We start from the raw sequence: 224,102 nt of genomic DNA on the forward strand, positions 1-224,102 counted from the left end.
CGCCATATTGCGGGCCGGGCTCGACGGCGCGCTGGCGCCGTTGGTGCTGCTGGTCAGTTCGCCGACCGGCGCGCCGGACAACCTTGCCTATTTCTGGCTGACCGGAGCGCTGTCGTCCTTCCTCGACAATGCGCCGACCTATCTGGTGTTCTTCGAGCTGGCTGGCGGCGATGCGCAGCATCTGATGACCGAGTTCGCCTCGACGCTGGCGGCGATCTCGGCCGGCGCGGTGTTCATGGGCGCCAACACCTATGTCGGCAATGCGCCGAATTTCATGGTCTATGCCATTGCCAGGCATCGCGGCATCAAGATGCCGAGCTTCTTTGGCTATATGGCATGGTCGGGCGCCGTGCTGATCCCGACGTTCCTGCTTGCCGGCTTGCTGTTCTTTGCCTGATCAGCCGACGCCGACATAGCGACGGACCGCCGAGGGATCGGCACGCAATTCCTCGACATCGACCGTCTCGCGGTTGCGGCCGTTTTCGATGAAGCAAACGCGGTCTGCGACCGACAGCACGGCATCGACGCGCTGCTCGACAAGAATTGTCGACACGCCAAGCGCACGCAGCTTCGACACCGTTTCGCGGATCTTGGCGATCATCGACGGCATCAGCCCTTCGGTCGGCTCGTCGAGCAGAAGCACCTGTGGTTCCAGGCACAGGGCGCGGGCCATGGCCAGCATCTGCTGCTCACCGCCGGACAGCGTGCCCGAACGCTGCCTGAGGCGCTGGCGCAACAGTGGGAAGAGATCGAGCACGTTTTCGCGCGTCGCCTTGCCCTTGTTGCGGGCTATCAGGCCGATCTCGATGTTTTCCGCCACCGTCATCTCGGCGAACAGCCGCCGGCCCTGCGGCACGTAGGCGACGCCGGCTTTGGGCACCTCGTGCGCCGGCAAGCCGGTCAATTCCCGGCCTTCGAGCCTGATCGAGCCGGCGGCTGCCGGCACCAGGCCCATGATCGCCTTCAGCGTTGTCGTCTTGCCGGCGCCGTTGCGGCCGAACAGGCAAAGCACCTCGCCCTCGTTCAGAACCAGATCCAGCCCATAGAGCACCTGGACCTCGCCATAGAAGCAATCGAGCCCGGAAACGGTCAGTGCCTTGGACTGGACCTCAGTCATGGGTCGTCCCCAGATAAGCGTCCTGCACCGCGGCATTGGCGCGGATCTGCTCGGGCGTACCTTCGGCCAGAATCCTGCCGGCGTTGAAGACGGTGATGCGGTCGGCGAGTTGCATGACCACCGGCATGTTGTGCTCGATCAAAAGCACGGTGGCGCTATCGGCGATCTCGCGCACCAGCTCGATGAAATTGTCGATCTCGCTGTCGGCCAGCCCTTGCGTCGGTTCGTCGAGGATCAGCAGGCGTGGCTTCAGCGCCAGTCCCATCGCCACTTCCAGCAGGCGCTGGTGACCGTAGGACAATTGCCCGGCCGGCATTTGCGCGCGATCGGCAAGGCCGGTGCGCTCGAGAGCCGCCATGACGCCGGTGTGAACCGCGCCCTTCGAACGGCCATCGGTCAGCGTGCGCTGCACCGGCAGGGCGACATTGTCGTAGGCGCTGAGATTGGCAAAGACGCTGGTGATCTGGAAAGTATAGGCGATGCCAAGGCGAACCCTGGCGTAGGCAGGCAGGCTGGTGATATCGGCGCCGTCAAAGATGATCGTGCCCGACGAGGACTGGATGCGGCCGCTGACCAGGCTGACGAAGGTGGTCTTGCCGGCGCCGTTGGGGCCGATGATGGCGCGAATCTCGCCCGGTATCAGCGCGAAGTCGACGCCGTCGACGGCACGCAAGCCGCCGAAACTGCGCGACAGGCCTTTGGTGGTGAGCAGCGGCATCATGGCAACCACCCGAGCCAGCGCTGGCGGATGCTGCCGAGAACGCCTCTCGGGAAGAACAGCACCAGCAGGATGAGCGCTATGCCGACGATCAGCAGATAGGCCGAGGTGTAGCCGCTGGCGACGTCGATGACATAATACATGAACAGCGTGCCGATCAGCGGACCGAGCGTGGTGGCGGCGCCGCCCAGCAGCACCCAGAGCAGCGGCAGGATGGAATATTGCACCGAAGCGAAGCTCGAGCCGATATAGCCGAACAGCAGCGCATAGGCCGCGCCGGAAGCCGCGCAGATGCTGCCTGAGATGACGACGGCGGCGAGCTTGTTGGAAAATGTATCGTAGCCAAGCATTTTGGTCCGCTCTTCGTTCTCGCGGATGGCGACCAGCACGCGACCGTAGCCGGAGCGGACTATCGCCAGGCTTATGAGCAGCACGATCGAGAAGAGTGCCAGCGCGCTCATATAGCGCACGGTCGGGTTGGTGAGGTCGAGTGACGTGCTGCCCAGGACAAGGACACGCATCGGCTGCGGCACGACCATGCCCTGGTCGCCACCGGTCCAGGCAGCGAAATAGAGGATGACGAGATAGAATACCTGCGCGAACATCATAGTGACGATCATGAAGGCGACGCCGAAGGTGCGCAGCGCCAGCAGCCCGATCACCAGCGCGAGAAGCGCGCCGCAGGCAAGCCCGGCTGCGAAGGCGGCCGGCACGCTCCAGCCGAGATGGATGACGGCAAGGCCGGCGCCATAGAGCCCGGCTGAAAAGAACATGGCATGGCCGAGGCTAAGCAGCCCGACATAGCCGAACAGCAGATTGTAGCCCATGGCGAAGACCGCCAGCACCATGATGCGGGCGAGCAGGCCGTGATGGTATTCCGGCAGGACGAAGCTAAGCCCGAAAAGCAGGGCGATGACGCCGAGGTGCAGCGCATATGGCTTTGCCGGCGAAGCATCCTTCATCGCGATGTCGTCCCGAACAGGCCCTGCGGCCGGAACACCAGCACCATGGCGACGAGCAAGGTGGCGATGATCTTGGCCAGCGTCGGTGAGAAGAACACCGAGATGATGCCGTCGGAAAGGCCGATCAGCACCGCGGCGACGACCGTGCCGCGCAGCGAGCCGAGGCCGCCGATGATGACGACGATGAACGACAGCAACAGCGGGTCCTGCCCCATCAGATAGTGGGCCTGGCTGATCGGCACGATCAGCACCGCGGCGACAGCAGCCAGCATGGCGCCGAGCGCGAAAACACCGGCATAGACTCTGGTCACCGGGATGCCGAAGGCCTGCGCCGTCTCGCTGTCATATTGCGTGGCGCGCATGACGAGGCCGATTTTCGTGCGCGTCAGCACCAGCCAGGTCGCGACCAGCAGCAGCGCCGACGCGGCGATGATCGACAGCTTGTAGCCGGAATAACCGAACCACGGCAGGAGGATGCGGTAGCTGAACGGCGGCTCCACCGGCCGCGCCTCCGGGCCGTAGAAGGTCAGTGCCAGTTGCTGGATGATGTAGAGCATGCCGATGGTGGCGACGATGGTGGCTTCCGGATTGTAGTTGAGCCGGCGCAGCACCAGCCGTTCGGCGAGCAGCGCGATCAGGCCGACGATCAGCGGCGCCAGCACCAGGGCGGCCAGGAAGCCGAGCGCCGGATGGCCGGATATCGCCGTAGAGATCGCCCAGGCAAGCACCGCGCCGAGCATGAAAAACTCGCCATGCGCGACATTGACGACGCGCATGACGCCGAACACCAGCGACAGGCCAAGCGCCGTCAGCGCCAGCACGGCGGAGGTGACGAGGCCTTCGAGGGCGGCGAGGAGCAGGTGGGGTCCGAAGTGCATCGGCTAAGCACCGGCGGATGCGCGAAGCACCCCCCTCTGGCCTGCCCTCTTTGCCAAAACTTGGCATCTCCCCCTCGAGGCGAGAGATTGGCTGTCATCACCGCTTTCGCCAATCGTCGAGGTCGGAAAGCGGCCGCCTTCGCAGGAACTGCCAATCTCCCCCCTTGAGGGGGAGATGTCCGGCAGGACAGAGGGGGGTGGGCCGAAGCGCACTGTGCTTAATGAAACCAAGCTCACAGCGTCTGCGTCGTGTAATCCCCCTCAGGCTCGTAGAGGCCGTCGTCGATCTTGGTCTTGTGGACGACATTCAGCCGGCCGCCTTCGACCTTGGAGATGTACTGGATACCAAAGCACTGGTGGATCTTGCCGTTGAAGGTTTTCGGTCCCTGCGGATGCTCGGGCCCCTCGGCGAACTCGGTCAACGCCTCGGTCGCCTCGACCAGCTTGGCGCGGTCTTCCGGGCCCTTGTAGCCGGCATCCTCCATCGCCTTCTTGACGACGTAGAGCGTTTCCCAGCAGCCGAACATGTGCGCGGCGGTGGAGACGTCCTTGGGATCGCCGACGGCGGCACCATTGTCGTCGATGCCGACGGCGGCGCGGTAGGCCTTCTGTGCAGGGGAATCGTCGGGCTGCGCGTAGCGCGGCGAGCCTTCCCAGAAATGGCTACCGTCGAGGAATTCGAGGCCGGGGCTGTTGATGTCGGTGGCTTCGAGCGAATCGATGAAGCCGAACAATTGCGGCCGATTGGAGCCGTAGAACTCGCCGAGCTCCTTGACGAAGGTGAGCACCGCCGGGCCGACCATGACGTGGTAGATCACCTCGGTCTCCGCGGGGATCTGCGGGAAATATTTGGTGAAGGAGGATTCCGTCGGGGGGATGGCGATCTGCGCAATGACCTCGGCGCCTTGCGCCTTCAGGGCCGGCGGAAGGTAGTCGCGATGGTCGTAGCCGAAGGCGAAATCGGGAAATATCTGCGTCACCTTCTTGCCGGCATTGGCGGCAATCCACGGTGCCATCGACTGGATCTGGCTCTTCACATCGGTGATGCCGGGCTGGAAGACGTAGCGGTTCAATTTGGTCGAGGCGACGTGGTGGCCTTCGCTGACAACGAAATAGGGCATCTTGGCCTCGCCGGCGGCCGGCGCCGAGCCGATGACGACATGCGAAAACAGCGTGCCGTAGACTATATCGGTCTTGTGCTGAGAGGCGAACTTGCCGACGACTTCGGCGCCCCGGCCGGGATCGGTGCCGTCATCCTCGATGATCACGTCGACCGGCCGGCCGTTGATGCCGCCGGCTTCGTTGATCGCCTTGACGGCAGCCGCTGTGGTCTTCTCGTACCAGCGGCCATAGGCGGCGCCGATGCCGGTGCGGTGCGACTGGAAGCCGATCTTGATCGGCGCCGAGCTCTGCGCCTGGCTGTAACGCACGAAACCCGGCGCGACGGCAAGACCGGCGCCGGCGGCAAGGCCCTTCAGCGCCGTGCGGCGGGTGAGAGCGGATCTGGAGAGATCGAAAAACCCATTCTTGTCAGTCACGGCAGTTCCCCTTGTTTTTGAGCTTTGACCAATGGCTGTAGCAGGCAGGCCACTCTTGTTAAGAGGGGCGAAAATTGCATGTGTACAAACTAAATCACCAAAGCTCTGACGTGGCAAGCGAGCTTTCCCCAAGGTTCGATTGACGGGCATCGCACACCTCGTTCATCCGGCGCTCGGCGTCGCAAGCAGCCATAGGCCGAGGACGGTGTAGGCGATCATCAGCACGGTGAGCGGGAACTGGCTGAGCGCGGCGCGAGCCGGAATGGCGTGCAGCCGCCAGGCCAAGCCATGGGCGACAAGCACAGCAAGCATGTGGCCGGCTATGATGACGCCAGCCTGGAGGTTCCACAGCCGCCACGCCGAACCGGCACCGGCGACGACGCCGGCTTCAATTGACATGTCGGCGGTACCGAACAGGTTCCAGCCCAGCGCAAACGGGTCGGAGAGAGCGGCAATCGCATATTGACCGTCGACCAGCAGCGCCGTCAGATAATGCGCGAAGTGGTAGGCGAGCGCGATCGGTACGATCGACCAGACCAAAAGCCCGGCGGCGTGACCGAGCGAATGCTTGCTGTCGGCAAGGTTCTGGCCAAGAAAGACGGCGAGCGCGAACACGGCCGCAAGCACGGCAAAGGTCAGCACAAGGCCGAAGCTGCCGATGCCGATCAAAGCGGTGCGTCCCGGAAATTCCAGCGGATTGATGCCGACCCAGCCTAGCCAGAAGAAGGTTTTCGACAGGCCGTCGAAGGACACCGACGACAGCGCAAGCAGCAGGAAAGCGACGCCGCTGAGCGGTAGCGGCGCGGCGGCGAGCAGCTTGGCGCCCGGCCAGCAGAGTTTTAGCCGGCCGTCTGCACTGCGTTCGACGATGGCGAAGCGCGCCACCATGGAAAAGAACAAGGTCAGGAACTCACCGCGCAGGGTCCAGTCGCGGTAGCCGAAGACCTGCATGGCGGCGAAGCTCAGCAGCCAGTAGAGGCCGGCGGCCCAGGCCAGCCGCGCCGGATCGTCGGGCGCAGGGTCGATCAGCTCGAACCAGGCGAAGGCGAAGAACAGCAGGAAAGCCGGCCAATAGCCGAGCCGTTGGGGGAGCAGATACGGCTGCGTTCTGCCGGACAGGCGCGAGGCGACGCGGCATGGCCCGTACCAGGGGTTGAGCCACGACCAGAGATCGCCGGCGAGCCCCTGCAACAGAGCCAGGCCAACCCAGAGCAGCGTCCATACGGTCAGCGGCAGCGGATTGGAAAGCGGATCGCGGCTGCCGAACAGGCCGGCGGCAATCAGAATTGCAAAGCCGGCAAAGGATACCAGGCTGACGGCAGTCCGCGCGCCGTCGCCGAAGGTAAAAAGCGGCAGGCGTTTGCGCCAGAAGCGGTCGAGGGAGTCCGGCGGCAGTAGCGCCAGGACAAGGAAGCTGGCGGCAACCGCGAGCGCGCCACCGACGACGTAGTAGCCGGTGGGGAGAAGCAGGACGTGGCCGCGGTCGGAGGCGTGGGCGAAGGCGGGCCTGGGCGACAGGAGAGCCAAGGAAATGACACGGCCGGGAAAGGGCCTGATTGCAGAAATGCAGCGCTCTACGGCGCCCCCCTCTGTCCTACCGGACATCTCCCCCTCAAGGGGGGAGATCGGCGATTCCGCCGTTCGCTCTCCTTCTGCAACTTTAGCGATTGGCGAAAGCAGCAATGAGGGCGCAATCTCCCCCCTCGTGGGGGAGATGTCCGGCAGGACAGAGGGGGGCGCGAAGGAACTCATACTACGCAAGAGTTCCCCTACCTCACACCTTCACCAACTGCTCCACGCGGTCCTTCTGGCCGAAGATGCGCAAATAGCGCTCGATCTCTTTCTCGTCGCCTGTCGACTTGGCCGGATTGTCGGAAAGCTTGACCGCCGGCCTGCCGTTGGCTTCGGTGACCTTGCAGACCAGCGAGATGGCGTCTAGCCGGTTGGTCTCGGTCGGCGCGCAGCCCTCGAAATCGTTGGTCAGGTTGGTGCCCCAGCCGAAGGACATGCGCACCTTGCCGCGGAAGTGGCGGTAGGTTTCCTCGATGGTCTCGACCTCCAGCCCATCCGAGAAGATGAGCAGCTTCTGCTTGGGGTCCTTGCCCTTTTCGCGCCACCAGGAAATGATTTTCTCGCCGCCTTCGATCGGCGGCGCGCTGTCGGGGCGGAAGCCGGTCCAGTCGGCGACCCAGTCCGGTGCATCGCGCAGGAACGCCGCGGTGCCGAAGGTGTCCGGCAGTACGATCAGCAGGTTGCCGCCGTAGTAGCGCTGCCAATCCTGCAGCACGTTGTAGGGCGACTGTTTCAATTCCTTTTCCGAATTGGTGAGCGCGGCGAACACCATCGGCAGTTCATGCGCATTGGTGCCGAGCGCCTCGAGATCGTTGTCCATGGCGAGCAGCACGTTGGAGGTGCCAGTGAAGGCCTCGCCGATGCCCTCCTTCAACGCTTCGACGCACCAGCGCTGCCACAGGAAGGAATGACGGCGGCGGGTGCCGAAATCCGAGATGCGGATGCCGGGCAGCGCCTTCAGCCGCTCGGTCTTGGCCCACATCTTGGCCTTGGCGCGGGCATAGAGCACGTCGAGCGCGAACGGCCCGAACGCCCGCATGGCCGCGCGAGATCGAAGTTCATTGATGATTGCCAGCGCCGGGATCTCCCACAGCGTCGTGTACATCCACGGGCCGCTGAAAACGAGTTCGTATTGGCCGTCGCGCTTGGAAAGCTCGTATTCGGGCAGCCGGAAATTTTCCAGCCAGGCGAGGAATTCCGGTTCGAATATCTGCTTGCGGCCATAGAAGGTGTTGCCGCCGAGCCAGATCATCTCTTTCTTAGAGAAGCGCAAGGTGCGGGCATGGTCGAGCTGCTCGCGCAGCTCCGTCTCATCGATCTCCTCGGCAAGGCGGACCGAGGTGGTGCGGTTGATCAGCGAGAAGGTGGCGTCGACCTTGGGATACATGCCCCAGATCATCTGCAGCATCAGAAGCTTGTAGAAATCGGTGTCGAGCAAGCTGCGGACGATCGGGTCGAGCTTCCAGGTGTGATTGTAGACGCGCCGCGCTATATCGGTCTTTGCCATCGCTCAATGCGCCTTCGCTGCTCGCTCTAGCTTTTGTCTAGCGCAATTCCGGACGGAAAACCGCTGCGCACTTTTCCTGGAATTGCTCCAAATGCCTCTTAGCATCGAATTTTTGAACGCGCCTCCCGCTTTGCGGGCTGGCCCGACAAAAAGAAGCCCCTGCGGCAAGCGGCGCCTACGGCAGTTTCGGCCTCAGGATGCGGTCTTGGCGCCGACCACCTTGAGCGCTGGACGCTTGCGGCGAATGCCGATGCGACCTGCCACCGGCGCGTCGGCGCGGCGGTCGGCCTGCTCTTTCTCGGCAAACAGCCAGTCGATGAACAATTGCACGATCGGCGCCGACCGCATCTCGTTGCGGCAGACGACATAGAAATCGTCGACGGCCGGCACGGAAAGACTGAACGGGGCGACAAGCAGGCCCCTGGCGAGCAGTCCGCTTGCCGTCACCGTATCGCCGAGCGCCACGCCATGGCCGTGGACAGCGGCCTCGGTCGCCATGCGCGCGTCGCCAAGATGGTGGCGGCGGCCGCGTTCCAGGTCCAGCGCGTCAGCGGCGGCCAGCCAGGTATGCCATTCGCGGCCGTCGTCGCCATGCAGGAAGACGTGATCGGCGAGGTCGCGGACGGTGCGGATCGGGCGGTTGTTGATCAGCGTCGGGCTGACCACCGGGAACAATTCGAGGCCCGACCATTTGCGCATCCAGCAGTCGGTCCAGCTGCCGTCACCATAGTGTACGCAGACATCGATATGCGGTGCGCGGACGTCCTTGGCATCATTGGATGGGATCAGGGTCAGCCTGATATCCGGATATTGCGAGGTGAAGCTGCCCAGCCGCGGGATCATCCACAGCAACAGTAGCGCCGGCACGCAGGATACAGAGAGAACGCCGGTGCTGGCCGGCCTCGTCATGCGCTGCGTGGCGGCGGCAATGCCGTCGAAGGCGGTCGACACCGCCGGCAGCAACTCGGCGCCGTGCGGCGTCAGCTTCACCCGCTGACCAGCACGCTCGAACAGCTTGACACCCAACGATTGCTCGAGCGCCTTAATCTGATGGCTGATGGCGCCGTGGGTGACGTTGAGCTCAGCCGCCGCCTTGCTCAGCGAGGCGTTGCGCGCCGTCGCCTCGAAGGCGCGCAGCGGGTTGAGCGGTGGCAAACGCTTGGCCATTTGGACCCTAGGCTCTGTGAGATTTTCTCACAGATAACACACTAACAATATCAATTGATTTTTCAATGCAGCTACGGGACACTTTGCCCAGGCATTGCATCAAGACGTGAAATCTGCAGGCAGCCGACGGCTGCGGCTATCGGGGCCGCTGTCCGCGCGCCGCACCAGCCATGGAGGACCGACATGGGTTACGACCGCGGCAAGCTCGAAGCGTTGCGCCGCAAATACGGCGAGAGCCATGGCGGCGAAATGTTCGACCCGAAATTCCAGCGTGTCGCCGACAAGATCTTCTCCAAGACCGGCACGCGACTGGCGCCCTATTCCGGCATCCCGACCTTCCTCGCGGCGCCCTATCGTGAAATCGCCGCCGACAATCCGGATTTCGGCGATCTGCAGGTGGCGATGATCGGTGTGCCGATGGATCTTGGCGTCACCAACCGGCCGGGCGCCCGCTTCGGGCCAAGGGCGCTGCGCGCCATCGAGCGCATCGGCCCCTACAATCATGTGCTGGAATGCGCGCCGACGCATGAGCTGAAGGTCGCCGACATCGGCGACGTGCCGTTCCAGAGCCGCTACCGGCTGGAGACCAGCCATGACGACATCGAACGCCGCACCAACCAGATCGTCGACGCCGGCGTCTTGCCCTTGTCTGTCGGCGGCGACCATTCGATCAGCCACCCGATCCTGAAGGCTGTCGGCAAAAAGGCGCCTGTGGGCATGATCCATATCGACGCCCATTGCGACACCAGCGGCCTGTTCGACATGACCAAGTTCCACCATGGCGGGCCGTTCCGCAACGCGGTGCTGGACGGCGTGCTCGACCCGAGCCGCACCATCCAGATCGGCATTCGCGGCTCGGCCGAATATCTGTGGGAGTTCACCTATGAGTCCGGCATGACCGTGGTGCATGCCGAAGAGGTGACCGGCCTCGGCATCCCCGCCATCATCGAGAAGGCGCGCAGGATAGTCGGCGACGGCCCGACCTATGTCTCCTTCGATATCGACAGCATCGACCCGGCCTTCGCGCCGGGCACCGGCACACCGGAAGTCGGCGGGCTGACGACGCGCGAAGTGCTCGAGCTGCTGCGCGGCCTGAAGGGACTCAACATCGTCGGCGGCGACGTCGTCGAGGTGGCACCGCAGTACGACGCGACCACCAACACGGCGCACGCCGGCGCGCAGGTGCTGTTCGAGATCCTCAGCCTGATGGTCTTCAGCCCGGCAATCACCGGCAAGGCGGGCTGACACGCTCGACCATGATCCCGAAAAGTGGGAACCGGTTTTCGGAGAAGATCATGGTCCACTAGAGAATCCAAAGGCGACCGCCGCGCTGGAGCCGGCGGTTGCACTCAAACAAACAAGCTTCCAGCAGGGGAATGACAATGACACTTCACATGAAGCTCAAATCCTCCATCGCCGCCGTGCTGATGCTCGGCGCGACCGGTCTTGGTTTCACAATCCAGGCCGCCAATGCCGACGCTATCGACGACATCACCAAGGCCGGCGCCATCAATGTCGGCATCTTTTCCGACTTCCCACCCTTCTCCTCGGCCAGCGCCGACATGAGCATCAAGGGCTACGACATCGACGTGGCGCAATCCATCGCCGACCAGCTCAAGGTCAAGCTCAATCTGGTCAGCGTGACCGGCCAGAACCGCATTCCGTACCTGACCGACAAGCGTGTCGACCTGCTGATGAGCGTCGGCTACTCCAAGGAGCGTGAGCAGGTGATCGATTTTGCCGCCGCCTACGCACCCTATTACATCGCCGTCATCGGCCCGGCAGCACTTGCGGTCAAAGGCAAGGAAGACCTCGCCGACAAGTCGATCGCCGTCAATCGCGGCACGCTGGAGGACACGTCGCTGACCGAGGCAGCACCCGCCTCGGCCGACATCCGCCGCTTCGACAACTACAATTCCGTCATCCAGGCCTTCATCTCGGGCCAGACCCAGCTGATGGTGGTCGGCAACGATGTCGGCGCCCAGGTGCTCGCCCGTCAGGAGGCACTGAAGCCGGAGCAGAAATTCCAGCTTCTCACCTCGCCCTCGCATATCGGCCTCAACAAGAAGGAAGACCGCCTCAAGCAAGCGGTCAACGATGCGGTTGCCAAGATGCTGGCCGACGGCAGACTGGACGAAAGCTCGAAGGCCTGGCTGAAGACACCGCTCGATCCCGCCAATCTCAAGGATTGATGGCCGGTGACCTATAGCCTCGACTTCGGCTGGCTTGCCGGGGCGACAGGGGCGATCGCGCGCGGCGCGGCCACGACGATCCTGCTGATCACTGTCACCACGCTGGCGGGAACGTTGCTCAGCATCCTCGGCGCGGCAGGGCGGCGGAACGGTCCGCTGCTGCTCAAGCGGGCGATCGGCGTCTATGTCGAGGTGATCCGCAACACGCCGTTCCTGGTGCAGCTGTTCTTCATCTTCTTCGGGCTGCCCAGCATCGGCGTCAGGCTCGATCCGGTGCTGGCAGCCATGTTGGCGATGACGCTCAACATGGCCGCCTACACGATCGAGATCGTTGGCGCCGGGCTCGACGCGGTGCCGCCCGGGCAGACGGAAGCGGCACTGGCGCTTGGGCTCAGACCGCGCCAGGTCTTCATCAAGATCGTGCTGCCGCAGGCGCTCAAGGTGATCTATCCGGCGCTGACCAGCCAGATCGTCATCATGATGCTGGAATCCGCCGTGGTATCGCAGATCGCGGTGCGCGAGCTGACCTATGAAGCCGACATGCTGCAGGCGCGCACGTTCCGGGCTTTCGAGACCTATTTCGTGGTGACGTTTGTCTATCTCATCCTGTCGATTGGGCTGCGCCGGCTGCTGGTCGGCGGCGGGCGCCGGCTTCTCGGAGCCGGCGTGTCATGATCGAATTCACCTTCTGGGACATTCTGCGCAACCTGCTGCTGGCAGCGCGCTGGACGGTGCTCTTGTCGCTGGCCGCCTTTGTCGGCGGGGCCGTGGTCGGCATGATCGTGCTGTTCTTCCGGATCGCCAAGAATAAATGGGCGCGCCGGTTTGCCTCCGGCTACATCGCGCTTTTCCAGGGCACGCCGCTGCTGATGCAGCTCTTCCTGATGTTCTTCGGCTTGCCGATGCTGGGCCTGCGTATCGAGCCGTGGACCGCGGCGGTGCTTGGCCTGACCTTCTTTGCCAGCGCCTATCTCGCCGAGATCTGGCGCGGCGGCGTCGATGCGCTGCCGCGCGGCCAGTGGGACGCCGGCGCCAGCCTCGGCCTGCACTATCTGCAGGAACTCCGGCTGATCATCTTGCCTCAGGCGTTTTCGATCACCCGCGCACCGACCGTCGGCTTCCTGGTGCAGCTGATCAAGTCGACCGCGCTGACCTCGATCATCGGTTTCGAGGAGCTGGTGAGGACATCCAATGCGATCAACAATGCGACCTTCGAACCATTCAAAGTCTATGGGCTGGTAGCGCTGATCTTCTTCATCATGTGCTTTCCGCTCACGCAATACGCACGTTCGCTTTGAGCGCGGGCGGCGGCCCGCTGAGCGGGCAACCAGCAATTCAACGCCCGAATACCAGCGGCGGCGCGATCCTGTCACGCCGCAGCCAGCGCACCAGCAGGAGTGCCGCAACCACCGCCAGTCCCGACGACAGGCCGATCCAGATGCCGACGCCGTTGAAGCCGAAACGAAAGGCCAGCAGCACGCCGAGCGGCAGCCCGATGCCCCAATAGCCGATCGCGGCATAGATCATCGGCACCTTGGTGTCGTGCAGGCCGCGCAGCATGCCGCTGGCGACCGCCTGCGCACCGTCAAAAACCTGGAACAGCGCGGCAAAGGCGAGGAACGACACGGCAAGCGCCACCACCTCGGCATTAGCCGGATTGCCCAGATCGATGAAGGCGCCGATCAAGAGATGCGGCCACAGGATCATCACTAGCCCCATCAGCGCCATGAAGGAGACACCGACGACATAGGCGGTCCAGCCAGCCCGGCTGACACCTTCCGGATTGCCGGCGCCGTGGGCAAGTCCGACGCGCACCGTCACCGCCTGGTTGAGGCCGAGCGGCACCATGAAGGTGATCGAGGCGATCTGGATGGCGATCGCATGGGCGGCAAGCGAAGCCGCATCGATCAGGCCCATGAGAAAGGCCGCCGCGTTGAAGATCGTCACCTCGAACGCCAGCAGGCCCGCGATCGGCAGACCGAGCCGCAGCAGGCCCTTGAAGCGCGGCCAATCGGCGCGCCAGAAGCGTCCGAACAGACGATAGCGCCGGAATTTCGTCTCAAGCATCACCACCGCCGCCATGCCGGCGAACATCAACGTGCTGGACAGAGTGGTGGCGAGGCCGGAGCCGGCGATGCCCATCGATTGGATGCCGAGATTGCCGAACATGAACAGCCAGTTGAAGAAGGCGTTGCAGGCGACGGCAACGAAGACAATGATCAGCGCCCAGCCCGGCCGCTCCAGCGCCGAAATGAACGAGCGCAGGACGATGTAGCCGAAAAAGGGCAGCACCGCCCATTCGAGCCAGCGCAGATAGATGCCGGCCTGGTGCGCCAGCGCCGGTTCCTGACCCATGGCCAGCAACACGCTCTCGCCGTGCCAGAGAAGGGCCCATATCGGAATGCAAATGAGGATCGCCAGCCACAGACCCTGGCGCACGGTGCGGCGCAGGTCGCGCACCGAGTGCCGGCGACGGCCGAGCTCGGTCGCCATCATCGGCGAGGTCGCCAGCATCAGGCCGAGCCCGAAGATGAGCGGCATGAAGTAGAGGTTGGCACCAAGCGCACCGCTGGCCAGCGTGTCCGGCCCCAGCCGCCCCATCATCATGACGTCGGTAGCGGTCATCGCGGTCTGGCCGAGATTGGTCAGCACCATCGGCCAGGCGAGCGCCAGCATCGCCCTGATTTCCCGACGCCAAAGGTTTTCCGGCGCGCGAGCGTCGGCTTCGATCGCAGACATTCTAGTTTTCCGCCTATCCGATTGCGGCACGTCGGCAAGAGCCGGAAGCCGCGTCTCAGCGCGGAAAATGGCCAAGACCGGCCGGATTCCGCATTACGACGGGTTTGTCTATCAAATGGGCACCGGTGGCAAGAGGCTGACTTGCGGAAGGGTTAAGCCAGTCGGTTCAATGTAGGCTATTGGAGAGGCTATGGAAGCCGCTATGGTCGCGGCAGATCCATTTGAAAGGCAGCCTGATGAGCGCGTTTCCCGAAATCTATCTGGTTCGGCATGGCGAGACGGAATGGAGTGCGTCCGGAAAACATACCGGCCGAACCGACATACCGCTGACGCCGGCCGGCGAGGAAGCCGCAAGGCGGATCGCTGAGCGGCTCAAGGGCCTGTCCTTCTCCGCGGTGTGGTCGAGCCCGTCGCAGCGCGCCTTCAACACCTGTGCGCTGGCCGGCTTCGGCTCGTCAAGCGTGAAGAAGGACGATCTGGCGGAGTGGGATTATGGTGCCTATGAGGGATTGACCACCAAGCAAATCCTCGCCGAGCGCCCCGGCTGGCGTCTCTTTCGCGACGGCTGCCCGAGCGGCGAGTCCGCCACGGATGTCGGCTCGAGGGCGGACCGGATCGTCAGCCAGTTGCGCGAGGTCGGCAGCAATGTCCTGGTCTTCTCAAGCTCGCATTTCCTTAGGGTGCTGGCCGCACGCTGGCTCGGCCTGCCGCCGCAAGCCGGCGCGTTTTTCGTGCTGGATACCGCCAGCATAAGCGTGCTCGGTTATGAGCACGACCTTGACGAGCCGGTCATCGGGCGCTGGAACCAGAGATAGCAACCGATCCCGATTTATCGGATCGCGTCCAGCGCCTGCCTTTGCCTGTGCATTTCGAGAAACACGCGGTAGTCGCGATCGAACCGGCCGGCGGCAGCCGGATTGGGCCCTCGCGTCCTGCCGCCCTGTTGCATGGCGACGCAGGCAGCGTTCAAATCGGGAAAAAGCCTGGCCGCGGTGGCGGCAATCATGCCGGTGCCGAGCAGCACCGCCTCGTCCGCCAGCGGCTCGACCACCGTGCAGCCGGTGGCATCGGCATAGAGCTCCATCAACAGCGGGTTCTTGGTGTGGCCACCGGTGACGTGCAGCGTGTCGATCAGATAGCCGTTCTCGTTCAGCGCTTCCAGCACATGACGGACGCCAAGGGCGATGCTGACGGCGGTGCGCCAGTAGAGCTTGCACAGACTGTCGAAGGAGGCATCCAGCGTCAGCCCGCTGATGACGCCGACGGCATGCGGGTCGGCGAGCGGCGAGCGGTTGCCGTGAAAATCGGGCAGTACGTGCAGCCTTGCGGCGATGTTGTCGCCCTCGGCGGCGCGCAGCTCGGCGACGCGGTGGGCAATCCTGGCATGCATGGCGGCATCCGGCTCGCCGCCGGCGCCATGCCAGCGGATGATGTGGTCGAGCAGCGCGCCGGTGGCCGACTGGCCACCTTCCGACAGCCACAGGCCGGGAAGGCCTGCGCCATAATATGGGCCCCAGACACCGGCGAAAGGCTGCGGATCGGGCGACATCGCCATGACGCAACTCGACGTACCGGCAATCAGGGCCAGATGGCGGCCGATGTTCGTCGCGTCACCGGCGAAACCGCCGAGCACGCCAAGCGCGCCGGCATAGGCATCGATGACGCCGGCGCCGACCCGGCATTTTTCGGTGAGGCCAAGCTCCGTCGCCGCTTGCGCGCCGAGCGGGCCGATATCGGCACCGACCGGGCTTGCCTTTTCCGGCAGGTTGCCGTGCTCAAAGATATCGCCGAGCCCGACTGCTTCGAAGAAGTCGCCCCGCCAGCCGGTTGCTTCATGGGCTAGATAGGTCCATTTGGCGGTTAGCGTGCATTGTGAACGGGAGAGCGAGCCGCTTGCCTTCCAGGTGAGAAAGTCGGTGAGGTCGAATAGATAGCCGGCTTCGTTCCATGTTCCGGGCAGGTTGCGCTTCAGCCACATCAGCTTCGGCGTCTCCATTTCCGGCGACATGACGCCGCCGACATAGTCGAGCACAGCGTGGCCGCTTTCAGTGCATTCGTCGGCCTCGGCAATTGCGCGATGGTCGAGCCAGACAATGGTGTCCCAGCGCCTTTCACCAGTGACGGACACGCTGAGCTGGCCGCCATGCCGGTCTCGCACCACCAGCGAGCAGGTGGCATCAAAGGAGATGCCGACGATATCCTCGGCCCGCACGCCCGCCTTTTCGCGGGCAGCGCGGACGGCCATGCACACCGCCGACCATATATCCTGCGAATCGTGCTCGGCATGGTCGGCCTTCGGCTGTTGCATGGCGATCGGGTGCTCGGCGCGGCCGAGCAAGGCGCCACCGGTGTCGAGAATGCCGGCACGAGCGCTTCCGGTGCCGACATCGACCGCGCAAACGAAACTGTTGGTCAAGGTGTTCTTGCTCTCGCTCCCAGGCCTGCAATCAGATCGGGCAATTGCAGCATGTCAGCGAATATAAAGTCCGGCTCACTCGACGCAAGCCGCGCTTTCAATGCCGGGTTGCCGGTGTGCGAGCCGCCGGTGAAGGCAAGGACGCGCATGCCGGCCGCCCGCGCCGCTTCGATGCCGGCCGGGCTGTCCTCGACGACGAGGCAGTTTCGCGGGGCCGCTCTCATTTTATCTGCTGCATGGAGAAAGAGATCGGGCGCCGGTTTGCCCCGCGCCACCATGGCGGCGCTGAACAAATGCGGCTCCAGCAGCCCAAGCAACCCGGTGACGGCGAGCGCATAGCGGATGCGTTCCAGGGTGCCGGAGGAGGCGACGCAGCACGGTACGCCGAGCCTCGGCAGGACCTGTGCGATACCTGGCATCGGTTTCAGCTCCTCGCGGAATCTGCGCATCAGTTCGGAGCGCATCTCGGTCAGATGCTGGTCGGTGAGATCGAGCCCGAAGTCGCTTGCGAGGATTTCGCGGACGCTCTTCATGCTCTTGCCGAGGAAGTGCTCGTAGGCAATGTCCTCGCTGACGTTGCCGCCGGCAAGCGCGATCATCTCCAGCAATGCCGAGACGGACAGCATCTCACTGTCCACCAGCACGCCGTCACAGTCGAAAATGACCAGTTCAGGCGTCATCGCGCTGGATCGGCTTCAGAGGTCGCCGGCGAGATAGCGCGTCAGTGTCGCGCGCGCGCCGTCCGTCCACAGCAGTCTCAGCGCTTGGCCGAAGGCTTCAGCGAACGGCGGCGAGCGGCCGACATCGCCATAGATGTCCTCCATGGCAAGCCAGGCGGCAGGCATGTCCCTGGCCGCCTTGGCCGTCGCCTGCAACCGGCCCCAGTTCGGGTCGTTGGGCTCGGTGACGGCACCGGAATCCGTCGTGCCGAAGCAGTAGCGACACCAGAGCGCCGATTCCAGCGCAAGGCCGGTGACACTTTTGCCAGCCTTCAGCCGGTCGGCGATGGTCGGGATGATGAATTTCGGCTGGCGGTTGGAGCCGTCGAGGCAAAGCCGGCGTATGGTGTCGCCGATCTTCGGATTGGAGAAGCGGTGCTCGATGAGCTGGTAGTAATCTTCGAGGTCGGTGTCCGGAACCGGCGGCACGGTCGGGATGATTTCGTCATGCTCGAGCTTGTCGAGGAAGCCGCGTACCAGCGGCTCCTGCATCGCCTCATGGACGAAATGGATGTCCATCAGCCCGGCCGGATAGGCGATGGTCGCATGGCCGCCATTGAGGATGCGGATCTTCATCAGCTCATAGGGCGCGACGTCGCTGACGAACTGCACGCCGACCTTTTCCAGCGGCGGGCGGCCGTCGGTGAAACGGTCCTCCAGCACCCATTGCTTGAACGGTTCGCAAAACACCGGCCAATTGTCGTCGAGGCCGAACTCGCTGGAGAGAATGCCGCGCTCGCGGTCGGTGGTGGCCGGCGTGATGCGGTCGACCATGCCATTGGGAAAGGCAACGTTCTCGCTCACCCAGTTTGCCAAACCTTCGTCGATCAGCCGCGCAAGGCCGATGACGCCATCTGAGGTGACGTGGCCGTTATGGGGGATGTTGTCGCAGGACATAATTGTGAAGGGCACGATACCGTCGGCGCGGCGGCGCAGCAGCCCGGCGAGGACGAGGCCGAAGACGGTCTTCGGGGTCGCCCCCGGCTCAGCGTCGGCAACGATGTCGGGATGTGTCGGATTGAAGACGCCGGATGCCGGATCGATGAAATATCCGCCCTCGGTAATGGTCAGGGAGACGATCTTGATCGCCGGATCGGCAAGCCGCTCGACGATTGCGGCCGCATCGCCCGGCACCAGGAAGTCGATCATGACGCCGGTGACGCGCGCGCTCATATGGCCGCTGTCCTGCTCGACCACGGTGGTCAGCCAGTCCTGCTCCTGCAACTTGCCGCGGCCGACCTTCTCGCCCTCGAAGACGCCGGCGCCAACAATGGCCCAGTCGTGGCCGACACCCGAATTGAACAGGTCGTCGAGATAGACGGCCTGGTGCGAGCGATGGAAATTGCCGACGCCGAAATGCACGATGCCGGCCTTGAGCGCGGCGCGATCATATTTCGGGCCGGCGACCTTGGGCGGCAGCTTGGCGAGGATGGAAGAAGAGAGTTTCACGGTCATCTGCTTTTACCCTTTAGCGGGACGGCTCTTCCCCCCGTGGAGGAGACGGGGGGAAGAGCGCCTTCGCCCCCTCAACTCATCCACTGGCCGCCATCGACATTGTAGGTCTGGGCGACGATGTACTCGGCCTCATCGCTGGCCAGGAACACCGCCATGCCGGTGAGGTCTTGCGCCGTGCCCATGCGGCCATAAGGCACGGCTTCGCCGACCAGCCTCTTCTTCTCGCCCCTCGGCCGGTTCTCGAACTTGGCGAACAAGGCATCGACATGGTCCCAATGCTCGCCGTCGACGACACCCGGGGCGATGGCATTGACGTTGATGCGGTGTTTGATCAGGTCGAGCCCTGCCGACTGGGTGAGCGAGATGACCGCCGCCTTGGTGGCGCAGTAGACGGCGACCAGTGCCTCGCCGCGGCGCCCGGCCTGGCTTGCCATGTTGATGATCTTGCCGCCCTTGCCCCGGGCAATCATCGAACGGGCGGCGGCCTGCAACGTAAACAGCGTGCCGGCGACGTTGACCGAAAACAATTTGTCGTAGCTTGTCTTGGTGATCTCGACGATCGGCGCCAGGTCGAACAAAGCAGCGTTGTTGATCAAGATATCCAGGCCGCCGGCCCTGGCTTCGACCGCCTTGACGGCCTCATCGATAGACGCGAGATCGGTGACGTCGAGCTTTACCGCGTAGGCGTTGCGGCCGATTTCCGAAGCCGTCTTCTCGGCGGCTTCGAGATTGATGTCGCCAATCGCGACCGTCGCCCCTTCGCGCATGTAGGCTTCGGCAAACGCCCTGCCGATGCCGCGCGCCGATCCGGTAATCAGCGCCGATTTACCCCGGAGCCTCATTGCAGCATCGCCTTCCCGTCGGCGCCGAAACGATGCAGCTTGGCCTTTTCCGGCGTCAGGTAGATCGTGTCGCCGTGATGGGCGGCCAACTCGCCGTCGGCACGCACCGTCAGCTGCCCGACACCATCCGCCTGGACGTGCAAAAACGTGTCGGAGCCGAGATGCTCGGCAACCCCGACCGTCGCCTTCCAGTCGCCTGACGTCTTCGAAATGTTCATATGCTCCGGGCGGATGCCGACTGTCTTGGCGCCATATTTGGCGGCCGGCGCGCCTTCGATCAGGTTCATCTTCGGCGAACCTATGAAGCCGGCGACGAACAGGTTCTTCGGCGTCTTATAGAGCTCCATCGGCGAGCCGACCTGCTCGATATTGCCGGCATTGAGCACGACGATCTTGTCGGCCATGGTCATCGCCTCGATCTGGTCGTGGGTGACGTAGACCATGGTTGTCTTGAGCTGGTGATGCAGTTCGCTGATCTCCAGCCGCATGGTGCCGCGCAGCGCCGCGTCGAGATTAGACAAAGGCTCGTCGAACAGGAAGGCCGACGGCTGGCGCACGATGGCGCGGCCGATGGCGACGCGCTGCCGCTGGCCGCCGGAGAGCTGGCCGGGGCGGCGGTCGAGGTAGTTGGTGAGGTTCAGGATCCGCGCGGCGTCCTTCACCTTCTTGTCGATGGTCGCCTGGTCCTCGCCCGCCATCTTCAGCGGGAAGGCGATGTTCTTGGCCACCGTCATGTGCGGGTAGAGCGCATAGGACTGGAACACCATAGCCAGCTTGCGCTTGGCCGGCGCCTCGCCGGTGACGTCGCGACCATCGATGATGATGGTGCCGCCGCTGGTATCCTCGAGACCGGCGATCAGACGCAACAGGGTGGATTTGCCGCAGCCCGACGGGCCGACGAAGACGACGAACTCTCCGTCCTCGATGACCAGATCGAGGCCGGCGATGATGGACGTCGCCCCGAAGGATTTGGAGACGTTCTTGAGCGTGATGTTTCCCATGGTTTCCTCCCCCGAAGGGCTATCTTTTCGTTTTGCGTCAGGCGATGCCCGCTACTTTACCGCACCGAATGTCAGGCCCCGGACCAGCTGCTTCTGGCTGAACCAGCCCATGATCAGGATCGGCGCGATCGCCAGCGTCGAGGCGGCCGAAAGCTTGGCCCAGAACAGCCCCTGCGGGCTGGAGAAGGAGCTGATGAAAGCGGTGAGCGGCGCGGCCTCGGTGGTGGTCAGCCGGATCGTCCAGAACGCCTCGTTCCAGGCGAGAATGATGTTGAGCAGCATGGTCGAGGCGATGCCGGGGACCGCCATCGGCGTCAGCACATAGATGATCTCGTTCCAGAGCGATGCGCCGTCCATGCGCGCCGCTTCCAGGATCTCGCCCGGGATCTCGCGAAAATAGGTGTAAAGCATCCAGACCACGATCGGCAGGTTGATCAGCATCAGCATGACCATCAGGCCGATGCGGCTGTCGAGCAGACCGGTATCGCGGAAGATCAGATAGATCGGAAACAGCACGGCGACGGCCGGCATCATCTTGGTGGAAAGCATCCACATCAGGATGTCCTTGGTGCGTTTGCCCGGCGAAAACGCCATCGACCATGCCGCCGGTATGGCGACGAGCAGAGCCAGGATGGTTGAGCCGACCGACAGGAACACCGAGTTCAGGAAGAATTTGAAATAGCCGTTCTGCGCCTGGACCTCGGAATAGCTCTCCGTGGTTCCCGACGGGAACAGGTTGAAGCCCTGGATAGCCTCCTGCTCCGACTTGAACGAGGTGATGATCGTATAGAGGATCGGGAAGAAGATCAGCAGCGCGACGATCCAGGCGGCCGCGGTAGCAATCGTCTTGTGCTGGGTGGTGACTGCACGTGCCATGGTCAGGTCCTCCCTATCGGCGATGTTGGCGGCAGGGTCGACCCCCACTCCGGTTTGCTGCGCAAACCACCTCTCCCCCGATCGACGGGGTAGAGGAAGGGCGCGGCTTCGATGCAGGCCTTTCCTCACTCCCGGGCAGGGGGAGAGGTGTCCCGCGCAGCGGAACGGAGTGGGGGTGGTTCAGCGCACGTGCCATCTTATCCTCCCTTATTTATCCAGGTTCTTGCCGACAGCGCGCATGGCGAAGAAGGCAACGATGTTGGCGAGAATGACGGCAATGATACCGCCGGCGGACGCCTGGCCGATTTTGAACTCCAGCAATGCCTTCTGATAGACGAGGAAGGGCAGGTTGGTGGAGGCGTAACCCGGGCCGCCATTGGTGGTGACGAGGATCTCGGCATAGACCGACAGCAGGAAGATCGTCTGGATCAGGATGACGACGGTTATGGCGCGCGACATATGAGGCAGCGTCAAATAGATGAAGCGGCTGATGAAGCCGGCGCCGTCCATTTCGGCGGCTTCCTTCTGCTCGACGTCGAGCGACTGAAGCGCGGTCAACAGGATCAGCGTAGCAAACGGCAGCCATTGCCAGGCAACGATGATGATGATCGCCAGGAGCGGGTGCTGCCCGAACCAATCGATCGGCTGCCCGCCGAAGAAGCGCGCAATATCGGCGAAAACCCCGTACTGCGGATGCATGATCATGTTCTTCCAGACCAGTGCTGCCACCGGTGGCATGACGAAGAACGGCGAGATGACAAGGATGCGGACGATGCCCTGTCCCCACATCGGCTGATCGAGCAGAAGGGCGAGCAGAATACCGCCGATCACCGTGATCAAAAGCACGCTGACGACGATGGTGAGCGTGTTGAGGATCGACTGCAGGAATGCCGGGTTGGAATAGAACAGCGCGTAGTTCGAAAACCCGACGAAGCCGTCGCGCATCGGATTGAGCGGGTTGTATTGCTGGAAGGAAAACCACAGCGTGAATGCCAGCGGCACAATCATCCAGACCAGCAGCAGCACCACGGATGGCGCCATCATGAAACGGGCAAGCGAACGGGTCTGCTGAGTAGCCATGACGGTCACCCTTCGAGGTCGGCCAAGTTTTTCAGCGGTGTGAAAGCTGGCCGCCCGAACTGGGATTCGGGCGGCCGTTGCCGGTCGCCATTGGCAACCGGCACGGGGAGGAGCTTACTTGATGTAACCGCCCTCGGTCATCGTCGCGGTGGCGGCGTCCTGCGCCTGCTTCAAGGCATCGTCGACGCTCGACTGGCCGGCAAGTGCCGCCGAGAAGAGCTGGCCGACGGTGGTGCCGAGACCCTGGAACTCAGGAATGGCGACGAACTGGACGCCGACATAAGGCACCGGCTTGACGGTCGGGTGCGTCGGATCGGCGGAGTTGATCGAGTCCAGCGTCATCTTGGCGAAAGGTGCTGCCTTCTGGTATTCGGGATTGGCATAGAGCGACGAGCGCGTTCCCGGCGGAACGTTGGCCCAGCCTTCCTTCGAGGCGACGAGCTCGGCATAGTGCTTGCTGGTTGCCCAGGATACGAACTTTTGAGCCGCGTCGGCCTTCTGGGTGCCGGCGGGGATGGCCAGCGACCATGCCCACAGCCAGTTGCCGCGCTTGCCGAGGCCATTGTCCGGCGCCAGCGCATAGCCGACCTTGTCGGCGACGGTGGAGTTCTTCGGGTCGGAAACGAAGGAGGCAGCGACGGTAGCGTCGATCCACATGCCGCATTTGCCCTGCTGGAACAGCGCCAGGTTTTCGTTGAAACCGTTGGACGACGCGCCCTCGGGGCCGTCGGCCTTCATCAGGTCGACATAGAACTGCAGCGTATTCTTCCATTCGGGTTGGTCGAATTGCGGCTTCCAGTTCTCGTCGAACCAGCGCGCGCCGAACGAGTTCGACATAGCGGTCAGGAAGGCCATGTTCTCGCCCCAGCCGGCCTTGCCGCGCAGGCAGACGCCGTTCACGCCGTTGGCGCGGTCGGTCATCTTGTCGGCGGCCTGCTTGATGAAATCCCAGGTCGGTGCATCGGGCATCTTGAGCCCGGCCTTGTCCATCAGGTCCTTGCGGTACATGACGAAGGAGCTTTCGCCGTAGAACGGGGCTGCGTAGAGCTTGCCGTCGACCGACAGGCCGCCGGCTATGGCCGGGATGATGTCCTTGACGTCGTAATCGTCGCCGAGCTTGTCGAGCGGCAAAAGCCAGTTCTGCTTGGCCCAGATCGGCACTTCGTAGGTGCCGATGGTCATCACGTCGTACTGGCCACCCTTGGTGGCGATGTCGGTGGTGACGCGCTCGCGCAGGACGTTTTCCTCGAGCGTGACCCACTGCAGCTGAATGTCGGGATTTTTTGCGGTGAAGTCGTCGGTCAGCTTCTGCATGCGGACCATGTCGCCATTGTTGACCGTGGCGATGGTGATGGATTCGGCATGCGCGGCGAAAGCGAGGGCGCTGGCCGAGAACAGGCCTAGGGTGAACGTGCGAAGTTTCATCAAAATTCCTCCCATAAACCAAGATGAGCATTTGCCTTGGCTGTGAGCAATTACTCACTTGCGATGAATTATGTCAAGACGGATTCGTTGCTGCAGCGCAGCACGCCGGGTCTCGTGCAGCGGCAAGCCTGGGACGTTTGCGGCATGTCTGACGAAGGATTCGGCCGGGCTGATTGGGCCCGGCGCTTTGCTATCGGGCTTGCTGGGATTCAGCCTACTGGCAAGCGATCTCGCTCAGGATCCAATCGCGGAAGGCGCGGATCTTCGGCACGTTGCGTCGTGCCGTCGGATAGACCAGCCAATAGGCGTGGCCGTCGTCTCCGACCAGATCAAAGGGCTGGATCAGGCGGCCGTCGGCAAGTTCGGTCTTGAACAGCGCCTTGGTAACGATCGCCACGCCGTGGCCGGCAATCGCGGCATTGGCCTCGTAGGCCTGCGCGCCCATGCTGGTGCCGGGACGCTTGGCCAGTTCCTCGACCGGCAGGCCGGCGGCGGCAAACCAGTCCCGCCACCAGATGTCACCCGGGTCGAGGATCGGCAGCCGCAGCAGGTCGGCCGGCTCCTTGACGCCGCCGATGCTTGCCGCGAGCTTTGGACTAAGGACCGGCGTGAAATCGGCCCTGAAAAGCATATGGGTCTCGACGCCCGGCCAGTTGCCGCCGCCGGAGCGGATGGCGATGTCGATATCCTCTCTGGCAAAGTCGACAACCCTGTTCGAAGTATCGACGCGCACCGCCAGCGACGGATGCGCGACCTGGAACGAACCGAGATGCTGCGCCAGCCAGTTGGAGGCAAATGTCAGCAGCGTCGAAACGCAAAGCAAGCCGTCGGCGCCGGTGCGCGCGGCGGCATAGGCGCCGCTCAACAGCGCGAACGCCTCGCTGACCGCGGGCGCCAGGCGCTGGCCGGGTTCGGTCAGCACGATCTGTTTTGGCTGGCGCAAGAACAGGGGCGCGCCGATGCGCTCCTCCAGAAGCTTGATCTGATAGCTTGCCGCCGCCTGCGTCATGCCAAGCTCCTGGGCGGCCTTGGTGAACGAGAGATGCCGCGCCACCGCCTCGAACACCCGGATCGCCTGAAGCGGAGGAAGCTGCGAAACCAGCTGTCGTGAATTGAGCTCCGGCATAAGCCCTCCTTATGGGCAGTGATCGACGTTTGATTGGCGGCACCGGCCGGTCCTACCGATATTCCGTATTGAAGATCAATTACGCCTAGAGATAGCGAAGGCTGACGATCATGACCACAATACAGGAAAAGCTGCTTCTTGCTCCAGCCCATGGCTGGTTTTCACGGTTGGCGCGGGGATTGGCAAGGCACGCGGCGCGGAAACGGGCCTATCTCGACGTCCGGGAGCTGCCGCCGCATCTGCAGCGCGACATGGGCTTTCTCGACGGCAACGATCCTTGCGGCCGGCACCAGTAGTGACGCTCGTTTTATCGGGGATCAGATGCGTTTCGATTTCACATGATCGCTTCCGACCGCCAGCGGCTCGGAGATCATGCGCCCGCCAGCAAGGCGGCGGCGGTCCGCTCATCGGTGATGAGGCCGTTGACCAACCGCCGGTTGACGGCGGCGAAGATGCCCGGCAGCTTGCGGTCGCCCATGGCAAGCGCGATCACCAGCGACTTTTCGCGCGACGGCAGCGGCGCCGACGACACCCGATCATTGGTGATGCCCTCGATCATGCGGCCGTCACGATCGAATACCCAGCCGACGATCTCGGCGACGCCGCCGGCCTTCTGCAGCGCCTTTAATTCACCCTCCGAAATGAAGCCGTCCTCGTAAAGCGGCGCCTTCGGGCCGAGATCGCCGATGCCGACAAAGGTGACGTCGGCCTCGGCCGCAAGCGCCAGCGTCGGCTGGATCATCGGCTGGCTGAGCAGCATCTCGCGCTCCTCGGGCGAGGAAGCGATGACCGGCAAAGGCATCGGAAACGAACGCGCCTTGACCCTGTCGGCCATGGTGAAGATGACGTTGTAGAAGGCCGCCGAGCCGTCCGGCGAGATGTTGCCGGTCAGCGACACCACTTTGTGCTGCGGGCATTCCATCGGCGGCAGTTGCTCGATCGCGGCCTTCAGCGTGCGGCCGGTGCCGATCGCCATGACGATCGGCCCCCGCGACCGCAGCCGCCGTTCGATCTCGGCCGCCGCCGCCTCGGCGACGCCGATGACAGTGGAGGAAGAAGAAGGGTCGCTCGGCACCACCTCGACCAGATCAAGCGCAAAGCGCGATTTCAGCCGTGCCGCAAGGTCGAGGCAATTGGCGATCGGATGGTCGACGCGCACCTTGATCAGCCCTTCGGAGACTGCGAGCGACACCAGCCGCTGCGCAGTCTGCCGCGAGATGCCAAGCGTGGCGGCGATCTGGTCCTGGGTGTTGCCTGCGACATAATAGAGCCAGCCGGCACGCGCCGCGTCGTCGAGCCTGTTGCCGCCGCTGTCCTGCCGCGAATTCAAGTTCCTGCCTCCCAACCCCGCCGAGCATAAGAGGCGGAGCGCAGTAGTTTCGCAGGGAATGAACTTGCGCGCAATTGCCTATTGTAAGAGCAATTGCTTAGTGATGAAACTTGGTGTTTGGAGCGAAGTGACAGGTCGACCCAGTCTCGTTGCAACAGCAAGGCTGTCGAGGTCGCACCAATCCCGGTTCTAAAGCGCGTTGCGTTCGATCGGCCTCATGCGACGCGTTTTAGGTTCCTTTTTATGCATGTCGTCATCGCAAAACCGCTGCACACTTTGCGCGACATGCATTAGCGGGGACGCGGCGGTTTATCTCGCGCGCTAAACGCTTTAAGGAATTTTTTGAGAATGGAGCCTTGCATGACGCCGAAAGCGGTTTTCTGGGATATGGACGGCACGCTGGTCGACAGCGAGCCGCTGCACGAGGCGGCGCTGATTGCGGCGCTGCACAGCGTCGGCATCGCGCCGCCGGCCGACCTGCATGAGCGCGTGCTCGGCATCGCCGCATGGCCGGTCTACGAAATGCTGCGCGACGAGTTCGGCCTCGACCTGCCTTTCGACGACTGGATCGTGCGCAAATACGATCACTATCTGCCGATGGCCGAAACGCTGATGCCACGCACCGGCGCGATCGAGATTTTCAATGAGCTGCGCGCGCTTGGCGTGCCGCAAGCGGTGGTGTCCAACTCGGACAGGCTGATCGTCGATGCCAATCTGCGCGCCGTAGGCCTCGTATATCCCGGCATGAAGACGGTCAGCCGCAACGACGTGCGTGAAGGCAAGCCGCATGCCGAACCTTTCCTGCGCGCCGCCTGGTTGGCCGACGTCGATCCCGCCGAGGCCGTGGCGGTCGACGACAGCGTGACCGGCGCCACGGCGGGGCTGGCAGCTGGAATGAAGACGATCTTCTGGCCAGAGGTGCCCATGGAGGGGCCGCCGGGGGCGATTGTCATCAACAGCGCCGGCGAATTGCGAGCCGAACTCGGGCTTTAAGGCAGGCCCGGCGGGACCGCGCTCAACTCCGGTAGGCAGGCTCCTGCTCGTCGAGGATCGCCTTCAGTTCGGAAAGGTGGCGCTCGGCCTGGCCGGGATAGTCTTCCTGTTCCCTTGCCGCTTTCTCCGCGATCTCATCCGACAGTACCCGCAGCGGCCGGCCGGTCCACAGCGCCTTGATATAGGTTTCGGCGGCGCGCTCGAAATAGAACATGCGGTTGAAGGTGTCGGCGACGCTGTCGCCGATGACCAGCACGCCATGGTTGCCCATCACCATCACCTTGACCTTCGGGTCGACAAGAAGCTGGGAGCAGCGCTCGCCCTCTTCCTCGAAGGCCAGCCCGCCATAATGAGCGTCGACAACATGGCGGTTGAAGAAGATCGCCGAGTTCTGGTCGATCGGCGGTAACGTCGAGTCGGCGAGCGAGGCAAGCACGGTAGCGTGGATCGAGTGGACATGCATGACGCAGCGTGCATGACGCACGTTGCGATGGATGGCGCCATGCAGGCCCCACGCCGTTGGATCGGGCGCATTCGGGCCGGCCAGCGTGTCGGGATCATTGGCGTCGATCAGAAGCAGATCGCTCGCCTTGATGCGCGAGAAATGCACCTGGTTGGGGTTCATCAGGAATTGCGAGCCATCGTCGCTGACCGCCAGCGAAAAATGATTGGCCACCGCCTCATGCATGTTAAGCCGCGCCGTCCAGCGGAAGGCGCAAGCCAGATCGACGCGCTCCTCATAGAATGGCAGGTTGGTCAGCACTTCCTTCTGCAGGCGCGTGATGCTCATCGTAACCTCCGTGAAAGAAGCAAGGATGCCGCGCGGCTGGAACACGCGCAACCGGTTTCGTTTGGTGCAGGCGAGCGCCGCTATGCCGCCGTGCTGGTGGCCGCGCCGACCCTCAGCCCGCCATGCTCGACGATGAAATCTATCACCTCCTGAAGGCCCTTGCCGCGCGACAGGTCGGTGAAGCCGAACGGCCGTTTGCCGCGCATGCGGGCAGCGTCGCGTTCCATGATGTCGAGATTGACGTTCACATAGGGCGCAAGGTCGCTCTTGTTGATGACCAGGAAATCGGACCGGGTGATCGCCGGTCCGCCCTTCCTCGGGATTTCCTCGCCCTGACAGACCGAGATGACATAGAGCGTCAGGTCGGCAAGGTCCGGAGAAAACGTGGCAGCGAGGTTGTCGCCGCCCGATTCGATGAAGACGACATCGAGATCCGGGAATTTCTTGGTCATCTCGGCGATCGCTTGCAGATTGATAGAGGCGTCCTCGCGAATGGCGGTGTGCGGGCAGCCGCCGGTCTCGACGCCGATGATGCGATCCTCAGGGAGCGCCTGCAGCCGGGCCAGCATCATGGCGTCTTCCTTGGTGTAGATGTCGTTGGTGACGACGGCGATCGAGAACTCATCACGCAGCGCCTTGCAAAGCTTTTCGGTGAGCGTCGTCTTGCCCGAGCCGACCGGACCGCCAATGCCGACGCGAAGAGGACCGTTGGGTGATATCATGCGGGGAACTCCGTGAGGGCAAGAATGGCAAAGCCAAGCCCGATCAACAGACAGAGCGGCGAATAGTAGCTGACATCAAGCCGCGCGAAAGGCTGTTCGGGCGCCAGCCGGCGCCACCAGGGCGTGAAGCCGGCAATGCCGCGCGCCAGGAAGACCAGCGCGATGAGTAGCGCTGTGGCGGCGAGCCCGGCCTTGGGAAAGGGCGTGGCAAACACGCCTTCGAGCGCCATCGGCCACAGCGTCGCCAGGCCGAGGCAGGCGGCGACGGCGAAGCTGGCGAAGGGCGCCGGCATTTCGTCGACGCCACGGAAGCCGCCCACCGCGCGGGCGCAGGAGGCAGCGTCCCTGCCCGGCCAGATGCCGCCAATGCCCCAATAGACATGCAGTGCTGTGATCAACAGCAGGACGAGCGAGAGGGCGAAAGCGAGGACGATCATGAGCGGAACAGCCGCGAATACTGGGCCTCGTGCTTCATCGCCGTGACGTCGGAGACGAATGCGCAGCCGCCGAGATCGTCAAGCGTCGAGCCGGAAGCGCGAGCGGCAGTTTCCAACGCCAGTGGCTCGAAGCCGGCGAGCAGCGCGGTCGCTCCGGTCTGGCCGATGACGCCAAGCCGGATCGCAGCCTGGACGAGATTGGAGAAGAAGGCCTGCAGAAAGGCCGCCAGGGCGTCCCGCAGCGCAATGCCGTGATCGCCGGCAACGGCGCCGACGGCAACGCAATAGGCACATTCGGCCGGCAGGCGATCCAGCACCTGGCACGGCCAGGCGAAGGCCGCCTTCAGGAAAGCAGCGCCCTGCAGCATGGTCTCGGCATGGCGCTCGCGCGAGCCTGCCAGAGCTTCGGCAAGGGCGACGATTTCATCGAGATCGCCGGTTTCGCGTGCCCTGCGCCAGCTTTCGGCAAACAGCACCGCATCATTCCAGCCCGAACCCATCTCGACCAGCGTTTCCAGCCACGCGGCGAGCTCTTTGCTGTCGGCAACCAGCCCGGCATGCACGGCTTGCTCGAGACCATGGCTGTAGGAAAAGCCGCCGACCGGGAAGGAAGGCGACAGCCACGCCATCAGCCGCAACAAAGCAATATTGGAAGGCTGGGCAACGTTGGAAGGCTGGTCAGTCATGGTCATGGTCATGCGAATGGCTGTGGGAATGCGATTCGCTATGGGTATGGGAATGCGCTTCGGCGTGGCTGTGCGCATGCGCCTCGGCATGAGCGTGGCCGTGGCCGCCATGCCCGGAATAGGCGCCGCGCACCGGCTTGAACGGCTCGGAGACGTCGCTCACCGTGGCGCCCAATCCCTCCAGCATCGCCTTGATGACATGGTCGCGCAGAATGAGGATGCGCCCAGCTTCGATGGCGGCTGCGAGATGGCGGTTGCCGATGTGCCAGGCAAGCTCTGCCAGATGGACAGGGTCGCTGGCCCTGATATCGTAGAGCGGCTCCTCGGCCGCGACGATCTCGATGTGGCGGCCATCCTCCAGCACCAGCCGGTCACCATGGTTCAAGGTCACCGGTTCGGGCAGGTCGACCAGCACCTTGTCGCTACGGGCCGTTTCGATGGCGCGACGGCGCAGATGCCGCTCGTCATGGGCAAGCACCGCCCGGTCGTATGGCGTGGTGGTTCCGGCTTCGCCTGCGGCCAGGACGGCGACGGCGCGCGGGAATTTGGTGAAGTCGGTGCGAATATCGAGCTTCATGTAAGACTGCCTCTCCCAAAAGCCTAGCCTATCGCGTCCGCCGCCCCAATGGCGCTCAGACGATCGTGTCGAAGAGCCGCAGGATGAACGATATCTGATAGACGAGCGCGCCGGCGACAAAGGCGATGTGAAAGCGGCGGTCGCGCAGCAGGATCGCAATGACGCAAAGCGCGACGAAAACCGGTGTGCGGATCAGATATTCGACGCCAAAATGGGCGAAATGCTCCGGCCCTTTCAGCAGCGTATCGATCACGTCGAGCAGATAGGTCGCCGCCAGCAGGCCGAAGAACCAGGCCCGGCGCGAATAAAAGAAATCCTCATAGCTGGTGTAGTCCAGCATCGAATCCGGGAACAGCAGCGCGCAGAGCAGGAACAGCGTGACGGCGTAGAAGATGATGAACAGGTATTTGCCGAAGGTCCAATTCTCGATCTGGAACAGGCCGAACTCCCACCACCAGAAATGCACCAGCATTAAAAGCACCGACGCAACCCAGGCGAGGTGCACGGGATAGAGCCGGTATTGGCCGGGATGCTGGACGATGCGGGCGACCCCCGACAGCAGGCGGGTGACGCCGAGGCCGATCACCATGCCCAAGACGATGCGGATATGCGGGAAAATGTCGTGGGCGTAGGGGAGTTGCGGGTCCATAAGCCTGGCGCGGCATGTTCTACATCGGTCGTTCTAACGCCTATGGTTCAGAACAGGAAGTAGCGTTGCGCCATCGGCAGCACGGTAGCCGGCTCGCAGGTCAGGAGTTCGCCGTCGGCGCGGACCTCATAGGTTTCGGGGTCGACCTCGACATGCGGCGTGGCGTCATTGAGCACCATCGAATGCTTGCCGATGCCGCCGCGGGTGTTTTCGACCGCGACCATCTGCTTGTCGACGCCGAGCCTGCCGCGCAGGCCGGCGTCGAGCGCGGCCTTCGAAACGAAGGTTACCGACGAATTGGTCATCGCCTTGCCGTAGGCCCCGAACATCGGCCGGTAATGCATCGGCTGCGGCGTCGGGATCGAGGCGTTGGGATCGCCCATCGGGGCGGCGGCGATCATGCCGCCGATCAGCACCATGTCCGGCTTGACGCCGAAAAAGGCCGGATTCCACAGCACGAGGTCGGCGCGTTTTCCCACCGCCACCGAGCCGATGTCCTTCGACAGGCCATGCGCGATGGCCGGATTGATGGTGTATTTGGCGATGTAGCGGCGGACGCGGAAATTGTCGTTGTCGCCGGTCTCCTGCGGCAGCGAACCGCGCTGGCGTTTCATCTTGTCGGCGGTCTGCCAGCAGCGGATCGCCACTTCGCCGACACGGCCCATGGCCTGGCTGTCCGACGAGATGATCGAGAAGGCGCCGATGTCGTGCAGAATGTCTTCGGCGGCGATGGTTTCCTTGCGGATGCGGCTTTCGGCAAAGGCGATATCTTCGGGGATCGACGGCGACAGATGGTGACAGACCATCAGCATGTCGAGGTGTTCGGCCAGCGTGTTGATCGTGTAGGGGCGTGTCGGGTTGGTCGAGGACGGAATGACGTTAGGCAGGCCGCAGACCTTGATGATATCAGGCGCGTGGCCGCCGCCGGCGCCTTCGGTGTGGAAGGCATGGATGGTGCGGCCCTTGATTGCCGCGACCGTGTTTTCGACGAAGCCGGACTCGTTCAGCGTGTCGGTGTGGATCATCACCTGCACGTCGTAATCGTCGGCGACCGACAGGCAGCAGTCGATTGCAGCCGGCGTCGTGCCCCAGTCCTCGTGCAGCTTCAGCGAGCAGGCGCCGGCGAGCACCATCTCCTCGAGCGCGGCAGGCAGCGACGCGTTGCCCTTGCCAGACAGGCCGATATTCATCGGGAAGGCATCGAAAGACTGGATCATGCGCGCCAGATGCCACGGCCCAGGCGTGCAGGTGGTGGCCAGCGTGCCGTGCGCCGGGCCGGTGCCGCCGCCGAGCATGGTGGTGATGCCCGACATCAGCGCTTCCTCGATCTGCTGCGGGCAGATGAAATGGATATGCGCGTCGAAGCCGCCGGCGGTCAGGATCTTCCCCTCGCCGGCGATGATCTCGGTGCCGGGACCGATGATGATGGTGACGCCGCCTTGGGTATCCGGATTGCCGGCCTTGCCGATCGCGGCGATACGGCCGTCCCTGAGGCCGATATCTGCCTTGACGATACCGGCGGTGGCATCGACGACCAACGCATTGGTGATGACGGTGTCGACCGCGCCTTGCGCGCGCGACACCTGGCTCTGGCCCATGCCGTCGCGGATGACCTTGCCGCCGCCGAACTTCACCTCCTCGCCGTGAAGAGTGAGATCCCTTTCGACCTCGATGAACAGCTCGGTGTCGGCGAGCCGGACCTTGTCGCCGACGGTCGGGCCGTACATCTGCGCATAGGCGGCGCGGGTGATTTTAGCCATCAGCAATTGCTCCCGAAATACAGCCCGAAAATACCGCTTGTCGAAGCCGGGCCCCACATTGCCGCCATCCTATGGTCACGCAATGACCCGCTGAGCGACACTTTCCGATCCCATTTAGCGTTTGAGGTGGCCGGGCCACCCCAAAACGACCATTTGCCAATCGATGGAAAGGAACATCCATGCGCAAAACGACCCTTCTGGCAGCCGCCGCCACGCTGGTGCTCGCAACCGCCGCCAGCGCCCAGCAACAGCCTGCGCAGCAGCCCAGTCCGGCGCCGGCTGCGCCTGCTCCTGCCGCGCCCGGGGCGCAGCCGCAGGCGCCCACCATCCAGGCGATCAACGTCGTCGATATCAAGGATCTGCCCGCGGACACTCAAGCCAAGGTCAACGAGGTGATCGCCAAGCGCAGCGATGCCGACCTGCAGAAACTGCGCGGCTCGATCGACGCGACACCGCAGGTCAAATCCGCGCTCGAAGCCAAGGGGCTCACCTCGGCGCAGGTGATCGCCGCCAGCATGAGCACCAATGGCGCGCTGACGCTGATCACCAAGAAAGCGAGCTGACGAGACGAGGCGGCGGGCCGGCGCCCGGCCAGCCCGCCGCATCGCAAAGGGAACCTTCACGGGGGACGTTACGTTTCGGTCCTGTCGCCCTGACACGAGCCTCGAAAAGGACCCTGAGAACGAGCGATGGCGATCACCACCTTCTCCGACACCAGATCGCTGCATGGGATTGCCGCGACCGCGTTTCTGGCAGCCAGCATTCCGCACGCCGCGCTGAACGCGCAGAGCCTCGACAGCGCCGAGACCGTCAACCGGATCGTCGGCTCGGAGGTCGGCCAGGAAGAGACTCAGACAAATGCGGAAGCCGGCAAGGTCAGTTCGGCGATCGACCGCACGCGTGAAAACATCGCCGCCGTGCGCAAGACATCCAAGCTCGACAAGGTCGATATCGTGTTTCTTACCGATGCCGCGCGCACCGAAGGCGGCCCGCCGCCGGCGATCGAAAACAAGGTCAGGCAACATCGCGACGACATCGCCGAGCTGCGCAAGGAGATCGAGGCGAACGCATTGCTGTTCAACGCCATCGATTCGCGGCGAGTGCAAACCGAGGACGTTCTGGCGGTGGAATTCGACGATCCGGGAAAGGTCGTCATCTATGCGGCGGCCAAGCCGCCCGGCTGAGCCGAAACTGCTCGACGCCTTCGATCTCACAGCGCGCCCATGATCTTCTGCTGAAATCCGTAGACCTCGCGCTTGCCGCCGAACGGCACCAGGGTAACGTCGCGCTCTTGGCCGGGCTCGAAGCGCATGGCGGTGCCGGCAGCGATGTCGAGGCGCATGCCGCGGGCCTTGTCGCGATCGAATCTCAGTCCCTCATTGGTCTCGAAGAAATGATAATGGCTGCCTACCTGGATCGGCCGGTCGCCGCTGTTGGCTACCTTCAAGGTGACCGTCGCCAGACCCTTGTTCAGTTCGATCTCGCCGCTTGCCGTGATGATTTCGCCGGGGATCATCGCGGCCTCACACGACGCCGAAAGCGAGGCCGGCGCCAATCGCGGCACAAGCGGCGCCAGCGGCGCGGGCAAGCCCGCGGAAGCGCCAGCCGAGGCCGAGACCGGCCGCGATGCCGACGGCGTGGAGCAGTGCCGTGGCAACGGCAAAGCCCGCCATATAGCCGAGTCCGCCGACATTCTCAGGCACCTCGGTGCCATGGGCATAGCCGTGGAACAGCGCGAACAGGCCGATGACGGCGACGCCGGCCGAGACAGGAAGATCGACGGCGAGCGCAACCAGCAGCCCGAGTGCCACGACGGACGCCAGTATCGCCGGCTCGACGAAAGGCATCGGCACATGCAGCATGCCGAGCACGCCGCCGGCCAGCATGACGCTTACCACGGCCAGCGGCCATGCCCAGATCGCTTTGTCGCCCTTGAGCGCGGCCCATAGCCCGACAGCAATCATCGCCGTCATGTGATCGAGGCCGGAGAGCGGGTGGGAGAAGCCGGCGGTGAAGGACGAAACCGTGCCGACGCCGACATGGGCATAGGCTGGCATTGCTGCCGCCAGCAGCAGGACCGCCGACAGCGTTGAGCGTTTCATCGTAGCGGGGATCATCGGCGTACCTTCCATCTTCGAGTAGCTCTCACGCCGCCTTGCGGGCCGGAGCGCAGCCCTCTGCCTTGAGGACGCGCTTGGTGGAGGCCGGATATTTCTTCAGCAGCGCTGCCGGACGGATCGGGCGGGCCGAGCAGTTGCCGCCGCAATTCGGACAGGCGCCGCCGAGCACGTTTTGTGCGCAGTCGGCGCAAAAGGTGCATTCGAAGGTGCAGATCACCGCATCCGTCGCATCGGGCGGCAGATCCTTGTCGCAGCACTCGCAGTTGGGACGCAGCTCAAGCATTTTCCTCTCCTTGGCGGTGTTATCTGATCGGCTCGTGCACGGTCACCAGCTTGGTGCCGTCTGGAAACGTCGCCTCGACCTGCACATCGTGGATCATTTCTGCAATGCCTTCCATCACCTGGGCCCGGGTGACGACATGGGCGCCGGCCTCCATCAGCTCGGCGACCGCGCGGCCGTCGCGGGCACCCTCGACGACGAAATCGGTGATCAGCGCGATCGCTTCCGGATGATTGAGCTTGACGCCGCGTTCGAGCCGCTTGCGGGCCACGATCGCCGCCATGGCGATCAGCAGCTTGTCTTTCTCCCTCGGCGTCAGATTCATGCTTTTTCCTGCGGTGGCACAATCGAAATCAGAGTGACCATAATTTGGGCAGGCCCGCCCGTCCGTTGAGCAATTCGACAAGCGGCACCAGCCGCTTGCGGAGCTGGTAGCCGTCCTCAGCGAACAGCCTCGCAAGAAGCTTGCCAGATTTCCGCACGCTCCAGAAACTGACGCCGCCCTGGCCGCCGACTATGCCTCGGGCCGGCTCGAGCAAAGCCTCTGCCCGTGGCGACACCATCAGCAGCGTAGCCACGGCGACGGCACCGCCGGCCGCTGCGGGACGGTTCAAGGTGGCCGCAATGTCCGGCCCGATGCGGAACTCCTCTGCATGGACCAGCGCCCCGTCCTGGCGGACGCGCCAGCGGTCGTGGAAATGGCCTTGCGAAGCCCGTTCACCCATGGCCAGGCGGCCGAAGACGGTAGCCTCCAGGATCAGTGCCTCGGCTCCGCTGGCAAGCTCCACGTCAAGGCTGCGGGCAAAGGCCGAGCGGTCGAAGACAATGGTTTCCTGTGGCAGCCAGGCAATGTGGCCGTCTTCCCCGACAGTCAGCTGCACCCGCACTTCGGCGCGGTCGGACGCGGCGCGATAGATTTTCTCGCAGGCCTGCGTTGTTATGGTTGCGGAGGCGCCGGCACCGACATCGACCTCCCAGGCGAGACGGTCGCCACCGGTCAGCCCACCGGCGGTGTTGATCAGGACGGCTTCGAGCGGATCGGCCGAGACCGCCGGCATGCGGATCTTGGCCGAACCGTCCTGGTACAGACGCCGAAGACGCGTGCGGCCTCCGTTCCAGTCGCAGCCAAGCCGCGCGACGCCGGCAACACGCTGGGCCGGCGGCACTGAAGTCAAGCTATATGCGATCGTATCCACGACACCAACGTTAAGCACTGCGGCGGCTTTGTCGATATATAGCTTGTTGCTTGACAGCGTTTCGGTTTCTATAGAGGGAGCCACCTTGATACGGTCACCGGCGCCTGGCGGGGGTAAAAGGCGACGATGACGACGTAATCGAGGACAAAAGGGGCGCTGATCAGTTGGCGTCGGGAAACGACAGAGTTGGGGAAGAAACCGAATGGCTGACCAGCTGGCAAACGATATCATCGCCAAGATCAAGGCTCATGCCGAGCCGGGCGGCGAGGAAATCACCACCAGTACCGAACTGACCGCCCTTGGCATCCATTCGCTGGAACTGACGGAGATCATCTTCGATCTCGAGGAAGAGTATGGCATCGAAATCGAGATGAACACTGTCGATGCCTGGAGCAATCTGAAGAATGTCGGCGACATGGTCGAGGCGGTTCGCGCGCTGATCGCGAAAAAAGCCTGACTGAATGCACAAGCGCGTCGTCATCACGGGCATCGGCGGATTATGCGGGCTCGGCACCAATGCACCGGCAATCTGGAATGAAATGCGCGCCGGCCGTTCGGCAATCGGCGCGATCGACAATCCGCTGCTGCATGATCTGAAGGTCAAGGTCGGCTGCGAAATCAAGGCGCTTCCCGAGCACGGCATCGACCGCAAGCAGGTCGTGTCGATGGACCGCTTCAGCCTTCTGGCGACGATCGCCGCGCGGGAGGCGGCACAGCAGGCGGGATTGAACCCGCACGCGGCCAACACCTACCGGATGGGCACCATCGTCGGCGTCGGCGTCTGCGGCTGGGAGGCAATCGAAGAGAACTATCGCGCCATCCTGCTCGAAGGCAAGAACCGCGCCGGCATCTTCACCGTCCCGAAAGTAATGCCGGGCGCTGCAGCCGGCCATGTCAGCATGAATCTTGGTCTGCGCGGGCCGGTGTTCGGCATCACCTCTGCCTGCTCGTCATCCAACCACGCCATTGCCTCGGCGGTCGATCAGATCAGGCTCGGCCGGGCCGACGTCATGGTCGCCGGCGGCACCGATGCGCCGCTGGTCTGGGGCATCCTCAAGGGCTGGGAGGCCCTGCGGGTACTGTCGCCGGACACCTGCCGGCCGTTTTCGGCCGACCGCCAGGGGCTCGTGCTCGGCGAAGGCGCCGGCATGGTGGTGCTGGAAACATATGAGCATGCCATGGCGCGCGGCGCCGCCATCCTTGCCGAAATCGCCGGCGTCGGCCTTTCCGCCGACGCCTCCGATATCGTCGCGCCAACCATCGAAGGGCCTGAGGCGGCGATGCGCTTCTGCCTCGTCGATGCCGGGCTCAATCCCGAGGACGTCGACTATCTCAACGCGCATGGTACCGGCACCAAGGCCAACGATCAGATCGAGACGGCGGCGATCAAACGCGTGTTCGGCGGCCATGCCTACAAGCTTTCGGTGTCCTCGACCAAATCGATGCACGCCCACTGCCTCGGCGCCTCCGGCGCGCTGGAAATGATCGCCTGCGTGATGGCGATCCGCGAAGGCATCGTGCCGCCGACCGCCAATTATCGGGAAGCCGACGCCGACTGCGATCTCGACATCACGCCGAACGTGGCGCGCGAACGCACCGTGCGCACCGCGATCAGCAACAGCTTCGCCTTCGGCGGCACCAATGCGGTGCTGGCGGTCAAGGCCGTGTGATCCCACCCCTTGCGGTTCCTTCACCGGGGGCCGGCGAAACTTTCCATGCGCATATTGATCGCGCCAGGCGTCGCGCCTAACTCTCTGCGACCCGCCATGACCGTGCCGCTCGGCGCGGTCCCCTACCAGGAGTTTCGATGACCGATCTGTCCGCGTTTCCGATTGCTAGGCGCTGGCCGGCGAGCCACCCCGACCGCATCCAGCTTTATTCGTTTCCGACGCCGAACGGGGTGAAGATATCGATCGCGCTGGAGGAACTTGGCCTGCCTTACGAGCCGCATGCCGTCGATATCGGCAAGAACGAGAGCTGGACCCCGGAATTCCTGTCTTTGAACCCGAACGGCAAGATACCGGCGATGATCGATCCGGACGGCCCGGGCGGCAAGCCGATCGGCTTGTTCGAATCCGGCGCCATCCTGCTTTACCTCAGCGACAAGACCGGCAAGCTGGTCCCGGCAGACGCGACGCTGCGTTATGAGACGATCCAGTGGGTGTTCTTCCAGATGGCTTCGATCGGGCCGATGTTCGGCCAAGTCGGATTCTTCCATAAATTCGCTGGGCGCGAAATCGCCGACAAGCGCCCGCTGGAACGTTATCGCGACGAGTCGCGACGGCTGATCGGCGTCCTCGAAACGAGGCTCAAGGGCCGCAGCTGGATCATGGGGCGACGATTACACCATCGCCGATATTTCGATGCTTGGGTGGGTGCGCAATCTGATCGGCTTCTACGAGGCGCGGGAACTCGTCGGTTTCGACGATTTCCCCAGCGTGGGCGCATGGCTGGAGCGTGGCCTCGCCCGGCCGGCGGTGCAGAGGGGCCTCACCATTCCGGCCAGAAGCTGATCTTACGTCGATTCCGCTCGGCTATTTTGCCTTGGTCCGGGGTTTTGAGCCGCCCTTGCCGACTACGGAAGCAGCGAGCGACGCCGCACCTTTGGCGGTGGCAAGCACGGCACCGGCGGCGACATTGGCCGTTGCTTTAACAGTGCGCATTGCGCTGCCTGCGATCGATCCTCTGCTGCTTGCCGATCTTTTGGGCTTGGGTGCAGCGGCTTTGGCCGCGGCAGGCACCACCTTCTTCGGCGCTGCCTTGCCAAAGCTGGGCTTTGCCGCATCCTTGGAGCGGGCCGCCGCTGCCGGGCCGGCGCTGGTTTTCACTCGAGTGGCCTTTGATCGTGTTGCCCTGCCCTTGGCGGGCGCAGGCTTTCTTGCCATGGTTTCCATCGAACGGTTCCCTCATGGGCACAATTGCCGTGTCCGGGATAACGGCCTGAAACTGTCAAGGTTCCGGCCGGGCGGTTCCTTGCAAGTCAGGCCAGGTCGCCGACCACCAGGTCGGCGGGCCGCCGACGGGCAAGCACGCGGTCGATGTTCGGCATATCGTTAGAGGCGATCCAGGCGCGCGCGTCCTCGTCGGAGCGGCCGTGCTCGTGCCATCGCGCCAGCAGTCGGCGCTCGAGCTCGGCGCGCGGCACATCGACGAAGATCGAGAAGTCGAACAGCGGCGCCAGCCGCGTCCAGGGTTCCTCGTCGAGCAGGAGATAATTGCCTTCGACCAGGATGAATTTGGTGTCGGCGGCGACAATCGCAGCGGCGGCGCGCGACAGCTCCATGCTGCGGTCGAAGACCGGGATGGCGATATCCGGCTCGCCGGCGCGGATGCGCTTCAGCAGCGCTTCGAAGCCGGCAAAATCAAAGGTTTCCGGGGCGCCTTTTCGCGCGCGAAGGCCGCGCCGCTCGAGAACGACATCATCGAAATGGAAGCCATCCATCGGCACGACTTCCGCCGTGCCTTCCGGCAGCAAGTCGTGCAAGCCTGCCGACAATGTCGATTTGCCGGCGCCGGGCGGACCGGCAATGGCAACGATGAAGCGCGGTGCCTTGCCGGCGCGCTTAAAAATGGCAGCAGCGATATGGGCGATCTCTGACATTGGGCCCTTACGATGGTTCTGACGCATTTTGGCGGCAGTTTTCGGAAATTTCAAACGCCGGATTGTGCCAGGCCTTCAATCGGGCCTGGCTTGGCCGATCCGCAGGAAGTCGCTGTCGAAGCCGATGTCGCGCACGGCACCGTCAGCCGCCAGGATGCGCATGCGGCCCGGCGAGGTCGCGACGTCGTGCGGCGGCTCGCCGGATGGCCATGGCAGTGCGCCGATGACATGGCGGAACGAAAAGCGGCGCCCTTCGGAAAGGGCAAAGGCGGTCGCCACGCCTTCGCGCTTCAGCCAATTGTCGCCGAGCGATGCGGCGTGGCCGACGGCCGTGCGGCCGTCCTCGATGCCGAGCACGCCGCGGTGGCGGCCACTCCATGGCGCATAATCGCGCCCGCCATTGCTGACCCACAGCATGGTGACCGGCAGTTCGGCCGGGTTCTTCAGCACCAGCACGAGATCGGCTTCCGCCTGGCGCGCCAGCGCGGTCCAGCCCGGCCCGCCATGATCGGCCTCGACCAGCGTCACGAAGTCCTCACGCATCTGGTCCATGCGATAGGTGGTCAGGTCGATCGTGCCGCCGTTGGCGGCGGGAAAGCGCGTCAGGTCGGCGGTTCGTGCCGGGTAGGCGAGCAACGAGCGGCCGCGGGCCGGATCGGGCTCCGGCGCCTCACTCGGCGTTGCGGCAAGGCGCTTGGGCGAGAAGGCCAGCCTGCCGCCGGCCGTCATCACCGTCATCGGGTGGTGGGCGACGGGAATGGCGCCGGCGCCGCCGGAAAAGACGTGCTCCTGATAGAGAAAGGGATGATCGTCGCGCAAGGTCAGGATCTTGTCGACAGTTGCGCCCATGACCGGGCGCTGCAGGCGGAAGACGGCGCGCCAGCCGTCGGCCGTTGCCGCGCTGTCGACGACGTCCCAGCGACTATTTGCCGGCCAGCCATGCAAAGGTGCCGCTTCGACGTCGCTGATCGAGAACGGCGCGCAGAGGAAATCGCCGGACAGGTGGACCGTCCCTTCAGGCAGGTCTTTCGGCAGCATTTCGCGCGGCTCGCCGACCCAGGGTGCGCGATGCAGCGGCTTCAGCCGGCGGCCATCGATATCGACCGTCATGTCGGCGAGATGGCCGACGGCAAGATCGACCGATACCGAAATGCCCTTCGCCGTGATCGTGACCGTATCCATGTGCACCTACCGATTCTGCCAGCCCGATTCCGGCGGCCCGATTCTGCCGGCGCAGCAAAGCCCACTCGCCGCCGGTTGCGCAAGCGCGGTGGAGGGCAATTCACATCAGGCGGCGCCACGTCGGCCTGTGGACAGGGCACCGTTCGAGGGCCAGACCGATATTAACCAAATGGACTGTGCCTTTGCGTTAAGATAGCTTCGCCTCGTCTCAGAAACTGCCTGCCTTCGGAACTAACTTGTCCGCCTTCCGGTTCTTTTCGTCCATCCACAAATGCGTCGCTGTGCTGGCGCTGCTGCTGTTTGCTGCCGGCTGCACGACTGTCACGCCGCCCGACAGCGTGCTGGCCGTGCCGGCGCCTCCGCAGAAATATGCCGCCATGGTCATCGATGCCGGCACCGGCAAGACGCTGTTCGAGGTCAATTCGACGGCGCCGCGTTATCCGGCGTCACTGACCAAGATGATGACGCTCTACCTCCTGTTCGAGGCGCTGGACCAGGGCCGCATCAGCAAGGAGACGCAAATCCCGGTGTCGGACAACGCCGCCCGGCAGCCGCCGACCAAGCTGCGGTTCAGGCGCGGCGAGACCATCGACGTCGATTCGGCGATCCGCGCCATCGTCGTCAAATCGGCCAATGACGTGGCGGTCGCAATTGCCGAATATCTCGGCGGCAGCGAAGCGGCGTTCGCCGGCATGATGACCGCCAAGGCGCGCCAGATCGGCATGAGCAGCACCGTGTTCCGCAACGCCTCGGGCCTGCCGGACGGCGACCAGCACACCAGCGCGCGCGACATGGCGGTGCTCGGCATGGCGCTGCACGCCCGCTTCCCGCAGCATTTCCACTATTTCTCCGAAAGCGACTTCATGTTCCGCGGCAGGCTGGTGCGCGGCCACAACGACATGCTCGGCCGGGTGCGCGGGGTCGACGGCATCAAGACCGGCTACATCAGAGCTTCGGGCTTCAACATCGTCACCTCCTATAATGCGGACGGGCACAGGCTGATCATCGTGGTGATGGGCGCCGACAGCGCGCGCCAGCGCAACGACCACGTCGAGGCGCTGATCCAGCGCAGCCTGTTGCCGACCTCCGAGGCAAAGACGCGGCTGCTGTATGCCGAGGAGCAGTGACAGTTGAAGTCCGAGTGTTGACCGCGTGCGGGTTCAGGCGACAAACGCAGAGCCGCCGTTTTGCGTGACACTGCTGAGATACTTTGCCGGCGGCTTGCCAAGCGCTTTCTTGAACATGGTGATGAAGGCGGTGACCGATTCGTAACCGAGATCGGCCGAAACCTGCTGCACGCTGGCGCCGGAGGCCAGCTCGCGCATTGCGACGATCAGGTGCAGTTGCTGGCGCCAGCGCCCGAAGGTCAGCCCTGTCTCTTTCACCACGAGACGTGCGAGACTGCTCTCGCTGAGCGCGACACGACTGGCCCATTCCGCCAGGGTGCTGCGATCGGCAGGATCTTGCGCCAACGCCGCGGCGATCCGCCTCAAGCGCGGCTCGGACGAGATCGGCAAATGCAGCTGCTGGACAGGCATGCGCGGCAGTTCGGTGAGCAGAGCCCTGGTCAGGAGCTCGCCCCTCGCGTCATCGTCCTCAACGCGATCCGTCAGCTCTATGATGAGCTCGCGCAGCAACGGCGTGATCGAAAGCGTGCAGCACCGGTCCGGCAGGTCGGTGGCTCCCGGTTCGATATAGACGAAGAAAATCCGGGCATTGGCGGTCGCGATATTGCTGTGCTCCATGTCGCCGGGAATCCACACCGCGCAATGCGGCGGCACCATCCACAGGCCGCTGGGGACGCGACATGTGACGCCACCGCCGAGCGCGAAGACGAGTTGCCCTTTGCGGTGGTGGTGGTCCGGCACCTCCGCCCCGGTTTCGGTAACGTCAACGCGCACGGCGATTGCCGGCGCGAGGACGTCATCCGGATCGAAAGGCCAGGGGTAGCGGAGAGGCTGTCTCATATTGACTTATTTTAGCGATCGACTGCCAAGATATCTAAATTACTCAAACAGGAAAGTCGATAGATTAGGGATGAGTAACTCAGAAGCCGACAGGCGGGCTTCCAGTCATGCCCTGCTTGCGTTCTGAGCGTCGGACCAACAAGCCCGGCGCACGAAAACAGGCTGGCGTCCGCCACGCAGCAAGAAGGGACGATAGCAATGCTCGCCTTGGTCACATCTTCCGACAGCGCCACCGGGTTGAAACTCGCCGAACTTGGCGAGCCCGAGCCCGCCCCGCACGAGGCGCTGGTCTCGGTCCGGGCAGTCTCGCTGAACCGCGGCGAACTGCGCCTGCTCAACATCCGTCCGAACGGCTGGGTCCCTGGCCAGGACGTCGCCGGAATTGTCGAGCGCGCCGCGGCCGACGGCTCCGGGCCGGCCGTCGGCGCCCGGGTTGCGGCTCTGGTCGACGAGGCCGGGTGGGCCGAACGGGTCGCCGTTCCGACCGACCACCTCGCCGTCCTGCCGGACGACGTCAGCTTCGTCTCCGCCGCCACTGTTCCGGTCGCGGGCACGACCGCGCTGCGGACCCTGCGCCTCGGCGGCGACCTGGCCGGCCAGCGGGTCCTGATTACCGGCGCAAGCGGCGCGGTCGGCCGTTTTCAGATCCAGATCGCCCGCCAGCAGGGCGCGTCGGTGGTGGCGGTCGCCGCTGAACGGCATGCCGACGATCTCCACGGCCTCGGAGCCGAGCGGGTCATCGAATCGATAGCGCTGGCCGAAGGACTGTTCTCGCTGATTACCGAATCGGTGGGCGGCGATAGCCTCGCCCACGCTATCGAACGGATCGCGCCCGGCGGCACCGTCGTCATGTTCGGCTCGAGCAGCGGCGAACTCACGCCCATCGGCTTCCGCCAGTTCGTTCCGGGGCACGAAGGCGCGCGGCTGCAGACCTTCGCCTACTACGCTTCCGGTCCGGAGGTTGGCGCCGACATCGCCTCGCTGCTCGCCCTGATCGCAGCCGGCCGGCTCGAAACGCGCGTAGTCCTCACCGTGCCGTGGCGGGACGTCGGCCAAGCCCTCGACGCGCTGCGGCAACGCAGCATCAGCGGCAAGGCAGTGCTTACCGTGACAGAATGAGCAGGCGGTGGCGCCGGACGGGACGGTGTCTGTCTCCCCCGGGCTGCTACGGCAACTTGAGCCCGCTGGCGATTGCCCGTTGAAGCCGGCGCCTGCTTCCGCTAAGAAGCCGTGGCTGGCCGGTTTACCGGCTGGTTCGTTTTTGGGATCACCGATCCTGAAGGCACCCGTAGCTCAGCTGGATAGAGCGCTGCCCTCCGAAGGCAGAGGTCACAGGTTCGAATCCTGTCGGGTGCGCCACTAAAGCGCTGTTTTTGCAATGATTTTGTTCCTTTGAAGCGCTCGGCGAGTCGGGTAGAGTGTCACCATTCCAGGCGATGCGAGAGCAAGCAGCGATGGTACGTCCGTGCTTGCCTGCTTACGTCGACGGGTGGGGTGTTGGGGGAGTGCATTGAACGCAGTTGAGATCGAGGAAGCCGTTTCCGAGTTGGCGGCAGCGCCATTCGACGCGGATGAATTTCCGTTCGCCTTCCTCACCGCCTTCGGCAACAAGGAGACGACGATAAGGAAACTGCGGTCGGGCGCATCGAACAAGTCCGACGTTGGCGGTGTCCTACAGACGAACAACATCCACATCGTTGTCTGCCCGTTGGGCGGGGTCACGAAGGCCCTAACCGCGCTGAAGGCAAGCCCGGCCACGGCCAGGGCGAAGGCGAGATTTATCCTCACCACGGATGGGGAAGACTTCGAGGCGGAAGACACGACGACTGGCGAGACGGTTGCTTGCGCTTATACCGACTTCCCCAACCATTTCGGCTTCTTCCTCCCGCTGGCCGGCATCACCACCGTCAAGCAAATCCGCGAAAGCTCGTTCGACATTCGCGCCACCGGCCGCCTGAACCGGCTCTACATCGAACTACTGAAAGACAACCCCGAATGGGGGACCGTAGCGCGGCGGCCCGACATGAATCATTTCATGGCACGGCTGATCTTTTGCTTCTTCGCCGAGGACACAGACATCTTTAACGGGTCGCGTCTTTTCACGGCAACAATCGAAAAGATGAGCGCAAGGGGCTCATCCAATACGCATGAGGTAATCGGCGAGTTGTTCCGCGCCATGAACACGAAGATCGCGGGTCGGGCGGCCGCGAACCTTCCCCGTTGGGCCAATGCCTTTCCCTATGTGAACGGCGGGTTGTTTTCCGGCAGCTTGGACGTGCCGCACTTCAGCAAGATCGCGCGCTCCTATCTACTACACATTGGCAATCTCGACTGGACGAAGATCAATCCGGATATTTTCGGGTCGATGATCCAGGCGGTCGCCGATGATGAGGAACGCGGCGCGCTCGGGATGCACTACACCAGCGTCCCCAACATCCTGAAAGTGCTGAATCCGCTTTTCCTTGACGACCTGCGCGCGCGTCTGGCGGAAGCCAACGATAGTTCGCGCAAGCTCCTCAACCTGCGCAATCGCATGGCGCGCATCAGGATATTCGATCCGGCCTGCGGCAGCGGCAATTTCCTTGTCATCGCCTACAAGGAAATGCGAGAGATCGAGGCAGAGATTAATCGTCGACGCGGCGAAGAAGGCCGAGCTTCCGATATACCGCTTACGAATTTTCGCGGCATCGAGCTGCGTGATTTTCCGGCTGAGGTCGCGCGCCTCGCCCTCATCATCGCGGAATTTCAATGCGACGTCCTCTATCGCGGACAGAAGCTGGCTTTGGCTGAGTTTCTGCCGCTCAACGCCGAAAATTGGATCACCTGCGGCAATGCCTTGCGGTTGGATTGGCTGAGCATATGCCCGCCGACAGGAACCGGGGTGAGGCATCAGGCTGATGACTTATTTCACACGCCGCTAGACCAAGCCCAGATCGATTTCATGAACGAGGGGGGTGAGACTTATATTTGCGGAAACCCTCCCTATGTTGGGGACAAGTTTCAAACAGCCACCCAAAAAGCCGACCTAAAGAAACTGACTAGAGACGGCGCAAAAGCCGTCGACTATGTCGCAGGTTGGCTATGGAAAGCGTCTGACTTCATACGGCATGGCGGCGAATTCGCGTTCGTCTCAACTAATTCTGTCTGCCAAGGTGTGCAGGTTCCACTAATTTGGCCGTCAATATTTGAACGCGGCCAAGAGATAATCTTCGCGCACAAGGACTTCTACTGGGCAAACAGCGCAAGTCACAATGCTAACGTCATCTGCGTCATTATTGGACTGTCTGCAACATCTAAGCGTGACAAATTTATCTACTTTGGCGATCAACGAAAAATGGCCAAGTCAATCAACGCATATTTGACCGAGGGGCCGAATATTATAGTCGAAAAACATTCGAAGCCAATCTCCGATCTGCCTGAGATGGTTGCGGGAAACATCCCAAGAGACAAGGGACATTTCATGTTGAGTCTAGAGGATCGGGATGCAATTGTTGTGAAATATCCTGGAGCAGATCAACTGTTCCGGAAGATCGTGGGGTCGTTTGAGCTTATCAACGGTGTCGAGCGCACCTGCTTGTGGTTGATGACAACCAAGCCGCCTTTGCAGCCACCGTCCCACCGGTCAAGCAACGGCTGGAAGCCATTCGCAACTATCGCGAAGCGGGTAGCGAGAGGGGCAAGCTAGGCATCGAAACGCCATACAAGTTCGAGCGCACTATTACTGGCAAGATGTCCCAGATAGTTGTTCCGCGCGTTTTCTCGGAGCATCGTCTATATGTAACGGCCGCCTATTTGAAGAGTGAAATTATTGTATCTGATGCTGCTCAGGCTGTGTACGATGCTCCGATACACGTGCTTTCAATCATCAGCTCACGTATGCACCTAGCTTGGATCAGCGTGACTGCTGGTCGAATGAAATCGGACTACAGGTATTCTTCTGGCGTTTGTTACAATAGCTTCCCCGTTCCCACATTAACGGAAAAGAACATCGCGGACCTGACCCGCTGCGCCGAGGACATCCTATTGACGCGGGAGGCGCATTTCCCAGCGACCATCGCCGATCTCTACGATCCCGAGGCGATGCCCGACGACCTGCGCGAGGCACATGATCGCAACGACGAGGTGTTGGAGCGCATCTATATCGGTCGCCGGTTTCGAAACGACACAGAGCGGCTTGAGAAGCTTTTCGATCTGTACACGAAGATGACGACGAACGCGGGCGCGTCAATATGAATAAGTTTGAATGTGATAAAAGCAAGGCACGCTGCAACTATGACAAGCATGGCATCAAATTTACGGATGCCGGTAGGGCGTTGAAATCGGGTTATGCATTAACACAAAGGTCGCCGCAGTCTGATGAGGTAGGAGAAGAACGCAACCTTTCGATCACCAGGCGGCCAGATGGGCGAGCTATCGTCGTCGTTTGGACTCCTCGAAAGGAGCACGTGCGGATCATTAGCGTACGCTACGCCCGGCAAAAGGAACAGGAGGCCTTTAGTGGCTATCTCCAAAAGATTCAGTGAGAATGGTGAAATTCGGGATGAAGACATCGATACGTCTGAAATCCCCGAACTCTCGTCCAGTTTCTTCGCCAGGGCGATCCTTACACGACCGGGCGAAAACCTGATTGACGCCGTTCGGTCGTCCCGACGGGGTATTCCTTCCGTTTCCGTCACGTACGCCCGCAACGGCAGTTCGACCAGGCTCAACGCGCTCGGCATGCGGCCTATGCAGGAGCGCGCCTATGAAAAGCGTGGCGAGCAGTACCTGCTCATCAAGTCGCCGCCTGCGTCAGGCAAGAGCCGGGCGCTCATGTTCATTGCTTTGGACAAGCTCCACAATCAAGGGCTCAAGCAGGCAATCATCGTTGTGCCGGAGAAATCAATTGGCGCAAGCTTCCAGGACGAACCGCTAACGAAATTCGGATTCTGGGCCGACTGGCACGTCGAGCCGAGATGGAACCTTTGCAACGCGCCCGGCAGCGAGGGCGGCAAGGTCAACTCGGTCGGCGCTTTCCTTAACAGCGACGATAAGGTGCTGGTCTGCACCCACGCCACCTTCCGCTTTGCGATGGATCGGTTCGGTGTAGAGAAGTTCGATGACCGGCTGGTCGCGATTGACGAGTTCCACCATGTCTCGGCCGATCCCAACAGCAAGCTTGGGGCGCAGCTTGGCCAGTTGATAGCCCGCGAACGCTCGCACATCGTCGCAATGACCGGTTCCTATTTCCGGGGTGACGCAGTGCCGGTGCTCAGTCCCCAAGACGAGGCCAAGTTCGAGACGGTCACCTACACTTACTACGAGCAGCTTAATGGCTACGAATGGCTGAAGCGGCTCGACATCGGCTACTTCTTTTACTCCGGTGCATATTCAGACGATATCCTCAAGGCACTCGACCCAGCCGAGAAAACCATTATCCACATACCGAACGTCAATTCGCGCGAGAGCACGAAGGATAAGATCAGGGAAGTCGAGCACATCATCGAGGAATTGGGGGCGTGGCAGGGGACCGATCCGGCCACCGGTTTCCAACTCGTCACGACTCCGGCGGGCCGCACGCTCAGGATCGCCGATCTGGTGGACGATGATCCGAGCAACCGGGACCGCGTTTCAGCCTCGCTGAAAGACCCCGCGCAAAAAAATAACCGCGACTACGTGGACATCATCATCGCGCTTGGCATGGCGAAGGAAGGCTTTGACTGGATTTGGTGCGAACATGCGCTGACGGTCGGTTACCGTTCGAGTCTTACCGAGATCGTGCAGATTATCGGCCGCGCCACACGCGACGCACCCGGTAAGACCCGCGCCCGTTTCACCAACCTGATCGCCGAGCCAGACGCTTCCGAGGACGCCGTCACGGAAGCCGTGAACGACACGCTGAAAGCTATCGCTGCAAGCTTGCTTATGGAGCAAGTGCTTGCGCCTCGCTTCAACTTTACGGCGAAGAACCCGAATAGCGGCCCTGTCGAAGGTTTCGACTATGGCGAGGGTGGGTACGACCCAAACAAGACCAATGTCGGCTTCAACGGGGAAGCGGGCCGGTTCCAAGTCGAGATCAAGGGTTTGGCCGAACCCAAGAGCAAGGAAGCAGCACGCATCTGCCAGGAGGATCTGAACGAAGTAATTGCCGCCTTCGTTCAGGACAAGACTGCCATCGAGCGTGGGCTGTTTGATGAAGAATTGGTGCCGGAGGAACTAACACAGGTCCGCATGGGCAAGATCATCAAGGACAAGTATCCCGAACTAGACGAGGAAGATCAGGAGGCCGTGCGCCAGCACGCCATAGCCGCCCTTAACCTGACGCAGCAGGCGAAGCAGATTGCGCTGGGTGGTGGAAGCACCAACGGGGAACCGAGCGCCAACACCGCGCTGATCGATGGCGTGCAGAGGTTTGCGATGGATGTCCGCGAATTGGAGATCGACCTCATCGACCGGATTAATCCATTCGGCGAGGCTTACGCGATCCTCGCCAAGGCCATGAGCGAGGACCGCCTGAAACAGGTCGCGGCGGCAATCGCCGCTAAACGCACCAGCCTGACCTTGGAAGAGGCAAAGGAGCTTGCCGTCCGCGCGGTCAAATTCAAGAAAGAGCGGGGGCGGCTCCCCTCGATCAGCTCGACGGATGCCTGGGAAAAACGGATGGCCGAAGGCGCCGCCGCCTTCGTCCGCTTCAAGGACGAGGGTCGCTATGAGTAATCTCGACCTCGACGACCTGCGTGCCGAACTCGACGACTTCGCCCGGCCAGAGAAGAAGGGGGGCCGCTCCCCTCGCGAGGAACGCATCATCGCCGGCTTCGGGGAAATCCAGCGGTTTGTCGAACGGCACGGCCATCCACCGCTCCATGGCGAGGACCGTGATATCTTCGAGCGGCTCTATGCGGTGCGACTGGACCGCCTTTCCGCGCTCGAAGAATGCAGGTCGCTGCTCCTGCCGCTGGACCATCAGGGCCTTCTCCAGCCGGCCAGCAGTGCCGTGGGCGGCTTTGCGGAACCAGCCAATGACGACGAGTTGCTTGCGGAACTGGCCGGCGCGGCCGGCACAGCCGACATCACTCAGCTTCGGCACGTCCGCACCGCCGCCGACAAGCGCGCGGCCGAGGAGATCGCAAACCGCACGAAATGCGAGGACTTCGACCTCTTCAAGCCATTGTTTGCTCAGGTTCGGAAAGACCTGGACTCCGGTATCCGCCAGACGCGACCATTTCAGACCATGGCCGAGATCAAGAAGGGCGAGTTCTTCATCGTCGGCGGCCAGGTCGCCTACGTTGCCGAAGTGGGGGAGGAGTTTATGACCGAGTATGACCGGCGCGACAGCCGGTTGCGCGTCATATACGACAATGGGACGGAGAGCGATGTGCTTCTGCGCTCGCTCCAGCGTGCGCTTCACCGCGATGAGGCGGGGCGGCGCATCACCGACCCATCGGCGGGGCCGCTCTTTGGCGGCGAAGCCGACGACGGAGACCTCGAAAGCGGGACAATCTACGTCCTTCGCAGCAAATCCAACCATCCGGGCATCGCCCCACACCGAGAACTCATCCACAAGATTGGCGTGACTGGCGGAAAGGTCGAGACCCGAATCGCGAATGCGGCGCTCGATGCTACGTACCTGCTCGCCGACGTCGAAGTGATTGCCACCTATAAACTGTTCAACATCAATCGAACACGGCTGGAGAACATTCTGCACCGCGTGTTTTCAGCAGCGCAGCTCGACCTCACTATCGAGGATCGTTTCGGCAATCCCGTTAAGCCACGAGAGTGGTTCCTTGTCCCGTTGCCGGTGATCGATGAGGTCGTCGATAAGATTCGAGACAGATCAATCGTCAAGTTCCAATACAGTGCAAAAAGCGCTCGACTGGAACTTGTTGGTCAAGAATAGCGCAACATGACCAGAATCCCCGGCGATCGGCCTGCCCGCCCATGTCACGTTCAGTCTCAGCTGTTCTCTGGAACCCAATCCACCTCGAAGGACTTCTTCGTGAGATAAACTTGAGGAGCGCCCCGTGCCTGCACCAGCTGAAATGGATATCGTCCTCGAAAAGCTGCCTTTGAGGATCGGCGCCTATATCCCCGACGACTTGCTGGAGGACTGGTTTGCGCCGGGAACCGGCATGAACCCGGTCAGCAAGGAGGCGCTTGCCGCCGCCAAGAACTACGGCTGGCGCTTCGAATGCGAGTTCAAGCACTACCCCGAACGCAAGGAAGGCGTGTTCTGGAAGTGGGTGCCGGCGATCTGACCGGCGCTGGACGGTTCATCGTTCCGCGGAAACGCAGAACCGGTCTATCTTATTGTTTGACGCAAATACCGGACGGAAAACCGCTTCACACTTTTCCTGGAATTGCTCAGCCTCCGCCTATCGGCGTCGTCACCTTGCCGGTTCCGCCGCATTCGGGGCAGGTGCGGCCGTCGATCATGCCTGACCCTGCACAGCGGCGGCAAATATTCTCGCCAGCGCCTGGAGTGCCTGCGGGGACTTCGTCCGTGTTGGTCCGACCGGCTTGCCGGGGCTTGCCCTGCAGCTTGTTTCTCAGCCGGGCGACCCAGCCTTCGTCGACTTCGAGCGGCCTGCTGCTGTCGTCCGGCAGGCCTTCGCCGGATTGGCCGATGGTTTCATTGCGCGGCCGGTCGTTCGCGCCTGTCGTGATCTTCTGAGCCATTGCGTTTGCCTTTACGCCTTGCAATTTTCGAACGCCTCAGCTGCGCAGAGGTTCCGGTTCGACCGGCAGCCTTTCAGCCGGGTTTTCGCCGCACATTATCTATCCTGAACCCGGATTTCGGCCGCGCCGGCATGCGGGCAAGCGAGACGGTCATATCCTGATCAGGCACCTGGTAGGCCATCGACCGCGTCAGCAGGCGAACCGCTTCCATGATCAGCGCGACGGTGACGGCTTCTCCGGGGCAGCGATGGGTAGTCGCCGGATCTCCGCCGCCATGCGGGATGAAGTCGAAGCCGTGGGTTTTCCAGCTCAAGCCGCGCTCCGGGATAAATCGGTCCGGCTCCACAAACAGGCGGCGATCGTGGTTGGTGCCGTGCAGGTCGAGCAGAACCCAGTCGCCTTTGCCGAAGCGGTAACGCCTTCCATTCGAAGGGGTGGCGGGCGCGGCCGCCGATGAACGGGAAGAACGGATAGAGCCGGCGAACCTCCTCGGCGAAGGCTTCCAGCCCGTCGTCATCGCCGGCGGCGAACTTATCGTACCATTGGCGGTGCTGGCGAAGCGCCAGCGCCGCAAACATGATGAAGCGGCCGATGGCGACAACCGGCCGGATGATGTTGATGATCTCGGACCGCGGCACTGGCAAGATCGAGCGGCATTCCCTCGGCATCGACATATTCGCTGACCAGGCGGACCGGGCTGTTTGCCGGCAAATCAAGCGCGCCGCTTCGAACGCGCCGTACAAGCTCGCCGATAGTGCGTTCGGTCCGGCGTCGCCGCCACAGCGCCAGCATGCTCGACCACCCGATGCCGCCGGCGTTCTCGACCATGCCGCTGAGCTCGCGGCAGAGTTCGGCGCGATCCTTGTCGGCGGGGATGCCGGCCCAATCCGCTGCCGCCTGGGTCAGGACGAGGTTTACGGCGTCGAACAGGATGATCTCGTCACGCCGCTGCCAGTCTTCCAGCTGGTCGAGCCAGGCGGGACGGAAGGTTGCGCGGAGCCGCTCGATCTGGTCGCCATCCAACAGGATCGACAGGAAAAGCGCCTTGCGGTGGCGGTGAGCGGCGCCGTCGAGCGCCTGGACGCTGCCCTTGTCCTGCAGCAGACGCAGCGTGGTCTGCGGCATCGCACCAATTCGGGTGAAGTGGTCGCCGCCATAAAACATCTCGGCAGCCTCGGCACCGCGGACGCAGATTGCCGGCCGCAGCATCAGGCGCGTCGCAAAGATGTCGGTGTTCATGCGCCGGCAGCGGGCCGAAATGAAGTCATAGCCTTCGCGCAGCAGGGCCAAGGTGCTATCGAACGCGGCGCGCGGAATGGGTTTTGCGGCATGATTGCCGCCGTCGGCATCGATCAGTTCACGTCTATTCATGGCGTGCTCCCTGGCGTTGAAACTCCTCAACGCACGGCCGGCACTTTCGATCACTCGACTTTTTGACGGCTTTGCCGCGCCGCCCTTCGGCCGCGGCTGGCAAGGATGGTGGTCAGCGTGACCGGACGAAAATCCCAGCTGTCGACGCCGACGTCATACTGGCGCGTGACCGGGGTCAGCCTGCCGTGGGAATGGCCATGCAGGTCGATCGATTTCCTGCCGATCTGGTTCCAGGTGCGAAAAGGGTAGTGGCAAAGGATCAGCAGGCTGCCGTCGAGCGCCAGCTCCTTGTAGTGTTGCGTGCTCGCCCAACCTGTGGCCTCGATGGTGGCCGCAGCATCGTTGTTGCCGATGATCAAATGCTTGCTGCCATGAAGAGACGCCAGAAGCGACGACACGAACGCGGCCGATCCCCTGGCAAAATCGCCGAGATGCCAGACCTCGTCGTCCGGCCCGACAGTCTCGTTCCAGAACGCAATGAGCGACCGGTCATGTTCCGCCAGCGAGCCGAACGGGCGGCGGTCGATGCGCAAAATGCGCGGGTCGCTGAAATGCGTGTCGGCGGTGAAGTAGATCATGCGAATTCGCTGGAGCCGGTTATCGAACTGCCGCATGTAGGCGCGTGGCTCACCAAGTCCATCTTGCTCTCCCCGATGCTTGCTCAACCCGCTCGATCGCCGGTTGTTCCTGTAAGCGGGCCTAGGCGGTTTCCGCTCGTTGGAACTTCAAAAAGGGGGAATTTTGAAACGGGGGAACTTTGAAATGAGACGCAGGTTAGAATGCTTGAGGCCGATGCTCTGAAAGGACCGCGACGATGACCGACGCAGAACCTCTTGGGCGAAGCCCGGCTCAAGCGCGGGGCGATATCGATGCCGGGCGCGAAGGGGACAAGACCCCGGGCATCGATCCGGCTGCGGCTCCCATGGAAACGGACGCGGAATCCGCCGGCAACGCTCCGCCGAAGAGCCCTGCCGCGCGCCATGAAACGCCGAAGTTTACCAACCAGGCGAGCTATGCCAATGCGATGCGCCCACTGAAGGATGAGCCCGACGTCCAACCGCGCAGATATTGGCCGGTCCTGGTGATTGCCGCCATCGTCGGGCTGGCCGCGGCGGTTTTCATCGGCGCAGCCATGCTGCACTGAATATCGTATCCAAGTTCAGCGGCGCGCAGAGGCTGGACATTTTGCTTCCGTTCCGGGACCTTGCTGACGCGCCAGGTTCAGGCGCGATCGAGTCTGCTGCACGTTGACCACGACCCATCGTTTCTTTGCCCGTGACGCCACCACCGTGGCGCGCGACATGATCGGCGCCTCGCTGTTTTTGCACGGCGTTGGCGGCATCATCGTCGAGACCGAGGCCTATCGCCCGGATGACCCGGCTTCGCATGCTTTCGGTGGCAGGACGGTGCGCAACGGCGCAATGTTCGGTGCCCCGGGCAGCGCGTATGTCTATCGCTCCTATGGCCTGCACTGGTGCCTCAATGCCGTCTGCCTGCCCGGCAGTGCCGTGCTTATCCGCGCAATCGAACCGCAATCCGGGCTGCAGGTGATGCGGGCCAATCGCGGCCTTGACGATCCCCGGCTGCTTTGCTCGGGACCGGGCCGCCTTTGCCAGGCGCTGGCAATCGACAAATCCCATGACGGGCTGCCGCTGGACCTGCCGCCATTCGAATTCAGGCCGCCGGGCGAAGCCGGCGCCGTTCTGACAGGCCGCCGGATCGGCATTTCCAAGGCTGTCGATGCCGAGTGGCGGTTCGGACTGCGCGACTCGGATTATCTGAGCCGCAAGTTCTGATGCCCGCGGCAGCGCCAGAGCAGTTGCCCCCGGCATCACTCGTCGGGTTTGCCGAGATGCATGGGTGTCGCCTGCTGGCGGGCTTCCCTGGTCACCTCGTCGGCTCCGGCAGGTGAAATCCCTCGCAACGCCTTCGCGGCTACGGTCAGCCGCCCGCGATCATTGCCGAAGCTTTTGATCAACTGACGGACCTGGTCGGCGGTGATGCCGTTCTGTTGGGCAAAATACTCGACCTCACGGTCGTCTTCCGCAGCAACGCGGTCGCGCTCGCGGAAATCTCGCTTGCTCTTATCGTCAGCCATTTTTTCCTCCTGGTGGAGCGTCGCATCCATGGCAACGTGGACAACGAGCTTTCGTTGCCGCGATCGGGCGGACTTTTCCGCCGTCGTGCCGACTGCCCAGGAACCATGAGGCGAGCAGCCGGTTTGGCTTGGATGCAGACATATTCGGCTACAATTCATACCGATGGAGAATACGATGACGCTCGCAAGCAAAACCACCGTAATTGCCGCGGCGCTGGCTATGTTGGCCGCGCCGGCATTCGGCCAGACGAGCCCACCTGCGCCGGCCGCGCCGGCACCGGATCGTGGCGCCGAACCGTCGCCCGGAATGAGCGGGCAGAGCCAGGATGCCATGCGCGAAATGATGCGCCAGATGATGACCGAGATGCTGGAGGAGAGAATGCAGGAGGATCGCGGGCCCCGGGCGGAACGGCGAGGTCCCGACCGCTGGCATCGCGACTACAGGATGGGCCCACCTGAGCGAGGGTGGGAGATGGGAGGCCGCGGCGGCATTGCACGCGGGATGCATGGCGCGAAGATGCGAATGATGTTCGCCATAGTAGATGCGGACGGCGATGGCGCGCTTTCTCAGAGCGAAGTCCAGGATTTCGTCGGGCGGATATTCAACGCCGTCGATGAGGACGGTGACGGCAGCGTCGACATGCAGGAAATCCGGTCCTTCTTCCACGGAGGCGGCGCCGAGGATCAGGAGTAGGTCTCCTACCGGTCGGCAGGAGGCCTGTCTGGGGCAGCGCGAGCTCGTCGGCCGGGGAGGATAAAAAGTCGCCGGCAACTGGATACCAGGCTGCCAGCCGGGGAGATGCGTTCCTTGGCTGGCCTTGCCGAACGCCGCGGACCAATCAGACCAGCAGGAATTCATTGGCCATGACAGAGAAAGCTACAGAGAAATCCCCGACCATCGCTCGTATCTGGCGCGGCAGAACCGTGCCTGAAAAGGCGGATGCCTATGAGAGCTACAACTATCAAGCCGGCATCAAGCCGCTGATCGAGAAGGCGCTGGGCGTGCAGACCTTTCGCGAGGACACGCCGACCCATTCGGAATTCGTGACGATTTCCTATTGGGAAAATGTCGAGGCGATGGCGGCGCTCACCGGCGGCGATCCGACGAAAATCCACCATCTCGAGCGGGACGAAGAGTTCCTGATCGAGTTGCCGTCGCGGGTGCAGGTGTTGCGCATCCGATCGAGTCACGGGCGGCTGGGATAGGGCAGCGCCGCCCGGTTCGGCCCGATCTAGGAAATCGCCGTCAAGTCGATTTCGGTGATGTGCCAGCGGCCGAGATTTGCGGTGTAGAGCTTGTCGCCCTTGAAGGCGATGTTGGTGGGATGGGCGAGCGTCGTTGCCGCCGGATCCTCGATCACCACCTCGAGCCCGCTGTGTTTTCGCCAACGATAGATGCGGCTCGGCTCGTAGCATGAGATGAACAGCGACCCGTCCGGCGCCAAGGCGACGCCATCGGGAACGTTGCTCACGCCCTCCACAACGAGCTGGCGAGACCCTGCCGTGCCGTCGGCAAGGATCGGCACATAGCTGAGGCAGGCCGCATGGCTTTCCACGACGTAAAGCCCATCGCCGCCCGGCGCCATCGCCATGCCGTTGGCGAAGGCCATGGTCTCGCTGCACCACAGGCCGCCTTCGCCGGTCTTCAAATCGTAGCGAAAAATGCCGGAGCGGTTGTCTTCGCCTACGCTGTCCGACACGTAGAGCCAGCCGCGTGTCTCGTCGACGATCGGATAGTTCGGCACGCGGATGCCGGCCGAGGCGAAGCGCTGCATACCAGCCGTCGCGGCATCCCAGCGAAAGATCGCCGAATGTCTCAAATCGCATGCAAAACAGTTTCCCGCGCTATCGAAGGCGATGCCGAGCAGAAAGCCCTCCGTACCGCCCATGCGTTCGACCGAGCCGCCATCGGCGGCCAGGCGCAGCAGGTCGCCGGTTTCGGTGCCGCACCAGATCGAGCCGTCGCGATGGATGGCCACGCCTTCCGGATGGGCGACGCGCGGGCTGGTGAAGATGCCGTCGAAGAAGACCCTCGCGGCCGACATTTCGAGCAACGGCTTTGCCATGCGCACCCCCTTCAATCCGGTGCAGTATGCGACCGCCGTGCGGCAATACAGCGCTCGACCATCCGCCGGTCGGCGGCGAGGATCTCGGCGATCAGCGCGCGGCGCTCCCTGGCGCTGACGAATTCGAGGCGGCGCAGACCGAGCGGGTCGATGCGGTTTCGCAGGATGTCGAGCGTCTCGTTCGAGGGTAGCGCAACTTCGCGGCAATCGGCATCGAATGTCAGGGCAAAGCCGGTGGCATCCTGGAGCTGCTGGCGCGTCACGCACGGCATGGTCTCGATGACGGCCAATTGCCGGCTCTCCCCGTCGAGCCGAAACACGCAAAGGTCGGTGAACACCAATGCCGCGCCGGTCCGATAGCCCATCGGCTCGCGTTCGGCCTCAGTCAACAGGCCGCGCGCCGAGCTGGCAATCTCGACCGTCTCGACCAGCGACTGCACGGAATGGCGGGGGACGTAGAGCAGATAATCGCGATGCATGTTGGCGACGTCGGCCATGCCGCCTTGCCCGGGCAGCCGGATAAGGCTGCCGTCACGCTTGCGCAGCGCAATGGTGTTGACGCGGCCGCTTCGGTCGACCTGCGCGGCACCGACGATCTCATGCGTCACCGCGCCGGCCTGGTAGTAGGTCGAATAGGTGTCGTCGCCGCCGGCATGCGCCACCGCCGTCTCGCAATCGAGGCTTTCGATCAGCGACAGGATCATCGGGCTCGGTGCTATGTCGAGATGGCCGCAACTCATGGTGGCGATGATCATGTCCGGCGCGTGCGTCGCTTTGGCCAGCCGGTAGGCGACATTGGCGAGCGGCGACACCGCGCCGGCACTGGCAAAGCTCTCATTGTCGAGCTCAGCGGCGATGCGGGCGGCGATGATCTCGTCGATGGACGCCTCCTTGTTGCCGTGCACGAGCCTAGGCATTGCGAGGACTGTTTCAGCGCGGACTTTTGCAGCGTCTTGAACCCGCTCCGGCACGCCTTCCGAAGGCATGCCCAGGCTGTCCGACAAAGGTATTTCCTTGGCCGCGAACGCCCCAGCCAACGCTTGATAATCCGTCACATAGAATGGCAGGCAGGAGGCGGGATAGGCGCCGCCTGGTGCCAGCGCGATCGCCGACACCAGGTTGCGGGTCAAAATGCTCTGCCGACCATCATGCCGCAGCGCTCCGACCGGGACGATCTCCTCGACCGTCACCAGCACCTCGCGCGCCACGCCGGCCATGGCGAAATCCAGCGCCCGTGGTCCGATGATCTGGACATTGCCGCTCTCGTCGGCACGCTGGGCATGGACGACAAACGTATCGAGCCGCAAGGCCGGGATGATCCCGGTCGTGATTCCCGCGATCGGATCGGGCGCGGCGATCGCACCCGGCACGCGCGCCAGCATGTCCGAACCCACCGGAAGCTGAAACGGCATCGACGGCAGGTTCTGCTGCCCCGCCCGCAGCGCCTGGATCATGGCCAGCGCCGTCCAGTCGCGGACCGGCACGGCATTGGTCTCGGCAGCCGCGCGGAAGCGCGGCGGCAAGCCAAAAATATCGAGGCTGGAAAAGCAGATATCGACCTCCGCCACGGCATTCGCTTCGAGAAGCAGTTCGAGCGGCAGGCCGCCGGCCCAGCAGACATAGCGAAGATCCTTGACGCCCAAGCGGGCGATGGCCCGCAACAAGGCAATCGGCAGCCGGGCAAAATGATGGCCACCGACACCGAAGACGTCGCCGCCGCCGACCATCGCGGCCAGGCCCTCGACATCGGTGAAGCGCGGCCGGTTTTGCTTGACCAGGGACGTCATTTCGCAGCCTTCGGCCGCGTCGCGCTCTTTTCAGCAAATTCCTTGACGCGCCGCTGGCCGGTCTCGCTGCGGTACAGGCCACCCAGGACATCGCGCTCCATGGCAAGGCCGTCGACCAGATCGCCCGACACGGCATGCGCGGTGAGCGCTTTCAGCCCTTCGATCGCTGCGGCCGGTTCGGCGGCGATCATCTCGGCGAGTTCCAGCACCCGCGGCATCAGCCTTTCGGCATCGACGATCTCGTTGACCAGACCGGCGCCGACGAACTCGGAAGCCGGCACGATGGCGCCGGTCATCAGCAGAAGGTTGGCGCGGTTGCGGCCGAGCTTCTGGACGCTGCGCTGGGTGCCGCCGCCGCCGGGGACCAGCCCGAGCTTGATCTCGGGCAGGCCGAGCTTCGCGAACTGGTTGGCGATGACGATGTCGCAGCACAGCACCAGCTCCATGCCGCCGCCGAGCGCAAAGCCGTTGACCGCGGCGATGACCGGCTTGCGGTTGTTCTCGACCGCCGCATACATGCGCGTGCCGGCGGCCTGGAAGGCGTCGAACTCGATAGCTGTCTGGGCAGCGTATTCCTTGATGTCGGCGCCGGCCATGAAGCCGCGCCCCTCGCCTGTCACCACGATCGCGCCGACGCTGTCATCCTGCGACAGCGCCTCGAAAACCTCGGTGATCTCGCTTTGCATCAGCCGGTTCATGGCGTTGAGCTGATCGGCGCGCCGGAAGGTGACGACTGCGACGCGCCCGGATATTTCCAAGGTGAGTGTCTGGTAAACGCTCATCGTCAGGCAGCATCCACGGTCATGTCGCCGGACGCCTCAAGCGCTGCAATCTCGTCGCTGGAGAGGCCGAACTCGGCCAGGATCTCGCGGCCATGCTGGCCGACCAGCGGCGCCGGCCGTTCTATGGTAGCCGGCGTCTCGCTCATCTTGACCGCCGGCGCGACCACCCTGACCTTGCCGCCGCGCGGATGATCGTAGCTGGTGATCATGCCCAGGTGCTTGACCTGCGGGTCCTCGGCTGCGCGCCTTATGTCCTTCACCTCGGCACACCAGATGTCGGCTGCCAGCAGCCGCGCCAGCAGGTCCTGCGTGGCAAACTTCCTGGTTTCGGCGTTGACCTTGTCGAACACCTCGTCGCGCCTGTCGAACAGCGTCTTCAGATCGTCGTAGACAGCAAGCTGCGGGGCCTCCAGCACTTCATACAGCGTCTTGAACGGGCTCATGGCGATCGACACATAGCCGCCGTCCTTCGCTTCATAGACACCGAACGGCGCCTGCATGCCGGGGTGGCCGATGCCGGAATTCGGGCGCACGAAATCCTCGCCGAGATTGAGCACGGCGACATATTCCTGATTGAGATGCGCCAGCATGCCGGCGAGCAGATTGACCTCGATCTTCTGGCCCTTGCCGGTCTTCTCGCGATAGTAGAGCGCCGACAGGATGCCGTAGACCATGTTCATGGCGCCGATCTGGTCGGCCAGGCCGGCACCGGCCGGAACAGGAGCCTGATTGCCGCGGCCGGTGTTGGAGATCAGCCCGGACAATCCCTGGATCAGCATGTCCTGGCCGGGGCGCTCGACATAGGGGCCTTCCTCGCCATAGCCGGAGCCCGAGCAATAGATGATGGCGGGATTGACCGCCCTGAAATCCTCGTAGCCATAGCCGAGCCTGGCGAGCACGCCGGGGCGGAAATTCTGCACCACCACATCCGCCTTCTTGGCCATGTCCATGATGATGGCATGCACCTTGCGACTTTTCAGGTTGAGCGCGATGGAGCGCTTGTTGCGGTTCCAGGCGAGGAAATTCGGGCTTTCGGAGCCGCCGACCCATTTGGCGAAGAAGGTCATGCTGCGGAACATGTCCCCGGCGCCGGCACGCTCGATCTTGATGATGTCGGCGCCCATGTCGCCGAGCAGCTGCGTGGCGAACGGCCCTTGCAGCAGATGGCTGAAATCGAGAATGCGGACGCCTTCGAGGGCTTTGTTCATTTCATGTCTCGTTGGTTGTCAAAGCAGGTCGGGTACGTAGCGGGGTGCTGCGGTGAGGCCGCCGTCGACGCGCAGGTCGGTACCGGTGGTGAAGCCGGCGGCGTCGGAGGCGAGATACACGGCGGCTTCTGCCACTTCGGACGGTTTGCCGATGCGGCCAAGCGGATGCATCTTGACCCAGGCCTTGGCGAGGTTGCCGCCGATCTCCTTGACCAGTTTATCGTTCATCGGCGTATTGATGGTGCCGGGCGAGATCGAGTTGACGCGGATGTTGAGCGGGCCGAACTCGACCGCCATCTGGCGCGTCATCGCCATTACCGCACCCTTGGCGCCGGCATAGGCGGTCCAGCCGTCGAGCCCGATATGACCTTGCGCCGAGGCCATGTTGATGATCGAGCCGGATTTCTGCGCGATCATGTGCGGCAGCGCATATTTGCAGCCGCGGAACACGCTGGTGAGGTTGACCGCGATCAGCCGGTGCCACTGCTCGTCGCTCATTTCGTGAACCGGCATGCCGCCGATGGCGATGGCGGCATTGTTGACGAGAATATCGAGATGGCCGGTCTTGCCGACGGCTGCGTCGATCAGGGCGGCGATGTCGGCCTCCTCCGCCACGTCGCAATGGATATAGTCGGCGCGGTGGCCGGCGGCGCGCAGCTCGGCTGCGAATTTTTCACCCTTCTCGTCGGCGATGTCGCCTAGGAAGACGTGCGCGCCTTCCCTTGCCATCGCCTCGCTGATCGCGTGGCCGATGCCGTCGGCGGCGCCGGTGACGATTGCGGTTTTCCCTTTGAGACGATCCATATCAGCCTCCAATGGCGCGCCGGCGCTTTGCTTCGTCGAAGGCGACGGCGGCAATGATGATCATGCCGGTGATAACCAGTTGCCACTCGGTCGGCAGGCCGAGACCGCGCAGCCCGTTGGACAGGAACTGCAGGATCAGCACGCCGAGCGCCATGCCGGTCAGGCTGCCTATGCCGCCGGCAAGGCTCACCCCGCCGAGCACGGTGGCGGCAACGACCTGGAACTCGAAATTCAGCCCGGCCGTATGCTGCGCCGAACCGACGCGGGCTGCCAGGATGATGCCGGCTACCGTCGCCAGCAGCGCGCTGATGATGAAGCAGGTGAACTTGACGCGGCGCACGTCGTAACCCGCCAGCCGTGCCACTTCCGGATTGCCGCCGACGGCATAGATCTGCCGCCCGAACGGCCGGTGCTGCATCACGTAGGCGAAGACGGCGAGCAGGACGATGGCGATGACAGCCGAATAGGGAACGACGTTGAACAGGCGGCCGTCCGACAGCGCGATGAAGCTGTCGAGCGCGGCATCGTCTGGAATAGCACGCTGGCCGGTATAGAGATAAACGCCGCCGCGCATGATGAACATCGTGCCCAGGGTCACGATCAGCGAGTTGATGCCGGCGCAGGCCGTCAGATAGCCATTCACGACGCCGATGATCAGCCCGAACAGCAGCGCGCCACTGATGCCGAGCAGCAGAGAATTCGTGTCGTTCATGATGATGATCAGCGGCAGGGCGATGGTCGCCAGCAGCGAGCCGATCGAGATGTCGACCTCGCCTGATATGAAGACGATGGCGCAGCCGATGCCGGCTGTCAGCGCCAGCGAAGCCTGACCGAGCACATTGGTGATGTTGCGCACGGAGAAGAAATTCTCGGCGGTGAAGGAAAAGAACGCGATCACCAGAATGAGGCAGAGGAGCAATGCCAATTCCTGCCGCGCGACGAGCCGCGCCAGCATGGACGGCCCAGCTTTCATGGTGTCGGTGCTTGCCAGGCTCATCGCTTGGTCCCTTTGCGAAGCGTCATCGTCTTAGCCGATTGCCGCATTGAGGATGTTCTCCTGCGTGGCCTCGTCGCGAGGCATGATCGCGGTGAGGCGGCCTTCGCACATCACCGCGATGCGGTCGGCAAGCCCCAGCAGCTCGGGCATTTCGGACGTCATCATGACGACCGCCAGGCCCTCGCCGGCGAGCCGGTCGACGAGCGCAAAAATCTCCGACTTGGCGCCGACGTCGATGCCGCGGGTCGGCTCGTCGACGACGATCACCTTGAGACCGCGCATCAGCCAGCGCGAGATCAGCACTTTCTGCTGATTGCCGCCGGACAGATTCTTGACCTGCTGGAACAGGCTGGGCGTCCGGATGCGGAAACGGTCGACATAGTCCTGCACCGCCTTGCGTTCGCTGACCTTGTCGACGAAGCCCATTCTGGCGAAGGCGCCGAGTGAGGCGAGGCTGGCATTCTGGTAGACCGGCAACTCGCCCATCAGCCCCTCGCTCTTGCGGTCCTCGGTGAGCAGGCCGATGCCGAGCCGGACGCCGGTGTGCGTTTCGTGCGGCAGCAGCCGGCTGCCATCGACCGAAATGGCGCCGGAAGTGATCGGATCGAAGCCGACGATGGCCTTGGCGAGCTCGGTTCGGCCCGCTCCCATCAGGCCGAAGAAGCCGAGGACCTCGCCGGCATGCGCCTCGAACGACACATCCTTCAGCTTCTTGGCGGTGCTGAGCCCTTCAACGGAAAGCGCGACCTTGCTGCCCGGCGCGCCACGCTTCCGAGGGAACAGGTTTTCGATGCGCCGGCCGATCATGTCCTGGATCAGCGTGTCGTTGGTGTGCTCGCCGATCGGCCTGGTCGAGACGTGGCGGCCATCGCGCAGCACGGTCACGGTGTCGGCGATCTCGAAGACCTCGTCGAGCTTGTGGCTGACATAGAGCACCGCGATGCCGAGCGCGGCCAGCCGGCGGATGACGGTGAACAGCAGCGAGACCTCGTTCGGCGTCAGCGAGGAGGTCGGCTCGTCCATCACCACGACGCGGGCCTCATGGGCGAGTGCGCGGGCGATCTCGACCATCTGCTGCTGGCTGACCGGCAGCGATCCCGTGCGCGCCGCCGGGTCGACATTGAAGCCGATACGCTTGAACAGAGCGGCCGCATCGGCACGGATCTTCTTCCAGTCGATCGAGCCGCCTTTGCCGGTCGGATAGCCTTCGAGGAAGATGTTTTCGGCGACGCTGAATTCAGCGATCAGCGCGATCTCCTGGAACACCACCTTGATGCCCTCTTTCAGGCTATCGCGCGGCGACTTGATGTCGGCCTCGCGGCCGCGCAGGCGGATGGTGCCGGCATCCTTGCCGTAGACCCCGGCCATGATCTTGATCAGCGTCGACTTGCCGGCGCCGTTCTCGCCCATCAGGGCATGGATTTTGCCGGGTTCCAAGGTCAGATCGACATTGTCCAGCGCCACCACGCCGGGAAAACGCTTGCCGATGCCGCGCATCTCCAGCGCCGGCACGCTTTTGTCGACGGCCGCGGTTTTGCCGGGGTGAAGGAAATCAACCGACATTGGCTCTGTTCCGGACGATGTCGAGATAGGTCGCCAGGATGATGACGATGCCAGGCACCACCATCTGCAGGTCCTGGTTCCAGCCGAGGATGATGATGCCGTTGTCGATGACCTTCAGCACCAGCACGCCCAGCAACGTGCCGAGCAGCGAACCGCGGCCGCCAAGCAGGCTGGTGCCGCCGAGGATGACGGCGGCAATCACCGTCAGCTCGAAGCCGCGGCCGGCGGTCGGCTGGCCGGCATTCATCAGCGACGACAGGATCATGCCGGCGATGCCGACGCACAGGCCGGTGACGACGAAGGCGAACAGTTTCAGCCGTTGCGAGCGCACGCCGGAGAGACGAACCGCGCGCTCGTTGGCGCCGACAGCGTAGAGATAACGGCCGAGCGTGGTGAAGCGCAGCGTTGCCGCGGCCAGCGCGAAAATCAGCGCGGCAATGACTACGGGCAGCGGGATCGCGCCGAGATAGCCGGCGCCGAGATCGGTGAAGCCGGCAAGCCGGTGGTGGTTCTGCACCGCCTCGCGGGTGAACAGATAGACGCCGCCCTGCAGCATCATCATGGTGCCGATCGTGGCGATCAGCGAGTTCACCTTGAGCCTGGTGACGACGAGGCCGTTGAAAAGGCCGACCGCGCCTGAAAAGGCGAGCGCCGCCAGAAGCCCGAGCGTCAGGCTGTGCGTTGAATTGAGCACGGCCATGCCGATGCAGCCGACAAAAGCCAGCGATGCACCGACCGACAGGTCGACTTCCGCAGTGATGATCAGCATCGTCATGCCGGAGGCAACGATCAGCACCAGCGCGCATTGGCGCAGAATGGCGATGATGTTGGCCTCGGAATAGAATTGCGGCGCGGCAATCGAAATGGCGATGCAGAGCACGGCCAGGATCACGCCGAGCACCAGCTGGCTGCTGCCCAGCAGCTGGCCGCCGATGAAACGCCTTGGCGCAGAGGATTGCGTAAGCTCGCTCATGTCCATTTCATTTCCGGGCCCGTATCGGTGCCGTCGCCATCTGGAAACTGCCGGCCAAAACAGGACGGTTGCCCTGTTTTGCCATTCGGCATATCCGATCCGCCGCCCTTCCCGCCGTGCGGGAAGGGCTACCCGGAATTCTTACTTCTTCAGATCGGCGGAAGTTTTCATGCATTTTTCCGGTGGCTGAAGCGCATTGACGGCATCCCATTTGATTTTGCGTGTGGTGCCATCGTAGTCGTAGAACTTCTTCCAGTCGTCACCGTTCATCGGCGCGGTGGGGCTGACGATGTGTTCCGGCACCTCTTCGCCGTTGAAGAGCTTAACCGCTGCATCGATGGCGGTGTAGCCTTCCTTTTCCGGGAACATCGCGGCCTCGATTCGGTAGGACGGCTCGTTCTGCATCGCATTGATGAAGGCGAGGCCTTCGCCGCCGGTGCCGACCGTCAACAGGCCGTCCTGCGACTTGCCGGCCGCTTTCCAGGCCTGAAGGCCGCCGAGCGAGGAGGAATCGTTGATGCCGTAGATGATGTTGATGTCGGCGTTCTTGGCAAGTGCCGCCGAAGAGACCTCGAGCGCGCGATCGGGATTGCCGCCACCGTCGAGGTCGTGGACCATGACCGCGTCGGGGATGATGGTCTTGAGGCCATCCATGAAACCCTGCGACCGCAGCACGGTGGCGGACAGCAGCGGCAGGCCGACATTCATCACCTTGGCTTTGCCTTCGAGCTTTTCCTTGGCGTATTTGCCGGCTTCGACGCCGGCGGTGTAGCCGGTGTCGTAGTCGCAGATCGCGACCATTGTGGTCATGCCCTTAACCGGATTGCCTTCGAGCACGACCGGAACGTTGTTGGATTTCGCCTGGCGCAGCAGCGGCACGACGCCTTCCTCGTTGACGGGCGTGATGATCAGGACGTCGACGCCCTTGGCCATGAAATCTTCGGCGGCGGAGACCTCCTTGGCAACGTCCAGATTGGCGTCCTGCACCTCGAGCTCGATACCGAGTTCCTTGGCGCGGGACTGCATGCCCTTGATGACGTTCTGATACCACTCATGCGTGGCGTAGTTGGTGACGTAGCCGATGCGCTTCGGCATGTTTTCGGCGTATGCCGCGGCGGCGCTCAGCGCCAGCGCGGCCGCCGAGGCAAACAGCATCGATTTGGACCAGTTCATGTTTCTTCTCCCTGTATTTCTTGTCAGTTGCTGAACGGATAGTCCCGCCGTTCCGGGTCGGCACGTGAAGAGGCGGCAGCTTCGCCCGCGCCCAGCGCCGCCGATATCGTCTCGGCCGCCGCCTTCGTCCGCTCGAAGACGGTGCTGCGATCGAAGCGGGCGGCCTTTTGCGGCAGGAAGGGGACGGTGAGCGCGGCAATGACGGCGCCGGTATGGTCGCGCACCGGCATCGAGATGTTGGTGCAGCCCTCGACAGCCAGCGAGGCGCGCATTTCATAGCCGAGCCTTGCGACCTCGTTCAGCCGCGCTTCGATTTCCGCCCGGCTGCCTTGGCCTTCGCCTGCGGCGACGATCCGTTCGACGATGCGGTCGCGCTCGGCGCGGCTCGAATGCGCCAGCAGCACCGCGCCGGAGCTCGTTTCGAGGATCGGGAAATGCGAGCCAAGGGCAACCGAATAACGCATCGGCAAAGGCGAATCGATCTGCAGCACGACCAGTGCGCTCTCGCCTTCGCGCACGACCAGATGGCAGCTCTGGTCGGCATTGGCGGCGAGGCCGCGCATCACCGGCAGCGCACATTCGACCAGGCGGTTTACCGGCGGATGCATATGCGCCAGTTCGAACAGCTTCAGCGACAGGCGGAAGCGGTCCGATTGCGTCCGGAAAATGTAGCCGCGCTTCTCCAGCAACAGCAGGATGCGGTAGATCTCGTGAATGGAGCGCCCCATTCCGGTGGCGATCTCGGTTTGGGTCAGCGGCTCGCCGCTGGCAGCCATGAATTCCAGTATGTCGAGCGCCTTCTCCACCGCCGGCACCCGATAGCCGTTGCGGCCGCTTTCGCCTTCGTCGACGATCTGGGCAATATCGGCGGCCATTACGCGACGCTCCGTTGCGGCTGGCCATCCATGGTCTCGCGATAGAGCCGGTTCAGCCGGTCCGCGAGCTCGGCCGCCTGCAATTCGCCGGCGATCGCCGCCGCGGCATGAGGGGCGCATTGCCGGAAGAAGCTGATGAAGCCCGGATGGGTCGGGCGCAGATAGGAGGCTTCGATCGTCGCCAGCGTCGAGGCGAAGAAGCCGCCCGAGAGAGCGTTGACCTCGGTATCCTGCCACGCCGCCAGCGACCCCGGCTGTCCGCCGGATTTCACATAGTCGCCGCGCTGATAGCCGGGCGAGCACAGAAACAGCGCGTAGTCGATGGCGGCTTGCTTGTGTTGCGATTGGGCGCTGACGCCGATGCCGGCGCCGCCGAGCAAGGCGCCGGCGGATCGCGGCGTCGGCACGTCGGCGAAGCGCAGATGCGGCCTGTCTGCCTTAGAGGCGTAGTTCACATAGCCGAAGGCGAACGGCACGTAGACCACGTCATCATGCGCGATCATGTGATCGTAGCAACGGATCGGGTTCCATTTCGGCGAGTTCGGATGCGACAGCGCCGCAAGCTGGCGCAATTGCCCGACGGCCCGCTCGATTTTTTCCCCGGCGATGAACTCGTCGCCGTCTTCCCGGGGCTCACCCAGCGTCAAAAGCAGACACATGGCGTCAGTCGGCACCAACGGCAGCCCAAGCCATTTGCCGTCCTTCAAGGCGCGCCGGCCGAGCTCCAGCACCTCGTCATGGCTGCGCGGCAGCGGTCCGTAGCGCTCCAGCAGATCGGGGCGATACGAGGCAACTTGACAGGCAGCATCGATCGGCAACGCCCATTGAAGCCCGTCCCTTGCGTAGGATTGCCAGGACGCGCCAACCGAATCCCGTTCGAAGCCGCGGCGCTGCTCGGCCGACAAATCGAACGGCACCATCAGCCCGCCTTCGGCAATATCGCCGATGAACGGATGGTCGAACACGACAAGATCATAGGCGCCGAGCACCGGACCAAGCGCGCCCTCGCCGAACTCGTAGAGGCTGCGGCGGTCCCATTCGATCTCAAGACCGGGATTGGCGGCACAATACGGCCCGATGCTGGCGTCGAGCGGACCCCAGCAGCGTCGGTGATCCCACGCGAGACCGCGCAGCCTTGTCATGCCGAAATTCCTCCCAGAGGCGGCCATGCGCCGGCCCAGCCGATTAGTAGCAACTATTTTCACCTAGACAAGTAGTTTTTACATACGCAAAGCGAGGCTCGTTTACAGGGAAGCCGCCCAACCGCCGCTGGTGCGCATCGCATGCCGCCGGCCTGCAACCAAAGGCTGCGACGGATCTGGCTTTTTGGAACTTTCACGACGAACATTCGTTCGGGTTGGCGCAGCCGTCTGGAGCAGCATCACTGGAATCAGCAGCCACGTCGCGGGGAGCGGACTAAATGGACCAACGGTGGGCGCGGCCATGAACCGGTTTACCGCCTTGGCATTCGCCACGTTTCTGGCGATAACTTCGATCTGGGTCCTGTCGCTGGTTTCTTAAGATTTGGCTCTGGTTTTTCAGGATTTGGCTCTGGTTTGTTAGGATTTGGAGGGGTTCTCGACAGGTCGACCGCTTAACGATGACATCCACGGGATGCGGTTCTGCCAGCCGGAGCCGCGTGCGTGAAGAAACTGTCGCCAGGAGCACACCGGCGCGCACATTCGGGGTTGGCAGCCACGCTGCCTGCAACGTTCCAATCGGGTTTCAGGAAACGGCGAGATCTCATGCTGCTGAGGGTGATCGTTCGAAACTGTGCCGCCATCCGTCTTGGCTGCCTCGGCGCGACGATTTTGCTGGTCGGGCTGCTTGCCGGCTGCCAGGGCGGCGTGCTCGATCCGCAAGGGCCGGTGGGGGCGGCGCAGCGGACGATCCTGCTCAATTCGGTTGCTATCATGCTGGCCATCGTCGTCCCGACGATCGTGGCGACGCTCGGCTTTGCCTGGTGGTTCCGGGAAACCAACACAAGAGCGCGGTACCTGCCGGAATGGGCCTATTCCGGACGCATCGAACTGGTGGTCTGGTCGATCCCCATCCTTGTCATCCTGTTTCTGAGCGGCATCATCTGGATCGGGTCGCATGACCTCGATCCAATGAAGCCGCTGGATTCGCAGCAAAAGCCGCTTGAGGTGCAGGTCGTCTCGCTCGACTGGAAATGGCTGTTCATCTACCCCGAGCAGAATGTCGCGAGCATCAACCAGCTCGTGGTGCCGGCGGGCAGGCCGGTGCATTTCTCGCTTACCTCGGCAAGCGTCATGAACGCGTTCTTCGTGCCTCAGCTTGGCGGCATGATCTATACGATGAATGGCATGACGACGCAGCTTCACCTGCAGGCGGATCAGCCGGGCGAATTTTATGGGCGGTCGGCCCATTTCAGCGGTGACGGTTTTCCAGGCATGCAATTCGTGCTGCATGCAGTCGCAGCGGATGCCTTCGACGCGTTCGTCAATTCGGCGCGAAGCCAGGGACAGGCACTCGACAAGGCCAGCTACCAGGAACTAGCCAGACAGAGCCTGGACGTGCCGGCTTCGACCTATCGCTCGGTCGAGCCGGACCTTTTTCATGAAATGGCGACGCAGGGCGTTCCGCCCGCGCCCGGCCCCCAGGCCGGTCGCCCCGGGCCGAGCGTATCGCCCAAGGCAGGAGGCTGACAATGCTCGGAAAATTGAGCTGGGACGTCATTCCGTTCGATCAGCCTCTGCCGATGATCGCCTCGGCGGTCGTCGCCCTGGCAATCCTCGGCGTGCTGGCCTGGGTCTTTCTGGCCGGCCATTTCCCCTATCTGTGGCGCGAATGGATCACCAGCGTCGATCACAAGCGGATCGGCGTGATGTACACGCTGCTGGCGCTGCTGATGCTGCTGCGCGGCTTCAGCGACGCCGTCATGATGCGATCCCAGCAAGCCCTCGCCTTCCAGGCGCCCGGCTATCTGCCGCCCGATCACTTCAACCAGGTCTTTTCCGCCCACGGCACCATCATGATCTTTTTCGGGGCGATGCCGTTCGTCATCGGACTGATGAACCTGGTCATGCCGCTGCAGCTCGGCGTCCGAGACGTTGCCTTTCCGACGCTCAACTCGGTGAGTTTCTGGCTCACCGCCACCGGTGCGCTGCTGGTCAACATCTCGCTGGTGATCGGCGAATTCGCGCGTACCGGATGGCTGCCCTATCCGCCGCTCAGCGAGACCGCCTATTCGCCGGGCGTCGGCGTCGACTATTATCTGTGGGCCGTGCAGATAGCGGGCGTCGGAACGCTGCTCACCGGGATCAATTTCGTCACCACGATCCTGAAGATGCGGTCGCCCGGCATGAGTTACCTCAGGATGTCGATGTTCTGCTGGACCTCACTTGCCGCCAGCCTGCTCATCGTCGCCGCCTTCCCGATCCTCACCGCCACGCTCGCGATGCTGACGCTCGACCGCTATTTCGGCTTTCATTTCTTCACCAATGAAGCCGGCGGCAACATGCTGATGTTCGTGAACCTGATCTGGGCCTGGGGCCATCCCGAGGTCTACATCCTCGTCCTGCCGGCGTTCGGCATCTTCTCGGAGGTCATCTCCACCTTCTCCAGCAAGCCGCTGTTCGGCTACCGGTCGATGGTGGCCGCGACGCTCTTCATCTGCATCGTCTCCTTCATGGTGTGGCTGCACCACTTCTTCACCATGGGCGCCGGGGCCGACGTCAACGCCGCGTTCGGCATCGCCACCAGCATCATTGCTGTCGGTACCGGCGTGAAGATCTACAACTGGATGTTCACCATGTATGGCGGCCGCATCCGCTTCGCGACGCCAATGCTGTGGGCGCTGGGCTTTATGGTGACGTTCGTCATCGGCGGCATGACGGGCGTATTGCTGGCCGTGCCGCCGGCCGATTTCCTGCTTCACAACAGCCTGTTCCTGGTGGCGCATTTCCACAACGTCATTATCGGCGGTGTGCTGTTCGGCGCCTTCGCGGGATATACCTACTGGTTTCCTAAGGCATTCGGTTTCCGGCTGCACGAGGGCTGGGGCAAGCTGGCCTTCTGGCTGACTCTGATCGGCTTCTACGTCACTTTCGTGCCGCTCTACGCTGTTGGCCTGCTCGGCATGACCCGCCGAATGCAGCATTTCGACGTGTCGGCATGGTATCCCTGGGTGCTGGCTGCCGGCGTCGGCATGTTAATCACTACCGCCGGCGTGGTCACGCAGATCGTACAGCTCGTCGTCAGCATCCGGCAGCGCGCGGCGCTTCGCGACGCCACCGGAGATCCCTGGGACGGCCGCTCGCTGGAATGGGCCACGCCCTCGCCGCCGCCGGTCTTCAACTTCGCCGCGCTTCCGCATGTCGAGGGTGAAGAGGCCTACTGGAGCATCAAGCAGCGGGCACGCGAGCAAAACCGGCTGCGCGACGAGCCTGACTACGAGCCGATCGAGATGCCGCGCAACAGTCCCACCGGGTTCATCTGCGCCTTCTTTGCGACCGTGATGGGTTTTGCCCTCATCTGGCACATCTGGTGGATGGTGGTGCTCGGCGCGCTCGGTGCTTTGGCCACCTTCGTCGTATTCGCGTGGCGCGACATCCCCGAATACGTGATTCCTGCCGCCGAAGTCGCCCGGATCGACCGCGCAAACCGAAGTGCCCGCCGCGAGGCGCTGGCCACTTACACAGGGCCAAGGCCATGACCGCGATCGACGTTCGAGAGCGTGACCCCTACCGCCTCCATGGCGGGCACGGCCATGCACCCGGCCACGGCGACGGCGGCCCGGCACCGATCCGGATCGTCGTTGGCTACGGCTTCTGGATCTTCCTTCTGAGCGACATCGTGATGTTCTCGGCCTTCTTCGCGGCCTATGCCGTGCTGGCGGGCAAGACGGCGGGCGGACCAAGCGGAGCCGAGCTGTTCGACCTGCGCAACGTCGCGATCGAGACGGCCGCTTTGCTGCTGTCGAGCTTCACCTGCGGTCTCGCCAGCCTCGCCGTGACAGCGCGGCGAAGCTCCTGGTTCTATGTCGCGATGGCTGTCACCTTCGTGCTCGGCGCCACCTTCATCCTGCTCGAGTTGCGCGAGTTCGCGCATATGGTTGCCAGCGGTGCCGGACCGACGCGCAGCGCTTTCCTGTCGGCGTTCTTCACGCTGGTTGGATGCCATGGCCTTCACGTCACGGCGGGGCTGCTGTGGCTGCTCACGATGATGGCGCAGATCTTCGCCAAGGGATTCCGCGACGATATTCTTCGGCGTTTCATGTGCTTCAGCCTGTTCTGGCACGCCCTCGACATCATCTGGGTCGCCCTGTTCACGGTGGTCTATCTCCTGGGAGCAAGTCGATGAGCAATGCGGACGATCGCCACGCGCAACGGCGCGACACCGATGGTCTGGAGCGCTACGACATCGATACGGCGCCGGGTGACGAATACCTCGGCGACACCGAAGTCGGATCCGGGCTACGCGGCTATGTGATCGGCCTCGGGCTGGCAACGCTGTTGACCATCGCCTCGTTCTGGTTGCTCGGAACGAACCTGATATGGGCACCCGGCATTCCGGTGGCGCTGGTCGTGCTTGCGATCGCCCAGATGGGCGTGCATCTCGTCTTCTTCCTGCACATCACGACGGGGCCGGACAACACCAACAACGCTCTAGCGCTTGCCTTCGGCGTGCTGATCGTAGTTCTGGTGATTGGCGGCTCGATCTGGATCATGGCCAACCTCGACAACAATTTGATGCCGATGAACGCGATCATGAACATGAACCGCTGATGCATGTCGCGCAAAAGTGTGCAGCGGTTTTGTGATAACGACATGCGTAAAAACAAGAATCTAAAGCGCGTCGCATGAGGCCGATCGAACGCGACGCGCTTTAGCGATTATTCCGGCCGTTCGCCGCAGTTCATGCGACAGCGAGCTCCGGTCTCAAGCCCGTTCGAATGTGCCGACGAGCTCGGCCTCTCCCACGACGTGCGGCGCGGCGTGTTTCAGCACGTCTTCGACGGCAGCCTTTTCGTCGAGACGCAGCGTCTCGACGTCGAGCGCAAGAAGCCGGAAATGGTAATGGTGGAGCCCATGCCCAGGCGGCGGCTGGGGACCGTCATAATGAGGATTGCCGAAATCATTGACGCCGCGTCCGAGGCTCTCGGTCTTGGCGCCGGCGGTCGTGCCTTCGGGAAGAAAGTTGCGCTGTGCGTCGATGTCGTAGACCGCCCAATGACGGAACATGCCTGAAGGGGCGTCGGGGTCCTCGACGGCCAGGACGAAGCTTTTGGTTCCTTGCGGCGCGTCCGTCCACTCCAATGGCGGCGAGACGTTGCCGCCGTCGCGGGAATAGCGCGGCGGTATTTTTTCGCCATCGGCAAAGGCAGAGCTTTTGAGCGTGAAAGCCATGGTCTCCATCTCCCTGTCTGAGATTCCCTCGTAAACAGCTACGAGCCGCCGATGTTCCGGTCGCCGCCCCGGTCAAACCCGGTCAAACCGGATTGCCGGCCGTTGGCCGGAACATTCGCCGAGGAAGCGGGTTTTTCGGTTCGGACGCATCGCCGCGGAATGGCGGCAAGAGGCTCGGCAATGGACGAAGGGCGCGACATGACCGGGCTAACCGGTAAGCAACCAAGCGGGGCGAAAGGTGTTGTGGTCGCATTCTCCGTGCCGGGCGGCGAGACAATCTATACCCACGAGCGGGAAACCGTCGCTGCCGTTGCGCGCACGATTGCGGCGTTGAAGGGCTTTGCCTTCCGCCAGGGCCTGCGTGACGGCGGCGGTGACAGTGGCCGACTGTATTTCGTGCCGGACGACAGCCTGCTTGCCGTCGATGCGCTCCAACTGGGCATAAACGGGCCGGACGACCTCTTCGGCGGTGTGGTGCCCTGGCGCCTCGCAACCACCAAGGCCATAACCCACGAGCTGGTGGACGGGTCGGCGGCACGGCCAAAAGAATGGCCAGCCGGCTTCGGCAGAGCCGTCGGCGCGGCCGTACTGCCCGGCTATACCGCATTTTCACGCGATGACGCGCTGCGCGCAGCGGAACGTCTGCTGCAGCTCGGGCTGGTCCGGTTCAAGCCACCGCGCGCTTCGCGGGGCCGCGACCAGCACACCGCCGCGACCGTCGCCGATATCGAAAGGCTGCTGGATCGATATCCATCCTCCGACCTGAGGGAATACGGCCTTGTTCTCGAAACGGAGCTTCGCGACATCGTCACGCTGAGCATTGGCAGAACGGCGATCGACGGAACATCGGTCGCCTATTACGGCGTGCAGCGGATGACGGCCGACAATGCCGGACAGCCCGTTTACGGCGGATCCGATCTGGTCGTCGTGCGCGGCGGATGGGAGGCGCTCGACAGGCTGCAGCTTTCTCCGGCGCTAAGTTTGGCTGTGGCGCAGGCGAGGACCTACGACGCGGCGATGGATGGCTATCCCGGATTTTTCGCCTCACGGCGCAACTACGACATCGGCCAAGGTGTCGATTCCTCGGGCATCTGGCGATCGGGAGTGCTGGAAGCCAGCTGGCGGATCGGCGGCAGCAGCACGGCCGAGCTTGCGGCAATGGAGGCCATGACGCGTGACCCCGACGTGCAGATCGTGCATGTCTCCGCCGTCAAGCAGTTCGGCAACACCGCGCAGCTGCCGCTGAATGCAGTAATCCACTTCGACGGAGAGGACCCTGAGGAGGGCCAAATCAGGCGTTACACCGTCGTCACCCAGGCGATCCGAGGGCCGATCGGGGAAGCCGGCCGATCGTCATTTTAGGTCGAAGTGAAACACGCCTTTGACAGGGAACATCCGCGAATGGCCCGAGTTTGTTTCAGGCAGCCAGCCAGTCAGAAACCGGAGGAAAAAATGATCGAGATGATTTCCGCTCCCCAGAACGTCGCCGCCTTTCGTGTCACCGGCACTGTGACGGCGGACGACTACGACAGAGTCATCCCGGCAATCGAAGCGAAACTGAGCGACCATAAGGACATCGGCGTCCTGACCGATCTTACTGATTTCGAGGACATGACGGCTGGCGCCTTGCGGCGCGACCTGCAGTATGGGCTGAGCAAACTTGGCGAGCTCCACCGCTTCAAACGTGCCGCCGTGATTTCCGACAAGCAATGGATCAAGGCAGCTACGGAAATGACGGACGCGCTGTTTCCGCAAATCGAGGCGCGGGTGTTCCCGGAGGACGAAAAAGCCCAGGCCCCTGAAATGGGGTGGCAGGCGTACAATAGCGGTGTTGGGGAGTGCCATGCCGTTCGACAAACGACAGGATTCAGAAGGCCTCTGGGAGGTCTATGACAGCGAGAGCGGCGAAGCCGTCGTGGTCGGCGGGTTGCCGCTTTCCGGTCTCGACGAAAGCGAAGCCGATGAAGCGATCGAAAAGCTCAATCGGGGCGATCTGACGTCGGACAACATCCCCGAGACGGTTCGGTCAGGGTGGCCTCCGACCAAGGACGGTTTGTGATGACAGCCTGACGGACGTCACCGAGGACCGGTCGCGGATCTACGACGAGGCCTTGACCCCGAGCTTGCGGGCTTTGTCCTCAAAGTCGTCGCGAATATCCTCGATCGTCGGCAGATGCAGGCGCCGCAGTTGGGCGTGCAACTTTTTGGCGGCATCTGAGCTCAGGTCGCGCTTGAAATTGGTCGCGACCTCCTCGGCCGAGCCGTAATGGCGATAGCGCTCGATCTCGGTCTTCGTGGCTTGCTGGACGTGCTCGAGCGTCTTGCGCTCGGCATCGGATTTTCCGTCTGGTTTGGCCCGCATGACCGGATTGAAGGCTTTGCTGATAACGAATTCGACGAGTTCCTGCTGGGCGTGAGCCATGATTGTTCTCCCTCGAAGCTGTCCGAGCCTAGAACGGTTCATCGGGGGAAACGCTGAACCGATCTCTCTTGTTTTGACGCAATTCCGAACGGAAAACCGTTTCACACTTTTCCCGGAATTGCTCTAACCGCGGCGGCAATTGAAGGTTCCGTGGCTTCGGATTTCGTTATCGCTACAGGTCCAAGGCGGTTCCTCGAAGGTCACAGCCGCGCCTTGGTGGTGCGCGGCGTTGCCAGGAGCAGGCTTGTTTCGCTGCCGGTAATTCCGGGGATCAGGCGGATACGTCTCAGCACCGCGTCGAACTCGCTCAGGGTCTGGGTTCCGAGTTCTATCACCAGGTCCCACCGGCCATTGGTGGTGTGGATGGTCGAGACCTCGGAGAAGCCGCCCAGCGCCCGAATGACGCGATCGGCGGCGTGGCCTTCGATCTCGATCATCATGATGCCACGCACGCGCTGATCGACCGCGTCGGCGCGCAGAATGACGGTGTAGCCGACGATGACGCCGTCTCTTTCAAGCCGCTCGATCCGGGACCTTACCGTTGCCCGGGAGACACCCAGGCTAACGGCAAGGTCGGAAATGCTGCGCCGGGCGTCGTGCCGCAAAGAGGTGATGATCTGCTCGTCGAGGCGGTCCATGATTGCTCACAACGGAAGTAGATGCTGCCGCTATGGTAAGGCACTTCGACAAATTTGCCAATTTGACATGTTCATTCTGCCAGCGATGCCGGCTTCAATAAAGGCATCGTAATTGGCGGGGTATGACAAATGCATTGCACGATCGTTGGGGCGCCGATCCAGGCCGGCTCAGGCCGCATGGGCTGCGAGATGGGGCCGAGTGCGCTGCGCACGGCCGGCCTGGCCGGCGCACTGACCGAGCTCGGCCATACGTTGACCGACCTCGGAACGATCGTCCCTGCCGACATGCGTCCTGTCGTACACGGCAACGCGGCGGTAAAGGCGCTGCCGGAAATTGCGGCCTGGACGGCGGCAATCAGCGAAACGGCCTATGCCGCGAGCGCCGATGCGATGCCGATCTTTCTCGGCGGCGACCACAGCATTTCGGCCGGCACGCTCGCCGGCATTGCCCGCCGGGCGTCTGACATCGGCCGGCCGCTCTTCGTGCTGTGGCTCGACGCCCACCCTGATTTTCATACGCTCGACACGACGACCAGCGGCAATCTGCATGGCGTGCCGCTTGCCTATGCCAGCGGGCAGCCCGGCTTCGAGGGCTATTTCCCCCGCCTTGCAGCGCAGGTGGAGCCGGCTCGCATATGCGCGCTGGGGATCCGCAGCGTGGACCTGGCGGAAAGGGATGCATTGCGCAGAGCCGGCGTGACGGTCCACGACATGCGTTCGATCGACGAGCACGGCATCGCGCAACTGCTTCGCGCCTTTCTCGAACGGGTGAGCGCCGCCAACGGCATGCTCCATGTCAGCCTCGATGTCGATTTTCTCGACCCGTCGATCGCCCCGGCGGTGGGCACCACCGTTCCCGGCGGCGCCACCTTCCGCGAGGCGCATCTGGCGATGGAAATGCTGCATGACAGCGGCCTCGTCAGCAGTCTCGACCTGGTCGAGCTCAACCCTTTTCTTGACGAGCGCGGCCGCACCGCCACGCTTTTGGTCGACCTGACCGCAAGCCTGATGGGCCGGCGGATCATGGATCGCCCGACGAGGGGGTTCTAAGCCATGACCGTCAATTTGAACATCGTTCCATTCGTCAGCGTCGACCGCATGATGAAGCTGGTGCTTGCCATCGGCATCGAGCGTTTTCTGGTCGAACTCGCCGCCTATATCGAAGAGGATTTCAGGCGTTGGGAGCTGTTCGACAAGACGCCGCGCGTCGCCTCGCACAGCATTGACGGCGTCATCGAGCTGATGCCGACCAGCGACGGGCAGCTTTACGGCTTCAAATATGTCAACGGGCATCCGAAGAACACGCGTGACGGCCGTCAGACCGTGACCGCTTTCGGCGTGCTTGCCGATGTAGGCAACGGCTATCCGATGCTGCTTTCGGAAATGACCATCCTGACCGCCCTGCGAACGGCGGCCAGCTCGGCGGTTGCCGCGAAATACCTCGCTCCCAAGGCCGCCCGGTGCATGGCGATCATCGGCAATGGCGCGCAATCGGAATTCCAGGCGATTGCGTTCAAGGCGCTGCTTGGCGTCGACAGGCTGCGCCTCTACGATATCGACCCGGCGGCCTCGACCAAATGCATGAAGAACCTTGCCGGCATGGGTTTCGACATCAAGCTCTGCGCGTCGGCGCAGGAGGCCGTCGAAGGTGCAGAGATCATCACCACGGTGACCGCCGACAAGCGGTCGGCAACAATCCTGACCGACAACATGGTCGGGTCCGGCGTGCACATCAACGCGGTCGGCGGCGACTGCCCGGGCAAGACCGAGCTGCATCGCGACATTCTGCTGCGCTCGAATATTTTCGTCGAGTATCCGCCGCAGACGCGCATCGAAGGCGAGAGCCAGCAGCTCGATGCGGACCATCCGATCACCGAATTGTGGCAGGTGATGACAGGAAAGGCAGCAGGCCGGACGGACGCCGGACAGATCACGCTGTTTGATTCCGTCGGCTTTGCGATCGAGGATTTTTCCGCGCTGCGCTACGTCCGCGATCAGCTTCAGCGGACCGGCCTTTACGAGGAACTAGACCTTCTGGCCGATCCCGATGAACCGCGTGACCTGTTCGGCATGCTGCTGCGCGCCGAAAAAGTAGCCGGGCTGGCGGTTGCCGGCAGCTGAGCTGCGATCCTGTCGGTCAGTCCTTCTTTTCCTGGTACAGGCGCTCGGTGGCGCGGTCGCTTTCCCTGCGCTCCGCCGGGCTGCGACGACGCTGGGTGAGCAGGGCGTAGGCGATCAGGATTGCCAGCAGCAGTGGACCGCCTGCAACAACGAGCAACCACAAACTAGTCTCAAACATCGAACCGTCTCCTTTCCTTCACAACCGGGAAGGACCAGAACCGTTCCTCCGTCTTATCGGAGGTCGCCCGCACGGCGTGGCGCGATTCAGGATTTAATGCTTCGAGCGGGGCGTTCCACGCCTTGTCTGCACTCAGGATGCCCTTATCTAGAGTCTTATCATTCGGTCACAGGCACTCTCTGCAAAGTGAAGGGAACCACAAGGGCTTTCCGACATTTGGTTGTTCAAGAGACAAACGTGCAGCCACACCGGCTCCGGGGCTAGGAATACCATGCGTGAGAATCAATCCGACGTCTTCGATCTGTTTTCCGAGGTTTACAAGAATGCGGCGCAGGAGGAGATAAGCCTCCAGCAATATCTGCTTGCCTGCCGCGAGGACAAGTCGATGTACGCCTCGGCGCCCGAGCGGATGGTCGAGGCGATTGGCGAGCCGACCTTTGTCGATACCAGCAAGGACGAGCGGCTTGGCCGTATTTTTTCGAACCGGACGATCAAGATCTATCCGACCTTCGCCGACTTTTACGGTATGGAGGATACGATCGAGCGTATCGCCGGTTATTTCCGCTATGCCTCGCAAGGGCTCGAGGAACGCAAGCAGATACTCTATCTCCTCGGCCCGGTCGGCGGCGGCAAGTCCTCGCTTGCGGAGCAGCTGAAAAGGCTGATGGAGCAGCGTCCGATCTATACGCTGAAGGTCGGCGGCCAGGTCAGCCCAGTGTTCGAATCGCCGCTCGGGCTGTTCGACCCCGATCGCATGGGCGACCTTTTGGAGGACAAATACGGCATCGCCCGGCGGCGACTGAACGGCCTGATCTCGCCCTGGGCGGCCAAGCGCCTCGACGAATTGTCCGGCGACATCTCCAAATTCAGCGTCGTCAAGCTGATGCCGTCCAGGCTTCGCCAGATCGGCATCGCCAAGACCGAGCCGGGCGATGAGAACAACCAGGACGTTTCGGCCCTAGTCGGCAAGGTCGACATCAGGCAGCTGGAAAACTTCAGCCAGTCCGATCCGGATGCCTATTCCTATAGCGGCGGGCTGAACCGGACCACGCAAGGACTGCTCGAATTCGTCGAGATGTTCAAGGCGCCGATCAAGGTGCTGCATCCGCTGCTGACCGCGACCCAGGAAGGCAGCTACAACGGCACCGAGAATTTCGGCGCTTTCCCCTATCAGGGCATCATCGTTGCCCATTCCAACGAATCGGAATGGCTGCAGTTCAAGAACAACAAGAACAACGAGGCGTTCCTCGACCGTATCCTGGTGGTCAAGGTGCCGTATTGCCTGCGGGTCACCGAAGAGCGGCAGATCTACGAGAAGCTGTTGCGCGAAAGCGAATTGGCTAACAGCCCCTGCGCTCCGGAAGTGCTCGATATCCTCAGCCGGTTCACCGTTTCGACCCGCCTGGCCGAACACGACAATTCGCCGCTCTACACCAAGATGCGCGTCTATGACGGCGAGAACCTCAAGGAAACCGATCCCAAGGCGAAGTCGGTCCAGGAGTACCGAAACGCGGCCGGTGTCGATGAAGGCATGACCGGCGTCAGCACCCGCTTCGCCTTCAAGATCCTGTCGCAGACCTTCAACTACGACACCGAAGAGGTGGCCGCCGATCCGGTGCATCTGATGTACATCCTGGAAGAGGCGATCAAGCGCGAGCAGTTCCCGAAGGAAACAGAGGCGGACTATCTCGATTTCATAAAGTCGGAGCTGGCGACCCGCTATGCCGAGTTCATCGGCCACGAGATCCAGAAGGCTTATTTGGAATCCTATAGCGAATACGGCCAGAACCTGTTCGACCGCTACATCGCCTATGCCGATGCCTGGATCGAGGATCAGGACTACAAGGATACCGATACCGGCCAGATCCTCAATCGCGAGGTTCTGGACAACGAACTGTCGCAGGTCGAAAAGCCGGCCGGCATCGCCAATCCCAAGGACTTCCGCAACGAAGTGGTGAAGTTCACGCTGCGCGCGCGGGCCAGAAACCACGGCCGCAACCCATCATGGACAAGCTACGAAAAGCTGCGCGAAGTCATCGAGAAGCGGATGTTCGGGCAGGTCGAAGATCTGCTGCCGGTGATCAGCTTCGGCTCCAAGCAGGACAGCGTGACGGAGAAGCGGCATACCGAATTCGTGCAGCGGATGATCCAGCGCGGCTACACCGAGCGCCAGGTCCGCCGGCTGGTGGACTGGTACATGCGGGTGAACAAGGCGGGTTGAAGCCAGCCCGGGGTAACATATGCCGATCTTCATCGATCGCCGACTGAACCCGAAGGACAAAAGCCTCGGCAACCGGCAGCGTTTCCTGCGGCGGGCGCGCGAAGAGTTGAAGCGCACCATCCGCGATCAGATCCGCACCGGCAAGATCGCCGACGTGGACGCCGAGCATGCCGTTTCGATGCCGGCGCGAGGCACCGGCGAGCCGAGCTTCAAGGATGCCCGGAACAGCGGCAGCCGCCAGCACGTCCTGCCCGGCAACAAGCATTTTGCCCCAGGCGACCGGCTGCCTAAACCCGGCCAGGGCGGCGGCATGGGATCCGCCCCGGGGAGAACCGAATCGGAGGACGATTTCCGTTTCGTGCTGTCGCGCGAGGAGGTGCTCGACCTCTTTTTCGAAGACCTCGAACTGCCTGATATGGTCAAGCTCAACCTCAAGGAGATCCTCGCCTTCAAGCCGCGCCGGGCCGGCTTCGCCGCGACCGGCTCGCCGACCAACATCAATGTCGGACGCACGATGCGCAACAGCCATGGCCGCCGCATAGCGCTCAGGCGCCCCAAGCAGGAGGCGGTCGACGCTGTCGCGCAGGAGATCGCGACGCTGGAGGCGAAGCCGCAAAACGCCGAGATGCGGCAGCGCATCGTGGCGCTGCAGGAAGAGCTTGAGCGGCTGGAGCGCCGCCGCAAGCGGATCGCCTTTGTCGATCCGGTCGATATCCGCTTCAACCGCTTCGACGCCCAGCCGGTGCCGAACGCCAATGCGGTGATGTTCTGCCTGATGGACGTGTCCGGTTCGATGGGCGAACGCGAGAAAGATCTGGCCAAGCGCTTTTTCGTGCTGCTGCACCTGTTCCTGAAACGGCGCTATGACCGCACCGAGGTGGTCTTCATTCGCCACACGCACGAGGCGCAGGAGGTGGACGAGGAAACCTTCTTCTACAACACTCAGAGCGGCGGCACGGTGGTTTCCACGGCGCTCGAGGAGATGCACCGCATCGTCGAGCAACGCTATCCCAGCCGCGAATGGAACATCTATGTCGCCCAGGCCTCGGACGGCGACAATTTCGTCACCGATTCGGAGCGCTGCATCACCCTTCTCGACGAACAGATCATGCGGCTTTGCCAGTATTTCGCCTATGTCGAGATCCTCGACGAGCGTGAGAGCCACATCTTCGGCGCCACCGACAACGGCACGTCGCTGTGGCGTGCCTACAGTGCGGTCAAGCTGAGATGGTCGAACTTCCAGATGAGCCGCATCGCCACGGCGGCCGACATCTACCCGGTTTTCCGCCAGCTCTTCGCCAGACAGCCGGGTTATCAAAAGAGCGCTGAAAGAGGGGGCTGATGGCGAGCAAATCCGGGTTGCTGTTTTCCGGTTCCGACTGGGATTTCAGGACGCTGTCGCGTGCCTACGAGACCATCGAGGCGGTCGCTACGGAAGAGCTCCACCTCGACGTCTATCCGGTGCAGATGGAGATCATCTCCTCAGAACAGATGCTCGACGCCTATTCCTCTGTCGGCATGCCGCTGATGTACCGGCACTGGTCGTTCGGCAAGCACTACCTCTACCAGGAATTGCTCTATCGCAAAGGCGGACGGGGGCTGGCCTATGAACTCGTCATCAATTCCAATCCCTGCATCGTCTATCTGATGGAGGAAAACACCATGGCTCTGCAGGCCCTGGTGACAGCGCACGCGGCACTCGGCCATAACCATTTCTTCAAGAACAATTATCTGTTCCAGCAGTGGACGGATGCCAGCGCCATCCTCAGCTATCTCGACTTCGCCAAGGGCTACATTGCCCGCTGCGAGGAGCGGCATGGCGTCGATGCGGTGGAAGAGATCCTCGATGCCGCACATGCGCTGATGGAACAGGGCGTGTTCAGATATCACCGGCCGCCGAAACTGTCGTCGGAAAAGCAGCGCGAGGGCGTTCGCGAGCGCCTGGAATACGAGGAGCGTTCCTACAATGACCTATGGCGCACGCTGCCGCCTTCGAAGGACGGCACCAAGCCCCGCGAGACGGATACAATGGCGGAGCGCAAGAAATCGCTCAAGCTGCCCGAGGAAAACCTGCTTTATTTCCTGGAGAAGAACAGCCTGATCCTGGAACCCTGGCAGCGTGAGGTCATCCGGATTGTCCGCGTCATCGCGCAGTATTTCTATCCGCAGCGCCAAACGCAGGTGATGAACGAGGGCTGCGCCACCTTCGTGCATTACACGCTGATGAACCTTTTGTTCGACCGCGGCCTGATCGGCGAAGGCGCCATGCTGGAAGTGCTGCGCAACCATTCGAACGTGATCTTCCAGCCGGGCTTCGACGATCCGCGCTTTTCCGGCATCAACCCTTACGCGCTGGGCCTCGACATGATGCAGGATATCCAGCGCATCTCGACCGCGCCGACCGCCGAGGACCGCGACTGGTTTCCCGATATCGCCGGCAATGGCGACTGGCGCCAGACCCTGCTGGACGCCTGGGCCAACCATCGCGACGAGTCCTTCATCCGCCAGTATCTGAGCCCTACCCTGATCCGGAAATGGCGGTTCTTTGTGCTTGCCGATGCGGCCAACGATCCGCACTACGAAGTCGCCTCGATACACAATGAGCGCGGCTACGAGAGCATCCGCGCCGCACTCGCCCACAGCTACGACATCGGCGCCAGCCGGCCGGACATCCAGGTGGTGGACGTGGACCTGCTCGGCGATCGGCATCTGCGCCTGCAGCATAAGGTCAAGGACGGCATAGTGCTGGAAGGCGGCAGCCGCGACGCCACGCTGCGCCATATCCGCAAGCTCTGGGGCTACGAGGTCAGCATGGCCGCGGTCGACGCGCAGACCGGCGCCACAGTCCACGAACGGTCGACCAGCCAGATCGGGGAATGACCGAACCGGACTTGCCGGCGAAGTCGGGTGTCGTTGCCTTTTCCGGATCACCAACGACCCTATCTACGCGCGCACCTTGACATGGTCGGGAGCAGGAGCATGCGCGCATTGATGATCGCCACCCTTCTTCTGGTCGCCGTCTCGATGGCGCTCTCGCTCGCGCACGCACTGGAATTGCCCGGCAAGTTGCGCCTCAAGGAGGCCACCTACAAATCAGTGCAGGCGATCTATTATCCCGGCTTCACGATCGGCGGCTTCGCCGAAATCGGCGGCATCATTGCCCTCGCCATCCTGCTCTACCTGACGCCTTATCCAAGCGCTCGATTCTGGTGGACCCTGGCGGCGCTTGCCTTCCTGCTGGCGGAACATGCGACCTATTGGTTGATCACGCATCCCGTCAATAATTTCTGGGTGCAAGACGTTGCCATGCCGCAATCAGCCGCGACGTTTTTTTCAATGTTCTCTCGAAAGCAGACCGGCGACTGGAGAGACTTGCGCAACGTCTGGGAGGCTTCGCATGTCGCCAGGGCAGGCCTGGCGATGCTGAGCCTCGTCTCAATTGCTATCGCCGCGACATTTTTTGCCGAATAGCGCCGAGGAGATCAAGACGGCGCCCTCGTCCGCCAATTTGCGGCTACGAACGCTGCATCCGTCAGATCAGAGAACGGACCCGGCGGCCGTATTGTCTTAACGTCAAGCGATCCTGCCATTTCAGCGGTCGGCGCGATGCTTGTTGTGGGCGCTTTCCTGGTGCTCGCCGCGGATGATGTTGCGGTCGTCGGGATCGGCAATGTCCTTCGGGTCCGATCTGAGCTCGGCACCGCGCCGGAACGCCTCGCGCTCTTGCCTGGTCTTTTTCAAATCCGCTTCCGCGTCGAAATCCTTGCCGGCGTTTTTCGTGTTCTCGCGCTCTTCGATAATGCGCAATTGCTGCTCATGAGTCTTTTTTCCGGCCATCGGTGACCTCCTTCTTTTGATTTTCCGCTTTCCCAGGGTCCAAATTCGCTACAGCCCGAAAGGATAGGTCTCGGGAAGGCCTGTCCCAACATGTTCCGGCCCAAGCGGCGTCACGGCACTGGTTTCATCGAACCAGACGAAAGCATCGAACTGGCGGGCGAGCGAGGCGTCCGCATAATGGCTGTGGAGCTCGGTTTCGGGCCGGTAGATGACGCCGATAAAGCGTTCCAGCCGGCGCTCCAGAAGCCGTTCGCGCAGCGTGTCGTCGCGCTCGAAATCGAGCAGGAAAGGCGAGACGCCGCTGTCGTGGCAAAGCCGCTCATAGCTGTCGTTGTGGGAAGGCCGAACCGGTTTCACTTCCATGTCGCCGTCCCAGTCGGTGGCGGCGGCCACCGTCCCGGAATGCGTACTGAGCCCGATCAAGGCAACCTCGTCGCCAAAACGCTGGCGGCAGAGCTGGCCGATGTTCAGTTCGTCCCTGACGATCCCCATCTCGGTGTAGCGGGCATCGCCGATATGGGAATTATGTGCCCACACCACCGCCTTGGCGTTCGGGCCGCGGGCCTGCAGCAGGTGCTCCAGCGTTTCGAACATATGGGTGTCGCGCAGGTTCCAGGATTGCGCGCCGCCATAATACATAGTGCGGTAATAACGCTCGGCGGAGGCGACCAGGCGGGCATTCTGGCTCGCGTCGAGGAAATCGATGCCGTCCTGCTGCGCGTAGTCGAGCTCTCTGGAAAGCAGTTCCCGGCATTGCTCGAGCACGGCCTTCTCGCATTTCTGGTAACCGGAGGTGAGTGCGACACGGCCATAGGTGGCCGGGTCGTTCTGCCACGGCGTCAGGCAGCCATAGCGTTCGCGCGCGATCCTTGCGGCCTGTGGGTCGACCCGATCGAGATATTGCAGGACCGCCGCTATCGATCCACCCATATTGTAGATGTCGAGGCCATAGAACCCGGCCCGCCGGGAGGATAGCCTGATCCGCTCATTATGCTGTCGCATCCAGTCGACGAACACGGCGACATCGGTGTTGCGCCACATCCAGGTGGGAAAGCGCTGGAACGGCGGATCGGCGCCGGGCCGCGGCGGCCGATGGCGGACGTAGCGGTCGATCGCCGCGGCATCGGGCCAGTCGGCCTCGACCGCGACGATGGTGAAGCCATGCTTCTCGATCAGCGTGCGAGTGATCGCCGCGCGCGCGCGATAGAACTCAGATGTGCCGTGGCTGGCTTCGCCGAGCAAGACGACGCGGCGGTCGGCAAACCGGTCGAACAGCGCACCGAAGGCCGGATCGTCGAAATCCGGAAGCGGTTCGGCGGCGGCCGCTATCATCTGCGGCAGGCTGCTTCTGCGCTGATGCCGGTGCGGAAGATCGGCCGCTATTTGGCTGTCGCTGCCTGGCTCGCCCCAGCCTTGCTCGCCGATCAGCGGAACAAACCGCACGCCGCCGAAATCCTCCTCGGTGTAGGTTGCGGCGCCGGTACGGGTGACCTTGAGCAGGCGCTGCGAGTCGAATTCATCGCCGACCGGGATGACAAGCCGGCCGGCGACGTCGAGCTGTTCTTGCAGAGCGAGCGGTGCGCCGGGTCCGGCGGCCGCAACCAGGATCGAATCGAAGGGTGCCGCCTCGGGCCAGCCTTTGGTGCCGTCGCCGGTGCGGACTTCGATATTGTCGTAGCCAAGCTTTTTGAACCGTTGCCTTGCCGTTTCAGCCAACGCGGCGTGGCGCTCGATCGTGTAGACGCGTTCGACGATCCGGCTCATCACGGCAGCCGCATAGCCCGAGCCGGTGCCAACCTCGAGGACGTGGTCGCCGGCTCCGACCTCGGCCATTTCGATCATGAGCGCAACGATGTAGGGCTGCGATATCGTCTGACCTTCGGCGATCGGCAGCGGCCCGTCCTCATAGGCGAATTCTTCAAAGCCAGGATCGACGAAAGCCTCGCGCGGGACCTCGCGCATCGCCTGAAGGACATTGCGGTCGCGAATGCCACGGCGGCTCAAGTGGATGTCGACCATTTGGTTGCGGGCATGGGAGAGATCGAGCATCTTTTTGCTCCTCCTATGGGCCTCCGCTACAATCGCCCAAGCTGCTCAACGCCACCTCGGCCGGCTCGTATCTCAGGGCCTCGGCAGTCCCTTTGGATTCAAGCAATGCGGTGCATCTCCCTAACCGTTAGCAAGCCCCGAGGTTCCCCAAAAGACCGACCCGCTTTTGTCTGGCGAGGCGGGTTGCAGGATCGGCAAGCGGGCGCTGGCCACGCCGCCCAAACTTATTTCGAGGCAAATCCTTTCTCCGAGGCGACGCCACTCCAGATAACGACGGACGAGGGTATTCCGGAGGCATTTCCATGAACGACGAGGTCCGCACCGCTGCGCACACGACCGGCCTTGATCAGATCGATCTGATGGACCGCTACTGGCGCGCCGCGAACTACATCTCGGTTGGCCAGATCTACCTGCTCGACAATCCGCTCTTGCGCGAGCCCTTGCGGCCCGAGCACATCAAGCCACGGCTGCTCGGCCATTGGGGCACGACGCCCGGCCTCAATTTCATCTATGTGCATTTAAACCGGATTATCCGTGAACGTGGTCTCGATGTCCTGTTCATCTGCGGGCCGGGTCACGGCGGCCCGGCAATGGTCGCGAACACCTGGCTCGAGGGCACCTACAGCGAAATCTATCCCGAGGTCGGCGGGGACGAAGACGGCCTGCGCAAGCTGTTCCGGCAGTTCTCGTTTCCCGGCGGAGTGCCGAGCCACGCGGCTCCGGAGACGCCCGGCTCGATCCACGAAGGCGGAGAGCTCGGCTATGCGCTGGTCCATGCCTTCGGCGCCGCCTTCGACAATCCGAACATTGTGGTTGCCTGCGTCGTCGGCGACGGCGAAGCCGAGACCGGCCCGCTCGCCGCGGCCTGGCATTCCAACAAGTTCCTGAACCCGGCATCCGACGGTGCCGTCCTGCCGATCCTGCATCTCAACGGCTACAAGATCGCCAACCCGACGATCCTCGGCCGCATGGAAGACGAGGCGTTGCGCAGCCTGTTCCTCGGCTATGGCTACGAGACCTTCTTTGTCGAAGGTCATGAACCTGCCACGATGCACCGCGAGATGGCCCGCACGCTCGATACCGTGCTCGACCGGATCCACTCCATCCAGGAGCCCGCACGAGCCGCGGGCTGGAAGGGAGAGCGGCCGATGTGGCCGATGATCGTGCTGCGCAGCCCAAAGGGTTGGACCGGGCCGAAAGAGGTCGACGGCAAGAAGGTGGAGGATTTCTGGCGTTCGCATCAAGTGCCGGTGTCGAATGCACGCGGCGATGCGGCGCACCGCCAGATCCTGGAAGACTGGATGCGCAGTTACGAGCCGGAAAAACTGTTCGATAAAGGCGGCCATCTCCTGCCGGAGCTCGCGGCGCTGGCGCCCACAGGGTCGAGACGCATGGGCGCAATACCCTACGCCAATGGCGGCCTGCTGAAACAAGACCTGGTGCTTCCCGACTGGAAAGGCCTGGCGCTCGACGTACAGCGTCCGGGCGGTGCTGTCGGAGAGGCGACGCGGACCGTCGGAAGCTATCTTCGCGATGTGATCCGCTTGAACGCCGATGCCAGGAATTTCCGACTGATGGGGCCGGACGAGACGTCCTCCAACCGCCTCGACGATGTGTTCGAGGTCACGGATCGGATCTGGATGGAGCGGATCGAGCCTTACGACGTCCATCTTTCCCGCGACGGCCGCGTCATGGAAGTGCTCAGCGAGCACCTTTGCCAAGGCTGGCTGGAGGGCTATCTGTTGACCGGCCGCCACGGCCTGTTCTCGTGCTACGAGGCGTTCGTCCACATCGTCGATTCCATGGTCAACCAGCACGCCAAATGGCTGAAGACCTCCGGCGAACTTGCCTGGCGCAAGCCGATCGCCTCGCTCAACTACCTGCTGACCTCGCATGTCTGGCGACAGGATCACAACGGCTTCAGCCATCAGGACCCGGGCTTTGCCGATTTCGTCGCCAACAAGAAAGCCGACACGGTAAGGCTCTATTTCCCGCCCGACGCCAACACGCTGCTGTGGATCACCGACCATTGCCTGAAAACCTACAACCGCATCAACGTCATCGTCGCCGGCAAGCAGCCGGCGCCGCAATGGCTGTCCGCCGAGGACGCGGAAGCGCACTGCAAGGCCGGCGCCGGCATCTGGGAATGGGCCGGGACGGTTGCCAAGGGCGAAGATCCGGATGTGGTCCTGGCCTGCGCCGGCGACGTGCCGACGCTGGAGACGCTGGCTGCAGCCGATATCCTGCGCTCGGGCATTCCGGACCTGAATATCCGCGTCGTCAATGTCGTCGACCTGATGATTTTGCAGTCGAATTCCGAGCATCCGCATGGCTTTGCCGACGACAGATTCGACGCGCTGTTCACCAAGGCCAAGCCGGTAATCTTCGCCTATCACGGCTATCCCTATCTCATTCACCGTCTGACCTACCGGCGCGCCAACCACGACAACATGCATGTGCACGGCTTTCGCGAGGAAGGCACGACGACGACGCCGTTCGATATGGTGGTGCTCAACCAGCTCGACCGCTATCATCTGGCGCTCGCCGCGATCGCGCGTGTGCCGGGGCTGGCCGAGCGGGCGAAGGATCTTGCCGCGGTGTTGCACGGGAAATTGGCTGAGCACACGGCCTATGTCCGCGAACATGGCGAGGACATGCCCGAGATCCAGAAATGGTCTTGGCCGCAGGACGGCGCGACGAGGGCCGGCGATTGATGCGACGATCGATCCTTGCGTTGAATGCCGGCTCGTCGAGCATCAAGTTCGGGCTTTACGATCTTGGAGTGTCCGCTGAGCTGGATCTTGCCTCGCGCGGTTCGCTGGATCTGGGCGATGCGCCAAGGCTGACCGCAAAAGCCGCCGATGGGGAGCTGCAGTGCGATCGGCCACTTGCCGCAGACGCATCACGCGACATGGGCATCGGCCAGACGCTGCAATGGATCGAGAACGAACTTGGCGGAAGGAAATTGATCGCCGCCGGCCATCGCATCGTCCATGGCGGACGCGAGTTCGTCGAACCTGTCCGCCTGACGCCGACAGTTATCGAGGCTCTCGACAGGCTGACCCCGCTTGCGCCATTGCACCAGCCACGCAGCCTCGCACCAATCCGGGCGCTTGCCGCGCTGCGGCCCGACCTGCCGCAGGTCGGATGTTTCGACACGGCCTTCCATCGGACCATCGAGCCTCTGGTCAGCCGTTTTGCGCTGCCGCGCCGCTATGAGGCAGACGGCATCCACCGCTACGGCTTTCACGGGCTTTCCTACGAATATGTCGCCGGCCGGCTCAAGCAGATATCGCCCGATCTGGCGACGAAAAGAACCATCGTCGCCCATCTCGGCAACGGGGCGAGCCTGTGCGCCATGCGCGACGGGCGAAGCGTCGATACGACGATGGGCTTTTCGGCGCTTGACGGCCTGGTCATGGGCACACGCTGCGGCGCCATCGATCCGGGCGTGCTTTTGTACCTGCTGCTGGAAAGAGGCGTTTCGGGAGAGGCGCTGCAAGACATGCTCTACGAGGAATCCGGGCTGCTCGGCGTGTCCGGCATTTCCGGCGACATGCGCACGCTGGAGGCCAGCGACGACCGCCGGGCTCGCGAAGCGGTGGAGCTTTTCGCCTTCCGCGCTGCCAGGGAAGTTGCCGCCCTCGCCAACACGCTGGGCGGGCTGGAATGCCTGGTGTTCACCGCCGGCATCGGCGAGCACTCTGCCCCGGCCCGCAAAGCGATTTGCGACAGGCTTGGCTGGCTCGGCGTGGCGATCGACGAGGCCGCCAACAGCTCTCATGCCGCGCTGATGAGCCAGGCGGAGAGCAAGGTGGAAGTCCGCATCGTGGCGATCGACGAAGAAGGGGTCATCGCCCGCCACACGCGCAAGGTGATGGAGGGGCCCGGCTGAGGCGGATGGCCTCGAATGGCGGCGCTTGCTCGACCGGCTACGTCGCGAGGGCGGCCGATCTGTTGAACACGATGGTCACCCGCGTTCCTTTGCCGGGCAGAATCCACCTCGAACCGGGCTTTGGCATTTTCGGTCAGCGATTGAGCGATCAGTGCTCCGAGCTTGCCGGGTTTCGGCCAGGTCTCGCCTTCGCTCGGTTTTTTCGGCTTCGGCGGACATTCCAAGCTTTCGATGTTTTGGGTGGGACGATGATCAATATCAGGTCACTCGCCAACTGCGAAGTCCGCTCATTGCGCCGTGCGGCCAGGATTGGCGGACAGCCGAGTTGATGAATGAGAAGCGTCTGAAAGTTCAGCTGGAGTGGCTCTGCTGGATCAGGTGGTATCTATACCGGTCGCGAATGTGCTCGTTGAAGAACCGGCCTTTTGATGAGGATTTGCGGAACGCGGCGTGGACCTGCGGCGGCACGTCCTCGTAATCATAGCGGTTTCCGCTCGGGACGAACCATACGGAGAGTACCCTCGTCGCCGGCTGGTAATCGATGCTTCTGATCGCAGTTGAAGGCATTCTCAACAGGTCCAATGCTCGGCAGTGCTCCATTCCATATCGTCATGTGAATAACCCTGCACGGAGAGCGAGGTTCCTTGTTGCCGAAGCAGCCTTGCCGCTACGGGCCGGCTTCACCAAATACGGTTGATGCCATCGCCCAAGACATCGGCTGCAGCCCGCCAGGGCGATCTCTTTGCCGCCGCCGACGACCTGCCGGAAGGATTCCGCTACCGGCCCGAACTGATCACGCCGGACGAACAAGCAGCGTTGGCGAGCCAGCTCGCAAGCCTGCCTTTTCAGGCCTTCGACTTTCACGGCCATCTGGCAAACCGGCGGGTGGTCGGTTTTGGGCTGCGTTATGATTACGACCGGCGCGAAGTCGTCGAGGCACCGCCGATACCCGGCTTTCTGCTGCCGCTCAGGGAAAAGGTTGCAGCCTTCGCCCGCCTGCCCGCCGAGACCTTCGTGCAGGTGCTGATCAACGAGTACCGGTCGGGCGCCGGTATCGGCTGGCACCGCGACAAGCCTCATTTCGAGGCCGTCGCCGGTGTTTCCCTGCTGGCCGCCTGCAGCTTTCGCCTGCGGCGGAAAAGCGGCACGCGATGGGACCGCAAGACGGTCACCGTCGAGCCAAGATCGGCCTATCTGATGACGGGTGCTGCGCGCAACGAATGGGAGCACAGCATTCCGCCGGTTGCGGAGCACCGCTATTCGATCACGTTGCGCACGCTGCGGCCGCAACGCGCTTAAAGCAGAGCGGTGAGGAAGCCCGAGCACTGCCCTAAGAACTGGGCTGAAACAAATTCATCCGTCGCCATGCCGGCCGGCAAAGTCCGCCAGCATGGCGCGCTGGCCTTTCAGGATCTTGAGGTTGGCTTCAGGCAGGCAGAACCAGCCCGCTTTGTCGACTTCGGCAAATTCCTTCATCGAGCCGGACCTTGGCGGCCATTCCATGACGAAGGTGTTGCTGCTGATGGCGTCGCTGTCGAAATCCGCCTCGACGCACCATGCGATGACGAGCTTGCCGCCCGGCTGCCTGTAGCTGCCAAGGCTTTCGAAATCCCCGTCGATGGCAAGACCGAGTTCCTCTTCGGCCTCGCGTTTTGCTGCCGCCAGCTCGTCCTCGTTCTCGTCGACCAAGCCCTTCGGGATCGACCATGCGCCGTCGTCCTTCTTCGCCCAGAATGGTCCGCCCGGATGCACCAGCAAGATCTGGAGATGTCCTTCCCTTCGGCGAAAGATGAGCAATCCTGCGCTGCGTTGGGCGATTCCGCTATTCCCCTGACGAAAATGAAACGAACGTCCGGGCCGGCATATGGAACAGCCTGCCATGGCGGAACGATTTCCGCGCGCAGCCGTTCCGTCCGTTCGACAAATGAGTAATCGACATGGCGACGCCGCGAGCTGCCTGGAAGGGCTTTATGAAAGTCGGATCGGTTTCCTGTGGCGTCAAGATCATCGGTGCCGTCAGCGAGGCCGAGAAAGTGCATTTCAGGATCCTGAACCGCAAAGACGGTCTCCCGGTCAAGAGCGCCTATCTAGACGAGGAGACCGGCGACACGGTCGAGGCGGCCGAGCAGGTAAAAGGCTATGAGGTCGAAAAGGGTGAGTTCATCCATATAGAGCCGGACGAAATCAAGAAACTGAAGATGGTATCGCAGCATACGCTCGAAATCGGCGAGTTCGTGCCTGCCGCCGAAATCGACGCACGCTACCTCGAAAAACCCTACTATCTCGTTCCGGCCGACGCGCCCTCCACGGAGGCTTTCGCGGTGATCCGGGACGCCATGGCCAGGAAAAAGGTAGCAGCCCGTTCCTGCGTCGTGCTCTACCAGCGAGGCCGAGAGGTGCTGATCCAGCCGCTGGGCAAGGGCATGGTAATGACGGAATTACGCAACCACAATGAAGTGGTCGCGGCGGACGCGGTGTTCGAAGGGCTGAAGGCTCGCAAGGTCGATCCCGAGATGCTGGAAATCGCGCAATTGCTGATCGACAAGAAGCCGGCCAAATTCGACCCGTCGAAGTTCGACGATACTTATGAAAAGGCGCTGGTTGCAATGATCGAGGCCAAGCGCAAGGGCAAGAAACCGCCCAAGCCGGAACCTGAGCCCAAGACGAACGTCATCAATCTCGCCGATGTTCTGCGCAAAAGCCTGGCGCAGGAAGGCGGCAAGGCTCCCAGCAAAAAGCCGAGAACGGCCCCGAAACGCAAATCAGCCTGAATGTCCGAAAGCGGATCGAACGGAACCGAAAACGCTCGCGCGCATTTAGATGACGTAGCAATCCGTCGGCAAGCCAAGCGGAGCGGGGGACTGGTGGACGTCGTTGAACTAAGGACTGGCGGGATCCCGCAAGTTTCCTCCGCCGATCTGATGCAGGCGTTGCCTGTGGCCGTCTACACCACCGACAAACAAGGCTACATCACCTTCTTCAACGAACCCGCTGCCGATCTCTGGGGATATCGTCCGGTTATCGGCCAGGATCGCTGGTGCGGGTCATGGAAGCTTCGCCACCTCGACGGGCGACCGATGGCGCATGACGAGTGTCCAATGGCCGTTGCCTTGCTCGAGGAGCGGGACGTTCGTGGGGGCCGAGCCATCGCCGAGCGGCCGGACGGCCAACTCATCCCGTTCAGTGCGCATCCGGTCCTGCTTCGCAATGAAGCCGGCGAGGTTGTCGGCGCCATCAACACCCTGCTCGACCTGCGCGTGCAGACGCTGGCCGACGACGCCGGCATAAGGCTCGCCGCCATCGTCGAATCCTCGATGGACGCCATCGTGTCCAAAGACCTGAACGGCATTATCACCAGCTGGAACGACGCGGCACAGCGCCTGTTCGGCTATACGCCCGCCGAGGCGATCGGGCGCCCGGTGACGATCCTCATCCCGCCCGACCATCTGGATGAGGAAGCCATGATCATCAGCCGCATTCGCGCCGGCGAACGGATTCCTTCATACGAGACTATCCGGCAGCGCAAGGACGGCACCTTGGTTCCGGTTTCGCTCACCATCTCGCCGATACGCGACGGCATCGGGCGTATCATCGGCGCCTCCAAGATCGCGCGCGACATCAGCCCCCACAAGGAAAGCGAACGGCGCATCCGCACACTCATGCGCGAAGTCAACCATCGCGTTAAAAACCAGTATTCGGTGATCGTCTCGATGATCCGCGAGACCAGCAAGCTGGCGGGTACGCCAGAGGCCTTCCTTTCACGGGTCCGGGAACGCATCATGGCGCTATCGGAATCGCACGACCTGCTGGTCGATGCGGAATGGCGTGGCGCGACCATCGGCGAATTGATCCATGCACAGACCAAGGCCTTCGCGACACAGGCCCGTCTGTCGATGAGCGGGCCGACGATCATGCTGCAGCCGAACGCGGTGCAATATCTCGGCATTGCCTTTCACGAGCTGGCCACCAATTCGGTAAAGCACGGAGCGCTGTCGCACCATGACGGACGGGTCGAGGTCGAATGGACCGTGACCCCAGCCGCCGATGGCAGCGACGGCTTCCGCTTTGTCTGGCGGGAACTGGACGGACCATTGGTGGATGAAAACACGCGACGCGGTTTCGGAACGGTTGTGCTCAAACGCGTCACGCCGCAGGCGCTCAGCGGCACCGGCCGCCTGGAATTCGCCAGGCACGGCATCAGCTGGACGCTGGAAGCGCCGCTGCGCTTCGTTCAGATGTCGATGGCTGGCATCGCGGCTGATTGAAGGCCGCTACACCGGCCGCGGCTTGGCGGCCGTGTGGCAACGCAATCCCTTTGGTAGCAATCAGGAGGAACAGCGATGAGTTGGCTGGGCACCTGGCGGAATCAGTACGGGTCGGTCGTCGAACTGACCACCGAAGAGGGCGGACGGATCAGCGGAACCTTCAGGACGGCGCTGGAGGACAGCGCCTTCTTCGGCATGACCGTGCCGCTGTTCGGAGCCTGCCGTGGAGACGTCATCGGCTTCACTTGCGCGGCCGAAGGGCGGGTCGGAGCCGCAGCGGTGAGCTATACCGGCATTCTCAGGGATGGGAAGTTGGAGATGCTGTGGCACACCGTTGCGGATGCCGCTTTGTCGGCGGAAAAGGAAGGTGCCCCGGCCCGAGCCAGGAAACTGCCCGCCTGGCGCGCCTTTGGAACCAGCCTCGACAGTTTTGAACGCGTCTCCTGACGTGTCGGGCCCGCCGCCGCGGCATTCAGCTCGCAAGTGAGGCAGCAGGGTTCCCGCGGTGCATCGGAACTCGCACTGACGATGGCGCGTTAGCCAGGACATGCGCTGTTCGTTACGGGGTCGACCCAATGAGCGTGCTTTATCGCGCAGCGAAAATCGCCGAACAGGCCCATGCCGGACAGTCTGACAAGACAGGGCGGCCCTATATCGAACATTGCCGTCGGGTTGTCGATGCCGTCGAAACGCTCGACCAGAAAGCCATCGCCTATCTTCACGACGTCGTCGAAAAAGGCGACGGCTGGAACCGCGACCGGCTTGAGGCGGCCGGGTTCGGGCCGTCCATCGTATCGGCCGTCGACGCCATGACGCGGCTGCCGAACGAGGGCGATGCCGCGTTCGTTCGCAGGGCTGCGGCCAACCCGCTGGCATTGCCGGTCAAGCACGCCGATCTCGCCGACAATCTATGGCAGGCACGGCAGATCGGTGCCTCGACAGCGAAATACGAAGACGGCCTGCGCATTCTCAGGGAAGAGTTCGCGAGCTGACGGACAGCTGGCGGCTGTCGCCGATGTGGGGTCTACTCGGTGACGTGCGGCGTGTGCCGCTTGTCTTCCGCGGGATCGGCGTCGATCCGCGCCCTGCCGGGATCGAACGCACCATGGCGGGCGATCGCCAATGCCGGGGTGTCGGGCGTCTCGTAGGCCCACATGAAGTCTTCTGCCGACGAACCGACCGCATGAACACGCCAATAGCTTGCCGTGCCCTTCAGCGGGCTGTGGCTCGTCGTGTTCGTCTTCTCCAGAAGGTCGAAATAGATGTCCTCGAAGGGTATGTAGAAGACAGGATCATGACCGTCTTCGTAGAGCAGCTTTGCCCGCTCGCTCGACGCAATAATGGCGTCGGAGAACCGGACGGTTACGGTTCCATCGAACGGGACAATCCTGAGCGGGCCTGGCCGGGGGGCGGAATTTGCGGCTAAGGGCTGCATTCGACTTCTCCGTTGACTGCGCTGCCTTCCCGAAACGTACTATCGCCGGTCAGGGTTCCAGTTCTACGCGTCCCCTCTTCCGAAACTGTCGAGGAACCCGGCAAGGTGATCGGCAACGCGCTCGGGTGCTTCGCGCGTCGGAAAGTGGCCGATGCCAGCCAGAAGCTGGCGCTCGTAATGGGCCGTGAAGTATCGTTCCTTGCCTTCGGACGATTGCGGCAGCACAACGCGGTCGGCATCGCCGTGGATTATCAGAGTAGGCGCGGGAATGGACTTGGCGGAAATCTGGCGCCGGGCAAGATCGGCGTAGCGCGGATCGGGATCGGCTTCGCCCCAGCGAACCCTGTAGCAGTGCAACGTCACGTCGGCCCAATCGGGATTTTCGAAGGAAGCGGAAACGCTGTCAAAAAGCTCTTCCTCGAACCAGCCGGGCGGGCTCCAGCTTTCCCATTGAAAATGCGCGAACGCCTTGCCTTGCTGGCGAACGATCTCGGCGCCGCGATCCGTTGCCATGAACCATTGGTACCAGAATGCCCTGACCTGGCCCAGCGGCGGCGTTGCGAGTTCGCCCGGCTGCCAGCCAAGCGACAATGCCGAGCAGCAGCGTATCCGTTCGGGAAATACCGAGGCGAGCAGGTAAGCGATCCGAGCGCCCCAATCGTGGCCGACGACCGCAAAACGGCCGAGGCCAAATGCGTCGGCGAAATCGATCACGTCCTGAGCCATGGCGGCAATTTCACCGGATCGCATGGTCTCGTCCGACAGGAAGGTGGTTTTGCCGAACCCACGCAGCCACGGCGCAAAGGTGCGGAAGCCGGCACGATGCAGGACAGGCGCAATGCGCGTGAAGGTGGTTGCGTCGTCCGGCCAGCCGTGGAGAAGCAGAACGGGCGCGCCGGCTCCAGGGCCACCGGCGATGTACGCGATGCGCAGCAACGGCGTGGTGCAGAAGGCGGGTGTTTCCATGATCCGGCCATCCCGTTTCGATCACGCCGCATGGCGTCAGATCGTTTTCGGCGCAAGTTTGCTGAACCGCGCGCGGCTGCGATTGTTCCATGACAGAGGCAGACTTCCAGTGAAACCTCACCGCTGCTCGCGGTGGAAGAAGACCGACGGGAACGGTTTTCCAAGGTCGTCGTTGTTTCAGACCTCCGCACGCGCCATAATCGCAATGGCCGCCACTCGCCGACTCAACAGCAAATGGACCACATGCTGGATCGATCGCCTACCCTCCCAAGGTCGCTTGGCGCTGCGCTGCGAAGGGAAGTGCCGCGGTTTGCGGCACCCGGCAATGAAATTTCATGCACTACGGTCGCATCCTACAATGTGCATAAATGCGTCGGCACCGACGGCAGGTTCGATCCGGAGCGGGTCGCAGCCGTGGTCAAGGAAATCGACGCCGATATCATTGCTTTGCAGGAGGCGGACGAAAGAACCGGAAGCAGGCAGGGATTGCTGGATCTCGCAGCACTCGAGCGCGACAGCGATCTCGTCCCCACACACATCCCGGAAAACCGCCGCAGCCATGGCTGGCATGGAAACCTGATCCTGGCACGCCGCGGCGTGGTCGAAAGCGTGAACCAGATCCGGCTGCCCGGCCTGGAGCCGCGCGGCGCGGTGATCGCGGACCTGGAGCTGAAGGGCGTCTCGCTCAGGATCATAGCCGCGCATTTCGGCTTGCTGCGGCGCTCGCGCTCGCAGCAAGCCAACGCACTTGTCGAAGCCACGCACCCGGTTCTGCGGCCAACAATCCTGCTTGGCGACCTTAACGAATGGCGCGTCCGCAACAGGTCTTCGCTGCTGGCCCTGCTGCCGCATTTCGGTCCGATCGATGCGGTTCTGCCGAGCTTTCCGTCGCGCTTTCCGCTGTTTGCCCTCGACCGCATCCTGGCCAGGCCGCCGCACCTGATTTCCAGCATCGAGGTGCACAAGACGCCGCTGGCGCAGCGGGCTTCCGATCATCTGCCGATCAAGGCCCGGCTGAACCTGGACGCGATACGGCAGCCGCGACTGCAACCAGAATGAACCTGAAGGGTTGTTAGTCAGATTTCAGACGGTTTGCTTCGCTGATGTTTGTCGGTGCACTTTATGGATACAGCCATTTCGCGGTTTGCCCGGGACAAGATCGCTGCCGGCAATAGCGGGCTGGTGCTGATCGCCGACAATTATGACGCGTTTGCCGCACGAATCCTTGCCGCGCGCAGTGCCACCAGCAGCCTCGACCTGATGTACTATCTCTGGCACGACGACCATAGCGGCCGGCTGCTGATGCAGGAGGTCGTCAAGGCGGCGGAGCGCGGTGTCCGCGTCCGCATGCTGCTGGACGATATCAATCCGCGCAACAGCGACGCCGCTTACCTGGCGCTCAACAGCTACAAGAACATCGAGCTGAGGCTGTTCAACCCCAGCGGCATGAGGAACGGCAGCATCTTTCGCTCGCTGGAGATGGTCGCCCGGCTGTTTGCGATGACCCGCCGCATGCACAACAAGGCCTGGATCGCCGACGAGAGCCTGGCCATCGTCGGAGGAAGAAACATCGGTGATGCCTATTTCGACGCCGCGGAGACAAATTTCCGTGATCTCGACCTGTTGCTTCTCGGTCCTGCCGTAGGGCAGACGATGCAGATCTTCGAGGCGTTCTGGAATTGCGAGGCGGCAAAGCCAATCCAGCTGCTCAACCCGGCTGCGGTGGGCTCGCGCGCCGATTTCCTCGACAATCTCGATGCGTCGATGGACGGCCAGCTTTTGAACAGCCTCAGTGCCTGGCGCACGATCACGGAGTTCATTGCGGCGCATAGCGAGGTCTGCTGGACGAAAGGCGTTCGCGTCATTTCCGATCCGCCGGAGAAGGTGCGCGGCAAGCGGCGCAGGAACTGGCTGACCAAGGAGCTGCTTCCCGCTATCGAGGCGACCAGACAGCGGCTCGAAATCGTCTCGCCCTATTTCATCCCCGGCCGCACCGGGTTGGCCATCCTGTCGAAGCTGGTGGACCGTGGCGCCGAGGTTGCAATCCTGACCAACTCGCTCGCCGCGACGGACGTCGCCGCAGTGCACGGCGCTTATGCCAAATACCGCCGCAAGCTGCTTAAAAAAGGTATCCAGCTTTTCGAATTGCAACCCTTCAACCGCCAGGCCAACATCTCCGTTTTCGGCTCAAAGGGAGCCAGCCTCCACACCAAGGCCTTTACGGTCGACGACACGCTGGGGTTTGTCGGTTCCTTCAATTTTGATCCGCGTTCGGTGTCGTTGAATGCGGAAATGGGCGTGCTTTTCCACGATGCCAATCTGGTGATGGAGTTGCGCCGGCTGTTCGAGCACGAAAAGTCACCGCAGACGAGCTATCAGCTGGTCCTGGACAAAGGCGCCCTGCGGTGGCTCGGCATGGCGGATGGCGAGATGCGGCAATGTTCGCGTGAACCGGAGGCCAGTCTCTATCGGCGCATCGTTGCAGCGTTGGTTGGCTGCTTGCCGATCGAATCGCAATTGTAGAAGCGACGGATTTGTCGGAACGCAACTCTTTGTCGGAACGGAAATGCGGGACCACGAGTTGTAACCGTTGTCCGGAGCATGCCGATGAAGACCACGATATACAGTTTTCTTGCCGAGCTCTTGCCGTTCTGGATGGCGCATAAACGCAAAATGCGCGCCGACCGCGCCGCTGAGCGGCCGACACGACCGGCTGCTGCCGATGACGGTCGGCCGACAAGCGATCCGAATCGAGCAACACCGGCGCGGCGGCGCAACACGTCTTAGGGCGGGATGCTTTCAAATTAGATCCCGCTCCAACTGTCTGGCTAGCCGCATTTCCGCGACGCCGATAATCCCATTTGGCTGCAGAAGCTCTAGCCCCTAGGGCGATCACGCTATCGTCAAGTATCGCTATTCGAAATCCGGCGTTGCCAAGCATCCATTTTGCAGCACGTACGTTAATGTGCACTACAGGGTTGCCGCTATAGGTGCGCGCCATGAGTGATAGTGCGATAGAATTCTTGCAGGATTGGATACACGAAAACGTTCATGTGCCGCCGCCTCCGATCAGGCTTGAAAAGGAGGCGGAAATCCTCGCCAGGGAATGCAAGGAAGAGGCGGCCGATGCCGGCGTACCCATCGAAGACATCGAGGAAGAGGTTGGCGACCTCAAGGATCTGCTCGTCGCCAAGCTCGAAGACGCAGCCGAGGACGAGGCCCGGCAACTCAATGGCCACGGCCAAAAGATTTCTACGCTGGCGGCCGGGCAAAGGCGGGCCGTATGAGGCCGGTCCGAGCGCAGGCAAGGCATCACGAGGTGCGCCGCTTCGGCCTATTGTCCGATCAGCGTCAGCCCGAACAGGATCATCAGCCAAAACCCGGCAGCAGCGACCGCAAGACGCGGCAGGACGCCGTCGCTGGCCAGATGCATGAACAGGATGGCGATGACGGCGGTCTTGGCCGCGGCGATCACCAGATTGAGTGCCGAATTGAAGCCGCCGAGCGCGAGGAAGGACGAGCCGACGGTCAGGGCCAGCAAGGCTAAAAGCCCGATATAAGCAAGCGTGAGTTTGCGGAACTCGCTCATCTGTTGATCAGATAGAGGACGGGGAACAGGAAGACCCAGACGATATCGACGAAATGCCAATAGAGGCCGATTGCCTGCACGCGCCGGAACCGGCTGGCCTCGATCGTGCGTGGCCACAGCGCGAGGATGCCGCCGATGACGATTACGCCGCAAATCAGATGCAAGGCGTGCAGTGACGTCATCGCGAAATAGAGGCCGAAGAAGAATTCGGCATGAACAGGATCCGGGCCCTTATAGATGAAAGGTGCGCCGAGCACCGGCGCCAGCCCTTCGCCGAATTCCCTGGCGTACTCCGTTGCCTTGATCGCCAGGAAGACGACGCCGAGCAGCGCCGTCGCAGCCAATGCCCAGCCAGCGGCGCGCCATCGCCGCGCGGCCGTGTACATGTGAGCAAGCGCCATGGCAAAACTGCTGGTGATCAGGACGACGGTGTTGGCCGTGCCCAACGGCAGCGACAGATGCTTCGCCGCGCCGGCGAAGGCGTCGCCATAACTCAACCGGGCAAACATGAAGACGAGCAGGATGGCGCCGAACAGCATCGCCTCGGAGCCGATGAACACCCACATGGCGAAGCTGTCGGCAGCCGTTTCGCGAGCCGGCCGGTCGAAGGCGATGCTTGTCGTCGGTGACTTCAAACCAGATCCTCCACCGGGTCCGACCGTTTCTCGGTCAGGCCTTTCATCGGATAGTCGTAGGCTGGTCTGGTGACGGTCGGCATGCGATCGAAATTATGCGCTGGCGGCGGCGAGCTTGTTTGCCATTCCAATCCGGTCGCTCGCCACGGATTGTCCGGGGCTCGCGCGCCTCGAAACAGCGACCACGCCAAATAGAGGAGCGGCATCAGATAGCCAATCGCCAGCACCACGGCGCCAGCCGACGACAGGATGTGCCAGAAAGCGAATTCCGGCGGATAGGTATGGTAGCGCCGCGGCATGCCCAGAAAGCCGAGCACATATTGCGGAAAAAAGGTCAGGTTGAAGCCGATGAAGGTCACAGCCGCGGCTATACGGCCCCAAACCTCCGAATACATTCGGCCGGTGAGTTTCGGCCACCAGAAATGCAGCCCTGCCATGTAGGCGGTCACCATGCCGCCTACCATGATGTAGTGGAAATGGGCGACGACGAAATAGGTGTCGTGAACGTGGACGTCGATGGCGAGCGCGGCAAGGAAAAGGCCGGCCAGCCCGCCGAAGGTGAACAATGCCAGGAAGAACAGCGCATAAAGCATCGGCGTCTCGAAGCTGATTTCGCCCTTGCGCAGCGTCAGGCTCCAGTTGAAGACCTTTATCGCCGATGGGATCGCGACGCAGAAGGACAGGAACGAAAACACCACGCCGGCATAGGCCGACTGCCCGCTGACGAACATGTGGTGGCCCCAGACGAGAAAGCCGAAGACGGCGATCGCCATCGAAGCCAGGGCGACGGCCTTGTAGCCGAACAGCGGCCGGCGGCTAAAGCAAGGCAGCACTTCCGAGACCACTCCCATGCCTGGCAGGATCATGATGTAGACGGCGGGGTGCGAGTAGAACCAGAACAGATGCTGGAACAGCAGCGGATCGCCGCCGAGGTCGGGATTGAAGATGCCGATGCCGAAGACGCGCTCCAGCACGATGAGGATCAGCGATGCTGCAAGCACCGGCGTCGCCAGCACCATCACCAGGCTGGTGGCGTACAGCGTCCAGACGAAGATCGGCAGCCGGAACCAGGTGAGGCCAGGCGCTCGCAAGGTGTGGACGGTGACGATGAAATTGATGCCGGTCATGATCGTCGAAAAGCCGACGATGAAAACGCCGAATGCCGCGGTCGAGACAAACCCGTTGGCATAGAGCGTCGACAGCGGCGTGTAGAAGGTCCAGCCGGTGTCGACGCCGCCCAAAACCACCGAGGCGAGCGCGAACAGGCTGCCGAACATGAAGACGTACCAGCTTGCCAGGTTGAGCCGTGGAAAGGCGAGGTCGCGCGCGCCGATCATCAGCGGCAGCAGGAAATTGCCGAGCGTTGCCGGGATCGACGGCACCAGGAAGAACCACACCATGATGATGCCGTGCAGCGAAAACAGCCGGTTGTAGACATCGTCGGAGACCAGGTCGCCGGCCGGCGTCGCAAGCTCGATGCGCATCAGCACGGCAAAGGTTCCGCCGAGGAAGAAGAAGGCCGTCAGCGAGACGAAATAGAGCCACGCCACCCGTTTGTGGTCGGTTGTCAGCAGCCAGGAGCGCGGCCCGGCACCTTCTGCGAGATAGCTTGCCGACGCCAAATCGCTGCTCATTGCGGCGCCTCGTTTTTTGCCGCCGGGAACGAGGGAGATTGGAGCGATAGGGATTTGAGATAGGCCATCAGCATCTGCAGTTCGGCTTCGTCAACGAGACCGTCGAAGCTCGGCATCACCGGCTGGTAGCCGGCGGCGATTTCCTTGTTCGGGACAAGGATCGAATCGCGCAGATAGCGTTCGTCGGCGATGACCGTCTGCCGGTTGGCCAACGCCACCGGCTGGCCGAAAACCCCATCGAGGCCGGGCGCCCGCACCTTGCTGGAATTGCCGTGACAGCCGGAGCAGCCGAGCGCGCGGAACAGTTTCCCGCCGCTCGTGGCAAGGCTTTCGCCTTCACCTTGACTGCCGAGCCATGATGCATATTGCTCCGGCGCCAGCACCGTCACCCAGCCGCCCATCTCGGAATGCTGCGTGCCGCAATATTCGGCGCAGAACAGGTGATAACGCCCCGGCTGCGTGGCGATGAACCAGACATTGGCCGTGCGTCCGGGAACGGCATCCTGCTTGACCCGAAAGGCTGGCACGTAGAAGGAGTGGATGACGTCCTGTGATGCCAGCGACACCACCACCGCCTTGCCGACCGGCACGTGCAGCTCGTTGATCTCGCGCTGGCCGCCGGGATGGCGGAATTCCCACATCCATTGCTTGCCGAGGCCGGCGATCTCGACGGCGTCCGGTGGCGGACGGTCGCGCCGGACAAAAAGGACTGCGCCCCAGCCGAAGAAGATGAAGGCCATCACCAGGCTGGCAATGGTCCACGTCATCTCCAGCGGCAGGCTGCGGGCACGCGCCCCGGTACGGTCGGCTGCGGAGCCGATACGATATTTGACGGCGTAGCCGACAACGAGAACGGTCAGGAACAGGCCGAGCGCGACTGCGAAAGCCAGCAATGTGTAGAACAAGGCATCGACGCTGCCCGCGATGGACGAGGCTTCCTGCGGGAAAAACCGGATGCCGAAGCTCACGCCCGCCTCCCGCGCGCCAGCAGTATGGCCATCGCCAACCCCACCACCATCACGATGCTGGCGAGCTTCAACGCAGCCCAGATCGCCGGCGTATATTGCCCCTTGGACGCATCGAAGCCGGCGCAGAGCAGGAAGACATGATCGGCGATCGAGCCGAGCCTGCCGGAAGATGCCTCGACAAGGGCAAGCTCAAGATCGCGCGGCGTGAAGCTCAGCGCCGCCAGCACCTGCGCTATCCGGCCTTTTGGCGTCAGCGCGATGACCGCGATCGGATGGGCGAATTGGTCGATCCTGGCGCGGGTGTCGAAACTGATGCCGGCTTCCGCGGCAAGGGCGCCGCCGGCGCCGTCGGCACTGGTCAGGAACCGCCACGCCGACAGGTTCCTCGCGTCGGCCGCCGCGGCGACCGTGGCTTGCGCATCGCCCGCATCTTCGGGCGTGTCGGCGGCATCGATCGAGACGAACAAAGCGCGATAGGTGTCGGGGTCGAGCGAGGTCTTTTTCAAATCCGAGGCGACCGCCTGTTGGGTCACACCACAAAGGTTCGGGCATTTGTCGTAGCCGAAAATCAGCAGCGCCGGCCGGCCGGCAAGCATTTGGCCGATCGTGCGCTGCTCGCCGGACGCATCGCGAAACACCCGGTCGAGGCTGAGCTGCGCGCCGATCTCGGGATCGAAGGCCGGGCGTGCGAAGGCCATGGCCGGCAGTGCCGCGAGAAGGGAAAAAGCGGTTAGCCAGGCCTTCATGGCCGGCCTCCCTGGCCTGGCGCGGTCCGGCAGCGAGCGGCCTGTGGCGCGCGTGGTATCTCGGCCTCGACCAATCGGCAGTCGGCGCCGGCGGCCGGCGCCGGCTGCCCCCAGTTCGGCAAACCATGGCTGACGATCGCCCACATGGCGTCCTCGATCGGAATGCGGGCAATGCCGGCGGTGCGGTCGACCCAGCCGACCTTGTTCAGCTCCTGCTCCTCCGCCTTGCGGAAGGCAGCGAGGTCGTCTTCTGGAAAGCGCTGCAAGGCTGGACTGGCCCGGTTGCCGACCGATGATGGCCCCGGCAGCGGCCTGAACGGCCTGGTGTCGAAGACGAGCCCGAGGACGATGACTGTTGCGGCCAGGAGCAGCAGCAGGCCGGCCGCGAAGGCAAGCAGCGCGCCCGGCCAGACGTCGCGCGTTTCGGGATGGCGGGCCGCTCTAGCCATGGACGGGCCTCCGGCGCCAGAGGTCAATCCGGTCCGGCCGGCCAAGCACGAAAAGCAGCAGCGCAAGCCAGAGGCCGCCAGCTCCTGCCAGCGCGGCAAGATCGTACCAGAATGCGATCACATTGCCGTCCGCCAACGGCGGTCTGATCCGCCAAAGGACATCGACGTAGTGGCCGGCCAGCACGATGCCGCAGATCGACAGCAGGCCGGCATGGCTGCGCTTCAGATCCCGGCTGAGCAGCCCGGCAAAGGGGACCGCGAATTGCAGCGCAATCAGCAGCCAGAGCAGATACTGCCAGCCATTGCTGCTGCGGATGAGGTACCAACGGATCTCGTTTGGCAGGTCGCCGCCCCAGGTCACCAGCCATTGCATGAACGACAGGTAGGTCCACAGCAGCACGAAGCCGAACAGCATGTTGGCCAAATCCTCGCTGAGCGCGACATCCTCCTCGCCGCCCGCCATGACCTCGATCGAGCGGTTAACACACAGTACCGTCATCGCCAGGGCGTAAGCGCCGACGACTTCGGCCGACGCTTCCAGCAACGCATAGATGGTCGAGGAGAACTCCGGCTCCAGCGAGAGCATCCAGTCGATGGCAAAAATCGTCACAGCCAGCCCATGCGCAATCAATCCAGCGGCATAGGCCTTGCCGCGGCCGGCGCTGCCACGACCGCTATCGGTCGTTGTCCAGTCAAGCACGCGCCACGCCAGCACCAGCCAGATCGCGGCGCAGGCGGCAAAGCGCAGCAAAAAGAACGGAACGTTCAGATAAGAGAATTTCTGGCGCACCGTCTCGGGCAATGCAGCCGCGTCGGCACTCGCCCAGGGAAAGACCAGGTCGAGCCTGAGCAGAACCGGCAGCAGCAGAAGCAGCGCCAGCGGCAGCGTCGCGACGAGAGCGCGCAGCGGCTGGCGGATTGCCTCGCCCCAGCGGCCGCCGGTCAGCCCATGCACCATCAGGATGGTCAGCGCGCCGAGCGGCAGGCCGAGCAGGAAGAGCGCCGCAGGCAGCCAGCCGGCCAACATGGCTCTGAAGTCGAAGGCCAATCCCGTGGCGCAAAGCACAAGTCCGACGGCGGCCACGGCAAGCGCCGGCAAAATCAAACGTTCGGTGGCAAGCCGCATCATCGCCCGCATCATCGATCCGGCTCCGCATTGAGCTCGGCACGGAGGCTTTCCGGCAGCTCGGCAATTGGTGCATCGCGCGAATATTGCAGGGCGCGGATATAGGCGACGATCGCCCAGCGGTCGGCAGGCGGGACACGCGCCGCGTAGGAATACATGGCGCCATAGCCGTTGCTGATGACGTCGTAGAAATGCCTGTCGCTCGCCTTGCGCAACGCGTCCTGGTGATAGGTCGGCGGCGCCGGAAAGCCCCGCTCGACGATCATGCCGTGGCCGTCGCCGGCGCGGCCGTGGCAAGGCGAACAGAAGATGTCGAAGCGTTGCTGGCCTCGCCGCAGCAGCATCATCGTGACCGGATAGGGAAAAGTGTCGGGTACCGGCGAAAGATCGGCATCGCGTGCGACCGTGTCCTCGACCGGCGCCCGCGCCGACATGCCGTCGGCGAACTGGTTGCTGCTTTCGAGCGGATCGTAGCGCGGCTGGTCCTCCATGTCCTGCCGGCAGCCGGCGACCAGCAAGGCTGCCGACAGCAGGATCGTGCGCATGTTCACGCCTCCACCTCCTCGACGGTTTCGGCGCCGAGCCGTGTCAGCTGGCCCTTGGTCACGCCCTTGCGGAACTTTGGATCGGCGGCCTCGACGAGCAGATAGAACTTGCCGCCGCGCGCATAGGTGAAGCTCGTGGCGTTGAAGACCGGGTGGTAATATTCGGGCAGGCGATTGGCGGCCAGCATGCCGAAGAATGCGGCCAGCGCAGCGCCAAGTATCGCGGCCTCGAAGGCGATGACGAGAAAGGCCGGCCAGGAATGCAGCGGCCGGCCGCCGACATTGAGCGGAAAATCGATCTCGACCGAATAGAGGATCAGGCCATAGACAAACACCGCGCCAGCGATGGCGCCGCCAAGGATGGCCCATGGCAAGCGCGTCTTGCGCATGCCGAGCATGTCGGCCAGCCCATGCACATGGAACGGCGAGAACGCGTCCATGCGCCGGTAGCCGCGCGCCCGCATGGTGCGGACCGCCTCGGTCAGCGCTTCGGGATCGGCGAAAGCCGCAATGACGCCGTAAAGGCTCATCTTGCGCCGCCCCTCTCCCCGGCCAGCTCCTCGACCTCGAAAATGGTGATGGCCGGCAGGACGCGGATGAACAGGAAGACCAATGCGAAGAAAGTGCCGATCGAGCCGAACAGGATGCCGAAGTCGAGCCACCTCAGTGATTGTTCGCCCCAGGACGACGGCAGGTAATCGCGGCTTGGCCCGGTGACGACGATGACGTAGCGCTCGATCCACATGCCGACATTGATGATCAGGGCAATGGCGAACAGCACTGGCATGTTGAGGCGCACCCGCCGGAACCAGAGCAATTGCAAAACAACGCCGTTGCAGGCGAGCATGGTCCAGAACAGCGGCGCATAGGGTCCGAAGGCGCGCTGCCACATCATCGTGCGCTCATAGGTTTCGCCCGAATACCAAGCGAAGAAAGCCTCGGAGGCATAGCCGTAGATGACGATCATGCCGGCGGCGATCATCAGCTTGGCGGCATTGTCCATGTGCCGCAGCGTGATCAGATCCTGGACCGAAAACGCCCAGCGCAGCGGGATGGCGATGGTAAGCACCATGGCGAAGCCGGACAGCAGCGCGCCGGCAACGAAATAGGGAGGAAAGATAGTCGAATGGAAGCCCGGCGTGATGGCGAAGGTGAAGTCGAGCGAGACGATAGAATGCACCGAGACGACCAGCGGCGTGGCCAGTGCCGCCATCAGGAAATAGACCGTCTGGTAGCGCGCCCAATGAAAGGCCGAACCGCGCCAGCCGAGCGCCAGTATCCCGTAGAACAGCTGCGCCGGGCGAGATTTCGCCCGGTCGCGCAGGACGGCGAGATCGGGCAGCAGGCCCATATACCAGAACATCAGCGAAACGCTGGCATAGGTGGCGATCGCCGCGAAATCCCAGACCAGTGGGCTGCGCCATTGCGGCCAATGCATATGCGTGTTGGGTAGCGGCAGCAGCCAGTAGAAGAACCACGGGCGGCCGAGATGCAGGATCGGGAAAAGCCCCGCCATCGCCACGGCAAACAGCGTCATCGCCTCGGCAAAGCGGTTGATCGAGGCGCGCCATGGTTGGCGCAGAAGCAGAAGCACCGCCGAGATCAGCGTGCCGGCATGGCCGATGCCGATCCACCAGACGAAATTGCCGATCATCGTGCCCCAGACAACCGGAATGTTGACGCCATAGGCGCCAACACCGACCGAGATCAGATAGGTAATCGAATAGAGAAAGATGAGGACGAAGACGAAGCAGGCGAAAAACGCGGTCCAGAAATAGCGCGGCAGCCTGCCGTCGAGGACGATCGCACTGATACGGCCGCTGATCTCCGGAAGGTCGTGCCGGCCGCGCAGAACGGGCGGTGCGCCCGGTTTTCCAGCAATAGCCTCAGCCATCGGCTTTCCCGCCTGGCGAGAGACGGCCGTTGATATTCCTGATCTTGCCGAGATAGGTGGTGCGGGGTCGCGTGTTGAGGTCCTCGAGCAAGGCGTAGTGTTGCGGCGCTGCTTTTTCCTGCACGACAGCGGCGCCCTTGCTGTTGAGGTCGCCGAAAACGATCGCCTGCGTCGGGCAGGCCTGCTGGCAGGCGGTCACCACTTCGCCGTCGGCGATGTGGCGGTTTTCGATCTGCGCCTTGATGCGTTTTTCGGAAATGCGCTGGACGCAGTAGGTGCATTTTTCCATCACACCGCGCGAACGGACGCTGACGTCTGGATTGTGCGCGGCCTGTTCCGGTCCGGCCGCATCCTTGTCGAATTCCTGGAAGTCCAGGAAGTTGAAGCGCCGCACCTTGTAGGGGCAGTTCTGTGAGCAGTAGCGCGTGCCGATGCAGCGGTTGTAGACCTGCGCGTTCAGCCCGTCATGGGTGTGGGTGGTGGCGTTGACCGGACAGACGACCTCGCACGGCGCCTTCTCGCAATGCATGCAAGGCACTGGCTGGAAAAAGACGTCGGGATCGTCGAGTGGGCCGGAGTAGTAGCGGTCGATCCGCAGCCAATGCATCTCATGGCCGAGTGCCGACTCGTCCGGCCCGACGGTGGCGATGTTGTTTTCCGCCTGGCAGGCAGAAACGCAAGCCATGCAGCCGATGCATGCCGACTGGTCGATCGACATGCCCCAGGCTTCCTGGCTGTATTGCCAGTCGGGATAGAGCGATCCGGTTGGCGCGGGCGGGGCGCCGTCGCGCACGAAGTGTGGATTTTTGCGGAAGGCCTCGAGCGAGGCATGGCGAACGATCGCCCTGCCCTCCATCGCCTGATGGTGTTGCGTGGTGATGACCCGCGCACTGCCGTCCCGCGGCGCGACCGTGGCGCCATAGACGATCCAGGGAGCCTCGAGGCTTCGCAGCCTGTACGCGTCGTGGCCGTCGGCGAGTGCTGCCACCGAACCGAGCTTCCGGCCGAAGCCCAGAGCAAGTGTCACGGTCTCGTCGGGATGGCCAGGCATGATCCAGACCGGCGCATCGATGTCCGTGCCGTTCGAGGCGATATTGACGACCCGGGCGTTTTCCACCCGAAGCCGCCCCGCCGTCGCTGGCGACATCAGCGCTGCATTGCCCCAGACGATCTTGCTCAGTGGCCGCGGCAATTCCTGCAGCCAGGACGAGTTGGCATTGCGTCCGTCGCGCAGCCAGGGATCGGCGACGAAACGGATTTCGACGCCTTTGGCCGCTTCGACGCGCGGGTTCAGGCCGCGCAAATCCGCCGGCATCGCAACATCGACTGGAGTGCTGGCACTGCCGGATACAAAGCCGTCGCGAAGCGCCTTTCGCCACGCGGGATCGTCCATTGGTTGCGCCCAAGTCGTTTGTGCCCATGTCCGGCGGACGAGCGGCAGCGCAGAAACAGCTAATTCACCGCCAAGCACGGCCAGGATTTCATGCACCGCCCGCCCCTGGTAAAGCGGCCTGATCAGCGGCTGCACGATCGACGCGGTTCCGTCATGGGCGCGCAGGTCACTCCAACTCTCGAGATCATGCGCAGCAGGGACATGCCAGTGTGCGACGAAGGCGGTTTCGTCGCGGTAGAGACCCCAGTGGACAAGAAGCTTCAGCTGCGAAAACACGTCGCGGACATCGAACCCCGCAGGTGCGGTGTGGAGAGGATTGGCGCCGAGTATGACAACGGTGTCGATATCTCGCGCGACGATCGCCTGGCAAAGTGCAGCGAGGTCGCCCTCGATGGGCATCGCGTCGGGCGGCTCGATCAGTTCCACGGTGTTGCCAAGCGCACCAAGCCGCGCATTCATGGCAAGAGCCGCGGCATGGACGAACGGTGTTTGATGGGCGCCCGGCACGATCAGCGCCGAGCGGCCGGCCGCCTTCAGGTCGTCCGCAGTGGCAGCCAACCAGGCCGGGTCCAGTGCCAAGGCGCTTGGCGCCGCTTCGCCGCCAAGCACCGCGCTCAGCGCCGCGGCGACGGCTTCGACCTCGCTCGGCCGCACCGGCCTGCGGTGATCGGCGGCAGCGCCGGTGATCGTCGGCGTCGATTCCACCGCATAGACCCGGCTCATCGTATCGTCCGCCCGGCGCACGCGACGCCGCGCGGCAAAGTCACGGGCGTAGGCGAGACGGCCGGGGCCCTCGCCCAGGAAATCCGCGTCGAGACTGACAATCGCGTCGGCGCGATCGAACCGGTAGACCGGTGCAAGCGCCCTGCCGAAAAGGGTCTGCGTGGCTTCGGCGCCGGACGGCGTTGCCAGGGGATCATGCCGGAACAGCCTCAGCCTGGGGTAGCGCGCGCGCAGCGCCTCAAGCTGCGCCTTCATGGTGGGCGAGGTCGTCGCCTCGATCAGCAGCGCCGCGCCGGCACCGCCTGAGCCGGCCAGCCGCGAGGTGAGCTCGGCCATGTCGGCAAGGAAGTCGCCATAGGCCGCCGGTTCGCCGTGTTTCAGCGGCATGCGGGAGCGATCGGGGTCGAAAAGCGACAGCACCGCCGCCTGCATGATGGCGTCCGTCGCACCGCGCGAGGCCGGATGGTCGGGATTGCCTTCCACCTTGGTCGGCCGGCCCTCATGGCTTTCGACCACCGCACCGATACCGTAGCCATCGCTCGAAAGCGTGGTCGCGTAATAAAGCGGCTTGCCGGGAACGATGTTTTCCGGCTGGCGGATATAAGGCAGGATGTCTTCGGCCCGGCTGCAGGCGGCAAGCCCGGCCAGCGTCAGTGATGCACCCATCAGCTTCAGCAGCGTGCGCCGGTCGAGCCACGGGATGCGCTCGGCGATCGAGGGAAATTCGGCATCGACGAAGCGGCGGAATTCCGGCGTATCGGCGAGCTCGTCGAGGCTTCGCCACAGCTCCGGGCCGGGCGAAAGCCGTTCGCGCAGGCCGGCCATGTCTGGAGCCGCGATCGGTTTGTCAGCGGTGGCAGACATAACAGTCGGTCATGGTCTCGGGGTGGATATCGAGAAGGCTGATGAGTGACCGGCGGATTTCGGCGATGCCGGCCGGTGACTTCCAGTGCATCAGGAACACGTCCTGCGGCGGACGCAAATTAGGCTGGGGATCGCGATGGCATGCCAGGCACCATTCCATCGATAGTGCGTGCGCCCGCCGCATCAGCGGCATGTCGTCGACCTCGCCATGGCACGTCTCGCAGGCGACGCCTTTAGCGATATGGATCGAATGATTGAAATAGACGAAGTCGGGGACACTGTTCACCCGCTGCCACTGCAATGGCTGCCCGGAAGCAAGGCTTGCCCGTATCGGCGCCAGCATGTCCGCGTTGGTGAACAGCTGCGAATGGCAGGTCATGCACACCTCGGTCGCCGGCAGACCCGCCGATGACGCGGTCTCGACGCCGCTATGGCAATAACGGCAATCGAGGCCGAGCTCGCCGACATGGTGCCTGTGGCTGAACGGCACTGGTTGCGCCAACGGCCGGCCAACGCCGGTGACGAAGTCCGAACGCAGGATGGCGGTGCCGCCGAGAGCCGCAAAGATCACCATGAAACACGCGCCCCACAGAGCGAAGCGTGAAATGCCGTTGGCGCTCCTTGAAAAGACCTGCGGCATTCCCTCGCCGATTTCGCATCCAGCAAACCGTATTCACCCCCCAAAACCCCTAACTGCGGCTGCGTGGGTAAGTTCCGGCTGGGGCAGCGGAGATCACAGAATGGTTACCCCGCCCTGGCCCATCAGGTCGGGCTGACCGGAAACCATCGAACCCTCCAAACGTTCGGATGAGGTCACGTTCTGTTTCACCCGGATAAGCATCATGACCATCCCCCACCCCCATCCCATTCGCCGCCGGTCCGGCGTTGCCTTCTGGTGGACGATGTTCGTCGGCGCGCTGCTGACGATCCTCGGCCTGCCGATCGGAGGGGGCGGTGCCTGGCTGATCGCGCTGGGCGGATCCTGGTACTATCTGCCCGCCGGGATCGCCCTGCAGGCCGCCGGCAGCCTGCTGCTTGCCGGCAATGCCGCCGGTGTATGGCTTTACGTCCTGATCTGGCTGGCGACCCTTGCACCCGGCGGCCACCATTTCATGGAGACCAGGATCGGCGACGACATCATTGCCTACGCACTGCCAAAAAGCTGACGCCGGACGATGACGGCTTCGCGGGACGCTTCCATCCTGATCGTCGGCGCCGGCCCGACCGGGCTGACGACGGCACTCGAACTGGCAAGGCGCGGCATTGCACCTCGCATCATCGACCGCAAGGAAGGCCCGACGCCGCTCGCCAAGGCGGTCGGCATCAGTTCGCACAGCCTCGACATCCTTGAACCGTCCAAAGTCGCTGCCCGGTTGCTCGCCGAAGGATTGAAAATTCGCCGAGCCCGTTTCTACTTCGAAGGACGAGCGCTCGGCGAGATCGATTTCTCGATCCTGCCGCACCGCCATAATTTCCTGCTGTCGCTGCCGCAGCGCGACACCGAATCGCTGATGACCGATACGCTCAAGGGATTTGGCATCGACGTCGAATGGCGAAGCACATTTGTCGGCATGGCCGAGCACAAAGGCCGGGCCGAGGTGCGGATCGAGGCGTCAGACGGCCGTGACGAGGCAAGTTTCGACCTTGTCTTCGGAGCCGACGGTGCGCAAAGCACGGTGCGTGATGCCATGGGCATCGGCTTCGATGGCTACAGGCATCGGCGGCAATGGAGCATTGCCGACGCCGACATCGACGATTGGCCCTATGAGCCGATGGCCGCCCACGCATTTCTTCACAGGAACGGCGACGTCGGTTTCGTCATCCCGATCGGCGAGAAGCGCTATCGCGCGGTCTCCAACACCGAGGATGCGCTGGCCCGCATCCCCGGCAATTACCGGATCACGCGGTTGTTGCGGACCGACCGCTTCCATATTCCGGTGCGACAGGCACCGCGTTATCAAACCGCATGCGCCTTCCTGGGAGCGATGCCGCGCATGTGCATTCGCCGCTGGGCGCGCGCGGCATGAATCTCGGCATCGAGGACGCCGCGTCATTCGCCAGGCGTTTCGTCGAAGGCACGCTTGCCGGCTACACAAGCGAACGCCACCCGGTGGGGCAACGGTGGATCACGCTCAGCGAGCGCATCCTCTCGCTGGCCCAATCGGACAACGGCATCATGCAAGGCGTCAGGAACGCGGCCTTCAGCGTCGTCGGCCACCTGCCGCTGCTGCAACGGCCGCTGCTGGAGCGTGTCGCTGGGCTCAAGGAATGACGTGGTCGCATAAACCTTTTCGGCGGACACGCGTTGTTGGTTTTCAAGCCAGGGAGATGACCATGCAGATGAAATCGGAAATCGCCGGCGAGGCCGCCAAGCAACGGCACATCCAGCGCCGGATCGACGAGAAGGACAAGTCCAAATCCAATGGCAGGCAAAAAGGCGCCATGCAGGCCGGTGCCCGCAAATATCCCGAGCCGCCCTTCCCCGAGCAGCACCAGCCGAAGCCGGGGCATGAATGGGCGATCGAGCCGGCGCCGCTTTACGATGCGCCGTACTATATCGGATCGAAAAAGCTCGACGGCAAAGTGGCCGTCATTACCGGCGGCGATTCAGGCATCGGCCGTGCGGTGGCCGTGCTCTATGCGCGTGAAGGCGCCGATGTGGCGATCATCTATCTCTCGGAGGATAGGGACGCCAAAGATACCAAAAGGGCCGTCGAAGCGGAAGGCCGGCGCTGCATTCTGATCAAGGCCGATGTCAGCGAACGCCACCACTGCCACAGCGCGGTGGCTGAGATCGTGCAGGAGTTTGGGCGGATCGACGTGCTGGTCAACAACGCCGCTTTCCAGATCCACTCCAGCGATTTCAGCGAGCTGACCGAGGAGCATTTCGACACGACGCTGAAGACCAACCTCTACGGCTATTTCCACATGGCGCAGGAGGCCGTGCCGCACATGAAACCCGGTTCGGCGATCATCAATACCGGTTCAGTGACCGGCATCGAGGGCTCGAAGCAACTGGTCGATTACTCCATGACCAAGGGCGGCATTCATGCCTTCACCCGCGCGCTCTCGGGCAACCTTGTCGAGAAGGGCATAAGGGTCAACGCCGTGGCGCCAGGCCCGGTTTGGACGCCGCTCAACCCCTCGGACAAGGAAGCCGGCGATGTTTCGAAATTTGGCGCTGACACGCCGATGAAACGGCCGGCCCAGCCGGAGGAGATCGCGCCGGCCTACGTGTTCCTCGCCTCGCCGCACTGCTCGAGCTACATCACCGGCGAGATATTGCCGATCGTGGGCGGCTATTGACGGCATGTATTTCATTGCCCTGGCCACTGATTATGACGGCACGCTGGCGCATGAAGGGCTCGTTGCCGAGAAGACGCTTGCGGCGCTTGAACGCTTCAAGAAGAGCGGCCGCAAACTCATTCTCGTCACCGGGCGCGAGCTGCCCGACCTGAAACGCGTCTTTCCCGAAGTCGCGATCTTCGACAAGGTGGTCGCGGAAAACGGGGCGCTGATCTACACGCCGGCCAGCGAGGAGGAGCGGACGATATCTCCGCCGCCCGCCCCCGAGTTCATCGCCAAACTCAGGAAACGCGGTGTCAAACCGCTTTCGGTCGGACGCTCGATCGTCGCAACCTGGGAACCGCATCAGGCTACCGCGCTCGAGGTCATCAAGAAATTGGGGCTGGAGCTGGAAATCATCTTCAACAAGGGCGCGGTGATGATCCTGCCCAGCGGCATCAACAAGGCGACCGGGCTGACAGCCGCGCTTCAGGACCTCAGATTGTCGCCGCACAACGTCGTCGGTGTCGGCGACGCCGAAAACGACCACGCCTTCCTGCGCGCCTGCGGCTTCAGCGTGGCCGTCGACAACGCACTGCCGGCAGTCAAGGATACGGCGGATCTCGTGACACGCGGCGCGCGCGGAAAAGGCGTCGAGGAACTGATCGCCAAGGTGGTCGAGCGCGATCGCGAGCTTGTGCCGAACCGCGACGGCATTCTCCTTGGCTCGGAGGATGGCAAGGAGGTGTATCTGTCGCCAACCGATACGGTGCTGATCGCCGGCAGCTCCGGCATCGGCAAATCGACCCTGGCGACCGCACTGACGGAGCGCTTCGTCGAGAGAAAGTTCCAGTTCTGCATCTTCGATCCGGAAGGCGACTATGACGGCCTCGAAGGCGCCGTCCGGCTGGGCGACGGCTCGAACGCGCCGACGAAGACGCAGTTGCTCGATCTCCTGGAGAAGCCGGACAACAATCTGGTCGTCAATGGCCTGGCGCTGCGCGTCAACGAGCGGCCGGACTTCTTTGCCGACCTGCTGCCGGGCCTTGGCGGCGTTCGCTTCCGCACGGCACGACCACACTGGCTGATCATCGACGAGGCGCATCACCTCTTGCCGAAGCGGCGCGACGACACGCCAATGGTGCTGGCCATGGAATTGCCGGGCACGATCCTGATCACGGTTCATCCGGACGCGATCTCAACCGAGGCATTGCGGCTGGTCACCGCCGTCATCGCACTCGGCCCCAAGGCGAAAAAGGTCATCAAGACGTTCTGTCACGAGACCGGCACCGAACCGCCAAAGGACAAGGACCTGAACTCTCCAAAAGACGAGCGCGTGCTGTTCTGGCGGCCGCAGGCGCGCAAGAAACCTGCCATGGTCGAGCCGATCGAGCCGCGGCAGTCGCTCAAGCGCCACAGCCGCAAATATGCCGAGGGCCAGCTCGACGAGAAGGGCAGCTTCTATTTCCGCGGCCCCGACAATGCGATGAACCTCCGCGCCCATAATCTGATGATTTTCGCCCAGATCGCCGAGGGCATCGACGACAGGACCTGGGAACATCATTTGCGCGCCGGCGACTATTCCGAATGGTTTCGCCACCAGATCAGGGACAAGGAACTGGCGCGCGAAACCGCCGAAGCGGAGAAAGACGGCACACTTTCGGCGCAGGAGAGCCGCAACCACGTCCTGGACGCGGTGCGCCGCCGCTATACCGCGCCCGCGACCGCGCCGAAGGAATAGATGCAAACGGCGCCCAGCCGGTCCCAAGCCGGCTGGGTTCACTTCGTGATCGATCTCCGTCCCGCCTCGGCAGACGGCCGAGTCCCAGTCGGTTCCAACCGTCGATGGTCCATCGTGGAACCTCATCCGCCAAACGAGATTGTGTTCTATCGGGCGCCAGATCTATTCAATGCTGAATAATTGCCCGAAAGGAGACGATGGATGAGCAACGACCGGGACAAGGATGGTCCTGTCTTTTCAGCGGAACAGGCGCGGCAGGGCGAGATCATCCTGCGGACGCGGGCGCGCCGGATCACTTTCATCGCCGGCCTGGTGGGTCTCGTCTTGCTGGCATTGCTGGTGTGGTGGATTTGAATTCCTGACGGCTGGAGCGAAATCATGAAATCACAGCTTGTTGCCGAAAGCGCCGGACAGAGAACGTTCGTCGTTGTGCTTGATCCCGGCGAAGAGGCGTTTGCGCAGCTGACGTCCTTTGCCGTTGACAACGGCATTGGCAGTGCGTCGCTGACCGCGCTAGGTGCTTTCGAAAGGGCAACTGTCGGCTGGTTCGACCCTGGAGAAAGGACCTACCGGAAAATCCCCGTCCGGGAACAGTGTGAAGTGCTGAGCGCGATCGGCGATGTTGCCATCGGCGACGACCGCAAGCCCAGCCTGCACGTCCACGCAGTCCTTGGATTGAGTGACGGCACCACGAGGGGCGGTCATCTGCTGGACGGCATCGTGCGGCCGACGCTCGAGGTCACATTGGTGGAGACGCCTGGCCATCTGCGCCGCAGGCACCGTCCCGAACTCGGCGTCGCCCTGATCGACTTGGAGGCTTGATCTGAGCCGATCACTTCGTTGATTTGACTGCGGCCGTTTCGGGTACGACCTCCCAACCGAAGACGCTGCGGCCGCCGAGCAGATGCGATTGCTCGAACTCCCCGGCGACGATTTCCTTCAGGCTTGGGCCGGTGACATAGCGCTCGACCTGCCTCGACTGGTCGTCCAGCCGCCGCAACGCGCCGATCTCTTCGTCACGGCCGAGCCTGGCCTTCTGGACAGCCGACTTCAGCACGCCGATCGTCTCGTCATAGACCTTCAGCGGCACGGGGAACGGGTGCCTGTCCTTACCGCCATGCGCCAGCGAGAAACGGCCTGGATCGGAAAAACGGCACGGCGCGCCATGCACGACTTCGGCGACCAGCGCCAGCGCCCGCACCGTGCGCGCGCCGACATTGGGCACGAGGAGAAGCCCGGCGAAATCTGTCGGGCCGCGCTCGGCCGCCGCCGCGATGTTGCCGTGCAGGCGGCGCATGACGACATCGCCTTCGCGTACATCGTGGTGCGCCGGCATCACCAGATGCGGCAGCAGCTTTTGTGCCGGCTCCGGCGCTGGCGCCGAACCCCGCTCCAAAGCGGCAAGCTCCCTCACGATGCGATCCGGTCCAAGGTCGTGCAGAAGGTCCAGTTGTCCCTGGCGCGACGCTTCGGCGCGGCGGTCGGTCAGGTTGACGATCTCGCCCTGGTTGGCGCCCTCGATGGCAGCATGCGGCTGGTCGACAAAGCTCTTCAGGCCTTCGGACAGCCAGTGATAGCGGCGCGCCACCTTGCTGTCGCCGTTCATGCCCTGCTGCACCACCACCCACTTGCCGTCGTCGGTGACGATAAAGCCGTGCAGATAGAGATCGAAACCGTCCTGGACCGCGGCGCTGTCCACCTTGGCGACAAGCCGGCTGGCAGTCGCGAGGCCTTGCCCGTCGAGGCCGACACGCTCGCCGATCAGGGCAAGCTCGTGCGGGGTCTTGCGCGAATGCGCGCCGCGGCCGCCGCAAACGTGGATGCCGAGTTCGCCGGAAAGCGGCGACAGACCGCGCTTCAACGCTCCGACGACGCTGGTGGTGATGCCGGAAGAGTGCCAGTCCATCCCCATTACGGCGCCAAAGGACTGGAACCAGAACGGATGCGCCAGCCGGCGCAGCAACTCATCGCGGCCGTAATGGTGGATGATCGCCTCGCACATGACCGCGCCAAGCCGCGTCATGCGGTCGCCGAGCCATTTCGGCACGCGTCCGCCGTGAAGTGGAAGATCAGCACTTCCCGATCGCTGTGCCACGGTCTTTTGCTTGCTCCTTGAGTCCTGCCTCGAAAGATAGGTATCGAAAGGGGTGTGGAGAAGCTATGGCCTGATTCAGGCCGCGATCGTTGCAAGCCGCCAGCTAGCGGGCAGGTTCGCTGAGGAGATCAAACTTCTGGATCTCGCAATGCTCGCCCACCGATGCCAGCAGATCCATTGGCGGTGCGCCAGTGTCCGGCCGCCTCCAACTGATCTCGAACGAGAACACAGGGTCCTTGAGATCTGGGCGCCTCTCTATTGCGACGAGGCGTGCCTGGTAGCCAAGCGGCCCGATGAGCGCATCGAGCTCCTGTCGAGCCGCGGCCTTCCACGTCAGTGCCAACTGGGCATGGTGTTCGCGCGACATTCGAAGGTCCACCCATTTCAGGACCAGCAAGGTGGCCAGCGTCAGCGCCGTGCCGGCCGCGCCCAAGCCGTATTGGCCACCACCGAAAGCCAATCCGATCGCCGTCATCACCCACAACGTGGCCGCCGTGGTGACGCCGCTGACAAGATTGCCGCGGCGAAGAATGGCGCCACCGCCGATAAAGCCGACGCCGGTCAACACGCCCAGCGGAAAGCGCAAGACGTCCATCGATGCAAACGAATCCGGATGCTTGCCAACGGTCTCGAGCAGAATACTGGCCTGGATCATTGTGATGGCGGCGGCCAATCCGACCAGCACGGTGGTGCGTAGCCCCGCCGCGTGCCCGCGCGCCTCGCGGTTGAGGCCTATCAACAGGCCGGCGAGCGCGGTCAGAAGCAGTCGTGCCGCGATGTCCTGCCAGACCGGAACAACGAGGAGCATCGCGGTCACCCGTCAGGCCAAGCGCTGCTGGCCAAGAATAGCGCCAGGGTCAAAGCGAACAAGGGCGAGAGCGTCTTCATCGCAAATTCTTTTCGTCGATAAGCAACAAACGATGCGCTTGGATTTTGGTTGCGCCGCCGACGATCCACCCCGGCAATGGGCAGCGGCGGAACAAAACCTTCGGCCTGCGGGTTGGTGGGTTCACGCCAACGAAGGATTTGCAGTCATGGTCCGCTTGCTGCTTGCCGGAGCCGTCGCTTATCTGGCCTATCGCATCACCAAGGAGATCGGTGGGTCCGACGAGGTCGATCCGCGGTCGCCTTCACCCGACCAAACCGGCCGCAAGGTGCCGAGGCGGGAAAGCGGGGCGCAGGGGAATGGCAGGCGACGGTAGCGAATGCCTCAGCGGCGGCGCGGACCAGCCATGACCGCATTTCCGTTGCCGCTCGACCTTCGTCCGATGGAAGCCAAAGCCGCCGACGCAATTCCTGGCGGCGACGGGCTTTGGCAGTACGAACCGAAATGGGACGGGTTTCGCTGCCTCGTGTTCAAGGGCGACGATGCCGTCGATCTGCGTGCAAAATCGGGCAAGCCGCTTGGCCGCTATTTTCCCGAACTGGTCGCGGTGCTGCGCGATGTGAGGTCGCGACAGTTTGTGGTCGACGGCGAGATCATCATCGAGGTCGACGGATCGACTTCATTCGAGGCCCTGCAAATGCGCCTCCATCCCGCCGAAAGCAGGATCCGCAAGTTGAGCCTCGAGACGCCTGCCATGCTGGTCCTGTTCGACATGCTGGCCGAACCCGGCGGCGGGATCATCATCGAAGAGCCTCTCACCACCAGGAGGCAGGCGATCGAGGCCTTTGTCGCGTCGGCGGCACGGCCCGAACTGCACCTGTCCAAATATACGCACGACGCCGCTGCCGCCGAGCGCTGGCTGCAAGGCGCCGGCCATGGCTCGACCGACGGTGTCGTTGCAAAACTGATCGCCGGGCCATACCGGCCCGGCGAGCGCGCCATGGTCAAGGTCAAGCGGCTGCGCACTGCGGATTGTGTGGTCGGCGGCTTTCGCTATCTCGCCGGCAGCAACGAAGTCGGATCCCTGCTGCTCGGCCTCTACAACAACGAAGGCAGGCTGGACCATGTCGGGTTCACCTCGACCATCGGCAGGGACGACAGGGCGGCGCTGACCAGACGGCTGGAAAAACTGCGGGCCAAACCGGGTTTCACCGGCAAGGCGCCGGGCGGACCAAGCCGCTGGAGCACGGAGCGCAGCGGACAATGGGAACCGATAAAGCCTGAACTGGTGGTCGAGGTTCGGTTCGACCATGTGACAGGCGACCGGTTCCGGCACGGAACCAAGCTGTTGCGCTGGCGGCCGGACAAAGAGCCCCGGCAATGCACGTTCGAGCAGATCGAGTGAATCCGCTCCGAGGCACCGCTTCAAGGCTCTAGCTGCCCGCCCTACCGTTCATGAGGGACCAATGCAGAATTCACCGGTTTCCCGCGGCCAACCGAGCCTTGGCAACCATTTCCGAGGCTCGGTTGCGGTTTTGAAATCAAGCGGCTTCTTGCATTGCGCGTTCGTTGACACCGCTTTCGCCGAGCTTGGAAAGCGCTTCGTCGGTCGCGACCTCTTCCTTGAGAGTTGCCCTGAGCAGCTCGACAACGTCGCTCTTGCCGAGTTCTTCCGCCCACGCGATCAAAGTGCCGTAGCGAGCGATCTCGTAATGTTCGACGGCCTGCGCCGCGCCGACAAGCCCGGCGTCGAGCGCGGGAGCACCGTTATACTCCTCGAGCACTTCCGAGCCCTCTTCGATAATGCCGTCAATCGCCGGGCAGGTCTTGCCACGGGCCGGCTTGCCGAACTTCTCGAACACCTCCTCCAGGCGGTCGACATGTCCTTCGGTTTCCATGCGGTGTTTCTCGAAGGCGGCGGTCACTTCTTCCGACTCCGCGCCCTTGGCCATTTTAGGCAGCGCTTTCAGTATCTTCTTCTCGGCGTAGTAGAGGTCTTTGAGCCCGTCGAGGAACAGATCCTCAAGGCCCTTGCTTGCCGCCTTCGCGGCCTTTTTCGTGGTCGCCATGATCCTCTCCCGAATGGTTGGTGCCGCCTCGCAAAGTAGAGGCGTCCCATAACCCTCCGACGGGAAACAAGTTCCCTGACGGTCCGGGAGCTTTGAAAATTTTTCCGACCCGCCGTGTAGTGTCGCAAGGGGCTTCGACCTGCGGCAGCAATCGGCCAGGAAAGCGCCGTCAGCGCTCGCCGATATGCTCGACCAGGCGGGTATATTCGGCCTCGGCCAGGCCGTAGCCGCCATCCGCCAGTGCGACGAGACCATCGCGATCGCGAATGATAATTTCGCCGCGGCGGGACCGGATGAGCCCTCGCCCCTCGAGCAGCTGCAGCGCGACCGTGACACCCGGACGCCTTACGCCAAGCATGATCGACAGGAATTCGTGAGTGATCGTCAGCCGGCCGCCGTCCACCCGATCGTCACACATGAGCAGCCAGCGCGCCAGCCGGTCTTCAAGTTTCGATCGCGCGTTGACCAGCGCCGTATAGCCGGTCTGGACATGCAGATATTGCACGTAGCGCAGCAAGAACAGCCGCAGCGTCGGGCTTTGCGTCAGCGCCGCCTTGAACGGCTCGGCGTCGATCCTGGCGGCTTCTCCCGCCAGCTGCACATAGCAATCATGGACCGTACGGTCGTCGCCCATTATCAGGGCCGAGCCGGTCATACCTTCCAAGCCGACAAGGCCAACTTCCGCATCGCTGCCGTTCGGCATTTTCGCAACCACCGAACCGATGCCGTCCTCGAGGAAATAAATGGCCTCGATCGGGGATCCGGACACTTCGAGCGATTGCCGTAACTCCAGTGAACAGCGCTCGATGTGCGGCTCGAGAGATGCGAAATCGCCGGCGCTCATCCGGCGCAACAGCTTGTTTCTGTATAGATTTCTATTGGAAATTGCTGGATCAGACATAGCTAGCCCCAAAACAGGGCAAGAGCTTTTTTATCTCCCAGCCGTCCGCGCCCGGTATAATCTGCGGACGATAACGCTCATATAGGCACTGAAAGGTATGGAGCCTACTAAATAAAAAAATGAATCGATGCACGACAGTTTCTCCTGCCGCTTGCCTACGAAAACATCCGACTGAAAGTTAGAGTTGGAAACGTACCAAAGACGGTTTGGTACGAAAACGACAATTGAGGTCACCGGACGCGAAAGAGCCCGTCGCGAGGGATGCAACGGGCTCCATTCGGGCGTCGTGGGCTACGCCCAATGATCCAAATGAGGGGTGGGTTGGATCGCAGCAACAATGCAGGTGCAAGGCAGTCGTTCCCAAACTGTCTGTTTGGTAATTTCCGTACATTGAGTTTGGACGAGATCGGCGCTAATTGAATTGGAGTCGTCCACACAGACATGGCGAGTGGACGCTTGAAAGACGCTTCGCGCTTTCGCCCTTTTTCAAGGGAGGATGGCATGTCGATGCAAGGTGCAGCAACTCCAGCCGAACTGAGCGTGCTGAAAAAAGCGCTCGACGACTGCTGCCGCGAGTTGGGTGTTGCGGACGACAGTCCTGTCCGCGAGCGGTTGGCCGCCCGTATCATGTCGCTGTTCAACGAAGGCGTGCTCAGCGCCGATCTGAAAGAAGCGCTGGCCGCCGATCGCCAACACTAAGCTGCTGCTATGGTGGTGTCCTCGGTGCCGAAAGGTTCGGCACCGGGTCGGCCTTTTTAGCCAGGGATCCTGGTTGGCCAAGGATCATGGAAATCTTGTCTCCAAAACGCCCGGCGCTTGTTACCAAGCGGCAGGCGTTTTTGTCGCGAGCGTGGCACTAAGGCGCGTCGCGTTCGACTGGCCTCATGCGATGCGCTTTAGGTTCCTGTTTTATGCATGTCGCTATCACAAAACCGCTGCACACTTTTGCGCGACGTGCATCAAATGCGCCCAAGCAGGACCAGGATAATGACGATAAGCAGCACCAGGCCGAGGCCGCCACCACCGTAATAGCCGGTGCCATAGAACGGTCCGCCGCCCAAGCCGCTGAAGCCGCCAAGCAAGGCAAGGACCAAGATTATGATGAGAATGGTTCCAAGGCCCATGATGTCTGCTCTCCTTGTTTGCGCTGCCGCCATTCGCATCAGCGCGTCGCATTGTACAAAGGTATGAACTCGCAAGAAGCATTCCTGTTCCGGCGGAACGGTAAGGCGTACGCTCATGCGGCGAGCAAAATGCCGGGCTGTGCCGTTAGAAAAGTCCACAGATGCGTGCCCGCGGAGAATGGCATGGCGGCCACCTTGAACACCTGAGAACATGCTGAATTCATAGGAAATTTGTCGGAACCTTCGCTCGCCCGAACGGTTGTTTTCGTAGTCGCAACGCGACGACCCTCGTAAAAAGGAGAAGCATCATGCTCACGAAAATTCTCGCAGCTTCGGCGCTTACGATCGGTCTGGCTACGTCAGCGATGGCGCAGAACGTCGGCGACCCTTCCGGAGCCGCTGCCGACGGTAGCGGGCGGACGATCGTAGTCCCGGATAATGGCGGCCCTGACACCGGCACGGATTCGACCATCACCAATAGCATTCGCGATTTCTCAACGACGAATTCGAATGCCGACCGGAATTGCCCGCCGGGCCCGCAGGGGGCTCTGCCCGATGCGACCGGCAAGGCTCCGGGCACGATGGCGCCGACGGTGAACGACAACCACTGCGGCAAGTAAGCGCCCGGTCATCACAGCCTGACGAGGCCGCGGAGCTTAAGCTCCGCGGCCGGCTGGTTTTGCCGTAAAATCAGCCTAGCGGCCGCGGTGGTCGAAGCTGACCGCGATATCCCGACCGTCCAGCGCCCGAACGATGAAGCCAACCAGCTCCTCGTCGGTTTGCCGGAACCAGGGAAAGCGTTTGCGCAAATCGGCTATGACGACGGTGGTCGAGAGAATGTCGCCGGAATGATAGTCGGCCATGATGGTATGAACGGCAGCGTCGGTGTCAATACCGATTCCTAGCGGCGACTTGATCTGCCCCACGGAAGCCTCCACCCATCTCTCTCCCAGCCAACGATAGCAAGACTGCCGCAAAGCGAAAGAGCTTGTACGATTCCGTACGATCTCGTGGCTTGCGTTGCACTTTGCAGGACGCAGCCGGCGTCTTTTGTTTTGCGTTTCCAAACCATTGTTTGGCGTGGCGGCAGCTGTGGCCGCCACGACCAGGCAACCTCGCCGCAGCTTGCGCGTTGAGCCAGCGGAGGGATGACATCAGCCTCGGAGAACCCCCATGAAAACCCTTCTATCCATCACTGCGGCAGCGATGATGGCCGGCGCACCTGTGGCTGCTTTTGCCCAATCGGCGACGCTGACGCCTCTAACGACCGACACCATGAGCAAGGTTGATACCGCGACGTTCGTCAAGACCGTGCCCATCGCCAATACATTCGAAATCGAATCGAGCCGACTTGCGCAGACGCAGGCGACTGCCGACGACGTGAAGGCATTCGCGGCGCAAATGGTCACGGACCACACCAAGGCCGGCGAGGACTTCAAGGCGGCGCTCAGCAAGGGTCAGACGACTTCGGCCACCGCGCCAGCCGGCCCGTCGCTGGACACCAAGCACCAGGCGCTGCTCGACCAACTCAAGGAGGCCAGCGGGGACAGCTTCCAATCGAAATATATCGACATGCAGACCCAGGCGCATAAGGAAGCGGTGGCGCTGTTTTCCGCTTACGCGAATTCCGGCGACGATCCGGCGATGAAGGAGTTCGCCAAGAAGACGCTGCCGGTGCTGCAAATGCACGAACGTCATGTCAAGGACCTCGCTGCCGCGCATCAATGAGAGCGAAGAGTGCCTTTTGCAAACGAAAGGCCGCCCTACACACGGCCTGTGTGACGCGGCTGTCGACCGGCCACACGGCCGGGAACAAAGCACCGAGAGTGCCGTTATTTATCCGGCTTGTTCGGGGAGGATCCAATGGAAGGCGGCATTCGCGCGGCCTCAAGGATAGTAGCGCCGGCTTTCGGCGCCGTCCTGGTCGCCGCTGTCACAGGCTGAAATCACTTTCCGAACGGGACAGGCTGCCTTCATGCGCTACGGCGAGATATTTGCAAATGTTACGGCACTCATGTTGCTGGCCTTGATGATTGGCGGCGTCTTCGTCCTGTTTGGAGAGCCGCTGTGGCCGCGGCACTACGCGAGAATGGTGCTGGTTACGGATATCGATGCCATGACCACCGCGTCAGTCCGAACAAGCTGCGTGCCCAGTCCCTGCCTGCCCGACACCATCGATCACACCGTGCTCACTCCTCGCCCCGAGGATGGACCTTGATTTGCGATTTGCAGACGCTGGAGCCGAGTACGGAAAAGTCCGCCGCCCGAGCTGCGCGGCGGGCCTTTTTGGTGCATCAACCCACGGTAGACCGTCTGGCCACGACTAGGTCAGGATAATCACGATCTTGTAGGTATTCGGGTCGATGATGACGATCCGGCCGTCGGCGAGCACGAAATACTCATAGCCTTCGTAAGCCGGAACGATCTTGACGATGCGCGCCGGCAGGCGATGCAGCCGGACCTTCTTTCGCGGAACCTCGACACCGACAGAGATGTCGAAATCGACGCTGGAAACCGGTTGGACGTTCGTCTCCTTGATGACCTGCGTGATCTCCGTCTTCTGTTCAACGGTCACATTGTTGATGGAAGCGGTCGAACTCTGGTCTTGCGTCTGCGTCGAGGCATTGCCCTGAGTCTGCTCGGTGGTCGTGGTCCCAGTCTTGCCCTGAGCCTGCTCCTCGGTCTTCATTTTCGTGTTGCCTTGGGCCTGCTCGGTGGTGGTGGTTCCGGCCTTGCCCTGGGCGTGCTGATCGGTCTTCATCTTTGTGTTGCCCTGGGCCTGCTGGTCAGTCGTGGCGCCAGCCTTGCCCTGGGCTTGCTGGTCAGTCGTTGCGCCGGCCTTGCCTTTGGCTTGCTCATCGGTCTTCAGCTTCTTGTTGCCTTGCGCCTGTTGATCAGTTGCAGCGCCGGCCTTGCCCTGAGCCTGCTCGCCCATTTTGGCGCCGTTCTGGCAATTGGCAGTGCCGGCTGCACAATTGGCGCCGGACTGGTCGTCGGTCGACTGCTGCGTCTGGGCAAGTGCAGCCCCGCAGCTGACGCTGATTGCTAGCATGCTGGTGATCAGAACGCCCTTCATGAGAGATCTCCTTGGAAAATGCGTCCCTTCACCGCGTAAAACCGCGGCTAAAAAACTTTGTTCCAAACTAATGGAGGGAAAGGGCAAGCGATCCGAGTGGCGGAACAAGCTCCACCTGATGACGTTACCGGCCTATAGCGACCCCGCTGCGAACAGCATGACGCGGCGCAGCGCAGAGGTGGCTCACCATGAAAGGAGACGATCATGAGAATGCATCTTTCGGCAGCCGCGGCTGGGTTCTTGCTGCTTGCGGGTATTGGCGCCGCTGCCGCTCAGGACGTGGTCATCGAACCGCAGCAGGAGACGATCGTACGCGAGTATGTGAAAAAGCAGCCTCTGGCGTCCGTCCAGCTTCCCGGCGTGGAGCTCAATGTCGGCTCGACCCTGCCCGATACCGTCGAGCTTCATGAGGTTCCCGACGTCAAATACCGCTATGTCGTCGTCGACAATCGGACCGTCCTGGTCGATCCTGGCACGCGCAGGATTGTAAAGGTCATCGAGTGAGCAAGCGCGTCGCTTTGAAGGGACATGCGGCGCGTCCAGCATTGTCGACATCCCACACTGCTGCCCGTGTTGGGCATTCGGACGCAGAAAGGCCCGCCGCTTCGAAGCACGGCGGGCCTCATAGCGGAGACGACGTCCGGACAATTTCTGAACCAGCATTGGCTTAGAACGCATGATCCCAGCACGCCCTGTGCTCGCCAGGCCCGAAACTTTGAGAGAATATTCCTGGCTTCGCATTTCGCGGGAAATACCGTGCTTTGATCCGACGGTCAGCATTCCCGATGATGCCGGCAAGGCTTGGCACTCCGCCTGGCCGCAACGACTTCAGAACCGACGGGATAGATCATGTCTGGGAACACCAACACTTTGCTCTCATTTCTCTCCGCAAGTATAAACCGGCGCGCCGGTCTGGCTGTACTTTTTGCGTCGGCGGTTGCGATTGTCGGCCTTGCTGCGCCGTCGTTCGCCGAAGACAAGACGGCGGTCAAGGTCGGCATCATGAGCGGCGAGGACGAGGATGTGTGGCGCGTCGTCACCGCCCAGGCGGCGGAGAGGGGGCTGACGATCGAGACCGTGGTGTTCAACGACTACACCCAGCCGAATGAAGCACTCGAGCGTGGCGAAATTGACGCCAACGCCTTCCAGCACAAGCCCTATCTCGACAACCAGATCAAGACGCAGGGCTATCACATCGTCCCGGTCGGCTATACCGGGGTCTGGCCGATCGGCCTCTATTCCAAGAAGTACACGAAGATTGCCGACCTGCCCGAAGGCGCCGTCATTGGCGTGCCGAACGACCCGTCCAATGAGGGCCGCGCACTGCGCGTTCTGCAGAGCGAAGGTCTGATCAAGCTCAGGGAAGGCACCGGCATTCTGGCGACGACCACCGACATCGCCGAAAACCCGAAGCACTTGGTCATCAAGGAGCTGGACGCAGGCATCGTCGGGCGCTCGGTGGAAGACCTCGACGGGGCCGTGGTCAACACGGATTGGGCGCTTAAAAGCGGCCTCACACCGGAGAACCGCATCGCCCAGGAGGCGGTGGCCGACAATCCCTACCGCAACTTCATCGCGGTCAAGGCCGGCAATGAAAACCAGCCCTGGGTAAAGACATTGGTCGCCTCCTACCAGAACGAAAAGGTGAAGGCCGAATTCGACCGAGTCTACAAGGGAACCGGCATCAGCGCCTATTGATGCCGAGCTCGACTTGGCGCCGAAGCCCGGCATGATAAAGCGGTCCGCGCTCCAACGCGGACCGCGATCGCGTTTTGCGGGACACCAATACAGGAACTTTCATGAACCAGCATTTCGCCTCGGTCACCGAAGTCATGCATCCCGCCGGCAGCCGTTCCGCCGGACCGAACGACGTCGTGCGCCTCATCGAGCTGAAGCGCCGCTTCGGCGCGACAGCGGCGCTGGACGACGTGTCGCTCAGCGTGCGCCAGGGCGAGATCCTCGGCATCATCGGCCGGAGCGGCGCCGGCAAGTCGACGCTGATACGCTGCCTGAACGGCCTGGAGCGGCCGGATACAGGACAGGTCTTCATCGAAGGCCGCGACATCAGCCGGCTCGGCGAGCGCGAATTGCAACCGCTGCGCCGGCGTATCGGCATGATCTTCCAGCATTTCAACCTGCTGTCTGCCAAGACGGTCGAAGACAATGTAGCGCTGCCGCTCAAGATCGAAGGCCGGCCCAGGGCCGAACGCCTGGCGCGCGCCGCCGAGCTGCTCGAGCTCGTCGGCCTGTCGGAGAAGGCGAAAGCCTATCCGGCGTCGCTGTCGGGCGGGCAGAAGCAGCGCGTCGGCATTGCCCGGGCGCTTGCGGCGCGCCCGGCGCTGCTGCTGTCCGACGAAGCGACCTCGGCATTGGACCCGGAGACGACGCGCTCCATCCTCGCCTTGCTCAGGGATATCAACCGGCAGCTCGGCCTGACCATCCTGCTCATCACCCATGAGATGGAGGTGATCCGTTCGATCGCCGATCGTGTCGCGGTGATCGACGCTGGGCGGATCGTCGAGCAAGGGCCGGTGTGGTCGGTGTTTGCCGATCCGAAGTCGGCGATCACACAAAGCCTGCTCGGCGGCATCCGGCCGCAATTGCCGGCGGAGATCGCAAGCCGGCTAACGCAGAACGCCGGCGTGGAGGCGATCCTCAGGATCGACGTGGCGGGTGAGGCCGCCCGAAGCCCGCTGTTGTCCGATCTTGCCTCGGCAGTTCCCGGCCCGTTCCGCCTCGTGCATGGCGGCATCGATCACGTTCAGCAGCAGCCTGTCGGGACACTGTTCGTGGCGGTCGCCGGCAGCAATGAAGCTCACCTGGCAGAGGTGATCGCGTTCTTGAAAGCCCGCCAAGCGCGGGTGGAGGTGCTTGGCCATGTCGCCGGTTCTGTTTGAGCTTCTCGTCCGTTCGATCTGGGAAACGATCCTGATGACGGCCGCCTCCGGCCTCATCTCGCTGGTTTTCGGGCTGCCGCTCGGCCTGGCGCTGGTCGCCACCGACCGCGGCGGTATCGCCGAACACCTGTGGGTGAACCGCGCGCTCGGAGCGGTCATCAACGGCTTCCGCTCGGTGCCTTTCATCATCCTGCTGGTTGCGCTGATCCCGGTGACGCGGCTGATCGTCGGCACCTCGATCGGCACCTGGGCAGCGATTGTGCCGCTGTCGATCGCGGCGACGCCCTACTATGCGCGGATCGCCGAAGTGTCGCTGCGCGAGGTCGACCACGGGCTGATCGAGGCAGCACGCGCCATGGGCGGCAACCGCTGGACGATCATTCGCGAGGTGCTGGTGCCGGAAGCGCTGCCCGGCATCGTCGCCGGCTTCACGGTGACGCTGGTGACGCTGATCGGCGCCTCGGCCATGGCTGGCGCCATCGGCGCCGGCGGGCTCGGCGACCTCGCCATCCGCTACGGCTACCAGCGCTTCGAGACGTCCGTCATGATCGCCGTTGTCATTGTGCTGATCATCCTGGTCTGCGGCATCCAGTGGGCCGGCGACCGGCTGGTCGCGAGGCTGGACCACAGAGCATAGCGGTGCGCAGCGGTCTGGGCGATATGCCAGCACCCGGTAAAACCCTCACTGCCGGTCCGGCTTCTCCACCGCGCTCAGCGCCGCCAAGCCTTGTAGCGGCGGCTCTCCGGCCTGCAGATATCGTTGGATCAGTTGCTCATCCTCTGCGCCTTTATAGGCTAACGGAATACCTCTGATTTGAGCGGGCATGTCCCAATCGAGCGGCCGATCCTCCGGCGCGAACCACTTGCATCGCCGAACCTCCACCCAATGCCGGCGAATTGACAAACAATTGCCGAGGCCGTCGTCTTCGTAGCCGAACTCCACTCCACAGCACGAACATATGATGGAGCTGGGTTCTTTGCCGTTCTCGCCCCATGGCAGATCGGGAGATTGATCGAGGCCGCAGACACGGCATTTGAATTTGTCTTGTGGATTCATTTGATCCCGAACAGGTCCCTGGCTTGCTCGGCGGTATAGTACCCTAGCCTGACGTCCCGAGCGACCAATTCCGGATCCCGCTGCAACGGATCGCCGTAGCCGCCGCCGCCCGGCGTGCTAACGCGCACGCGGTCGCCTGCCTTCAGCGCGATGTCCTGCTCCTTGGAGAGGTGCTGCGGCACATGTTCCTTGCCGTCGCGGAACACGGTGACCGTGTTGACCGCGCCGTCCTTGCCGCCGAGCGCGCCTTGCGGGCCGAAGCGGCCGTGATCCATGACGAAAGAGGCGCGGGCGTCGCCGCGCAGGATCTCGACCTCATAGGCGAGCCCAAACCCGCCGCGGTGCTTGCCGGCGCCGCCCGAGCCTTCGCGTAAGGCATAATGCCGGTAGAGCACCGGGAAGGCCTGCTCCATGATTTCGACCGGCGGCGACTTGGAAATGCCGATGGTCGAGCAGCCATTGGTCAGGCCGTCGTGACCGGCATTGCCGCCATAGCCGCCGCCGGAGATCTGGTACATGACATAATCGCGGCCGCGCGCCGGATCGTTGCCGCCGAGCGCGAAATTGCCGCTGGAGCCGGCCGGAGCCGCCGTCACCTTGTCCGGCAGCGACTGCACCATCGCAGCGAACACCGCCTCGGCAATGCGCTGCGAAACCTCGGCCGCGCAGCCCGATACCGGGCGCGGATATTTGGCGTCGAGGAAGGTGCCTTCCGGCCGCTTGACGATCAGCGGCTCGAAGGCACCGGCGCTGATCGGCACGTCGGGGAAAATGTGCCGCATGGCGAGATAGACCGAGGACAAGGTCGTCGCCAGCACGCTGTTCATCGGCCCAGCGCAGGGCTTTGATGAGCCCGAGAAGTCGAAGCTGAGCGTGTCGCCTTTTTTCTCGACTGCCAGCGCGATGATCAGCGGCTCGTTTACCACCCCGTCTGAATCGACGAAGGCCTGCGAGCGATAGATTCCGTCGGGAATGGCCGAAATGTTGACGCGCATCTGTTCAGCGGCGCGGCGGCGCAGTTCGGCGATCGCATCGACGACCGTTTCATCTCCGTAACGATCCAGGATTCCGTTCAGTCGGTCCTGACCGATCAGCAGTGCCGCCGCTTGCGCCCGGATGTCCCCAATGCGCTGGTCGGCGACACGGATGTTGGAGCAGATGATGGCGTAGATCTCAGGGTCGAGCACGCCCTTCTTGAACAATTTCACCGGCGGCAGCCGCAAGCCTTCCTGCTCCACCGCCGTTGCCGAGGCGGAGAAGCCGCCCGGCACCGAACCACCGATGTCGGGCCAGTGGCCGGTGTTCGACAGCCAGCAGAATATTTTGCCGTCGCGGTAGACCGGCATGGCGAAGCGCACATCCATCAAATGGGTGCCGCCGAGATAGGGATCGTTGACGATGTAGATATCGCCCGGCTCGGGCGGCAGGCAGCGTCCGTCGGCGATCATCTCGATCACCGTTTTGGTCGAATACTGCATGACGCCGACGAACACCGGCAGGCCCTGGCTGCCTTGCGCGATCAGCGAACCATCGACTGCCGAATAGATGCCATCCGAACGGTCATTGGCCTCGGCGATGACAGGCGAAAAGGCGGCGCGCGAAAACGTCAGGTCCATTTCGTCGCAGACCTGCTGCAGGGCCGCCTGGATGACCGAAAGGGTGATGGCGTCGAGTTTTTCCATCTCAGGCCTCGCCGATATCGATGATGATGTTGCCGTCGGCATCCGATCGCGCCCGGTCGCCGGGCTCCAGCACAGTCGTCGCGTCCATCTGTTCGAGGATCGCCGGACCTTCGATTGTTGCGTCGAGCGGCAACTTCTCTCTGTTGTAGACCGGCGTGTCGTACCAGCGCCCGCCATACCAGACAGGCCGGATCTCGCGCCGCGCCTCTTCGAGCGTTTTGGCGCGCCCAGCCGGGTCGATCAGCCGGGACAGATCGATTGCCGGCCGCACGCCGGTGACCGACGTGTTGAGGTTGACCAGATTGGCGCGGATCTCGGGTAGCTCGACCTTGAAGCGGGCGAAATAGGCACTCTCGAACAGTTGCTGCAGTACCTGGCGTGTCACCGCAGACGACGGCAGCGGCACGTTGATGATATGCGTCTGGCCGACGAACTGCATGTCGGCGGAATGCGTGACCCGGATCATTTCCGGCTTCACCGCTTCCTTGCCGATCAGCTCCTCGCCTTCGTTTCGGTGCCGTTCCAATGTCTCGTGGAGTTGGGTTTCATCGAGACTGGCCACCGGCTGGTTGACCGTGTTGACGAAATCATGGCGCAGATCGGCGACGACGCAGCCGAGCGCATTGGTGATGCCCGGCCGCGCCGGCACCAGCACCTTGGGCAGGCCGAGCTCGCGCGCCAATGCCGTCGCATGCAGCGGCCCGGCGCCGCCGAAGGCGAACAGCGCGAAATCGCGCGGGTCGTGGCCGCGCGACACCGAGACCATGCGGATGGCGCCGGCCATCTTCACGTTGCCGAGCCGCAGCACTGCACCCGCCGCCTCGACGCCGGACAAGCCTGTGGCGCGGCCGATCCTGTCCTCGAATATGCCGGTGACCCGTTCGACGGTGACCGGGTTTTCCACCGCGAGCAGCTTCTTCGGCGCCAGCCTGCCGAGCACCAGATTGGCGTCGGTGATGGTCGGCTCCAAGCCGCCGCGTCCGTAGCATATCGGGCCGGGATTGGCGCCGGCGCTTTCCGGGCCGATCTGGATCAGGCCGGCCGCATCGACGCGGGCGATCGAGCCGCCGCCGGCGCCGACCGTATGTACCGCCACCATCGGCACGTGGATCGGCATCGCATACTCGATCTCGATCTCGTTCGACACCGCCGGCTCGGCGTTGCGGATCAGTGCCACGTCGGTCGAGGTGCCGCCCATGTCGTAGGTGACCAGGTTTTCGAAGCCGGCGCGTTTGCCGGTGTAGGCGGCAGCAATGACGCCGGAAGCGGGGCCGGACATGACGGTCTTGGCCGACTCACGTGTGACAAAGCGGGCCGAGATCATGCCGCCATTGCCGTTCATGATCAGGAAGTCGCGGGCGTAGCCTTTTGACGCCAGCTCCTTGCGCAGCCGCTCGACATAGCGTTCGAGGATCGGTTGCACCGAAGCGTTGACCGAAGCGGTCACCCCGCGCTCGAATTCGCGCGCTTCCGAAAGCAGGGCGTGGCCTGTCGTGATGTAGCCGTTCGGCCAAAGCTCGGCCGCTATCTCGGCGGCGCGCCGCTCATGCGCCGGGTTGGCGTAGGAATGCAGGAAATGGATGACGAGGGATTCGCAGCCGGCTGCGATCAGTTGTGAAATCGCTGCCCGCATCTCGGTCTCGTCGAGCGGTATGCGCACCGCGCCCGAGGCCTCGACCCGCTCCGACACTTCGAGCCGCAGATTGCGCGGAATGATCGGCACGAACGTGCCTGTCATGCCATAGGCTTGCGGCCGTGTCCGCCGGCCAAGCTCGATGATGTCACGAAAGCCGCGCGTGGTGATCATGCCGGTTTTGGCCAGCCGGCGCTCCAGCACCGCGTTGGTGGTGGTCGTCGTGCCGTGCACGATGAGGTCGATGCCGTCGACCGGAAATCCGGTGGCGCCAAGTGCCGAAACGACGCCGAACGCCTGGTTGTCGACTGTCGTCGGGGTCTTGGCGATGTGCACCCGGCCACCGTCACGGCCGTCGATCAGAAGCAGGTCGGTAAAGGTGCCGCCGACATCTATGCCGGCGACGACGCTGCCCGTCGAATCCAGAGCTTGCGCCGAAAAATTCTGTCCCATTGTCGAAACCCGAAATGCCCGAACTGCCTACATGCCTTAGTTTGGAAAGCTGTTTTACGGCGGCGTCTTGACGCAAATATCGTTTGTATACTAATAAATTCCGGACACAAGAGCTTACCGCTTCGGAGTGTGCAAACGGCACGCTGGAACCTGACCGGTTCGGGCGCGCAGGTGAAGATTTGGCGCGGGCGCTGAACTGGCCCGGAAGGTTAGGTTTGATGAACACCACATCCGCGTTCAACACTGCCGGCGCCCGGCCGTTGCAGTTCCCGATACCGGCCAACGTCTATGCCGAAACCGTCGTCTCGGTGAAGCACTATACCGACCGGCTGTTTTCGTTCCGCATCACCCGGCCGCAGTCGCTGCGCTTCCGCTCCGGCGAGTTCGTCATGATCGGCCTGCCCAATGCCGAGAAGCCGGTGTTCCGCGCCTATTCGATCGCCAGCCCAGCCTGGGACGACGAACTCGAATTCTTCTCGATCAAAGTGCCGGACGGCCCGCTCACTTCGGATCTGCAGAAGATCGAGATCGGCGACACCGTCATCATGCGGCATAAGTCGACCGGCACGCTGGTGGTCGACGCCCTGACGCCGGCCAAGCGCCTGTTCATGATCTCGACCGGCACCGGCATTGCTCCCTTCGCCAGCCTGCTGCGCGATCCCGACACTTATGAGAAGTTCGAGCAGGTGGTCCTGACCCATACCTGCCGCGACAATGCTGAACTCACCTACGGCCAGGAGCTGGTGGCAGCATTGGAGAACGACCCGCTGATCGGCGAGCTGACCGGTGGCCGCGTCACGCTCTACAATTCAACGACGCGTGAGACCTCCGAGCGCATGGGCCGCATCACCGCGCTGATCGGCTCGGGCAAATTCTACACCGATCTCGGCATCGACAAGCTCAATCCCGAGACCGACCGCATCATGATCTGCGGCTCGATGCATATGCTGAAAGACGTCAAGGAGCTGGCTGAAAGCCACGGCTTCCAGGAAGGCTCGCTGCATCATCCGGCAAGCTTCGTCGTCGAGCGCGCCTTCGTCGGCTGAGACGCGGCAATTCAGCGTCCACTGGTTTGCGACCCTGATTTTGACCATGCGGTCAAAAGTCGGCTGCCTTGACTGTCTTTTTCCGCTATGACCGCTTGAAGGACTCGTGAAGCGCTGCTTCACGGTCTATCTTCGGCATAAGTCGCTGAACAAGGGGCAGGAGATGAGCAGCACAATCCGCGAAACCGACGTCGGCACATCGAAGGTCACGCCGCTGCCGGCGCGCGCCGCCGCCAATGCACCAATCCCGCAAGCCCATGGCATTGCTCGCAATCCCGGCATGAGGCTCGATCTCGGCTTCATGGAATCGATGCGCGGCGTCAACCGCTCGGCGCTGGAACGCCGCGTCGCCAGCCTGACCAAAAGACGCTCGATCAAGGCCGATAACCAGGCCGCCTGGCTGCTGCGCGCCGTCGCCTGCATGGACCTGACGACGCTGAACTCGAACGACACGGAAGAGCGCGTGCGCCGGCTTTGTGCCAAGGCGGTCAACCCGTTCCGTCGCGACATTGCCGAGGGGCTCGGCATTACTGGTGAAAAGATCCGCCCGGCGGCGGTCTGCGTCTATCACCCCTTCGTCGCCACTGCCGTCGAAGCGCTGCGCGGCAGCGGCGTCCATGTCGCCGCCGTTTCCACGGCTTTCCCGCATGGCCTTGCACCGCTTTCGACACGTCTGCAGGAGATCGAAGCATCGGTAAGGGACGGCGCCGACGAGATCGACGTCGTCATCCCGCGCGGCCTGGTATTCGGGGCGAAATGGCAGGAGCTCTATAACGAGATTGTCTCGATGCGCGCCGCTTGCAGCGAGGCGCATCTGAAAGTGATCCTCGGTACCGGCGACCTCGCCACGCTGCGCAACGTCATGCTCGCCTCGATGGTGGCGATGATGGCGGGTGCAGATTTCATCAAGACCTCGACCGGCAAGGAAAGCGTCAACGCGACGCTGCCGGTCGGCCTTGCCATGGTGCGCGCCATCCGCGCCTATTTCGAGGAAACCGGCTATCTCATCGGCTTCAAGCCGGCCGGTGGCATTTCAACGGCAAAAGCCTCGCTCGATTGGCTGGTGCTGATGAAAGAAGAACTGGGCCGGCCGTGGCTGGAGCCGGAGCTGTTCCGCTTCGGAGCATCGAGCCTTTTGACCGATATCGAGCGCCAGCTCGAGCATCATCTGACCGGCCACTACTCGGCCAATCATCGCCACGCGATGGCGTGATTCGGAGCACGCCATGAACATTCTCGAACGCTATCACGCCATGGAATACGGCCCGGCGCCGGAGGCGCGCAACGAGGCCGATGCGTGGCTTGCCGCGCGGGATTTCGGCAAAGCGCTGTTTATCGGCGGCGACTGGAAGGCAGCCAGCGGAGGCAAAACCTTCGACACCAGCGATCCGTCCTCGAGAAAGCTGCTGGCCAAGGTGTCGGATGCCGGTGCCGCCGATATCGACGCGGCGGTTTCGGCCGCCACAAAAGCGCTGCCGAAATGGAGCGCCAGCACCGGCTACAGCCGAGCCAAAGTGCTCTATTCCATTGGCCGCGCCATGCAACGTCACCAACGGCTGTTCGCGGTGTTGGAATCAATCGACAACGGCAAGCCGATCCGCGAAAGCCGCGACATCGACGTGCCGCTGGCCATCCGCCATTTCATCCATCATGCCGGCTGGGCGCAGGCGCTGGACAGGGATTTTCCAGGCCATAAGGGGGTCGGCGTCGTCGGCCAGATCATCCCGTGGAACTTCCCGCTCTTGATGCTGGCCTGGAAGATCGCGCCGGCGCTCGCCGCCGGCTGCACCGTGGTGCTGAAGCCAGCCGAATTCACGCCACTCACCGCGATCCTGTTCGCCGAGATCTGTGAACGATCAGGCGTGCCGAAGGGCGTCGTCAACATCGTCCAGGGCGGGCCGGAAGCGGGTGGGGCAATCGTCAATCATCCCGGCATCCAGAAGATCGCCTTCACCGGTTCGTCCGAGGTCGGCAAGATCATCCGCAAAGCCACCGCCGGTTCGGGCAAGAAACTGTCGCTGGAGCTTGGCGGCAAGTCGGCCTTTGTCGTCTTTGAGGATGCCGATCTCGACAGCGCCGTCGAGGGTCTGGTCGACGGCATCTGGTTCAACCAGGGCCAAGTCTGCTGTGCCGGCTCGCGCCTTCTGGTGCAGGAGGGCATCGCCGATGCCTTCATCGCCAAGGTCAAGACGCGGATGAGCCGGCTGCGCGTCGGCAGTCCGCTCGACAAGAACACCGATATCGGCCCGCTGGTCGATTTGACTCAGCTCGATCGCGTCAAGGGCCTGATCGCCGAGGGCGCCAAGCAGGGCGCAATCTGCTGGCAGCCGGACTCGGCGCTGCCCGCCGCGGGCTATTACCATCTGCCAACGCTGGCGACAGGTGTTTCGCCGGCTAACATTCTGGCACAGGAAGAGGTGTTCGGGCCGGTGCTTGCCACCATGACCTTCCGCAACACCGAGGAAGCGGTCGAGCTCGCCAACAACACGCGCTATGGCCTGGCCGCTTCGGTGTGGAGCGAGAACATCAATCTTGCCCTGCACGTCGCGCCACAATTGAAGGCCGGCGTCGTCTGGGTCAACGGCACCAATATGTTCGACGCCGCCTGCGGTTTTGGCGGTTACCGCGAGAGCGGCTTTGGCCGCGAAGGCGGACGCGAGGGCATGTTCGAATATCTCTCGGCAAAACTGCCGCTAGGCCCGATCATCAAGCCGGCAACGTCTCCGGCTCAACCTGTCGAGCAGGCGGAAGGTGGCGCCATCGACCGCACGGCAAAGCTGTTCATCGGCGGCAAGCAGGTCCGGCCGGACGGCAATTATTCCTTCGCCGTCGCCACCGCCAAGGACAAGCTTGCCGGCGAGGTCGGTCTCGGCAACCGCAAGGATATCCGCGACGCCGTCGCGGCCGCGCGCGCCTGCAAGGCCTGGCCGGAGGCGACCGCCTACAACCGCAGCCAGGTGCTCTATTACCTGGCCGAAAACCTTTCCGGCCGCGCCGACGAGTTTGCTGTGCGCCTCACCCAACTTACCGGCGCGACCGCCAAGGCGGCGCGTGAAGAGGTCGAACTGTCGATCGAGCGGCTGTTCCTCTATGCCGGCTTGGCCGACAAATTCGAGGGTCGCGTCCACCAGCCGCCGGCCCGCGCCGTCACGCTGGCGCTGCACGAACCGGTCGGGGTCGTCGGTATTGTCGCGTCGGACAACGCACCTTTGCTTGGCTTGATCTCGCTGGTGGCGCCGGCGCTCGCCATGGGCAACACCGTGGTCGCCGTGCCGTCCGAAAAATACCCGCTGCTTGCCACCGACCTCTACCAGGTCGTCGAATATTCCGACGTTCCGGCAGGCGCCATCAATATCGTCACCGGCAGTAGCGCCGAGCTTGCCGGCGTATTGGCCAAGCATGACGATGTCGACGGGCTCTGGGTGTTCGCCGATGCCGAGACTTGCGCCAAGGCCGAGGCCGAGTCCATCGGCAATCTCAAACGCGTCTGGACCGGTAACGGCCACAGCCTCGACTGGGCGTCGAACGAAGCAGCCGGCGATGCCTTGCTGCGCCGTGCGATCGAGGTCAAGAACGTCTGGGTGCCCTACGGCGACTGAGTGCCCCGGAGAGACGTCCGGGCTTGACGGGCCAACAAATGTTCTTTACCGAGAAAAAACATTTGGCTGGCAGGCGAATATAGAAACAGGCGGGATGGTAGTGCCCGGCTGGCACATTGCGCCCCGGCCTTGCGCCGGTAAAAGCCGAACGACCACAGACGGGCGAGGAGAAAAGCATGGCGGATCTGACAGGCAAAATCGTTGTCGTCACGGCGGCGGCGCAAGGCATCGGCCGGGCGAGCGCGCTGGCGTTCGCCAAGGTCGGCGCCGTCGTCCATGCCACCGACATTAACGAGGTGGTGCTCGCCGACCTCGGCAAGACGCCCGGTATCAAGACCCGCAAGCTCGACGTGCTGAACGACGAAGCGGTGAACGCCGCTTTTGCCGAGATCGGCGCCGTCGACGTGCTGTTCAATTGCGCCGGCTTCGTCCATTCCGGCTCGATCCTCGAGATGAAGGACGGCGATCTCGACTTTGCCTATGATCTCAATGTCCGCTCGATGATCCGCACCATCCGCGCCGTGCTGCCCGGCATGCTGGAGCGCGGCGACGGCTCGATCATCAACATGGCGTCGCTGGCCAGTTCGACCAAGGGCGTGCCGAACCGCTTCGTCTATGGCCTAACCAAGGCAGCCGTCATCGGCCTGACCAAGTCGGTCGCCGCCGACTATGTCGGCAAGGGCATACGCTGCAATGCGATCTGTCCGGGCACTGTCGAAAGCCCGTCGCTGCAGGACCGCATGCATGCGCAGGGCGACTACGAAGCAGCTCGCGCCGCCTTCATCGCCCGCCAGCCGATGGGCCGCCTCGGCACGCCCGAGGAAATCGCCGATCTCGCCGTCTATCTGGCCGGCGCCACCTATACGTCGGGGCAGGCTTATAATATCGACGGTGGCTGGTCGATCTAAGAGGCCATTTGAAAACCCTACTCCGCCGGGCGCCTGACGCGGCTTTCTGCGCTTCCGGTGCTCACGTACTTTAAGTACGCTCCGCTCCGGGTCTCGAAACCCACGCCATTCGCCGCAGCGGAGCGAGTTTGCAAACGGCCTCTGGTCGCAACTGGGAGAAAACTGCATGAAACTGCTGCGCTATGGCGAGGCGGGGAGCGAACGCCCCGGCCTGCTCGATGCCGATGGAACGATCCGCGACCTCTCCGCCCATGTCACCGACATTGCCGGCAAGGCACTTGACCCGGCATCGCTCGAGACATTGTCGAAGCTCGACACGAAGACGCTGCCGGCGGTTTCCGGCAAGCCGCGGATCGGCGCCTGCGTCGCCGGCACCGGCAAATTCATCTGCATCGGTCTCAACTATTCCGACCACGCCGCCGAAACCGGTGCCACCGTGCCGCCGGAGCCGATCATCTTCATGAAGGCAAGCTCGGCTATTGTCGGGCCGAATGACGACGTGCTGATCCCGCGCGGCTCGGTGAAGACCGACTGGGAGGTCGAGCTCGGCGTGGTGATCGGCAAGACTGCAAAGTATGTCACCGAGGCCGAGGCGCTTGATTATGTCGCCGGCTATTGCGTCGCGCACGACGTCTCCGAGCGCGCCTTCCAGGCCGAGCGCCAGGGCCAGTGGACCAAGGGCAAGAGCTGCGACACGTTCGGGCCGATCGGCCCGTGGCTGGTGACCAAGGACGAGGTCAAGGACCCGCAGAACATCCCGATGTGGCTGACGGTCAACGGCAAGACGATGCAGAACGGCTCGACCAAGACCATGGTCTTCGGCGTCGCTTATCTCGTCTCCTATCTCAGCCAGTTCATGTCGCTGCACCCGGGCGACATCATCTCGACCGGCACGCCGCCCGGCGTCGGCCTCGGCATGAAGCCGCCGGTCTTCCTGAAGCCCGGCGACGTGGTCGAGCTCGGTATCGAAGGGCTGGGCATCCAGAAGCAGACGTTCAGGGCGGATGCGTAGGCGGCGCTTTGCCTTCTCCCCTTGGGGGAGAAGGTGGATTGTCGCGCAGCGACAAGACGGATGAGGGGTGCTGCAAGAAAACGAGGCGTGAAAACATCAGGGGATTTTAGGCACTTACGCCTTCAGGGCAGCGATCCTTCCAACACCCCTCATCCGACCGAGCTTCGCTCGGCCACCTTCTCCCACAAGGGGAGAAGGGGAGTCGGCGCCTGCGCTACTTCAGCACCTTCCCGTCGGCTCCAAACCGGTATGTCTTTGCCGGATCCGGCGTCGCATAGAGCGTGGCACCCGGTTCAGCGTTATAGACGCCGAAGATGCGCACTGTGATCAAGCCGGCCTTCTCGCAGTCGAGATAGAGGTTGGTGTCGGCGCCAAGGTGCTCGGCATGGACGACCGTGCCTTTCCAGGCGCCGGATTTGGGATCGACGGTCAGATGTTCGGGACGGACGCCGATGGTCTTGGCCGTCTCGCCAAGCCTGGCGCCGTCGACGAAATTCATCTTCGGTGAGCCGATGAAGCCGGCGACGAATTCATTTGCCGGCGAATTGTATAGCTCCATCGGCCCGCCGATCTGCTCGATCTTTCCCGCGTTCAGCACGACGATCTTGTCGGCCAGCGTCATCGCCTCGACCTGGTCGTGGGTGACATAGATCATCGTGGCCTTCAGCCGGCGATGCAATTGCGCGATCTCCAGCCTGGTGTTGACGCGCAGTGCGGCGTCGAGGTTCGACAGGGGCTCGTCGAACAGAAAAAGCTTGGGCTCACGCACCACGGCGCGGCCGATGGCGACGCGCTGGCGCTGGCCGCCGGAGAGCTCGGCCGGCCGCCTCGAGAGGTAGGGCTCCAGCGACAGCATCGACGAGGCGATGCCGATGCGGCGGTCGATCTCGGCCGCCGGCGTGCCCGCCTGCTTGAGGCCGAGACCCATATTGTTCTTCACCGTCAGATGCGGGTAGAGCGCATAGGTCTGGAACACCATGGCGATGCCGCGCTTGGCCGGCGGGGTGGCGGAGACGTCCGCCCCGTCGATCACCACGCGGCCCGAGGTCGAGTCCTCCAGCCCGGCAATAACCCTGAGCAGCGTCGACTTCCCGCAGCCGGATGGACCGACGAAGACGACGAACTCGCCATCCGTCACCTCGAGGTTGATGCCCTTCAGCACCTCGACCGGCCCAAAGGCCTTTTTTACGTTCTCGATGTTCAGCGAGCCCACGGCGTCGTCCCTGTTCTAGAGTTTCACGGCGAGGCCGCTGCGCACGCTCTCGTCGGCGGCAAGGCAGACGGCGAGCGACTTCACCGCGTCGTCCATGTGGCGGGAGAGATCGAGATTCTCGCGGATCGCCTTCAGCACAAAAGCCTGTTCGAGGTCGCAAAGGTCCTGATGGCCGGGCTCGCCTTGCATCGACAGCATCTCATCCGACTTGGCGAACTTGCCGGCGGCTCCGGTCGCCGCACTGTGCAGGCGGATGGTCGAGGTCTTGGTGTGGGTGTCAATGTCGTCGGACCTGACACCCTCCTTCATGACGATCGACACGCAGCCATTGGGCGAGATCACGTCTTTCACGAAGAAAGCCGTCTCCGAAATCATCGGCCCCCAGCCGGCCTCGTACCAGCCGACCGAACCGTCGTCGAACAGCACCTGCAGATGACCGTAATTGTACATCGACGGCGCGATCTCGTCGGTCAGCCGCAGCCCCATGCCACGCACCTCGACCGGCCTGGCGTCGGTGATCTGCAGCATCACGTCGAGATAATGCACGCCGCAATCGACGATCGGCGATGTCGTCTGCATCAGCTGCTTGTGCGTCTCCCAGGTGTGGCCGGAGGATTGCTGGTTGAGGTTCATGCGGAACACGTAAGGGCCGCCGAGCTTCCGCGCCTCGGCAATCAGCCTGATCCAGGACGGATGGTGGCGCAGGATATAGCCGATCACCAGTTTTTTGCCGTTGGCCTTGGCGGCGGCGACGACGCGCTCTGCATCCGCGACGGTGGTTGCCAGCGGCTTTTCGACAAAGACATGGCAGCCGGCCTCGAACGCCTTGACCGCATAATCGGCATGGCTGTCGGAATAGGTGGCGATGCAGGCGACGTCGGGCTTTTCGTCGCGTAGCGCCTCGTCGAAGGAACGCCGGATGGCGTAGGTCGAAAGCCCTTCCGGCAGCGGCACATCGGAGCGGTTGACCAGCGCGGCGATCTGGAATCCCGGATTGGTGTGATACGCCAGCGCATGGCTGCGCCCCATGTTGCCGAGGCCGGCGATGACAACGCGAAGAGGTTGTTGCGAACTCACTTGACCGCTCCCGAGGTGATGCCGCGGATCAGCTGCCGCGAGAAGATGACGTAGAGGATCAGCACCGGCATGATCGCCAGCGAAAGTGCGGCCAGGATGGCGTTCCAGTTGGTGACGAACTGGCCGAGGAACAGTTGCGCGCCGAGCGTCACCGTCTTGGTCTCCTCCGACGGCGCCAGGATCAGCGGAAACCACAGATCGTTCCAGATCGGGATCATGGTGAAGACGGCGACTGTCGCCATCGACGGCCTGACCAGCGGCAGCACCAGCCGGAAGAAAATGGTGTATTCGGAGAGACCGTCGATGCGTCCGGCATTCTTCAGATCGTCGGACACCTGCTTCATGAATTCCGACAGGATGAAGACGGCGAGCGGCAGGCCTTGCGCGGTGTAGACCAGGATCAGCGCCGTCAGTGTGTTGACCAGCCCGCTCGCCACCATCAATTGCAGGATGGCGACGGTGGCAAGGCGGATCGGGATCATGATGCCAAGCGCCAGGTACAGTCCCATCAGCAAATTGCCGCGAAAGCGGTATTCCGACAGCGCGAAGGCGGCCATGGCGCCGAACAAAAGCACGAAGAACAGCGAGGCGACGGTGACGATGAGGCTGTTCTGGAAATAGTGGATGAAATCGCCCTGGCCGATCACCGTGCTGTAGCCGATCAGGTCGAATGTCCCTGGCGTCGGTGGCGCCAGCGGCGCGCCGAAGATCGCCGCGCGCGACTTGAACGAGTTGACGATGACGATGACCACCGGAAACAGCGCGATCGCCGTGTAGGTCAACAGGATCGCATGGGCGCCGATGGTGCGGGGCAGCGAGCGGGTTGCCGTGCTCATGTCGCGCCTCAGAACTGGTAGCGACGCAGGCGCGTCTGGACGAGGAAAAGATAGACGCAGACGCCGCCGAGGATGATCAGGAACATCATCGTGGCGATCGCCGCGCCCATGTTGGGATCGCCGACCTGCAGCTGGAAACCGAAGAAGGCGCGGTAGAGGAAGGTGCCGAGAATATCGGTCGAATAGTTCGGGCCGGCCAATGCGCCTTGCGCGGTGTAGATCAGGTCGAAGGCGTTGAAATTGCCGACGAAGGTCAAGATCGAAATGATGCCGATCGACGGCAGGATCAGCGGCAGCTTGATCTTCCAGAACTGCGACATGCCGGTGATGCCGTCGCATTCGGCCGCTTCGAGCACCTCGTCGGGGATCGACAGAAGCGCGGCATAGATCAGCATCATCGGGATGCCGACGAACTGCCACACCGAGATCAGGCTGAGCGCGGTCAGCGCATATTGCGCCTTGCCAAGCCATGGCGTGAACAGGCTCTTCAGCCCGACAAGATCCATCAGATGCGGCGCCACGCCCCACAGCGGCGACAGGATCAATTTCCAGGCGAAGCCGACGATGACGAAGGACAGGATCGTCGGCACGAAGATCGCTGTGCGGTAGAAGGCGGAAAACCGCAGCCTGGGGCTGGACAGAAGTGCGGCCAGAAGGACGCCGATCGGGTTCTGCACCAGCATGTGGATGACGAAGAACCAGACATTGTTCCTGAGCGCGTTCCAGAAATTGACCGACCAGTTGGGATCACCGAACAGCATGCGGAAATTTTCCAGTCCGACGAAGACCTGCGACTGATTGATGTTGCGGAACAAGGAAAGCTGCAGCGTGCCGGCCAGAGGCAGGATCATGATCGCCGTATAGACCAGCAACGCCGGCGCCAGGAAAACGCCGATATGCCAACGGAACGGTCTTTTCGGTGCTGCGGCCATGCGTTCGGTCCCCGCCGATCAGGTCTTGCTATTGCCGTCAAAGGGCGCGGCGCCTCCCTCCCCCCTCGAGGGGAGGGTGCCTCGCAAAGCGAGGCGGGTGGGGTCGGCAGAGGCAGCGCGCCATCGTCGTTCGACCGTGCTTTCCAGCAGCGATCAAGCCGCAGCCTGCCTCGACCGACCCCCTCTGTCGCCTTCGGCGACATCTCCCCCCTCGAGGGGGGAGACAACGCTTCGCCGCGCTCTTACTTGGCCGGCTTGTACCAGCTGTCGAGGCCGTCCTGCAGCTTCTTGGCGGCAGCTTCCGGCGTGTCGGTGCCGTTGATGACGTTGGCCGATTCAACCCACGTCTCGTTTTCGAGGTTCGGCGTGCCGCGCGACAGGATCTGGTAGGTCGAGCGGATCGTCGACTTGCACTTGCCGCGCCAGGAGACGAATTCCTGGGCCAGCGGGTCTTCCATCTTCACCGGGGTGTTGTTCAGGCTGAAGAAGCCCGGCAGCGCGTTGGCGTAGATGGTGGCGAAATCCGGCGAGGCCACCCAGGACAGGAAGATCTTGGCCGCATCCGCGTTCTTCGAGGCCGCATTGAGGCCCATGCCGATGTCGGTGTGGTCGGAGATGTAGCAGGTGTCGCCGGCCTTCTGCACCGGCGGCGGGAAGGCGCCCATCTTGAACTGCGCCTGCGTGTTGAACAGGCCGATTTCCCACGAGCCGGCCGGGTAGATGGCGGCGCGGCCGAGCGTGAACAGGTTCTGGCTGTCCGGATAGGTCTGCGCCTCGAAGCCGTCGCCGAGATAGTCCTTCCACTTGGCCAGTTCCTTGTAGGGCTCGACCCACTGCGGATCGGTCAGCTTCTGCTCGCCCTTGATCAGCGCCAGACGGCCTTCCTCGCCCTTCCAGTAATTCGGGCCGATGTTCTGGTAGCCCATGGTCGCCGCTTCCCAGAGATCCTTGGTGCCCATCGCCATCGGGATGTAGGTGCCGTCGGCCTTGATCTTGTCGAGCGCGGCGAAGAATTCGTCGCGCGTCTCCGGCACCTTGATGCCGAGCTTGTCGAAGGCGTCCTTGTTGTAGATGAAGCCATGGATGACGGAGGCCATCGGCACGCAGAAACTCGACTTGCCGTCGTCGGTCTGCCAGGCGGCCTTGGCGACGTCGGAGAAGTTCTCCATGCCGGGCAGGGTCGAGATGTCGGCGAGGTTGCCCTTCTTGAAGAGCTCCAGCGACTTGTCGAACGGGCGGCAGGTGATCAGGTCGCCGGCCGAGCCGGCGGCGAGCTTGGCGCCGAGGGCGGCGTCATATTCGGTTGGCGCCGATGGCGCGAACACCACCTTGATGCCCGGGTTCTTGGCTTCGAAGGCAGGGATCAGCTTGTCCTTCCAGATGGCAAGGTCGTCGCCGCGCCAGCTTTCGATGTTGAGCGTTACGTCGTCGGCATAAGCCACCCCGGCAGAGCCGAGAATGCTGGTGCCGAGAAGAAGTGCCGTCAGTAGCTTCGTTGTCATGCTCAGTCTCCCTGTTGACCTTTTTCAGGTTCGGTTTTGATGAGAACAGAGGCATTGCGCCCCTTGCTCCCCTCGATCGCGGAAAGGGCCGGCCGCAGCTTGTGGCCGGTCCCTTCCAATATCTTCTCGGCTGCATCGGCGCTGGCGGCGCCGGCGGCGAGCAGAATAGCGGTCTTGACGACGCCGCCGCTCCTTTCGAGCAGGCGCTCCGCCTCGTCCTTGCCGCGCCCGCTGACGGCGGCGACGATGCGTGCGGCGCGGTCGCGCAGCTTGATGTTGTCGGCCATGAGGTTGACCATGTAGCCGTCATGGACATGGCCGAGATGGATGGCGGCGAGCGTCGACAGCATGTTGAGCGCGATCTTCTGGGCGGTGCCTGCGCCCATGCGCGTTGAGCCGGCAATCAGCTCCGGCGGCGTTTCGAGCAGGATGGCGATGTCGGCCAGCCGCAACAGCGGCGCATCCCGGTTGTTGGCGATGGCAATGGTCGCCGCACCGCGGCGCCTGGCGTCCTCGATCGCCCTGACTGCATAAGGTGTCGAGCCGCTGGCCGAGACGGCGATCAGGCAGTCGCCCTTGCCGATGCCGGCGGCGGCAACCGCTGCCGAAGCTTCCTCGGTGTCGTCCTCCGGCCCGCCGGCCAGTGTCTTGAAGGCCTCGTCGCCGCCGGCGATCAGGATGGCGATACGGTCGCGCTGGATGCCGAACGTGCCCGGCAACTCAAGCGCATCGGCCAGTGCCATCAGGCCCGAACTGCCGGCAGCCGCATAGGCGAGCTTGCCGCCGCTTTTCAGTCTGCTTGCGATGATTTCGGCTGCCGCGGCAATGGCAGGAATGGCGCCGTGCACGGCCTTGGCGGCCTCGATCTGTGCGTTGACCAAAGAGGAAAGGACGGCTTCCGGGGCCTGGATATCCAGTCCCTCGGCATTCTGGTGAAGCGCTTCGGTGCGCGTTTCGGCCATCCGCTTTCCTCCAATCGAGAAAACCATACCAAAAAAATACCACTTGTCCACACGCATTAATGAAATCCTTGCGGCGGTGCAGGCTTGCGAACGAAATTGGCTGATTTTCCAACAAACTACGCCTTAACTTTTTTGAAACGGAAATTAATCCTTGGCTATTGGTACTTTATTGGTATTATCCGCCCGGAGGAGAAATCGCGTGAAATTCGTGCTCGGCATCGATGGCGGCGGCACCAGCTGCAGGGCGGCCCTTGCAACGGCCGACGGCAGCGTCCTCGGCCGCGCCAAAAGCGGTGCCGCCAACATCCGAACGGATCTCACCGGCGCCAGGACGAACATCGTCGACGCAGCGCAGCAGGCCTTTGTCGCCGCGGGCAGGGATCCCGCACTGATCCCGCAAACTCCGGCCGTTCTCGGTCTTGCCGGCGCCAATGTCGGCACCTACCGGCAGCAGCTCGAAGCGATCCTGCCGTTTCGCATCAGCCGTGTCGAGACCGACGCCGAGATCGCGCTGGAAGGCGCGGTTGGCTCCGGCGACGGCGCCATGGCCATACTCGGCACCGGCACCGCCTATATGGCACGCAAACAAGGCAAGTCGCGCGCCATCGGCGGCTGGGGGTTCCAGGTCGGCGACCAGGGCAGCGGCGCCCGTATCGGCCGCGACCTGCTCGAGCAGACGCTGCTCGCCTATGACGGCATCCGCCAGGGATCGCCGCTGACGGAGACCATGCTCGCCATTTTCCGCAACAATCCCGAGGATGTGGTCGAATTCACCACCAACGCCAAGCCCGGCGATTTCGGCGGCTTCGCGCCCAAGGTGTTCGAACATGCCGAAAAAGGCGACGCCGTCGCAATCTGGATCCTCGACAAGGCGGTCGCCGATGTCGAGGCAGCGCTTGGCGTGCTCGACCTCGGCGGCGACGATCCGCTCTGCCTGCTCGGCGGGCTGGCGCCGCTTTATGCGCCGCGCCTGTCGGCCCGCTACCGGGCGCTGCTGAAACCGCCGCTCGACGACGCGCTGGGCGGCGCGGTTCATATGGCGGTTCGGATTTTCGCAAACCCGGCGGAGGCAGCTCGATGAGTGAGGCCGCCGACCAGATATTCGCGGCGCTGAAACAATCGTCGCAGAGTGGCGCGCCGCTCTATCTGCAGCTCAGGAAGAGCATCGAGGATGCGGTCAAACGCGGGCTGATCGGACCTGGCGATGCGCTGCCTTCCGAGCGCGACATCGCTAGCAAGGCCGACATTTCGCGCGTTACCGTGCGCAAGGCGGTGCAGGACCTGGTCAAAGGCGGCATCCTCGTCCAGCGCCATGGTTCCGGTACCTTCGTTGCGCCACGTATGGAGCGCGTCGAGCAGTCGCTGTCGATGCTGACCTCGTTTACCGAAGACATGGCGCGGCGCGGCATGGCGGTGCGTTCGGCTTGGCTCGACCGCGGCCTCTATCCGCCGTCGCCCGACGAGATGATGGTGCTCGGCCTGGCGTCGAACGAATTGGTTGCGCGCGTGGCGCGCCTTCGTATCGCCAACGACACGCCGCTGGCGATCGAGCGCGCCTCGCTATCGACAAGCGTGCTGCCCGATCCGGCGGCGATTGGTTCGTCGCTCTACGCCGCGTTGGAAAAGACCGGCAACAGGCCGGTGCGGGCGGTGCAGCGCATTTCCGCCACCAATCTCGGCGATGGCGACGCACATCTGCTGGAAGTACCGCCGGGCATTGCCGGCCTGCACATCGAGCGTATCTCCTATCTGGCGAGCGGCAAGGTGATCGAGTTTACCCGCTCCATCTACAGGGGCGACGCCTATGATTTTGTCGCCGAACTCCGGCTGAGCGGGCCGGGCGAAGAGGGCCGGCCATGACCGCAACAACGACCCATATGCGGCGCGAGATCGAGGAGATCCCGGAGGCCACCGCCCGCCTGCTCGATGGCTCGGCCGCGGTGCTGACGGAAGCTGGACGCGGCATTCGCGAGCGCGATCCGAATTTCGTCGTCACCGTGGCGCGCGGCTCGTCCGACCATGCCGCGACCTTCATGAAATATGCCGTGGAGTTGACCGCCGGGCTGGCGGTTGCATCGGTCGGCCCATCGATCGCCTCGATCTATGGCGCCAAGCTGAAGCTGGGCGGCTCGGCCTGCCTGGCGATCTCGCAGTCCGGCAAGAGCCCGGACATCGTTGCAATGGCGCAAGCGGCGAGGACCGGCGGTTCGCTGACCGTCGCCATCACCAACACCGCCGATTCGCCGCTGGCGCGGGCTTCGGACTACGCGATCGACATCCTGGCCGGACCGGAGCGCAGCGTCGCGGCGACGAAGACCTTCGTCAATTCAGCCGTCGCAGGACTCGCCCTGATGGCGCATTGCACCGGCGACGAGAAACTCCTGGTGGCGCTCGCGCGCTTGCCGGAGCATTTTCGCAAGGCGATCGCCTGCGACTGGATGGCGTTGGCTGGGGCACTCGAGACGCCGAAATCGCTGTTCATTCTCGGCCGCGGCCCGTCGGCGGCGATCGCCAACGAGGCGGCGCTGAAATTCAAGGAAACCTGCGCCATGCATGCGGAAGCCTATAGTGCCGCCGAGGTCATGCACGGCCCGCTGGCGCTGGTCGGTCCCGGTTTCCCGGTGCTGGCTCTGGCTGCTCGCGATGCGTCCGAGCCATCGGTGGCCGATGCCGCCGACAGCCTGGCCGGCAAGGGCGCTGCCGTCTTTGTGACGTCGAACAAGGCAAAGAGCGCTCAGCGCCTGCCGCATGTCGCAACCGGTCATCCGCTGACCGACCCGCTGACGCTGATCGTGTCGTTCTATGGTTTCGTCGAGGCTTTTGCCCGCCATCGCGGCCTCGACCCCGACACGCCGCCCAATCTGCGCAAGGTAACGGAAACCCTATGAGCGACCGTTTTGCCCTGACTGGCGCCCGGATTTTCGATGGCGACGACTGGCACGACAATGCGGCGCTTCTCGTGCGCGACGGCCTCGTCGAGGCCATTGTTGCCGCCGGCGCCATTCCATCCAATGTTGCGCGTATCGAGACCGGCGGCGGCATGCTGGCGCCTGGCTTCGTCGATCTGCAGGTCAATGGCGGCGGCGGCGTCATGCTCAACGACCATCCCGACGTCGCCTCGATCGAGACCATCTGCCGGGCGCACGCACCCTTCGGCACGGCGGCGCTGTTGCCGACGCTGATCACCGACACGTCCGAGATCACCGCCGCGGCGGTTGCGGCCGGAGCCGAGGCGGCACGGAGGAAGGTGCCGGGGTTCCTGGGCCTGCACCTCGAAGGACCGCATCTGTCGATCGCCCGCAAGGGCGCACATGACCCGGCTTTGATCCGGCCGATGCTAGACTCCGACCAGACGATGCTGATCGCCGCACGGAAAAACCTGCCCGTGCTGCTGACGACGGTGGCGCCCGAATCCGTCGAGCCCAGCCAGGTGTCGGCGCTTAGCAAGGCCGGCATTGTCGTCAGCATCGGCCATTCCGATACCGGCTATGCCACGGCTCGCGCCTTTGCCGAGGCCGGCGCAACGGTGGTCACCCATCTGTTCAATGCGATGAGCCAGATCGGCAATCGCGAGCCGGGGCTGGCGGGCGCCGCAATCGATACCGGCGCATTCTATGCCGGGATCATCGCCGACGGTATCCATGTCGATCCGGCCACCATGGCCATCGCCTTGCGCGCCAAGCAGGGGCCGGGCAAGATCCTGCTCGTTACCGATGCCATGGCGACGATCGGCACCGACATGACCTCGTTCACGCTGAACGGCCGCACCATCCACCGCAAGGATGGCAGGCTGACACTTGCCGACGGCACGCTGGCGGGCGCGGATCTCGACATGATTTCCGCGGTGCGCTTCATGCACCGCGTCGTCGGCCTCGACCTCGACGAAGCCTTGCGCATGGCCTCCCTCTATCCGGCGCAGGCGGTCGGCCAGTCGCACCGGTTCGGGCGCTTCGCCAACGGTACCGCGGCCAACATCGTTTCGCTGTCGGACGATCTGGACATTAAAAGCGTCTGGATCGATGGTGCCAAGGTTTTTGCAGGCAGCCCTGCTCGTTAGGGTTAGCCGGCTTTGGACGTATAGAGGTCCTTGTAGGCTTCGCGCAGCAGGTTCTTCTGCACCTTGCCCATCGTGTTGCGCGGCAGTTCGTCGACGAAGATCACCCGTTTCGGATGCTTGTACCTGGCGAGGCGCCCGGCGATGGCCTCGACGATCCCTGCGGCGCTGATGGTCGAGCCCGGCGCCCTCACCACGACAGCGGTGACGCCTTCGCCGAAATCCGGATGGGCAACGCCGATGACAGCGCTTTCGGCGACGCCAGGCAGCGCGTCGATCTCGCTCTCGACTTCCTTTGGATAGATATTGTAGCCGCCGGAAATGATCAGGTCCTTGCCGCGGCCGACGATGTGGACATAGCCGTCGGCATCGATCAGCCCGAGATCGCCGGTGATGAAGAAACCGTCGTCACGGAACTCCGCTTTGGTCTTTTCCGGCATGCGCCAGTAGCCGCAAAAGACATTGGGACCCCTCACCTCGATCATGCCGACATCGCCCTTGGCAAGTGTTTCGCCGCTCTCGGGGTCGGTGATGCGCAGGGAAACGCCGGTCACGGGAAACCCGACCGTGCCGGCACGCCGCTCGCCATCATAAGGATTCGACGTGTTCATGTTGGTCTCGGTCATGCCGTAGCGCTCGAGGATGGCGTGGCCGGTGCGCTCTCGCCAGGCTCTGTGCGTCTCGGCCAAAAGCGGCGCCGAGCCGGAAATGAACAGGCGGATGTTTTTCGCCGCTTGCCGGTTCAAACCGTCCTGCTGCAGCAGGCGGACGTAGAATGTCGGCACGCCCATCAGCACGGTGGCGCGCGGCAGCAGCGAGACGATGCGGGCCGGGTCGAATTTGGTTTCGAACAGCATCGAGGCGCCGGCCATCAGGACGACATTGGTGGCGACGAAAAGGCCATGCGTGTGGAAAACCGGCAGCGCGTGAATCAGCACGTCTGCGGCAGTGAAGCGCCAGAGGTCGACCAGCACCCGCGCATTCGAGGCGAGGTTTTCGTGGCTGAGCATGGCGCCTTTCGAACGGCCGGTGGTGCCGGATGTGTAGAGGATCGCAGCAAGGTCGTCCGGTCCGCGCGCCACGTCGTGGAAGTCCATGGCCGCCTCAGAGGCCCGATCGGTCAACGAACCCTCGCCCTTGCTGCCGAGTGTCGCGACCGCAGCGCCCGAGGCCTGCGCCAAAACGCCGATCTCGGTCACTCGCGCCGGGTCGCAGACGATCAGTCGCGGCTCGGCATCCCTGAAGAAATAGTCGAGTTCGGTCAGCGTATAGGCGGTGTTGAGCGGCAGGAAGATCGCGCCGGCACGCAGACAGGCGAGATAGAGGAAAATGGCCTCCGGGCTCTTCTCGACCTGAACGGCGACGCGGTCGCCGGCTTCGACGCCCAGCTGCGACAGCACATGTGCCAATTGAGCGGAGCGCGCCAGCATTTCGCCATAGCTGATCGAGCGCCCGTCCTCTGCCTCCATCAAAAGGCGTCCGGGCGTGGGCATCCGGGCACGGAAAGCATCGAACAGATGGTTGCTCAAAAGTCCCCCCGAGCGGCTGTCTCCGGCCGAACGGCGGCGGTCAGCCGGCCGCCTTGTCCGCCGCTGCCCTGATTGCCTCGATGTTTGCCCGATAGGCTGCGACGCTGCCGCCCTTGAAAATGGCCGCACCGGCGACCAGCACGCTGGCGCCGGCGGCAGTGACCAGGGGCGCAGTTTCCGGCGAAATACCGCCGTCGATCTCGATCCGGATCGGCCTGTCACCGATCAGCGCCTTCACCCGCTTCACCTTGTCTACGATCGCCGGAATGAAGGCCTGGCCGCCGAAGCCCGGATTGACCGTCATGATCAGGATCAGATCGAGCCGGTCGAGCACGTATTCGATCATCGTCTCCGGTGTCGCCGGGTTGAGCGACACACCGGCCTTCTTGCCAAGGTTTTTGATCGTCTGCAGCGAGCGGTCGAGATGCGGCCCGGCTTCGGCGTGCACCGTGATGCCGTCGCAGCCGGCCTCGGCGAAGGCGGCCAGATAGGGGTCGGCGGGGGCGATCATCAGATGGCAGTCGAAGAAGGCCTTGGTGCGGTTGCGGATCGCCTTGATCACCGGCGGCCCGAAGGTGATGTTGGGGACGAAATGCCCGTCCATGACGTCGAGATGGATCCAGTCGGCGCCGGCGGCCGCCACCGCCTCGACCTCGTCGCCGAGCTTCGAGAAATCGGAAGCCAGCACCGATGGCGCGATCAGGGTTTTTTTGCTCATGACGCGGTCTTCCCGAACGCCTCGGTTTACGGCCCCTCTGTATCGCCTGCCTAGACCATGAGTCGAGTCCGGAAAGTGGAAGCCGGTTTGTCCTTCCGCTGATGCCACGGCTTCAGGTTTTCGCTGCTCTTTCATCTGCCAGCCAAAGAAAAACCCGCCGGATCGCTCCGGCGGGGTTTTCTTGATAGAATGATCACCGTTTTGAAGTTCGCGTGCGATCCTATTGCTCGAGCTGCGGCTTGCGCCTTGGCAGCTGCTGAAGAACATCTGGATTCAGCAGCAGGCTCGGTTTGCGGATCGGCTGGCACTGGCCATTAATCGGCCGCGCGCCCGGTGCGCACTCCAGCCGCGGTTTGCGGCAGGCGCCGTCGCGCAGCTCTGTCCCACGCGGGCAGACGCAGACGCCACGCTTGTTGTGGATCTGACCAGGTATCGAGCACTCCACCACAACAGGCTTCTTGCGCCTGCAGGCATTGCCTTGCACTTCCGTGCCTTTCGGGCAGACGCAATCGCCTCCGGCGTCGTGGATCTGGCCGCGGATGGTGCACTGCTCCGGCTTCGGCTGGATTGGCCGGCAGACATTGCCCCTGACTTCCGTACTCCGCGGGCAGACGCAATCGCCAGCGGCGTTATGGATCTGGCCCAGAATGGTGCACTGCTCGGGTTTTGGCTGGATTGGCCGGCAGGCATTGCCTTTGACTTCGGTGCCCCGCGGGCAGACGCAATCGCCGGCAGCGTCGTGGATCTGGCCACGGACGGTGCACTGCTCGGGCTGCGGCTTGCTGCCCACGCAAGCGCCGTTCTCCAGCTCGGTTCCGCGCGGACAGACGCAGCGTCCGTCTTCGGTACGGATCTGGCCTTTGAGCAGAACGCAAGGTTTTGGCTTCGGCACGATGACCGTGCCGCCCCCGGAAGAGCATTGGCCATTGCGGAAGGTCCTGCCGGGCGGGCAGACGCAGTTGCCGGCGTCGTTCATGACGAAGCCTTGCGAGCATTCCTTCTTCACCTCATTCATAATGGTGAAGGGATGGCAGGCATAGGCCTTGCCGCGATCACCCTGCACGTCGGCCGCACCGCGGGACAGCACGTCGCCACCGCCTTGCACCGGCGTGTTCGGAGACAGCATGCCGACGCAGTTCTGGCCGTTGACAATGCCCTGCAGATTGGCCAGACGGCCGTCGTCGGGAATAGTCACGGTCACTGTGTGCACGTGGCTTTCCCCGGCGCCGAGCGTCAGTTGGGCGATACAGGACAGAGGCAAGATTGCCGGCTCCGGCGAGCAGCCGAAGGGCGGATCGATCGAGGTGATCGCAACGTCTTCCAGCCGGCCGAGGCCTTCGACGCCGATCGCATCGCCGACGCGAACCGGACCGGAGAAGGCGCTCGCGCCATCGTTCGTGATGGTGATCTCGAACGAGCAGGGCTGGCCGGGCTTGCACTCGGCATCACCGGTCTTCTCGACGCGGATGGTCGAGGCGCCGCCGCCCTTGGCGCAGGCCTGGCCGATCGGATAGACGATGTCGTCTCCCGGAGCCGGGCCGTAGGAGCCGCGTGCGCAGTTCTCGAATTCGCCGTTCGCGGCAACCGTCACGTCGAAATGGCGGCTGGTTCCAGGCGTCATGACGGCGCCGGGAATCTGGCACGACAGCGCATTGGCCGGAACCGGTCCGCAAGTCCATTCCGCGCCGTCTGGGGTGACGGTCTGGATCTGGACCGGCGCTCCGCTGGCTATCAGCGTCGCGGCATCGTTGACCCGTACCGGACCGGTCGGGGCAGTGGTGCCGAGGCTGATGACGGTAATGCGGCAGGAAACGACCGCAGCACCGGCCAGCGAACCATTGCACACCTTGGTGATGCGCAGGGCCGGCTGGCCGCCATTCGGATGACGGATGCGTTCCTTGGCGCAGGCCCTGTTGTTGGTGATGTCGTTCTCACCGGGAATAGCCTTCACCTCGGCGCAGTTCTCGACACTGTCGGGCCGGTAGTTGGCCGGCATCACCGCCCTGACGAAGATCGGCGTCGAGGCGCCAGGCAACAGCACGATGCCGGCATTGTCGCAGCGGAACTGGCCGGGGCCGTTCGGTCCGCATGTCCATGGCGGCGTCGGGCCGAAGGTCGAGGATGCCGGCGCGCCGCCCGGATAGGTATCGACGACCGTCAGCGGCCCATTATAGGGGACGCTGCCATTGTTGATTATGTCGACCACGAAGGTGCAGACGCCATCGGCCGAACAGAATTCGGTGCGGGCGCGCTTCTTCAGGATCAGGTCGACCTTCTTCTCCACCGGCGGCCGGCAGTCGCGGCCACGATCGCCACGCCGGCAGACCGGGATCGAAGCACAGCCGCGATCGTTTTGCTGGCTGCCGAAAAGCGGCTTGCCGCTGGCGCCGTAATTGTAAGTGGCGCAGTTGCGCAAGACGCTGCCTCGCCAGCCTGCGGCCGGCTTGAAGCCAAGCTTGAGGTCGACAGAGGCACCCGGATTGAGCGTGGTCACCGGATGAGTGCAAATCATCGGGGTGGTTCCAGGCGCGCAGACCCAAGGCGGGTTCGGCCCTGAATCGAGGGTGGAGCCGGCCGGCAGGGTGACTTCGTTGAGCACGATCTTGCCGTGGTAGGGTGCATCGCCGACATTGGTGACCCTGACGGTGAAGTTGCAGCCGCCGCCCATCGTGCAACGTTGCACGTCGGCGCGCTTTTCGACTTTCAGATCCGGTTCCTTGTCCTTCGGTGGGCAGCGCTGATCACGCGGGATGACGATATCGACAGTTTGCGTACAGCACAGGTCCCAGCCCTCCCTCGGGCCGGCATAGGTTTCGATACCGGTGACGATGATGTGGATGACGTCGCCGGGTGAAGCGCCGACGATCTTCCAATTGAGCACACCGCCGCCGGCCGGCACCAATTGCGTGTCGGGAATGATGGTGATGCCGGGTGTCGTCGTCGAAAGCTGCACCCATTTGCCAGCCATCTCCGGGCCGACCGGCATGTGGTAGATGAAGGCGCCGCCGCCGGGCACGCAATCGACCGTGCCGCGCTCCACCTTGAAGCATTCCTTGCCGGGAGGTGGAGGCGGCGGGTTGCACCTGGTGACGTCGATCTTGATCGACGCCTTTGCACCCGTGAGATAATTGCCGTCGTCCGGCTTGCCCGGATCCTGCGACAGGATTTCGATGCCGGCGCCGCGTTCGCGGCTCACCTTAAGCACGCTCTGGTTGTGAACGGTCGTCGGCGACGGAAACGCCGCATGGTCAATCTTGGCGGTGATCTGGAAGGTGACGACGCGCTCGTTCGCAGCGCCGATGCCGTCGAGATCGCTGGCGGAAATCCGGAAATCGGACACCGTCGCGGTATCGTCCGGGCCAGCCGAACTGCTGATCGCAGCACCAGGCAGCGGTCCGCCGGACGCATCGGTGCCGTCGCCGGTCACATGCACGCCGACGATGCGCAGGCCGTGCGGGAGCTGGTCCCTGAAATCGAGCCTGACCTTTTTCAGCATGGCGGCGAGGTCCGGGCTGGCAAAATCCTGCGGATTGCCGCGCAAGCCAAAGCTCAGCGAGTATACGACATAGTCGCAGCCTCTCTGGGTGCCTTTCTTGGCGAAGAAGGGCACGATCCGGCCCGGCTCCGGATTGACGATGCGAGGATTGTCGAAATCGAGCCTGGGATCTGGAACGGCAGTGTAGATGCCCGCATCGGCAGGCTTGGTCTTGGCCGGAGCAAGGTCTTCAGCGAAGCCTTGCAGCGGACTCAGCATGGCGACCGCGATACCGGCCGCCATCAGCCAGCGCACACCGCGCCTGGCGAGTGACAGGGGTTTCACGATGGTCTCCATGACGAATGATTGTTTGCCGGTTGACTGGCTGCTTGTCGCAGGCGGGAAAAATGCGAGATTGCTCATCTTCCCCTCCTCACGGTTCGCAGCTGACGGCTGGGGTTCTGAGCGGCAAGGTCATCTTGCAGCAAGGATAGTAGCCACCCTTGTCGCTATCGGACTGCCTGTAGAAGCAGAGCCCGACATCGACCGTATCGCCAGGGTAATGGCCGGTGATGCCGATCGTGTATGGCGCGCCGGGCGCATGCGACAGAGGTGAAGTCACCCCAACGCCAGGCGTCCTGGACAGAGCCTTGATCGAATCGCCGCCAAAGCCGGCATGGTCATGGAGATAGAGATCGGCCTCGAGGCCGGAGGGTGTGCAGAAATACCTGACATCCTCGACATCGAGGCAAGGAGGCAGATTGCCGGGGGGCGGAAAGTCCGGCGGATAGAACGGTGGCAGATAGCCGCCAGGCACCTGCTCGTAATAGCCGGCACGGCCTTCGCAGGGGCGCCAGACCTCGACGTCGCCGACATGGCCTTCGACTTCCGGGTCTTCGAAATAATTGTCGAAGTCGACGAACCACGAGCCGAAAGGCGGCATGTTGGCCGGCTTGACCAGTGCCGTCGGCGTGATTTGCACGCCGTGCACGGCGAGTGGCCCGCCGGCTGCGAGTTGTTCGGCAAGCTCCGGGTTGTCGCGCAACTTGTCGCCGGTATCGACCAGCGTGTCGGTGCAGACGCCGGTATCGAGATTGCCTTCGGCATCGTAGCCATATTGCAGGTCGAGGCCGCCGGCCGACTGTCGGTTGTCTTGCGGGAAGCCGACCACATATTCCTGCGGCACTTCCACCCAGGCCGATTCCGTCGCCGGATCGTCCGGATTTTCGCGCCAGTAGCGGATGACCTGACCCTTGCCGGAATCGGCGAACTGGCTGTAGTCGTAGCGGTTCTCCACCGGGCCGCGCTGGGCCAGGTACATGAAGCCTTCGTTGTCGAAGGCGATGTCGGTGACCGCGTAATCCTTGTCGGCCTTGACCGTCAGTTCCCAGCGCAGGTCGCCGGCGAAACTGCCGTCGCCGGCAACGCCCACCGACCAGATCTCCGCCTTATCACCGACCGAATAATAGAGCCGGCCGCCACGATAGGCGACCGACCAGACGCGGCGCTCGTCCTGCGTGTAGCCCCAGCTGTCGGGGTCCTCGCTGTCGAAGGCAGCACCCTGGATGTCAATCACCGAGCCGTCGTCGGCAACGGCGGCAAGCCCGTGCGCCGGGCGGCCGGCTATGCCGTGGTCGAACGTGTCGAGCAGCGCGCCATTGGCGTCGATGCGGTGGATGAGGCCGGTGTCGAGATCGCTGGCGAAGAACTGGCGGTGGATATTGTCGAAAGTGACGTCGCCGATGCCGGGACCGCTATTGGCGTCGATATCGGCGAATTTCGAGACGGCGCCGGTGATGCCGTCGATCTTCCAGATCGTTCCGGGGCCGCCGCCGTTTTCGGTGCCGAACTGGCCGTCCATGAAGACAGCGTCAGCCGTGCCGCGGCGCTGCCGCTCCGGCCGGCCGTCGGCGTCGCCGTCTGGCGTGACTATGCGGATGCCGTGCAGCGACGTGGCGCCGGCATAGAGGTTTGGAATGGCCGATGGGACGCCGTCGCGCACGCCGTCGTCGTAGGTGATGCCGAACACCTGGCCGATTTGCCCGGCTGTGACCTCGAACGGTGGCGGGGTGAAGACCAATTGGCCAGACGCCGGCCCGCCCAGCCTTGAGACGTCGAAGATGCGCAAGGTCGCGCGCGCCGTGTCGATGAAGGTTTCGTCGACGGGATCGACGCCCGGCGGCAGGCCTTCCTCGAAATTGGGAATGATGGTGCCGGAGAATCCGGTCATTGCCATCGAGCCGGGATAGATGATCCGGGTTTCCTGAGCCTGGGCCGAGCCACCGAGCCAGAGCCCAGCGGCGAGCGCCAAGATCGACAATCCGCTGGCAGCCTCGATGGCGCGGCGCAAACGGCCGGCACGAGAGCGCACGAACGCGCCGTGGTCGCAAGACATGGATCTCCCCCCACAGGTCATGGGAGAAACATCCGGTCCCGGCGCACAAATCAGGGCAAGGCGCGGCGTTCCGGCACGTTCATCCCTGATCGAATTGTCTGCTTTCCTCAACGTCACGATACGCCTGGGTCCGCGCAGGGTCAACGGAACCGGCGAAAAGCCCAGCGCATCGACCCGGTCCCGAAGGCGATGGTCGCGCTGAGCTCCTGCTGTTCCCGGAGACCATGGAGCCTCTGGATCTGTGGTCATGGGGCTTTCCTTTCCGGGGCCGCACCACGCGGCACCTGAGCATCAGTCGCGGGGCGAGGCGGAAAGGTTCATGGGCCGGGGGCCGGCCCGGCTGGATCACCGCCGAAAATACGGGCCTGCCGGTCCCGAATCCGATCAACCGCGATGAATGGTGAACGCCTTGCGCAGAATGCTTGCGCGCCACGCAGCCTGTTCTTATATACGCGCCAAGCCGTCCAGCGCCGAATGCCGGTTGCCGGAGCGGAATTTCTTGTGAACAGGGGCTTTCGTCGGAACGCCTGTACGGGTCCTGAGAGCCTGCTTAGCGGAGAGATTAGAGAAATGGCAAAAGTAATCGGTATCGATCTGGGAACAACCAACTCCTGTGTCGCCATCATGGACGGCAAGGAATCCAAGGTCATCGAGAATGCGGAAGGCGCCCGCACGACCCCTTCCATCGTCGCCATCAACAGCGACGGCGAGCGCCTCGTCGGCCAGCCGGCCAAGCGCCAGGCGGTTACCAATCCTGAGAACACCATTTTCGCGGTCAAGCGCCTGATCGGCCGCCGCTACGACGATCCGGTGACGGAGAAGGACAAGAAGCTTGTCCCCTACAAGATCGTCAAGGGCGACAATGGCGACGCCTGGGTCGAGGCCGGCGGCAAGAAGCAGTCGCCTAGCCAGATCTCGGCGATGATCCTGCAGAAGATGAAGGAAACGGCGGAGGCCTATCTCGGCGAGAAGGTCGAGAAGGCAGTCATCACCGTTCCGGCCTATTTCAACGACGCCCAGCGCCAGGCGACCAAGGATGCCGGCAAGATCGCCGGCCTCGAAGTGCTGCGCATCATCAACGAGCCGACGGCGGCCGCGCTTGCCTATGGACTGGACAAGAAGGAAGGCAAGACGATTGCCGTCTATGACCTTGGCGGCGGCACGTTCGATATTTCGGTGCTCGAAATCGGCGACGGCGTGTTCGAGGTGAAGTCGACCAATGGCGACACCTTCCTCGGCGGCGAGGATTTCGACATGCGTCTGGTCGAATATCTGGCGGCCGAGTTCAAGAAGGAACAGGGCATCGACCTGCGGAACGACAAGCTCGCCCTTCAGCGCCTCAAGGAAGCGGCTGAAAAGGCCAAGATCGAGCTGTCGTCCACCACGCAGACCGAAATCAACCTGCCCTTCATCACCGCCGATGCCACCGGCCCCAAGCACCTGACGCTGAAGCTGACGCGGGCGAAGTTCGAGAGCCTGGTCGAGGATCTCGTCCAGCGCACGATCGATCCTTGCAAGGCGGCGCTCAAGGATGCCGGCCTGAAGGCCGGCGAAATCGACGAAGTCGTCCTGGTCGGCGGCATGACCCGTATGCCCAAGATCCAGGAGATCGTGAAGCAGTTCTTCGGCAAGGAGCCGCACAAGGGCGTCAACCCGGATGAGGTCGTCGCGTTGGGCGCCGCTATCCAGGCCGGCGTGCTGCAGGGCGACGTCAAGGACGTGCTGCTGCTCGACGTGACGCCGTTGTCGCTCGGCATCGAGACGCTGGGCGGCGTGTTCACGCGGCTGATCGAACGCAACACGACGATTCCGACAAAGAAGAGCCAGGTGTTCTCGACAGCCGAGGATTCGCAGTCGGCGGTGACCATCCGCGTCTTCCAGGGCGAGCGTGAAATGGCCGCCGACAACAAGGCGCTCGGCCAGTTCGATCTGGTCGGCATCCCGCCTGCGCCGCGCGGCGTGCCGCAGATCGAGGTCACCTTCGACATCGACGCCAACGGCATCGTCAACGTCTCGGCCAAGGACAAGGGCACCGGCAAGGAGCACCAGATCCGCATCCAGGCGTCCGGCGGCCTTTCGGACGCCGACATCGAGAAGATGGTCAAGGACGCCGAGGCCAATGCCGAAGCCGACAAGAAGCGGCGCGCGCTGGTCGAGGCCCGCAACCAGGCCGAGGCGCTGGTGCATTCCTCGGAGAAATCTCTGAAGGAATACGGCGAGAAGGTTTCCGAGGCCGACCGCACGGCGATTGCCGATGCGATCGCGGCGCTGAAGACCGCTGCCGAAGGCGACGATGTGACCGAGATCGAGGCCAAGACGCAGACGCTCGCCGAAGTCTCGATGAAGCTCGGCCAGGCCATGTACGAGGCTTCGCAGAAGGAAGCCGCCGAGGCCGACGCCAAGGCTGATGCCGCCAAGGACAGTGACGTCGTCGATGCCGACTTCGAGGAAATCGACGAAGACGACGAGAAGAAGAAGTCGGCCTGAACCGCCTGACGGTACAGGTAAGGGAAAAAGCCCGGCGCACAGCCGGGCTTTTTTGCAACCCTTTGCCGGAAAAACGCTGAGCTGCCCGAAAAAATGCGGACAAAGCCTCGTAGACACTGGCATCGCGGCTCCATCACACCTAAATCGGAACAGCGTGCCGGCAAACGACGCAACGATGCTTCAAGACGTTGACTATCCGGACTGCGGGAAAACATGAAAGCTGATTTTTACGAAACGCTAGGCGTGCAAAAGGGCGCCGACGAGAAGGAGCTCAAGAGCGCTTTTCGCAAGCTCGCCATGCAGTTCCATCCCGACCGCAACCCAGGCGACCATGCCTGCGAGCACAAGTTCAAGGAAATCAACGAAGCCTACGAGACACTGAAGGACCCGCAGAAGCGCGCCGCCTATGATCGCTTCGGCCACGCCGCCTTCGAGCACGGCGGTATGAATGGCGGGGCGCAAGGCTTTGGCGCCGGCGGCTTCGCCGACATTTTCGAAGACATTTTCGGCGACATGATGGGCGGGCGCCAGCGCCGCTCGTCCGGCGGCCGCGAGCGCGGCGCCGACCTGCGCTACAATATGGAAATTACGCTGGAAGAGGCATTTTCCGGCAAGACCGCGCAGATTCGGGTGCCAGCCTCGATTTCCTGCTCGGAATGCTCGGGCAGCGGCGCCAAGCCTGGCACCCAGCCCGTCACCTGCTCGATGTGCAACGGCCACGGCAAGGTGCGCGCCACGCAAGGCTTCTTCTCGATCGAGCGCACCTGCCCGCAATGCCAGGGGCGCGGCCAGACCATCAAGGATCCGTGCCCGAAATGCGCCGGCCAGGGCCGTGTCACCGAGGAGCGCTCGCTGTCGGTAAACATCCCTGCCGGCATCGAGGATGGCACCCGCATCCGGCTGGCCAATGAGGGCGAGGCCGGCCTGCGCGGCGGCCCGTCGGGCGATCTCTATATCTTCCTCGCGGTCAAGCCGCACGAATTCTTCCAGCGCGACGGGGCCGATCTTTATTGCAAGGTGCCGATCTCGATGACGACGGCAGCGCTTGGCGGCTCGTTCGAGGTGACGACACTGGACGGTACCCAGACGAAGGTGAAGGTGCCGGAAGGCACCCAGAACGGTCGCCAGTTCCGCCTCAAGGGCAAGGGCATGCCTGTGCTGCGCCAGCCCAATATCGGCGACCTCTACATCCAGACCGTGGTTGAGACGCCGCAGAACCTTTCGCGCCGTCAGCGCGAATTGCTGGAGGAATTCGAGCAGCTTTCCTCAAAGGACAATTCGCCTCAGTCCAGCGGATTTTTCGCCCGCATGAAAGACTTTTTCGAAACGTTCGGCGAGCACTGAAGCTGATCCCTGGAAAATGCTTCCCGAGCGTCATCAACACCTTATCCGGGGATTCGCCTTGTCTTGCACCTCGTAACTGCTAAGTAGCATGCGAGGGAGCGTTGAGGAGGACTTTCAATGACGCGTAGTCCCGGACTGCGAAAGACGCTGGCGGAAAAGTTTGACGACGAGCTGAAGTTCTTCAAGGGCTGGATCGACAAGCCGAAGGCGGTCGGTTCGATCGTCCCGACCAGTTCCATCACCGCAGGCAAGATGGCCTCGATCGTCGATCCGACATCCGGCCTGCCGGTGCTCGAGGTCGGGCCCGGTACAGGCGTCATCACACGCGCCATCCTCGCCCAGGGCATAAAGCCTGAGAATCTCTACGCGGTCGAATATTCCACTGATTTCGTGCGCCATCTGCGCCAGCTTTATCCAGGCGTCAACGTCATCGAGGGCGACGCCTTCAATCTCGACGCGACGCTTGGCGACAAGCGCGACCTGATCTTCGATTCTGTGATATCGGGCGTGCCGCTGCTCAATTTCCCTGTCGCCCAGCGCATCGCCTATGTCGAGAGCCTGCTCGACCGTATCCCGGCGGGCCGGCCGATCGTGCAGCTGACTTACGGGCCGCTGTCGCCGATCCCGCCGGGCCGCGGCGACTATACGGTCGAGCATTTCCATTTCGTCATCCGCAACATTCCGCCGACGCAGCTTTGGATCTACCGACGCGGGGCCGTATGAATTGAAGCGTTGGGTTTGAATAGCACTTGTCTTATACCCATCGGGTGACAAGGCAGACCCATGGCTGTGATCCCGAAAATTCTCGTCGTCGCCGGTTCGGTGCGCAGCGGCGCCTATAGCGGCAGGACCGCCGACGTGGCACAGAAGGAACTCGCCATGCAGGGCGCCGAGGTGACCCGCATCTCGCTCGCCGACTATCCGCTGCCGATCCTCGACCAGGATTTGGAAAAGGACGAAGGCATTCCCGAAAACGCCGTCAAGCTCGGTCGGATGATCGCCGCCCATGACGGGCTGCTGATTGCGACGCCCGAATATAACGGCTCCATTCCACCGTTGCTCAAGAACAGCATCGACTGGGTGAGCCAGCTGCGCAAGGATGGCGGCCGGACGTTCAGGCCGCTTGCCGGCAAGGTCGCCGGCCTCTGCTCGTCTTCCAACGGACCCTTCGGCGGGATACGCTGCATCAACCATCTGCGCGCCGTTCTGGTACGCTGCCGGATGGAGGTGGTGACACCGGAATGCTCGGTGCCGGAGGGCGGCAACGCCTTCGACGACGAGGGCAAGTTCAGGGACGAGAGACTACGCCAATCGATGGAGCACCTATGCCGAACGCTGATCGAAACCTCGCGCATGCTGTCGACGCGGATCGAGGCATGATCCCGGACGCCGCGCATGCCGACACGATGCAGGAAAGGTTGATCGTCGGCCTCGACCTGCCGACGCTGAAGCAAGCCGAGAAAGCGGTGCGCGAGCTCGACGGGATCGTCTCCTTCTACAAGATCGGTTACCAGCTCGCCTTTGCCGGCGGGCTCGATTTCGCCCGCGAGCTGGCCAGCGGCGGCACCAGGATCTTTCTCGACATGAAGCTGCTCGACATCGACAACACGGTGGCCAAGGGCGTCGAAAACATCGCCAGGATGGGCATGAGCATGCTGACCATCCATGCCTATCCGAAGACGATGAAGGCGGCGGTTGAGGCCGCGAGGGGCAGCGACCTTTGCCTGCTCGGGGTCACCGTGCTGACCTCGATGGACGAGCAGGACGTGATCGACGCCGGCTATGAGTATGATCCGCATACACTGGTGCTGAGGCGCTCCGAGCAGGCGCTGCATGCCGGCATGGGCGGCATCGTCTGCTCGGCCGAGGAAGCTGAGGCGGTGCGCCGCATCGTCGGCCCCGACCTGGCGGTCGTGACGCCGGGAATCCGGCCGAAGGGCAGCGACCATGGCGACCAGAAACGCGTGGTGACGCCGGCGCAGGCGATCCGCAACGGCTCCAGCCACCTCGTCGTCGGCCGGCCGATCGTCGGTGCGGCCGACAGGCGGGCGGCGGCGGAAGCGATCCTCGATGAAATGCGCTCGGCCTGAGGACCAATTCCGAAACTTGCTCCGGCGGCCGTCTGACGGCGTTTTCTCCGCTTCCGGTGCTCACGTACTTTAAGTGCGCTCCGCTCCGGTTCTCGAAAACACCCCCAGCCATCTCACCGGAGCGACTTTCAAAATCGGTCCGCGCACGGCCAAAAACCAGGAGAAATACCATGCCCAAGGGATACTGGATCGCTCGCGTCGACGTGCGCGATGCGGAAGGCTACAAAGACTATGTCGCCGCCGCCAAACCGGCCTTCGATCGCTTCAGCGCCAAGTTCCTAGCGCGCGGCGGCGCGCATGAGAAGGCCGAGGGGCCGGGCCGCGACCGCAACGTGATAATCGAGTTTCCGTCGCTTGCGGCGGCGCATGACTGCTACCACTCGCCCGAATACCAGCGCGCCGTCGCGATCCGCCAGAAGGTGGCCGATGGTGAAATTGTGCTGGTCGAGGGGATTTAGGCGAGAAGCCGGTTCGCCGCTGCCTCCGCCATCGCGTCGGCGAGGCTCAAGCCCCATTGCTGGCGACAGTAATCGCGGAAATCGAAGCAGGGCAGGCCGGGGCAGACCTCGAACTCGATGAGGTGGACGCTGTCGTCGGCTTCGACCCGGAAATCGATGGAAAACACATCCCGCAGGCCAAGCCCGACCATCAGGCGTTCGGCGATGCGACGGATTCTTGCATCGGCTTCAGGCTGGCTGCCGGCGACCGGCAGCAGCACTGGCTCGGTATATTTTCCCGCAGCTTTCGCCGCTGCGCCGGTATCGCCGTAAAGCGCCAGGCTGTCCTGCATGGTCTGGAAATCGCCGCCCGAATCGACAAAGGCGATGCCCAGCGCCTCGACGCCGGTATCCGACCTCAATCCGAGAAAACTGGCGCGCGCGTTGCAGCCGGCGACATAGGGCTGGACGATGACATCGTCGCGATAGGCGGCGAAGACGCGTCGGCTAAGCTCCAGCGCGTGGCCGAGATCGTGGCAGTGCGAATCCGGCCAGATGCCGATCTTGGCGCCGAGCCGGTTCGGCTTGACGAACCAGCCGGCGGGCGAGGCCGGTGGCGCGACCAGCCAGGCGCCGTCACGGGCAAGGCCCGCCTGCGGCACCGGCAGGCCAAGCGCGCCGAGCACGGCGCCGGACCGGAACTTGTCCTGACAGAGCGCGAACAGCGCATCGTCGGCGCCGATCGCCTTCAGGCCATTCAGCCGTACCAGAGCCGGTGCGGCGCCGCCGCGGAAATAGGCGACGCCGTCGGTCAGCGTCCAGACAAGCGTGGTCTTCGGGTCCTCGCCGCCGAGAACGCTTGCGGCGTCGTCGAGCGTCACCGGCGCAAATGACAGGCCGCGCTTCTGGCAAGCGGCGGCAAGTGCGTCGAATTCAGCAGCGATATCGGTCGATTGCGCCAGATAGGAGGCGATTTCGGCGGCACGCTCCGGCACGTGGTTATCGGCGACCAGCCGATCGAAGCAAGCCTTTTCTGGCTCGTAGACAAGGATCAGCTTCGGCTCGCGGCTTGACATGATCGAAACGATTTCCCGGCAGCACGATTGCCTAAAGCAATTCCAGGAAAAGTGTGAAACGGTTTTCCGTCCGAAATTGCGTCAAAACAAAGAGATAGAGCGTTTCGGCGTTCCCGCGAAACGATGAACCGTTCTAGCATCGCACGGCGAGCGCATTCGGCTTTCGCGGAACCGACGTCAGCTGGACGCCTGCACGACAGCAACGGCGCCATCTTCCTGGTTGACCATGATCTTTTCCGAAAACCGGTTCCCACTTTTCGGGATCATGGTCTAGCCAATCAGCACGCGTGGCTCGAAGCGACCATTGACTGGAATGTCGAGCATGAATGTCATGCCGGCTTGCGGGTCGAGCAGGCGCTGCTTCTCGCTCTTGCCCGACCAGGCGGAGGTGACCGCCAGCCGGTCGGCGTTCCTGCCGACGAAAGCTGGACAGGACGGTTGCGTCGCCGGCATCGCCACCGAACGGATAAGCTTGCCGTCGGATCCATAGGCTTCGACGACGCTGCCGCCCCAGCAGGCGTTCCACAATATGCCGTCACGGTCGAGCACCGAACCATCGATATAGCCCTTGGCCGAACGGTGGTCGACGAAGACCTTCGGTTCGCCAACCGGCAGGCCGGTCGCCGGATCGCAGCCGACGCGCATCAACAGCCCGGTGCTGGTGTCGGTGTAATAGGCGATCGTCCCATCCTCGGAAAAGCAGATCGAATTGGGCACCGTGACGTCGGCATAGAGCCGGCGCAGCTCGCCTTTGAAGAACCAGTAGATCGAACCGGCGGCCTTCTCCTCCCCCTTGCCCATGGTGCCGACCCAGAGGGCGCCGCAAGGGTGAACGCGTGAATCGTTCGAGCGGGTGACCGTATTGTAGGCCTCGATCGGCGTGTGCAGCGTCAGCTTGCCGGTCGCGACGTCGCGGACATGCAGACCGGTCTCGGTGGCGATCAGCTGGCGTTGGTCGTCGATGATGCAGATGGCGCTGGCCATCTGACCGAGCTCGTGGATTTTGACGGCACCGCCCGACAGGCGCTGTTCGAGGAGCTGGCCGTTGACGATGTCGAACCAGTAGAGCGTGTCGGTGGCAGGGTCATAGCTTGGTCCCTCGCCGAGTTGGCAGACATGGTCGGAAAAAACCGAAACGATGGTCTCGCTCATCATGCCGCTCCAAACGCCGCGTCCCAGGCCACGACCGCAGCCTTCGCCCGTGCCGCCACTTCGTCGACGCTCATGCCCGGCTTGAACAGGCCGGAGCCAAGACCGAAGACGCTGACGCCGGCTGCCTTGTAGCCGGCAAAATCCTTATCCGAAACGCCGCCGACCGCGCCGACCAGCACACTGGCCGGCAGCACCGCGCGCATCGCCGAAATGCCTGCCGCGCCAAGCACGCTCGCCGGGAAGAATTTCAATGCCGAGGCGCCGAGCCGGATTGCCTGGAATGCCTCGGTCGGCGTGAACACGCCGGGCATCGTCACCATGCCGTAGTGCATGGCACGGCCCATGACCTCGGCATCGATATTGGGGCTGACCAGCAGCCGCCCGCCGGCCTTGTGCAGGCCGTCGACATCGGCGGCGCTGAGCACTGTGCCGGCACCGACCAAGGCTGTTGGAGGAAGCGCTCCGACAATGCTGGCGATGGAGGCGTAAGGATCGGGCGAGTTGAGCGGCACCTCGATCGCTTCGATACCGGCGCCGAAGATCGCCTGGCCGATCGCCACCGCCTCGCTTGGCTTGAGGCCACGCAGGATGGCGACCAGACCCCGCTCGAGCTTTGGAAAAGGTGCGGTTTCGGTCATGCGGCAACTCCATTTCCAGCGATCATGCCATTTTCGCGCGCGGCTTCAGCAAGACCGGCACGCACCGCCTCGTCGGCGTCGACCACCCTGACCGCGAGCCCGGCAAGGCCGAGCGCCTCGGCATAGAGCTTGCCGAGTGCTCCCGACGCGATCAGCACGACGGGTACGGCACTCGCCCCATAACGGCGATTTGCCGAAGCGATCTCGCCGCCGATCAGCAGGCCGGACAGGCACGCGGCGGCATCCTCGGGCTTCAGATCCTGCAGCAGGCTGGCGGCGCGGATCGAGAACAGTCTTGAACCGATGTCACCGCCTTCGGCCAACGCCTTCAGGCACCACTCCCGGAAAAATGGATTTTCGGCGGCAACCGGCTTCGGCGGCTCGCCCAGCGAATGGCGCAGGATCGAGTGCGCGGCCAGCACCGAAAACAGCTCGCCGGTCGGCCAGGTGCCGAAACCGGCAACAGAGCCGTCCTCGACCAGCACCCATTTCGAATGGGTGCCGGGCATGCAGACGAGGTGGCGTCCCTTTGCCGGCAAACCGGCGCCGGCAAGCTGGGTTTCCTCGCCGCGCATGACGTCAGGTGCATCGGCGATGCGTTGGGCAAGGCCAGGCACGATGCGGATATCACGGCGCTGGCCGGGGATGTGGGCAGCGCCAGCGAGGATAGCGCCTATCGGCGCCGGCACGCTGACATAGGGTGCCTCCAGCCAGCCCTGGCGCGAACCGGCCATGCCGCAAATGATGACCGGCAGCGCCTCGGGAGCACCCATGGCGGCCAGATGCCCTTCGAGAATGGACGAAAATCCTTTAGCCTGGGCGGTGATCAGTCCGTCATCGCCGCGCCGCTCGGCGAGAACCTTGCCGGCGCCGTCGAGCAGCCATACCCTCATGCGGGTGGTGCCCCAGTCGACGGCCGCGACGGAAGCTGCCTTGCTCGATGAGATCACAGGAACCCCCCATCGACGATCAGCATCTGCGCGGTCAGCATGCGTGAGGCATCCGACGCCAGGAACAGCACAGTGCCGATAATGTCTTCCGGCTGCATCACCTCTTTGATGCACTGTTTGGCGACATGAGCGGCGAGCGCTTCTTCGGTGACCCAGAGCTTTCTCTGCCGCTCGGTGATCACCCAGCCGGGCGCGATCGCGTTGACGCGAATGCCGTCGACGCCGAGCTTGCCGGCAAGACCCTTGGTGAGGCCGACGATGCCGGCCTTGGCGGCGGTATAGGCCGGCATGTCGGGATGGTTGATGAGAAACGAGGTCGAGGTGAAATTGATGATCGAGCCGCCACCGGCCCGCTTCATGCCCGGCGCCACCGCCTGTGCGCTGAAGAAATGCGGGCGCAAGTTGATGGCATGATTGTTGTCCCAGAACTCCACCGTGACGTCTTCCACGGCATGACGGTCATCCTGCGCGGCATTGTTGACCAGCACCGTCACGTCGCCATGCGCCTCTGCAGCTTTGCCCGCCGATAGCCGCAACGCCTCGATGTCGCGTATGTCGGTCTTGAGATAGAGCGGCCGCCGGCCCAGCTCCTTCTCTAACCGATCGGCCAGCGCCAGGCTCGCACGGTCGGCAATATCGATGAAGGCGACGTTTGCCCCCTGGCGGACAAAGCCTTCTGTCAAGGCAGCGCCAATGCCGGAGCCGCCGCCGGTGATCAGCACCGAAGCGCCTTCGAGATCGGCAAAGCGCGCCGATGGCATCATGAATTCTCTCCCGGTCCAATGATCGCGGTCTGGCCGGCGCGCATCCTATCCAGCCGTGTCGGGCGGGCAAGGCGAAAGAGTGGATTGTCAGGACTTATGTCCGACAAAAGGCCGCACGGACCGCCGATCGATCAGCTGCCCAGCCGGACCCGGTACAATTCGACGGCGGCTCCGCTGGTCCCGGCAACCGGCTCAAGCCATTCCGGCACGCTGCCGCGCATCAGCCCGGCAAGAAACCCTGCCGGCGCCTTGGCTGCGAGGAGCTTGCTTTCGGCGCTGCCGGGGCACAGCGCGACGAGGCCGACGTGATGATCCGCTACGACCGTCCTGGCATCGGCATCGGACCCAAGGAAGGCATCGAGCGCCAGCAGGTTGCCGGCGACATTGCGATGATAAGGCCCGGCGAAGACGCGATGTCCGGAATAGGCCAGGATAGGCGATCCGAGATTGGAAATTGCCAGCACGGTGGTGCCGGGCAGGCGGCCGAGTGCCGCAAAGGAGGCCATGCGCTGGCAAGCGACATCGGTGCCGTCGCCATTATCCGCCGTGGTGTTGCTGTCGTCGAAGGCTACCGAGGTCGCCGCGGCAGCCCCAGTCCAGACCGCATTCACCGAAACCAGCCAGACGGCAGCCATGCGCAGCGCCACACCGCGCGACGCGCTGGCCTCGGCCCGTTGACGCCATTTGGCAATCCAGGCGGCAAGCGGGATGACGGCGAAGGCGATCGAGAATGTCGAACCGCGTACCTGCCAGGCGCTGACGATGAAGGCCACGACAAGCAGCGCGCCGACAAGGCTGTCCTGCCGCCGCCAGCCACCGCGGCCAAGGCGAAGCGCCATCAGCACGAGCGCGATGAGCGGCGTGGCATAGCGCGCCACCACCCCGGCCGGATCTTCAGCGAGCAGCTTGAACAGCGATTGCGCCTCGTCGATGTGATCAAGCCATAGCTCCTTGAGGCGCGGATCGAGGTTGGCATAGGGCGCCGCCAGGCATTGTGGGAACAAAAGGACGACGAGAGCGGCCAATATCAGGGCAAGCAGGCCAAGCGAGGCGAACCGCCGTTGGCGCGTGCGGCCGGCCGGCTCGATCGACGCTATGGCTGCAAGGCCGGTTCCGGCAATCGCTGCGACGACCAACTGCACGGCCGAGAAGGCGTCGCATTGCGCCTGATCCCAGGCGGACGGTGCAATGCTGGCGACAAAGACGAGAGCGGACACGCCGGCAAAGCCGAGGCCGAAATCCCTGGCAATCGACCTCTCGCCATTGGCGCCGACGGCGAACAGCATGGCAACAGAGGCGCCGATGGTGGCAACATAAGGCGCGGTCTCCATGCCGACGGCCAGCATCAATCCGGCGCACAGGCCGGAGAGCACTGCCGCCGGCCTGCGCGTTGGCGCTTCAAGCAACAGACTCAGGCTGGCCATGCTCAGCATCAGCTGGACATTGTGGTGATCGAGCGCGCCAGGCGAAAAAATGCCGAGGAAATGCAGTGCGGCGGCGCCGACGATGACAGCCGGCAGCACAGCGCCGTACCCGGCAAAGCTGCGCGCGGCGCGAGCCGTGAAAAATACGGTCAGGCAGAAGAGCAGCGCCGGCCACAGCACTTGCGCAACATTCTCGGCAAAGGCCGCGCTGCCGGTCAGGGCCGATACGGCGATGATGATGGCGGCGATCGGCGCATCGACCAGCCGCGACCAATGCATGACGAAACCGCCTTCCAGGCCCATCCTGTACTGGTGCAGATCGAACCAGCCCTGGCTGGCCAGCATGTCGCGAACTTCGACAAGGCGCAGCAGATTGTCGTTGTCGCCGCCGGCATTGGTCAATTCCGGGAAGCCGGCAAGGGCATTGACGGCAAGTGCCAGCAACGTGGCAAGCAGCGCCAGCGCGATATCGGACCTCCAAATGGAGGCGCCATCGTCGGCTGTGCTCATATCAGGACCTTTGGAAGGAATACGGTGCGGTTTAAACCTAGCCTTAACAGCTTCAATAAATAGTAAAGCCGCCCGAGCGAGGCCGGCGCTTGAGCGGTCAGGGGCCTCGCAGGGCATCCGGAGACGAAAATGCCACAAGAAGTGCGCCATGAGCCGAGCATCGCCGTGCTCCTGCCTTGCTACAATGAGGAGCTGACGATCGGCGAAGTGGTGCGGCGCTTTCGCGAAACGCTGCCTGCCGCCGCGATCTATGTCTACGACAACAATTCGCGCGATCTGACCGCGCTCCGAGCCCGCGCCGCCGGCGCCATCGTGGTGCGCGAGCCGCGCCAGGGCAAAGGCAATGTCGTGCGCCGCATGTTCGCCGACATCGAGGCCGACATCTACCTGATGGCCGACGGCGACGGCACCTATGCGCCGGAGGACGCGCCGCAATTGATCAACACGCTGCTGACCGAGCGCTCCGACATGGTGGTGGGCACCAGGCGCGGCGTCGCCAACGACGCCGGCAGGACAGGCCACGCCTTCGGCAACCGCATCTTCAACAGCCTCTACAAACGTTTGTTCGGCTCGGACTTTACCGATATCTTCTCGGGTTACCGCGCCTTCACCAGGCGCTTCGTCAAGAGTTTTCCCGCCGTTTCCGGCGGTTTCGAGATCGAGACCGAAATGTCGGTGCACGCCTCGCAGCTCAAATTGCCGGTCAGCGAGATCGGACTCGACTATGGCCGCCGGCCGGAAGGCTCCTCGTCGAAGCTGTCGACCTTTCGCGACGGCGCGAAGATCCTGTGGATGTTCGCCATGCTGATGAAGGAGACGCAGCCGCTGCGTTTCTTCGGCGCTTTTTCGGTGTTCTTCCTGGCATCAAGCCTGTTTCTGATGGCGCCGGTGCTGATCGAGTTCGCCGAAACCGGGCTTGTGCCGCGCATGCCGACGTGGGTGCTGTCGGTCGGGCTGCTGCTGCTGTCGATGCTGGCGGCGGTGACCGGGGTAATCCTCGATTCGGTGTCGCGCGGCCGGGCCGAGCAGAAGCGCATCTTCTATCTGTCGATGCCTTCCGGCCGCGTCGAACGCGAACGAGCAAGTGCGCTCGCGACTTTGAAGACCGGACCGCGCAAGACCCCGCGGGCGGCTTAGAGCCCTAAATGGGACGCCTCGCCCGCTTCATTGTCGCCGGCGGCATCGGCTTCGTCGCCGACGCGGCGGCGCTTTGGCTGGTGTTGGCGATAGCGCCGCTTGGCCCCTTCGCGGCTCGCATCATCTCGATCGGTTTTGCCCTGTCCGTCACCTGGCTGATCAACCGCCATCTGACCTTCTCGCCTTCCAGCCGCGGCGTCGCGCAAGAGGGCGCACGCTATGGCGGCGTCGGCATTGCCACCAGCCTCGTCAATTATCTCGTCTATTGCGCCATGCTGTTCGCGCTGCCGATGGTGCCGCCGCTCGTCGCCCTTGCGGTCGCCTCACTGGTTGCCATGGCGCTGTCCTTCCTCGGCTATTCCAAGCTGGTCTTCGACCGCTGAACGCACATCGCATTGGGGTCTGCGCCAAGCGAAGCGCAGCCTCATCATGACCTTGGCCGATTGGCAGAGGCCGCCGATTTCCTTATATCGCTCTCGTCGATGCATCGGCCCGAGAAATCGGAATCGATTTTCGGAAAGCACGATGCATGGATTCAAAAAATGTTGGAGCGTACTTTGTGCGTCCAAGTGGATCGCTCCAAGTGCGCCGGAGAGCTGCCATGCCCCTGAAAGTCGCCGTCCAGATGGACCACATCTCCACCGTGTCGGTAGCCGGCGACACGTCGTTTGCGCTGTCGCTGGAGGCGCAGCGGCGCGGCCACCAATTGTTCCACTACACGCCCGACCGGCTGTCGCTGCGCGACGGCAAGGTGTTTGCCCGTATCGAGGCGATGCAGGTTCGCGACGATAAGGGCAATCATTATTCGCTGGGCGAAGAAGTCCGCACCGATCTTTCGGAGATGGACGTCATCCTTTTGCGGCAGGATCCGCCCTTCGACATGAACTACATCACCACCACGCATATTCTCGAGCGCATCCATCCGAAGACCCTGGTGGTCAACGATCCGGCCTGGGTGCGCAACAGCCCGGAAAAGATCTTCGTCACTGAATTTCCCGACCTGATGCCGGACACGCTGATCACCAAGGACCCGCTCGAGGTCGCAGCCTTCCGCAAGGAGTTCGGCGATATCATCGTCAAACCGCTCTACGGCAATGGCGGCGCCGGCATCTTCCACCTGCACGAGGCCGACCGCAACCTCGCCTCGCTGCTCGAAATGTTCGGCCAGTTGTTCCGCGAACCCTACATCGTGCAGCGCTACCTCAAGGAGGTGCGGGCTGGCGACAAGCGCATCATCCTGATTGACGGCGAGCCTGTCGGCGCCATCAACCGCGTGCCGGCCGAGCACGATTCGCGCTCCAACATGCATGTCGGCGGCCGCGCCGAAAAGACCGAATTGACGGAACGCGAACGCGAGATCTGCGCCCGCATCGGCCCCTCGCTGAAGGAGCGCGGCTTCATCCTCGTCGGCATCGACGTCATCGGCGACTACATGACCGAGATCAACGTGACCTCACCGACCGGCATACGCGAAGTGCAGCGCTTCGGCGGCGCCGACATCGCCAGCCTGTTCTGGGATGCCGTGGAGGAGAAGCGCCACTAGCCTCGCTTCGGGAGCAGCCGCGTTGCAAACCATTGCCGCCGTTGCGTTCAGACGTTCCCCAAATGTTCTTGCCTTCGCCGGGAATCTGTGGTTGTCTCCGGTGACGCCGTTCGCGGCATGATCGCAAAGGCTTGGGGCAAAGCCTGCATCCGGGGTGAAGACATGGTGGCGCGGGTTCGCACGGTTGCTTTCCAGGGCATCGAGGCCGTGCCGGTCGACGTGCAGGTGATGATCGCGCCGGGCAAGGTCAACATGCACATCGTCGGCCTTGCCGACAAGGCTGTAGCCGAAAGCCGCGAGCGGGTGCAGGCAGCACTTCATGCATCCGGCCTGTCGATGCCGTCGAAGAAGGTCACCGTCAATTTGGCGCCGGCCGACCTGCCCAAGGAAGGCAGCCATTACGATCTGCCGATCGCCCTCGGGCTGATGGCGGCGCTCGGCGCCATTCCGGGCGACATGCTGGCCGGCTATGTCGTGCTTGGCGAATTGTCGCTCGACGGAACCATCGCCGCGGTGGCTGGCGCGCTGCCGGCGGCAATCGGTGCCAACGCCGAAGGCAAGGGCTTGATCTGCCCGTTCGCCTGCGGGCCGGAAGCGGCCTGGGCCGGCAAGGATTTCGACATATTGGCGCCGCGCAGCCTGATCGCCATCGCCAATCATTTTCGCGGCACGCAGGTTCTGTCGCGGCCGGAAGCCGGCATCCATGCCGCGGCGCGCGACCTGCCCGATCTCGCCGACATCAAGGGGCAGGAGACCGCCAAGCGGGCGCTGGAGGTGGCGGCGGCCGGCGGCCACAATCTTCTGATGGTCGGGCCGCCGGGCTCGGGAAAATCGATGCTGGCGCAGCGGCTGCCGTCGATCCTGCCGCCGCTGGCGCCCAGGGAATTGCTCGAAGTTTCGATGATTGCCTCCGTGGCCGGAGAACTCGGCGAAGGAAAACTCACAGACCGGCGGCCGTTCCGCGCGCCGCACCATTCAGCCTCGATGGCGGCGATGGTCGGCGGCGGCCTGCGCGTGCGGCCGGGCGAGGCCTCGCTTGCCCATCACGGCGTGCTGTTCCTCGACGAGTTCCCCGAATTCTCGCCGCAGGCGCTCGATGCGTTGCGCCAGCCGCTCGAGACCGGCGACTGCATGATCGCCCGGGCCAATCATCGCGTCACCTACCCGGCGCGTATCCAGCTGGTCGCGGCGATGAACCCGTGCCGTTGCGGCATGGCCGGCGAGCCGGGCTATCGCTGCCTGCGCGGCGATCGCTGCCGCACCGACTACCAGGCGCGCATTTCCGGCCCGCTGCTCGATCGCATCGATCTCAGGATCGAGGTGCCGGCGGTCTCGGCCAGCGATTTGATCCGGCCGGACCGGGCGGAGAAGAGCGCAGCCGTGGCACTACGCGTGGCGCGGGCGCGGACGATCCAGCGAGAGCGCTTCGAGCGGCTCGGCGCGACCGCCACCACCAACGCCCATTGCTCGCCGTCAGTCATCGAGGAGATCGCCATGCCCGACGCCGCCGGCCTGTCGCTGCTGAGGGATGCCAGCGAAAAGCTCGGCTTTTCCGCACGAGCCTATCACCGCGTCTTGAAGGTGGCGCGGACCCTAGCCGATCTCGAGGCCAGCGAGACAGTCGGCCGCATCCATCTGGCCGAAGCGATTTCCTATCGCATGAGCTCGGAGCGGATGGCGCAGGCGGCGTAGAAGCGTCCGTCCTGCGGCCGAACAGGATGAAGAGCTCCGGTCAGTTGCCGATGCGGATTCCGATCTCTTTCGCTTCGAGGTCAACAAGTAAACTATTCGTTTCAAAATATCGTATGCCAATGATGTTGTGGCCGATCGTTGGAGAGAATTCCAACTCGGATCCGTATGATGTGTCGAATTTCCACTCCCCCAGCATCGCGATTTTTACGGCGACTCTGGTACCGATATCCATGGATCCGCTTGAATCTTTTGGCGGGCTGTCCGCTATTACGATCGTGGAGTTCCCCGAGTCGTAAAGCGTCGGCCGGCAAGTTGTTTTTTCGTTCAATAGAATACATGAACCTATGGTTGGGAAGTTATAGCTGTTGCTAGCGGTTTTCCATTTTTCCGCATTGAACCCGCTTTTCACGCTGTCCGATATTCCAATGTGAAGCGCCTTGACCGCCGGGCAATTCGCATCCTCATTCGTGCAAGCTCTCCAATCGGTCCCTATCGGGGAAAGATAATATCCCTTTCGCAAGCCATTTCTGGGACTCACAGCGTCCATTGGCGATTTCAGCATTCGATTTGGTCCGCCGCCTCCAATAGGGGAAATGCCAAAAATGCCCTTTGGCCAGAGCCGGCCACCGACAATTTCACCTGTGCTGCGTCTAACTGTCTTGTATCGAATAAGGAAGGGGATGGGTGCCTCGGTCGAAACGGAAGCGCCTCGGGAACCGAAAGTCACTCGAGCCAACGCAACATTTCCGTACTCATCGTAGGTTCCGTAATTCATGACGGTTTTTTGGTTGGTAACGGTTATCCCATCTAGTTCCAGATCTTTCGTAATTTTTATTCCTTCGACGGAACACAGCTTCTTGGGAAGCACAGAAGCACAGTCGATCGTCATGCCACTGGATCCGGTATCCAATAAGAGTGGTTGATTTATTTTTCGGTTGCTGAGGGACAGCACCTTAACATACAGCATCCGGATATTGGGTGGATTTCCCGGGTATTCCAATTTTATCAGAGGCACAGCTAACGGCACCTCTTCTGCAGCTTGGATCGGCAGCAAGTCGAGTAGCAATGCCCCCCAAATAACTAATATCGATACAAAGACTTTTCTGACATTTAATTCAGACTTGTTTTTGCTCATTCGCCCCCCGCGAATCCGCTCGCACGCTATCTGCGGAGCAAATCGTAATAGCCAATCAAGCCTCCACCCTACAGTGAATTGTGAAAACATTTAATGCTTGGCGATCCGCAACAGTTTATAGCCCGACTGTCATAGGTTCTATCCCGCCCGCTCCCGCGCCTTCAGCTCCAGCCGCCGTGCGTGCAGCACTGGCTCGGTGTAGCCGTTGGGTTGCACGCGCCCCTTGAAGACCAGGTCGCAGGCGGCGAGGAAGGCGATGGACTTGTCGAAATCCGGCGCCATCGGCCGGTAGAGCGGATCGCCTTCGTTCTGGCGGTCGACGATCGCCGCCATGCGTTTCATCGTCTCCATGACCTGCTCGGGCGTGCAGACGCCGTGATGCAGCCAGTTGGCGATGTGCTGGGACGAAATGCGCAGTGTGGCGCGATCCTCCATCAGGCCGACGTCGTTTATGTCGGGCACTTTCGAGCAGCCGACGCCCTGGTCGATCCAGCGCACGACATAGCCCAGAATGCCTTGCGCGTTGTTGTCGAGTTCCTTCTGGATGTCCGCCTGAGACCAGTTCGGCCGGACAGCGACGGGCACCGACAGGATGTCGTCGAGTTTTGCCTTGGGCCGGCTCTTCAGCGCAGCTTGCACGGCATGGACGTCGACCTTGTGATAATGGGTGGCGTGCAGCGTCGCCGCCGTCGGCGACGGCACCCAGGCGGTGTTGGCGCCGGCCTTGGGATGCACGATTTTCTCGGCCAGCATCGCCGCCATCAGGTCGGGCATCGCCCACATGCCCTTGCCTATCTGGGCGTGGCCGGCCAACCCACATTCCAGCCCGATGTCGACGTTCCAGGCTTCGTAGGCGGCAATCCAGGCGGCCTGCTTCATGTCGCCCTTGCGGATCATCGGGCCGGCTTCCATCGAGGTGTGGATCTCGTCGCCGGTGCGATCGAGGAAGCCGGTGTTGATGAAGACGACGCGTTCTTTCGCGGCGCGGATCGCCTCCTTGAGGTTGACGGTGGTGCGCCGCTCCTCGTCCATGATGCCCACCTTGATGGTGTTTTTGGGCACGCCGAGCAGCGCTTCGACGCGGTCGAAAATCTCGACGGCGAAGGCAACTTCGTCGGGCCCGTGCATCTTGGGCTTTACGATGTACATCGAGCCGGCGCGAGAATTGGCGCGGCGCCCGTTCACGCCGATGTCATGCAGCGCGATCAGCGCCGTCAGCGCCGCATCCATGATGCCTTCCGGCACCTCGTTGCCGTCGCGGTCTGATATCGCCGAATTGGTCATAAGGTGGCCGACATTCCTGACCAGCATCAGCGAGCGGCCGGGCAAGGTCAGCGTGCCGCCATCGGGCGCGGTATAGGTGCGGTCGGGGTTGAGCCTGCGGACAAAGCTCTTGCCGGCCTTGGTGATCTCCTCCGCCAAGTCGCCCTTCATCAGGCCGAGCCAGTTGCGGTAGACCAGCACCTTGTCCTGCGCATCCACTGCGGCGATCGAATCCTCGCAGTCCTGGATGGTGGTCAGTGCCGATTCCAGCACGACATCGGCAATGCCGGCCGGATCGGTGCGGCCGATCTGGTTGTTGCGGTCGATGACGATTTCGATGTGCAGGCCGTTCTTGGTGAGCAGCACGGCTTCGGGGTCGGCGGCATCGCCGCGATAGCCGGCAAACTGTCTGAGGTCGGCAAGCGTGGTGGCGCCGGCACCCTCGCCGAGCCGCAACATGCCGTTGGCGACCGAAAGCCCGTTGACGCCGGCCCATTTGCCTGTCGTGAGCGGCACCGCCTCGTCGAAGAAGCTTTTCACCCAGGCGACGACCTTGGCGCCGCGCGCCGGATTGAATTTGTTGCCTCGCTCGGCGCCGTCCGTCTCCGGGATGGCGTCGGTTCCGTAGAGCGCATCGTACAGCGAGCCCCAGCGCGCATTGGCAGCATTCAGCGCATAACGCGCGTTCATCACCGGCACCACCAACTGCGGCCCGGCAACCAAAGCGATTTCCGGGTCGACATTTTCGGTGGTCACGCTGAACGCCGGCCCCTCGGGCAGGAGATAGCCGATCTCGCGCAGGAAGCTCGTGTAGGCCTCCATGTCGACGGGCGCGCCATTGTCGCGATACCAGCGGTCGAGCTTGTCCTGCATGGCATCGCGCTTTTCGAGCAGCGCCCGATTTTTTGGCGAGAGATCATGGACGATCGCCGAAAAACCGCTCCAGAATGCCTCCGCTTCAATGCCGGTGCCCGGCAGCGCCTCGTTCACGACGAAATCATGAAGCTCGCGGGCAATCCGCAATCCGGCGATCTCGACGCGATCGGTCATCAGGGCTTCTCCAGACGAAAGGCTAGGCCGGGCCTTTGGCATGTCACGGTGGCAGGGTCAATTCAGCTCAGGGTGAAGGTAGGGCGTTTTCGCTGCCGATCTCCCCCTTGAGGAGGGCGATTACGCGCTCACACCGCAATCCTTGGCCGTCCCGACGCCACCGCCACGACGTGCGCCTCGATGAACATGCGCTGGCCCTCTACGGTGGAGACGCGGTATTCGCTGGCGATTTCGATCTCGGCGCTGTCGGTGCCGGCGTCCTTCGCCCGCCCGGCGGCAATCGCCCGCACATCCTTCTCCGCCGCGGCGATTGCCGCCGCCTCGTCGTTGAAATCGCGCACGCTTTCGCCTGAGGCGACGCGGAATAGCCCTTCCTTGGGCTGGCTGACCCGCGCCTCGGCCGATACCCGGACCTGGCCGACGACGGCGCCGAGCGCGTTGGCGACATCGGTATCCTGCGGCACCACGCATCGATTGCCGACCAGCTCGGCCAGACCGGCATAATGCAGCGGCGCCGAGGCGCCGAGGCCGATCACCGGACGGTCGAGCGCGACGCTCAAGCGGGCGATGCCGGGATGCGCGTCGACGGCGCGCTGGACCAGGGCATGGGCGACGGTCGCAGCGCCATCCAGCCCGTCCTCGGCAAAGGCGGTTTCGAGGATGACTTCGGCCGACAGGCGGGTCAGCGCGGTCAGCACCCGTTCCGAGATCGCCTCCGGCGAGGCGGCGATGAACTGGCCGCGGCCGTCGCGCCTGCGCGCGAACAGCTCGGCACCCAGACGCGCCGCGGCCGCATCCCAATTGGCCTGCCTGCCCAGCACATGCGCCGCATCCGACGGCGTGAAGCCGGCGACATGCACCAGCCCGCGCGACACCAGCCGGTTCAAGGTGGCGTTCTGGGCGTTCGAGGTCAGCAATCTGTCTAGAGCCTGCGGCACAGCACCGATCAGCTCGTAAAGCTTGGCTTCGGCACCGGTCAGTCCGGCCGCCAGCCGCTCCGGCACGCCGGTGCGCACCGCCAGCCGGCCATCCATGCGGCCGGGGTTGGGCGCGCGCAGCTGGCGTTCGAGCTCTGATGTGACGGCCTCGCCATGCATCAAGCCGGCCAGCGCCAGCGGCACCAGGCGGCGCGGGCCGAGCAGGATCTTCGGGCTGAGCGCGCCGTCCTCCAGCGCCACTTCGGAATCGCCGCCGAGCCCAAAAGTGCGCATGGCGACGGCCTCGACCATGGTGCGGAAACCGCCGACGGTGGCGCCTTCCGGATCAAGCCGCGGCCGGCCCTTGTCGAGCACGGCGACATCGGTGGTGGTGCCGCCGATATCGGAGACCACGGCATCGTCGAGGCCGGTCATGTGGCGGGCACCGACGAGGCTGGCGGCCGGGCCGGACAGGATGGTCTCGATCGGCCGCTGGCGGGCAAAGGCAGCCGAGACCAGAGCGCCGTCGCCGCGCACCACCATCAGCGGGGCGGCAATGTTGCGCGCGGCCAAAAAGCCTTCCGTTGCCGCGACCAGCCGGTCGATCATCGAGATCAGCCTGGCGTTGAGCAATGTCGTCAGCGCCCGGCGCGGGCCGCCGAGCTTGGCCGACAGTTCGTGGCTGGCGGTGACCGGCAGGCCGGTCCTGTCGCGGATCAGGTTCCGCGCGCTTAGCTCATGCGCCGGGTTGCGGGTGGCGAAATAGGCGCAGACGGCAAAGCCGGACACCGACTTTTCCAGTTCCGGCAAAGCTGCCTCCAGCCCGGACAGATCGAGCTTTGCCGCATTGCCGTGGACATCGTGGCCGCCGGGGCAGAACACCACCGGGTCGGTGCCAAGCGCCGCCTTCAGCCCGTCGCGGGCAAGGTCGCCCTCGGCAAAGCCGATCATCACCAGCGCCACGCGGCCGCCCTGGCCCTCGACCAGCGCGTTGGTGGCTAGCGTTGTCGACATAGATACCAGTTTGATCGCTGCCGGGTCGGTGCCGGCCATTTCGAGCACCGCATCGACCGCGCCGGAGATGCCGACCGCCAGATCATGCCGCGTGGTCAGCGCCTTGGCCTTGGCCAGCACCTTGCCGCTTGGCCCGCCGGCTTCCGACCACAGCACCGCGTCGGTATAGGTGCCGCCGGTGTCGATGCCGAGGAACAGGGGTGAGGGTTTGGGCTTGGCGGTCATATTTGGGTCCGGAGAATTCGTCTCCGCCCCTTAGCGGATATGAACGGGCCGATAAAGGCACGAGCGCTGGGCCAAGGCAGCGTAATCTCCCCCCTCGAGGGGGAGATGGCCGGCAGGCCAGAGGGGGTCGTCTCGCGTGGAGCCCCGGCATTCTCTGGCCGCCGCGTTGGCGTCAGGACGTACCGACCCCCTCTGTCGCCTTCGGCGACATCTCCCCCACGAGGGGGGAGATCGCTAGGCTAGCCGACAAACCCCACGCGCTTGTGCGAGCCATCGCAGAACGGCTTGTTGGCGGAGTGGCCGCAGCGGCAGAGGAAGGTGCGTTGCGTGCGGTCGACCGTGTGGCCGGTGCCGGTGACGATTTCGACATTGCCTTCGAGCTTGAGCGGGCCGTTGGTCGTCGGTGTGACGGTCAGCGGGCCATTCCGCACCTCCAGCGCCGGCGTGTCCTTCAGCGCCGGCTCGCCGGTGGCGATGAAGCCAGCCTTGGCGTGGCTGCCATCGCAGAACGGCTTGTTTTCCGAGGCGCCGCAGCGGCAGAGCGTGGCGCGGTAAGACGTTTCGCCGCCCAACACGATCTCGGCATGGACGGCAAGCGGACCGTTTTCCCTTATGCGCACAATGTTGACCACCGGCGGCTGTTCCTGCGGCCCGCCATCCTTGCGGACATAGGTGATGGCGCCGGACGGGCAGGCTTCGGCGAGCGCCACGATCTTCTCGACGCTGGCCGCCTCGGGGTGGATCCACTGGCCGGGCGCGTTGGGCACGAAAACATGCGGATCGCCAAGCACGCAGTTGCGCGAATGGATGCAACGTTTTCCCGAAAAGCCGATGTCGATGTTCTCGCCTTCGACCACTGCCATGGGTGGGTCTCCTGTCGGACTACGCTATGGCGACAGTCAGGACGACGTCAAGGCAGCATTCTCCCCCTCGTGAGGGCCGACCTCGGGCGCGGCGGTAAGGGAATTCCCATTTTTTGTTCGCAGCACCACATTTTGTTCTTGCTTTGTGCCGGCAGCTATGCTATTAATTTGCGCATGGTGCCAATTGGCTCCAACGACCCGCCCGCCGAGGCGGGTTTTTTGTTTCAGCTTTGAAATTCCGTTGCCGGCCTGCACTCGCGGGACGGCCCTCTCCCCCCTCGAGGGGGAGATGGCCGCGCAGCGGCCAGAGGGGGTCGGCACGACCGGACTCGGCCTACTGCTGCAGAACAGGTTGGCGCTCTATGCGCGGCGACCCCCTCTGTCGCCTTTGGCGACATCTCCCCCTCAAGGGGGGAGATCCGCCACGTCACGGAACCAGATCGATTTCCTCGGTCTCGCCGCCACTGCAGGTGTAGCAGCAATCGTCGCACTTTTCCGTATTGCCGGGGCCGACGCCCCAATAGGTATTCTCGTCGCCATCGACCCAGGCGCCGTAGCAGATCGATTCGCCGTCACTGCAGGACAGCGGGATCGCCTTGGTCTCGCCGTCGTTGAGATAGTAATCCTGATTGTTGCCCGGCCAGACATGATCGCGGTCCTGGCTGTAGAGCTCGACGCGCATGGCGTTCGGATGGCTGTTCTTGATCTCGAAGGTGACATCGCCGGCATGCGCGACGGGCGCAAACAGCGTGACAATGAACAGCGACGCGGCGACGCGGCGCCCGAAAGCGTAGGACGACATGATGATTTCCCCCCGGAATGAAGCGGCCTGCCCGGCCGCGAGGGGGAACATGGCATGGCGGCGGGATGGGTGGAAGGGGGTGCGCCATTTGCACATCGCGAAAGGCGCAGCGTTGCCAAGGAAGACCCCTCTCCGGCCCCGACGCGGCCCCCACTCCCCCCGTGGGGGGGGCGGGCCCCAACTGATCCGCCGGGGCGGGGTGGCGGGGGGCGTGTCCTCGCCCCCACAAAGTGGGGGAGAGGTGGTTTGCGCAGCAAACCGGAGAGGGGGCGGTCCGACCGGGCTCAACGATCGGGCTTCAGCAGCGTCCAGATCCAGCCGATGAATGTGAGCACCAGGAAGGGATATCCGGCAGCGGGCAGCGGCGTCGAGGTCGGCAGCAAAGGCGCACCCCACAGGATCAGGCCCGCCGAGACGACAAACAGCACAGCCGCCACGACAGCGGTAAGCCGCATCCACAGCGCGAAGGTTTTCGGCGCGCTGACCATGACCAGCGCCGCCGCCCAAAGCGAGATACCGCCGACATAGGAGGGCACGCTGGCCTCAAGCCCGGGCCGCATTGCCGGCCAGCAGCAGGCTCTCGCCGGCGAGAAAGGTCAGAAATCCGGCCGCCACCCAGTCATTGCCCTGCCGCTGAGACGTCATCTTCGACAGAGCGGCCGCCAGCACTCTTGTCGGTCGAAGCAGCCATTTCGAATGAAGATGCTATCGTTTGCTTCAACTCGCTAATTGACCCCTCAACGAGAAGCATAATCGACTCCAGCCTCTGTGAAGCGTCCTCCGACAATGCGTCAAAAAAGAAATCCGATTCGATTATGATGTCGCGATCGTCGTCCAAGTACATCTTACAAAATCTCAAATTCCTATTATATCTATTTACATGCTCCAATTCAACGTTGGTCCCCTCTCTAACAACACTGCACCGAAATTGAACATTCCCAAACTTAGGAAACGAGGCATCCATCCGAGGGAATATTATTATGTTATATCCGCCGGCAGAGGATCGTATTATCTCTTCATCTAGGTCTAGTTTAGCCCTATATCCGACATCCTGCAGTAAGGATGCAACCAATGCACCGTATGTCTTCTCTTTTGGCTTGCTATCTGCCATAGCGTGCCCCAGCAAGAGCTGTAGCCTTAAAGTTAATTGCCACGCTCTTCTTCCTAGTTTCCGGCGCGTATCTATTTGCCTCCAGAACGCGCCCTATATTTTGAACAATAACTCCTGGACTCTCGGGGACACTTTTGGTCACTTCGTGATAAATTTCAGGTGCATTCTTAACCGAGTCCATATCGCTTTTGTTTTGCCCGCTATCTCTAACATTGTTAACTTCCGATACAGACGAATCACCATCATTGATTAGCGGGAAAATTACGCGTTGCGCATTTGAACCTGGTCTGCGCTTCTCTTCCTGAACGACTATTCGCCTTACGTCCGCGATGGTAAGGCTTGTTTTTGGCTTAATCGCAATTTGATTGATATTTAACCTGCCGACTTTCCGTGACCTAACTGATCCCTCGGCCCGCAAGGTTGACAATGCTCGAGTAACAGTTTCAGCTCGGAGGCCGGTTCTCTTTTGTATATCAGAGTTACTGATGCCATTAAGGTTGCTTGTAGATATCGCCTTAAATACCTTGTCCCTTACGGAGGGCTCAACACCTGTATCCGGCAACAGCGGTCGAAGTCGCTGGGCCAACCTCGCGGTTCCGACATCCGACGCTAGCATCCATGCGGTAGCATTTGGCCCGACGTTTAGATCAATGTCCCTGTCGAATATGAGCTTTGCACGTACGCGGCTCAATGCATTCTCTATTAGAGCGATATCGCGGCTCTTTCCCGATAGGAGAGCATCGAGCAGCAATACTTTCAACCGGTCGCGGCTGGTCGCCGCGGTAGCCCAATCCTCATTGTCCACAGCGTTGGTGAGGAGCTCGTGAAAGCGCTGAATCGAAGATTCATGGTCGTCCAATAGCTACACCCTGCCCCGTCTCTTTGCCGATCTAGTCGCGTTTCCATTTAGGATGAATATCAATTGACGTCAATTGACTCGAGAATTGCCGGGGAATCCTGCCTGCCGGAAAGCCCGTCTGACGTGCTCGCTGCCATCTCCGGTGCCCTATTCGCATTGGAATGCGATTACGATGTTCCCAACTCGGAGCTGGAGATCTGGCTGTCCAAAGCTTCTGAAACGCTGCTTACTGAGATTGGGATTAATGTCGGAGTAGACGAGTGGACGCTGGACTCCCATGAGGTTCTAAACATGGCTTTGGAGGGCATTGACTGGCCAATCTCTCCGCCCAGGAGATTCGATGAATTTCTCTCTTTCGTTCGCGCGCTGCAGATTCTTGATCGCTGGCACCTTCCATTGGTCCCATCAGATACCCACCGACCGATGCCCAAACGGAGAGGTCACGTTGTCGCTGAAGACAGATTTTCAGTCGACCGGGCGTTTGGGTCGACGGCAGAAGGCATTATGATACCGGCTTCCGCCTGGGGCCACCCTATCCACCACAGATCCGATTGGATTCTGCGGGATAGTGTTCTAACGGCCGATCCTCCTATGCCTCTGGCCGCCGAAGGCAGGCCCATGGTACTGCGCGAACTTTTGGCGGCCACAGCTTTCCTCCCATCGCGGCTACCGGTTCATGATCCGCGAGACATCTATTCACCGAAGAGGTATATAAAGCTAAGCTATTCGATAGACGCTCAACTGGACATCTTACCGATATCCATAAACGAAGACGCTGATGTCATCGGAATTGCTCCGCTTTTGGAGAGGGAAGACGATGTAGCGATAGAGTTGTCCCCAGAAAAAAATTCATATTCCATCAGGCCAACGTACTCTTTGGATCGACTTCGACGCATCTTGAAAGCCGCCCTAGATGGAGGCGTCTCCATATTGTTTTTTCCAGAATCTTCAATTGATTCGACTAACATTTCGTCTTTTCAAAAAGAAATACGAGAACAGTCGCGCTTGTATTTTAAATCCACTCAGTCTCTCCCGAGGCTGCGGTACATATTTGCAGGGTTTTCAAATTGCTTGTCGCCAGCGAGAGAAAAAGTTGGAGAAAACTTTGTGTCAATATTCGACGCGACGGGGCGAGAGATCATAAAACAGTCAAAGCTGTTTCCGTGGAACTTGGACTCCTTGCAGATAAACCGGTTTGGCTTAGACGTTGACCTTGGGATAGCCGCGGACGTCCTGTATGAAAATATAGACATTGGCGACGAGCTTATTGTATGCGATCTTGCGTACGGAGGTAGAGTAATAAATCTAATCTGCGCAGACGTAAACGAAAATGCACCGGGAGATTGGCTGTTCGCCCATGCTCGCGCCGACTGGATAAACGCTCCTATATTCGACAAGTCCACTTGCTGGACCTTTGATTCAAGAGGTATCTTGAGCTCGTGGATTACTCGGCGCGCGCAGAGGGCGGCCTTGCTATCAAACACAAGAGTGGTGGTGACGAACAGCCTCGCGCTTACCGCGCGCCTAAATAGATGCAACGTTCGGCGCGGCGATTCGAGGATTTATTCTCGATGCGGGATCGGACTGCTCTTGGACTCGACTGGAGAGACGCCCGTTGCGAAGCAAGTGCTGGTGCCAATGGATCAGCCTACGCCTGTTCTGGCTACCGAAACCTGGGGCGATGGATGGATCGACCTGAGGACGGCATGACAGTTCAATCGCCCATCTTCAGCGCCTGGATAAACGCCTCCTGCGGGATGTCCACCTTGCCGAACTGCCGCATCCGCTTCTTGCCCTCTTTCTGCTTGTCGAGCAGCTTGCGTTTGCGTGAGACGTCGCCGCCGTAGCATTTGGCGGTGACGTCCTTGCGCAGCGCCGAGATAGTCTCGCGGGCGATGACCTTGCCGCCGATCGCCGCCTGGATCGGGATCTTGAACAGATGATGCGGGATCAGCTCCTTCAGCTTCTCGCACATCTGGCGGCCGCGCTTTTCCGCCGCCGTGCGGTGGACAAGCATCGACAGCGCATCGACCGGCTCCTCATTGACCAGGATCGACATTTTCACCAGGTCGCCTTCCTTGTAGTCGGTCAAATGATAGTCGAAGGAGGCGTAGCCCTTGGAGATCGACTTCAGCCGGTCGTAGAAGTCGAAGACCACCTCGTTGAGCGGCAGATCGTAGATCAGCATGGCGCGTTTGCCGACATAGGAGAGGTCGGCCTGAATGCCGCGCCGGTCCTGGCAGAGCTTCAGGATGCCGCCGAGATAGTCGTCGGGGGTGAGGATGGTGGCGCGGATCCACGGCTCCTCGATGGCCGAAATCTTGACCACGTCGGGCATGTCGGCCGGGTTGTGCAGTTCCTTGACAGAGCCGTCGTTCAACAGCAGGCGGTAGACGACGCTAGGCGCGGTGGCGATGAGGTCGAGATTGAACTCGCGCTCCAGCCGCTCCTGGATGATTTCAAGATGCAGCAGGCCAAGGAAGCCGCAGCGATAGCCGAAGCCGAGTGCGGCGCTGGTTTCCATTTCAAAGGAGAAGGAGGCGTCGTTGAGGCGCAGCTTGCCGACGGCGGCGCGCAGATCCTCGAAATCGGCGGCGTCGACCGGGAACAGGCCGCAGAACACCACCGGCTGCGCCGGCTTGAAGCCGGGCAGGGCACTTGCAGTCGGCCGCTTGTCCTCGGTGATGGTGTCGCCGACGCGGGTGTCGGCAACCTCCTTGATCGAGCCGGTGAAGAAACCGAACTCGCCGGGGCCGAGTTCGTCGACATTGATGCGGGCGGGCGTAAAGACGCCGGTGCGCTCGACCAGGTACCTGGCGCCGGTGCCCATCATGCGGATGGTCTGGCCCTTCTTCAGTACGCCGTCGATGATGCGGACCAGCACGATGACGCCGAGATAGGCATCGTACCAGGAGTCGACCAGCATCGCCTTCAGCGGGGCCGCGATGTCGCCCTCGCGCGGCGGCGGCAGATCGTTGACGATCGCTTCCAGCACGTCGGGAATGCCGAGCCCGGTCTTGGCCGAGATCAGTACGGCGTTGGAGGCGTCGATGCCGATCACCTCCTCGACCTGTTCGCGGATGCGCTCGGGCTCGGCGGCGGGCAGGTCGACCTTGTTCAGCACCACGACGATCTCGTGGTTGTTGTCGATCGCCTGGTAGACATTGGCCAGCGTCTGCGCCTCGACGCCTTGCGAGGCGTCGACGACCAGCAGCGAACCTTCGCAGGCGGCGAGCGAGCGCGACACTTCATAGGCGAAGTCGACATGGCCGGGCGTGTCGATCAGGTTGAGGATATAGTCCTGTCCATTGTTGGCGCGGTATTTCAGCCGCACCGTCTGCGCCTTGATGGTGATGCCGCGCTCGCGCTCGATGTCCATCGAGTCCAGCACCTGCTCCTTCATGTCGCGCAGCTCCAGCCCGCCGGTCGACTGGATCAGCCGGTCGGCAAGCGTGGATTTGCCATGGTCGATATGGGCAACGATGGAGAAGTTGCGGATGTTTTTGATCGGCGTGGTCATGCGGCGCGCTTTAGCAGGGGCACGCTACATCGGCAAGCGGCGGGGCGCGGGTGCGGCGGCGGGGCGGCAAAGTCGTTAAACTTTGATCCATGAGATTAGAGCATAGTTCGCGCCCGGCGTGATAGCCCACTGGCCATCGCCGTTTCGGGGGGATCGGAATGCCGTTGTCAGCACGCAAATTTCTCAAATCGGTGAGCGGCTCGTTCGCGCCATTGCTCGCCATCTTGCTTATCCCGATGGTTGCCGCATTGGGTTTTTCCATCGACTATACCTCTGCGGTTTCAACCAGGGCATCGATGCAGAACGCCCTCGATGCAGCGTCGCTGTCGATCACGACGCTTGCGACGGACACCTCACTGGCGGACCGCCAGGTAAAACTGCAGGAGGCATACCTGGCCAATGGCGGGCAAGGCACGTCCAAGCTCGACAGCTTCGTCGTCGCCACCGACGGCGCCGCCAGCATCAAAGCTTCGGCCGGCTTTGCCATGCCGACGAATTTCATGCAGATCGCCAGGATCAACACGGTGCAGGTCGGCGTCGCGTCGGCGGTGACAAAGCGGCCGGCATTAGTGCAAGCCACGTTCAAGGTGACCAAGATCTCGGGCTGGTGGGGCAAGACAATGACGCTCTACGGCACCAAATTCGGGGACACGGTGGCCAACAAGCTGATGAAGATCACCTACACATACAACGGTTATGGCGATCCGAAAGGCTATGGCACGGCGACCGTCTCCACCATCAACGGAGCGACGATCACTATGGTCCAGCAGCAAGTGTGTACGACCACCACGGTGACCAGCTTCTATGGGTTGCCCACCACCACGATCACCCAGACGAGCGGTACCAGGAAATACGCTACGACCTGCGTCAACACCATGTATCCCGCGACCGGTGCCGGCGCGGTGATCGACGTCAGCCAGATGGACCAACTCTATCTGCAGATGGATGTCCCGTCAGGCAATCCAACCGTGCTCAAATCGAACGATCCGGCGACATCGAACCGCCTCTACGCGGACGGCGTCGAGATCGCCAGTGGCCAAACGGTCGATATCTTCACGCTGGTGCCGTGCGGCCAGACCAGCACACAAGCGTGGGAAGACGGGGGATCGTCGGTGCCGACATCTCCGACCATCACCGATTCCAACGCGGACTTTTTCTACACAGTAACTGGCAAGTGCGCCTTCAATCAGCGGGCATCGGAAACGCTGTTGACACAATAGGCCGCCGCTGAGTGCGAGGGCATATCGGCCCGCTTAGGCTGCCCGTCCATCACATCGCCGCCCCGGTCACACCGGGTGGCGTGTTGGTTGCGAGCGACCGTCTTCCCTTCGCCCCCTGTGGGAGAAGGGAGAGCTGCGAACGATCACGAAGCGGTGATGCTGTAACGAACCGTGTGTCGGCGGCGAAGTGTGGACATGGAACCGCACAGGAGAACAGCGATGCCCGGATCGACAGCGAAACGCAGCACAGCCCTGATGGGGCTCGCCGCGGCACTGTTTTCCGCGACTGTGCTGTCGGCAACCAGCGCGGCCGCCAGCCAGACGCTGACCGTCGTAGAGCTGTTCACCAGCCAGGGCTGCTCGTCCTGTCCGCCGGCCAACGCCAATCTGATCAAGGTCAAGGACCGGCCCGGCGTGCTGGCGCTGTCCTTCAACGTCACCTACTGGGACTATCTCGGCTGGAAGGACACATTCGGCAAAGAAGAATTCACGCAGCGCCAGGTCCGCTATGAACCGTCGCTCGGCCGTTCCGGCCCGTTCACGCCGCAAGTGGTGGTCAACGGCAGGGCCGATGCCGTCGGCGCCAGGCCGGGCGAGATCGAGCAGCTGATTTCGAGCGGCGGCCACGGTGACGGACCTTCGTTGTCGCTCGCCGGCGGGAAGGTCAGCATCGGCGCCGGTCCGGTGCCCGGCGGCAAGGCGGACGTCTGGCTGGTGCGTTATGGCAAGGGCGTCATCGAGGTGCCGGTGGCACGCGGCGAAAACACCGGCCGCACGCTGCCGCACGCCAATGTCGTGCGTTCGCTGACCAGGCTGGGCAGTTGGACCGGCGACGCCACCGCACTGCCGCTGCCGGCGGCGACGGGCGGCCTCAGCACGGCGGTGCTGGTGCAGGTGCCAGGCGGCGGGCCGATCCTTGCTGCCGCTACGAATTAGAAACCCTCCCGAAATTCCCCCAACGCGCAGCGGCGCCGCCGCATGCCGTCAACCCCTGCCAAACCCAAGGAGATCATCATGCTCAATCGTTTGACCAATCGCCCGACCCTGGCGGCACTCGCCTTCGCACTTGGCTCGACGGCGCTGTTCGCAGGAGGCGCGGCGCGGGCCGAAGATGCGATGAAGCCGGCGATGGAAACAAACGCCATGAAGCCGGCAACGGACGCCATGAAGCCGGCCGGCGCCATGGCCACGACTGCGATGAAGGCGACAGATCCTATGAAGGCCGACTGCATGAACAAGGCAGCCGCCGAGACGGACGCCATGAAGAAAGCCGAAGCGACCAAGGCCTGCGATGCCATGGCTCCGGCCAAATAGGCGATGCGCACAGCAATGTGAGAGCCCGGCGGACCTATCCGTCGTATAATCCACCACCATCATGGGAGATCAGACATGACCGGAGTCGTGAAACGATCGTCGATTTTCGCAAAAGCAGCGCTTGCCGCGCTCATCCTCACGGCCGCCGCGGCCGTGTTCTGGCAGACGCCGGCAGTTTCGGCCGAAGACGCGGTGGTGATCCCGCCGCCGGCAATGGACGAGAAGGCCACCGCCGGCACCGAAAAGGCGGTCTTTGCCGGCGGCTGCTTCTGGGGTGTGCAAGGCGTGTTCCAGCACGTCAAGGGCGTCACCAGCGCCGTTTCCGGCTATGCCGGCGGCGACAAGGACACGGCCGTCTATGAAATGGTCGGCACCAGCCGGACGGGCCATGCCGAATCCGTCGAGATCACCTACGAGCCGTCCGAGGTGACCTACGGCCAGCTGCTGCAGGTGTATTTCTCGGTGGCGCACAACCCGACGCAACTGAACTACCAGGGCCCGGACAGCGGCACCCAGTACCGTTCGACGATCTTTGCCGAAAACGACGCACAGAAAAAGATCGCCGAAAGCTACATCGCCCAGCTCGACAAGGCCAAGGTGTTTCCCAAGCCGATCGTGACGACGCTGGAGACCGGCAAGACCTTCTATCCGGCCGAGGACTACCACCAGGACTTTCTGACGCTCAACCCGACCTATCCCTATATCGTCTACAACGATTTGCCCAAGGTCGAGAACCTGAAGCGGCTGTTCCCCAATCTTTACAGCGAAAAGCCGGTGCTGGTGCTGGCCGCCAACAAGAGCTGAGCTTTTGCGGCGGGGCCTGCTGATCTCCCCTTGAGGGGGAGATGGCCGGCAGGCCAGAGGGGGTCGGTTCGGTTGGCGCGACGCGGTCCGGCATATCGAGGAAGACGAAGTTGGCACTCCACGCGGGGCGACCCCCTCTGTCGCTTTCAGCGACATCTCCCCCTCAAGGGGGGAGATCAGCAGTTTCCGCGCTTCGCACTACTCCCCCTTTTTCCACGGCAGGCTCCAGCGCACCTTCTCCAGCGTCGCCTTTGCCTCGGCCGAGTCCGGGTCGGGCTCTGTCTCGCGATAATGCGCCGAGCCCTCAGGCGGGTAGGCAAGCGTGTTGTTGAACGCGAATTTGTCGATCTGGCTGAAGTCGGGGAAAGGCAGATTCTGCGCCTCGCGCCAATCGCTGACCCTTTTCTCCGCGGCGATGCGTTTTTCGTCGTCGACCGGAAGGTCGGTGGCTCTGTATTCCAGTGACGAAGGGAAGGCGAACTGCGCGCCGGCATCATCCATGATGTTGATCATGGACAGCAGGATGTCCTCGCGGATGGCTTGGAACTCGGCCACGTCGGCGGTTTTGACGTAGGTGAACACGTCGATGTCGAGCGAATAGGCGCCGAAGCCGGCAAAGCGCACGCGGCACGGCTCATCGATGACGCGAGGATGGGCAATCAGCAGCTTGCGCAGCTCGGCCAGGACGTAACGTAGCTGATCGGGCGTCGTTTCGTAGCGCAGCTGCAGCGTCGTCGCGAACCGGGTGCGGTCGCGATGCGCGTAGTTCTCGATCTGCATGCCGGCGAAATCCGAGTTTGGCACCGAGATGATCGTGCGGTCGAGCGACCGGATGCGGGTGGAGCGCATGCCGATATGCTCGATCGTCCCGGACTGGTCGCCAAACTTGCAGAAGTCGCCGACGCTGACCGGCCGATCGGCATAGAGCGTCAGGCCGGAGAGGAAGTTCTGCAGCGTCGGCTGTGCGGCCAGCGCCACCGCCAAACCGCCGATGCCGAGACCGGCAATGACGCCTTCGTAGGGGATGGCGAGCACTTCGGCCAGCAGCAGGAAGGCGATGACCAGCACGGCGACGCGCGCCACGCCGGTGGACAGCGAAATCAGCGTGTCGTGATAGCCGGGCACCTGCCACAGTCCACGGTAATGGTCGGCGACCTTGCCGATCAGGTGCCAGATCACCGGCACGGCGCCAATCACGACCAGGCTCCAGGCGATTGCCTTGACCGGGGCGGCGACCACTTGCGGCAGACCGAGCGGGCGCAGCGTCAACAGCAGGAAGAAGCCAAGCACGATCGAGCGCACCGCCCATTCGACAATGCGGAAGAAGGCCGGGCTGTCCGTCCTTCGCACAAACAAGGAAATCAGCGCATTGGCGATGAAGCCGAAGACGATGCCGGCCAGCGCGGCAAGGCCGAGCATCGACCATTGCCAGCGCTCCATCGGGCCGGCGCGGGTGAGCAGGCCGGGGCTGATCTCGCGGGCGAGGCCACGGGCGATGAAGAACGGGTCGGTGCTGGCGAAGGCGGCGAATTCCGGCGCCACCGGCACGTCTTCGACATCGGCGTAGAGCGCGCGGATGTGGGCGAGCGTGTCGGGCGTGAACTGCCAGATCTTGCCCTTCTCAGTCTCGACCGGGCCGATGACGATGTTGCCGGCGGGATGCTCGAAATAGACGAAGGGGGTGTTGCTCTTCGGATCGTCGGGGATCTCCTGCCAATAGACGTAGCCGATGCGGTCGATGACCTTTTTGAGATAGCGCTCGAGCAGGAACGCCTCGTCGCCACGCACCGCCTGACTGTAGTTGCGCAGGTCGAGCGCCGCCTGGGCCGGGTCGCCGGCTTCGGTGAGGCCGCTCAACAGTACCTTGAACGTGTCGCGCGGCGAGGCGAGCCTGCTCGGATCGTCGACCATGTCGACGGCTTCGCCACGCGCTTCCTGGAATTCGGCGAGCTTTGCCTGGAGCTGGCCAAGTGGCGGCCCGACGATGAACCAGTCGCCATTCTTGCGGCGAAAAGTGACGGCGAAGGAGACCCTGGTGCCGTATTGCGGCAGCGTCGCCGTCACCTCGTCTCCGGAAATCGCATCATGCGGCAGGCTCCACAGACGGAACGTCGCGTTGTCGATGACGGTGAACAGAAGCTTGGTGTAATCGGGCATGTTGAGGCCGCCGCGGTCGGCCTCGGTGACGTCGACGAGACCGGCTGCCAGACCGGCAAGACCCATGCCGCCGCCGGTGGCGCGCGGCACGTTGTCGGCGCCGCTCTCGTTCATCGTCTGCAGGAACGAGCGCATGGTGCTCATCGGGCTCGACTGGTCGACACGGACATCCTCGACGGCGCTGACGCGCACGCCTGTCCACCATTCGGCGGTGGCGGCATCGAAGCGGCCCATGAAGCTGCCGCCGTCAGGCGATTGGACGAAGGTGAAGGCGCCCTGGCGGTCGCCTTCGAACCAGTGGCCGACAAGCTTGTCGCCTTCGGCCTTGGCCTCGATACGGCCGTTATAAAGCGGGTACACGCCCTTTACGTCAGTGCCCGTCTGCTCGAACTTGATCTGGGCGCCGCCGCCGCGCCACTTCGTGTCCCACACGCCCGTCCAGTTGGCCGCGTCCTGGGCATGCGCCTGCGGCATGGACGGCAGCAGGCCGACAAGCCCGAGTGCGCCGATCAGCGCGACCGTCCGGATCAGCAAAAGCAGCAGCCGATCCTGTCCTGCCGCAGAAAAGGGGTTTCATTCCGTTGCCCTTCTTCTTGCCGGCGATTCTGCTGGGCCGGCCAGAGAAGGTTATTCCGCTTGAAGATGAATATTCTGTTTCAGGCTGCGACGGCGATGCCGGTCAGTCATAGGTCAGATCCGTCGCCTTGCCGGCGAACACCCGGTAGGCAAAGAACGAATAGAAGATGATGATCGGCAGCACGACGACCGTCCCGACCAGGATGACGGCCAGGCTTTCGGGTGCCGAAGCAGCCTGCCAGATTGTCAGCCGGTCGGGCACCACGAAGGGGTAGAACGACCAGGCGAGGCCGGCAAAGCCGAGCGTGAAGATCGCGGCCAATGTCAGGAACGGGAGCAGCGCGTGGCGGTCGTCGGGCTTCGGCAGATGGAAGGTCTGGCGCCACAGCCACAGGAACAGCACTGCTGACAGGGTCGGCAGCGGCGACAAATAGAGCATGGCCGGCCAGACGAACCATTTGTCGAAGATGCGCGCGCTGGCAAAGGGCGTGGCCAGCGATACCGCGACCATGCCGAGCGCGGTCAGCACCAACGCCGTGCGCAGCCACAGCACCGCCTTCTTCTGCAGATCGCCTTCGGTCTTGTAGATGACCCAGGCCGCGCCCATCGCCGCGTAGGCCGCGGCAAGGCAGAGCGCCACCAGCGCCCCGAAAGCGACGCCGCCAGGGCCGACGTCGAGGCCGAGCACATAGACGCCGAGCATATAACCTTGCGCCAGCGAAGCGATGACCGAGCCGAGGAAGAAGATGCGGTTCCAGCGGTGCTTCCTGCCGGCCGGCACCTTGGCGCGGAAATCGAAGGCGACGCCGCGCAGGATCAAGCCGACCAGCAGCACGAAGACCGGAATGTAGAGCGCCGTCAGGATGGTGCCGTGCGCCAATGGGAAGGCGACCAGCAGCAAGCCGACCGCCAGCACCAGCCAGGTCTCGTTGGCGTCCCAGAACGGGCCGATGGCGGCGATCATCGTATCCTGCTCGGTGTCTTCGGCCGCGGCGAACAGGATGCCGATGCCGAGATCGAAGCCGTCGAGGATGACGTAGATCAGGATAGCGAGGCCCATCAGGCCGGCGAAGATCAGAGGCAGCAGGGTCGGCCAGTCGACGCTCATGATGTTTCTCCTGGTTGCGCAACCGGCTGCGACAGCGGCCTGTTCATGACGCCCGGCAGCGGCGAGGTGTCACCATCCTTCGCCGCCTTCAATGCCAGATGCACCAACACGCCGAGATAGGCGATCAAGAGCAGCACATAGAGGATGAGATAGACCGCGAGCGACAGCGCGACATGGCTGCCGGCGACCGGCCCGACAGCATCGGCGGTACGCAGCACGCCGGTGACCAGCCAGGGCTGGCGGCCGATCTCGGTGGTGTACCAGCCGGCCAGCGTCGCCAGCCAGCCGGACAGCGCCATCGGCACCATAACAAGCGCCAGTGGCTTGGGCAGGCCGTGGCGGCGCTTGAGGAAGAAGGCCGCCGACCAGGAGACGGCGAGCATCAGGAGGCCGGTGCCGACCATGATGCGAAAGCCCCAGAACACCGGAAATACCGGGGGATGGTTGCCGGCATAATCGTTCAGCCCCGGTACGATGCCGCCGGCGCTGTGCCTGAGGATGAGGCTGGCGCCATCGGGAATGGTGAGCTCGAACCTGTTCTCCTTGGCCGCTTCATCGGGAAGCGCAAACAGCACCAGCGGCACGTTGGGACCGGTGTTCCAGTTGGCCTCCATCGCGGCGATCTTCTGCGGCTGGTGTTCCAGCGTGTTGAGGCCGTGCTGGTCGCCGGCAAAGATCTGGATGGGGATCAGGATCGCGGCGGTGAAGACGCCGGTGCGCAGCGCCTTCCACATCGATTCCGAGCGATCGCCGTAGAGATAGCGCAGCGCCGACAGGCCGGCGACCAGGAACGAGACGGTCAGGCCCGAAGCAAGCAGCATATGGACGAGCCGGTAGGGCATGGACGGATTGAAGACAATGGCCCACCAGTCGGTGGCGTGCGCAACACCATCGCGCATCTCGAAACCGGCCGGCGTCTGCATCCACGAATTGAGTGCGATGATCCAGAAGGCGGACAAGGTGGTGCCGCCGGCCACCAGCACCGTCGCCAGCGTGTGGACGCGGTTCGAGACACGGCGGAAGCCGAACAGCATGATGCCGAGGAACGCCGCCTCGAGGAAGAAGGCGGTCAAGATTTCGTAGGCCAGCAGCGGGCCGGCAATGTTGCCGACCGTCTCCATATAGCCCGGCCAGTTGGTGCCGAACTGAAAACTCATGGTGACGCCGGAAACCACGCCCATGGCGAAGGACAGCGCGAATACCTTAACCCAGGTGAAATAAGCGCGCATCCAGGCGGAATCGTTTGTCGCGTTGTAGCGGAGCTTGAAGAACAGCAGCACCCAGCCGAGCGCGATGGTGATCGCCGGGAACAGGATGTGGAACGAGATGTTCGCGCCGAACTGTATGCGCGACAGGATGAGCGGGTCCATGGCGGCTCCGGCTGCTGCTTGTTCGTAGAAGGATAGGCTGGATGCGCCGGACGGTCAAAGCGGCGTCCCGCCGCGAGGCGGAACGCCGCAGTGCGGTTAATCTGCTTTTGCGTGGAATTTGGCTGGACGACCGGGCAGGTGTTGCCTATTCCGGCGAACCTCGATGTCCAGAACTGTCAGGAGCGCCATTGACATCCGGATTTGCGAACCGACATTCAGCGGATTAAATCAACAACTCTGTTTCAAGCAGTCGTTTTCAGCCATGCAGCCGATCATCTCGATTTCCGGGGTCACCAAGACCTACGCCACCGGCTTCAAGGCGCTGAAGGAGATCAATCTCGACATCGTGCGCGGCGAGATCTTTGCGCTGCTCGGGCCGAATGGCGCCGGCAAGACAACGCTGATCTCGATCGTCTGCGGCATCGTCAACCGCTCGTCGGGTTCCGTCACCGTCGACGGCCATGACATCAACCGCGACTACCGCGCCGCGCGCAGTCTGATCGGGCTGGTGCCGCAGGAACTGACCATCGACGCCTTCGAGAGCGTGTGGGCGACGGTCAACTACAGCCGCGGCCTGTTCGGCAAGCCGGCGGACAGGGCGTTCGTCGAAAAGGTGCTGCGCGACCTGTCGCTCTGGGACAAGAAGGACGCCAAGGCGATCACGCTGTCCGGCGGCATGAAGCGCCGGCTGATGATTGCCAAGGCGCTGTCGCACGAGCCGCGCATCCTGTTCCTCGACGAACCGACGGCAGGCGTCGATGTCGAGCTGCGCCAGGACATGTGGGCGATGGTGCGCCGGCTGCGCGAAGACGGCGTCACCATCATCCTGACCACGCATTACATCGAAGAAGCCGAGGCGATGGCCGACCGCGTCGGCGTCATCAACCGCGGCGAGATCGTGCTGGTGGAGGACAAGGCCGAGCTGATGCGCAAGCTTGGCCGCAAACGGCTTGTGCTGGAACTGCGCAGTCCCCTGGCCACCGTTCCCGATGCTTTTTCGCACTACGCGCTGGAGCTTTCGCCGGATGGCGGACAGCTGACCTATACTTATGACAACCAGAGCGAACGGCCGGGCGTCGCCTCGCTGATCCGCGAGCTCGAGGCGGCCGGCATCCAGTTCCGCGACATCGATACGGAAAACAGCTCGCTCGAGGAGATCTTCGTCAATCTGGTGAGGAAACCGGCATGAACCCGCGCGCGGCCATGAATCTTCATGCGGTATGGGCGATCTATCGGGTGGAGATGGCGCGCGCCCTTCGCACTGTGCTGCAGAGCATCGTTTCGCCGGTCATTTCGACGTCGCTCTATTTCGTCGTCTTCGGTTCGGCCATCGGCTCGCGCATCACCGAGATCGACGGCATCAGCTACGGCGCCTTCATCGTACCGGGGCTGATCATGCTGTCGCTGCTGACGCAATCGATCTCCAACGCCTCTTTCGCCATCTATTTTCCGAAATTCGTCGGCTCGATCTACGAATTGCTGTCCGCGCCGGTGTCCTATCTGGAGATCGTCATCGCCTATGTCGGGGGCGCGGCGACAAAGTCGATCGTGCTTGGCCTGATCATCCTGGCGACGGCCTCGCTGTTCGTGCCGCTGACGATCGAGCATCCGTTCTGGATGCTCGCCTTCCTGGTGCTGACGGCGGTGACCTTCAGCCTGTTCGGCTTTATCATCGGCATCTGGGCGAAGAGCTTCGAGCAGCTGCAGCTCGTGCCGCTGCTGATCATCACGCCGCTGACCTTCCTCGGCGGCAGCTTCTATTCGATCAACATGCTGCCCGGCATCTGGCGCACGGTGACGCTGTTCAACCCGGTGGTCTACCTGGTCAGTGGGTTCCGCTGGAGCTTCTACGGCAAGTCCGACGTTTCGGTCGGCGTCAGCCTCGGCATGACGGTGGTCTTCCTGCTCATCTGCATAGCGATCGTCGCCTGGATCTTCAGGACCGGCTACCGGCTGCGCAACTGATCGAACGGGCCTCGTCCAGGCGAAGCAGCCTTATCGATCGACCTTTCCTTGCCGAAGGCGACATAGGCCTGCGCACGATGCCTGGAACTCGCGCTTGAACGCCTCGATCTTGCTTTTCATGCATTGTTATATATCATGTTATCGATGTTCACGGGGATGAAAATTGACCTATGGAAGACGTCATACGATCGCTTGGCTTCCTGTGCCTGGGCAGCAGGCTGAAGCGTATAGGCGAGCAACTGCAAGCGGAGGCGCAGCGCCTGCTCGACAGGCTGGATGTCCCGGTTCAGGCGAGCCAATACCCGCTGCTGGCCGCGCTCGACAGGCTGGGCCCACTGCCGGTCGGGGAACTGGCGCAATCCCTTGGGATCGCGCAGCCGGGTGTGACGCGAACCGTCTCGCTTCTGGCCGGATTGGGATTGCTCGAGGTCAGTCCGTCGAACGATGACCAGCGGCGCAGGATCGTCTCGCTTACTCGGGACGGCCGGCGGCTGGTCGATGTCGCAAAGCGCGACGTCTGGCCTTGCATCGAGAACGTGGTCGCGGATTTGTGCGCAGGTTTTTCGGGGCCGCTTCTTGAGCAGCTGGCTGCCATCGAGGACGGCCTCGCCGCTGCCCCTCTCGACCGTCGTGTAAATAAGCCTGAGGGTGCCGCGCAATGAGACATCTGCTCGACCGCCCTATCTGGAGCGCGCTTCAGACGCGACATCGGGCCTTCGCGGAGGGTGACAACCTCGCCATGCGATATCGGCCGTCGATCGTCCCTTTCGCCGCCACTGGCGCGGACGACCCGGAAAGCCTGCGGGCGCTCGAAAACCTTGTCTCCCCGGGCGAGAGTGTGATCCTGCTTCAAGCGGACGCGATTGCTCTGCCCACGGGGCTTTCCGCGACTTCGACCGCAGCCGGGGTTCAGATGATCGCCGAGCAGCCATTGCAGATCGTCTCCGACCCGCGCGTGCATCGTCTGACCCGAGACGATGCTGCTGAGATGCTCGCCCTGGCATTGCTCACCAAGCCTGGCCCATTCACGCTCGAAGCCTTGAGCCTGGGCGATTTTTGGGGTGTGAAAATCGAGGGCAGGCTTGCGGCAATGGCCGGCGAGCGCATGAAGCAACCTGGTTATACCGAACTCAGCGGGGTGTGCTCACATCCGGAATTTCGCGGCGGTGGCCTAGGAAAGCTGCTGTCCCTATTCGTGGCAAACCGGATAGTGGCGCGCGGCGAAGTTCCCTATCTCCACGCCTATGCCAGCAACGCCGCGGCCATAGCGTTATACGAGTCCATCGGCTTCAGGTTGCGAAGCACAATGAATGTGGCCGTGGTTCAGCGCACCGAATGATTAGTCGGCGCATGATGCGCAGCATGGATTCATCCCGTATCGGAAGGAAGGATTTCGTACGGCCGAAATCCTTCCTTGAGACTGCAAGATCTTGCTGCGTGTCAGACCGCGATCTTGCCGCCGCCTTGCCTGGTGATGGCAACGACCGCCGGGCGCACCGGCATGTCCGGCTTGAAGTCGGGCCAGCGCGTCGACAAATCCTCATAATAGGACGGACGGCCGAAAGCCTCCCAGTCCTCGCCGCCGTCGCCCGGATGCTGGACGGCAACGAAGGCGGTCTGGTCGTCCGGCGCAAACAGGGGACCGCACATTTCGGCGCCGATCGGCACGCGGAAGAACAGCTTTGATGTCGCCCGTGCCGTCCCTTCCGTATCGACAGCCCACAGACCGTCGGTGCGGCCGGTGGCTTTCGGGCCCTGGCCGTCGGTGGCGACCCAGAGGCGGCCGGCCGAATCTACCGTGCAATTGTCCGGCATGCCGAACCAGCCATTGGCGGTGGTTGCGGTCGAGAAGGTGGCGCCGACGTCGGCCACAGCGGGATCGCCGCATTTCAGCAGGATTTCCCACCTACCCTTTGTCGCGGTGAAATCACCGCCGTCCTCGACGATCTCGATGATGTGGCCAAAGGCGTTCTCGGCACGCGGGTTGGCGGCGTCGACCTGGTCGGCCTTGCGCTTCGAATTGTTGGTCAGCATGACGTAGACCTTGCCGTTGGTGGCATTGGGCTGGATGTCTTCCGGGCGGTCCATCTTGGTGGCGCCGAGCAGGTCGGCGGCGCGGCGCGTCTCGATCAGCACGTCGGCCTGGCTGTCGAAGCCGTTCTCCGCCGTCAGCGGCCCCTGGCCGAAGACGATCGGCAGCCACTCGACCGAACCGTCGTCGGCAAACTTGGCGACATGCAAGGTGCCGTCGTCGAGCAAATCCATGTTGGCGGCGCGGTCGTCCGGATCGAACTTGCCTGTGGTGACGAACTTATAGACATAATCGAAGCGCTCGTCGTCGCCGAGATAGAAGACGACACGGCCATCCTTGGCGACGATCGATTCGGCGCCCTCATGCTTGAAGCGCCCCATCGCGGTGCGCTTCCTCGGCGCCGAAGTCGGATCCTGGACGTCGACCTCGACGATCCAGCCGAAGCGGTTCGGCTCGTTCGGCTCCTTGCCGATATCGAAACGGTCGTAATGCGCTGCCCATTCATAGGCACCTTCGGGAATGCCGAGGCGCTTGTAATTGGCGGCTTCCTTATGCCCCTGCGGCAGCTCGCCCGAGAAATAGCCGTGGATGTTCTCCTCGGCCATGACATAGGTGCCCCATGGCGTGACGCCGCCGGCGCAATTGTTGATGGTGCCGATGACTTTCGTGCCGGTCGGATCGGCGCTGGTCTTGACGCGGTCGTGGCCGGCGACCGGGCCGGAGAGCGCGATCTCGGTGTTGGAGGTGATGCGGCGGTTGAGCTTGCCGTCGCGAACGACCTGCCATTTGCCTGATACCTTGCGTATCTCGACGATAGTGCCGCCATGCGCCGTCATCTCGACGTCGACTTGTTCCTTGCTGAGGGGCGCCTGCTTGGCCTTGCCGTCGATGATGGTGACGAGGCCCGGAAACATCAGGTGCGGATTGGTGTATTCGTGGTTGACCACCAGCAGGCCGTGCTCGGCCGAGCCGTCGATCGGGATATAGCCGACATAGTCGTTGTTGTAGCCGAATTGTCTGGCCTGGGCTTCCGCCGACTGTTTTGTCGGATCGAATTCCGGCGAATCGGCGAACAGCGGATCGCCCCAGCGCAGCAGTACATCGGCGTCATAGCCGGGTGCGACGTGATGCTTGTCGTCGATGCCGGCCTCGAGCTCGTCAAAAGCGAAGGCGGAGCCTTCGGCGGCGCGGGCATTGTCGGCGGTGATCAGCGCCAGCGGGCTGACGGTAGCGGCTATGGCCGAGACGGCAAGCGAACCCTTGAGGAAGCCGCGGCGTGAGAACCGCGCGGCGATGATCTCACCCATGGTGCGGTTGTCGGTGGGATTGGCTCCTGGCCCATCGTTTTCCTCGAGCAGGCTGGTGCGGAAATGGGCGTCAGGGGTGCGATGTTCGGTCATAGGGCCTGCCTCTGGCTGGATGGATTGCTGGAGCGTGTTGCCTGGCCAATCCGGTATTACCAGCAGGTCACAGTTTGATGACATGCCGGCTAATTGCCACCTGCGATTTCGTATCCAACATCGGCCCCGCTTGACCGCGACCGGCGCTTCGGAAACAAGAGCTGCGGCAGGCGGTAGGGACCGCATCGGGAGGAACAAAAGTGAGTTTCTGGGGACTTGGGCAGCTCTGCGTTTCGACGGTGATCTTCCTGCTGGCGGCGATGGCCGCAAAACAGTGGGGGCTGGCGCCGAGCCTCGGCAAGATTGTGCTGACGTTGGCGCTCTATTCGCTGGGCAATCTGATCATGCTGAGGCTGATCCGTGAATTCGGCATGTCGGTGTCGTTCAGCCTGTCGGCGGTGATCCAGCTGGTGTCGGTGAATGTGGTGGCGCTGGTCTTCTTCGGCGAGCGCGTCAATGCCTTGCAGGCAACCGGCATCGTGCTTGCCATCGCAGCTGTGGCGCTGATCACGCTCGGGCCCTATCTGCAAAGGCTGTAACTGCGATCGGGCCGATGAAGAAGATTGCAAGCAGACTGCCCAACTGGCTGGAGTTCCCGGTTCTGCTGGCCGGGCTGGTCATTGCCGGCGGGCTGTGGGGGTTCGAGGAGCTGATGGAGCTGGCGCGGGCGACCACGCCGCATGCCTTCGACACCGAAATCCTGCTTGCCTTCCGCAAGGCCGGCCAGCCCGACAATCCGATCGGACCGGCGTGGCTGGAAGGGGCGATGCGCGACATCACCAGCCTCGGCAGCGCCAGCGTACTGCTGCTGATCACGGCAGCAATGATCGTCTATCTGCTTCTTATCCGCAGGCCAGGCGCGGCGCTTCTCATGTTCGTCGCGGTAGCGGGCGGCCAGCTCCTGTCAAGCGTGCTGAAATTCGATATCGACCGGCCGCGCCCCGATCTGGTCTCGCATCTCGCCGATGTGGCATCGCTTTCGTTTCCGAGCGGCCACGCCATGCTGTCGGCGGTGACGTATTTGACGCTGGGCAGCATGGCGGCGCGGGTTTTGCCCGGGCGCACAACGAAGATCTATGTACTCGGGCTGGCGGTGCTGACGACAGTGGTGGTCGGCATCAGCCGCATCTATCTCGGCGTCCACTGGCCGTCCGACGTATTGGCCGGCTGGTGCGCCGGCTTTGCCTGGGCGATGCTGTGCTGGCTTGCGGCACGGTTCCTGCAGCGATGGCTTGGGCGGGCCGACGGCACCTGACTCAAATCAGCCTGTTGATCAGGCCATGACCGCAGCCTGCCAGCAGGAAAACCATCGACAGCAAGGCTGTCGAGGTTGCCAACGCTTTGAATATCTTCACCCGCTCATCCTTTTGAAGTCGTGCCTGTGAAATCGGGATCGCAGTGGATGTCCCGCCAAACGATGCCGAGGTTTGTAGCATCACAGTGCATCGGCTGGCAAAGAGTGCTGCATGTTTGGAGGCAGACCATCAATCCTTGGTGCAGGAAGACGTCGCCGACCGCGCCAGCGCAGGAACTTCATCCTCGACTGTTCGGCGATGCCGTTCTTCGATTCAACGGCGGCCAATGTCATCGAGGGTGCGGCCCACAAGGCGAGCCGCGCCGGCGTTCGCTTCATTATATCAGGCGCTTCGCCGCAGATACGCCGCATGCTGATCAACCACGGCGTCAAGCGGCCGCTGGTGACTTATACCGCCTCGATCACGGATCGCGGGCGCAGCTGAAGAAAGCCGCGCCCGCCGCCTGAGCCGATGGCTGGCTTAGTCGAGGCCCAATGCCGCGATCTCGCCGTCGTTCATCAGCGGCACGAAGATTGTCGACTTGCCGTCGGTGCCGATGTCGGCGCTGCCCGGCTTGAACGTCGCAACCGCTTGCGGCGTGCCGCCGGCTTTGTAGCGGTAGAGCGTGCCGGTCATATACGCGGTGGCGTAGATGCTGCCGCCGATGGCAACGACGCCATCGAGGTTGGCAAATTTTTCCGCGCCGGGCAGTGGCGAAACGGCCTTGGTGGCAAGATCGACCGAGAGCAGGCCGCCCGGCTCCGCGGTGCTGAAGTCGGGCTTGATGCCCTTGCCCCAGGAAGCGACGATCAGCCGGCCGCCATCGGCGAAGATGCCATTCGGCGAAGCAAGCGCCGCATCCCTGACGAACAGTTCGGGCCGGTCGCCGTCGATGCGATAGATCGTATCGGCAAGCATATCCGTGACATAGATCTTGCCGGACGCGTCGGCGGTCACGTCGTTGAGGAAGACCGCGTTCGGCACGTCGATCGTCGATGTTAGCTTGCCGCTTGCGAGATCGACGACGCGCACATGGGTGAGGTCGGCGACGTAGAGTTTGCCGCCGACAATCGCCATGCCCTTGGGCGCGTCCATGCCGTCGGTCCAGTGTTGCGTGACTAGCTTGCCGTCCATCGACAGGATCGACAGATAGCCGTTGCCGTCGGCTTCGCCGGGATTGCCGACGATGTTCGAGACGACAACGCGCTGGCCGGCGGCGTCGAACAGCGCCGATTCAGGCTGCTCGAGGCCGCCGGTGCGCCAGAGTTCAGCGGCCTGAACTGCCGGCGCGGCCGCGATGCCGACCAGGGCGAGAAGTATCGAGGTGAAGAGGCTCTTCATGGCTAGTCTCCTGTAATGGACTGGCGGAGAGCTAGGCCTTTCGATACTTTTCGGGAAGAGCTATCAGGACTAGTACCGAAGGCTGATACCAAATCGTGCAAAAGAGGTGCATCCCATGAACGGCCTGATCTTCGAAGCGCTGAAGCGGACGCTTAAGGCAAAGGGCATCACCTATCGCGTCCTTGCCGAGCGGATGGGTGTTTCCGAGCCGACGGTGAAGCGCATCTTCCACGAGCGCAACTGCAAGCTCGACCGGCTGATGGAGATCTGCACTGCCGCCGGCGTAGAGTTGGAGAACGTGCTCGGCTCTATGAACAGAGGACCAGGACCCGCCAACCAGATCGCGCCGGAGATCGAGCGCAAGCTCGCCGGGCGGCCGGCACTGCTGTTCGTCTTTGTCATGCTTTCCGAGAAATTCACGCCCGAAGGCATCATGCGCTCACAAGGGCTGAGCGAGGCTTCGATGTTCCTCTATCTGCGCGAGCTCGAGGAACTCGGCCTGGTCGCGCTCGGTCGCGGCCTGTCGGCAAGGCTGCTGATCGAGGCGCCGATCCAGTGGAATTTCGAGGGGCCATTGCGGCCGCTGTTCGAGACGACCAACAAGAATTTCATCGGCTGGGCCATCACCCATCTTGAGCGCGAGTCGACGTTCGTCAGCTTCTCCAGGCGGATGCGGCCGGAAACGGCGGAAATGGTCAGGCGCGAGGCGGAGGAATTGGCGGAGCGCGCCAAATTGCTTGCTCATCACGACCAGCACACGACGCCTGAAGACCGACTGGTCGGCTACAAATGGACGTTTGCGTTCGGCGCAACGCCGTTCCCGGCGATCATGCCGATCGGGCCGCATCCGCGCGACGCAGGCGCACGGACCGACGATCGAGTTGCGGCTGCCGCAAACGGACGACGTCTGCCGGCCTAGGTCAAAATGCAGAACGACCGAGTCCGGGCTGTTGGCGGCAGCCAGTCTGACTGAGCTTCTTACCCCTGAGTATCGGCCGCAAACACAAGATCGAGCGGCTATTCGGCGGTCTTGTTCGCCACCTTGTCATCCCAGACCATCTGCCGGTAGTCGAAGCCGTATTCCAGCGTCGGCTTGACAATACGGAAATAGGGCGACAGGTCGAAATCGCGCGGCGTGTAGAGCGAGTGATGGCGGATGTGCAGGATTTCCCTGCGCGAATAGCTCGACTGGGCCGAGGCACGGCCAGGCGCCCGGGTAATCTCCGGCAGGATCGGGTAGCGGATCAGGCCATACGCCTCGGCGATCAGCGACGAGCAGATGGCGCGCGTCGGGTCGCCGGAACCGAAAGCCAGCATGCGGCGGCGCCAGCGCACCGGCACCGGCGGCGTCGGCAAGAAGTAGCGCAGCATGTCGAATATGTTCTTGAGATCGTATCTGAAACCGAGCCTGCCGATCATGAACGCGACGACCGCTTCGCGGTCATCCGGAGCCAGGCCACTCGCACGGCAGATGCGGGTGTTGTAGCTGCGATAGCGCGACAGCGGCACGGCGATGCAGCCATCGCCGAGCGTGACCTCGATCAGGCGCCGCCGCTCCGATCCGTCCTCCGGCTCCGGTAATGCATCGCCGACATAGAAGGCGGCATGCGACCAGGTCGACTGGGTGAGGTATTTGATCGCCGCCGAGATCTTCTGGTTGCCTTCGATGAGCAGGATGTCGCCGGGCTCGAGCGTGCGGCGCAACGTTTCGGCGTCCGACGGCGTGTAAGGCTAGTAGCCGGACGATTCCTCCTGCAGCCGGCCGGCAAGCCAGCGGCCAGTCGGTCCAGAAGCGTGTCGCCGGGCTCGGTCATGCCAGACGGCGATTACCACAGGGCGGCAAGTTAGACCATGATCAGCCCACGCCAGGCGTGCCGGCGTCTTGGTGCGCAACTGTGAGATCTTCGCGCGCCTTACGGGCGAGCTTCCTCGTCGAGCGCTTCGGGCTGTCGCCGAAAAGCTCGACCGCCTCGGCGAGGCAGGTCTTTTTCAGGCTCTTTTCCGAACGCTTCAGCAGCTTGGCAAGCAACCGCGTCTCTTCAGCAGGACCGAGCGGCTGGTCCTCGGCATCTAGAAGCGCGCGCATGACGAACACATCGTGCAGCTCGCCAAGCCGCTCGCCCAACTCGTCGACGGCCTTGCGCCGCGTCTTGATCGGCGTCGGCCACAGCCTGCCGAGCAGCGACAGGTGCATGCCATGCGTCTTGGCCGCCTTGCGCAGATCGTGAAAGTCATCGGCTTCGCCGCGCGAAGCCGCCTTGTCCAGCGCTTTCCTGGCGCGGCGCAAAGTGGTGCGCGCGCCTTCGGCGAGCACGTCGGCAGCCTGCTCCGGCTGGTCGGGCAGAGCGAGCTTGTCGATCCGGGCGACACCTTCCTCGCAAACGGAAATCGCCGCGCCTATCGCAGCATCGAGGCCTGCTCCGCCATGCAGTTCATGCTGGCGCGCGACGAGCCTGTCACGCACGGCACCGAGGCCATCGCCGGCACTTTGCTCGGAAAAGCTTGCCGCCAGCCGGTCGATTGTTTCCACCAGTGCGGTCGCCTCGCGCGGGCCGGCAAGCAGGGCCGCCACCTGGCGGTAGCACTGATTCTCCGTCACGCAGAATGTTTCGTCTCCGGAACGGACAAGGCGCAGCAAGGCGCGGACGTTCTTCAGCCGTTTGCGGCATTTGTGCAGCCCCTGTTCGGGCCTGTCACGCGCGGCGTCCAGATGGACAAGCGCCTTGCCGATCTCCTCGGCGAGGATGCGCCTGACCTCTCCGGTCAGCGACATGCGCGGATCGATACGAAAGCTCATGCGACGATCTCCGGAATCCCCCCAAGGGCGAGCGACGCGTTGTAAAATCTTGGCTCGCCGGTGACTTCACGGCCGAGCCAATGTGGCAGCATTTCGTCCTGTACATCATCCGGCGTCTCGAGCTCGGCGATCACCAACCCCGCAAGCGTCCCGCCGAAGACATCGACTTCGTAGCGATAGCCGCGGTGTCTAACATGGTGGCGTGTCTTCTCGATGACATGTCCGATGGCAAAGGCCTGCATCTCCTGCGCCTCCGCCAAAGGTACCGGATATTCGAATTCATCGCGCTCGCGTGCCTGGCTGCCGAACTTGAGCGTCAGCTTGGCGGCCGCATCGTTGCTGATGCGCACACGCACCGTGCGGCTGGGTTCGGCGACTAGATAGAATTGACGGATATGAATGTCCGCCTCGACCATTGCCCGCCATTCCTCACCTGAGACCAGGAACTTACGCTCGATTTCCTTGCCCATGGCCAGGCACTAAAGCGCGCACGGCCAGAGTTGGCAAGCCGCTTGACCGCACTTGACTTTAATCATTCGATTGATTAAATTGTTGACCATGATCAAATCGCCCAGCGCCAGCGGCCTTCCTCATGAGGCGCCCAAGACCGCCGCGGATGTGACGCGGACGGCACTCGTGCGCGCGGCGCTGAAGCTGTTCGGACGCCAGGGTTTCGACGGCACGTCAACGCGCCAGATCGCGGCCGAGGCCAAGGCCAATATCGGCTCGATCGCCTATCATTTCGGCGGCAAGGAAGGGCTCCGCAACGCGGCGGCCGACTACATCGTCGACACCATCCAGATCGTTGCCGGCCAAGCGATCGGCAATCTGCAAGCGCCGGCCGCGGCATTGGCGGACACCGAGGCCGCGCGGGCGCATTTGGCCGTCGCACTGGAGCGGATGGTCGCCTTCATCGCGGCAAGGCCGGAAGCCGGCGAGATTGTACAGTTCGTCCTGCGTGAGCTGTCGCATCCAACCGCCGCGCTCGACCGTATCTATGATGGCGTGTTCGAACCGGCGCATCACCGACTCTGCCTGATCTGGGAACAGGCGACGGGCGAGCCGGCCGAGAGCGAGCGCACAAAACTCACTGTGTTCACGCTGATTGGCCAGGTCGTCTATTTCCGCATCGGCCGCGAGGCGGTTATGCGCCGGATGGGCTGGCGCGAGATCGGCAATGACGAGGCCGGAAAGATCGCGGCGGTGGTGACGGATAATCTCAGCGCGATTTTGGCTCGGCGCGATTTGGCTGCCCGAAAGGATCGTGGATCATGAGCCTGCTCTGTTCTTTGCCGCTTGCCGCCCAGCTTTTCAGCGCCTGCGCGCCGGCAGCACCGCTCGCCGTCGGCTACGTCGAGGGCGATTATGTCCTGCTGGCGCCGATCGAGGTGGCGCAGGTCGAGACGATTGCGGTCAAGCGCGGCGACCGCGTCGCGCCCGGCACGCCGGTGGTGACGCTGGAAAACGCCGACGCCAAGATCGCCATCGCACAAGCCGAGGCGGCCCTTGCGCAGGCCCAGGCGCAACTTGCCGACCTGCAGGTCGGCAAGCGGCCGGAAGAGATTGCGGTGCTCAAGGCGCAGGTGGACATGGCCAAGGCGCAAGCCGCCGACGCCAAACGCCGTTACATCCGCGCCAGCGATCTGTTCAAACGCGGCACCGGCACACAGGCCGACTACGACACGGCTTCCGCGACGCTGGAGACGGCCAACGCGCAGGTCGGCCAGGCGGAGGCCAATCTCGCCGTCGGTGGCCTGCCGGCACGGCCGGAGACGATCAAGGCCGCCGACAATCAGGTCAGGCAGGCGCAGTCGGCGCTGGAGCAAGCGCAATGGCGGCTGTCGAAGCGCGTGCTGACGGCGCCCTCGCCCGGCCGGGTCAACGATGTCATCCGCTATCCCGGCGACACGGCCGGGCCGACCGCGCCGGTCATCTCCATACTGCCGGATGGCGCGGTGAAGCTCAGCGTCTATGTGCCGGAAAGCGCGTTCTCCTCGGTCGATGTCGGCACGCTGCTCAACGTCCATTGCGACGGTTGCGGATCGGGCGTGAAGGCTCGCGTCAGCTACGTGTCGCCGGATCCGGAATTCACGCCGCCGGTGATCTACTCGCTCGAGACCCGGCAAAAGCTGGTCTATCTGGTCGAAGCGCGGCCGGAGGGCGACGCCAGCGCATTGCAGCCCGGGCAGATCGTCGACGTCGATCTGGCGGACATCGGAAAATGAACGTCATCGACGTGCACGGCCTGGTCAAGCGCTTCGGCGACAAGACCGTCGTCGACCATGTGACTATGGCTGTGGCCGAGGGCGAGATCGTCGGCTTCCTCGGGCCGAACGGCTCGGGCAAGACGACGACCATCCGCATCATGTGCGGCTTGCTGACGCCGGATGAGGGCGAAGGCACGGTTCTGGGCTTCGACATCCGCACCGACAGCCTGCGGATCAAACGCGAAGTCGGCTACATGACGCAGAGATTCTCGTTCTACGAAGATCTGACGATCGGCGAGAATCTCGAATTCGTGGCACGGCTGTACCGGCTGAAGCCGCTCGACGAGCACGTGGCTAAGACGCTTGAGGAGCTCGGCCTGACATCGCGCAGGAACCAGTTGGCCGGTACCCTGTCCGGCGGCTGGAAGCAGCGGCTGGCGCTGGCCGCCTGCATCATGCACAAGCCGAAACTGCTGCTGCTCGATGAACCGACGGCGGGCGTCGACCCGAAGGCCAGACGCGAATTCTGGGACGAGATCCACCGGCTGGCGAGCGGCGGCCTGACCGTGCTGGTCTCCACCCACTACATGGACGAAGCCGAGCGCTGCCACCGCATCAGCTACATCTCCTACGGCAAGATGCTGGCCACCGGCACGGTCGAGGACGTGGTGAGGAATGCCGGGTTGACCACCTTCGTCCTGCAAGGGCCGCGGCTCGATCAGGTCGCTGCCGCACTTCATGGCCGCCCCGGCGTCGACCAGGTGGCGCCGTTCGGCGCGACGCTGCATGTCGTCGGCTCCGACAGGACGGCACTTCAGGCAGCGCTCGCCGATGTCGAGAAAGAGCACGAGGGCGTTACGGTGACGCCCGGCGAGACCAGCCTGGAGGATGTGTTCATCCAGTTCATGTCCGGTTCGAAGGACAACATGGGATGAAAAATGGGATAAACAGCATCTTTTCGTTCGCCAGGCTAGGCGCGCTGCTGATCAAGGAGTTCATCCAGATGCGGCGCGACCGCATCACCTTCGCCATGATGCTCGGCGTGCCGTTGATGCAGCTGGTGCTGTTCGGCTATGCCATCAACAACGATCCGAAGAGCCTGCCGGCAGCGCTGGTGGCGATGAGCAGCGATCCTTACACACGAGCCATGGTTTCGGCACTGCAGACCACCGGCTACTACCGCTTCGACCATGTCGCGCAAAGTGCCGTCGAAGCCGAATTCCTGATGGCGCGCGGCGATGTTGCCTTCGTCGTCACCATTCCCGCCGATTTTGCCCGGCGGGTCGAGCGCGGCGACAGCCCGCAGATCCTGATCGAGGCGGATGCGACCGACCCGGCCGTCGCCAGCGGCGCCATCTCGACGCTCGGCACCGTCGCCAACCAGGCGCTGCTCAGGGCACGCGGCATGCAGGAAACGGCGGCCGAGGCTGCCCGGGGCCAGCTCCAGGTGGTGGTGCACCGGCGCTACAATCCGGAAGCCGTCTCGCAATACAACATCGTGCCCGGCCTGCTCGGCGTCATCCTGCAGATGACGATGGTGATGATGACCTCGATCGCTCTGACACGCGAGACCGAGCGCGGCACGATGGAGAACCTTCTGGCGATGCCGTCAAGCCCGCTCGAGATCATGCTGGGCAAGGTGCTGCCCTATCTGGCGGTCGGCGCCGTGCAGGTGCTGGTGGTGCTGGCGGCCTCGAAGCTTCTGTTTGCCATCCCCTTCACCGGGTCGATGTCGCTGCTGTTGACGGCGGTCCTTATCTTCGTCTTGGCGCTGGTGCTGCTCGGCTACACGATCTCGACGATCGCCCGCACGCAAATGCAGGCCCTGCAGCTCACTTTCTTCTTCTTCTTGCCGTCGATCATGCTGTCCGGCTTCATGTTCCCCTATCGCGGCATGCCGGACTGGGCGCAGGTCTTTGGCGAGGTGCTGCCGCTGACCCACTTCCTGCGCATCATCCGCGCGGTGATGCTGAAGGGTGCCGAACTGCCGGCGGTGGCAACGGAAATCGGCTGGCTGGTGGTGTTCGTGGCGCTGTTCGCCGGTATTGCGCTGGTGCGGTTCCGCCGGACGCTGGATTAGGGTCGAACTCGATCCGCTTGTGCAAAAGATCGAGATTCACACGGACTTGGCCTGGCCCGGGACCGGTGTCAATTCAGGCGCATTGAGCCCTTCGAAGGGATCGCGCCAGGCGTCGATTTCTTCGAGTTGAAGATACCAGCGACTGACAGAGGGATAGTCATCGAGCGGCAATCGGGCGACATCGTTGAAGGGCAGAAACGTCGCCATTCGAAAGTCGGCATAGGAAACCGAAGCGCCGACCAGCCATTCTCGCTGGGAAAGCTCGGCATCAAGTATGGCAGCGGCCGTGCGGAAGTCGCTCAGGCCCTCCTCAACCCGCGCCTGATCTATCGGGCCGAGCCCATAGCGCTGTTTGGTCCCGCGTTCGAAATGCACGACATCGCAGGCTCTTGCGAAGTTCTCTTTCCCCCAACTCAGCCATCGGATCATCTCGGGCTCGTCGTCGCCAGCGCGCCAGAAATCCGAATGCATATCGCGCGAAAGCCGACAGGCTATGGCGTCGGCCTCCCAGAGGCTTTTTCCCGAACCTATAAGGATGGGCAATGAAAGATTTGGATTGAGCGGCCGAAATCGCTCGGCCTGGCCCGGAGCGAAGGGAGAGGCAAATTCAAACTCGACCTTGGCGTTGAGATACCGTGCCACCGCGACCGCGAGGCGAGGATTGGGATTGCGGCTGAAGAACAGTTTCATTGATCTCAGTCTTTGAAGGGTACCGGTTCGACCGGGTGCAACGGACGCTTGAGCACCTCGAATCGGCACATGAGCTGGAACTGATTGCTATCCTAGCCGGCAGCAATAATCTCGGCATAGGTGCTGAGATCGACATTGCCGCCGGAGAGCACCACGGCAATGCATTTGCCGGCAAGGTCGATTTCGCCTGACGACAGCGCGGCCAAGCCGACGCAACCGCCAGGTTCGACCACCAGCTTCAGACAAGCCATCGCGTCGCGCATCGCCTGTGTCACCGCGCTGTCGGAAACGGCGATGGCGCCGGCGAGATTCTTGCGGTTGATTTCGAAAGTGATCGCGCCCGGCTCGGCGACGAGAAGGGCATCGCAGATCGAGGTGTGGCCGGGCGCGTTCGACACCCTGGCGCCTTTGATCAGCGACCGGCGTGTGTCGTCGAAATGCTCGGGTTCCACGGCCCAGACGGCGGTGCCCGGCGAGGCGTCCTTGACCGCGATCGAAATGCCGCTGCTCAAGCCGCCGCCGCCGCAGGGAACCACTACCGCATCGAGGCTGACGCCAAGCGCTCTTGCTTGGCGCATCAATTCGAGGCCGATCGTGCCCTGGCCGGCGATGATGGCCGGATCGTCGTAGGGCGGCACCAGGACCATGCCCTTTTCCACGTAAGAACGGACGACGGCAGTGCGATCGTCGCGGACCCGGTCGAAGGTGATCACTTCGGCGCCCATCTTCCTGACATTGCCGACCTTCATCGCCGGCGCGTCGGTAGGCATGGCGATTACGGCCTTGACGCCGAACATCGCCGCCGCGGCGGCGACGCCTTGCGCGTGATTACCCGACGAGAAGGCGACGACGCCGCGGGCGCGTTCTTCCGCCGAGAGCGAGGAGAGCTTGTTGTATGCACCGCGGAACTTGAATGAGCCGGTGCGCTGCAACGTCTCGGGCTTGAACAGGATCCTGGCGCCGAAGCGCTTGTTCAACTCCGGCGATTCGATCAGCGGCGTTTCGACGATCAGTCCGGACAATCGCGCTGCTGCGCTGTGAATATCGGCGATGCCGGGAGGGGTGGTCATGGCTAGGGTCCTGCAAGAGATGAGACCGCCTATGCTGCACGGAAAGGGAGGCGGCGCACCAATGAAAAAATGTGACCGTTACAATTCGTCCTTGGAGGCAGGAGAGTGGGGCGTGACTGTCCCCACCGCCTCCTCGGCCCTCTGCCATGCATTCGTCGCTTCAGTCGACAAATCGTTGTCGATTGACCGGCATAGCCTGCCGCTCCTCACCCCAACAGCGTCTTTTGCCGTTTGGGGCCGCCCATCTTGCGCCAGGTGTTGAAGCGGTGGGTGGCGGCGGCGAAGGAGATCTTCATCTGTTGGGCGACCGAATAGCGCGACTTGCCCTCGTCGAACAGCCGATAGCAGCACTCGACGCCCTCCTCGGTCAACTTGCCGTCGGGAGCCTTGTTGTGCGGATTGGCGGGATCGAATTTTTCGACCTGCTGCTCGACCAGGCCTTTCAGGCGCTGCAGATCCGCCTCAATATTAGCGATAAGGTCGAGAACCGGTTTGGGATCAAACAGCTGCTGTTTTTCCGGCATCTGCGGCGTTCCTTTCTCTTGGTTGAGATTCGGCTATATAAGTGAACGTTTGCCGATAGCAACGGCGATGTGTTCGGAATTTTGAAGCCTGTACCTTTTGAGCATGAGTGGAGCGCACACGATTGACCGGCGACGTGCGAGGTCATAGTTTAGAACTATTCTAAACTAGGGTGAATTTCTCATGCTTTCCCGCGTTTTCGGCTTCGGCCGCCGTCCCTTTGAATCGCTCTCGGAACAGGAGATCCTGGCGCTCGCCATCTCCTCCGAGGAGGATGACGGGCGCATCTATCGCGCCTATGCCGACGGGCTGGCGGAGAGCTTTCCGCAATCGGCCAAGGTGTTCGAGGAGATGGCGGAGGAGGAGGACGGCCATCGCGATTCGCTGATCGAGCTTTACCGCAAGCGTTTCGGCGAGCGCATACCGCTGATCCGGCGCGAACATGTGAAGGGCTATTACGAACGCAAGCCGGACTGGCTGGTGAGGCCGCTCGGCATCGATCATGTGCGCAGCCAAGCCGAGGCCATGGAGCGGCAGGCCTACCTGTTCTATATCGAGGCGGCCAAACGCACAGGCGATGCGTCGACGCGAAAGCTGCTCGACGACCTGGCGATCGCAGAACAGGGCCACGAGACACTGGCGCAGCGGCTGGAGCAAAAGCATGTGCCGGGCGCGGTCAAGGACGAAGAAACGGCAGCCGAGCAGCGCCAGTTCATCCTGACCTATGTCCAACCGGGGCTGGCCGGGCTGATGGATGGCTCGGTGTCGACGCTGGCGCCGATCTTTGCCGCCGCCTTTGCCACGCATGATACGTTCCAGACCTTTCTGGTCGGGCTTGCCGCCTCGATCGGCGCTGGCATCTCGATGGGTTTCACCGAGGTGGCTTCCGACGACGGCAAATTATCGGGCCGCGGCTCGCCGGCAAAACGCGGGCTGACCGTCGGCGTCATGACGACGCTGGGCGGGCTCGGCCATGCGCTGCCCTATCTAATCCCGCTTTTTTGGACGGCGACCATTGTCGCCGCCGTGGTGGTTTTCTTCGAGCTGTGGGCGATCGCCTTCGTGCAGAACCGCTACATGCAGACGCCATTCTGGCGCGCCGCCTTCCAGGTGGTGCTGGGCGGCGCGCTGGTGTTTGCGGCAGGGGTGCTGATAGGCAATGCGTAGCTGCCCTATCCATTCACCATTCTGCTGTCCGCCGGCGCCTCGGCGCGTTCGGTGAGGCTATAGTCGCGCACGACATGGGCGATGCGCAAACGGTAGCCGGCAAAGATGCCGCCGCGGCCGGCCTTTTGCGCCTGCCGGTGTTCCTCGGTGTTGCGCCATGCCTTCACCGCCTCCTCGTCGCGCCAGAACGACAGCGACAGGATCTTGTCTGGGTCGACAAGGCTCTGGAAGCGCTCGATGGATAGAAAGCCGTCAATGCCGTCGAGCAACGGGCGGAGCTCGGCGGCGATGCCGAGATAGGCATCGCGCCTGCCCGCCGCCGGCTCGACCTCGAAGATGACGGCGATCATATCTTCACCAAGGGAGCGTGCGGCCCAGAAGCCAATTTCAGGAACATGCGATCCTCCTTCAGGATGAATTTCTCCCGTCGCGCGAACTCGTAGTTTGCCTTGCCGGCCGGGTCCGCGGCAAGCCGGGCGCGGTAGGCTTCGTAGGCCGCAAGACTGTCGATGTTGTAGGCGGCATAAGCCGTGGTGGCCGAGCCTTCGTGCGGCGCGAAATAGCCGATCAGATCGGCGCCGCAGCGCGGGATCGCCTGCCCCCAATTGCGTGCATATTCCTCGAACGCCGCCTTGCCGAACGGATCGATCTCGTAGCGGATGAAGCAGGTGATGGTCATTTTCGCCTCCTTGGCGGTGGATGTTTTCTTGCGGTCGCAGTTCGAGCCGGATCGAAACGTTCCGAAGGTCGATATGCTAGGCAAATCCCTCGCTGATCATGCCTGCCAGAACGATTTCGCGCATTCGCGGCGGACGTCTTCAGGTGTCAGGCCAAGGTCACGCAGCAGATGATCGTCGATCTCGGCGAGGTCGAGACGCTGCAAATGACGGTCGTACCACCGCTTCAGGAGCCGCAGCCGCAAGCGGCGCAAGACAATGAACGGGAACGGCCGGCGGCCGAAACGGCCGGCGGGCGCGGCGCCGAGAATGGTTCTTGTCATCGTCGTCTCCTTGATCCAGGTCGAGAATAGTGGTTACCTGACGAGGATGCTTCGATGAGGAACGAACTATGCGCGAAGGACCTGACATAGCCCGCATTGCCAGCCTGGTGGGCGATCCGGCGCGGGCAAACATGCTGTCCGCACTGATGGGCGGCACGGCACTGACGGCGAGCGAACTGGCACTCGAAGCCGGGGTGTCGCTTCCGACAGCGAGCTCGCATCTGTCGAAGCTGATGGAAGGCGGGCTGCTGACACTGGCGAGCCAGGGGCGGCACCGCTATTACGGCCTCGCCGGCCCGCAGGTGGCGGGAATGATCGAAGCCATCACCGGCGTTGCCGCTGCGGTCGGACCGCAGAGGGTGCGACCCGGCCCTCGCGACGCGGCCATGCGCGTGGCGCGGGTCTGCTACGATCACCTCGCCGGCGAGCAGGCGGTGGCGATGCTGGACCGTCTTGTGGCTCGACAAGTGCTCCTGCGCGACGACGAGGTGATCCAGCTTGGGCCGTCGGCCGCCTCGCATTTCGCCGCGATCGGCATCGACATCCATACCAAAGCGCGGCGACCGGTGTGCCGCGCCTGCCTCGACTGGAGCGTGCGGCGTTCGCATCTTGCCGGCGCGCTGGGCGCCGCCATTCTCGACAAGGTCCTCGCCGAGAAATGGGCACGGCGCGAGAAGGACAGCCGTGCCGTGATCTTTTCACCGGTAGGCAAGCAGGCCTTCGAGACGACGTTTCTCGCCTGACGGCGCGCTTCGATGCGCGTTCGGCGTTTCACGGGAACGCCGAACCACTCTATCTTTTTGTTTTGACGCAATTCCGGACGGAAAACCGTTTCACACTTTCCTGAAATTGCTTGTCTTATGACTTTCGCTGCCGAATGGGTCAGAAAGGAACGCTGAGAGAGGGTAGCCGCCCTCCCTCAGCGGCGAGGGTCGGATCGGTGGAATTGCTGACCGTTTGACGGGTCGAGCTAGAGTCGGATCGCCCTCGTCTTTCCCTTGAGGCCTGAACGGATACCCGGAGTTCGGCTCCGAACGACAAGCACAGGACAAGTGAAAGATGACCAACGATACCATCGGGATCGACATTTCGAAAGACCATCTCGACGCCCACAGGCTGAGCGACGGCGCGAGCCGGCGTTTTGCCAACGACAGCCGCGGCCACAAGGCGTTCATGAGCTGGTTGAGCCCGAGCCGGTTGGACCCGCCCGGCGTACGCATCGTCTATGAGCCGACAGGTCCATATCACCGGGCCTTTGAGCGGAAGCTGGCGGCGGCTGGCCTTGCGCTGGTCAAGGTCAACCCACGCCAAGCCCGGCGCTTCGCCGAGGCCACCGGCAGGATCGCCAAGACCGACCGGCTGGACGCCGCCATGCTGGCGCGCATGGGCGCTCTTCTCGACCTCGAAGCACGACCGGTGCGCAGCCCGATCCTCAATGACCTCAAGGACCTGCACATGGCGCGCGAGGCGCTGGTGAAGAACCGGACGGCGGCGAGGAACAGGGCCAAGGCGCTAACCCTTCCCATCCTCAAGCGCCACAATGCCCAGCAGCTCAGGCAGATCGAACGTCAAATGGCTGCTGTCGAAAAGGAGATCACGGCGCTCATCCAGTCCGATCCCGATCTCTCCCGTCGCTTCGCTATCCTCGTCTCGATCCCGGGCGTCTCGGCAATCACCGCCTTCGCGCTTCTCATCGAAATGCCCGAACTCGGCACGCTCGGTCAGGGTCAGGCTGCTTCCCTCGCAGGCCTCGCTCCCGTCGCACGACAGTCCGGCAACTGGATCGGCCGCGCCTTCATCCGCGGCGGGCGAGCCAATGTCCGACAGGCACTCTACATGCCCGCCCTCGTCGCCATGCGCTTCAATCCCGATCTAAAGGCAAAATACCACCAGCTCACGGCCGACGGCAAAGCCTCAAAACTCGCCATCACAGCCATCATGCGAAAGCTCATCATCCTCGCAAACGCACTACTCAGGGACAATCGGACCTGGACACCATCTCTCCCTTGACCAACACGGATACTCTAGCCGCGCTTGAGCGGCTTTGCCTGCTTGAAAAAATCCGCCCAGGGATCGGCTTGCCCGAGCCGCTTCAGCGTCGTCTTGTCGCCGATCGGAAAGGCGTTCGGCGGCAATCCGGCCTCAATTTCCCCCCAGGTCACTGGCATCGATATCGTGGCGCCTTTTTTGGCGCGCGACGAATAAGGCGCAACCGTGGTGGCGCCGCGGCCGTTGCGCAGATAATCGACGAAAATCTTGCCGGTGCGCGCCCTCTTCGACAGCGTCGCCGTGTAGCGGTCGGGCGCGGCCTGTTCGAGCGCTCGGGCGAACTCATGGGCGAAGCCTTTGACCTCGTCCCAATCCGCCGACGGCTTCAGCGGCACGACGACATGATAGCCCTTGCCGCCCGAGGTCTTGACGAAATTCGGCAGGGACAGTTCGTCGAGCCGGCTGCGGATATCGAGCGCCGCGGCACACACCGCCTTCACGTCGACACCCTCGTCGGGATCGAGATCGAAGATGATCTGGTCGGGTTTTTCCAGTTCGTCCGTGGTCGAGCCCCAGATGTGGATCTCGACGACGCCGAGCTGCACCAGGGCCACGACACCGTCGAAATCGCGGATGAACAGGATTTCCTCGCCGTCCGTCGGATCCTTCATCACGGCTATTTTTTCACTCATGCCCGCTGAGGCATGCTTCTGGAAAAAGCGTGGGCCGCCGACGCCGTCCGGCGCCCGCACCAAGCTGAGCGGCCGATTGACGATGAACTGCTTCATGCGCGGCCAGACAAGCGCATAATGATCGACCAGATCCTGCTTCGATACCTTCTCCTGCGGCCACAGAAGCTTGTCCGGGCGAGACAGCGTAACCGACGTTTTCGCCGTCCCGGCGGGTTTGGCGGGCTTTGCCTTGGGCTGCTCTGCCGGCGCTGAGTGTGCTTTCGGTTTCTCCTGCACGACTTCCTCCGCCGGCTTGTCCTCGCGCAGTCCCTGGAACGACGCGTGGCGTATTATACGGTCCGACGTCCAACTGCGAAACTCCACCTCGCCGACAAGTTCGGGCTTGACCCAGACCAGCCCCTTGCCCCTTGGCACCGCCCTGTCGAAGGGCGAGGTCGTCGTCTTTAGCGCATCAAGCCTCTTCTTCAGCTCGTTGGTGCTTTTGGCCGTGAAGCCGGTGCCGACGCGGCCGGCATAGCGCAGCTTGCCGCCCTCGTGATAGCCGACCAGCAGCGAGCGCAGGCCGCGCCCGGTCTTGTCCGACGGCATATAGCCGCCGATGACGAATTCCTGGCGCGCCGTGCATTTCGACTTAACCCACGAGGGAACACGACCGCTGCGGTAGGGCGCATCGGCACGCTTGGAGACGACGCCTTCGAGCCCCAGCCGGCAAGCATGCTCCAGCATGATCTTGCCGGGCTCGGCAAAGTGGTCGCTGAAGCGCACGGCCTGATCCTCGACCTGTCCGGGAAGCAAGGTGCGCAGCCTTTCCTTGCGCTCGACCAGCGGCTCGGAACGGATATCCTCACCGTTGAGACGCAACAGGTCGAAGACATAGTAGATGAAACGATCCGTACGGCCCGCCGACAGATCCTGCTGCAGCAGCGAGAATGACGAGACGCCGTTATCCGCCAGCACGACGATTTCGCCGTCGATGATCGCGTCGGTGCATTTCAGGCCGCCAAGTGCGGCGACAATCGCGCCACCGAATTTGTCGGTCCAGTCGAGGCCGGTGCGTGTCAAAAGCCGCACCTCGGTACCGGCAAGCTGCGCCTGCATGCGATAGCCGTCGAACTTCACCTCATGCAGCCAGTCCTTGCCGGGCGGCGCGTCCCGCTCCAGCGTTGCGAGCGCCGGTTCGATGAATTCGAGCCGCCTTGCCGCGACTGCCTTCTTGCCGGTAGCCGGCCTGTCGGACTGCCAGACGCTTGGCTTCTTGCCGTCGGCGGTCTTGCCTTGGCCGACCTCCTCGATGGTCAGGCCGGATTTCACCGATTGCGGCGCCTCCTGCAAAATGTCCTCGCCCGGACGCGCGGCGGCATCGTCGGATTTGATCAGCAACCAGTTGTCACGCTTTTCGCCCGGACGCGGCTTCAGCCGCACCAGATGCCATGCGCCATGCAATTTGTGGCCATGCAGTTCGAAACTGATATGGCCTTTCTTCATCGCCTTTGCCGGGTCGCCATCGGGGACCCAAGTTCCCTCATCCCAGACAATGACCGAGCCGCCACCATATTGGTCCTTCGGGATGGTGCCTTCAAACGGCGCATAGTCGATCGGGTGATCCTCGACATGCACGGCGAGCCGCTTTTCGTGCGGGTCGAGGCTCGGGCCTCGCGTCACCGCCCAGCTCCACAGCACGCCGCCGTGCTCGAGACGAAGGTCGTAGTGAAGCCTGGTGGCGGCATGCTTGTGGATGACGAAGATGCCACCCGGCACGGCTTTCTTGCCGCGCGAAACCTTGCCGGCTGGTTCGGCCGTCTTCTTGAAATTGCGCTTGGCGTGATACTGCTCGAGGCTGGCCATGGGCGGATCCTAAGCAGATTTGCGCCGGGCGGCTTTGGACTTGGCGCCTTTTGCCGGGCGTCCGGTCTTTGCCGGCGCACCGGCTTCCGACGAAAGGCTCTTCTTCAGCGCATCGAAGAGGTTGACGACATTGGATGGCCGTGGTTCCGCCTTGGTCTTCGGTGCCTTCTTGCCGGCCTTCTTGGCGCGGACCAGCTCGATCAGGGCGTTTTCGTATTTGTCCTCGAATTCGGAAGGATCGAACTTCGCCTGTTTGTCATCGACGATGTGTTCGGCCAGCCTGATCATCTCGGCGTCGGTCTTCACCGGCTTGATGTCGCCGAACACCATCTCGGGCCTGCGAACCGTATCGCCATAGCGCAGGGTCGTCAGCAGCAGACCCTTGCCCAACGGCTCAATGACCACCGGACGTTCGCGGCGATAGA

General features: G+C 63.0%; 224 protein-coding genes, 1 tRNA gene and 5 pseudogenes (2 of these 230 running past the window's edge). 105 read left to right on the forward strand and 125 right to left on the reverse strand.

The annotated features are described in order from the left end of the window. On the forward strand, positions 1-397 hold the final stretch of the coding sequence (locus NKI59_RS01340; protein ID WP_352701829.1) for a sodium:proton antiporter. 1,031 nt of this gene lie to the left of the window's left edge; only the last 397 of its 1,428 coding nucleotides appear in the window; its start codon lies off the left edge, out of view; it ends in the stop codon at positions 395-397. On the opposite strand, the gene NKI59_RS01345 is transcribed toward NKI59_RS01340, so the two are convergent. The 8 genes from NKI59_RS01345 to gcvA (NKI59_RS01380) form a co-directional block, all read right to left on the reverse strand. Beyond that, a complete protein-coding gene (locus tag NKI59_RS01345) occupies positions 398-1,117 on the reverse strand; it encodes an ABC transporter ATP-binding protein (protein ID WP_352701831.1) in 720 nt (239 codons plus the stop codon). Next, positions 1,110-1,838 carry an ABC transporter ATP-binding protein gene (locus tag NKI59_RS01350; protein ID WP_352701833.1) on the reverse strand — a complete coding sequence of 243 codons (729 nt, stop codon included), beginning with the start codon at positions 1,836-1,838 and terminating at the stop codon, positions 1,110-1,112. Before NKI59_RS01350 ends, NKI59_RS01345 begins: the two co-directional genes overlap by 8 nt. Next, positions 1,835-2,797 carry a branched-chain amino acid ABC transporter permease gene (locus tag NKI59_RS01355; RefSeq protein WP_352701836.1) on the reverse strand — a complete coding sequence of 321 codons (963 nt, stop codon included), beginning with the start codon at positions 2,795-2,797 and terminating at the stop codon, positions 1,835-1,837. Before NKI59_RS01355 ends, NKI59_RS01350 begins: the two co-directional genes overlap by 4 nt. Next, positions 2,794-3,675 (reverse strand): branched-chain amino acid ABC transporter permease, encoded by an 882-nt coding sequence (locus NKI59_RS01360; RefSeq protein WP_352455934.1) that lies wholly within the window; start codon positions 3,673-3,675, stop codon positions 2,794-2,796. The genes NKI59_RS01355 and NKI59_RS01360 overlap by 4 nt, the downstream gene beginning before the upstream one ends. A 233-nt stretch (positions 3,676-3,908) precedes the next feature. Next, entirely contained in the window at positions 3,909-5,213 is a 1,305-nt protein-coding gene (locus tag NKI59_RS01365) for an ABC transporter substrate-binding protein (protein ID WP_352701838.1), read from the reverse strand. Between the two features lie 162 nt (positions 5,214-5,375). After that, on the reverse strand, positions 5,376-6,818 hold the full coding sequence (locus NKI59_RS01370; protein ID WP_352701840.1) for a hypothetical protein: 1,443 nt from the start codon (positions 6,816-6,818) through the stop codon (positions 5,376-5,378). Between the two features lie 169 nt (positions 6,819-6,987). Beyond that, complete coding sequence (pncB, locus tag NKI59_RS01375; RefSeq protein WP_023676979.1) at positions 6,988-8,292, reverse strand: nicotinate phosphoribosyltransferase; 1,305 nt, start codon at positions 8,290-8,292, stop codon at positions 6,988-6,990. A gap of 192 nt (positions 8,293-8,484) precedes the next feature. Continuing rightward, a complete protein-coding gene (gene gcvA / locus NKI59_RS01380; RefSeq protein ID WP_352701842.1) occupies positions 8,485-9,459 on the reverse strand; it encodes a transcriptional regulator GcvA in 975 nt (324 codons plus the stop codon). Between the two features lie 183 nt (positions 9,460-9,642). Here gcvA (NKI59_RS01380) and speB point away from each other — a divergent pair, with 183 nt between their 5' ends. From speB to NKI59_RS01400, 4 genes are all read left to right on the forward strand, one after another. Then, positions 9,643-10,704, forward strand: a complete 1,062-nt coding sequence (gene speB / locus NKI59_RS01385) for an agmatinase (protein WP_352449470.1) — start codon at positions 9,643-9,645, stop codon at positions 10,702-10,704. A gap of 137 nt (positions 10,705-10,841) precedes the next feature. Beyond that, positions 10,842-11,651, forward strand: a complete 810-nt coding sequence (locus NKI59_RS01390; RefSeq protein WP_352701845.1) for a transporter substrate-binding domain-containing protein — start codon at positions 10,842-10,844, stop codon at positions 11,649-11,651. A 6-nt stretch (positions 11,652-11,657) separates the two neighbouring features. Further along, positions 11,658-12,326 carry an amino acid ABC transporter permease gene (locus tag NKI59_RS01395; protein ID WP_352701847.1) on the forward strand — a complete coding sequence of 223 codons (669 nt, stop codon included), beginning with the start codon at positions 11,658-11,660 and terminating at the stop codon, positions 12,324-12,326. Next, positions 12,323-12,949 carry an amino acid ABC transporter permease gene (locus NKI59_RS01400; RefSeq protein ID WP_352701849.1) on the forward strand — a complete coding sequence of 209 codons (627 nt, stop codon included), beginning with the start codon at positions 12,323-12,325 and terminating at the stop codon, positions 12,947-12,949. The genes NKI59_RS01395 and NKI59_RS01400 overlap by 4 nt, the downstream gene beginning before the upstream one ends. Before the next feature lie 37 nt (positions 12,950-12,986). Here the strand turns inward: NKI59_RS01400 and NKI59_RS01405 are convergent, their stop codons facing one another. Then, positions 12,987-14,390: an MATE family efflux transporter gene (locus NKI59_RS01405; RefSeq protein ID WP_352701851.1), complete on the reverse strand. Its 1,404-nt coding sequence runs from the start codon at positions 14,388-14,390 to the stop codon at positions 12,987-12,989. 233 nt (positions 14,391-14,623) lie between these two features. Between NKI59_RS01405 and NKI59_RS01410 the strand changes: the two genes are divergently transcribed. Continuing rightward, positions 14,624-15,205, forward strand: coding sequence for a histidine phosphatase family protein (locus NKI59_RS01410; RefSeq protein WP_352702263.1), 582 nt, complete (start codon positions 14,624-14,626; stop codon positions 15,203-15,205). Between the two features lie 14 nt (positions 15,206-15,219). Here the strand turns inward: NKI59_RS01410 and NKI59_RS01415 are convergent, their stop codons facing one another. The 9 genes from NKI59_RS01415 to gcvA (NKI59_RS01455) all read right to left on the reverse strand — a co-directional run bounded on the left by NKI59_RS01415 (position 15,220) and on the right by gcvA (NKI59_RS01455) (position 25,330). Continuing rightward, positions 15,220-16,806, reverse strand: a complete 1,587-nt coding sequence (locus NKI59_RS01415; protein WP_352701853.1) for an FGGY-family carbohydrate kinase — start codon at positions 16,804-16,806, stop codon at positions 15,220-15,222. Next, positions 16,803-17,486, reverse strand: coding sequence for an HAD family hydrolase (locus NKI59_RS01420; RefSeq protein ID WP_352588650.1), 684 nt, complete (start codon positions 17,484-17,486; stop codon positions 16,803-16,805). The genes NKI59_RS01415 and NKI59_RS01420 overlap by 4 nt, the downstream gene beginning before the upstream one ends. Before the next feature lie 15 nt (positions 17,487-17,501). After that, the gene (locus NKI59_RS01425; protein WP_352701855.1) at positions 17,502-18,980 is read right to left on the reverse strand and encodes a mannitol dehydrogenase family protein; all 1,479 of its coding nucleotides are present in this window, start codon (positions 18,978-18,980) and stop codon (positions 17,502-17,504) included. A 71-nt stretch (positions 18,981-19,051) separates the two neighbouring features. Then, positions 19,052-19,822: an L-iditol 2-dehydrogenase gene (locus NKI59_RS01430; RefSeq protein WP_352701857.1), complete on the reverse strand. Its 771-nt coding sequence runs from the start codon at positions 19,820-19,822 to the stop codon at positions 19,052-19,054. After that, entirely contained in the window at positions 19,819-20,823 is a 1,005-nt protein-coding gene (locus tag NKI59_RS01435; protein ID WP_352701859.1) for an ABC transporter ATP-binding protein, read from the reverse strand. The genes NKI59_RS01430 and NKI59_RS01435 overlap by 4 nt, the downstream gene beginning before the upstream one ends. Positions 20,824-20,874: 51 nt before the next feature. Continuing rightward, positions 20,875-21,699 (reverse strand): carbohydrate ABC transporter permease, encoded by an 825-nt coding sequence (locus NKI59_RS01440; protein ID WP_023676992.1) that lies wholly within the window; start codon positions 21,697-21,699, stop codon positions 20,875-20,877. A 207-nt stretch (positions 21,700-21,906) separates the two neighbouring features. Then, positions 21,907-22,779, reverse strand: a complete 873-nt coding sequence (locus NKI59_RS01445; RefSeq protein WP_023676993.1) for a carbohydrate ABC transporter permease — start codon at positions 22,777-22,779, stop codon at positions 21,907-21,909. Between the two features lie 114 nt (positions 22,780-22,893). Then, positions 22,894-24,204 (reverse strand): ABC transporter substrate-binding protein, encoded by a 1,311-nt coding sequence (locus NKI59_RS01450; protein WP_352449478.1) that lies wholly within the window; start codon positions 24,202-24,204, stop codon positions 22,894-22,896. Between the two features lie 214 nt (positions 24,205-24,418). Continuing rightward, the gene (gene gcvA, locus NKI59_RS01455; RefSeq protein ID WP_352578172.1) at positions 24,419-25,330 is read right to left on the reverse strand and encodes a transcriptional regulator GcvA; all 912 of its coding nucleotides are present in this window, start codon (positions 25,328-25,330) and stop codon (positions 24,419-24,421) included. Positions 25,331-25,440: 110 nt separating this feature from the next. On the opposite strand from gcvA (NKI59_RS01455), the gene NKI59_RS01460 reads away from it, so the two are divergent. Then, positions 25,441-25,626, forward strand: coding sequence for a hypothetical protein (locus NKI59_RS01460; RefSeq protein ID WP_254815832.1), 186 nt, complete (start codon positions 25,441-25,443; stop codon positions 25,624-25,626). 74 nt (positions 25,627-25,700) lie between these two features. On the opposite strand, the gene NKI59_RS01465 is transcribed toward NKI59_RS01460, so the two are convergent. Beyond that, on the reverse strand, positions 25,701-26,660 hold the full coding sequence (locus NKI59_RS01465; RefSeq protein ID WP_352701860.1) for a sugar-binding transcriptional regulator: 960 nt from the start codon (positions 26,658-26,660) through the stop codon (positions 25,701-25,703). 360 nt (positions 26,661-27,020) lie between these two features. On the opposite strand from NKI59_RS01465, the gene NKI59_RS01470 reads away from it, so the two are divergent. Further along, positions 27,021-27,653, forward strand: a complete 633-nt coding sequence (locus tag NKI59_RS01470; protein ID WP_352701862.1) for an HAD family hydrolase — start codon at positions 27,021-27,023, stop codon at positions 27,651-27,653. A 22-nt stretch (positions 27,654-27,675) separates the two neighbouring features. On the opposite strand, the gene NKI59_RS01475 is transcribed toward NKI59_RS01470, so the two are convergent. The 7 genes from NKI59_RS01475 to ureC all read right to left on the reverse strand — a co-directional run bounded on the left by NKI59_RS01475 (position 27,676) and on the right by ureC (position 33,274). Then, positions 27,676-28,443: a class II aldolase and adducin N-terminal domain-containing protein gene (locus tag NKI59_RS01475; protein ID WP_352701864.1), complete on the reverse strand. Its 768-nt coding sequence runs from the start codon at positions 28,441-28,443 to the stop codon at positions 27,676-27,678. Between the two features lie 80 nt (positions 28,444-28,523). Next, complete coding sequence (ureG, locus tag NKI59_RS01480; RefSeq protein ID WP_352701866.1) at positions 28,524-29,165, reverse strand: urease accessory protein UreG; 642 nt, start codon at positions 29,163-29,165, stop codon at positions 28,524-28,526. Beyond that, positions 29,162-29,602 carry a DUF3995 domain-containing protein gene (locus tag NKI59_RS01485; protein ID WP_352701868.1) on the reverse strand — a complete coding sequence of 147 codons (441 nt, stop codon included), beginning with the start codon at positions 29,600-29,602 and terminating at the stop codon, positions 29,162-29,164. The genes ureG and NKI59_RS01485 overlap by 4 nt, the downstream gene beginning before the upstream one ends. Next, positions 29,599-30,288, reverse strand: a complete 690-nt coding sequence (locus tag NKI59_RS01490) for an urease accessory protein UreF (protein WP_352701870.1) — start codon at positions 30,286-30,288, stop codon at positions 29,599-29,601. Before NKI59_RS01490 ends, NKI59_RS01485 begins: the two co-directional genes overlap by 4 nt. Further along, positions 30,281-30,865, reverse strand: coding sequence for an urease accessory protein UreE (gene ureE / locus NKI59_RS01495; RefSeq protein WP_352701872.1), 585 nt, complete (start codon positions 30,863-30,865; stop codon positions 30,281-30,283). Before ureE ends, NKI59_RS01490 begins: the two co-directional genes overlap by 8 nt. Before the next feature lie 55 nt (positions 30,866-30,920). Then, positions 30,921-31,514 carry a hypothetical protein gene (locus NKI59_RS01500; protein WP_023677004.1) on the reverse strand — a complete coding sequence of 198 codons (594 nt, stop codon included), beginning with the start codon at positions 31,512-31,514 and terminating at the stop codon, positions 30,921-30,923. Positions 31,515-31,561: 47 nt separating this feature from the next. Then, complete coding sequence (gene ureC, locus NKI59_RS01505; RefSeq protein WP_031211834.1) at positions 31,562-33,274, reverse strand: urease subunit alpha; 1,713 nt, start codon at positions 33,272-33,274, stop codon at positions 31,562-31,564. A gap of 179 nt (positions 33,275-33,453) precedes the next feature. On the opposite strand from ureC, the gene NKI59_RS01510 reads away from it, so the two are divergent. Further along, the gene (locus tag NKI59_RS01510; protein ID WP_023677006.1) at positions 33,454-33,837 is read left to right on the forward strand and encodes a hypothetical protein; all 384 of its coding nucleotides are present in this window, start codon (positions 33,454-33,456) and stop codon (positions 33,835-33,837) included. Between the two features lie 126 nt (positions 33,838-33,963). Continuing rightward, positions 33,964-34,458: a hypothetical protein gene (locus NKI59_RS01515; RefSeq protein ID WP_352701874.1), complete on the forward strand. Its 495-nt coding sequence runs from the start codon at positions 33,964-33,966 to the stop codon at positions 34,456-34,458. A gap of 26 nt (positions 34,459-34,484) precedes the next feature. Here NKI59_RS01515 and NKI59_RS01520 read toward each other — a convergent pair whose 3' ends face one another. The 5 genes from NKI59_RS01520 to NKI59_RS01540 are packed head-to-tail and all read right to left on the reverse strand — an operon-like array spanning position 34,485 to position 36,870. Next, a complete protein-coding gene (locus tag NKI59_RS01520) occupies positions 34,485-34,790 on the reverse strand; it encodes an urease subunit beta (RefSeq protein ID WP_023677008.1) in 306 nt (101 codons plus the stop codon). A 7-nt stretch (positions 34,791-34,797) separates the two neighbouring features. After that, positions 34,798-35,391 carry a HupE/UreJ family protein gene (locus NKI59_RS01525; RefSeq protein WP_352701876.1) on the reverse strand — a complete coding sequence of 198 codons (594 nt, stop codon included), beginning with the start codon at positions 35,389-35,391 and terminating at the stop codon, positions 34,798-34,800. A gap of 28 nt (positions 35,392-35,419) precedes the next feature. Next, complete coding sequence (locus NKI59_RS01530; RefSeq protein ID WP_352701878.1) at positions 35,420-35,677, reverse strand: DUF1272 domain-containing protein; 258 nt, start codon at positions 35,675-35,677, stop codon at positions 35,420-35,422. Positions 35,678-35,696: 19 nt separating this feature from the next. Beyond that, positions 35,697-35,999, reverse strand: coding sequence for an urease subunit gamma (locus tag NKI59_RS01535; RefSeq protein ID WP_023677011.1), 303 nt, complete (start codon positions 35,997-35,999; stop codon positions 35,697-35,699). Between the two features lie 28 nt (positions 36,000-36,027). Continuing rightward, positions 36,028-36,870 carry an urease accessory protein UreD gene (locus NKI59_RS01540; RefSeq protein WP_352701880.1) on the reverse strand — a complete coding sequence of 281 codons (843 nt, stop codon included), beginning with the start codon at positions 36,868-36,870 and terminating at the stop codon, positions 36,028-36,030. Between the two features lie 202 nt (positions 36,871-37,072). Here NKI59_RS01540 and NKI59_RS01545 point away from each other — a divergent pair, with 202 nt between their 5' ends. The 3 genes and pseudogenes from NKI59_RS01545 to NKI59_RS01555 all read left to right on the forward strand — a co-directional run bounded on the left by NKI59_RS01545 (position 37,073) and on the right by NKI59_RS01555 (position 39,383). Then, on the forward strand, positions 37,073-37,327 hold the full coding sequence (locus NKI59_RS01545) for an acyl carrier protein (RefSeq protein WP_023677013.1): 255 nt from the start codon (positions 37,073-37,075) through the stop codon (positions 37,325-37,327). A gap of 4 nt (positions 37,328-37,331) precedes the next feature. Further along, complete coding sequence (locus tag NKI59_RS01550; RefSeq protein ID WP_352588683.1) at positions 37,332-38,540, forward strand: beta-ketoacyl-[acyl-carrier-protein] synthase family protein; 1,209 nt, start codon at positions 37,332-37,334, stop codon at positions 38,538-38,540. Positions 38,541-38,677: 137 nt separating this feature from the next. Then, positions 38,678-39,383: pseudogene (locus NKI59_RS01555) on the forward strand (glutathione S-transferase family protein). Positions 39,384-39,404: 21 nt separating this feature from the next. Here the strand turns inward: NKI59_RS01555 and NKI59_RS01560 are convergent. The 3 genes from NKI59_RS01560 to NKI59_RS01570 form a co-directional block, all read right to left on the reverse strand. Continuing rightward, positions 39,405-39,698, reverse strand: a complete 294-nt coding sequence (locus tag NKI59_RS01560; RefSeq protein ID WP_352682997.1) for a hypothetical protein — start codon at positions 39,696-39,698, stop codon at positions 39,405-39,407. Between the two features lie 152 nt (positions 39,699-39,850). Continuing rightward, the gene (locus NKI59_RS01565) at positions 39,851-40,471 is read right to left on the reverse strand and encodes a nucleoside triphosphate hydrolase (RefSeq protein WP_352637356.1); all 621 of its coding nucleotides are present in this window, start codon (positions 40,469-40,471) and stop codon (positions 39,851-39,853) included. A gap of 75 nt (positions 40,472-40,546) precedes the next feature. Further along, positions 40,547-41,653: a hypothetical protein gene (locus tag NKI59_RS01570; RefSeq protein ID WP_352701882.1), complete on the reverse strand. Its 1,107-nt coding sequence runs from the start codon at positions 41,651-41,653 to the stop codon at positions 40,547-40,549. A 236-nt stretch (positions 41,654-41,889) separates the two neighbouring features. Between NKI59_RS01570 and NKI59_RS01575 the strand changes: the two genes are divergently transcribed. Further along, a complete protein-coding gene (locus NKI59_RS01575; protein ID WP_352701884.1) occupies positions 41,890-42,780 on the forward strand; it encodes a D-alanyl-D-alanine carboxypeptidase family protein in 891 nt (296 codons plus the stop codon). A gap of 33 nt (positions 42,781-42,813) precedes the next feature. Here the strand turns inward: NKI59_RS01575 and NKI59_RS01580 are convergent, their stop codons facing one another. Continuing rightward, a complete protein-coding gene (locus NKI59_RS01580) occupies positions 42,814-43,620 on the reverse strand; it encodes an AraC family transcriptional regulator (RefSeq protein WP_352701887.1) in 807 nt (268 codons plus the stop codon). A gap of 198 nt (positions 43,621-43,818) precedes the next feature. Here NKI59_RS01580 and NKI59_RS01585 point away from each other — a divergent pair, with 198 nt between their 5' ends. The 7 genes and pseudogenes from NKI59_RS01585 to NKI59_RS01615 all read left to right on the forward strand — a co-directional run bounded on the left by NKI59_RS01585 (position 43,819) and on the right by NKI59_RS01615 (position 51,854). Further along, positions 43,819-44,739: a zinc-binding dehydrogenase gene (locus NKI59_RS01585; protein ID WP_352701889.1), complete on the forward strand. Its 921-nt coding sequence runs from the start codon at positions 43,819-43,821 to the stop codon at positions 44,737-44,739. A 163-nt stretch (positions 44,740-44,902) separates the two neighbouring features. After that, a tRNA-Arg gene (locus tag NKI59_RS01590) sits at positions 44,903-44,979 on the forward strand. Positions 44,980-45,130: 151 nt separating this feature from the next. Beyond that, positions 45,131-47,853, forward strand: a pseudogene (locus NKI59_RS01595) (class I SAM-dependent DNA methyltransferase). Next, positions 47,850-48,143, forward strand: a complete 294-nt coding sequence (locus NKI59_RS01600; RefSeq protein WP_352701891.1) for a BrnT family toxin — start codon at positions 47,850-47,852, stop codon at positions 48,141-48,143. Before NKI59_RS01595 ends, NKI59_RS01600 begins: the two are co-directional and overlap by 4 nt. A 10-nt stretch (positions 48,144-48,153) precedes the next feature. Continuing rightward, a complete protein-coding gene (locus tag NKI59_RS01605) occupies positions 48,154-50,316 on the forward strand; it encodes a DEAD/DEAH box helicase (RefSeq protein WP_352702265.1) in 2,163 nt (720 codons plus the stop codon). Continuing rightward, positions 50,309-51,496: a GIY-YIG nuclease family protein gene (locus NKI59_RS01610; RefSeq protein ID WP_352701893.1), complete on the forward strand. Its 1,188-nt coding sequence runs from the start codon at positions 50,309-50,311 to the stop codon at positions 51,494-51,496. The genes NKI59_RS01605 and NKI59_RS01610 overlap by 8 nt, the downstream gene beginning before the upstream one ends. A gap of 124 nt (positions 51,497-51,620) precedes the next feature. Then, positions 51,621-51,854, forward strand: coding sequence for a hypothetical protein (locus NKI59_RS01615; protein ID WP_352701895.1), 234 nt, complete (start codon positions 51,621-51,623; stop codon positions 51,852-51,854). Between the two features lie 106 nt (positions 51,855-51,960). Here NKI59_RS01615 and NKI59_RS01620 read toward each other — a convergent pair whose 3' ends face one another. The 4 genes from NKI59_RS01620 to NKI59_RS01635 form a co-directional block, all read right to left on the reverse strand. Then, positions 51,961-52,275, reverse strand: a complete 315-nt coding sequence (locus NKI59_RS01620) for a hypothetical protein (protein ID WP_352702288.1) — start codon at positions 52,273-52,275, stop codon at positions 51,961-51,963. Between the two features lie 73 nt (positions 52,276-52,348). Beyond that, positions 52,349-52,588 (reverse strand): hypothetical protein, encoded by a 240-nt coding sequence (locus NKI59_RS01625; RefSeq protein ID WP_352701897.1) that lies wholly within the window; start codon positions 52,586-52,588, stop codon positions 52,349-52,351. A 218-nt stretch (positions 52,589-52,806) separates the two neighbouring features. Continuing rightward, a complete protein-coding gene (locus tag NKI59_RS01630; RefSeq protein ID WP_352701900.1) occupies positions 52,807-53,646 on the reverse strand; it encodes a cytochrome P450 family protein in 840 nt (279 codons plus the stop codon). A 50-nt stretch (positions 53,647-53,696) separates the two neighbouring features. Further along, positions 53,697-54,224: a metallophosphoesterase gene (locus NKI59_RS01635; RefSeq protein WP_352473019.1), complete on the reverse strand. Its 528-nt coding sequence runs from the start codon at positions 54,222-54,224 to the stop codon at positions 53,697-53,699. 236 nt (positions 54,225-54,460) lie between these two features. Between NKI59_RS01635 and NKI59_RS01640 the strand changes: the two genes are divergently transcribed. Together NKI59_RS01640 and NKI59_RS01645 are read left to right on the forward strand one after the other, a co-directional pair. Then, positions 54,461-54,790, forward strand: a complete 330-nt coding sequence (locus tag NKI59_RS01640; protein ID WP_352701902.1) for a hypothetical protein — start codon at positions 54,461-54,463, stop codon at positions 54,788-54,790. Between the two features lie 103 nt (positions 54,791-54,893). Next, the gene (locus NKI59_RS01645) at positions 54,894-55,442 is read left to right on the forward strand and encodes a DNA-3-methyladenine glycosylase (protein WP_352701904.1); all 549 of its coding nucleotides are present in this window, start codon (positions 54,894-54,896) and stop codon (positions 55,440-55,442) included. A gap of 35 nt (positions 55,443-55,477) precedes the next feature. Here the strand turns inward: NKI59_RS01645 and NKI59_RS01650 are convergent, their stop codons facing one another. Next, positions 55,478-55,744, reverse strand: coding sequence for a DUF3606 domain-containing protein (locus NKI59_RS01650; protein WP_352473022.1), 267 nt, complete (start codon positions 55,742-55,744; stop codon positions 55,478-55,480). Between the two features lie 175 nt (positions 55,745-55,919). Between NKI59_RS01650 and NKI59_RS01655 the strand changes: the two genes are divergently transcribed. Both NKI59_RS01655 and NKI59_RS01660 read left to right on the forward strand, forming a co-directional pair. Then, positions 55,920-56,438 carry an EF-hand domain-containing protein gene (locus tag NKI59_RS01655; protein ID WP_352701907.1) on the forward strand — a complete coding sequence of 173 codons (519 nt, stop codon included), beginning with the start codon at positions 55,920-55,922 and terminating at the stop codon, positions 56,436-56,438. Positions 56,439-56,608: 170 nt separating this feature from the next. Then, on the forward strand, positions 56,609-56,950 hold the full coding sequence (locus NKI59_RS01660; protein ID WP_352701909.1) for a hypothetical protein: 342 nt from the start codon (positions 56,609-56,611) through the stop codon (positions 56,948-56,950). Between the two features lie 26 nt (positions 56,951-56,976). Here the strand turns inward: NKI59_RS01660 and NKI59_RS01665 are convergent, their stop codons facing one another. From NKI59_RS01665 to NKI59_RS01715, 11 genes are all read right to left on the reverse strand, one after another. After that, on the reverse strand, positions 56,977-57,810 hold the full coding sequence (locus tag NKI59_RS01665) for an SMP-30/gluconolactonase/LRE family protein (RefSeq protein WP_352701912.1): 834 nt from the start codon (positions 57,808-57,810) through the stop codon (positions 56,977-56,979). Between the two features lie 11 nt (positions 57,811-57,821). Then, a complete protein-coding gene (locus tag NKI59_RS01670) occupies positions 57,822-59,597 on the reverse strand; it encodes a CoA-transferase (protein WP_352701914.1) in 1,776 nt (591 codons plus the stop codon). Next, positions 59,594-60,379, reverse strand: a complete 786-nt coding sequence (locus NKI59_RS01675; RefSeq protein ID WP_352701916.1) for an enoyl-CoA hydratase/isomerase family protein — start codon at positions 60,377-60,379, stop codon at positions 59,594-59,596. Before NKI59_RS01675 ends, NKI59_RS01670 begins: the two co-directional genes overlap by 4 nt. 2 nt (positions 60,380-60,381) lie before the next feature. After that, positions 60,382-61,587, reverse strand: coding sequence for a CaiB/BaiF CoA transferase family protein (locus tag NKI59_RS01680; RefSeq protein ID WP_352701919.1), 1,206 nt, complete (start codon positions 61,585-61,587; stop codon positions 60,382-60,384). Between the two features lie 18 nt (positions 61,588-61,605). After that, positions 61,606-62,391 (reverse strand): SDR family NAD(P)-dependent oxidoreductase, encoded by a 786-nt coding sequence (locus NKI59_RS01685; RefSeq protein ID WP_023677038.1) that lies wholly within the window; start codon positions 62,389-62,391, stop codon positions 61,606-61,608. Position 62,392: 1 nt separating this feature from the next. Next, positions 62,393-63,388 carry an ABC transporter permease gene (locus NKI59_RS01690; protein ID WP_352701921.1) on the reverse strand — a complete coding sequence of 332 codons (996 nt, stop codon included), beginning with the start codon at positions 63,386-63,388 and terminating at the stop codon, positions 62,393-62,395. A gap of 30 nt (positions 63,389-63,418) precedes the next feature. Next, positions 63,419-64,951, reverse strand: a complete 1,533-nt coding sequence (locus NKI59_RS01695; RefSeq protein ID WP_352701923.1) for a sugar ABC transporter ATP-binding protein — start codon at positions 64,949-64,951, stop codon at positions 63,419-63,421. Further along, a complete protein-coding gene (locus NKI59_RS01700) occupies positions 64,941-65,924 on the reverse strand; it encodes an ABC transporter permease (protein ID WP_352701925.1) in 984 nt (327 codons plus the stop codon). Before NKI59_RS01700 ends, NKI59_RS01695 begins: the two co-directional genes overlap by 11 nt. Before the next feature lie 141 nt (positions 65,925-66,065). Further along, positions 66,066-67,097: a sugar ABC transporter substrate-binding protein gene (locus NKI59_RS01705; protein ID WP_352701927.1), complete on the reverse strand. Its 1,032-nt coding sequence runs from the start codon at positions 67,095-67,097 to the stop codon at positions 66,066-66,068. Positions 67,098-67,120: 23 nt separating this feature from the next. Further along, entirely contained in the window at positions 67,121-67,972 is an 852-nt protein-coding gene (locus NKI59_RS01710; protein ID WP_352449531.1) for an IclR family transcriptional regulator, read from the reverse strand. Continuing rightward, on the reverse strand, positions 67,972-69,114 hold the full coding sequence (locus NKI59_RS01715) for an extracellular solute-binding protein (RefSeq protein ID WP_352701930.1): 1,143 nt from the start codon (positions 69,112-69,114) through the stop codon (positions 67,972-67,974). Before NKI59_RS01715 ends, NKI59_RS01710 begins: the two co-directional genes overlap by 1 nt. A gap of 603 nt (positions 69,115-69,717) precedes the next feature. On the opposite strand from NKI59_RS01715, the gene cyoA reads away from it, so the two are divergent. From cyoA to cyoD, 4 genes are read left to right on the forward strand one after another with little or no spacing between them, the layout of a single operon-like run. Beyond that, positions 69,718-70,641, forward strand: a complete 924-nt coding sequence (gene cyoA, locus NKI59_RS01720; protein ID WP_352701933.1) for a ubiquinol oxidase subunit II — start codon at positions 69,718-69,720, stop codon at positions 70,639-70,641. A gap of 2 nt (positions 70,642-70,643) precedes the next feature. Further along, on the forward strand, positions 70,644-72,650 hold the full coding sequence (locus tag NKI59_RS01725; RefSeq protein ID WP_352701935.1) for a cbb3-type cytochrome c oxidase subunit I: 2,007 nt from the start codon (positions 70,644-70,646) through the stop codon (positions 72,648-72,650). After that, positions 72,647-73,297: a cytochrome o ubiquinol oxidase subunit III gene (cyoC, locus tag NKI59_RS01730; protein WP_352455884.1), complete on the forward strand. Its 651-nt coding sequence runs from the start codon at positions 72,647-72,649 to the stop codon at positions 73,295-73,297. Before NKI59_RS01725 ends, cyoC begins: the two co-directional genes overlap by 4 nt. After that, positions 73,294-73,722 (forward strand): cytochrome o ubiquinol oxidase subunit IV, encoded by a 429-nt coding sequence (gene cyoD / locus NKI59_RS01735; RefSeq protein ID WP_352449536.1) that lies wholly within the window; start codon positions 73,294-73,296, stop codon positions 73,720-73,722. Before cyoC ends, cyoD begins: the two co-directional genes overlap by 4 nt. 153 nt (positions 73,723-73,875) lie before the next feature. Here the strand turns inward: cyoD and NKI59_RS01740 are convergent, their stop codons facing one another. After that, a complete protein-coding gene (locus tag NKI59_RS01740) occupies positions 73,876-74,343 on the reverse strand; it encodes a YbhB/YbcL family Raf kinase inhibitor-like protein (protein WP_352701938.1) in 468 nt (155 codons plus the stop codon). A 180-nt stretch (positions 74,344-74,523) separates the two neighbouring features. On the opposite strand from NKI59_RS01740, the gene NKI59_RS01745 reads away from it, so the two are divergent. From NKI59_RS01745 to NKI59_RS01755, 3 genes are all read left to right on the forward strand, one after another. Then, positions 74,524-75,705, forward strand: coding sequence for a DUF3182 family protein (locus tag NKI59_RS01745; RefSeq protein ID WP_352701940.1), 1,182 nt, complete (start codon positions 74,524-74,526; stop codon positions 75,703-75,705). 90 nt (positions 75,706-75,795) lie between these two features. Then, on the forward strand, positions 75,796-76,236 hold the full coding sequence (locus NKI59_RS01750; protein ID WP_352701942.1) for a SpoIIAA family protein: 441 nt from the start codon (positions 75,796-75,798) through the stop codon (positions 76,234-76,236). After that, the gene (locus NKI59_RS01755; protein WP_352449539.1) at positions 76,187-76,402 is read left to right on the forward strand and encodes a hypothetical protein; all 216 of its coding nucleotides are present in this window, start codon (positions 76,187-76,189) and stop codon (positions 76,400-76,402) included. The genes NKI59_RS01750 and NKI59_RS01755 overlap by 50 nt, the downstream gene beginning before the upstream one ends. 39 nt (positions 76,403-76,441) lie before the next feature. Here the strand turns inward: NKI59_RS01755 and NKI59_RS01760 are convergent, their stop codons facing one another. Continuing rightward, entirely contained in the window at positions 76,442-76,765 is a 324-nt protein-coding gene (locus tag NKI59_RS01760; RefSeq protein ID WP_352449540.1) for a hypothetical protein, read from the reverse strand. Between the two features lie 200 nt (positions 76,766-76,965). Continuing rightward, positions 76,966-77,403: an Lrp/AsnC family transcriptional regulator gene (locus tag NKI59_RS01765; protein ID WP_352449541.1), complete on the reverse strand. Its 438-nt coding sequence runs from the start codon at positions 77,401-77,403 to the stop codon at positions 76,966-76,968. A 129-nt stretch (positions 77,404-77,532) separates the two neighbouring features. Here NKI59_RS01765 and rocF point away from each other — a divergent pair, with 129 nt between their 5' ends. Beyond that, a complete protein-coding gene (gene rocF, locus NKI59_RS01770; protein ID WP_352457836.1) occupies positions 77,533-78,453 on the forward strand; it encodes an arginase in 921 nt (306 codons plus the stop codon). 3 nt (positions 78,454-78,456) lie between these two features. Beyond that, positions 78,457-79,524 (forward strand): ornithine cyclodeaminase, encoded by a 1,068-nt coding sequence (gene ocd / locus NKI59_RS01775; RefSeq protein ID WP_352571844.1) that lies wholly within the window; start codon positions 78,457-78,459, stop codon positions 79,522-79,524. 16 nt (positions 79,525-79,540) lie between these two features. Here the strand turns inward: ocd and NKI59_RS01780 are convergent, their stop codons facing one another. After that, positions 79,541-79,702: a hypothetical protein gene (locus NKI59_RS01780; RefSeq protein WP_352449544.1), complete on the reverse strand. Its 162-nt coding sequence runs from the start codon at positions 79,700-79,702 to the stop codon at positions 79,541-79,543. 271 nt (positions 79,703-79,973) lie between these two features. Here NKI59_RS01780 and NKI59_RS01785 point away from each other — a divergent pair, with 271 nt between their 5' ends. From NKI59_RS01785 to NKI59_RS01800, 4 genes are all read left to right on the forward strand, one after another. After that, the gene (locus tag NKI59_RS01785; protein ID WP_352449545.1) at positions 79,974-81,923 is read left to right on the forward strand and encodes a PrkA family serine protein kinase; all 1,950 of its coding nucleotides are present in this window, start codon (positions 79,974-79,976) and stop codon (positions 81,921-81,923) included. A 19-nt stretch (positions 81,924-81,942) separates the two neighbouring features. After that, the gene (locus NKI59_RS01790; protein ID WP_352449546.1) at positions 81,943-83,265 is read left to right on the forward strand and encodes a YeaH/YhbH family protein; all 1,323 of its coding nucleotides are present in this window, start codon (positions 81,943-81,945) and stop codon (positions 83,263-83,265) included. Beyond that, positions 83,265-84,803, forward strand: coding sequence for a SpoVR family protein (locus NKI59_RS01795; protein WP_352701946.1), 1,539 nt, complete (start codon positions 83,265-83,267; stop codon positions 84,801-84,803). The genes NKI59_RS01790 and NKI59_RS01795 overlap by 1 nt, the downstream gene beginning before the upstream one ends. Positions 84,804-84,902: 99 nt before the next feature. Further along, positions 84,903-85,394 carry a DUF1772 domain-containing protein gene (locus tag NKI59_RS01800; protein ID WP_352449548.1) on the forward strand — a complete coding sequence of 164 codons (492 nt, stop codon included), beginning with the start codon at positions 84,903-84,905 and terminating at the stop codon, positions 85,392-85,394. A gap of 120 nt (positions 85,395-85,514) precedes the next feature. Here NKI59_RS01800 and NKI59_RS01805 read toward each other — a convergent pair whose 3' ends face one another. Beyond that, positions 85,515-85,760, reverse strand: a complete 246-nt coding sequence (locus tag NKI59_RS01805; RefSeq protein WP_023720508.1) for a hypothetical protein — start codon at positions 85,758-85,760, stop codon at positions 85,515-85,517. Positions 85,761-85,808: 48 nt separating this feature from the next. Next, on the reverse strand, positions 85,809-87,809 hold the full coding sequence (locus tag NKI59_RS01810; RefSeq protein ID WP_352701948.1) for a protein-L-isoaspartate(D-aspartate) O-methyltransferase: 2,001 nt from the start codon (positions 87,807-87,809) through the stop codon (positions 85,809-85,811). A 302-nt stretch (positions 87,810-88,111) separates the two neighbouring features. Here NKI59_RS01810 and NKI59_RS01815 point away from each other — a divergent pair, with 302 nt between their 5' ends. Both NKI59_RS01815 and NKI59_RS01820 read left to right on the forward strand, forming a co-directional pair. Further along, positions 88,112-90,523 (forward strand): phosphoketolase family protein, encoded by a 2,412-nt coding sequence (locus tag NKI59_RS01815; protein ID WP_352701950.1) that lies wholly within the window; start codon positions 88,112-88,114, stop codon positions 90,521-90,523. Further along, positions 90,523-91,704, forward strand: coding sequence for an acetate/propionate family kinase (locus tag NKI59_RS01820; RefSeq protein WP_352701952.1), 1,182 nt, complete (start codon positions 90,523-90,525; stop codon positions 91,702-91,704). The genes NKI59_RS01815 and NKI59_RS01820 overlap by 1 nt, the downstream gene beginning before the upstream one ends. Positions 91,705-91,741: 37 nt before the next feature. On the opposite strand, the pseudogene NKI59_RS01825 reads toward NKI59_RS01820, so the two are convergent. Together NKI59_RS01825 and NKI59_RS01830 are read right to left on the reverse strand one after the other, a co-directional pair. After that, positions 91,742-91,895 (reverse strand): annotated as a pseudogene (locus NKI59_RS01825) (histidine kinase); the annotation flags it as partial. Between the two features lie 160 nt (positions 91,896-92,055). Next, the gene (locus NKI59_RS01830) at positions 92,056-92,304 is read right to left on the reverse strand and encodes a KTSC domain-containing protein (RefSeq protein ID WP_352684385.1); all 249 of its coding nucleotides are present in this window, start codon (positions 92,302-92,304) and stop codon (positions 92,056-92,058) included. Positions 92,305-92,400: 96 nt separating this feature from the next. Here NKI59_RS01830 and NKI59_RS01835 point away from each other — a divergent pair, with 96 nt between their 5' ends. After that, on the forward strand, positions 92,401-93,003 hold the full coding sequence (locus NKI59_RS01835; protein WP_352701956.1) for an alpha-ketoglutarate-dependent dioxygenase AlkB: 603 nt from the start codon (positions 92,401-92,403) through the stop codon (positions 93,001-93,003). A 54-nt stretch (positions 93,004-93,057) separates the two neighbouring features. On the opposite strand, the gene NKI59_RS01840 is transcribed toward NKI59_RS01835, so the two are convergent. Beyond that, complete coding sequence (locus tag NKI59_RS01840; protein ID WP_352702268.1) at positions 93,058-93,522, reverse strand: NUDIX hydrolase; 465 nt, start codon at positions 93,520-93,522, stop codon at positions 93,058-93,060. Between the two features lie 119 nt (positions 93,523-93,641). On the opposite strand from NKI59_RS01840, the gene ku (NKI59_RS01845) reads away from it, so the two are divergent. The 4 genes from ku (NKI59_RS01845) (at position 93,642) to NKI59_RS01860 (ending at position 96,961) form a co-directional block, all read left to right on the forward strand. Continuing rightward, positions 93,642-94,475: a non-homologous end joining protein Ku gene (ku, locus tag NKI59_RS01845; protein ID WP_352701958.1), complete on the forward strand. Its 834-nt coding sequence runs from the start codon at positions 93,642-93,644 to the stop codon at positions 94,473-94,475. Positions 94,476-94,568: 93 nt separating this feature from the next. Next, positions 94,569-95,969, forward strand: coding sequence for a PAS domain-containing HWE histidine kinase family protein (locus NKI59_RS01850; protein WP_352701960.1), 1,401 nt, complete (start codon positions 94,569-94,571; stop codon positions 95,967-95,969). A gap of 75 nt (positions 95,970-96,044) precedes the next feature. After that, complete coding sequence (locus tag NKI59_RS01855; protein ID WP_352701962.1) at positions 96,045-96,416, forward strand: avidin/streptavidin family protein; 372 nt, start codon at positions 96,045-96,047, stop codon at positions 96,414-96,416. A 128-nt stretch (positions 96,417-96,544) separates the two neighbouring features. After that, the gene (locus NKI59_RS01860) at positions 96,545-96,961 is read left to right on the forward strand and encodes an HD domain-containing protein (RefSeq protein WP_352701964.1); all 417 of its coding nucleotides are present in this window, start codon (positions 96,545-96,547) and stop codon (positions 96,959-96,961) included. 32 nt (positions 96,962-96,993) lie between these two features. Here the strand turns inward: NKI59_RS01860 and NKI59_RS01865 are convergent, their stop codons facing one another. Together NKI59_RS01865 and NKI59_RS01870 are read right to left on the reverse strand one after the other, a co-directional pair. Beyond that, positions 96,994-97,404 (reverse strand): DUF427 domain-containing protein, encoded by a 411-nt coding sequence (locus NKI59_RS01865; protein WP_352588800.1) that lies wholly within the window; start codon positions 97,402-97,404, stop codon positions 96,994-96,996. A gap of 63 nt (positions 97,405-97,467) precedes the next feature. After that, positions 97,468-98,370, reverse strand: a complete 903-nt coding sequence (locus NKI59_RS01870; RefSeq protein WP_352701966.1) for an alpha/beta fold hydrolase — start codon at positions 98,368-98,370, stop codon at positions 97,468-97,470. Positions 98,371-98,613: 243 nt separating this feature from the next. Here NKI59_RS01870 and NKI59_RS01875 point away from each other — a divergent pair, with 243 nt between their 5' ends. The 4 genes from NKI59_RS01875 (at position 98,614) to NKI59_RS01890 (ending at position 101,657) form a co-directional block, all read left to right on the forward strand. Then, a complete protein-coding gene (locus NKI59_RS01875; protein WP_502901015.1) occupies positions 98,614-99,429 on the forward strand; it encodes an endonuclease/exonuclease/phosphatase family protein in 816 nt (271 codons plus the stop codon). Positions 99,430-99,492: 63 nt separating this feature from the next. Next, complete coding sequence (locus NKI59_RS01880; protein ID WP_352701970.1) at positions 99,493-100,893, forward strand: phospholipase D family protein; 1,401 nt, start codon at positions 99,493-99,495, stop codon at positions 100,891-100,893. 84 nt (positions 100,894-100,977) lie between these two features. Continuing rightward, complete coding sequence (locus NKI59_RS01885) at positions 100,978-101,157, forward strand: hypothetical protein (RefSeq protein ID WP_352701972.1); 180 nt, start codon at positions 100,978-100,980, stop codon at positions 101,155-101,157. A 212-nt stretch (positions 101,158-101,369) separates the two neighbouring features. After that, on the forward strand, positions 101,370-101,657 hold the full coding sequence (locus tag NKI59_RS01890) for a hypothetical protein (protein ID WP_352701974.1): 288 nt from the start codon (positions 101,370-101,372) through the stop codon (positions 101,655-101,657). Between the two features lie 47 nt (positions 101,658-101,704). Here the strand turns inward: NKI59_RS01890 and NKI59_RS01895 are convergent, their stop codons facing one another. Genes NKI59_RS01895 through NKI59_RS01950 form a run of 12 tightly spaced genes read right to left on the reverse strand, consistent with a single transcriptional unit; the run spans position 101,705 to position 113,576 of the window. Beyond that, positions 101,705-101,959: a cytochrome C oxidase subunit IV family protein gene (locus tag NKI59_RS01895; RefSeq protein WP_023677081.1), complete on the reverse strand. Its 255-nt coding sequence runs from the start codon at positions 101,957-101,959 to the stop codon at positions 101,705-101,707. Then, positions 101,956-102,594 (reverse strand): cytochrome c oxidase subunit 3, encoded by a 639-nt coding sequence (locus NKI59_RS01900; protein WP_352701976.1) that lies wholly within the window; start codon positions 102,592-102,594, stop codon positions 101,956-101,958. Before NKI59_RS01900 ends, NKI59_RS01895 begins: the two co-directional genes overlap by 4 nt. Beyond that, entirely contained in the window at positions 102,591-104,228 is a 1,638-nt protein-coding gene (ctaD, locus tag NKI59_RS01905) for a cytochrome c oxidase subunit I (RefSeq protein ID WP_352617805.1), read from the reverse strand. The genes NKI59_RS01900 and ctaD overlap by 4 nt, the downstream gene beginning before the upstream one ends. Next, entirely contained in the window at positions 104,225-105,196 is a 972-nt protein-coding gene (gene coxB, locus NKI59_RS01910) for a cytochrome c oxidase subunit II (protein ID WP_352701979.1), read from the reverse strand. The genes ctaD and coxB overlap by 4 nt, the downstream gene beginning before the upstream one ends. Next, complete coding sequence (locus tag NKI59_RS01915) at positions 105,193-105,942, reverse strand: SCO family protein (RefSeq protein ID WP_352701982.1); 750 nt, start codon at positions 105,940-105,942, stop codon at positions 105,193-105,195. The genes coxB and NKI59_RS01915 overlap by 4 nt, the downstream gene beginning before the upstream one ends. Further along, on the reverse strand, positions 105,939-106,391 hold the full coding sequence (locus NKI59_RS01920; protein ID WP_352701984.1) for a hypothetical protein: 453 nt from the start codon (positions 106,389-106,391) through the stop codon (positions 105,939-105,941). The genes NKI59_RS01915 and NKI59_RS01920 overlap by 4 nt, the downstream gene beginning before the upstream one ends. After that, a complete protein-coding gene (locus NKI59_RS01925) occupies positions 106,384-107,532 on the reverse strand; it encodes a hypothetical protein (protein ID WP_352701986.1) in 1,149 nt (382 codons plus the stop codon). The genes NKI59_RS01920 and NKI59_RS01925 overlap by 8 nt, the downstream gene beginning before the upstream one ends. Then, a complete protein-coding gene (locus NKI59_RS01930) occupies positions 107,529-108,062 on the reverse strand; it encodes a c-type cytochrome (RefSeq protein WP_352702270.1) in 534 nt (177 codons plus the stop codon). Before NKI59_RS01930 ends, NKI59_RS01925 begins: the two co-directional genes overlap by 4 nt. A 2-nt stretch (positions 108,063-108,064) precedes the next feature. After that, positions 108,065-108,592, reverse strand: a complete 528-nt coding sequence (locus NKI59_RS01935) for a DUF3341 domain-containing protein (RefSeq protein ID WP_352449571.1) — start codon at positions 108,590-108,592, stop codon at positions 108,065-108,067. Next, positions 108,589-109,956: an NrfD/PsrC family molybdoenzyme membrane anchor subunit gene (gene nrfD / locus NKI59_RS01940; RefSeq protein ID WP_352701989.1), complete on the reverse strand. Its 1,368-nt coding sequence runs from the start codon at positions 109,954-109,956 to the stop codon at positions 108,589-108,591. The genes NKI59_RS01935 and nrfD overlap by 4 nt, the downstream gene beginning before the upstream one ends. Then, positions 109,949-112,936 (reverse strand): TAT-variant-translocated molybdopterin oxidoreductase, encoded by a 2,988-nt coding sequence (locus NKI59_RS01945; RefSeq protein WP_352701992.1) that lies wholly within the window; start codon positions 112,934-112,936, stop codon positions 109,949-109,951. Before NKI59_RS01945 ends, nrfD begins: the two co-directional genes overlap by 8 nt. Beyond that, the gene (locus NKI59_RS01950) at positions 112,920-113,576 is read right to left on the reverse strand and encodes a cytochrome c3 family protein (protein ID WP_352684423.1); all 657 of its coding nucleotides are present in this window, start codon (positions 113,574-113,576) and stop codon (positions 112,920-112,922) included. Before NKI59_RS01950 ends, NKI59_RS01945 begins: the two co-directional genes overlap by 17 nt. Before the next feature lie 202 nt (positions 113,577-113,778). Between NKI59_RS01950 and NKI59_RS01955 the strand changes: the two genes are divergently transcribed. The 7 genes from NKI59_RS01955 (at position 113,779) to NKI59_RS01985 (ending at position 118,784) form a co-directional block, all read left to right on the forward strand. Further along, positions 113,779-114,102: a hypothetical protein gene (locus tag NKI59_RS01955; protein ID WP_352701994.1), complete on the forward strand. Its 324-nt coding sequence runs from the start codon at positions 113,779-113,781 to the stop codon at positions 114,100-114,102. Between the two features lie 9 nt (positions 114,103-114,111). Then, the gene (locus tag NKI59_RS01960; RefSeq protein ID WP_352701996.1) at positions 114,112-114,963 is read left to right on the forward strand and encodes an FAD-dependent oxidoreductase; all 852 of its coding nucleotides are present in this window, start codon (positions 114,112-114,114) and stop codon (positions 114,961-114,963) included. Beyond that, positions 114,960-115,208 carry an FAD-dependent monooxygenase family protein gene (locus NKI59_RS01965; protein WP_352701998.1) on the forward strand — a complete coding sequence of 83 codons (249 nt, stop codon included), beginning with the start codon at positions 114,960-114,962 and terminating at the stop codon, positions 115,206-115,208. The genes NKI59_RS01960 and NKI59_RS01965 overlap by 4 nt, the downstream gene beginning before the upstream one ends. Positions 115,209-115,270: 62 nt before the next feature. After that, complete coding sequence (locus tag NKI59_RS01970; protein WP_352702000.1) at positions 115,271-116,242, forward strand: SDR family oxidoreductase; 972 nt, start codon at positions 115,271-115,273, stop codon at positions 116,240-116,242. A gap of 4 nt (positions 116,243-116,246) precedes the next feature. Next, entirely contained in the window at positions 116,247-117,962 is a 1,716-nt protein-coding gene (locus tag NKI59_RS01975) for an HAD family hydrolase (protein ID WP_352702002.1), read from the forward strand. A gap of 201 nt (positions 117,963-118,163) precedes the next feature. Next, entirely contained in the window at positions 118,164-118,316 is a 153-nt protein-coding gene (locus NKI59_RS01980; protein WP_352617829.1) for a peptide ABC transporter permease, read from the forward strand. A 24-nt stretch (positions 118,317-118,340) separates the two neighbouring features. Then, the gene (locus NKI59_RS01985) at positions 118,341-118,784 is read left to right on the forward strand and encodes a PPC domain-containing DNA-binding protein (RefSeq protein ID WP_352702004.1); all 444 of its coding nucleotides are present in this window, start codon (positions 118,341-118,343) and stop codon (positions 118,782-118,784) included. Between the two features lie 10 nt (positions 118,785-118,794). On the opposite strand, the gene NKI59_RS01990 is transcribed toward NKI59_RS01985, so the two are convergent. Both NKI59_RS01990 and NKI59_RS01995 read right to left on the reverse strand, forming a co-directional pair. Continuing rightward, positions 118,795-120,057: a DUF763 domain-containing protein gene (locus NKI59_RS01990; RefSeq protein WP_352702006.1), complete on the reverse strand. Its 1,263-nt coding sequence runs from the start codon at positions 120,055-120,057 to the stop codon at positions 118,795-118,797. Between the two features lie 103 nt (positions 120,058-120,160). Beyond that, positions 120,161-120,865 (reverse strand): MgtC/SapB family protein, encoded by a 705-nt coding sequence (locus NKI59_RS01995; RefSeq protein WP_031194456.1) that lies wholly within the window; start codon positions 120,863-120,865, stop codon positions 120,161-120,163. A gap of 226 nt (positions 120,866-121,091) precedes the next feature. Between NKI59_RS01995 and NKI59_RS02000 the strand changes: the two genes are divergently transcribed. Next, complete coding sequence (locus NKI59_RS02000) at positions 121,092-121,259, forward strand: hypothetical protein (RefSeq protein WP_023677102.1); 168 nt, start codon at positions 121,092-121,094, stop codon at positions 121,257-121,259. A gap of 30 nt (positions 121,260-121,289) precedes the next feature. Next, positions 121,290-122,288: an ATP-dependent DNA ligase gene (locus tag NKI59_RS02005; RefSeq protein ID WP_352702008.1), complete on the forward strand. Its 999-nt coding sequence runs from the start codon at positions 121,290-121,292 to the stop codon at positions 122,286-122,288. 136 nt (positions 122,289-122,424) lie between these two features. Here the strand turns inward: NKI59_RS02005 and NKI59_RS02010 are convergent, their stop codons facing one another. Both NKI59_RS02010 and NKI59_RS02015 read right to left on the reverse strand, forming a co-directional pair. Continuing rightward, a complete protein-coding gene (locus tag NKI59_RS02010; RefSeq protein ID WP_023677104.1) occupies positions 122,425-122,952 on the reverse strand; it encodes a YciE/YciF ferroxidase family protein in 528 nt (175 codons plus the stop codon). Between the two features lie 169 nt (positions 122,953-123,121). Continuing rightward, complete coding sequence (locus NKI59_RS02015; RefSeq protein ID WP_023677105.1) at positions 123,122-123,853, reverse strand: Crp/Fnr family transcriptional regulator; 732 nt, start codon at positions 123,851-123,853, stop codon at positions 123,122-123,124. Positions 123,854-124,354: 501 nt separating this feature from the next. Here NKI59_RS02015 and NKI59_RS02020 point away from each other — a divergent pair. Then, positions 124,355-124,552 carry a hypothetical protein gene (locus tag NKI59_RS02020; RefSeq protein ID WP_292655400.1) on the forward strand — a complete coding sequence of 66 codons (198 nt, stop codon included), beginning with the start codon at positions 124,355-124,357 and terminating at the stop codon, positions 124,550-124,552. Between the two features lie 260 nt (positions 124,553-124,812). On the opposite strand, the gene NKI59_RS02025 is transcribed toward NKI59_RS02020, so the two are convergent. After that, entirely contained in the window at positions 124,813-124,977 is a 165-nt protein-coding gene (locus NKI59_RS02025; RefSeq protein WP_023677107.1) for a DUF3309 family protein, read from the reverse strand. A 308-nt stretch (positions 124,978-125,285) separates the two neighbouring features. On the opposite strand from NKI59_RS02025, the gene NKI59_RS02030 reads away from it, so the two are divergent. Continuing rightward, positions 125,286-125,597, forward strand: coding sequence for a hypothetical protein (locus tag NKI59_RS02030; protein WP_023677109.1), 312 nt, complete (start codon positions 125,286-125,288; stop codon positions 125,595-125,597). Positions 125,598-125,672: 75 nt separating this feature from the next. Here the strand turns inward: NKI59_RS02030 and NKI59_RS02035 are convergent, their stop codons facing one another. Next, positions 125,673-125,903, reverse strand: coding sequence for a hypothetical protein (locus NKI59_RS02035; protein ID WP_156937349.1), 231 nt, complete (start codon positions 125,901-125,903; stop codon positions 125,673-125,675). A gap of 247 nt (positions 125,904-126,150) precedes the next feature. Here NKI59_RS02035 and NKI59_RS02040 point away from each other — a divergent pair, with 247 nt between their 5' ends. Next, positions 126,151-126,705, forward strand: a complete 555-nt coding sequence (locus NKI59_RS02040; protein WP_352702011.1) for a DUF4142 domain-containing protein — start codon at positions 126,151-126,153, stop codon at positions 126,703-126,705. Positions 126,706-126,952: 247 nt separating this feature from the next. Next, positions 126,953-127,195: a hypothetical protein gene (locus NKI59_RS02045; protein WP_023677112.1), complete on the forward strand. Its 243-nt coding sequence runs from the start codon at positions 126,953-126,955 to the stop codon at positions 127,193-127,195. 105 nt (positions 127,196-127,300) lie between these two features. On the opposite strand, the gene NKI59_RS02050 is transcribed toward NKI59_RS02045, so the two are convergent. Continuing rightward, positions 127,301-128,053 (reverse strand): DUF1236 domain-containing protein, encoded by a 753-nt coding sequence (locus NKI59_RS02050; RefSeq protein WP_352702272.1) that lies wholly within the window; start codon positions 128,051-128,053, stop codon positions 127,301-127,303. Between the two features lie 204 nt (positions 128,054-128,257). Between NKI59_RS02050 and NKI59_RS02055 the strand changes: the two genes are divergently transcribed. The 4 genes from NKI59_RS02055 (at position 128,258) to NKI59_RS02070 (ending at position 131,587) form a co-directional block, all read left to right on the forward strand. Beyond that, positions 128,258-128,557, forward strand: coding sequence for a DUF1236 domain-containing protein (locus NKI59_RS02055; RefSeq protein ID WP_023677114.1), 300 nt, complete (start codon positions 128,258-128,260; stop codon positions 128,555-128,557). A gap of 345 nt (positions 128,558-128,902) precedes the next feature. Next, positions 128,903-129,751, forward strand: a complete 849-nt coding sequence (locus NKI59_RS02060) for a MetQ/NlpA family lipoprotein (protein ID WP_352702013.1) — start codon at positions 128,903-128,905, stop codon at positions 129,749-129,751. Positions 129,752-129,852: 101 nt separating this feature from the next. Continuing rightward, positions 129,853-130,950 carry a methionine ABC transporter ATP-binding protein gene (locus NKI59_RS02065; protein ID WP_352702015.1) on the forward strand — a complete coding sequence of 366 codons (1,098 nt, stop codon included), beginning with the start codon at positions 129,853-129,855 and terminating at the stop codon, positions 130,948-130,950. Next, positions 130,931-131,587: a methionine ABC transporter permease gene (locus tag NKI59_RS02070; RefSeq protein ID WP_352702017.1), complete on the forward strand. Its 657-nt coding sequence runs from the start codon at positions 130,931-130,933 to the stop codon at positions 131,585-131,587. Before NKI59_RS02065 ends, NKI59_RS02070 begins: the two co-directional genes overlap by 20 nt. Positions 131,588-131,632: 45 nt before the next feature. Here the strand turns inward: NKI59_RS02070 and NKI59_RS02075 are convergent, their stop codons facing one another. The 3 genes from NKI59_RS02075 to NKI59_RS02085 are packed head-to-tail and all read right to left on the reverse strand — an operon-like array spanning position 131,633 to position 135,775. After that, on the reverse strand, positions 131,633-132,007 hold the full coding sequence (locus tag NKI59_RS02075; protein ID WP_023677118.1) for a hypothetical protein: 375 nt from the start codon (positions 132,005-132,007) through the stop codon (positions 131,633-131,635). After that, the gene (locus NKI59_RS02080; protein WP_352702019.1) at positions 132,004-133,689 is read right to left on the reverse strand and encodes a hydantoinase B/oxoprolinase family protein; all 1,686 of its coding nucleotides are present in this window, start codon (positions 133,687-133,689) and stop codon (positions 132,004-132,006) included. Before NKI59_RS02080 ends, NKI59_RS02075 begins: the two co-directional genes overlap by 4 nt. A 1-nt stretch (position 133,690) precedes the next feature. Then, on the reverse strand, positions 133,691-135,775 hold the full coding sequence (locus tag NKI59_RS02085) for a hydantoinase/oxoprolinase family protein (RefSeq protein ID WP_352702021.1): 2,085 nt from the start codon (positions 135,773-135,775) through the stop codon (positions 133,691-133,693). A 218-nt stretch (positions 135,776-135,993) separates the two neighbouring features. On the opposite strand from NKI59_RS02085, the gene NKI59_RS02090 reads away from it, so the two are divergent. From NKI59_RS02090 to NKI59_RS02110, 5 genes are all read left to right on the forward strand, one after another. Continuing rightward, on the forward strand, positions 135,994-136,821 hold the full coding sequence (locus NKI59_RS02090; protein ID WP_352702024.1) for a ferredoxin--NADP reductase: 828 nt from the start codon (positions 135,994-135,996) through the stop codon (positions 136,819-136,821). 163 nt (positions 136,822-136,984) lie between these two features. Then, positions 136,985-138,034, forward strand: a complete 1,050-nt coding sequence (gene deoC / locus NKI59_RS02095; RefSeq protein WP_352702026.1) for a deoxyribose-phosphate aldolase — start codon at positions 136,985-136,987, stop codon at positions 138,032-138,034. A gap of 13 nt (positions 138,035-138,047) precedes the next feature. Then, entirely contained in the window at positions 138,048-140,420 is a 2,373-nt protein-coding gene (locus NKI59_RS02100; protein WP_352702028.1) for an aldehyde dehydrogenase family protein, read from the forward strand. A gap of 176 nt (positions 140,421-140,596) precedes the next feature. Then, the gene (locus NKI59_RS02105; protein ID WP_023677124.1) at positions 140,597-141,328 is read left to right on the forward strand and encodes an SDR family oxidoreductase; all 732 of its coding nucleotides are present in this window, start codon (positions 140,597-140,599) and stop codon (positions 141,326-141,328) included. Between the two features lie 166 nt (positions 141,329-141,494). Further along, the gene (locus NKI59_RS02110; protein WP_352702030.1) at positions 141,495-142,340 is read left to right on the forward strand and encodes a fumarylacetoacetate hydrolase family protein; all 846 of its coding nucleotides are present in this window, start codon (positions 141,495-141,497) and stop codon (positions 142,338-142,340) included. Between the two features lie 214 nt (positions 142,341-142,554). Here the strand turns inward: NKI59_RS02110 and NKI59_RS02115 are convergent, their stop codons facing one another. The 6 genes from NKI59_RS02115 to NKI59_RS02140 all read right to left on the reverse strand — a co-directional run bounded on the left by NKI59_RS02115 (position 142,555) and on the right by NKI59_RS02140 (position 148,862). Then, positions 142,555-143,553, reverse strand: coding sequence for an ABC transporter ATP-binding protein (locus NKI59_RS02115; RefSeq protein WP_352527632.1), 999 nt, complete (start codon positions 143,551-143,553; stop codon positions 142,555-142,557). Between the two features lie 15 nt (positions 143,554-143,568). Continuing rightward, positions 143,569-144,630 carry a Gfo/Idh/MocA family protein gene (locus NKI59_RS02120; RefSeq protein WP_352702032.1) on the reverse strand — a complete coding sequence of 354 codons (1,062 nt, stop codon included), beginning with the start codon at positions 144,628-144,630 and terminating at the stop codon, positions 143,569-143,571. Further along, positions 144,627-145,466: a carbohydrate ABC transporter permease gene (locus NKI59_RS02125; RefSeq protein WP_352702034.1), complete on the reverse strand. Its 840-nt coding sequence runs from the start codon at positions 145,464-145,466 to the stop codon at positions 144,627-144,629. Before NKI59_RS02125 ends, NKI59_RS02120 begins: the two co-directional genes overlap by 4 nt. A gap of 8 nt (positions 145,467-145,474) precedes the next feature. Further along, on the reverse strand, positions 145,475-146,398 hold the full coding sequence (locus NKI59_RS02130) for a carbohydrate ABC transporter permease (protein ID WP_352702037.1): 924 nt from the start codon (positions 146,396-146,398) through the stop codon (positions 145,475-145,477). Positions 146,399-146,640: 242 nt separating this feature from the next. Further along, positions 146,641-147,900, reverse strand: a complete 1,260-nt coding sequence (locus NKI59_RS02135) for an ABC transporter substrate-binding protein (protein ID WP_352702039.1) — start codon at positions 147,898-147,900, stop codon at positions 146,641-146,643. Between the two features lie 2 nt (positions 147,901-147,902). Next, a complete protein-coding gene (locus NKI59_RS02140; protein WP_352702041.1) occupies positions 147,903-148,862 on the reverse strand; it encodes an N-acetylmuramic acid 6-phosphate etherase in 960 nt (319 codons plus the stop codon). 199 nt (positions 148,863-149,061) lie between these two features. On the opposite strand from NKI59_RS02140, the gene NKI59_RS02145 reads away from it, so the two are divergent. The 4 genes from NKI59_RS02145 to nagA are packed head-to-tail and all read left to right on the forward strand — an operon-like array spanning position 149,062 to position 152,919. Continuing rightward, complete coding sequence (locus NKI59_RS02145; RefSeq protein WP_352702043.1) at positions 149,062-149,943, forward strand: glucosamine kinase nucleotide-binding domain-containing protein; 882 nt, start codon at positions 149,062-149,064, stop codon at positions 149,941-149,943. Beyond that, positions 149,940-150,722 (forward strand): GntR family transcriptional regulator, encoded by a 783-nt coding sequence (locus NKI59_RS02150; RefSeq protein WP_023679844.1) that lies wholly within the window; start codon positions 149,940-149,942, stop codon positions 150,720-150,722. The genes NKI59_RS02145 and NKI59_RS02150 overlap by 4 nt, the downstream gene beginning before the upstream one ends. Continuing rightward, entirely contained in the window at positions 150,719-151,750 is a 1,032-nt protein-coding gene (locus NKI59_RS02155) for an SIS domain-containing protein (RefSeq protein ID WP_036239401.1), read from the forward strand. Before NKI59_RS02150 ends, NKI59_RS02155 begins: the two co-directional genes overlap by 4 nt. Next, positions 151,747-152,919 carry an N-acetylglucosamine-6-phosphate deacetylase gene (nagA, locus tag NKI59_RS02160; protein WP_352702045.1) on the forward strand — a complete coding sequence of 391 codons (1,173 nt, stop codon included), beginning with the start codon at positions 151,747-151,749 and terminating at the stop codon, positions 152,917-152,919. Before NKI59_RS02155 ends, nagA begins: the two co-directional genes overlap by 4 nt. Positions 152,920-152,921: 2 nt before the next feature. On the opposite strand, the gene NKI59_RS02165 is transcribed toward nagA, so the two are convergent. The 4 genes from NKI59_RS02165 to NKI59_RS02180 all read right to left on the reverse strand — a co-directional run bounded on the left by NKI59_RS02165 (position 152,922) and on the right by NKI59_RS02180 (position 161,033). Further along, positions 152,922-154,445: a malonate--CoA ligase gene (locus tag NKI59_RS02165; RefSeq protein WP_352702047.1), complete on the reverse strand. Its 1,524-nt coding sequence runs from the start codon at positions 154,443-154,445 to the stop codon at positions 152,922-152,924. A 40-nt stretch (positions 154,446-154,485) separates the two neighbouring features. Next, positions 154,486-155,163 carry a ribulose-phosphate 3-epimerase gene (gene rpe / locus NKI59_RS02170; RefSeq protein WP_352449613.1) on the reverse strand — a complete coding sequence of 226 codons (678 nt, stop codon included), beginning with the start codon at positions 155,161-155,163 and terminating at the stop codon, positions 154,486-154,488. A gap of 220 nt (positions 155,164-155,383) precedes the next feature. Further along, a complete protein-coding gene (locus NKI59_RS02175; RefSeq protein ID WP_352702050.1) occupies positions 155,384-159,061 on the reverse strand; it encodes a DUF7929 domain-containing protein in 3,678 nt (1,225 codons plus the stop codon). A 10-nt stretch (positions 159,062-159,071) separates the two neighbouring features. Further along, a complete protein-coding gene (locus NKI59_RS02180; RefSeq protein ID WP_352702052.1) occupies positions 159,072-161,033 on the reverse strand; it encodes a hypothetical protein in 1,962 nt (653 codons plus the stop codon). A 570-nt stretch (positions 161,034-161,603) separates the two neighbouring features. Between NKI59_RS02180 and dnaK the strand changes: the two genes are divergently transcribed. The 6 genes from dnaK to NKI59_RS02210 all read left to right on the forward strand — a co-directional run bounded on the left by dnaK (position 161,604) and on the right by NKI59_RS02210 (position 167,412). Further along, positions 161,604-163,520 (forward strand): molecular chaperone DnaK, encoded by a 1,917-nt coding sequence (gene dnaK / locus NKI59_RS02185; RefSeq protein WP_023679851.1) that lies wholly within the window; start codon positions 161,604-161,606, stop codon positions 163,518-163,520. Between the two features lie 213 nt (positions 163,521-163,733). Further along, positions 163,734-164,864, forward strand: a complete 1,131-nt coding sequence (gene dnaJ, locus NKI59_RS02190; RefSeq protein WP_023679852.1) for a molecular chaperone DnaJ — start codon at positions 163,734-163,736, stop codon at positions 164,862-164,864. Between the two features lie 117 nt (positions 164,865-164,981). Further along, positions 164,982-165,587 (forward strand): phospholipid N-methyltransferase PmtA, encoded by a 606-nt coding sequence (gene pmtA, locus NKI59_RS02195; RefSeq protein ID WP_352702055.1) that lies wholly within the window; start codon positions 164,982-164,984, stop codon positions 165,585-165,587. A 60-nt stretch (positions 165,588-165,647) separates the two neighbouring features. Further along, positions 165,648-166,244: an NADPH-dependent FMN reductase gene (locus NKI59_RS02200; protein WP_352702057.1), complete on the forward strand. Its 597-nt coding sequence runs from the start codon at positions 165,648-165,650 to the stop codon at positions 166,242-166,244. Beyond that, on the forward strand, positions 166,241-166,954 hold the full coding sequence (gene pyrF, locus NKI59_RS02205; RefSeq protein ID WP_352684079.1) for an orotidine-5'-phosphate decarboxylase: 714 nt from the start codon (positions 166,241-166,243) through the stop codon (positions 166,952-166,954). Before NKI59_RS02200 ends, pyrF begins: the two co-directional genes overlap by 4 nt. Positions 166,955-167,124: 170 nt before the next feature. Then, positions 167,125-167,412, forward strand: a complete 288-nt coding sequence (locus tag NKI59_RS02210) for a DUF1330 domain-containing protein (RefSeq protein WP_352702059.1) — start codon at positions 167,125-167,127, stop codon at positions 167,410-167,412. On the opposite strand, the gene NKI59_RS02215 is transcribed toward NKI59_RS02210, so the two are convergent. The 6 genes from NKI59_RS02215 to NKI59_RS02240 form a co-directional block, all read right to left on the reverse strand. Then, positions 167,409-168,467 (reverse strand): D-alanine--D-alanine ligase family protein, encoded by a 1,059-nt coding sequence (locus NKI59_RS02215; protein WP_352702061.1) that lies wholly within the window; start codon positions 168,465-168,467, stop codon positions 167,409-167,411. The genes NKI59_RS02210 and NKI59_RS02215 overlap by 4 nt on opposite strands. Positions 168,468-168,737: 270 nt before the next feature. Then, complete coding sequence (locus tag NKI59_RS02220) at positions 168,738-169,619, reverse strand: SMP-30/gluconolactonase/LRE family protein (RefSeq protein ID WP_352702063.1); 882 nt, start codon at positions 169,617-169,619, stop codon at positions 168,738-168,740. Beyond that, on the reverse strand, positions 169,619-170,257 hold the full coding sequence (locus NKI59_RS02225) for a 2-dehydro-3-deoxy-6-phosphogalactonate aldolase (protein ID WP_352702066.1): 639 nt from the start codon (positions 170,255-170,257) through the stop codon (positions 169,619-169,621). The genes NKI59_RS02220 and NKI59_RS02225 overlap by 1 nt, the downstream gene beginning before the upstream one ends. Further along, positions 170,254-171,204, reverse strand: coding sequence for a 2-dehydro-3-deoxygalactonokinase (locus NKI59_RS02230; protein ID WP_502901019.1), 951 nt, complete (start codon positions 171,202-171,204; stop codon positions 170,254-170,256). Before NKI59_RS02230 ends, NKI59_RS02225 begins: the two co-directional genes overlap by 4 nt. After that, positions 171,204-171,971, reverse strand: a complete 768-nt coding sequence (locus NKI59_RS02235) for an SDR family NAD(P)-dependent oxidoreductase (protein ID WP_352702070.1) — start codon at positions 171,969-171,971, stop codon at positions 171,204-171,206. Before NKI59_RS02235 ends, NKI59_RS02230 begins: the two co-directional genes overlap by 1 nt. A 131-nt stretch (positions 171,972-172,102) precedes the next feature. After that, positions 172,103-173,905, reverse strand: a complete 1,803-nt coding sequence (locus NKI59_RS02240; RefSeq protein WP_352702072.1) for a GtrA family protein — start codon at positions 173,903-173,905, stop codon at positions 172,103-172,105. A 129-nt stretch (positions 173,906-174,034) separates the two neighbouring features. Between NKI59_RS02240 and NKI59_RS02245 the strand changes: the two genes are divergently transcribed. The 4 genes from NKI59_RS02245 to NKI59_RS02260 all read left to right on the forward strand — a co-directional run bounded on the left by NKI59_RS02245 (position 174,035) and on the right by NKI59_RS02260 (position 178,277). Further along, positions 174,035-175,042 (forward strand): glycosyltransferase, encoded by a 1,008-nt coding sequence (locus NKI59_RS02245; protein WP_352472814.1) that lies wholly within the window; start codon positions 174,035-174,037, stop codon positions 175,040-175,042. 8 nt (positions 175,043-175,050) lie between these two features. Next, the gene (locus NKI59_RS02250; RefSeq protein ID WP_352472815.1) at positions 175,051-175,425 is read left to right on the forward strand and encodes a GtrA family protein; all 375 of its coding nucleotides are present in this window, start codon (positions 175,051-175,053) and stop codon (positions 175,423-175,425) included. 218 nt (positions 175,426-175,643) lie between these two features. After that, on the forward strand, positions 175,644-176,585 hold the full coding sequence (gene gshB / locus NKI59_RS02255; protein ID WP_352702074.1) for a glutathione synthase: 942 nt from the start codon (positions 175,644-175,646) through the stop codon (positions 176,583-176,585). A gap of 162 nt (positions 176,586-176,747) precedes the next feature. Next, positions 176,748-178,277, forward strand: a complete 1,530-nt coding sequence (locus tag NKI59_RS02260) for a YifB family Mg chelatase-like AAA ATPase (protein WP_023679867.1) — start codon at positions 176,748-176,750, stop codon at positions 178,275-178,277. A gap of 40 nt (positions 178,278-178,317) precedes the next feature. Here the strand turns inward: NKI59_RS02260 and NKI59_RS02265 are convergent, their stop codons facing one another. The 8 genes from NKI59_RS02265 to NKI59_RS02300 form a co-directional block, all read right to left on the reverse strand. Then, on the reverse strand, positions 178,318-179,412 hold the full coding sequence (locus NKI59_RS02265) for a hypothetical protein (RefSeq protein ID WP_352702076.1): 1,095 nt from the start codon (positions 179,410-179,412) through the stop codon (positions 178,318-178,320). 138 nt (positions 179,413-179,550) lie between these two features. Then, positions 179,551-181,725 carry a malate synthase G gene (locus NKI59_RS02270; protein WP_352702078.1) on the reverse strand — a complete coding sequence of 725 codons (2,175 nt, stop codon included), beginning with the start codon at positions 181,723-181,725 and terminating at the stop codon, positions 179,551-179,553. A gap of 128 nt (positions 181,726-181,853) precedes the next feature. Further along, a complete protein-coding gene (locus tag NKI59_RS02275; protein ID WP_352702080.1) occupies positions 181,854-183,881 on the reverse strand; it encodes a hydantoinase/oxoprolinase N-terminal domain-containing protein in 2,028 nt (675 codons plus the stop codon). 239 nt (positions 183,882-184,120) lie between these two features. Continuing rightward, positions 184,121-184,744 carry a CDGSH iron-sulfur domain-containing protein gene (locus NKI59_RS02280; RefSeq protein WP_352702082.1) on the reverse strand — a complete coding sequence of 208 codons (624 nt, stop codon included), beginning with the start codon at positions 184,742-184,744 and terminating at the stop codon, positions 184,121-184,123. A 427-nt stretch (positions 184,745-185,171) separates the two neighbouring features. Beyond that, entirely contained in the window at positions 185,172-185,546 is a 375-nt protein-coding gene (locus NKI59_RS02285; protein WP_352457282.1) for a hypothetical protein, read from the reverse strand. Between the two features lie 284 nt (positions 185,547-185,830). Further along, the gene (locus NKI59_RS02290) at positions 185,831-186,082 is read right to left on the reverse strand and encodes a hypothetical protein (RefSeq protein WP_352702084.1); all 252 of its coding nucleotides are present in this window, start codon (positions 186,080-186,082) and stop codon (positions 185,831-185,833) included. 83 nt (positions 186,083-186,165) lie between these two features. Then, on the reverse strand, positions 186,166-186,657 hold the full coding sequence (locus tag NKI59_RS02295) for a YbjN domain-containing protein (protein ID WP_352702086.1): 492 nt from the start codon (positions 186,655-186,657) through the stop codon (positions 186,166-186,168). Continuing rightward, on the reverse strand, positions 186,647-187,516 hold the full coding sequence (locus NKI59_RS02300) for a hypothetical protein (protein ID WP_352702087.1): 870 nt from the start codon (positions 187,514-187,516) through the stop codon (positions 186,647-186,649). The genes NKI59_RS02295 and NKI59_RS02300 overlap by 11 nt, the downstream gene beginning before the upstream one ends. Positions 187,517-187,579: 63 nt before the next feature. On the opposite strand from NKI59_RS02300, the gene NKI59_RS02305 reads away from it, so the two are divergent. Continuing rightward, positions 187,580-189,226, forward strand: a complete 1,647-nt coding sequence (locus NKI59_RS02305; RefSeq protein ID WP_352702089.1) for a hypothetical protein — start codon at positions 187,580-187,582, stop codon at positions 189,224-189,226. A gap of 4 nt (positions 189,227-189,230) precedes the next feature. Here the strand turns inward: NKI59_RS02305 and lepA are convergent, their stop codons facing one another. Next, positions 189,231-191,036, reverse strand: coding sequence for a translation elongation factor 4 (gene lepA / locus NKI59_RS02310; RefSeq protein WP_352702091.1), 1,806 nt, complete (start codon positions 191,034-191,036; stop codon positions 189,231-189,233). 158 nt (positions 191,037-191,194) lie between these two features. Between lepA and NKI59_RS02315 the strand changes: the two genes are divergently transcribed. The 4 genes from NKI59_RS02315 (at position 191,195) to msrA (ending at position 194,374) form a co-directional block, all read left to right on the forward strand. Then, positions 191,195-192,256 carry a TadE/TadG family type IV pilus assembly protein gene (locus NKI59_RS02315; RefSeq protein ID WP_352702093.1) on the forward strand — a complete coding sequence of 354 codons (1,062 nt, stop codon included), beginning with the start codon at positions 191,195-191,197 and terminating at the stop codon, positions 192,254-192,256. Positions 192,257-192,475: 219 nt separating this feature from the next. Then, complete coding sequence (locus NKI59_RS02320; RefSeq protein WP_502901016.1) at positions 192,476-193,192, forward strand: DUF1223 domain-containing protein; 717 nt, start codon at positions 192,476-192,478, stop codon at positions 193,190-193,192. Positions 193,193-193,270: 78 nt separating this feature from the next. Further along, positions 193,271-193,570: a hypothetical protein gene (locus NKI59_RS02325; protein WP_502901017.1), complete on the forward strand. Its 300-nt coding sequence runs from the start codon at positions 193,271-193,273 to the stop codon at positions 193,568-193,570. 75 nt (positions 193,571-193,645) lie between these two features. Further along, positions 193,646-194,374 (forward strand): peptide-methionine (S)-S-oxide reductase MsrA, encoded by a 729-nt coding sequence (gene msrA, locus NKI59_RS02330; protein WP_352702094.1) that lies wholly within the window; start codon positions 193,646-193,648, stop codon positions 194,372-194,374. A 198-nt stretch (positions 194,375-194,572) separates the two neighbouring features. Here the strand turns inward: msrA and NKI59_RS02335 are convergent, their stop codons facing one another. The 3 genes from NKI59_RS02335 to NKI59_RS02345 all read right to left on the reverse strand — a co-directional run bounded on the left by NKI59_RS02335 (position 194,573) and on the right by NKI59_RS02345 (position 199,585). Beyond that, complete coding sequence (locus tag NKI59_RS02335) at positions 194,573-197,065, reverse strand: mechanosensitive ion channel family protein (protein WP_352702095.1); 2,493 nt, start codon at positions 197,063-197,065, stop codon at positions 194,573-194,575. A 145-nt stretch (positions 197,066-197,210) separates the two neighbouring features. After that, positions 197,211-198,215 carry a cytochrome d ubiquinol oxidase subunit II gene (locus NKI59_RS02340; RefSeq protein ID WP_352702096.1) on the reverse strand — a complete coding sequence of 335 codons (1,005 nt, stop codon included), beginning with the start codon at positions 198,213-198,215 and terminating at the stop codon, positions 197,211-197,213. Next, complete coding sequence (locus NKI59_RS02345; protein WP_352702098.1) at positions 198,212-199,585, reverse strand: cytochrome ubiquinol oxidase subunit I; 1,374 nt, start codon at positions 199,583-199,585, stop codon at positions 198,212-198,214. Before NKI59_RS02345 ends, NKI59_RS02340 begins: the two co-directional genes overlap by 4 nt. Before the next feature lie 262 nt (positions 199,586-199,847). Between NKI59_RS02345 and NKI59_RS02350 the strand changes: the two genes are divergently transcribed. The 4 genes from NKI59_RS02350 (at position 199,848) to NKI59_RS02365 (ending at position 202,889) form a co-directional block, all read left to right on the forward strand. Then, a complete protein-coding gene (locus NKI59_RS02350; protein WP_352571566.1) occupies positions 199,848-200,774 on the forward strand; it encodes an ABC transporter ATP-binding protein in 927 nt (308 codons plus the stop codon). A gap of 14 nt (positions 200,775-200,788) precedes the next feature. Then, on the forward strand, positions 200,789-201,550 hold the full coding sequence (locus NKI59_RS02355) for an ABC transporter permease (protein WP_352451914.1): 762 nt from the start codon (positions 200,789-200,791) through the stop codon (positions 201,548-201,550). Positions 201,551-201,720: 170 nt separating this feature from the next. After that, positions 201,721-202,212, forward strand: a complete 492-nt coding sequence (locus NKI59_RS02360; RefSeq protein WP_352451845.1) for a MarR family winged helix-turn-helix transcriptional regulator — start codon at positions 201,721-201,723, stop codon at positions 202,210-202,212. Then, entirely contained in the window at positions 202,209-202,889 is a 681-nt protein-coding gene (locus tag NKI59_RS02365; protein ID WP_352451846.1) for a GNAT family N-acetyltransferase, read from the forward strand. Before NKI59_RS02360 ends, NKI59_RS02365 begins: the two co-directional genes overlap by 4 nt. Before the next feature lie 101 nt (positions 202,890-202,990). On the opposite strand, the gene NKI59_RS02370 is transcribed toward NKI59_RS02365, so the two are convergent. Further along, positions 202,991-204,982: a PhoX family protein gene (locus tag NKI59_RS02370; protein ID WP_352702101.1), complete on the reverse strand. Its 1,992-nt coding sequence runs from the start codon at positions 204,980-204,982 to the stop codon at positions 202,991-202,993. Positions 204,983-205,182: 200 nt separating this feature from the next. On the opposite strand from NKI59_RS02370, the gene NKI59_RS02375 reads away from it, so the two are divergent. The 3 genes and pseudogenes from NKI59_RS02375 to NKI59_RS02385 form a co-directional block, all read left to right on the forward strand. After that, positions 205,183-205,521, forward strand: a complete 339-nt coding sequence (locus tag NKI59_RS02375) for a hypothetical protein (protein ID WP_023679017.1) — start codon at positions 205,183-205,185, stop codon at positions 205,519-205,521. 14 nt (positions 205,522-205,535) lie between these two features. Then, positions 205,536-206,237 (forward strand): phosphatase PAP2 family protein, encoded by a 702-nt coding sequence (locus tag NKI59_RS02380; protein ID WP_352451848.1) that lies wholly within the window; start codon positions 205,536-205,538, stop codon positions 206,235-206,237. Positions 206,238-206,496: 259 nt separating this feature from the next. Further along, positions 206,497-206,721 (forward strand): annotated as a pseudogene (locus NKI59_RS02385) (sodium-independent anion transporter); the annotation flags it as partial. 36 nt (positions 206,722-206,757) lie between these two features. Here NKI59_RS02385 and NKI59_RS02390 read toward each other — a convergent pair. Then, the gene (locus NKI59_RS02390) at positions 206,758-207,618 is read right to left on the reverse strand and encodes an SMP-30/gluconolactonase/LRE family protein (protein WP_352451849.1); all 861 of its coding nucleotides are present in this window, start codon (positions 207,616-207,618) and stop codon (positions 206,758-206,760) included. A gap of 115 nt (positions 207,619-207,733) precedes the next feature. Between NKI59_RS02390 and NKI59_RS02395 the strand changes: the two genes are divergently transcribed. Continuing rightward, positions 207,734-208,537, forward strand: a complete 804-nt coding sequence (locus NKI59_RS02395; protein WP_352702103.1) for a helix-turn-helix domain-containing protein — start codon at positions 207,734-207,736, stop codon at positions 208,535-208,537. 98 nt (positions 208,538-208,635) lie between these two features. On the opposite strand, the pseudogene NKI59_RS02400 reads toward NKI59_RS02395, so the two are convergent. From NKI59_RS02400 to NKI59_RS02410, 3 genes and pseudogenes are all read right to left on the reverse strand, one after another. Then, positions 208,636-209,432: pseudogene (locus NKI59_RS02400) on the reverse strand (C40 family peptidase). Positions 209,433-209,473: 41 nt separating this feature from the next. Then, on the reverse strand, positions 209,474-210,415 hold the full coding sequence (locus NKI59_RS02405; protein ID WP_352702105.1) for a CHAD domain-containing protein: 942 nt from the start codon (positions 210,413-210,415) through the stop codon (positions 209,474-209,476). Beyond that, the gene (locus NKI59_RS02410) at positions 210,412-210,885 is read right to left on the reverse strand and encodes a CYTH domain-containing protein (RefSeq protein ID WP_023679010.1); all 474 of its coding nucleotides are present in this window, start codon (positions 210,883-210,885) and stop codon (positions 210,412-210,414) included. Before NKI59_RS02410 ends, NKI59_RS02405 begins: the two co-directional genes overlap by 4 nt. A gap of 88 nt (positions 210,886-210,973) precedes the next feature. Here NKI59_RS02410 and NKI59_RS02415 point away from each other — a divergent pair, with 88 nt between their 5' ends. Genes NKI59_RS02415 through NKI59_RS02430 form a run of 4 tightly spaced genes read left to right on the forward strand, consistent with a single transcriptional unit; the run spans position 210,974 to position 214,702 of the window. Further along, positions 210,974-211,690, forward strand: a complete 717-nt coding sequence (locus tag NKI59_RS02415; RefSeq protein ID WP_352451915.1) for a CerR family C-terminal domain-containing protein — start codon at positions 210,974-210,976, stop codon at positions 211,688-211,690. Beyond that, positions 211,687-212,640 carry an HlyD family secretion protein gene (locus NKI59_RS02420; RefSeq protein ID WP_352702107.1) on the forward strand — a complete coding sequence of 318 codons (954 nt, stop codon included), beginning with the start codon at positions 211,687-211,689 and terminating at the stop codon, positions 212,638-212,640. The genes NKI59_RS02415 and NKI59_RS02420 overlap by 4 nt, the downstream gene beginning before the upstream one ends. Next, complete coding sequence (locus tag NKI59_RS02425; RefSeq protein ID WP_023679007.1) at positions 212,637-213,557, forward strand: ABC transporter ATP-binding protein; 921 nt, start codon at positions 212,637-212,639, stop codon at positions 213,555-213,557. The genes NKI59_RS02420 and NKI59_RS02425 overlap by 4 nt, the downstream gene beginning before the upstream one ends. Positions 213,558-213,565: 8 nt before the next feature. Beyond that, positions 213,566-214,702 carry an ABC transporter permease gene (locus NKI59_RS02430; RefSeq protein WP_352702278.1) on the forward strand — a complete coding sequence of 379 codons (1,137 nt, stop codon included), beginning with the start codon at positions 213,566-213,568 and terminating at the stop codon, positions 214,700-214,702. 36 nt (positions 214,703-214,738) lie between these two features. Here the strand turns inward: NKI59_RS02430 and NKI59_RS02435 are convergent, their stop codons facing one another. The 3 genes from NKI59_RS02435 to NKI59_RS02445 all read right to left on the reverse strand — a co-directional run bounded on the left by NKI59_RS02435 (position 214,739) and on the right by NKI59_RS02445 (position 216,986). After that, complete coding sequence (locus NKI59_RS02435; protein WP_352702109.1) at positions 214,739-215,392, reverse strand: glutathione S-transferase family protein; 654 nt, start codon at positions 215,390-215,392, stop codon at positions 214,739-214,741. Positions 215,393-215,484: 92 nt separating this feature from the next. Continuing rightward, positions 215,485-216,462 (reverse strand): threonine ammonia-lyase, encoded by a 978-nt coding sequence (locus tag NKI59_RS02440; RefSeq protein WP_352702111.1) that lies wholly within the window; start codon positions 216,460-216,462, stop codon positions 215,485-215,487. Between the two features lie 206 nt (positions 216,463-216,668). Beyond that, positions 216,669-216,986: a hypothetical protein gene (locus NKI59_RS02445; RefSeq protein ID WP_023679003.1), complete on the reverse strand. Its 318-nt coding sequence runs from the start codon at positions 216,984-216,986 to the stop codon at positions 216,669-216,671. Positions 216,987-217,167: 181 nt separating this feature from the next. On the opposite strand from NKI59_RS02445, the gene mbfA reads away from it, so the two are divergent. Then, the gene (gene mbfA, locus NKI59_RS02450; protein WP_352451856.1) at positions 217,168-218,151 is read left to right on the forward strand and encodes an iron exporter MbfA; all 984 of its coding nucleotides are present in this window, start codon (positions 217,168-217,170) and stop codon (positions 218,149-218,151) included. 5 nt (positions 218,152-218,156) lie between these two features. Here the strand turns inward: mbfA and NKI59_RS02455 are convergent, their stop codons facing one another. The 3 genes from NKI59_RS02455 to NKI59_RS02465 form a co-directional block, all read right to left on the reverse strand. Then, entirely contained in the window at positions 218,157-218,501 is a 345-nt protein-coding gene (locus NKI59_RS02455) for an antibiotic biosynthesis monooxygenase family protein (protein WP_352702114.1), read from the reverse strand. Further along, positions 218,498-218,830: an NIPSNAP family protein gene (locus tag NKI59_RS02460; protein ID WP_352702116.1), complete on the reverse strand. Its 333-nt coding sequence runs from the start codon at positions 218,828-218,830 to the stop codon at positions 218,498-218,500. Before NKI59_RS02460 ends, NKI59_RS02455 begins: the two co-directional genes overlap by 4 nt. 96 nt (positions 218,831-218,926) lie before the next feature. Next, on the reverse strand, positions 218,927-219,151 hold the full coding sequence (locus NKI59_RS02465) for a DUF1127 domain-containing protein (protein ID WP_352702119.1): 225 nt from the start codon (positions 219,149-219,151) through the stop codon (positions 218,927-218,929). Between the two features lie 68 nt (positions 219,152-219,219). Here NKI59_RS02465 and NKI59_RS02470 point away from each other — a divergent pair, with 68 nt between their 5' ends. Beyond that, positions 219,220-219,894, forward strand: a complete 675-nt coding sequence (locus tag NKI59_RS02470) for an ArsR/SmtB family transcription factor (RefSeq protein WP_352702121.1) — start codon at positions 219,220-219,222, stop codon at positions 219,892-219,894. A gap of 316 nt (positions 219,895-220,210) precedes the next feature. Next, entirely contained in the window at positions 220,211-221,161 is a 951-nt protein-coding gene (locus NKI59_RS02475; RefSeq protein WP_352458931.1) for an IS110 family transposase, read from the forward strand. 14 nt (positions 221,162-221,175) lie between these two features. Here NKI59_RS02475 and ligD read toward each other — a convergent pair whose 3' ends face one another. Together ligD and ku (NKI59_RS02485) are read right to left on the reverse strand one after the other, a co-directional pair. Further along, positions 221,176-223,677: a DNA ligase D gene (ligD, locus tag NKI59_RS02480; protein ID WP_352702125.1), complete on the reverse strand. Its 2,502-nt coding sequence runs from the start codon at positions 223,675-223,677 to the stop codon at positions 221,176-221,178. A gap of 9 nt (positions 223,678-223,686) precedes the next feature. Continuing rightward, positions 223,687-224,102 carry the end of a non-homologous end joining protein Ku gene (gene ku, locus NKI59_RS02485; protein ID WP_352702127.1) on the reverse strand. 436 nt of this gene lie beyond the right edge of the window, so only the last 416 of its 852 coding nucleotides appear in the window; its start codon lies beyond the right edge, outside the window; its stop codon occupies positions 223,687-223,689.

Source organism: Mesorhizobium sp. M0598 (assembly GCF_040320865.1).
Classification (GTDB): domain Bacteria; phylum Pseudomonadota; class Alphaproteobacteria; order Rhizobiales; family Rhizobiaceae; genus Mesorhizobium.

Bases quoted from the DNA above. Each gene is read 5' to 3' on its own strand.
- NKI59_RS01345 (WP_352701831.1), bottom strand. From the start codon at position 1,117: ATGACTGAGGTCCAGTCCAAGGCACTGACCGTTTCCGGGCTCGATTGC.
- NKI59_RS01350 (WP_352701833.1), bottom strand. From the start codon at position 1,838: ATGATGCCGCTGCTCACCACCAAAGGCCTGTCGCGCAGTTTCGGCGGC.
- NKI59_RS01355 (WP_352701836.1), bottom strand. From the start codon at position 2,797: ATGAAGGATGCTTCGCCGGCAAAGCCATATGCGCTGCACCTCGGCGTC.
- NKI59_RS01360 (WP_352455934.1), bottom strand. From the start codon at position 3,675: ATGCACTTCGGACCCCACCTGCTCCTCGCCGCCCTCGAAGGCCTCGTC.
- NKI59_RS01370 (WP_352701840.1), bottom strand. From the start codon at position 6,818: ATGTCCGGTAGGACAGAGGGGGGCGCCGTAGAGCGCTGCATTTCTGCA.
- pncB (WP_023676979.1), bottom strand. From the start codon at position 8,292: ATGGCAAAGACCGATATAGCGCGGCGCGTCTACAATCACACCTGGAAG.
- gcvA (WP_352701842.1), bottom strand. From the start codon at position 9,459: ATGGCCAAGCGTTTGCCACCGCTCAACCCGCTGCGCGCCTTCGAGGCG.
- speB (WP_352449470.1), top strand. From the start codon at position 9,643: ATGGGTTACGACCGCGGCAAGCTCGAAGCGTTGCGCCGCAAATACGGC.
- NKI59_RS01390 (WP_352701845.1), top strand. From the start codon at position 10,842: ATGACACTTCACATGAAGCTCAAATCCTCCATCGCCGCCGTGCTGATG.
- NKI59_RS01400 (WP_352701849.1), top strand. From the start codon at position 12,323: ATGATCGAATTCACCTTCTGGGACATTCTGCGCAACCTGCTGCTGGCA.
- NKI59_RS01405 (WP_352701851.1), bottom strand. From the start codon at position 14,390: ATGTCTGCGATCGAAGCCGACGCTCGCGCGCCGGAAAACCTTTGGCGT.
- NKI59_RS01420 (WP_352588650.1), bottom strand. From the start codon at position 17,486: ATGACGCCTGAACTGGTCATTTTCGACTGTGACGGCGTGCTGGTGGAC.
- NKI59_RS01425 (WP_352701855.1), bottom strand. From the start codon at position 18,980: ATGACCGTGAAACTCTCTTCTTCCATCCTCGCCAAGCTGCCGCCCAAG.
- NKI59_RS01430 (WP_352701857.1), bottom strand. From the start codon at position 19,822: ATGAGGCTCCGGGGTAAATCGGCGCTGATTACCGGATCGGCGCGCGGC.
- NKI59_RS01435 (WP_352701859.1), bottom strand. From the start codon at position 20,823: ATGGGAAACATCACGCTCAAGAACGTCTCCAAATCCTTCGGGGCGACG.
- NKI59_RS01440 (WP_023676992.1), bottom strand. From the start codon at position 21,699: ATGGCACGTGCAGTCACCACCCAGCACAAGACGATTGCTACCGCGGCC.
- NKI59_RS01445 (WP_023676993.1), bottom strand. From the start codon at position 22,779: ATGGCTACTCAGCAGACCCGTTCGCTTGCCCGTTTCATGATGGCGCCA.
- NKI59_RS01450 (WP_352449478.1), bottom strand. From the start codon at position 24,204: ATGAAACTTCGCACGTTCACCCTAGGCCTGTTCTCGGCCAGCGCCCTC.
- gcvA (WP_352578172.1), bottom strand. From the start codon at position 25,330: ATGCCGGAGCTCAATTCACGACAGCTGGTTTCGCAGCTTCCTCCGCTT.
- NKI59_RS01460 (WP_254815832.1), top strand. From the start codon at position 25,441: ATGACCACAATACAGGAAAAGCTGCTTCTTGCTCCAGCCCATGGCTGG.
- NKI59_RS01470 (WP_352701862.1), top strand. From the start codon at position 27,021: ATGACGCCGAAAGCGGTTTTCTGGGATATGGACGGCACGCTGGTCGAC.
- NKI59_RS01475 (WP_352701864.1), bottom strand. From the start codon at position 28,443: ATGAGCATCACGCGCCTGCAGAAGGAAGTGCTGACCAACCTGCCATTC.
- ureG (WP_352701866.1), bottom strand. From the start codon at position 29,165: ATGATATCACCCAACGGTCCTCTTCGCGTCGGCATTGGCGGTCCGGTC.
- NKI59_RS01485 (WP_352701868.1), bottom strand. From the start codon at position 29,602: ATGATCGTCCTCGCTTTCGCCCTCTCGCTCGTCCTGCTGTTGATCACA.
- NKI59_RS01490 (WP_352701870.1), bottom strand. From the start codon at position 30,288: ATGACTGACCAGCCTTCCAACGTTGCCCAGCCTTCCAATATTGCTTTG.
- ureE (WP_352701872.1), bottom strand. From the start codon at position 30,865: ATGAAGCTCGATATTCGCACCGACTTCACCAAATTCCCGCGCGCCGTC.
- NKI59_RS01500 (WP_023677004.1), bottom strand. From the start codon at position 31,514: ATGGACCCGCAACTCCCCTACGCCCACGACATTTTCCCGCATATCCGC.
- ureC (WP_031211834.1), bottom strand. From the start codon at position 33,274: ATGGCTAAAATCACCCGCGCCGCCTATGCGCAGATGTACGGCCCGACC.
- NKI59_RS01510 (WP_023677006.1), top strand. From the start codon at position 33,454: ATGCGCAAAACGACCCTTCTGGCAGCCGCCGCCACGCTGGTGCTCGCA.
- NKI59_RS01515 (WP_352701874.1), top strand. From the start codon at position 33,964: ATGGCGATCACCACCTTCTCCGACACCAGATCGCTGCATGGGATTGCC.
- NKI59_RS01520 (WP_023677008.1), bottom strand. From the start codon at position 34,790: ATGATCCCCGGCGAAATCATCACGGCAAGCGGCGAGATCGAACTGAAC.
- NKI59_RS01525 (WP_352701876.1), bottom strand. From the start codon at position 35,391: ATGATCCCCGCTACGATGAAACGCTCAACGCTGTCGGCGGTCCTGCTG.
- NKI59_RS01530 (WP_352701878.1), bottom strand. From the start codon at position 35,677: ATGCTTGAGCTGCGTCCCAACTGCGAGTGCTGCGACAAGGATCTGCCG.
- NKI59_RS01535 (WP_023677011.1), bottom strand. From the start codon at position 35,999: ATGAATCTGACGCCGAGGGAGAAAGACAAGCTGCTGATCGCCATGGCG.
- NKI59_RS01545 (WP_023677013.1), top strand. From the start codon at position 37,073: ATGGCTGACCAGCTGGCAAACGATATCATCGCCAAGATCAAGGCTCAT.
- NKI59_RS01550 (WP_352588683.1), top strand. From the start codon at position 37,332: ATGCACAAGCGCGTCGTCATCACGGGCATCGGCGGATTATGCGGGCTC.
- NKI59_RS01565 (WP_352637356.1), bottom strand. From the start codon at position 40,471: ATGTCAGAGATCGCCCATATCGCTGCTGCCATTTTTAAGCGCGCCGGC.
- NKI59_RS01570 (WP_352701882.1), bottom strand. From the start codon at position 41,653: ATGGATACGGTCACGATCACGGCGAAGGGCATTTCGGTATCGGTCGAT.
- NKI59_RS01580 (WP_352701887.1), bottom strand. From the start codon at position 43,620: ATGAGACAGCCTCTCCGCTACCCCTGGCCTTTCGATCCGGATGACGTC.
- NKI59_RS01585 (WP_352701889.1), top strand. From the start codon at position 43,819: ATGCTCGCCTTGGTCACATCTTCCGACAGCGCCACCGGGTTGAAACTC.
- NKI59_RS01600 (WP_352701891.1), top strand. From the start codon at position 47,850: ATGAATAAGTTTGAATGTGATAAAAGCAAGGCACGCTGCAACTATGAC.
- NKI59_RS01610 (WP_352701893.1), top strand. From the start codon at position 50,309: ATGAGTAATCTCGACCTCGACGACCTGCGTGCCGAACTCGACGACTTC.
- NKI59_RS01620 (WP_352702288.1), bottom strand. From the start codon at position 52,275: ATGGCTCAGAAGATCACGACAGGCGCGAACGACCGGCCGCGCAATGAA.
- NKI59_RS01630 (WP_352701900.1), bottom strand. From the start codon at position 53,646: ATGAATAGACGTGAACTGATCGATGCCGACGGCGGCAATCATGCCGCA.
- NKI59_RS01635 (WP_352473019.1), bottom strand. From the start codon at position 54,224: ATGATCTACTTCACCGCCGACACGCATTTCAGCGACCCGCGCATTTTG.
- NKI59_RS01640 (WP_352701902.1), top strand. From the start codon at position 54,461: ATGACCGACGCAGAACCTCTTGGGCGAAGCCCGGCTCAAGCGCGGGGC.
- NKI59_RS01650 (WP_352473022.1), bottom strand. From the start codon at position 55,744: ATGGCTGACGATAAGAGCAAGCGAGATTTCCGCGAGCGCGACCGCGTT.
- NKI59_RS01655 (WP_352701907.1), top strand. From the start codon at position 55,920: ATGACGCTCGCAAGCAAAACCACCGTAATTGCCGCGGCGCTGGCTATG.
- NKI59_RS01660 (WP_352701909.1), top strand. From the start codon at position 56,609: ATGACAGAGAAAGCTACAGAGAAATCCCCGACCATCGCTCGTATCTGG.
- NKI59_RS01665 (WP_352701912.1), bottom strand. From the start codon at position 57,810: ATGGCAAAGCCGTTGCTCGAAATGTCGGCCGCGAGGGTCTTCTTCGAC.
- NKI59_RS01670 (WP_352701914.1), bottom strand. From the start codon at position 59,597: ATGACGTCCCTGGTCAAGCAAAACCGGCCGCGCTTCACCGATGTCGAG.
- NKI59_RS01675 (WP_352701916.1), bottom strand. From the start codon at position 60,379: ATGAGCGTTTACCAGACACTCACCTTGGAAATATCCGGGCGCGTCGCA.
- NKI59_RS01680 (WP_352701919.1), bottom strand. From the start codon at position 61,587: ATGAACAAAGCCCTCGAAGGCGTCCGCATTCTCGATTTCAGCCATCTG.
- NKI59_RS01685 (WP_023677038.1), bottom strand. From the start codon at position 62,391: ATGGATCGTCTCAAAGGGAAAACCGCAATCGTCACCGGCGCCGCCGAC.
- NKI59_RS01690 (WP_352701921.1), bottom strand. From the start codon at position 63,388: ATGAGCCTGGCAAGCACCGACACCATGAAAGCTGGGCCGTCCATGCTG.
- NKI59_RS01695 (WP_352701923.1), bottom strand. From the start codon at position 64,951: ATGTCGGTTGATTTCCTTCACCCCGGCAAAACCGCGGCCGTCGACAAA.
- NKI59_RS01700 (WP_352701925.1), bottom strand. From the start codon at position 65,924: ATGAGCGAGCTTACGCAATCCTCTGCGCCAAGGCGTTTCATCGGCGGC.
- NKI59_RS01705 (WP_352701927.1), bottom strand. From the start codon at position 67,097: ATGAACTGGTCCAAATCGATGCTGTTTGCCTCGGCGGCCGCGCTGGCG.
- NKI59_RS01710 (WP_352449531.1), bottom strand. From the start codon at position 67,972: ATGGCCGCCGATATTGCCCAGATCGTCGACGAAGGCGAAAGCGGCCGC.
- NKI59_RS01715 (WP_352701930.1), bottom strand. From the start codon at position 69,114: ATGACAAGGCTGCGCGGTCTCGCGTGGGATCACCGACGCTGCTGGGGT.
- cyoA (WP_352701933.1), top strand. From the start codon at position 69,718: ATGCTGCTGAGGGTGATCGTTCGAAACTGTGCCGCCATCCGTCTTGGC.
- NKI59_RS01725 (WP_352701935.1), top strand. From the start codon at position 70,644: ATGCTCGGAAAATTGAGCTGGGACGTCATTCCGTTCGATCAGCCTCTG.
- cyoC (WP_352455884.1), top strand. From the start codon at position 72,647: ATGACCGCGATCGACGTTCGAGAGCGTGACCCCTACCGCCTCCATGGC.
- cyoD (WP_352449536.1), top strand. From the start codon at position 73,294: ATGAGCAATGCGGACGATCGCCACGCGCAACGGCGCGACACCGATGGT.
- NKI59_RS01740 (WP_352701938.1), bottom strand. From the start codon at position 74,343: ATGGCTTTCACGCTCAAAAGCTCTGCCTTTGCCGATGGCGAAAAAATA.
- NKI59_RS01745 (WP_352701940.1), top strand. From the start codon at position 74,524: ATGGACGAAGGGCGCGACATGACCGGGCTAACCGGTAAGCAACCAAGC.
- NKI59_RS01750 (WP_352701942.1), top strand. From the start codon at position 75,796: ATGATCGAGATGATTTCCGCTCCCCAGAACGTCGCCGCCTTTCGTGTC.
- NKI59_RS01755 (WP_352449539.1), top strand. From the start codon at position 76,187: ATGCCGTTCGACAAACGACAGGATTCAGAAGGCCTCTGGGAGGTCTAT.
- NKI59_RS01760 (WP_352449540.1), bottom strand. From the start codon at position 76,765: ATGGCTCACGCCCAGCAGGAACTCGTCGAATTCGTTATCAGCAAAGCC.
- NKI59_RS01765 (WP_352449541.1), bottom strand. From the start codon at position 77,403: ATGGACCGCCTCGACGAGCAGATCATCACCTCTTTGCGGCACGACGCC.
- rocF (WP_352457836.1), top strand. From the start codon at position 77,533: ATGCATTGCACGATCGTTGGGGCGCCGATCCAGGCCGGCTCAGGCCGC.
- ocd (WP_352571844.1), top strand. From the start codon at position 78,457: ATGACCGTCAATTTGAACATCGTTCCATTCGTCAGCGTCGACCGCATG.
- NKI59_RS01780 (WP_352449544.1), bottom strand. From the start codon at position 79,702: ATGTTTGAGACTAGTTTGTGGTTGCTCGTTGTTGCAGGCGGTCCACTG.
- NKI59_RS01785 (WP_352449545.1), top strand. From the start codon at position 79,974: ATGCGTGAGAATCAATCCGACGTCTTCGATCTGTTTTCCGAGGTTTAC.
- NKI59_RS01790 (WP_352449546.1), top strand. From the start codon at position 81,943: ATGCCGATCTTCATCGATCGCCGACTGAACCCGAAGGACAAAAGCCTC.
- NKI59_RS01795 (WP_352701946.1), top strand. From the start codon at position 83,265: ATGGCGAGCAAATCCGGGTTGCTGTTTTCCGGTTCCGACTGGGATTTC.
- NKI59_RS01800 (WP_352449548.1), top strand. From the start codon at position 84,903: ATGCGCGCATTGATGATCGCCACCCTTCTTCTGGTCGCCGTCTCGATG.
- NKI59_RS01805 (WP_023720508.1), bottom strand. From the start codon at position 85,760: ATGGCCGGAAAAAAGACTCATGAGCAGCAATTGCGCATTATCGAAGAG.
- NKI59_RS01810 (WP_352701948.1), bottom strand. From the start codon at position 87,809: ATGCTCGATCTCTCCCATGCCCGCAACCAAATGGTCGACATCCACTTG.
- NKI59_RS01815 (WP_352701950.1), top strand. From the start codon at position 88,112: ATGAACGACGAGGTCCGCACCGCTGCGCACACGACCGGCCTTGATCAG.
- NKI59_RS01820 (WP_352701952.1), top strand. From the start codon at position 90,523: ATGCGACGATCGATCCTTGCGTTGAATGCCGGCTCGTCGAGCATCAAG.
- NKI59_RS01830 (WP_352684385.1), bottom strand. From the start codon at position 92,304: ATGGAGCACTGCCGAGCATTGGACCTGTTGAGAATGCCTTCAACTGCG.
- NKI59_RS01835 (WP_352701956.1), top strand. From the start codon at position 92,401: ATGCCATCGCCCAAGACATCGGCTGCAGCCCGCCAGGGCGATCTCTTT.
- ku (WP_352701958.1), top strand. From the start codon at position 93,642: ATGGCGACGCCGCGAGCTGCCTGGAAGGGCTTTATGAAAGTCGGATCG.
- NKI59_RS01855 (WP_352701962.1), top strand. From the start codon at position 96,045: ATGAGTTGGCTGGGCACCTGGCGGAATCAGTACGGGTCGGTCGTCGAA.
- NKI59_RS01860 (WP_352701964.1), top strand. From the start codon at position 96,545: ATGAGCGTGCTTTATCGCGCAGCGAAAATCGCCGAACAGGCCCATGCC.
- NKI59_RS01865 (WP_352588800.1), bottom strand. From the start codon at position 97,404: ATGCAGCCCTTAGCCGCAAATTCCGCCCCCCGGCCAGGCCCGCTCAGG.
- NKI59_RS01870 (WP_352701966.1), bottom strand. From the start codon at position 98,370: ATGGAAACACCCGCCTTCTGCACCACGCCGTTGCTGCGCATCGCGTAC.
- NKI59_RS01875 (WP_502901015.1), top strand. From the start codon at position 98,614: ATGCTGGATCGATCGCCTACCCTCCCAAGGTCGCTTGGCGCTGCGCTG.
- NKI59_RS01880 (WP_352701970.1), top strand. From the start codon at position 99,493: ATGGATACAGCCATTTCGCGGTTTGCCCGGGACAAGATCGCTGCCGGC.
- NKI59_RS01885 (WP_352701972.1), top strand. From the start codon at position 100,978: ATGAAGACCACGATATACAGTTTTCTTGCCGAGCTCTTGCCGTTCTGG.
- NKI59_RS01890 (WP_352701974.1), top strand. From the start codon at position 101,370: ATGAGTGATAGTGCGATAGAATTCTTGCAGGATTGGATACACGAAAAC.
- NKI59_RS01895 (WP_023677081.1), bottom strand. From the start codon at position 101,959: ATGAGCGAGTTCCGCAAACTCACGCTTGCTTATATCGGGCTTTTAGCC.
- ctaD (WP_352617805.1), bottom strand. From the start codon at position 104,228: ATGAGCAGCGATTTGGCGTCGGCAAGCTATCTCGCAGAAGGTGCCGGG.
- NKI59_RS01915 (WP_352701982.1), bottom strand. From the start codon at position 105,942: ATGAAGGCCTGGCTAACCGCTTTTTCCCTTCTCGCGGCACTGCCGGCC.
- NKI59_RS01920 (WP_352701984.1), bottom strand. From the start codon at position 106,391: ATGGCTAGAGCGGCCCGCCATCCCGAAACGCGCGACGTCTGGCCGGGC.
- NKI59_RS01925 (WP_352701986.1), bottom strand. From the start codon at position 107,532: ATGATGCGGGCGATGATGCGGCTTGCCACCGAACGTTTGATTTTGCCG.
- NKI59_RS01930 (WP_352702270.1), bottom strand. From the start codon at position 108,062: ATGCGCACGATCCTGCTGTCGGCAGCCTTGCTGGTCGCCGGCTGCCGG.
- NKI59_RS01935 (WP_352449571.1), bottom strand. From the start codon at position 108,592: ATGAGCCTTTACGGCGTCATTGCGGCTTTCGCCGATCCCGAAGCGCTG.
- nrfD (WP_352701989.1), bottom strand. From the start codon at position 109,956: ATGGCTGAGGCTATTGCTGGAAAACCGGGCGCACCGCCCGTTCTGCGC.
- NKI59_RS01945 (WP_352701992.1), bottom strand. From the start codon at position 112,936: ATGTCTGCCACCGCTGACAAACCGATCGCGGCTCCAGACATGGCCGGC.
- NKI59_RS01950 (WP_352684423.1), bottom strand. From the start codon at position 113,576: ATGCCGCAGGTCTTTTCAAGGAGCGCCAACGGCATTTCACGCTTCGCT.
- NKI59_RS01955 (WP_352701994.1), top strand. From the start codon at position 113,779: ATGACCATCCCCCACCCCCATCCCATTCGCCGCCGGTCCGGCGTTGCC.
- NKI59_RS01960 (WP_352701996.1), top strand. From the start codon at position 114,112: ATGACGGCTTCGCGGGACGCTTCCATCCTGATCGTCGGCGCCGGCCCG.
- NKI59_RS01965 (WP_352701998.1), top strand. From the start codon at position 114,960: ATGAATCTCGGCATCGAGGACGCCGCGTCATTCGCCAGGCGTTTCGTC.
- NKI59_RS01970 (WP_352702000.1), top strand. From the start codon at position 115,271: ATGCAGATGAAATCGGAAATCGCCGGCGAGGCCGCCAAGCAACGGCAC.
- NKI59_RS01975 (WP_352702002.1), top strand. From the start codon at position 116,247: ATGTATTTCATTGCCCTGGCCACTGATTATGACGGCACGCTGGCGCAT.
- NKI59_RS01980 (WP_352617829.1), top strand. From the start codon at position 118,164: ATGAGCAACGACCGGGACAAGGATGGTCCTGTCTTTTCAGCGGAACAG.
- NKI59_RS01985 (WP_352702004.1), top strand. From the start codon at position 118,341: ATGAAATCACAGCTTGTTGCCGAAAGCGCCGGACAGAGAACGTTCGTC.
- NKI59_RS01995 (WP_031194456.1), bottom strand. From the start codon at position 120,865: ATGCTCCTCGTTGTTCCGGTCTGGCAGGACATCGCGGCACGACTGCTT.
- NKI59_RS02000 (WP_023677102.1), top strand. From the start codon at position 121,092: ATGGTCCGCTTGCTGCTTGCCGGAGCCGTCGCTTATCTGGCCTATCGC.
- NKI59_RS02005 (WP_352702008.1), top strand. From the start codon at position 121,290: ATGACCGCATTTCCGTTGCCGCTCGACCTTCGTCCGATGGAAGCCAAA.
- NKI59_RS02010 (WP_023677104.1), bottom strand. From the start codon at position 122,952: ATGGCGACCACGAAAAAGGCCGCGAAGGCGGCAAGCAAGGGCCTTGAG.
- NKI59_RS02015 (WP_023677105.1), bottom strand. From the start codon at position 123,853: ATGTCTGATCCAGCAATTTCCAATAGAAATCTATACAGAAACAAGCTG.
- NKI59_RS02020 (WP_292655400.1), top strand. From the start codon at position 124,355: ATGTCGATGCAAGGTGCAGCAACTCCAGCCGAACTGAGCGTGCTGAAA.
- NKI59_RS02025 (WP_023677107.1), bottom strand. From the start codon at position 124,977: ATGGGCCTTGGAACCATTCTCATCATAATCTTGGTCCTTGCCTTGCTT.
- NKI59_RS02030 (WP_023677109.1), top strand. From the start codon at position 125,286: ATGCTCACGAAAATTCTCGCAGCTTCGGCGCTTACGATCGGTCTGGCT.
- NKI59_RS02040 (WP_352702011.1), top strand. From the start codon at position 126,151: ATGAAAACCCTTCTATCCATCACTGCGGCAGCGATGATGGCCGGCGCA.
- NKI59_RS02045 (WP_023677112.1), top strand. From the start codon at position 126,953: ATGCGCTACGGCGAGATATTTGCAAATGTTACGGCACTCATGTTGCTG.
- NKI59_RS02050 (WP_352702272.1), bottom strand. From the start codon at position 128,053: ATGAAGGGCGTTCTGATCACCAGCATGCTAGCAATCAGCGTCAGCTGC.
- NKI59_RS02055 (WP_023677114.1), top strand. From the start codon at position 128,258: ATGAGAATGCATCTTTCGGCAGCCGCGGCTGGGTTCTTGCTGCTTGCG.
- NKI59_RS02060 (WP_352702013.1), top strand. From the start codon at position 128,903: ATGTCTGGGAACACCAACACTTTGCTCTCATTTCTCTCCGCAAGTATA.
- NKI59_RS02065 (WP_352702015.1), top strand. From the start codon at position 129,853: ATGAACCAGCATTTCGCCTCGGTCACCGAAGTCATGCATCCCGCCGGC.
- NKI59_RS02070 (WP_352702017.1), top strand. From the start codon at position 130,931: ATGTCGCCGGTTCTGTTTGAGCTTCTCGTCCGTTCGATCTGGGAAACG.
- NKI59_RS02075 (WP_023677118.1), bottom strand. From the start codon at position 132,007: ATGAATCCACAAGACAAATTCAAATGCCGTGTCTGCGGCCTCGATCAA.
- NKI59_RS02080 (WP_352702019.1), bottom strand. From the start codon at position 133,689: ATGGAAAAACTCGACGCCATCACCCTTTCGGTCATCCAGGCGGCCCTG.
- NKI59_RS02085 (WP_352702021.1), bottom strand. From the start codon at position 135,775: ATGGGACAGAATTTTTCGGCGCAAGCTCTGGATTCGACGGGCAGCGTC.
- NKI59_RS02090 (WP_352702024.1), top strand. From the start codon at position 135,994: ATGAACACCACATCCGCGTTCAACACTGCCGGCGCCCGGCCGTTGCAG.
- deoC (WP_352702026.1), top strand. From the start codon at position 136,985: ATGAGCAGCACAATCCGCGAAACCGACGTCGGCACATCGAAGGTCACG.
- NKI59_RS02100 (WP_352702028.1), top strand. From the start codon at position 138,048: ATGAACATTCTCGAACGCTATCACGCCATGGAATACGGCCCGGCGCCG.
- NKI59_RS02105 (WP_023677124.1), top strand. From the start codon at position 140,597: ATGGCGGATCTGACAGGCAAAATCGTTGTCGTCACGGCGGCGGCGCAA.
- NKI59_RS02110 (WP_352702030.1), top strand. From the start codon at position 141,495: ATGAAACTGCTGCGCTATGGCGAGGCGGGGAGCGAACGCCCCGGCCTG.
- NKI59_RS02125 (WP_352702034.1), bottom strand. From the start codon at position 145,466: ATGAGCACGGCAACCCGCTCGCTGCCCCGCACCATCGGCGCCCATGCG.
- NKI59_RS02130 (WP_352702037.1), bottom strand. From the start codon at position 146,398: ATGGCCGCAGCACCGAAAAGACCGTTCCGTTGGCATATCGGCGTTTTC.
- NKI59_RS02135 (WP_352702039.1), bottom strand. From the start codon at position 147,900: ATGACAACGAAGCTACTGACGGCACTTCTTCTCGGCACCAGCATTCTC.
- NKI59_RS02140 (WP_352702041.1), bottom strand. From the start codon at position 148,862: ATGGCCGAAACGCGCACCGAAGCGCTTCACCAGAATGCCGAGGGACTG.
- NKI59_RS02150 (WP_023679844.1), top strand. From the start codon at position 149,940: ATGAGTGAGGCCGCCGACCAGATATTCGCGGCGCTGAAACAATCGTCG.
- NKI59_RS02155 (WP_036239401.1), top strand. From the start codon at position 150,719: ATGACCGCAACAACGACCCATATGCGGCGCGAGATCGAGGAGATCCCG.
- nagA (WP_352702045.1), top strand. From the start codon at position 151,747: ATGAGCGACCGTTTTGCCCTGACTGGCGCCCGGATTTTCGATGGCGAC.
- rpe (WP_352449613.1), bottom strand. From the start codon at position 155,163: ATGAGCAAAAAAACCCTGATCGCGCCATCGGTGCTGGCTTCCGATTTC.
- NKI59_RS02175 (WP_352702050.1), bottom strand. From the start codon at position 159,061: ATGAGCAATCTCGCATTTTTCCCGCCTGCGACAAGCAGCCAGTCAACC.
- NKI59_RS02180 (WP_352702052.1), bottom strand. From the start codon at position 161,033: ATGTCTTGCGACCACGGCGCGTTCGTGCGCTCTCGTGCCGGCCGTTTG.
- dnaK (WP_023679851.1), top strand. From the start codon at position 161,604: ATGGCAAAAGTAATCGGTATCGATCTGGGAACAACCAACTCCTGTGTC.
- dnaJ (WP_023679852.1), top strand. From the start codon at position 163,734: ATGAAAGCTGATTTTTACGAAACGCTAGGCGTGCAAAAGGGCGCCGAC.
- pmtA (WP_352702055.1), top strand. From the start codon at position 164,982: ATGACGCGTAGTCCCGGACTGCGAAAGACGCTGGCGGAAAAGTTTGAC.
- NKI59_RS02200 (WP_352702057.1), top strand. From the start codon at position 165,648: ATGGCTGTGATCCCGAAAATTCTCGTCGTCGCCGGTTCGGTGCGCAGC.
- pyrF (WP_352684079.1), top strand. From the start codon at position 166,241: ATGATCCCGGACGCCGCGCATGCCGACACGATGCAGGAAAGGTTGATC.
- NKI59_RS02210 (WP_352702059.1), top strand. From the start codon at position 167,125: ATGCCCAAGGGATACTGGATCGCTCGCGTCGACGTGCGCGATGCGGAA.
- NKI59_RS02215 (WP_352702061.1), bottom strand. From the start codon at position 168,467: ATGTCAAGCCGCGAGCCGAAGCTGATCCTTGTCTACGAGCCAGAAAAG.
- NKI59_RS02220 (WP_352702063.1), bottom strand. From the start codon at position 169,619: ATGAGCGAGACCATCGTTTCGGTTTTTTCCGACCATGTCTGCCAACTC.
- NKI59_RS02225 (WP_352702066.1), bottom strand. From the start codon at position 170,257: ATGACCGAAACCGCACCTTTTCCAAAGCTCGAGCGGGGTCTGGTCGCC.
- NKI59_RS02235 (WP_352702070.1), bottom strand. From the start codon at position 171,971: ATGATGCCATCGGCGCGCTTTGCCGATCTCGAAGGCGCTTCGGTGCTG.
- NKI59_RS02240 (WP_352702072.1), bottom strand. From the start codon at position 173,905: ATGAGCACAGCCGACGATGGCGCCTCCATTTGGAGGTCCGATATCGCG.
- NKI59_RS02245 (WP_352472814.1), top strand. From the start codon at position 174,035: ATGCCACAAGAAGTGCGCCATGAGCCGAGCATCGCCGTGCTCCTGCCT.
- NKI59_RS02250 (WP_352472815.1), top strand. From the start codon at position 175,051: ATGGGACGCCTCGCCCGCTTCATTGTCGCCGGCGGCATCGGCTTCGTC.
- gshB (WP_352702074.1), top strand. From the start codon at position 175,644: ATGCCCCTGAAAGTCGCCGTCCAGATGGACCACATCTCCACCGTGTCG.
- NKI59_RS02260 (WP_023679867.1), top strand. From the start codon at position 176,748: ATGGTGGCGCGGGTTCGCACGGTTGCTTTCCAGGGCATCGAGGCCGTG.
- NKI59_RS02265 (WP_352702076.1), bottom strand. From the start codon at position 179,412: ATGAGCAAAAACAAGTCTGAATTAAATGTCAGAAAAGTCTTTGTATCG.
- NKI59_RS02270 (WP_352702078.1), bottom strand. From the start codon at position 181,725: ATGACCGATCGCGTCGAGATCGCCGGATTGCGGATTGCCCGCGAGCTT.
- NKI59_RS02275 (WP_352702080.1), bottom strand. From the start codon at position 183,881: ATGACCGCCAAGCCCAAACCCTCACCCCTGTTCCTCGGCATCGACACC.
- NKI59_RS02280 (WP_352702082.1), bottom strand. From the start codon at position 184,744: ATGGCAGTGGTCGAAGGCGAGAACATCGACATCGGCTTTTCGGGAAAA.
- NKI59_RS02285 (WP_352457282.1), bottom strand. From the start codon at position 185,546: ATGTCGTCCTACGCTTTCGGGCGCCGCGTCGCCGCGTCGCTGTTCATT.
- NKI59_RS02295 (WP_352702086.1), bottom strand. From the start codon at position 186,657: ATGGCAGATAGCAAGCCAAAAGAGAAGACATACGGTGCATTGGTTGCA.
- lepA (WP_352702091.1), bottom strand. From the start codon at position 191,036: ATGACCACGCCGATCAAAAACATCCGCAACTTCTCCATCGTTGCCCAT.
- NKI59_RS02315 (WP_352702093.1), top strand. From the start codon at position 191,195: ATGCCGTTGTCAGCACGCAAATTTCTCAAATCGGTGAGCGGCTCGTTC.
- NKI59_RS02320 (WP_502901016.1), top strand. From the start codon at position 192,476: ATGCCCGGATCGACAGCGAAACGCAGCACAGCCCTGATGGGGCTCGCC.
- NKI59_RS02325 (WP_502901017.1), top strand. From the start codon at position 193,271: ATGCTCAATCGTTTGACCAATCGCCCGACCCTGGCGGCACTCGCCTTC.
- msrA (WP_352702094.1), top strand. From the start codon at position 193,646: ATGACCGGAGTCGTGAAACGATCGTCGATTTTCGCAAAAGCAGCGCTT.
- NKI59_RS02340 (WP_352702096.1), bottom strand. From the start codon at position 198,215: ATGAGCGTCGACTGGCCGACCCTGCTGCCTCTGATCTTCGCCGGCCTG.
- NKI59_RS02345 (WP_352702098.1), bottom strand. From the start codon at position 199,585: ATGGACCCGCTCATCCTGTCGCGCATACAGTTCGGCGCGAACATCTCG.
- NKI59_RS02350 (WP_352571566.1), top strand. From the start codon at position 199,848: ATGCAGCCGATCATCTCGATTTCCGGGGTCACCAAGACCTACGCCACC.
- NKI59_RS02355 (WP_352451914.1), top strand. From the start codon at position 200,789: ATGAATCTTCATGCGGTATGGGCGATCTATCGGGTGGAGATGGCGCGC.
- NKI59_RS02360 (WP_352451845.1), top strand. From the start codon at position 201,721: ATGGAAGACGTCATACGATCGCTTGGCTTCCTGTGCCTGGGCAGCAGG.
- NKI59_RS02365 (WP_352451846.1), top strand. From the start codon at position 202,209: ATGAGACATCTGCTCGACCGCCCTATCTGGAGCGCGCTTCAGACGCGA.
- NKI59_RS02370 (WP_352702101.1), bottom strand. From the start codon at position 204,982: ATGACCGAACATCGCACCCCTGACGCCCATTTCCGCACCAGCCTGCTC.
- NKI59_RS02380 (WP_352451848.1), top strand. From the start codon at position 205,536: ATGAAGAAGATTGCAAGCAGACTGCCCAACTGGCTGGAGTTCCCGGTT.
- NKI59_RS02390 (WP_352451849.1), bottom strand. From the start codon at position 207,618: ATGAAGAGCCTCTTCACCTCGATACTTCTCGCCCTGGTCGGCATCGCG.
- NKI59_RS02395 (WP_352702103.1), top strand. From the start codon at position 207,734: ATGAACGGCCTGATCTTCGAAGCGCTGAAGCGGACGCTTAAGGCAAAG.
- NKI59_RS02405 (WP_352702105.1), bottom strand. From the start codon at position 210,415: ATGAGCTTTCGTATCGATCCGCGCATGTCGCTGACCGGAGAGGTCAGG.
- NKI59_RS02410 (WP_023679010.1), bottom strand. From the start codon at position 210,885: ATGGGCAAGGAAATCGAGCGTAAGTTCCTGGTCTCAGGTGAGGAATGG.
- NKI59_RS02415 (WP_352451915.1), top strand. From the start codon at position 210,974: ATGATCAAATCGCCCAGCGCCAGCGGCCTTCCTCATGAGGCGCCCAAG.
- NKI59_RS02420 (WP_352702107.1), top strand. From the start codon at position 211,687: ATGAGCCTGCTCTGTTCTTTGCCGCTTGCCGCCCAGCTTTTCAGCGCC.
- NKI59_RS02425 (WP_023679007.1), top strand. From the start codon at position 212,637: ATGAACGTCATCGACGTGCACGGCCTGGTCAAGCGCTTCGGCGACAAG.
- NKI59_RS02435 (WP_352702109.1), bottom strand. From the start codon at position 215,392: ATGAAACTGTTCTTCAGCCGCAATCCCAATCCTCGCCTCGCGGTCGCG.
- NKI59_RS02440 (WP_352702111.1), bottom strand. From the start codon at position 216,462: ATGACCACCCCTCCCGGCATCGCCGATATTCACAGCGCAGCAGCGCGA.
- NKI59_RS02445 (WP_023679003.1), bottom strand. From the start codon at position 216,986: ATGCCGGAAAAACAGCAGCTGTTTGATCCCAAACCGGTTCTCGACCTT.
- mbfA (WP_352451856.1), top strand. From the start codon at position 217,168: ATGCTTTCCCGCGTTTTCGGCTTCGGCCGCCGTCCCTTTGAATCGCTC.
- NKI59_RS02455 (WP_352702114.1), bottom strand. From the start codon at position 218,501: ATGATCGCCGTCATCTTCGAGGTCGAGCCGGCGGCGGGCAGGCGCGAT.
- NKI59_RS02460 (WP_352702116.1), bottom strand. From the start codon at position 218,830: ATGACCATCACCTGCTTCATCCGCTACGAGATCGATCCGTTCGGCAAG.
- NKI59_RS02465 (WP_352702119.1), bottom strand. From the start codon at position 219,151: ATGACAAGAACCATTCTCGGCGCCGCGCCCGCCGGCCGTTTCGGCCGC.
- NKI59_RS02470 (WP_352702121.1), top strand. From the start codon at position 219,220: ATGCGCGAAGGACCTGACATAGCCCGCATTGCCAGCCTGGTGGGCGAT.
- NKI59_RS02475 (WP_352458931.1), top strand. From the start codon at position 220,211: ATGACCAACGATACCATCGGGATCGACATTTCGAAAGACCATCTCGAC.
- ligD (WP_352702125.1), bottom strand. From the start codon at position 223,677: ATGGCCAGCCTCGAGCAGTATCACGCCAAGCGCAATTTCAAGAAGACG.